Origin of the sequence: Bacteroides sp. M10 (assembly GCF_014334015.1) — a bacterium.
Lineage (GTDB): Bacteria > Bacteroidota > Bacteroidia > Bacteroidales > Bacteroidaceae > Bacteroides > Bacteroides intestinigallinarum.
The window spans coordinates 5,835,255-6,065,940 of the sequence record NZ_CP060488.1; the positions used below are offsets into that span (position 1 = coordinate 5,835,255).

At 41.5% G+C, this 230,686-nt stretch carries 188 protein-coding genes, 2 tRNA genes, 2 pseudogenes and 1 riboswitch (2 of these 193 only partly in view); of the genes and pseudogenes, 66 read left to right on the forward strand and 126 right to left on the reverse strand.

Going from position 1 to position 230,686, the window contains the following annotated elements:
* The 4 genes from H8796_RS21715 to H8796_RS21725 all read right to left on the reverse strand — a co-directional run.
* Positions 1 to 778 carry the 5' end (the start) of a TonB-dependent receptor gene (locus tag H8796_RS21715; RefSeq protein ID WP_117934999.1) on the reverse strand. 1,382 nt of this gene lie to the left of the window's left edge, so 778 of the gene's 2,160 nt are visible here — the first part of the coding sequence; it begins with the start codon at positions 776 to 778; its stop codon lies beyond the left edge, outside the window.
* Positions 779 to 865: 87 nt separating this feature from the next.
* The gene (locus tag H8796_RS25680; RefSeq protein ID WP_004297096.1) at positions 866 to 1,180 is read right to left on the reverse strand and encodes a hypothetical protein; all 315 of its coding nucleotides are present in this window, start codon (positions 1,178 to 1,180) and stop codon (positions 866 to 868) included.
* 146 nt (positions 1,181 to 1,326) lie between these two features.
* Positions 1,327 to 1,947 carry a DNA-binding protein gene (locus H8796_RS21720; RefSeq protein WP_117935001.1) on the reverse strand — a complete coding sequence of 207 codons (621 nt, stop codon included), beginning with the start codon at positions 1,945 to 1,947 and terminating at the stop codon, positions 1,327 to 1,329.
* 271 nt (positions 1,948 to 2,218) lie between these two features.
* On the reverse strand, positions 2,219 to 4,465 hold the full coding sequence (locus H8796_RS21725; RefSeq protein ID WP_117935003.1) for a hypothetical protein: 2,247 nt from the start codon (positions 4,463 to 4,465) through the stop codon (positions 2,219 to 2,221).
* 639 nt (positions 4,466 to 5,104) lie between these two features.
* Between H8796_RS21725 and H8796_RS21730 the strand changes: the two genes are divergently transcribed.
* Positions 5,105 to 5,824, forward strand: coding sequence for a WGR domain-containing protein (locus H8796_RS21730; RefSeq protein WP_117935005.1), 720 nt, complete (start codon positions 5,105 to 5,107; stop codon positions 5,822 to 5,824).
* A gap of 110 nt (positions 5,825 to 5,934) precedes the next feature.
* Here H8796_RS21730 and rsgA read toward each other — a convergent pair whose 3' ends face one another.
* From rsgA to H8796_RS21760, 6 genes are all read right to left on the reverse strand, one after another.
* Complete coding sequence (gene rsgA, locus H8796_RS21735; protein WP_117935007.1) at positions 5,935 to 7,023, reverse strand: ribosome small subunit-dependent GTPase A; 1,089 nt, start codon at positions 7,021 to 7,023, stop codon at positions 5,935 to 5,937.
* Between the two features lie 217 nt (positions 7,024 to 7,240).
* Entirely contained in the window at positions 7,241 to 7,942 is a 702-nt protein-coding gene (locus H8796_RS21740) for an SIMPL domain-containing protein (protein ID WP_117935043.1), read from the reverse strand.
* 74 nt (positions 7,943 to 8,016) lie between these two features.
* On the reverse strand, positions 8,017 to 8,667 hold the full coding sequence (locus H8796_RS21745; protein WP_147340115.1) for a hypothetical protein: 651 nt from the start codon (positions 8,665 to 8,667) through the stop codon (positions 8,017 to 8,019).
* A 681-nt stretch (positions 8,668 to 9,348) separates the two neighbouring features.
* A complete protein-coding gene (locus H8796_RS21750; protein WP_117935015.1) occupies positions 9,349 to 9,957 on the reverse strand; it encodes a DUF1062 domain-containing protein in 609 nt (202 codons plus the stop codon).
* 107 nt (positions 9,958 to 10,064) lie between these two features.
* Positions 10,065 to 10,871, reverse strand: a complete 807-nt coding sequence (locus H8796_RS21755; RefSeq protein ID WP_117935017.1) for an RteC domain-containing protein — start codon at positions 10,869 to 10,871, stop codon at positions 10,065 to 10,067.
* Between the two features lie 57 nt (positions 10,872 to 10,928).
* Entirely contained in the window at positions 10,929 to 12,596 is a 1,668-nt protein-coding gene (locus H8796_RS21760; protein ID WP_117938157.1) for an ISL3 family transposase, read from the reverse strand.
* A gap of 480 nt (positions 12,597 to 13,076) precedes the next feature.
* Between H8796_RS21760 and H8796_RS21765 the strand changes: the two genes are divergently transcribed.
* Positions 13,077 to 13,352: a putative quinol monooxygenase gene (locus H8796_RS21765; RefSeq protein ID WP_117937548.1), complete on the forward strand. Its 276-nt coding sequence runs from the start codon at positions 13,077 to 13,079 to the stop codon at positions 13,350 to 13,352.
* Positions 13,353 to 13,418: 66 nt separating this feature from the next.
* Here H8796_RS21765 and H8796_RS21770 read toward each other — a convergent pair whose 3' ends face one another.
* The 4 genes and pseudogenes from H8796_RS21770 to H8796_RS21785 all read right to left on the reverse strand — a co-directional run bounded on the left by H8796_RS21770 (position 13,419) and on the right by H8796_RS21785 (position 18,680).
* Positions 13,419 to 13,835, reverse strand: coding sequence for a pyridoxamine 5'-phosphate oxidase family protein (locus H8796_RS21770; RefSeq protein ID WP_117937550.1), 417 nt, complete (start codon positions 13,833 to 13,835; stop codon positions 13,419 to 13,421).
* Between the two features lie 80 nt (positions 13,836 to 13,915).
* Positions 13,916 to 14,740: a helix-turn-helix domain-containing protein gene (locus tag H8796_RS21775; protein ID WP_117937552.1), complete on the reverse strand. Its 825-nt coding sequence runs from the start codon at positions 14,738 to 14,740 to the stop codon at positions 13,916 to 13,918.
* 37 nt (positions 14,741 to 14,777) lie between these two features.
* Entirely contained in the window at positions 14,778 to 16,256 is a 1,479-nt protein-coding gene (nrfA, locus tag H8796_RS21780; protein ID WP_117937596.1) for an ammonia-forming cytochrome c nitrite reductase, read from the reverse strand.
* 34 nt (positions 16,257 to 16,290) lie between these two features.
* Positions 16,291 to 18,680 (reverse strand): annotated as a pseudogene (locus H8796_RS21785) (sensor histidine kinase).
* Positions 18,681 to 18,844: 164 nt separating this feature from the next.
* On the opposite strand from H8796_RS21785, the gene H8796_RS21790 reads away from it, so the two are divergent.
* A complete protein-coding gene (locus H8796_RS21790; RefSeq protein ID WP_117937598.1) occupies positions 18,845 to 19,441 on the forward strand; it encodes a 3'-5' exonuclease in 597 nt (198 codons plus the stop codon).
* 74 nt (positions 19,442 to 19,515) lie between these two features.
* On the opposite strand, the gene uxuA is transcribed toward H8796_RS21790, so the two are convergent.
* The 5 genes from uxuA to H8796_RS21815 all read right to left on the reverse strand — a co-directional run bounded on the left by uxuA (position 19,516) and on the right by H8796_RS21815 (position 23,624).
* Positions 19,516 to 20,685 carry a mannonate dehydratase gene (uxuA, locus tag H8796_RS21795; protein ID WP_004304108.1) on the reverse strand — a complete coding sequence of 390 codons (1,170 nt, stop codon included), beginning with the start codon at positions 20,683 to 20,685 and terminating at the stop codon, positions 19,516 to 19,518.
* A 63-nt stretch (positions 20,686 to 20,748) separates the two neighbouring features.
* Positions 20,749 to 21,561 (reverse strand): SDR family oxidoreductase, encoded by an 813-nt coding sequence (locus H8796_RS21800; RefSeq protein ID WP_004304110.1) that lies wholly within the window; start codon positions 21,559 to 21,561, stop codon positions 20,749 to 20,751.
* A gap of 21 nt (positions 21,562 to 21,582) precedes the next feature.
* The gene (locus tag H8796_RS21805) at positions 21,583 to 22,656 is read right to left on the reverse strand and encodes a substrate-binding domain-containing protein (RefSeq protein ID WP_117937554.1); all 1,074 of its coding nucleotides are present in this window, start codon (positions 22,654 to 22,656) and stop codon (positions 21,583 to 21,585) included.
* 390 nt (positions 22,657 to 23,046) lie between these two features.
* Complete coding sequence (locus H8796_RS21810) at positions 23,047 to 23,334, reverse strand: YtxH domain-containing protein (RefSeq protein ID WP_004297124.1); 288 nt, start codon at positions 23,332 to 23,334, stop codon at positions 23,047 to 23,049.
* A gap of 44 nt (positions 23,335 to 23,378) precedes the next feature.
* A complete protein-coding gene (locus tag H8796_RS21815) occupies positions 23,379 to 23,624 on the reverse strand; it encodes a GlsB/YeaQ/YmgE family stress response membrane protein (RefSeq protein ID WP_004304114.1) in 246 nt (81 codons plus the stop codon).
* Between the two features lie 207 nt (positions 23,625 to 23,831).
* Here H8796_RS21815 and H8796_RS21820 point away from each other — a divergent pair, with 207 nt between their 5' ends.
* Positions 23,832 to 25,037, forward strand: coding sequence for an MFS transporter (locus H8796_RS21820; protein ID WP_117937556.1), 1,206 nt, complete (start codon positions 23,832 to 23,834; stop codon positions 25,035 to 25,037).
* Between the two features lie 92 nt (positions 25,038 to 25,129).
* Here the strand turns inward: H8796_RS21820 and H8796_RS21825 are convergent, their stop codons facing one another.
* From H8796_RS21825 to H8796_RS21845, 5 genes are all read right to left on the reverse strand, one after another.
* Positions 25,130 to 25,927, reverse strand: coding sequence for a hypothetical protein (locus H8796_RS21825; protein WP_147340124.1), 798 nt, complete (start codon positions 25,925 to 25,927; stop codon positions 25,130 to 25,132).
* A 105-nt stretch (positions 25,928 to 26,032) separates the two neighbouring features.
* Complete coding sequence (locus tag H8796_RS21830; protein WP_117937560.1) at positions 26,033 to 26,359, reverse strand: type II toxin-antitoxin system RelE/ParE family toxin; 327 nt, start codon at positions 26,357 to 26,359, stop codon at positions 26,033 to 26,035.
* Positions 26,350 to 26,607: a hypothetical protein gene (locus tag H8796_RS21835; RefSeq protein ID WP_122135901.1), complete on the reverse strand. Its 258-nt coding sequence runs from the start codon at positions 26,605 to 26,607 to the stop codon at positions 26,350 to 26,352. Before H8796_RS21835 ends, H8796_RS21830 begins: the two co-directional genes overlap by 10 nt.
* 181 nt (positions 26,608 to 26,788) lie before the next feature.
* Complete coding sequence (locus tag H8796_RS21840) at positions 26,789 to 28,270, reverse strand: RagB/SusD family nutrient uptake outer membrane protein (RefSeq protein ID WP_117937564.1); 1,482 nt, start codon at positions 28,268 to 28,270, stop codon at positions 26,789 to 26,791.
* A 14-nt stretch (positions 28,271 to 28,284) separates the two neighbouring features.
* Positions 28,285 to 31,413, reverse strand: a complete 3,129-nt coding sequence (locus H8796_RS21845) for a TonB-dependent receptor (protein WP_117937566.1) — start codon at positions 31,411 to 31,413, stop codon at positions 28,285 to 28,287.
* A gap of 157 nt (positions 31,414 to 31,570) precedes the next feature.
* Between H8796_RS21845 and H8796_RS21850 the strand changes: the two genes are divergently transcribed.
* From H8796_RS21850 to bioD, 6 genes are all read left to right on the forward strand, one after another.
* Entirely contained in the window at positions 31,571 to 32,680 is a 1,110-nt protein-coding gene (locus tag H8796_RS21850; protein ID WP_117937568.1) for a DUF4421 domain-containing protein, read from the forward strand.
* Between the two features lie 92 nt (positions 32,681 to 32,772).
* Positions 32,773 to 35,187 carry an adenosylmethionine--8-amino-7-oxononanoate transaminase gene (bioA, locus tag H8796_RS21855; RefSeq protein WP_117937570.1) on the forward strand — a complete coding sequence of 805 codons (2,415 nt, stop codon included), beginning with the start codon at positions 32,773 to 32,775 and terminating at the stop codon, positions 35,185 to 35,187.
* A gap of 221 nt (positions 35,188 to 35,408) precedes the next feature.
* On the forward strand, positions 35,409 to 36,563 hold the full coding sequence (locus H8796_RS21860; protein ID WP_117937572.1) for an 8-amino-7-oxononanoate synthase: 1,155 nt from the start codon (positions 35,409 to 35,411) through the stop codon (positions 36,561 to 36,563).
* Positions 36,560 to 37,210 carry a DUF452 family protein gene (locus tag H8796_RS21865; RefSeq protein ID WP_117937574.1) on the forward strand — a complete coding sequence of 217 codons (651 nt, stop codon included), beginning with the start codon at positions 36,560 to 36,562 and terminating at the stop codon, positions 37,208 to 37,210. Before H8796_RS21860 ends, H8796_RS21865 begins: the two co-directional genes overlap by 4 nt.
* A gap of 82 nt (positions 37,211 to 37,292) precedes the next feature.
* Positions 37,293 to 38,135, forward strand: a complete 843-nt coding sequence (gene bioC / locus H8796_RS21870) for a malonyl-ACP O-methyltransferase BioC (protein ID WP_074637668.1) — start codon at positions 37,293 to 37,295, stop codon at positions 38,133 to 38,135.
* Complete coding sequence (gene bioD, locus H8796_RS21875) at positions 38,132 to 38,785, forward strand: dethiobiotin synthase (RefSeq protein WP_074557980.1); 654 nt, start codon at positions 38,132 to 38,134, stop codon at positions 38,783 to 38,785. The genes bioC and bioD overlap by 4 nt, the downstream gene beginning before the upstream one ends.
* Before the next feature lie 108 nt (positions 38,786 to 38,893).
* Here bioD and H8796_RS21880 read toward each other — a convergent pair whose 3' ends face one another.
* The 4 genes from H8796_RS21880 to H8796_RS21895 all read right to left on the reverse strand — a co-directional run bounded on the left by H8796_RS21880 (position 38,894) and on the right by H8796_RS21895 (position 45,006).
* Complete coding sequence (locus tag H8796_RS21880) at positions 38,894 to 41,251, reverse strand: PAS domain-containing protein (protein WP_117937575.1); 2,358 nt, start codon at positions 41,249 to 41,251, stop codon at positions 38,894 to 38,896.
* Between the two features lie 88 nt (positions 41,252 to 41,339).
* Positions 41,340 to 41,864: a biotin/lipoyl-containing protein gene (locus tag H8796_RS21885; RefSeq protein ID WP_004297139.1), complete on the reverse strand. Its 525-nt coding sequence runs from the start codon at positions 41,862 to 41,864 to the stop codon at positions 41,340 to 41,342.
* Between the two features lie 44 nt (positions 41,865 to 41,908).
* Positions 41,909 to 43,420 carry an acetyl-CoA carboxylase biotin carboxylase subunit gene (accC, locus tag H8796_RS21890; protein ID WP_074557985.1) on the reverse strand — a complete coding sequence of 504 codons (1,512 nt, stop codon included), beginning with the start codon at positions 43,418 to 43,420 and terminating at the stop codon, positions 41,909 to 41,911.
* Positions 43,421 to 43,461: 41 nt separating this feature from the next.
* On the reverse strand, positions 43,462 to 45,006 hold the full coding sequence (locus tag H8796_RS21895) for an acyl-CoA carboxylase subunit beta (RefSeq protein WP_117937577.1): 1,545 nt from the start codon (positions 45,004 to 45,006) through the stop codon (positions 43,462 to 43,464).
* A gap of 250 nt (positions 45,007 to 45,256) precedes the next feature.
* On the opposite strand from H8796_RS21895, the gene H8796_RS21900 reads away from it, so the two are divergent.
* From H8796_RS21900 to H8796_RS21910, 3 genes are all read left to right on the forward strand, one after another.
* Positions 45,257 to 45,844, forward strand: coding sequence for a DUF3575 domain-containing protein (locus tag H8796_RS21900; protein ID WP_099147611.1), 588 nt, complete (start codon positions 45,257 to 45,259; stop codon positions 45,842 to 45,844).
* Between the two features lie 24 nt (positions 45,845 to 45,868).
* Entirely contained in the window at positions 45,869 to 47,320 is a 1,452-nt protein-coding gene (locus tag H8796_RS21905; protein ID WP_117937600.1) for a DUF3868 domain-containing protein, read from the forward strand.
* Between the two features lie 92 nt (positions 47,321 to 47,412).
* Positions 47,413 to 48,912, forward strand: coding sequence for an L-lactate permease (locus H8796_RS21910; protein WP_099147612.1), 1,500 nt, complete (start codon positions 47,413 to 47,415; stop codon positions 48,910 to 48,912).
* A gap of 990 nt (positions 48,913 to 49,902) precedes the next feature.
* On the opposite strand, the gene H8796_RS21915 is transcribed toward H8796_RS21910, so the two are convergent.
* Positions 49,903 to 50,127, reverse strand: coding sequence for a hypothetical protein (locus H8796_RS21915; protein ID WP_187344010.1), 225 nt, complete (start codon positions 50,125 to 50,127; stop codon positions 49,903 to 49,905).
* A 36-nt stretch (positions 50,128 to 50,163) separates the two neighbouring features.
* Here H8796_RS21915 and H8796_RS21920 point away from each other — a divergent pair, with 36 nt between their 5' ends.
* Positions 50,164 to 50,646 carry a hypothetical protein gene (locus tag H8796_RS21920; RefSeq protein WP_117937579.1) on the forward strand — a complete coding sequence of 161 codons (483 nt, stop codon included), beginning with the start codon at positions 50,164 to 50,166 and terminating at the stop codon, positions 50,644 to 50,646.
* 132 nt (positions 50,647 to 50,778) lie between these two features.
* On the opposite strand, the gene H8796_RS25525 is transcribed toward H8796_RS21920, so the two are convergent.
* The 4 genes from H8796_RS25525 to H8796_RS21955 form a co-directional block, all read right to left on the reverse strand.
* The gene (locus H8796_RS25525; RefSeq protein ID WP_233530413.1) at positions 50,779 to 52,560 is read right to left on the reverse strand and encodes a WG repeat-containing protein; all 1,782 of its coding nucleotides are present in this window, start codon (positions 52,558 to 52,560) and stop codon (positions 50,779 to 50,781) included.
* Between the two features lie 145 nt (positions 52,561 to 52,705).
* Positions 52,706 to 53,815, reverse strand: coding sequence for an AAA family ATPase (locus H8796_RS21945; protein ID WP_117937581.1), 1,110 nt, complete (start codon positions 53,813 to 53,815; stop codon positions 52,706 to 52,708).
* A 2-nt stretch (positions 53,816 to 53,817) separates the two neighbouring features.
* Entirely contained in the window at positions 53,818 to 54,525 is a 708-nt protein-coding gene (locus tag H8796_RS21950; protein WP_117937583.1) for an RNA ligase family protein, read from the reverse strand.
* Between the two features lie 41 nt (positions 54,526 to 54,566).
* On the reverse strand, positions 54,567 to 55,964 hold the full coding sequence (locus H8796_RS21955) for an RtcB family protein (RefSeq protein WP_117937585.1): 1,398 nt from the start codon (positions 55,962 to 55,964) through the stop codon (positions 54,567 to 54,569).
* 513 nt (positions 55,965 to 56,477) lie between these two features.
* Here H8796_RS21955 and trxA point away from each other — a divergent pair.
* On the forward strand, positions 56,478 to 56,975 hold the full coding sequence (gene trxA, locus H8796_RS21960; protein WP_187343872.1) for a thioredoxin: 498 nt from the start codon (positions 56,478 to 56,480) through the stop codon (positions 56,973 to 56,975).
* Between the two features lie 82 nt (positions 56,976 to 57,057).
* On the opposite strand, the gene H8796_RS21965 is transcribed toward trxA, so the two are convergent.
* The 7 genes from H8796_RS21965 to H8796_RS21995 form a co-directional block, all read right to left on the reverse strand.
* Positions 57,058 to 58,206: a metallophosphoesterase gene (locus H8796_RS21965; protein ID WP_117937587.1), complete on the reverse strand. Its 1,149-nt coding sequence runs from the start codon at positions 58,204 to 58,206 to the stop codon at positions 57,058 to 57,060.
* A 20-nt stretch (positions 58,207 to 58,226) separates the two neighbouring features.
* Complete coding sequence (locus tag H8796_RS21970) at positions 58,227 to 59,393, reverse strand: metallophosphoesterase (RefSeq protein WP_117937589.1); 1,167 nt, start codon at positions 59,391 to 59,393, stop codon at positions 58,227 to 58,229.
* 24 nt (positions 59,394 to 59,417) lie between these two features.
* Positions 59,418 to 60,875: a RagB/SusD family nutrient uptake outer membrane protein gene (locus H8796_RS21975; RefSeq protein ID WP_117937591.1), complete on the reverse strand. Its 1,458-nt coding sequence runs from the start codon at positions 60,873 to 60,875 to the stop codon at positions 59,418 to 59,420.
* A gap of 26 nt (positions 60,876 to 60,901) precedes the next feature.
* Positions 60,902 to 64,279, reverse strand: a complete 3,378-nt coding sequence (locus H8796_RS21980; RefSeq protein ID WP_117937592.1) for a TonB-dependent receptor — start codon at positions 64,277 to 64,279, stop codon at positions 60,902 to 60,904.
* Positions 64,280 to 64,289: 10 nt separating this feature from the next.
* Entirely contained in the window at positions 64,290 to 65,459 is a 1,170-nt protein-coding gene (locus tag H8796_RS21985; RefSeq protein WP_117937594.1) for a FecR family protein, read from the reverse strand.
* A gap of 85 nt (positions 65,460 to 65,544) precedes the next feature.
* On the reverse strand, positions 65,545 to 66,093 hold the full coding sequence (locus H8796_RS21990) for an RNA polymerase sigma-70 factor (RefSeq protein ID WP_004304159.1): 549 nt from the start codon (positions 66,091 to 66,093) through the stop codon (positions 65,545 to 65,547).
* Between the two features lie 64 nt (positions 66,094 to 66,157).
* Entirely contained in the window at positions 66,158 to 66,874 is a 717-nt protein-coding gene (locus tag H8796_RS21995; protein WP_004300562.1) for a LytTR family DNA-binding domain-containing protein, read from the reverse strand.
* A gap of 137 nt (positions 66,875 to 67,011) precedes the next feature.
* Here H8796_RS21995 and H8796_RS22000 point away from each other — a divergent pair, with 137 nt between their 5' ends.
* Positions 67,012 to 68,190 (forward strand): IS4 family transposase, encoded by a 1,179-nt coding sequence (locus H8796_RS22000; protein WP_117938164.1) that lies wholly within the window; start codon positions 67,012 to 67,014, stop codon positions 68,188 to 68,190.
* 13 nt (positions 68,191 to 68,203) lie between these two features.
* On the opposite strand, the gene H8796_RS22005 is transcribed toward H8796_RS22000, so the two are convergent.
* From H8796_RS22005 to H8796_RS22015, 3 genes are all read right to left on the reverse strand, one after another.
* Positions 68,204 to 69,295: a sensor histidine kinase gene (locus H8796_RS22005; RefSeq protein ID WP_117933879.1), complete on the reverse strand. Its 1,092-nt coding sequence runs from the start codon at positions 69,293 to 69,295 to the stop codon at positions 68,204 to 68,206.
* On the reverse strand, positions 69,292 to 70,368 hold the full coding sequence (locus tag H8796_RS22010) for a sensor histidine kinase (protein WP_004300566.1): 1,077 nt from the start codon (positions 70,366 to 70,368) through the stop codon (positions 69,292 to 69,294). Before H8796_RS22010 ends, H8796_RS22005 begins: the two co-directional genes overlap by 4 nt.
* An 81-nt stretch (positions 70,369 to 70,449) precedes the next feature.
* Complete coding sequence (locus tag H8796_RS22015; protein ID WP_117933881.1) at positions 70,450 to 72,927, reverse strand: TonB-dependent receptor; 2,478 nt, start codon at positions 72,925 to 72,927, stop codon at positions 70,450 to 70,452.
* Positions 72,928 to 73,205: 278 nt separating this feature from the next.
* On the opposite strand from H8796_RS22015, the gene H8796_RS22020 reads away from it, so the two are divergent.
* Entirely contained in the window at positions 73,206 to 73,685 is a 480-nt protein-coding gene (locus H8796_RS22020; protein ID WP_117933883.1) for a hypothetical protein, read from the forward strand.
* 136 nt (positions 73,686 to 73,821) lie between these two features.
* On the opposite strand, the gene H8796_RS22025 is transcribed toward H8796_RS22020, so the two are convergent.
* From H8796_RS22025 to H8796_RS22080, 12 genes are all read right to left on the reverse strand, one after another.
* A complete protein-coding gene (locus H8796_RS22025) occupies positions 73,822 to 74,412 on the reverse strand; it encodes a sugar O-acetyltransferase (RefSeq protein ID WP_187343873.1) in 591 nt (196 codons plus the stop codon).
* Positions 74,413 to 74,432: 20 nt separating this feature from the next.
* Complete coding sequence (locus H8796_RS22030) at positions 74,433 to 74,975, reverse strand: hypothetical protein (protein WP_117933887.1); 543 nt, start codon at positions 74,973 to 74,975, stop codon at positions 74,433 to 74,435.
* A gap of 143 nt (positions 74,976 to 75,118) precedes the next feature.
* Positions 75,119 to 76,672: a PKD domain-containing protein gene (locus H8796_RS22035; RefSeq protein WP_233530333.1), complete on the reverse strand. Its 1,554-nt coding sequence runs from the start codon at positions 76,670 to 76,672 to the stop codon at positions 75,119 to 75,121.
* Positions 76,673 to 76,702: 30 nt separating this feature from the next.
* Positions 76,703 to 77,812, reverse strand: a complete 1,110-nt coding sequence (locus H8796_RS22040) for an exo-alpha-sialidase (protein ID WP_117933889.1) — start codon at positions 77,810 to 77,812, stop codon at positions 76,703 to 76,705.
* Between the two features lie 12 nt (positions 77,813 to 77,824).
* The gene (locus H8796_RS22045) at positions 77,825 to 79,264 is read right to left on the reverse strand and encodes a RagB/SusD family nutrient uptake outer membrane protein (RefSeq protein WP_233530332.1); all 1,440 of its coding nucleotides are present in this window, start codon (positions 79,262 to 79,264) and stop codon (positions 77,825 to 77,827) included.
* A 35-nt stretch (positions 79,265 to 79,299) separates the two neighbouring features.
* Positions 79,300 to 82,563 (reverse strand): TonB-dependent receptor, encoded by a 3,264-nt coding sequence (locus H8796_RS22050; RefSeq protein ID WP_117933892.1) that lies wholly within the window; start codon positions 82,561 to 82,563, stop codon positions 79,300 to 79,302.
* A gap of 70 nt (positions 82,564 to 82,633) precedes the next feature.
* On the reverse strand, positions 82,634 to 84,058 hold the full coding sequence (locus H8796_RS22055) for a sialate O-acetylesterase (RefSeq protein WP_117933894.1): 1,425 nt from the start codon (positions 84,056 to 84,058) through the stop codon (positions 82,634 to 82,636).
* Between the two features lie 18 nt (positions 84,059 to 84,076).
* Positions 84,077 to 85,312 carry an MFS transporter gene (locus H8796_RS22060; RefSeq protein WP_117933896.1) on the reverse strand — a complete coding sequence of 412 codons (1,236 nt, stop codon included), beginning with the start codon at positions 85,310 to 85,312 and terminating at the stop codon, positions 84,077 to 84,079.
* A gap of 3 nt (positions 85,313 to 85,315) precedes the next feature.
* The gene (locus H8796_RS22065) at positions 85,316 to 86,959 is read right to left on the reverse strand and encodes a sialidase family protein (protein WP_117933898.1); all 1,644 of its coding nucleotides are present in this window, start codon (positions 86,957 to 86,959) and stop codon (positions 85,316 to 85,318) included.
* 116 nt (positions 86,960 to 87,075) lie between these two features.
* Complete coding sequence (locus tag H8796_RS22070; RefSeq protein WP_004300605.1) at positions 87,076 to 87,987, reverse strand: dihydrodipicolinate synthase family protein; 912 nt, start codon at positions 87,985 to 87,987, stop codon at positions 87,076 to 87,078.
* A gap of 35 nt (positions 87,988 to 88,022) precedes the next feature.
* Positions 88,023 to 89,039 (reverse strand): hypothetical protein, encoded by a 1,017-nt coding sequence (locus H8796_RS22075; RefSeq protein ID WP_117934130.1) that lies wholly within the window; start codon positions 89,037 to 89,039, stop codon positions 88,023 to 88,025.
* Positions 89,040 to 89,086: 47 nt separating this feature from the next.
* Positions 89,087 to 89,839 carry a FadR/GntR family transcriptional regulator gene (locus H8796_RS22080; RefSeq protein WP_004304171.1) on the reverse strand — a complete coding sequence of 251 codons (753 nt, stop codon included), beginning with the start codon at positions 89,837 to 89,839 and terminating at the stop codon, positions 89,087 to 89,089.
* A 296-nt stretch (positions 89,840 to 90,135) separates the two neighbouring features.
* Here H8796_RS22080 and H8796_RS22085 point away from each other — a divergent pair, with 296 nt between their 5' ends.
* Positions 90,136 to 90,699, forward strand: coding sequence for a prolyl-tRNA synthetase associated domain-containing protein (locus tag H8796_RS22085; RefSeq protein WP_117933900.1), 564 nt, complete (start codon positions 90,136 to 90,138; stop codon positions 90,697 to 90,699).
* A 626-nt stretch (positions 90,700 to 91,325) separates the two neighbouring features.
* On the opposite strand, the gene H8796_RS22090 is transcribed toward H8796_RS22085, so the two are convergent.
* The 4 genes from H8796_RS22090 to H8796_RS22105 are packed head-to-tail and all read right to left on the reverse strand — an operon-like array spanning position 91,326 to position 97,027.
* Entirely contained in the window at positions 91,326 to 93,746 is a 2,421-nt protein-coding gene (locus H8796_RS22090; protein ID WP_117933902.1) for an ABC transporter permease, read from the reverse strand.
* Positions 93,743 to 94,459: an ABC transporter ATP-binding protein gene (locus H8796_RS22095; RefSeq protein WP_004304173.1), complete on the reverse strand. Its 717-nt coding sequence runs from the start codon at positions 94,457 to 94,459 to the stop codon at positions 93,743 to 93,745. Before H8796_RS22095 ends, H8796_RS22090 begins: the two co-directional genes overlap by 4 nt.
* Before the next feature lie 12 nt (positions 94,460 to 94,471).
* On the reverse strand, positions 94,472 to 95,719 hold the full coding sequence (locus H8796_RS22100; RefSeq protein WP_117933904.1) for an efflux RND transporter periplasmic adaptor subunit: 1,248 nt from the start codon (positions 95,717 to 95,719) through the stop codon (positions 94,472 to 94,474).
* Between the two features lie 6 nt (positions 95,720 to 95,725).
* Positions 95,726 to 97,027, reverse strand: a complete 1,302-nt coding sequence (locus H8796_RS22105; RefSeq protein ID WP_187343874.1) for a TolC family protein — start codon at positions 97,025 to 97,027, stop codon at positions 95,726 to 95,728.
* 326 nt (positions 97,028 to 97,353) lie between these two features.
* Here H8796_RS22105 and H8796_RS22110 point away from each other — a divergent pair, with 326 nt between their 5' ends.
* The 4 genes from H8796_RS22110 to H8796_RS22125 are packed head-to-tail and all read left to right on the forward strand — an operon-like array spanning position 97,354 to position 102,289.
* Positions 97,354 to 98,718 (forward strand): sigma-54 dependent transcriptional regulator, encoded by a 1,365-nt coding sequence (locus H8796_RS22110; protein WP_117933906.1) that lies wholly within the window; start codon positions 97,354 to 97,356, stop codon positions 98,716 to 98,718.
* Positions 98,719 to 98,723: 5 nt separating this feature from the next.
* On the forward strand, positions 98,724 to 99,977 hold the full coding sequence (locus H8796_RS22115; protein ID WP_117933908.1) for a PAS domain-containing sensor histidine kinase: 1,254 nt from the start codon (positions 98,724 to 98,726) through the stop codon (positions 99,975 to 99,977).
* Between the two features lie 57 nt (positions 99,978 to 100,034).
* Positions 100,035 to 101,060 (forward strand): AI-2E family transporter, encoded by a 1,026-nt coding sequence (locus H8796_RS22120; protein ID WP_117933910.1) that lies wholly within the window; start codon positions 100,035 to 100,037, stop codon positions 101,058 to 101,060.
* Positions 101,061 to 101,116: 56 nt separating this feature from the next.
* Positions 101,117 to 102,289, forward strand: a complete 1,173-nt coding sequence (locus H8796_RS22125; RefSeq protein WP_117933912.1) for a glycosyltransferase — start codon at positions 101,117 to 101,119, stop codon at positions 102,287 to 102,289.
* A 27-nt stretch (positions 102,290 to 102,316) separates the two neighbouring features.
* Here the strand turns inward: H8796_RS22125 and rimI are convergent, their stop codons facing one another.
* From rimI to H8796_RS22145, 4 genes are all read right to left on the reverse strand, one after another.
* Entirely contained in the window at positions 102,317 to 102,769 is a 453-nt protein-coding gene (gene rimI / locus H8796_RS22130; RefSeq protein ID WP_187343875.1) for a ribosomal protein S18-alanine N-acetyltransferase, read from the reverse strand.
* Positions 102,770 to 102,771: 2 nt separating this feature from the next.
* The gene (locus H8796_RS22135) at positions 102,772 to 104,238 is read right to left on the reverse strand and encodes a RimK family protein (protein WP_117933914.1); all 1,467 of its coding nucleotides are present in this window, start codon (positions 104,236 to 104,238) and stop codon (positions 102,772 to 102,774) included.
* A gap of 130 nt (positions 104,239 to 104,368) precedes the next feature.
* Complete coding sequence (locus tag H8796_RS22140) at positions 104,369 to 105,613, reverse strand: ABC transporter permease (protein WP_187343876.1); 1,245 nt, start codon at positions 105,611 to 105,613, stop codon at positions 104,369 to 104,371.
* 40 nt (positions 105,614 to 105,653) lie between these two features.
* Positions 105,654 to 106,853: a pyridoxal phosphate-dependent aminotransferase gene (locus H8796_RS22145; protein WP_004300623.1), complete on the reverse strand. Its 1,200-nt coding sequence runs from the start codon at positions 106,851 to 106,853 to the stop codon at positions 105,654 to 105,656.
* Between the two features lie 180 nt (positions 106,854 to 107,033).
* On the opposite strand from H8796_RS22145, the gene H8796_RS22150 reads away from it, so the two are divergent.
* Together H8796_RS22150 and H8796_RS22155 are read left to right on the forward strand one after the other, a co-directional pair.
* The gene (locus tag H8796_RS22150; protein WP_117933916.1) at positions 107,034 to 108,269 is read left to right on the forward strand and encodes a fucose isomerase; all 1,236 of its coding nucleotides are present in this window, start codon (positions 107,034 to 107,036) and stop codon (positions 108,267 to 108,269) included.
* A gap of 26 nt (positions 108,270 to 108,295) precedes the next feature.
* The gene (locus tag H8796_RS22155) at positions 108,296 to 108,511 is read left to right on the forward strand and encodes a hypothetical protein (protein WP_117934138.1); all 216 of its coding nucleotides are present in this window, start codon (positions 108,296 to 108,298) and stop codon (positions 108,509 to 108,511) included.
* A 106-nt stretch (positions 108,512 to 108,617) separates the two neighbouring features.
* On the opposite strand, the gene H8796_RS22160 is transcribed toward H8796_RS22155, so the two are convergent.
* From H8796_RS22160 to H8796_RS22175, 4 genes are all read right to left on the reverse strand, one after another.
* Entirely contained in the window at positions 108,618 to 109,466 is an 849-nt protein-coding gene (locus H8796_RS22160; protein WP_117933918.1) for a histidinol-phosphatase, read from the reverse strand.
* Positions 109,467 to 109,621: 155 nt separating this feature from the next.
* Complete coding sequence (locus H8796_RS22165; protein ID WP_117933920.1) at positions 109,622 to 111,490, reverse strand: ABC-F family ATP-binding cassette domain-containing protein; 1,869 nt, start codon at positions 111,488 to 111,490, stop codon at positions 109,622 to 109,624.
* Position 111,491: 1 nt separating this feature from the next.
* Positions 111,492 to 112,292 carry a DUF3805 domain-containing protein gene (locus H8796_RS22170; RefSeq protein WP_117933922.1) on the reverse strand — a complete coding sequence of 267 codons (801 nt, stop codon included), beginning with the start codon at positions 112,290 to 112,292 and terminating at the stop codon, positions 111,492 to 111,494.
* 142 nt (positions 112,293 to 112,434) lie between these two features.
* Positions 112,435 to 113,628, reverse strand: coding sequence for a hypothetical protein (locus tag H8796_RS22175; protein ID WP_117933924.1), 1,194 nt, complete (start codon positions 113,626 to 113,628; stop codon positions 112,435 to 112,437).
* A 241-nt stretch (positions 113,629 to 113,869) separates the two neighbouring features.
* Between H8796_RS22175 and H8796_RS22180 the strand changes: the two genes are divergently transcribed.
* The 9 genes from H8796_RS22180 (at position 113,870) to H8796_RS22220 (ending at position 125,655) form a co-directional block, all read left to right on the forward strand.
* Positions 113,870 to 114,559 (forward strand): response regulator transcription factor, encoded by a 690-nt coding sequence (locus H8796_RS22180; protein WP_004300631.1) that lies wholly within the window; start codon positions 113,870 to 113,872, stop codon positions 114,557 to 114,559.
* Positions 114,560 to 114,586: 27 nt separating this feature from the next.
* On the forward strand, positions 114,587 to 116,368 hold the full coding sequence (locus H8796_RS22185; RefSeq protein WP_117933926.1) for a cell wall metabolism sensor histidine kinase WalK: 1,782 nt from the start codon (positions 114,587 to 114,589) through the stop codon (positions 116,366 to 116,368).
* Between the two features lie 156 nt (positions 116,369 to 116,524).
* A complete protein-coding gene (locus H8796_RS22190) occupies positions 116,525 to 117,469 on the forward strand; it encodes a DUF5106 domain-containing protein (protein ID WP_117933928.1) in 945 nt (314 codons plus the stop codon).
* Between the two features lie 663 nt (positions 117,470 to 118,132).
* Positions 118,133 to 118,333, forward strand: a riboswitch (cobalamin riboswitch).
* A 182-nt stretch (positions 118,334 to 118,515) separates the two neighbouring features.
* Entirely contained in the window at positions 118,516 to 120,558 is a 2,043-nt protein-coding gene (locus H8796_RS22195) for a TonB-dependent siderophore receptor (RefSeq protein WP_117933930.1), read from the forward strand.
* 23 nt (positions 120,559 to 120,581) lie between these two features.
* Complete coding sequence (locus tag H8796_RS22200; protein WP_117933932.1) at positions 120,582 to 122,555, forward strand: YncE family protein; 1,974 nt, start codon at positions 120,582 to 120,584, stop codon at positions 122,553 to 122,555.
* Between the two features lie 36 nt (positions 122,556 to 122,591).
* Complete coding sequence (locus tag H8796_RS22205) at positions 122,592 to 123,377, forward strand: DUF4465 domain-containing protein (protein ID WP_004300637.1); 786 nt, start codon at positions 122,592 to 122,594, stop codon at positions 123,375 to 123,377.
* A 288-nt stretch (positions 123,378 to 123,665) separates the two neighbouring features.
* The gene (locus tag H8796_RS22210; RefSeq protein WP_004300638.1) at positions 123,666 to 125,039 is read left to right on the forward strand and encodes a tryptophanase; all 1,374 of its coding nucleotides are present in this window, start codon (positions 123,666 to 123,668) and stop codon (positions 125,037 to 125,039) included.
* Between the two features lie 80 nt (positions 125,040 to 125,119).
* Complete coding sequence (locus H8796_RS22215; protein ID WP_004300639.1) at positions 125,120 to 125,422, forward strand: GNAT family N-acetyltransferase; 303 nt, start codon at positions 125,120 to 125,122, stop codon at positions 125,420 to 125,422.
* 8 nt (positions 125,423 to 125,430) lie between these two features.
* The gene (locus H8796_RS22220; RefSeq protein ID WP_004300640.1) at positions 125,431 to 125,655 is read left to right on the forward strand and encodes a (4Fe-4S)-binding protein; all 225 of its coding nucleotides are present in this window, start codon (positions 125,431 to 125,433) and stop codon (positions 125,653 to 125,655) included.
* A gap of 161 nt (positions 125,656 to 125,816) precedes the next feature.
* Here H8796_RS22220 and H8796_RS22225 read toward each other — a convergent pair whose 3' ends face one another.
* The 4 genes from H8796_RS22225 to mutY form a co-directional block, all read right to left on the reverse strand.
* Positions 125,817 to 126,449, reverse strand: coding sequence for a 4'-phosphopantetheinyl transferase family protein (locus H8796_RS22225; protein ID WP_117933934.1), 633 nt, complete (start codon positions 126,447 to 126,449; stop codon positions 125,817 to 125,819).
* Positions 126,427 to 127,782 carry a gliding motility-associated protein GldE gene (locus tag H8796_RS22230; RefSeq protein WP_117933936.1) on the reverse strand — a complete coding sequence of 452 codons (1,356 nt, stop codon included), beginning with the start codon at positions 127,780 to 127,782 and terminating at the stop codon, positions 126,427 to 126,429. Before H8796_RS22230 ends, H8796_RS22225 begins: the two co-directional genes overlap by 23 nt.
* Before the next feature lie 77 nt (positions 127,783 to 127,859).
* A complete protein-coding gene (locus tag H8796_RS22235) occupies positions 127,860 to 128,339 on the reverse strand; it encodes a single-stranded DNA-binding protein (RefSeq protein WP_117934141.1) in 480 nt (159 codons plus the stop codon).
* 106 nt (positions 128,340 to 128,445) lie between these two features.
* The gene (gene mutY, locus H8796_RS22240; protein WP_117933938.1) at positions 128,446 to 129,480 is read right to left on the reverse strand and encodes an A/G-specific adenine glycosylase; all 1,035 of its coding nucleotides are present in this window, start codon (positions 129,478 to 129,480) and stop codon (positions 128,446 to 128,448) included.
* Between the two features lie 211 nt (positions 129,481 to 129,691).
* Between mutY and H8796_RS22245 the strand changes: the two genes are divergently transcribed.
* The 3 genes from H8796_RS22245 (at position 129,692) to H8796_RS22255 (ending at position 133,752) form a co-directional block, all read left to right on the forward strand.
* Positions 129,692 to 129,967 (forward strand): HU family DNA-binding protein, encoded by a 276-nt coding sequence (locus H8796_RS22245; RefSeq protein WP_004300646.1) that lies wholly within the window; start codon positions 129,692 to 129,694, stop codon positions 129,965 to 129,967.
* 283 nt (positions 129,968 to 130,250) lie between these two features.
* Positions 130,251 to 131,825 carry an Rne/Rng family ribonuclease gene (locus H8796_RS22250; RefSeq protein WP_099147022.1) on the forward strand — a complete coding sequence of 525 codons (1,575 nt, stop codon included), beginning with the start codon at positions 130,251 to 130,253 and terminating at the stop codon, positions 131,823 to 131,825.
* 178 nt (positions 131,826 to 132,003) lie between these two features.
* Positions 132,004 to 133,752, forward strand: coding sequence for an ATP-binding protein (locus H8796_RS22255; RefSeq protein WP_117933939.1), 1,749 nt, complete (start codon positions 132,004 to 132,006; stop codon positions 133,750 to 133,752).
* A gap of 77 nt (positions 133,753 to 133,829) precedes the next feature.
* Here H8796_RS22255 and H8796_RS22260 read toward each other — a convergent pair whose 3' ends face one another.
* The 4 genes from H8796_RS22260 to H8796_RS22275 form a co-directional block, all read right to left on the reverse strand.
* Positions 133,830 to 133,991: a hypothetical protein gene (locus tag H8796_RS22260; protein ID WP_187343877.1), complete on the reverse strand. Its 162-nt coding sequence runs from the start codon at positions 133,989 to 133,991 to the stop codon at positions 133,830 to 133,832.
* Between the two features lie 59 nt (positions 133,992 to 134,050).
* The gene (locus H8796_RS22265) at positions 134,051 to 134,278 is read right to left on the reverse strand and encodes a hypothetical protein (RefSeq protein WP_117933941.1); all 228 of its coding nucleotides are present in this window, start codon (positions 134,276 to 134,278) and stop codon (positions 134,051 to 134,053) included.
* Between the two features lie 496 nt (positions 134,279 to 134,774).
* Entirely contained in the window at positions 134,775 to 137,753 is a 2,979-nt protein-coding gene (locus tag H8796_RS22270) for a hypothetical protein (RefSeq protein WP_117933943.1), read from the reverse strand.
* Positions 137,754 to 138,125: 372 nt separating this feature from the next.
* Positions 138,126 to 139,070: a site-specific integrase gene (locus H8796_RS22275; protein WP_117933945.1), complete on the reverse strand. Its 945-nt coding sequence runs from the start codon at positions 139,068 to 139,070 to the stop codon at positions 138,126 to 138,128.
* 202 nt (positions 139,071 to 139,272) lie between these two features.
* Between H8796_RS22275 and H8796_RS22280 the strand changes: the two genes are divergently transcribed.
* The 6 genes from H8796_RS22280 to H8796_RS22305 all read left to right on the forward strand — a co-directional run bounded on the left by H8796_RS22280 (position 139,273) and on the right by H8796_RS22305 (position 143,589).
* Positions 139,273 to 139,542 (forward strand): DUF4248 domain-containing protein, encoded by a 270-nt coding sequence (locus H8796_RS22280; protein WP_099147019.1) that lies wholly within the window; start codon positions 139,273 to 139,275, stop codon positions 139,540 to 139,542.
* 461 nt (positions 139,543 to 140,003) lie between these two features.
* Complete coding sequence (locus tag H8796_RS22285) at positions 140,004 to 140,627, forward strand: hypothetical protein (protein ID WP_117933947.1); 624 nt, start codon at positions 140,004 to 140,006, stop codon at positions 140,625 to 140,627.
* A gap of 4 nt (positions 140,628 to 140,631) precedes the next feature.
* Complete coding sequence (gene dnaB / locus H8796_RS22290; protein WP_117933949.1) at positions 140,632 to 142,011, forward strand: replicative DNA helicase; 1,380 nt, start codon at positions 140,632 to 140,634, stop codon at positions 142,009 to 142,011.
* 188 nt (positions 142,012 to 142,199) lie between these two features.
* On the forward strand, positions 142,200 to 142,706 hold the full coding sequence (locus tag H8796_RS22295; protein WP_117933951.1) for an HU family DNA-binding protein: 507 nt from the start codon (positions 142,200 to 142,202) through the stop codon (positions 142,704 to 142,706).
* A gap of 121 nt (positions 142,707 to 142,827) precedes the next feature.
* Positions 142,828 to 143,121 carry a hypothetical protein gene (locus tag H8796_RS22300; protein WP_099147015.1) on the forward strand — a complete coding sequence of 98 codons (294 nt, stop codon included), beginning with the start codon at positions 142,828 to 142,830 and terminating at the stop codon, positions 143,119 to 143,121.
* An 18-nt stretch (positions 143,122 to 143,139) separates the two neighbouring features.
* Positions 143,140 to 143,589 (forward strand): N-acetylmuramoyl-L-alanine amidase, encoded by a 450-nt coding sequence (locus tag H8796_RS22305; protein ID WP_117933953.1) that lies wholly within the window; start codon positions 143,140 to 143,142, stop codon positions 143,587 to 143,589.
* Between the two features lie 267 nt (positions 143,590 to 143,856).
* On the opposite strand, the gene H8796_RS22310 is transcribed toward H8796_RS22305, so the two are convergent.
* From H8796_RS22310 to H8796_RS22415, 22 genes are all read right to left on the reverse strand, one after another.
* Positions 143,857 to 146,409: a zinc-dependent metalloprotease gene (locus H8796_RS22310; protein WP_117933955.1), complete on the reverse strand. Its 2,553-nt coding sequence runs from the start codon at positions 146,407 to 146,409 to the stop codon at positions 143,857 to 143,859.
* 77 nt (positions 146,410 to 146,486) lie between these two features.
* On the reverse strand, positions 146,487 to 147,659 hold the full coding sequence (locus tag H8796_RS22315; protein ID WP_117933957.1) for an iron-containing alcohol dehydrogenase: 1,173 nt from the start codon (positions 147,657 to 147,659) through the stop codon (positions 146,487 to 146,489).
* Positions 147,660 to 147,721: 62 nt separating this feature from the next.
* Positions 147,722 to 148,732, reverse strand: coding sequence for a lysylphosphatidylglycerol synthase transmembrane domain-containing protein (locus H8796_RS22320; protein WP_117933959.1), 1,011 nt, complete (start codon positions 148,730 to 148,732; stop codon positions 147,722 to 147,724).
* A gap of 47 nt (positions 148,733 to 148,779) precedes the next feature.
* Entirely contained in the window at positions 148,780 to 149,697 is a 918-nt protein-coding gene (locus tag H8796_RS22325; protein ID WP_117934143.1) for a phosphatase PAP2 family protein, read from the reverse strand.
* Positions 149,698 to 149,749: 52 nt separating this feature from the next.
* Positions 149,750 to 150,400, reverse strand: coding sequence for a CDP-alcohol phosphatidyltransferase family protein (locus tag H8796_RS22330; protein WP_008999920.1), 651 nt, complete (start codon positions 150,398 to 150,400; stop codon positions 149,750 to 149,752).
* Positions 150,401 to 150,486: 86 nt separating this feature from the next.
* Complete coding sequence (locus tag H8796_RS22335) at positions 150,487 to 150,954, reverse strand: GtrA family protein (RefSeq protein ID WP_008999919.1); 468 nt, start codon at positions 150,952 to 150,954, stop codon at positions 150,487 to 150,489.
* 14 nt (positions 150,955 to 150,968) lie between these two features.
* Positions 150,969 to 151,448, reverse strand: coding sequence for a phosphatidylglycerophosphatase A (locus tag H8796_RS22340; RefSeq protein WP_008999918.1), 480 nt, complete (start codon positions 151,446 to 151,448; stop codon positions 150,969 to 150,971).
* A 162-nt stretch (positions 151,449 to 151,610) separates the two neighbouring features.
* The gene (locus tag H8796_RS22345; RefSeq protein WP_008999917.1) at positions 151,611 to 152,900 is read right to left on the reverse strand and encodes an inositol-3-phosphate synthase; all 1,290 of its coding nucleotides are present in this window, start codon (positions 152,898 to 152,900) and stop codon (positions 151,611 to 151,613) included.
* 108 nt (positions 152,901 to 153,008) lie between these two features.
* Positions 153,009 to 155,561, reverse strand: a complete 2,553-nt coding sequence (locus H8796_RS22350) for a DUF5686 and carboxypeptidase-like regulatory domain-containing protein (RefSeq protein ID WP_117933961.1) — start codon at positions 155,559 to 155,561, stop codon at positions 153,009 to 153,011.
* Positions 155,562 to 155,658: 97 nt separating this feature from the next.
* Positions 155,659 to 156,951 carry a PAS domain-containing sensor histidine kinase gene (locus H8796_RS22355; RefSeq protein ID WP_117933962.1) on the reverse strand — a complete coding sequence of 431 codons (1,293 nt, stop codon included), beginning with the start codon at positions 156,949 to 156,951 and terminating at the stop codon, positions 155,659 to 155,661.
* A 26-nt stretch (positions 156,952 to 156,977) separates the two neighbouring features.
* Positions 156,978 to 158,327, reverse strand: a complete 1,350-nt coding sequence (locus H8796_RS22360; protein ID WP_117933964.1) for a sigma-54 dependent transcriptional regulator — start codon at positions 158,325 to 158,327, stop codon at positions 156,978 to 156,980.
* A gap of 93 nt (positions 158,328 to 158,420) precedes the next feature.
* Positions 158,421 to 159,899, reverse strand: a complete 1,479-nt coding sequence (locus tag H8796_RS22365) for a TolC family protein (protein WP_117933966.1) — start codon at positions 159,897 to 159,899, stop codon at positions 158,421 to 158,423.
* Positions 159,900 to 160,028: 129 nt separating this feature from the next.
* Entirely contained in the window at positions 160,029 to 162,638 is a 2,610-nt protein-coding gene (locus H8796_RS22370) for a PAS domain-containing sensor histidine kinase (protein WP_117933968.1), read from the reverse strand.
* An 84-nt stretch (positions 162,639 to 162,722) separates the two neighbouring features.
* Entirely contained in the window at positions 162,723 to 163,976 is a 1,254-nt protein-coding gene (locus tag H8796_RS22375; RefSeq protein WP_117933970.1) for an ABC transporter permease, read from the reverse strand.
* A gap of 34 nt (positions 163,977 to 164,010) precedes the next feature.
* Positions 164,011 to 165,300: an ABC transporter permease gene (locus tag H8796_RS22380; RefSeq protein ID WP_117934145.1), complete on the reverse strand. Its 1,290-nt coding sequence runs from the start codon at positions 165,298 to 165,300 to the stop codon at positions 164,011 to 164,013.
* 31 nt (positions 165,301 to 165,331) lie between these two features.
* Positions 165,332 to 166,600, reverse strand: coding sequence for an ABC transporter permease (locus H8796_RS22385; protein WP_117933972.1), 1,269 nt, complete (start codon positions 166,598 to 166,600; stop codon positions 165,332 to 165,334).
* Position 166,601: 1 nt separating this feature from the next.
* Complete coding sequence (locus H8796_RS22390) at positions 166,602 to 167,879, reverse strand: ABC transporter permease (protein WP_117933974.1); 1,278 nt, start codon at positions 167,877 to 167,879, stop codon at positions 166,602 to 166,604.
* A gap of 56 nt (positions 167,880 to 167,935) precedes the next feature.
* A complete protein-coding gene (locus H8796_RS22395; protein WP_117933976.1) occupies positions 167,936 to 168,562 on the reverse strand; it encodes a GIN domain-containing protein in 627 nt (208 codons plus the stop codon).
* Positions 168,563 to 168,629: 67 nt separating this feature from the next.
* Positions 168,630 to 169,295, reverse strand: a complete 666-nt coding sequence (locus H8796_RS22400) for an ABC transporter ATP-binding protein (RefSeq protein WP_008999908.1) — start codon at positions 169,293 to 169,295, stop codon at positions 168,630 to 168,632.
* A gap of 17 nt (positions 169,296 to 169,312) precedes the next feature.
* Positions 169,313 to 170,560, reverse strand: coding sequence for an efflux RND transporter periplasmic adaptor subunit (locus H8796_RS22405; RefSeq protein ID WP_117933978.1), 1,248 nt, complete (start codon positions 170,558 to 170,560; stop codon positions 169,313 to 169,315).
* Between the two features lie 181 nt (positions 170,561 to 170,741).
* A complete protein-coding gene (locus tag H8796_RS22410) occupies positions 170,742 to 172,118 on the reverse strand; it encodes an NAD(P)/FAD-dependent oxidoreductase (RefSeq protein WP_008999907.1) in 1,377 nt (458 codons plus the stop codon).
* Positions 172,119 to 172,313: 195 nt separating this feature from the next.
* Positions 172,314 to 173,219 carry a glucosaminidase domain-containing protein gene (locus H8796_RS22415; RefSeq protein ID WP_117933980.1) on the reverse strand — a complete coding sequence of 302 codons (906 nt, stop codon included), beginning with the start codon at positions 173,217 to 173,219 and terminating at the stop codon, positions 172,314 to 172,316.
* A gap of 110 nt (positions 173,220 to 173,329) precedes the next feature.
* On the opposite strand from H8796_RS22415, the gene cdd reads away from it, so the two are divergent.
* The 7 genes from cdd to H8796_RS22450 all read left to right on the forward strand — a co-directional run bounded on the left by cdd (position 173,330) and on the right by H8796_RS22450 (position 180,930).
* Positions 173,330 to 173,812: a cytidine deaminase gene (gene cdd, locus H8796_RS22420; protein ID WP_004300713.1), complete on the forward strand. Its 483-nt coding sequence runs from the start codon at positions 173,330 to 173,332 to the stop codon at positions 173,810 to 173,812.
* Positions 173,813 to 173,814: 2 nt separating this feature from the next.
* Positions 173,815 to 174,654 carry an AraC family transcriptional regulator gene (locus H8796_RS22425; protein ID WP_004300715.1) on the forward strand — a complete coding sequence of 280 codons (840 nt, stop codon included), beginning with the start codon at positions 173,815 to 173,817 and terminating at the stop codon, positions 174,652 to 174,654.
* 88 nt (positions 174,655 to 174,742) lie between these two features.
* Positions 174,743 to 175,324: a DUF417 family protein gene (locus H8796_RS22430; RefSeq protein ID WP_117933982.1), complete on the forward strand. Its 582-nt coding sequence runs from the start codon at positions 174,743 to 174,745 to the stop codon at positions 175,322 to 175,324.
* A 100-nt stretch (positions 175,325 to 175,424) separates the two neighbouring features.
* Positions 175,425 to 176,798: an FAD-dependent oxidoreductase gene (locus tag H8796_RS22435; protein ID WP_117933984.1), complete on the forward strand. Its 1,374-nt coding sequence runs from the start codon at positions 175,425 to 175,427 to the stop codon at positions 176,796 to 176,798.
* A gap of 419 nt (positions 176,799 to 177,217) precedes the next feature.
* On the forward strand, positions 177,218 to 178,852 hold the full coding sequence (locus H8796_RS22440) for an ABC-F family ATP-binding cassette domain-containing protein (RefSeq protein WP_117933986.1): 1,635 nt from the start codon (positions 177,218 to 177,220) through the stop codon (positions 178,850 to 178,852).
* Between the two features lie 47 nt (positions 178,853 to 178,899).
* Positions 178,900 to 179,736 (forward strand): NAD(+) diphosphatase, encoded by an 837-nt coding sequence (nudC, locus tag H8796_RS22445; RefSeq protein WP_370449169.1) that lies wholly within the window; start codon positions 178,900 to 178,902, stop codon positions 179,734 to 179,736.
* 18 nt (positions 179,737 to 179,754) lie between these two features.
* Positions 179,755 to 180,930 (forward strand): DUF418 domain-containing protein, encoded by a 1,176-nt coding sequence (locus H8796_RS22450; protein ID WP_117933990.1) that lies wholly within the window; start codon positions 179,755 to 179,757, stop codon positions 180,928 to 180,930.
* Positions 180,931 to 181,290: 360 nt separating this feature from the next.
* Here H8796_RS22450 and H8796_RS22455 read toward each other — a convergent pair whose 3' ends face one another.
* From H8796_RS22455 to H8796_RS22465, 3 genes are all read right to left on the reverse strand, one after another.
* Entirely contained in the window at positions 181,291 to 183,036 is a 1,746-nt protein-coding gene (locus H8796_RS22455; protein ID WP_117933992.1) for a phospho-sugar mutase, read from the reverse strand.
* Between the two features lie 164 nt (positions 183,037 to 183,200).
* Positions 183,201 to 184,838, reverse strand: coding sequence for a C69 family dipeptidase (locus tag H8796_RS22460; protein WP_117934147.1), 1,638 nt, complete (start codon positions 184,836 to 184,838; stop codon positions 183,201 to 183,203).
* Between the two features lie 25 nt (positions 184,839 to 184,863).
* A complete protein-coding gene (locus H8796_RS22465) occupies positions 184,864 to 186,516 on the reverse strand; it encodes a M23 family metallopeptidase (RefSeq protein WP_117934149.1) in 1,653 nt (550 codons plus the stop codon).
* 198 nt (positions 186,517 to 186,714) lie between these two features.
* On the opposite strand from H8796_RS22465, the gene H8796_RS22470 reads away from it, so the two are divergent.
* The 5 genes from H8796_RS22470 (at position 186,715) to ald (ending at position 196,415) form a co-directional block, all read left to right on the forward strand.
* A complete protein-coding gene (locus H8796_RS22470) occupies positions 186,715 to 189,348 on the forward strand; it encodes a zinc-dependent metalloprotease (RefSeq protein ID WP_117933994.1) in 2,634 nt (877 codons plus the stop codon).
* Between the two features lie 32 nt (positions 189,349 to 189,380).
* Positions 189,381 to 192,695 carry a SusC/RagA family TonB-linked outer membrane protein gene (locus H8796_RS22475; RefSeq protein ID WP_117933995.1) on the forward strand — a complete coding sequence of 1,105 codons (3,315 nt, stop codon included), beginning with the start codon at positions 189,381 to 189,383 and terminating at the stop codon, positions 192,693 to 192,695.
* An 18-nt stretch (positions 192,696 to 192,713) separates the two neighbouring features.
* Positions 192,714 to 194,057 carry a RagB/SusD family nutrient uptake outer membrane protein gene (locus H8796_RS22480; protein WP_117933997.1) on the forward strand — a complete coding sequence of 448 codons (1,344 nt, stop codon included), beginning with the start codon at positions 192,714 to 192,716 and terminating at the stop codon, positions 194,055 to 194,057.
* 438 nt (positions 194,058 to 194,495) lie between these two features.
* Positions 194,496 to 195,179: a WG repeat-containing protein gene (locus H8796_RS22485; RefSeq protein ID WP_117933999.1), complete on the forward strand. Its 684-nt coding sequence runs from the start codon at positions 194,496 to 194,498 to the stop codon at positions 195,177 to 195,179.
* 129 nt (positions 195,180 to 195,308) lie between these two features.
* Entirely contained in the window at positions 195,309 to 196,415 is a 1,107-nt protein-coding gene (gene ald / locus H8796_RS22490) for an alanine dehydrogenase (RefSeq protein ID WP_117934001.1), read from the forward strand.
* 149 nt (positions 196,416 to 196,564) lie between these two features.
* Here ald and H8796_RS22495 read toward each other — a convergent pair whose 3' ends face one another.
* From H8796_RS22495 to H8796_RS22525, 7 genes are all read right to left on the reverse strand, one after another.
* Positions 196,565 to 197,503, reverse strand: coding sequence for a nitronate monooxygenase family protein (locus H8796_RS22495; RefSeq protein ID WP_117934003.1), 939 nt, complete (start codon positions 197,501 to 197,503; stop codon positions 196,565 to 196,567).
* Positions 197,504 to 197,672: 169 nt separating this feature from the next.
* Positions 197,673 to 198,398, reverse strand: coding sequence for a DUF4858 domain-containing protein (locus H8796_RS22500; RefSeq protein WP_008774701.1), 726 nt, complete (start codon positions 198,396 to 198,398; stop codon positions 197,673 to 197,675).
* A gap of 177 nt (positions 198,399 to 198,575) precedes the next feature.
* Positions 198,576 to 199,100, reverse strand: coding sequence for a DUF4943 family protein (locus H8796_RS22505; RefSeq protein ID WP_004304253.1), 525 nt, complete (start codon positions 199,098 to 199,100; stop codon positions 198,576 to 198,578).
* An 11-nt stretch (positions 199,101 to 199,111) separates the two neighbouring features.
* Positions 199,112 to 200,161: an outer membrane beta-barrel protein gene (locus H8796_RS22510; protein WP_117934005.1), complete on the reverse strand. Its 1,050-nt coding sequence runs from the start codon at positions 200,159 to 200,161 to the stop codon at positions 199,112 to 199,114.
* Positions 200,145 to 200,696, reverse strand: coding sequence for an RNA polymerase sigma factor (locus H8796_RS22515; protein WP_004300758.1), 552 nt, complete (start codon positions 200,694 to 200,696; stop codon positions 200,145 to 200,147). Before H8796_RS22515 ends, H8796_RS22510 begins: the two co-directional genes overlap by 17 nt.
* Before the next feature lie 219 nt (positions 200,697 to 200,915).
* Positions 200,916 to 201,764 carry a carboxylating nicotinate-nucleotide diphosphorylase gene (nadC, locus tag H8796_RS22520; protein WP_004300759.1) on the reverse strand — a complete coding sequence of 283 codons (849 nt, stop codon included), beginning with the start codon at positions 201,762 to 201,764 and terminating at the stop codon, positions 200,916 to 200,918.
* Positions 201,757 to 202,149: a DUF4783 domain-containing protein gene (locus tag H8796_RS22525; protein ID WP_117934007.1), complete on the reverse strand. Its 393-nt coding sequence runs from the start codon at positions 202,147 to 202,149 to the stop codon at positions 201,757 to 201,759. Before H8796_RS22525 ends, nadC begins: the two co-directional genes overlap by 8 nt.
* Positions 202,150 to 202,276: 127 nt before the next feature.
* Between H8796_RS22525 and rlmH the strand changes: the two genes are divergently transcribed.
* Positions 202,277 to 202,750, forward strand: a complete 474-nt coding sequence (gene rlmH / locus H8796_RS22530) for a 23S rRNA (pseudouridine(1915)-N(3))-methyltransferase RlmH (protein ID WP_074559125.1) — start codon at positions 202,277 to 202,279, stop codon at positions 202,748 to 202,750.
* 18 nt (positions 202,751 to 202,768) lie between these two features.
* On the opposite strand, the gene H8796_RS22535 is transcribed toward rlmH, so the two are convergent.
* The 7 genes from H8796_RS22535 to H8796_RS22565 all read right to left on the reverse strand — a co-directional run bounded on the left by H8796_RS22535 (position 202,769) and on the right by H8796_RS22565 (position 207,704).
* On the reverse strand, positions 202,769 to 203,320 hold the full coding sequence (locus tag H8796_RS22535) for a GNAT family N-acetyltransferase (protein WP_117934009.1): 552 nt from the start codon (positions 203,318 to 203,320) through the stop codon (positions 202,769 to 202,771).
* A 3-nt stretch (positions 203,321 to 203,323) separates the two neighbouring features.
* Positions 203,324 to 203,506, reverse strand: coding sequence for a hypothetical protein (locus H8796_RS22540; protein WP_117934011.1), 183 nt, complete (start codon positions 203,504 to 203,506; stop codon positions 203,324 to 203,326).
* Between the two features lie 413 nt (positions 203,507 to 203,919).
* Positions 203,920 to 204,558, reverse strand: coding sequence for an HD domain-containing protein (locus tag H8796_RS22545; RefSeq protein WP_117934012.1), 639 nt, complete (start codon positions 204,556 to 204,558; stop codon positions 203,920 to 203,922).
* Between the two features lie 37 nt (positions 204,559 to 204,595).
* Positions 204,596 to 205,051 carry a preQ(1) synthase gene (queF, locus tag H8796_RS22550; RefSeq protein ID WP_004304260.1) on the reverse strand — a complete coding sequence of 152 codons (456 nt, stop codon included), beginning with the start codon at positions 205,049 to 205,051 and terminating at the stop codon, positions 204,596 to 204,598.
* Positions 205,052 to 205,609: 558 nt separating this feature from the next.
* Complete coding sequence (gene queC / locus H8796_RS22555) at positions 205,610 to 206,269, reverse strand: 7-cyano-7-deazaguanine synthase QueC (RefSeq protein WP_004300765.1); 660 nt, start codon at positions 206,267 to 206,269, stop codon at positions 205,610 to 205,612.
* 8 nt (positions 206,270 to 206,277) lie between these two features.
* Positions 206,278 to 206,958, reverse strand: coding sequence for a queuosine precursor transporter (locus tag H8796_RS22560; RefSeq protein WP_004304261.1), 681 nt, complete (start codon positions 206,956 to 206,958; stop codon positions 206,278 to 206,280).
* A 239-nt stretch (positions 206,959 to 207,197) separates the two neighbouring features.
* On the reverse strand, positions 207,198 to 207,704 hold the full coding sequence (locus H8796_RS22565; RefSeq protein WP_117934014.1) for an RNA polymerase sigma factor: 507 nt from the start codon (positions 207,702 to 207,704) through the stop codon (positions 207,198 to 207,200).
* Positions 207,705 to 207,867: 163 nt separating this feature from the next.
* Here H8796_RS22565 and H8796_RS22570 point away from each other — a divergent pair, with 163 nt between their 5' ends.
* Positions 207,868 to 209,157, forward strand: a complete 1,290-nt coding sequence (locus H8796_RS22570) for a DcaP family trimeric outer membrane transporter (RefSeq protein WP_115484013.1) — start codon at positions 207,868 to 207,870, stop codon at positions 209,155 to 209,157.
* An 83-nt stretch (positions 209,158 to 209,240) separates the two neighbouring features.
* Here H8796_RS22570 and H8796_RS22575 read toward each other — a convergent pair whose 3' ends face one another.
* Positions 209,241 to 210,686, reverse strand: coding sequence for an OmpP1/FadL family transporter (locus H8796_RS22575; protein WP_117934016.1), 1,446 nt, complete (start codon positions 210,684 to 210,686; stop codon positions 209,241 to 209,243).
* Between the two features lie 208 nt (positions 210,687 to 210,894).
* On the opposite strand from H8796_RS22575, the gene H8796_RS22580 reads away from it, so the two are divergent.
* The 6 genes from H8796_RS22580 (at position 210,895) to H8796_RS22605 (ending at position 215,691) form a co-directional block, all read left to right on the forward strand.
* Positions 210,895 to 211,896: a 2-hydroxyacid dehydrogenase gene (locus tag H8796_RS22580; RefSeq protein ID WP_117934018.1), complete on the forward strand. Its 1,002-nt coding sequence runs from the start codon at positions 210,895 to 210,897 to the stop codon at positions 211,894 to 211,896.
* A 63-nt stretch (positions 211,897 to 211,959) separates the two neighbouring features.
* Positions 211,960 to 212,664 (forward strand): pirin family protein, encoded by a 705-nt coding sequence (locus tag H8796_RS22585; protein ID WP_004300773.1) that lies wholly within the window; start codon positions 211,960 to 211,962, stop codon positions 212,662 to 212,664.
* Between the two features lie 44 nt (positions 212,665 to 212,708).
* On the forward strand, positions 212,709 to 213,356 hold the full coding sequence (gene pdxH / locus H8796_RS22590; protein ID WP_117934020.1) for a pyridoxamine 5'-phosphate oxidase: 648 nt from the start codon (positions 212,709 to 212,711) through the stop codon (positions 213,354 to 213,356).
* Between the two features lie 67 nt (positions 213,357 to 213,423).
* Positions 213,424 to 214,155, forward strand: coding sequence for an MBL fold metallo-hydrolase (locus H8796_RS22595; protein ID WP_117934022.1), 732 nt, complete (start codon positions 213,424 to 213,426; stop codon positions 214,153 to 214,155).
* Between the two features lie 13 nt (positions 214,156 to 214,168).
* Positions 214,169 to 215,299 carry a DUF4468 domain-containing protein gene (locus tag H8796_RS22600; RefSeq protein WP_117934024.1) on the forward strand — a complete coding sequence of 377 codons (1,131 nt, stop codon included), beginning with the start codon at positions 214,169 to 214,171 and terminating at the stop codon, positions 215,297 to 215,299.
* 14 nt (positions 215,300 to 215,313) lie between these two features.
* A complete protein-coding gene (locus H8796_RS22605; protein ID WP_004304308.1) occupies positions 215,314 to 215,691 on the forward strand; it encodes a VOC family protein in 378 nt (125 codons plus the stop codon).
* 66 nt (positions 215,692 to 215,757) lie between these two features.
* On the opposite strand, the gene H8796_RS22610 is transcribed toward H8796_RS22605, so the two are convergent.
* Together H8796_RS22610 and H8796_RS22615 are read right to left on the reverse strand one after the other, a co-directional pair.
* Positions 215,758 to 216,222, reverse strand: coding sequence for a DUF3592 domain-containing protein (locus H8796_RS22610; protein WP_117934026.1), 465 nt, complete (start codon positions 216,220 to 216,222; stop codon positions 215,758 to 215,760).
* A gap of 4 nt (positions 216,223 to 216,226) precedes the next feature.
* Complete coding sequence (locus tag H8796_RS22615) at positions 216,227 to 216,412, reverse strand: hypothetical protein (protein WP_004300779.1); 186 nt, start codon at positions 216,410 to 216,412, stop codon at positions 216,227 to 216,229.
* Positions 216,413 to 216,507: 95 nt separating this feature from the next.
* On the opposite strand from H8796_RS22615, the gene H8796_RS22620 reads away from it, so the two are divergent.
* Positions 216,508 to 217,239 carry a bifunctional 2-polyprenyl-6-hydroxyphenol methylase/3-demethylubiquinol 3-O-methyltransferase UbiG gene (locus tag H8796_RS22620; protein ID WP_117934028.1) on the forward strand — a complete coding sequence of 244 codons (732 nt, stop codon included), beginning with the start codon at positions 216,508 to 216,510 and terminating at the stop codon, positions 217,237 to 217,239.
* 144 nt (positions 217,240 to 217,383) lie between these two features.
* On the opposite strand, the gene H8796_RS22625 is transcribed toward H8796_RS22620, so the two are convergent.
* Complete coding sequence (locus H8796_RS22625; protein WP_004300781.1) at positions 217,384 to 217,986, reverse strand: TlpA disulfide reductase family protein; 603 nt, start codon at positions 217,984 to 217,986, stop codon at positions 217,384 to 217,386.
* Between the two features lie 94 nt (positions 217,987 to 218,080).
* Between H8796_RS22625 and H8796_RS22630 the strand changes: the two genes are divergently transcribed.
* Positions 218,081 to 218,154, forward strand: a tRNA-Thr gene (locus tag H8796_RS22630).
* Positions 218,155 to 218,213: 59 nt separating this feature from the next.
* Here the strand turns inward: H8796_RS22630 and H8796_RS22635 are convergent.
* The 7 genes from H8796_RS22635 to feoB form a co-directional block, all read right to left on the reverse strand.
* Positions 218,214 to 219,092 (reverse strand): DMT family transporter, encoded by an 879-nt coding sequence (locus tag H8796_RS22635; RefSeq protein WP_117934029.1) that lies wholly within the window; start codon positions 219,090 to 219,092, stop codon positions 218,214 to 218,216.
* A 40-nt stretch (positions 219,093 to 219,132) separates the two neighbouring features.
* Entirely contained in the window at positions 219,133 to 221,013 is a 1,881-nt protein-coding gene (locus tag H8796_RS25685; protein ID WP_370449167.1) for a response regulator, read from the reverse strand.
* A gap of 34 nt (positions 221,014 to 221,047) precedes the next feature.
* On the reverse strand, positions 221,048 to 222,157 hold the full coding sequence (locus H8796_RS25690; RefSeq protein WP_370449166.1) for a PAS domain-containing protein: 1,110 nt from the start codon (positions 222,155 to 222,157) through the stop codon (positions 221,048 to 221,050).
* A gap of 200 nt (positions 222,158 to 222,357) precedes the next feature.
* Complete coding sequence (locus H8796_RS22645) at positions 222,358 to 223,071, reverse strand: hypothetical protein (RefSeq protein ID WP_117934031.1); 714 nt, start codon at positions 223,069 to 223,071, stop codon at positions 222,358 to 222,360.
* 220 nt (positions 223,072 to 223,291) lie between these two features.
* A tRNA-Cys gene (locus H8796_RS22650) sits at positions 223,292 to 223,363 on the reverse strand.
* 51 nt (positions 223,364 to 223,414) lie between these two features.
* A complete protein-coding gene (locus H8796_RS22655; protein WP_004300786.1) occupies positions 223,415 to 223,630 on the reverse strand; it encodes a hypothetical protein in 216 nt (71 codons plus the stop codon).
* Positions 223,627 to 226,113, reverse strand: coding sequence for a ferrous iron transport protein B (feoB, locus tag H8796_RS22660; protein ID WP_117934151.1), 2,487 nt, complete (start codon positions 226,111 to 226,113; stop codon positions 223,627 to 223,629). The genes H8796_RS22655 and feoB overlap by 4 nt, the downstream gene beginning before the upstream one ends.
* A gap of 144 nt (positions 226,114 to 226,257) precedes the next feature.
* Here feoB and tilS point away from each other — a divergent pair, with 144 nt between their 5' ends.
* Complete coding sequence (tilS, locus tag H8796_RS22665) at positions 226,258 to 227,538, forward strand: tRNA lysidine(34) synthetase TilS (RefSeq protein ID WP_117934033.1); 1,281 nt, start codon at positions 226,258 to 226,260, stop codon at positions 227,536 to 227,538.
* On the opposite strand, the pseudogene H8796_RS22670 reads toward tilS, so the two are convergent.
* Positions 227,523 to 228,361 (reverse strand): annotated as a pseudogene (locus H8796_RS22670) (4Fe-4S binding protein). The gene tilS and the pseudogene H8796_RS22670 sit on opposite strands and share 16 nt — an antisense overlap.
* Positions 228,362 to 228,598: 237 nt before the next feature.
* On the opposite strand from H8796_RS22670, the gene rho reads away from it, so the two are divergent.
* Positions 228,599 to 230,686: the 5' portion of a transcription termination factor Rho gene (gene rho / locus H8796_RS22675; RefSeq protein ID WP_117934034.1), read on the forward strand. Its footprint extends 246 nt past the window's final position; 2,088 of the gene's 2,334 nt are visible here — the first part of the coding sequence; its start codon is at positions 228,599 to 228,601; the stop codon falls past the right edge of the window.

Here is a 230,686-nt window from a genome sequence, read left to right on the forward strand (position 1 = left end):
TCTTTTGATATACATTACTCACAGCATAATTCGCTTTATAGGCTCTTCGTTGATATTGGGTAAAAAGTCCGATATTGCGTTCAATGCCTGCTGTATTCTTGAGTTTACGCCCATATATGGGAATTCTTTGTGTCAGGTAGACAATAGAATCCGTCGGAATACGATAGTCACCGAAATGTTGTTCCGAATAACGGATATGGGAGTACCAGGCATTCTTCCTGATTCCCAGCATCAGTGATCCTCCAATGGTTCCATTGACTGATTTACCCAGCAGTGTGACATCTCCGAACACACGATTATCAGCAGGAACAGCCGACGGAACAACATCAATCACTCCTCCCATTGCATCACTGCCATAGAGCAGTGAGGAGGGTCCTTTCAATACATTGACTGCTCCGATATTGAAAGCATCCAGTTCTAGTCCGTGATCGGCTCCCCATTGTTGTCCTTCCTGTTTGATTCCGTTTTCCAATACAGCAATCCGGTTGAATCCCATTCCGCGAATCATCGGTTTGGAGAAGCCCGAACCAATATCCATTGCCTGTACTCCGGGAATATTCTCCATCGCCTGCATGAAGTTTCCTGTAAAATGTTTGCGCAAAAAATCCTGATCGGCTACATCAACCGTAAGGGCAGACTTTTTCGCTTGACGTTGCTGGTACGTTTCGGTTACCACAACATCAGGCAAAAGCATGCTCTTGATTGAATCGGATTTCTGTGCATGGACGGATAAGGTTACAAATAGCCCTATTACGCCCGAAATAATTCCGATACGCATCAATTACAATCTTTTATTTAATGTGTAAAATGAATGTGAGGATAGATTGAAAGCCAATCTATCTCCATTGAAAATATGAGTATGTAATCATGCGACCGGAGGCCCGCGTAAATGATGCGAATAAGTCCGTTTGCAAACAACCTTATCCTGGTAAATAATCGGCTCGTAGGGCACGAGCGTCAGTGTGCAATGAAATTCTATCGGTTGAGGTTCAGTAAAGAAAGAAAGGGAGTATTGGCAAATCGCACAATCATCGGATGATTGGTGAGAATGCTTTGCATGGGAACACGACTTTTCATCCTCACTTCCATGATAGTGAAAGGTTTTCACTACAAAGAAGGGAATGAATGTCATGAATAACATCCATGCTATATATACCCTTATATTTTTCTTTTGATACATTCTCCCTCTATTGATTAATAGAATAGCGGGACAAATATAACAGTATGAAAAATAATCAGCAAGTTATGCATCTTAATATGTGTTACCGTGAATGACAAAAAACACAAAGCTGTCAGTAAACAGCACGAGGATTTTTTAGTTGATTATCATTCTTCCTGTTGCCAGACATAAAACACGGTTCTTCCAGCCCCACGTTTACGAAGAATCCCTTTCTCAATGAAAGTATTCAAATCATCTATTGCTTTCAGTCGGGAAAGTCCGGTCAGGCTACTATATTCCAATCGAGTAATACCACCATTTTTCTTTAGAAATTCCTGTAAAAGCTGTTGGCGTTGCTCCATAGAAAATTCCACTTTTTGAGAAGAGTGTTTGGATTTGTCCACACGTTCCAACTCTATCTCACGCTTAATCTTCCTTTTGAACTCTTTGAAAGTACGCAAATGCACGTTATCAAAACAGATTGATTCGGCACGAATCTCCCGTTTAGTCATTACTTTATGTGTACATTTCAAAGAGATGCTGAAATGCCCGAGTTCGCCAAGTTCTACAACATATCCTTCTGATAAAGCTTCGGCAAGTTCATCGATCACAATTCCCACCACTGCATCTATCACATTATAATTAAATGTTTGGGAAGAGTGGGACACACGTTCCAGAAACTCTTTTTTCGAGTAGGTTCCGCTTGGGACAATGCGGGCATGAAGAGGTTGTTGTTCTCCTGTATTCTGAACGTCCGGTGTCTCATATAAATCATACTTTGCACTCATAAGTATCTTCGTTTTATTAGGTTTATGTATTTATACTCCTTTTGACTAACATTTAATCTCTTCAATACGAGGATTTAGTCCTAACTATACATAAAATTAATCGTCTGACTATAGTGTACTTTTCGTCTGACTGTAGTTTAATTTTCGTCTAACTATAGTCAGACGAAAAGTACACTATAGTCAGACGATTAATCTATCGCATACAAAGGTATAACTTTATGCGATGCGACCTTTAAATCTTAGGAGGAAAAAGACAATTCCTCCCAAGAATTTAATCACCCAACAGTAATTTAGTCACAGCGGCAGTATTCAATGCCCATTCACGGGTATATATCTCATCCGCTTCCGGAATATCAACCAACTTCAATCCCTGCGCCTGCGCTTTGACGGCTAACAGTTCACCGACAGTTGTTTTCGCTTCCAGCTTATCCAGATACTTTTCAATGGTCTGTGTATCCAAAGCAAGAATCGTCTGTCCACCAAAAGGAATTTCCAGCCAAACGATTTCCCGTTCTTTCACTTTCAGAACTCCGAAAACAAGTCCTTTCTGCAAACTTTGGGAAATACGTACCTGATGTTGTACGCAAGAAGGATCGTAAGCTACTCCTGTTCTTTCCGATATCTTCATTGGATAGACAGAGTTCATCCAACCTACCACCAGATTAGGAGCGATAGTCCCATTGCTATATGCATTGCAAGTGAAAGCGACATATTCCGCACCTACCCGGTTCAGTTCATTCAAATCCAGCTCGATATATTCGGCAGTACCTTTCTTATCAGGAATACCTCGGATATCCCCGCTATGTTTAGCGCCAATAGCTTGCAAGTTGAAGAAGGAACAAACTTCTGTTGTGGAAGGCAAAGTGATATGACAACTTAAGTCCATGTCAAGATGCTGTGCCGGAAGCCCTTTTCCCCACTGCATAAACAATCGCACTTTATCTCCCTCTACCGAGAAACGCGTTCCCTGCAAAGCACAGGAAGTATCCTGAATTGTTTCGCTACGATCACCGATAGCCAACGGAATATGGAACAACATAGGGTCAATATACATACTTTTGTTTTCACTTTCGACAGCTGCACTGGCGAAACGGGCAGCTACGACTTCCTTACACAAATCCTGTACATCCTTCACCATCGCTTTTAGCTGATCCTCCATATACAGCCCCACCAAATAATGAGGTTCTATCAAAAGAGCATCCCCCCCTAAAGGTTTCACCATTCTCTTACGTCCCGGTTCAAAGTAGCTCTCTGCATACATACCCAAAGTAACGACCAAACGTGCCGGCAACAAATGAACCACTTCTTTAAATGCAGCCAACGTCTCTTCCGCTCCGAACCAAAGCATATTCGCAAATAAAGAACGTGCAAACATACCCGGTCGCTGCTTTAATAAAGCAAATGTCTGTTTCGCATCCGCCTTCAAACGGTTGCGCTCCACTTCTCCCTGCCAAACGGTATATGCCTGGCGGTAGAATATATCCATCAATTCCTTCAAATTTCCGAATTCCGGCTTACGGGCATATTCCGCCAGACGCAACGCACGTATCATACGTACCCACATCTCTCTTTTCGGATGCATGATTTCGCAAACCTTCTCCGGAGCCATTGTCAGGTTGTTCAACCAAAGAGCTACCATTTTACATTCACGACGCGTATATTTCAACTTCAACTCCTCACGCTTCGCTTGAGCTGCCGAACGACTTTTATCCAAAACTCCACATATATGTGTGTTGTTTCTACCTGTTTTACGGATAATAGTCTTAGGCTCTATGATTTGCAGGAATCCGGTTTTCTTATACCACAGATAACGCAATATATCATTCGGAGTAGAGAAATAGATTTGCGCTTCCTGCGCTCTATCCTGTTCCACCAATGTATCTATCACCAACATCAATGTCTCCTTCATTTTGATTCCGACTGCCGGTAACGGAAGTTCGCCAAGCATTATTTTCAAGCTATCCGCTTGTGTGGCATCAAGAGCCGTACGCGATTCAAGCAAATCACAGAAAAAAGCATTCAGCTCCTTGTCCTGCCAAAGTTCCAGCACTTTCAGTTTACTTCCCTGTCCGAAGTATTCCGTAGTAGCCGTTTGGAATGGAGTTCCGCAGAACGGACAACCATTGTACCGCTCCATAGGGAATGTATTATCAGGGATCACGTGTCCGCAAGGTAGTTTAACGCCTTCCTGGCTATTAAACAGGTTAGCAATCCATGTAACCAGATGATCCAAACGCGTTTCTCCGGTAGGTACATCCCACCCTTTCACCAATGGAGCCCAGTTTAGCGTCACGCCCAATGCTTCTTTCATCACCTGAAGAATCATCATCTGTTGAGCCGGATATAACTGATTAACGGCATGCAGCAGTTCTTCGGATAAGCTATATCCTACTTTACGGAGTTGGGCTACCAATGCAATGGTAGTCGAAGTCAACTCTTCCTGCTTTTTCTCTTCTTCTATCAAAGGCAAATAGATTGCATTCTGCCTGATAGACACTTTCAACAAATCTTTATTCATAACTTTGTTTTTTTTAAGTAAGGTAATCGGAAGACTGTGAATCAATGGAGCATTCCTGCGGTTTTGAAGTAAGTCTTCCTTGACCTTAGTTGATAAAAAGAGGTAGAACAGGCCGGATTCGAACCAGCGTTATCCACCGTTAAGAAGTAAGCCCCGGTTGACCTCATTTCAGATAATCCCGAAGCTACTGTCCTACCTCTATATTTATTTTTTGTGGAGCAGGCCGGAGTCGAACCGACGACGGTCACGGGATAGGAGTAAATCTTAATTGACCTTTTTCATCAGGATAATCTCAAGATTAAAGATGATGCTCTACCCACTGAGCTACTGCCCCTTTACGAAACAGGAAAACTGATAATCGTATGAGTCAATATCTTAACAGGATGTATGGAAGTAACCCGTACTTGACCTGTTTTCTTGTTTCTTCGACAAAGATAGATGCAGTGGTGCGCAGCCTTTTTGCGCAGCTAAAACTTTTTTGCTCTTTTGAAGAAAAAACAGTAAAAAATGAATAGTTGAGGGCTATTTTACGAAAATTATAGAAGAAAGACAGAGACACATAGGTGATAACTCAAGCGTTTTCATACTTTTGTGCATAGTAAAGATATGAATATCTCTCCCAACAATAAATACAATATTATGAAAAGAGCATTTATTTATAAAGATGAGAAATCTCACAAATTTTGGTGCATTGATTATAGTGGCTGTGATTTTGCCGTAAATTACGGTAAGTTCGACAGTATCGGCAAATTTGAAATCAAGGAGTTCGATACGGAAGAAGAGTGCCTGAAACAAGCTGAAAAACTGATTCACTCAAAAGAGAAAAAAGGATATGTAGAAGATACCAGTTTCAACTTCATGAACAGGATTTATATTGATTCTGAAGAATATGGCTTGCATCCCAAAACTTCCCATCCCCGATTTACGGAACACTTCACGGAAGAGTTCTATTACGATTGTGCAGACGAAGAAGCACCATTCGGCAGCGATGAAGGAAGTGATACCTTAGATTCTCTTGAAGAATCTATCAGAAAGAATCCCAAGCTCAACTTTTCGGACTATCCTAAGTATTTGATAGAACACGATTGGGGCATGGAATATATGCCTGTCGAAACTCTCGAACCGGAAAAGGTCAAAAAACTGGCTTCGAAAAAGGAAATGGATATGACGCAGAGCGACATGGTGACTTATGCCACCGCTTTTGGGCAAATTAAAATCACAGGAAATCTCTCACCCGATCTGCAGGAACGTGCCATTAATGCCATAAAAAGACTTTCTCTGGTTTGGGAAAACGAACTGACAGAAATCCAAACCAAAATGATTGATGATTTACTTTCATTTACTATGAAAAAAGACTGATTATACGAAACAGACAAGTAGCATGACAAGAATATGTACCCTCTCCTCAAAGGTGATTTCTATTTAAACGATGCAGGTATCTGAAAATACCTGCATCGTTTAAATAGAAATCAGCGATTTGCCTTACGATTCTTTACTTCTTCTACAAGTTTTGTAAAGGACTTCTCCTTTTTACGTTTCTCATGTTCGGAAGCAGAAAAGTGCCACGCTTCCCGGCGAAGTTTCAGATAGCTTGCATAAACTTTATAATCTAACACACCGCTATTGACTGCTTCTAAAACAGCACAACCCGGTTCGTTGATATGCTTGCAATCTTTGAAACGGCACGATTCTGCATAGTCAGAGATTTCAAGTACTTCGGCCAGTGAGTCTGGATTGTCGATAACCAAGCCAAATTCACGCACACCCGGAGTATCAATTAAAACACCCGAACCGTTCATCAATACCATTTCCCGACGGGTCGATGTATGCCGGCCTTTTCCTGTGGACAGGCTTATATCGGAGGTAAGCAACACAGATTTTTCACAGAGTGCATTTACCAGAGAACTTTTCCCGACACCCGAAGAACCGACAAACACAACAGTTTCTCCTTCTGATATGGATTCCCGCAGCCGGAGAATCGTTTGGGGTTGATGAATACTCGTAAAAAATACGGGTATCTGATTGGAGATATGCTTTATTTGTTCTTCAACACTCTGCCTGTCAAAATCTAAATCGGATTTATTAAGTACTAATACAGGCTTGATGTTTTCTTCTAATACCTGAACCATAAAACGTTCTACTCTGCGGACATTGAAATTATCGTCAAGGCTCTGCACAATAAATGCTTTATCGACGTAAGAAGCAATGGCCTGCCTATCGGCAACTGTACCGCTTTTCTTGCGATACAATGTCCGCTCACGAGGTAGCATATCGACAATAATCCCTTTATTCTCATCAAATGGTTGAAAAAGCACCCAATCACCCGTACAGGGTAATTCAGTATCAGATTTCCCATACATCATGTTTCCCGTGAGTTCACACTGAAACAATCCGTTTTCGGAAACGACCTCGTAGCAGGTACGGTGTACTATGGATATACGTCCATGAGGAAGAGTGCTGTAGAGTGATTCTTGTTTTAGTTGGCTTAGTTTATCATTCCAGCCATACCAGTTTAAATTAACGTCGAATTTGTGAATTGTTTGATTTTCGTTATTCATGATCTTAATGTATACAGCGCACACGTCACAAAGCACCACGATGCTTTTAGCACCCTTGTACGCAAGTTAAAAATTGAAATTATAAAGACATAAAGAGTACTCCCGGAAGGAATCATCCGAGAGCAAACGAAAGGACAATCTGTATCAGAAACACAGATTGTTTACTAAACCAAATCCGATTTATTATTTCTTGTCATGCGACAAAGATAGACTATTTTTATTTAATGGCAAAACGAGCCGTCATTTCATACCGTAGCTTGATAACCCGGTACTGCTCGGTAGCTGCCGTACCCATGCTTACATTGCTCTGCGCCTCGAAAGGAAGATAACGGCTTATGTTATTATCGGCAGGTTCGATGATACGAATCACTTCACCCAACTGCTGCCCCATCGCTTCCACCAGATAAGATGCTTTCTCACGGGCAGCCTTCAGTGCTTCAATCTTACCTTGTTTCCGATACATTGGCAAATCCTTATGTTTGAGTTCTCCGATGCGCATGGACTCAATTCCCCACGTATTGACCGAACGAATAATAGAATTAATCTGCTCAAAATCCGTAAGCCGGATATCCAATTGCTTACCTATCAGAAACTCTTTTCCTCTCTGACGCCAATAATCTCCTATTTCCTGTGTGCGGATAGCATCATCCGTTATTCCGATTTTGCGCAAACTTTTACGCAAATCTTTCTCTATCATTGCCAATGGCACTTTCGTCCGGAAATCTTCTTCTCTTTTTGATTTACCGGTGTACTCTTCTTCCCAATACTCCTTAATCTGAACCAGAAAATGAATCTCATCCGGAACGACTTCTATTTCAGAAGAACCGGTCACTTCAACGTATCGTCCATCACTTTCCTGTGCATTCACAACGATACTCCAAGTAAACAAAACAAAAACTAATAAACATACCTTTTTCATATCTTCGATTATTATATTATATCTCGCATTATCCATTAAGACTTATAAAAAGAATCTTATCTAATTGATTACAACTAATCCAATAAATTCCAAATTTCGGCATTTGATTTCTCTGCCAACTTCTTTATATCAACCAAATGCTCTTTAAATTTATTTTCATCTATCGGAAAAATAATAGTTCGAAAAGTTTCACTCCCATTATCACAATCATATCCTATAATTGCTGATAAATCATCATATTCTTCCATACGTTTCACGCTAAGAACAAAATCATACCTCTGCAAACATTCTTCAATAAGTCCGTTGTTCTGATACAGTCCCACTGTAGGAAAACCTAAAATACCACTTTTAATCTCTTTAATAGAATAATGCTCACTTCTACAATATTCCTGGCATGGAATCATAGTAAAACCTATCATAAGCAGTGGCAATGCTGCTAATCCGAAAAAAGTATCCCACAATCTTCCAACAATATAAAAAATAACCATCATTAAAGAACCAAAAACATGTACTCCTAAATACCTTTTCACCCACTTTCGAAAGCGCATTCCCATAGGTAACAAGAAAAATGAAATTATAGCGGACAAATATGTCACCCACACAATTATATAGCCTAAATGCCATCGTAGATGATTATCATAAGGAATAAACAATAGTAGAAAAAAACAAAAGAACATTCCTATCAGATGCATGACAAACAAATATTTTCCCAATTGCATTTTCATATGCTTTCCATGTTTTACAATCATATTGTCTTGAATTACAAAACTATAAAAAAAATTACATATAATATTATTTTTTCTCTTTATTCATTTACTCAAATGATATTTGATTGTAAAATACAAGATATGATATACTATCATAAAGATTTTATTTATATTATTTTCATACTACAAATTAATAATATAACTTTGTATCTGTGACTATAATTAATACATACTATGATAACACATCTAATAAATGTCAGTTTTGGAATATTTGCTTTCTTACCTGAAGGATGGCTGTTCATGATACTCATTATGTTACTTGAATCATTTATTCTATCCAAGTTATTATGTCACAAAAAAATCGATAAGCAAATATACATTTCTATATTTGGAAGCAACATCATCAGTGGTGCAGTAGGAATCATTACTACGCTGGCACTTAACGGTGGATGGATTCTAGTTGTTTGGTTTCCGTGGGTAAGTAGCCATGAAATAAATATTTCCGAACCAGGAAATCTATTGATATTCGTATTATTCTATCTTGTAGCTTTTATTTTAACTCTCATCCTTGAATCATTTACCAATTGGCTATTTCTAAAAAGGAAATATAAAACTAGGCAAATATTAATCAACACATTGATAGCTAATATTATCAGTTATTTAATAGGAACATTCATACTATATTCATATAGTTTCGGCCTACTTCCCTCTTAATGATTCAATCAAATATTTCATACGTATAAAAATTATATCGTCATTCTTCACTTTAGATTTCAGTGATACTTTTTTGGCAGGAATGTGTATTACATCCTGCTCCAATATACGCTTCAAACAAGTACTGGAAAGAGAGAAATATCTTTTCATTAATGATGACAGTTTCAGATTCAAGTCGAAATCACATTTGATTCGGATACTTATTATTTCATCGGTCATATGAATGATACTTTCCGGGGAGATGTTACTTATCACTTCATAGTCAACGCTGTCATAGTCTAATTGAAGATTGTTTTTACTTGCCATTCCGGCAGAGAAAGCATACTGCCAGGCTACATTCCTGTCGTTCATGGAAAAGCTGTGAAACAGTTTCTTATCAATCAGGTCGGGTTTAGTGCGGGATAACAGAGTCATATTACAAGTGTTATCACATTTCACACATCTATAAATGAGCCAGACATCAATGTTTTTCTTTTGTGCATTCATCCTGAACTTATCACTGCAATAAAAGCGGTCACTATCACAGTGGCTGCATTTCTTAATTAACAAGGGGCTATTCTTCACCCTTATCTCCCATGTAAATGTTGTTTCCATAACTATACAAAAGCTATTATTTTTCTTTGTGAATCAATTATTTTCTTCGCAAAGTTGGAGATTAGCTATTTGTATAATTCACAAGATGTCACAAGATGCTATGAAATTTATCCGTCCAGTTCGTCCATCATCTTTAATATTTTATCCTTCAGCTTATCAAGAAATTGTGTCCGGCTCTTCTTCCGGTTTCTGATTTCCAGAAATATACGATAAAAATCTCCTATCTCAATATTGAATAGTACTTCGCAGCAGAAAGCAATATCTTTCAAACTTGTATTTCCATTATTGAAGCATTTACCTGCGTATAAGGCATAGATGAATTCTACTAATCCTACTTTGCTGTCTGTCCACTGCAATAGTCGGCTGTCTATCATGGAAGTGAATTTCAAATGGAGTTCTTCGGATAATCGTTCTATTTCAGCAGACAGATATTCCGCCAAACGATTATTGGCTATGATTTCAGCCACACTAGAATCATGCAAGGTGGTAAAAAAGGAATCTCTATCCAGTAGCCCGCAACGGATGTCCGAAAGAATGTCATAGTTACTTCTGATAAAATACAGCTCGTCAAGTTCTGTCCTGCCCGTATGGTAGTAATCATAGAAGGGGTTATCTAGAAAATATCTTTTCAGATTCTCCTGCTCCGACTTCAGATATTTGTATTGTGAGGACGGAGTTTCGCCGATACGGTTCTTTTCAATCTGATATAAGCGGACATAAAACATCAATAACCCGAAAATTTGCGGTTTCCAGATTTTAAAGAAAAGAATCTCTTCTGCTGAATTTGAGAATTGATATTCGACAACGGCTGACTTCAACAGAATAAGTGAGGTCTGCATAACATCAATAATCTGTTTTATCTTATCAATCAGGGCAATCGGCTGGCGTTCAATCCTTTCAATCTCTTTTTCTATGTTTAGCTTACAATTTCTTACGAAATTGGTTCTTCGTCAAATTTGGTGGTACTTCTTCTATTGTGAATAAATAATCTTCGCTCTCAGTAGTTTAATTCCTGCCCTATTGTACATCTGTCTTTTTACCGCTTTAATTTTATTCACTGTCCCCTCCAGTAATCCGTTACTGAAGGGGATATCAATAGCTGCCTGTACTGCCTCCCAGTCTTTTTCAATACCATATGCAAAGTTCGTTAGTGGCATATTCCGTGTTGCCTTCGCTTTTTCAATCCACTTTCTAATATCCTTATCATAAGTGTTCCCATTAATCATGTCTCTGAAATTTTGACACACGCTTAAGAGTTCTTTTATCTGTGGTGAGGACTTATACAGTTCCGCTAGTTTAGGATTATCCGATTCTCCCTTTAGAATGTATTTGCGTATCTGATTCTGTGAAACTCTCTGTATTTTACTTCCGTTTTCAATGCTCTCATTATGCTCCTTGATTTCCTTCCTCTTTTGTTGATACCTTTTTCGCAAGCTGGATGTTATCCTTCCAATAAGTGCGCCACTGATTTTACTCCCCATTTTTTGCGCCAATATTTTTCGAGTAATACAGCCCGCACTAATGATTGTAGCCAGTTCGGATACATATTTAAGAGCTGTCTTCTGTTGCTCATTCAAGTATGCCCCTATTCTTCTGTTGTGAATGATCTTATAAATGTAGCGACTTTTCTTACCCAAATGTGTGGCTGTCTGCTCAATGGTCATCCCCTGCATTTTTAAGTTCAAGCTTTCCCTGTATATCTTTAATTTTTCTCTGTGTCGGACATCTCCCATGTTAAATATGTCCTGAAGAATTAACGAAGAAGCCGTGTCTCTGTCAGGATATTCGTATTTGAGCTTTTTCTTGGTCTGACGAATCATTTTCTCTATTTCCGGTATCATCGTGTCCGTCATATTCTTGATTAGATGGAACCGGTCGCAGATTTGTGTAACACCAGGGATTATTCTGTTTATAGCTTCTGTGAAACATCTTCCACGGTCTCTCGTTATATATTGTATTTGAGGATTCCGGATGAGCCAGTTATCAAGTGCTTCTCCGTTTCTATCCTCTAACAAAGCAATAGGTATGTGTGTCATCTGGTCTACGACCACACTCATATAATCCTTACCTTTTTTATAGGCAAAATCATCAATACCTACATAAATACTTTTATTATGCATAGGATTATGTTGTCCGCACTGTTGTAGGATGCGTAAGCAGGAAGAACTACTGGCCGTTATATGGAACAGTTGTAAAAGAGAAGAGGCCTTTCGGGAAGTAAGTTCCAAGCTTATCGATCTGATGCGTTCCTCAACAAGATAGCTCCGTCTACCATACCGACGAGCCAGAAAAGACAACGGTTCGCAGAATATTTTTTGTGGACAAGAAACATTATCACAATAATATTTGCCAACCTTTATGACTAACTCCAAAGTATGACCGTAAACTTCAAGATCCTGAATATGACGGGAGTAGTAACTGTGCAATCGGTGACTGAAATGTCCGCAATAAGGACAGGAAGCCCCCTTGCCAGCCGTATGTAGAAAGACCGTCAATGAGCTAACAGCTTCAGAGATACCATCTTGTTGCAGATTATCGTAGCCAAGACTGAATCTGAAATCATGGAATAATCCCCTATTTGTAGGAGTATTTTCTTTTTTTGATGTATATTTGTACGTTGTAGATATGACTTGTTGCATTGTAACTCTTAATGATGTGGTGTCTTTAAAGTTACTAAAAAGCAAACATATCTACAACTTTTAATAGGATTAAGAAAGAAGAAGACCGGTGAAATAAAAAAGAGATTACCACCAAATTTGACGAAGAACCACGAAATTTTCCATTTGTTCTCATATTGCATCAGTTTTGAAAAACGATGCAGTGAATAATAAAAATGATAAAATGAAAAACCTGTTCAAGTATAGAACTACTCAAACGAAAGAAATTAGCCTGTGGTTTATGAGGCTAATATTAAGCTATAACAAATTTAAGAATTGTGCCCAAAATCATTGCTTTTAGAATTCAGATGCAAATATAATTGTTTTTTTAGGATGACATGAAGTTTATATGAATTTTTGAAATAAACTCACCAGAAGTATAGAAAAATAGTATCTTTGCCTCCGACTTTTCACAGATACTGTGAGAAAGTAATTCTTTTAATTATATAAATAAAAAAGACTATGATCAGATTAAATGTTTTTGTTCGTGTAAACGAATCCAACTGTGAAGAAGCGATAAAAGCGGCAAAAGAACTGACTGCCTGTTCTTTAAAAGAAGAAGGATGCATTGCTTATGATACTTTCGAAAGCAGCACGCGTCCTGACGTTTTCATGATTTGCGAAACTTGGCAGAATGCCGAAGTATTGGCAGCACACGAAAAATCTCCTCATTTCGCTCAATATGTAGGTATCATTCAGAAATTGGCTGAAATGAAATTGGAAAAATTTGAATTCTAAATGAATTACGAGGCTGTTCTCGAACAGCCTCGCTAAATCCGCTATTCCTTATCTTTCCGAGTAGAATTAGTCGAGCTTCTTATGGATAAATGTTCCTTCAATCCAATAAGTTGCGTGATTCGATTCAAATTTCAACAAGACATAGCCGGGATCAGTGGGACCACCGGGAAAATGATCGATAAACCAGTCCTGCCAAAGTTCCTGCTTCATCTTTTCGTCAGTTACAACTTCCACTTTCCCCATTAACGCCACGCTGTCTCCTTTATCCTGAAAGCATAATCCTGCTTTCGGATTCGATAAGAAATCAATTGTTTTTAGTGAATCTACTCCGGTAGACATCCAGATCGTGGAAATTCCTTCTGCCAGGATTTTGCTCATCGGCACAGGACGAGGATAACCTTCTTTATTCACAGAAGCAAGGGTAACTACTTCACATCTCTGCAACAATTCTGTTGCTTTCTCTTTCATTGTTTTTGTGGTCATAAGCTGATTGTTTTTTATTAACCTTGCAAAGGTAACGGCATATCCTCCCACTCTATTGTAAAAAAGCGACTTTTACCTATCTATCTTTGTGGTTCGATATAAGTAAGTGTAGTTTCTTCCGGAACGGTAAGGGAAAGAAAAGACGCAGGAGTGTTGCCGGACATTGACTTAATCTCTTTTGAGAAATGCGCTAAATCATAGTATCCTGCATCAACTGCCGTAGTCAACAGATTGGCTGATGTCGTGGTTCTCAACAATTCTACAGCATTCTTAAATTTGACAATACGGCTGTATTCTTTAGGAGTAAATCCGGTATAATGCTTGAACTTTCTCTCAAAATGACGCTGACATAAACAGACGTCATCCATCAAACTGCGAACTGAACGTTTTCCTTCGGAATGATTAATCATGTTCACTGCCATAGCGACGTGAGAATCGGCAGGCTGATAATGGCGCGCCAAATATGCCAGCAAATACTCCTCCACTACCCGTATTCGATCTGCAACATGCTTCTGCTCACCCAATCTTTCAATAAAAGTGTCATCAAAAACAGCCTTCATCTCATTAGTACTGACTCTGCTATTCACAAATTCGTGTAGAGGCAGGTTTGTAAAGCAAGACAGCCCACAAGGTAAAAAACGAACACCAAACATGTGAATCGATTCTGTATAAGTGACGAGTTCCGAATATTTTGTCATAGGTCCTACAAAATAGGAACGATAGGGCTGCATCATCAGACTTCCTTCTTCAACAGCATTAGCCACCTCTCCCAGCGTAAATATAAAATCGGTACAACCATCCGGCAGAATATGGATGCGCATACCATAATCCGGATTGCCCTTAAACTCCCAATAGTTATCAATGTAGGGAACAAGTAAATGAGAAGGCTGATATTCTGTATACATGGATCTATTTTGTACGCAAATATAGCGAAAATAAATTCTAATCAACGATGCGTCCGTTTGCCTTTGCCTTTTGAAGCCATTCAGGGACAATCTCTTCGAGAAATTTATCTTTGCCCGCCTTTTCGGCGGCCATATCCAAACCAATATACTGCTGTGCCTTTTCTTTCGTTGTGATATCCGGAAGCGGAACATCACCTGTATATCCGTGCGATACCAGGATTTTGTTGATAGCCATACGGGCTTGGAATGTTTTGTTTAATCCATGACCTAAAATACGCATTATTTCCTGCGGAGCATGAAAAGAACCACCATGCGATGCCACGCCGAAATCCCATCTCCATTGTGCTTGTCGGATCAACTGCAAGACTTCTTTCATCTCGTTTTCAGTAGCTCCTTTATCCCAGGCAAATTTAGCCTCGATGTGTGCTTTCGCCAAATCTTTTTCTAAAAGGACACGCAATTCATTTGCCTTTCGCTGACGTTCGTATACATTATTACAAAGTGTCTCCTTGTTATCACGATGACAAGTCTGACAAGTACGCTCAGTCACAGCCAACGGATTCTGGATATGGTGATCGCTGTATTTTATTCCTCCTTCATCATTATAAGGCATGTGACAGTCGGCACATGACACACCGCGTTGACCGTGAATACCCATTTGGAAAAGCTCATAATCTGGATGCTGTGCTTTCAATATAGGGGCACGACTCAATTTATGAACATAATCAGTAAATCCGATTTCATCATAGTACTTTTCCAAGTCTTCAACCGTGAAACCTTTATCCCAGGGAAAAGTGGGATATTTTATATCGCCTTTGAAGTAATATTCCGAATGACACTGGGCGCACACCAATGAGCGCATCTCTTGTGGGCTAGCCTGTGTGATGTCTCTGCCCTGACGTTGGAAAGCTTCGACAAGCGACGGGCGACTAATATGCAAATCCATATTCTTAGGTTCATGGCAATCGGCGCACCCGACGGGATTTACAATTTCAGTTCCCCATGTAGCCCACTTATTATTATAAAAGGAATCCACCCCGATAGCTGCTACCATACGGGGAACATCGGGACTTTTACACATCCAGCAACTGGCAGGTTGAGGCCCGTCACCAGCATGCATGGGAGCACCGGTACGAAGTGAATGTCTTAAATCATCCAAAGCATACATATGTCCGCGTGGTGAAGAATAATCTTTAGAAAATGCATACCCAGCCCATAAAATGACCATTTCGGGGCGTTGCGCCAACACATCAATGGATATTCTTCCATTCATATCGCCATGCGAATCGGTCGATGTAGTGTCTCCCCATGTCTTATATTCACGCTGATAATTATCGGAGAACAGAGAACTGCGTGCTTCTATCCCGGTTATCTCTATCTTTTTGCGATAAACTGCATTTACGACTTCCGGTCTGCGTTCCGTCAGGAATGAAATAACGACCCCCAACGCAAAGACAATAGCCATTGCAAAACCAAACAGTAACCATCCCTGCCAAGGTTTCAGTATCTCTTTCATTCCTTCTTTTTTTAGATGCTTTTTGTTTTTTGTATTAAATTGTACTTGCCAAAGATAAGACAACGGAAAAGCAACTGCCTTTTCCCACTTCGGAATCTACTTCTATACGACCCGCCAACCGTTCGATAATCACCTTAGAAATGGAAAGTCCCAAACCACTCCCCTGTTCAAATTCATCCGTCTTATAGAAACGGTCAAAAATCATCATGAGTTCTTTATCGTCAATTCCTTTGCCGGTATCTTTCACGTAGACACAAACTTCCCGGTGTTCCTTGTCTATTTTACCTCCCAAAGTAATTGTTCCTTCTTTGGTAAACTTGTTTGCATTGTTCAGGAAATTGGAGATGACCTGCGTAAAACGCAAACTGTCAATATTGGCCGGTAAGGAAACAGTTTCGTCCAATTCGAGAAGAAAGTTCAATGAGGGTTGAATCAATGTTTGATAGGTCATATAAATCTCCTTCACTATTTTCGTGATGTCGCACTCCTTTATATCAAAGGATAAGTTGCCCGAATCCAAACGGGATATTTCCAACACATCATTCACCAGTTTTAAAAGCAGTTCATTATTGGTATTGATGATTTCGAGCATGGTTGCCTTTTCTTCCGGCTCTATTTCATCAGCTCCTTCGGCTATCAGCAGATTGGTGAAGCCTACAATAGCATTGAGCGGCGTACGAATTTCATGGCTCATGTTATTCAGGAACGATTGTTTCAGTTCGGCTTTTTCCGCTATCTATTTCGCAAGGATCAACTGGTGTTCATGCTCCACCAGTTTCTGAATATTCTGCATGGTACCGGCCAGCATTATCTCTCCCCTGGCATCTTTCAAACTGCTACATCGTAGTTCGTACCATTCATAATCTGCGCCCTCTTTTCCAAAACAGAAACGTATCCGCTGTATTTGCATGCCGGGAGATTGATGCAAGGTTTCGTAGAATGAACTAAGTAACTGTACATCATCAGGATGAGTATATTGTATCATATCCTCTTTGGTGAACCTCCGTTGTTCCAGTCCGACCAACTGTGTATAATTGTCGTCAAACTCCAGAATACTTTCCTGAATATTCCAAAGAGAGATTTTACCTCCATCTACAGAAAGGCTCAATCGCTTGTGAACTTCTTCCAGTATTTGAAGATTCTTACGTTCTATCAACGAACGCCGATGGGTACGTAACAAGCTGATGGTTACGAGGATAAAAGAAATCACAAAGAGTCCGCCCAGTATATAAAGCTCTTTCCGGTAGCGGTCATAAAACGGATAATTGATGATACGGACATCATTCGGAACGTTGCCGATATCACCTGCATATTCTGAAAAATAAATCCAATCCAGTACATATTCTTTTTCCAAATCTCTTATTTTAGGCATTCCTATCTTCTCTTTCTTCAAAAGACGCATAGCAAGATCTGCGGCTGCCTTTGCAGAAATACCTTCTGTTGCCATATAACCACCTACAATCTTGGCGTCTTCGCCAAATCCCTCACGGATACAACTGAAAGAAGGAACATTTAAGGCAGTCACTATCGGAATGGCCATCATATCTAATTTATCCAATAAGAACGCCTGATGACTTTCCTGTTCTCTTTTTGCTTGCTCCAACATAACCAGCAGGGAAGCTCCTCTTATATAGCGAAAAGGACAAAGAGTTATGGTCAAACCACTCTTTTTCACATGATCATTTACCAAGCCGGGCTTCAGATTGAAGTATTCAATCATTTCCGTTAAATGCTTATAATCACACTCCTGTACGAATGCTTTTTGATAGCCCAGCAGTCTTACATCTTTCCTGTCAACTACCTTGGATAGTTTATCAAAAGATTGATGTCCGAGATAAGTAAGGTCTATGTTATAAATGATCTCCATTTTATTATGGGGATACAATGTTTTTATAAAGTCTATGTTATGTTTCAGATCGGGACTGTCACGCAATATATACACTTTCTTCAAATCGTATTCTCCTGCCAGTTCTTCATTAGGAAAACGTACATTACAAGCTACCACGGGAATGGAAGACAATAAACGGTGGCGAGTAGATAGAAAAGAATAGGTTGCCTGGTCACCCATCATCAGAATAAGGTCTGTAGATTTACTTTCAAGCAGTTCGAGATACTTCCGTGCATGTTCTATTTCTTCTTTCTCATTCAGTTTAGAACAATCGAGATAGAATTTATCAAATATGGCTTCTATTCCTTGTTGACGGAATTCTTTAGACAAGAGTTTTTCGAGTTTTGTATTATCGATATCATTTTTAGACATGGAATAAATAAGGGAAATGCGTTTGGGTGTCAGCTTGTTAGTGACAAGCCAATGTTTGTAATTTAGTCCACCTATAAAAACAAACAGGAAGAGAATGAATATTAAAACGTATTTAGACTTAAAGTATGTTTTGTCCATGCTTTTTGTTTATGTGCAGCAAAAATAGTGTAAAATCTTTAAAAGAAGAAGATTTTATTGAAAATGTTTCTCTCAAAGACCGTTTAAACTCATTTTTTTATAAAAAGTCTCTATTTGCCAATCCTGTTACTATATTTTCTCCAACCTCATTTTTTATGTTATATTTGTATCCGAAAAAACAATGGAAGCGATGAAAAACTTTGCAGCTATCGACTTTGAAACAGCCAACGGCAAACGTACCAGCGTATGCAGTGTTGGCGTCGTCATCGTAAGAGACGGTAAGATTGTGAATAAGATCTACCGTCTGATTCGCCCTGCTCCTAATTATTATACGCAATGGACAACAGCTATTCACGGATTGACTTATGACGATACGATAGAAGCAGAGGATTTCCCCGATGTATGGGCTGAAATAAAACCGTTAATAGACGGATTGCCGCTTGTTGCTCACAACAGTCCTTTTGATGAAGGGTGTCTCCGGGCGGTTCACGAATTATATGAAATGACTTATCCTGATTATAAATTTTATTGTACTTGCCGTACTTCGAGGAAAGTCTTTGGAAAAGATTTACCCAATCATCAGTTACATACGGTAGCAGAACGATGCGGATATCATTTAGAGAATCATCACCACGCATTGGCAGATGCCGAAGCTTGCGCACAAATAGCTTTGCTTATCATTCCCGAACCGAAAAAAGCAAGAAAAGCAAAGAAAGCCGATAAAGATACGCATGTTGGAGATTTATTCGCTTCACTTATTCCTCAACCGGTGAAAAAAAACAAATAAAAAACACTACAACTATTATTTCAATCAATAATAGCCGTAGTGTTTGATAATAAAGTGCTAACTATGTACTTCGATTAGAGAATAGATTTTGCAATACCCATTTCCAAGCCGCGAAGTTCTGCCAATCCGCGAAGACGGCCCAGGCAAGAATATCCCGGATTCGTTTTCTTTTTCAAGTCATCAATCATTTGATGTCCGTGGTCGGGACGCATAGCGATAGAGCATTTACGACGCTGTTGTAGAAGAATAAGGCTCTTCATTACGTTGTACATGTCTACATTTCCTTCCAAGTGATTAGCTTCGTAGAAGTTTCCTTCCTCGTCACGTTGTGTACTGCGCAAGTGTACGAAGTTCACACGGTCGCCAAAACGTTCCATCATACCTGCAAGATCATTGTCGGCACGCACACCGAAAGAGCCTGTACACAAGCAGAGGCCATTAGATTCGTTAGGTACGGCTTCAATCAATTTCTTGAAATCCTCTTCCGTACTCAAAATACGAGGCAAACCTAAGATGGTATAAGGAGGATCATCCGGATGAATCACCAGTTTCACTCCTACTTCATCGGCAACAGGAGCAATTTCTTTTAAGAAAAAAATCAGGTTGGAACGAAGTTTCTCTGCATCAATATCGTCATAACGATCTAATGCTTGCTGAAATTGTTCTACCGTGAAACTTTCTTCCGAACCCGGAAGTCCGGCAATCATATTACGAACCAACAATTTCTTGTCGTCTTCGCTCATCTGTTCAAAACGAGCTTTCGCTTTAGCTATTTCTTCCGGAGTATAGTCTTTTTCAGCATTCGGACGTTTCAAGATGAAAAGATCGAAAGCTACAAAAGCTGCTTTTTCAAAGCGGAGTGCTTTAGAGCCGTCCGGCATTGTATAGGCAAGATCTGTGCGGGTCCAGTCCAATACAGGCATGAAGTTATAAGTAACTACCATCACGCCACACTTCGCCAGATTACGGATACTTTCCTTATAGTTTTCGATGTATTTCATAAAGTCGCCCGTCTGTGTTTTGATATGCTCGTGTACAGGTACACTTTCTACCACAGACCATGTCAGACCCACTTCTTCAATCATTTGCTTACGCTTCATGATCTCTTCTACTGTCCACACTTCACCATTTGGAATGTGATGAAGAGCATTTACTATACCAGTAGCGCCTGCCTGCTTAATATCCCACAAGCTAACCGGGTCATTAGGACCATACCAGCGCCAAGTTTGTTCACATAAATACATATTATTCTTTCCTGATTACAAGTTACTAATTATGATTAAAAACAGAATGATATCATCCCAATATTAGATAGAGAATGCATCAAATCCACCGTCGATAACAGCTACTGTACCTGTTACGAAGTTAGAAGCATCGCTAATCAAATAATGGATTGTTCCATAAAGGTCTTCCGGTTCACCGAAACGGTTGAATGGAGTATGAGCGAGAATGGTCTTTGAACGGTCAGTCAGAGAACCATCCGGATTAGTCAATAATGCACGATTCTGATCGGTCAGGAAGAATCCCGGAGCGATGGCATTTACACGCAGACCGTTACCGAATTTCAAAGCCAGTTCGCCAGCCATATATTTAGTAAAGTTGGCAATAGCTGCTTTTGCCGCACCATAACCTACCACACGGGTCAATGGACGAAGAGCCGATTCAGAGCAGAAGTTTACAATAGAACCTTTCTTCTGTTCTACCATAATTTCAGCAAATACCATTGTAGGCAATACTGTACCGAAAAGGTTTAGATCCACCACTTTCTTGAATGCATCAATCTGCAAATCGAAGAAAGTCTTATCCGGAGCGATAGTTGCACCTGCCATGTTACCTCCGGCAGCGTTCAACAATACATCAATACGGCCATAAGCCTTCATGATTTCTACCTTGTTACCTTCCAGCACTTCCTTATCCATTACATCCGTGTAAAGGAACATAGCTTCATTTCCTTCGGCTTTGATACTGTCTACCAATGCTTTTCCTGCTTCTTCACTTCTGTCGAGCACAACTACTTTTGCACCTTCCTTTGCGAGATACGCAGCAATACCTTTACCTAAAATACCAGCTCCACCGGTGATAACAACTACTTTGCCTTTTACGTTAAATAATTCATTCATGGTTCTTACAAATTTATATGTTTATAATTTATTGTTCAGATAATATTTCAGATTCTCTTTGAGAAGAATATCGATAGGCATCAAATTAACCTTTTCACTGCTCTGTTTGAACAACAGATGATTACACAATGATTTAATACCATCATATCCCTGACGCTCCGGACGCTGCGCAATCAATGCGGTTATGACACCTTCGGAAAGCAACTGTGTATTTCTCCCGATAAGGTCATAACCAACCAGTTTAACAGACTGCATTCCTCTCGCTTTCAGGTAATTCCCTAAAATATAACAAGTTGAATTGAAGATAACAGCCCCATTTATATTTGGATTAGCTTCAAATATTTCATCCAGTTTTATGAAGTTATACACTGAATCATTTATTTTCAGCTCCACTTCATGCAGATTTCCATTGAATCCTGTTTGCGTGAGATAATGGCAGAAACCTTCCCGCCTGTTCTTTCCCTGATTAGAGTCATTCTTCCCACTATGAATAATTCGCGCCATCAATATATCGGAAGACGAAGAAAGCCGGTCCATCAACAATCTGGCAGCAATCACTCCGGCATCATAAGACTCCGTTCCGAAATAAGCCAGTTGATGTTGCCCTCCAATGTTGGAGTCAACATACACATAAGGTATTTCATTCCTGTCAAGTTCCTGCGAAAGCCGGATAACAGAATCCGTAAACAAAGTCGCAATCAATACACCATCTACTTTCTCATTCAGCAGATTACGGATGATATCATCAAAAGTCTTGTTATTATATTGATCGAAAAAGAGTTTGGTAATGGTGATGTTATACGATTCCATTTCCGACGCTGCTTTATCTATGCCTTCCGAAATAGCTTCCCAATACTCTCCCTGAACAAAAGAAGGAGTAATCGCAAGAAGATGATATTGCTTTTTGGAAGCCGCCAATGAACGTGCCATCAGATTGGGCTGGTAATGTACCATCTCCAGAATCGCCTGTACCTTTTTCCTGTTTTCTTCAGATACCCTGCCACGATTATGGATTACACGATCTACCGTGCCAACAGAGACACCTGCCATCTTGGCAATGTCTACAATCCGAATATTTGAAAACTCTTTATCCATCTATTGATAAGTATCTTGTTTTTCATCGGCAAAAGTAAAATGAATTATTGAATTAAGCAATAGTGTGTGCGCACACACATAATACATAATAAAGAATATGCTGCTAATAATCAATAAGTTAACTACAACAGCGAGGAAGTATACATGTTGTTAAACATAAGAAAAAGTAAAGATAGTATAGATAAAAAAGCACTTATCAGATGAGAAACCAGAGGAAAAGTAGCTTTTAATTCTTGAAGGAAGTGAAAATAATGGAGAAGATACACCAATATGTGTTCGTGCACACATCATTCAGATAGTGACTGATAAGGCTAGAAATAAAAGATTAAACGTATATAAAATAAAACAGGTAACCGATTCTATTTAAATCGATTACCCGTTTTGGAGTTCTTATTTCCCCCACTTATCTTTTGCTTTTCCAGCCACTTTATCGGCTTCATCTGCTACTTTATCAGCAATTTCCGCACCGGCTTCTACTGCTTTAAGTCCAAGATCCACTGCTTTTCTTTCAGCATGAGCAGCAGCTATTTCAGCATCACGACCTATGCGATGGATAGCATTATAAATTTCACTTTCTAATTGTTTTGCTTTTGCTGTACGTGAAAGACGATAAGCTACTGCGCCAAGGATTGACCCAATTCCGAGTCCAATCCAGAAATTTCCATGTCTACATTCCATAATCAAGTTCTGTTTTTAGGATTAAAAATAAATTATATAAATATCTATTTAGATTTCGAGAATAAAGAAGCAATCCATAATACAAGGATAGCTCCTACGGTGGAAGTTATCAAACTTCCGATCAGTCCTGAAGCTGCCAGTCCGAAAAGGGCAAACACCCAACCGCCCAGTACACCTCCAAGAATACCAAGTAATAAATTTATAACAAGACCAAAACCTCCGCCGCGCATTATTTTACCTGCGAGGAATCCAGCCACAATACCAATAATGATATACCATATAAAGCCCATATAATCCTCCTTTTTTATTTAACAACAGTAGGTATGAAGAATAGTTCAGTCACTCAAAACTGAATTAACGACAATTTACAATCCTTAGTCTTAGAGCTTTATTCCTATCATATTGAATTAATCACAGCAAATATATATTGAGAAACGGGAAGTTTCCGTACCTTTGCAGCCGATTTTTCAGGAACACTTCAATAGTAAATAGGTATTATGGTACAGAATCAGGAACAACCCGTAGGAAAAATTACATTTTCCATTTTGATTGCATTGAGTCTTTCGCATTGCCTCAACGATCTTTTACAGTCGGTGCTATCAGCATCTTATCCTTTATTTAAAGATGATTTAGGACTTAGTTTCGCGCAAATCGGACTTATCACACTAGTTTATCAACTTTCCGCTTCAGTTTTTCAACCGATTACCGGAATTTTCTTTGATAAGCATCCCGTCGCATGGTCATTGCCTATCGGAATGAGCTTTACACTGATTGGTTTGATAAACTTAGCATTCTCTGATAATCTATACTGGATATTAGCCTCCGTATTCTTAATCGGAATTGGCTCTTCCGTACTGCATCCGGAAGCCTCCCGTATCACGTTCCTTGCCTCCGGCGGAAAACGTGGACTGGCACAATCACTCTTTCAGGTAGGTGGTAACTTCGGAGGTTCATTAGGCCCTTTGCTGGTTGCTCTGTTGGTGGCTCCTTATGGCAGGCAACATCTCATCGTATTTGCATTTGTGGCTTTAGCTGCTATCGGAGTGATGTACCCAATTTGCAAATGGTATAAATCATATCTAAACCGGATGAAAGCACAGACTGTCAGTGTCAGAAAACCTGTTCATCTTCCTTTGCCTATGGATAAGACAGCCCTTTCAATCGCGATATTGCTGATTCTGATTTTCTCCAAATATATTTATATGGCAAGTCTCACCAGCTATTATACTTTCTACCTGATTCATAAATTCAATGTAAGTGTACAAGATTCGCAGCTATATTTATTTATCTTCCTGGTAGCTACTGCTATCGGAACATTAATTGGCGGACCTGTCGGTGACCGTATCGGTCGGAAGTATGTAATTTGGGCTTCTATTTTAGGAGCTGCCCCATTTAGCTTACTAATGCCACATGCCAATCTGCTGTGGACTATTATCCTTAGCTTCTGTGTGGGATTAATGCTTTCTTCCGCTTTTCCTGCCATATTGCTTTATGCACAGGAGTTGCTTCCTACCAAACTTGGATTGATATCCGGTTTGTTCTTTGGATTTGCTTTCGGAGTGGCCGGTGTAGCATCTGCCGTACTTGGCAATTTAGCGGATAAAACGAGCATTGAATATGTATATAACATCTGTGCTTATATGCCACTACTGGGATTAGTCACGTTCTTCTTGCCTAATTTAAAGAAGAAAAAGATTGGATAGAAATCTATATAAATAAAATCGCCCTGCTATAATGATTATAGTGGGGCGATTTATATTGTTTATAATCTGAACTCGTCTTCACATTTTTAGCTTCAATATCTACTTGATTGCCCTTCATAGATACGTTTCACAGAAGTGACATTGGGATATGTTTTATTATATATTTTCGTTACATCTTCTACTAACCAACAATACAGTGGGCCAAGAGCGCGAGTAGCATCATCTTCTGATGGAGTTTTTTCCGGAGAGGTGAAATAAAGCACATGGTCCATATCATTATAATTCACATAAATAAAAGAAGTAAATGTCTTTTCATCCGTTTGCCTTATCTCTCTGGTAAAAGAAGCAGTAATAACGTTAGATATATCATCCTTTGAAGGAATTACAGTAAGCGTACCACTATCTTTTGTATCATAAATAAATTTAATTCCGCCAGTTACATGCATATCCGAGCTTGCAATAACTTGATTTTCTAAATCTACTTTCTCATCACCCTCAAGTCCTTCGACTTTTACACTTACTTTCTTTGTAGTAAACGATTTCGTACCTTTGATTATCTTTATATCAATTTTAGCAGTCAGTCCATTCGCATCTTTCACTACAAGAAATGTTGTTCCCAATTGAACGGGAGCTATCATCACATAACCATATTCTTCCTGAATCTTAGCTTTTGCTATCTCTTCATCACCAGTTTCTACAGTATAAGGAGCTACCCCACCTGTCATTCCTACAGCAGCACCATCAGTTATCTCCATTACTATATCACTAATAGGTTGATCTGGGAAATAAATATCATCTATTTCATAAAGAAAGAAACGTTCATCATCGTTATCACAGGATACTAATCCTAAGCCAATGAACAACAATAAAAATAAAAGTCTAGTTTTCATACTTTAATTTGTTAATTTGTGAGTGTGAGTAATAATTATCCTACAAAAATACTAATATTCACCATACGGTATTCCAATAAGTCACTATATTATTTATTCTAATTATTAACGAAGTCTTCCTTTAGCCTCATGTTCTAAAGTTTTGGGATTACGACGAGTGTCCCAAAGGGCGATAATAAAAACACGATCATTCATAACTGCATACACAAGTTTGCATAGTCTATCAACAGGAATAGAGTGTAATTCCATCTCTTCAAAATCCTCCAGCAAAGGCTCTACTTTTCCAAGAAATGGAAACTCACATAAATTCCGAGTAACATGTACAACTTGTTGTCTGAAAAGGCGAGCCTCTTTCATCGAAAACTGGGTTTCAATATAACAAAGGATGACCTCTAAGTCATCCAATGCCTCGTAATCCCATACTATTTCCATCGTTCCGTACGCTTCAACATCTCATCCTGCGAAGCATATTCTCCTTGTTTATAGCGTACTAAAGCACTTTCTGCACGTTTCTTTATACATTCTATTTCATCTTTGCAGGGAGATTCCGCTTCCTGCTCTTTACGCGCAACACGCGATTTGCGACGCAAAGCTTTTAAGGCTTTTAAAGCTTCAGCCGTCAGATCATCATCAGCAATAATAGCAGCCACCTCTTTAAGAAGTGAAGCCCTAAGTTCCATTGTAGACATATTAATTATCTCCTTTCTTTATAATACAAAGTTACAATAAAACAGTTACATAACCTACGAAACTCTATTCTATTAACATACTTAACAGAAGAAAGAAAACGACCGGTATGCATCGTCACGACGTATACCGGTCTACAAGTTAAGGTCAAAGTCAAAAAATTAAGAGAGCTATTTATATGTTAGGGTTAGCGTTTATTTCTTTCTGGGGAATAGCATACAAATAATAGGTGCTATTTACTGTAAACGGTTTACCGTTCGGGAAGTTAAGGAACCAATGTCCCAGAGGATTTCGTTTTTCAAAGCTACCACCCTCCTGCCAACAATCGACTTCTGTCTTCTGCATTTCATCAGATAAAGCAGTACGTACTACGGAACCCTGTGTACGAAGTACATCTGTAATACCGAATCCCTCTCCCCAAAGTTCGCGGCGACGTTCCATCAGAATCTCATTAAGAACATCTTCCTGCGATTTCCCTGTCACGTCATAATCTCCCACTCCACGGGCATTGCGCAACGTATTCAATGGAATGACAGCCTGATTCAAAGCTACTCCATCACGAACTTTCGCCTCCGCTTCTATCAAATACATTTCAGAAGCACGCATCAAGACCAGATCAGCTGTATCATCTGCACGCATGTGGAATTTCTTATATCCCAGATACCCTTCACGCATCCACTGAAACAAAGGCAGACGAATGTCACCCTCAATAAAGGTATCTTTTAGATGAGGATCGGCCATAAAGCTACTATAAGCTCCGACGTATGTTGCATCCAGATAATAGAAGTTGTAGCTGGCATCCGATTGAGAAGGTATTTGAGGAAATCCCCATATCCATTCTTTATTGGAAATATTATTGAAGCCTTCGTATTCGGCTGTAGTTGTCATCAACGCATATCCTGTACGTGCGGCTTCAGCTGCTTTCGCTGCTTCTTCCCACTGCCCTGTCAACAGATAAGCACGAGCCAAGAGGCCATCCACCACGGCAACATTCGGTTTGAATTTCTGGTTATCACCACTCCTGACATAGTTCTTCAAATAATCCTGTGCCAGGTTTAGATCATCAAAAATACGCTGATAAACCTGTGCCACCGTTGATTTTCCTTTCGGAACTGTCGAACTATTACTCGGTTCGGTATATATAGGAACACATGGAGCATCTTTATCTTTCAGATAAGTGAATTGATAATGCTGCACCAAGTGTAAATAACAGAAAGCACGCAACGCCAATGCCTGTCCCTGCGCCTGCCGGAGCTCCTCCGAATCTCCCTGAATGGAAATGGCAGTATTACAGTTATCAATCGTTTTATATATCAGATACCAAGCAAATTCTGTTCTATTGTTTGAAGGTAACGCTATATCGTTAAACTGATACGAAGAGTTGAAACCGTATTTCGGACGGGAAACAACATCACTTGCCATCATGTCATCCAGACACTGAAGCGCCCGATAACCGATATTGGCATAAGTACTTGAATAATCAAACAGATTATACCAGGCACCATTCACAAGTGCCGCTGCATTTTCGGGCACAGGTACTTTTTCTGAACTTACCGCATCCGTTGGGTCCGTATCCAAAAAACTGCTGCTACAACTCGTTGCCAGGAAAAGTCCGGCAACTGCGGCAAGAATAGATTTAATTTTTATTTTTCTCATAATTTAGTCTGAATTTAGAAAGAAACGTTGATACCTCCGGAGATCGTTCGCATAGCCGGATAACGATAATAAGTGATACCGGTAATTCCCTGTTCAGGGTCTAGTCCCTGATTCCGGTGAATGGTAAACAGATTATCTCCTTGTACATATACCTGCACACTGCTCAATGATAACTTACTAATCCATTGTTTGGGTAAGTTATAGGAAAGAGTCAGGTTTTTCAATCGCATATACGAATTATTCTGCAAGAAACGGGTAGAAGCCGAGTTCCAGTTATTAGTGGTAGTACTCAAAGCGGGAACATCTGTATTACGATTGTCGGGAGTCCATCTTTTTAGAATCTCCGTCGACCAGTCGCGTCCTTCCAGACTTCCATTATGCAGAATCATTGTAATATCACGATTGTAGATATATCCACCTATACTATAAGCAAAGATGGCAGAAAGATCAAATCCTTTCCAGGAAAGAGAGGTATTGAATCCACCATACACTTTCGGGAGAGAAGATTTATTGACGTAATAATAGTCGGCCGAACCGTAATCGTTTGTTGTGACACGTTTTCCGGTCGGATTGTGATTTTCATCTTCTTCATCCATATACCACAACGGGTCTCCGTTTTCCGGATCTACTCCCGCCCACTCTATCATATAGAAATCATAAACAGAACGGCCTACCTGCAACTTGTTCACACCACTTTGCGGCATATCTTTCAAAGGAAGATCCGTCACCTTATTCTTATAATGTGTCAGATTCATACCCAGTTTCCATACCCAACCATTCTGATTGATAATTGTTCCGTTCAACACCATTTCTATACCTGTATTCTTCAAGGCTCCTACATTCTCGTCAATAGAACCATATCCCAGAGAAGGAGCTATCGGACGTGAGTAAAGCAAATCTTTCGAACGACGTGTAAAGAAATCAAACGAACCGGAAAAACGGTTGTTGAACAGGGAGAAGTCGATACCCACGTTAAAGTTGAGGTTCGTTTCCCATTTCAGGTTCGGGGTCGCCATACGGTCGGACACTAACGCATTTTCTCCCAGATTGGAAACAATGGTATAAAGCCCTTTACTCGCATAATACGTACCCAAGTTATCGTTTCCCTGTGCACCATAGCTCATTTTCAGAGTTAGGGCAGACAACCAGTCGGAAGTGCTTGCCATAAACTCTTCCCGGTCGATACGCCAGGAAGTACCCAGCGACCAGAAATTTCCCCAACGGGTTTCGGGCGCAAAGCGTGAAGAACCGTCGCGACGATAAGATGCCGAGAAGAAATATTTATTTTGATAATCATATAACGCTTGAGTCAGATAACCCACCAATGCATAGTCAATACGATATCCCGAACCTCCGGTCAGCTGTGAGCCGACTACCAATTCCGGCATATCAGGCTGCGCCATTTTGGAACGTGATGCTGTCAGTTCATCGTAACGGTAAGAATAGGCTTCCACACCGGCAAGGACATTAAAATGATGTTCACCGATTGTCTTGTCATACGTAGCAATATTGTTCCACGTCCAGGAGAAAGTGCGGGTATTCATCCGGCTGACGCCGCCTCCGTTCTCTTTAGCCGGACCTAACTTCGGATTCGTATAATCCAATGTATTATAATTAATCAAGTCAAAGTTGAAACTTGTCTTGAATTTCAGTCCTTCAATAATCGTAGCTTCCAGAAAAGTACGACCGGAGACTTCATCTTTCATTCGTTCCGATTTATCCAAAGGCAAAGTAGCCGGAAGGTTCCAGTTTGCCATCGAACCGGAAGGACGATAGGAACCAAAGTCATAAATACGATCTCCACTCTCATCCAATTTGTAGCTACCATCCGTATTCATTTCATAAATAGGATAAAATCCCGGCATGGTACGTCCTGCGGTAATCACATTACTGGTTTTGGAATCGGAAGAAACCGGATAATTCTGCATGGAATGTGCGAAACTCAAGTTGACGCCTCCCTTCAACCAGGAAGTCATCTCGCTGGTGATATTGGAACGAAGATTGAAACGCTGGTAACCGGATTCGAGTGCAATACCTTTATCATTCAGGTATCCGGCAGAAAAGAAATACTGATTCGCTTTTCCACCTCCGGAAACACTTAGATTTAACTCTGTGCGAAGTGCCTGTTGCTCCATGGCGTCACTCCAGTCAGAATTCCATAACGGACGGGCACCTGCCACCAGCTTTCCATCTGTACCGACCGGTTGCGCATATTGAGGACCATAGGGGTTCGGGCCACCTCCCATTAATTTCGTTACCAAGTCTTTGGATGCTTGCGTCGCGGCAGTTGCCGGAGTATAATCCGCACTCTTGGCATACTGATTGCGAAGTGCTTCCCAATATAATTCGAAGTATTGGTCGGTACTGACACGATCATAATCGCGTACGGCACGGTTGGAACCTCCTAACGAAGCTTTCACCTTTACTGTTGCTTTGGTATTCTGGTCTCCCTGCTTGGTCGTGATAATAATCACACCGTTTGCACCACGGGAACCATACAAAGCAGCAGAGGCCGCATCTTTCAATACTGTCATCGAAGATATGTCATCCGGATTGATAGAGTTCACACTACCATCGAACGGGACACCGTCCACTACATAAAGCGGAGCGCTGGAAGCGTTGATAGACCCGATACCACGAATACGGATTTCTGCATCCGTACCCGGCTGGCCGCTTGCCGCACTCGCCTGTACTCCGGATACCGTACCCTCCAATACACGTGATATGCTGGAAGTCTGTAACTTTTCAATCTCACCTGCTTTCATCGTCGAAGCTGCTCCGGTAAAACTATACTTTTTAGCGGTAGCATAAGCTACCACCATTACTTCTTCCAGTTCCTTACTTTCCGATTCCAACGTGACGTTAATCACACTCCGGTTATTCACCGGTTGTTCCACCGTTCTCATTCCTACAAAACGGAACACTAAAGTGCCGGTCGCAGGAATCTCAATCGAATACTTTCCATCAATATCGGTAATGGTGCCGGAAGATGCTCCTTTCAATTGTACGGAGACACCAGGCAAAGGTTCTCCTTCAGAAGTCACTGTGCCTGTCACGCGTTTCTCCTGCTGTGCTTCCGCATATACTATATTTCCTGCAAAAAGCAGAAGAGACACGACTAATAAACGTAAATAGATTCTCATAATTTTGTGGCTTAAGATTTATTTGCTTGTTGTAACTAACAGTATATTGAACTTTTTTGTTTAGGAAACGAAACATTTTTTAGAAGATTGCTAGTATAAATCAACGAAAGGTAGTACATTCGTGAAACAAAAAATATCTATACCAACAAAGAACCACATGGGGAAACGGGTTATTCTATATCTTTTTCTGTTATTTTCACTGTCCTTACAGGCACAGACTGAAGAGAAAGTCTCTTTAGGCAACGATAGTACAGAAGTAGATTCCACAGCAACCGCCAAGCCAAGTGCTTTTAAAAGAGCGATCAAGAAGTTTATGAACTTCAGTGATTTTGATACGCTCTATATCAGTCCCAACCGTTATAACTATGCGCTGATGGTTACTCATTTCAGCAACTTTGAGTATTATTCTATCACCAGTGAATTGCCGCAGCCACAGAAACTTAGTTTTTCTCCCAACCCGCACAACAAGATAGGATTGTATTTCGGCTGGCGATGGATTTTCCTGGGATGGTCTGTAGATGTAAACGATATTTTCAAAAAAGGCAACCGAAAGAACAGAGGAACAGAATTCGATCTTAGCCTATACAGTTCCAAACTGGGGGTGGATATCTTCTATCGCCGCACCGGTAATGATTACAAAATACATAAAATCAGAGGATTTTCAGACGATATTCCCTCCAACTATTCCGAAGATTTCAGCGGAATAAAGGTAGATATCAAAGGACTGAATCTATATTATATCTTCAATAACCGTAAATTCTCTTACCCTGCCGCATTTAGTCAGTCCACCAATCAACGACGCAATGCAGGTACATTTATTGCAGGTTTTTCCATTTCAAAGCATCATCTCGACTTCGACTATACAGCACTTCCGGGATTTATCCAGGAGGCGATGAATCCTGCCATGAAAGTCAAGAATATTAAATACACCAATGCCAACATCAGTTTCGGCTACGCCTACAACTGGGTCTTTGCCCGCAACTGTCTGGCATGCCTGTCTCTCACCCCTGCCATTGCCTACAAAGCTTCCGATGTGGACGCAGAAACGAATGAAGCAAAAGCATGGTACGGCAAATTCAATCTGGATTTTCTGGTTCGGGCAGGGATTGTCTACAACACTGGCAAGTATTACGTAGGTACTTCTTTTGTTGGAAAAAACTACAATTATCATCGCAACAATTTCTCTGTCGACAATGGATTCGGTACTCTCCAAATATATGCTGGATTCAACTTCAACACCCGCAAAGAATACAGGAAAAAGAAATAATTCCACAGAAACTAGAAATCATCAACTTGCTTGCTTATCCAAAGAATCTTTGTACATTTGCCACGTTCTAACGAGCAAAAGTAAAAAAATCAATGAAGCAACAACGCCACATACAGACCACACGCACTCTTCTTTCCCGCTTTCGCTACTGGGGAAGAAAGAACTATGCTGCCTTTGCAAGTATGGGACGCGAATTCCAAATCGGTCATCTGCATACCAATGTAGTGGACGTTGCTCTTCGTAAGCAGAATGCTGCACAAACTATCCCTTATCATACATTTATGACACTTCAGGAAATCAAAGACCAAGTGTTGGCGGGTATCGACATATCACCCGACCAAGCTGCTTGGCTAGCCAACATGGCTGACAGCGAGGCGCTTTATGCCGCCGCGCATGAGATTACCGTCGCGCGTGCTTCGCACGAGTTCGACATGTGTTCCATCATCAACGCCAAGTCCGGCCGATGTCCGGAAAACTGCAAATGGTGTGCACAATCCTCCCACTACCAGACTAAAGCCGAGATTTACGATCTCCTTCCCGCTGAAGAATGTCTTCGACAGGCCCAATACAATGAAGCCCAGGACGTCAACCGATTCTCCCTCGTTACCAGCGGACGAAAACCATCTCCCAAACAGATTACTCAACTTTGCGATACAGTCCACTATATGCGTCGACATTCGTCGATTCAACTTTGTGCTTCTCTGGGACTGCTCAATGAAGAAGAATTGCGTTCCCTGCATGAAGCAGGAATCACCCGTTATCACTGTAATCTGGAAACTGCCCCGTCCTATTTTTCCAAACTCTGCTCTACGCATACGCAAGAACAGAAAGTGGCTACTCTCGATGCAGCCCGTCGTGTAGGCATGGATATCTGTTGCGGAGGTATCATCGGCATGGGAGAAACGATGGAACAACGGATTGAATTTGCTTTCACCTTGGCAGAACTGAATGTTCAATCCATACCTATCAACCTGCTTAGTCCGATTCCGGGAACTCCACTGGAAAACGAGCAGCCTCTAAGCGAAGAAGAAATACTTAAAACCATCGCACTCTTTCGTTTTATCAATCCGACCGCTTTTCTGCGTTTTGCCGGAGGACGTTCACAACTTTCTTCCGAAGCGATGCACAAGGCATTATATATCGGAATTAATTCGGCTATCGTAGGCGACCTATTGACAACACTCGGCTCCAAAGTATCGGAAGACAAAAAGATGATTCAGGAAGAAGGCTATCATTTCGCCGATTCCCAATTTGATCGCGAGCACATCTGGCATCCGTACACTTCGACTACCGATCCGCTTCCTGTATATAAAGTGAAACGGGCAGACGGCGCTACCATTACCCTCGAAGACGGACAAACGCTCATTGACGGAATGTCTTCCTGGTGGTGTGCAGTGCATGGATATAATCATCCGGTATTGAATCAGGCGGCAAAAGAACAATTAGATAAAATGTCTCATGTCATGTTCGGGGGACTGACGCATGATCCGGCCATAGAATTGGGGAAATTGTTATTGCCTTTGGTTCCTTCCTCCATGCAGAAAATATTCTATGCAGATTCCGGTTCGGTAGCCGTAGAAGTGGCACTGAAAATGGCTGTACAATATTGGTATGCAGCAGGAAAACCGGAAAAGAACAATTTCGTGACTATCCGTTCCGGCTATCACGGTGATACGTGGAATGCCATGTCTGTATGTGATCCGGTGACGGGTATGCACAGTCTTTTCGGTTCGGCATTGCCTGTACGTTATTTTGTCCCGTCCCCCACTTCCCGGTTCGACGGAGAATGGAATCCGGAAGATATACTACCTTTACAAGAGAGGATTGAAAAACATTCAAAAGAGTTGGCGGCGCTTATCCTGGAACCGGTGGTACAGGGAGCAGGCGGAATGTGGTTTTATCATCCGCAGTACCTGCGTGAAGCCGAAAAGCTTTGCCGGAAGCACGATGTTCTTCTTATCTTCGACGAAATAGCAACAGGATTCGGACGTACCGGCAAACTTTTTGCGTGGGAACACGCCGGAGTAGAACCGGATATAATGTGCATCGGCAAAGCACTGACCGGAGGATATATGACACTTTCTGCTGTATTGACCAGTAACCGGATAGCAGATACCATCTCCAACCATACACCGGGAGCTTTTATGCACGGACCTACATTTATGGGGAATCCACTTGCGTGTGCAGTGGCCTGCGCTTCCGTCCGCCTATTACTCGAATCCGGTTGGCAAGAGAATGTAAAACGAATCGAAACTCAACTGAAAGAAGAACTGGCACCTGCACGGGAATTTCCGGAAGTGGCTGATGTACGAATACTCGGAGCTATCGGAGTCATTGAAATGAAGCGTCCGGTAAATATGGCCTATATGCAACGACGATTTGTGGAAGAAAGAATCTGGGTACGTCCCTTTGGAAAACTGGTATATCTGATGCCGCCTTTCATCATCACTTCGGAACAATTAAGCAAGCTGACTTCCGGGTTACTTAAAGTTATTCAAAAAAGATGACAGACAAGAAGGGTATTACCGGATTTTCACCCAAGAATCTGTTCCTCGGTGAGCAAAAGGGTGTTCCTCGGTGAGGAACGGGCCTTTCCTCACCGAGGAAGGATACCTTGGTCGGTGAGAAACTTTCGGAATAGTTCTTCTGATGATAAACATCTTATAAACAACTGATTACGTTTTCAATCATTCATATATCAAATACTGATTACTTAAAATAATAATTCATGACATTAGAGTATATAAACCAGGAACTCCAGACCTTGAAAGAGAGAAAGAATTACCGTTCTCTCCCACCGCTAATCCACGAGGGCCGAGATGTTCTGCTGAACGGACAACGAATGTTGAACCTATCTTCTAATGATTATCTCGGACTGGCCAATGACATCTCATTGAGGGAGGAATTCTTAAAGACACTCACTCCCGAAACATTCCTGCCTACCTCCTCTTCTTCCCGGTTATTGACCGGTAATTTTAGTGACTATCAGAAGCTGGAACAACAGCTAGCCACCATGTTCGGAACGGAAAGTGCACTCATATTCAATAGTGGTTATCACGCCAATACAGGAATACTTCCTGCCATTTGCAATACTCATACACTGATTCTTGCTGACAAGCTGGTACATGCAAGCCTGATAGACGGAATTAAATTATCATCAGCTAAATGTATCCGGTATCGTCACAATGATATTTCCCAGTTGCAACGACTGATTGCTGAAAATCATAACGCTTATGAGCAGCTTATTATTGTTACCGAAAGTATCTTCAGCATGGATGGCGATGAAGCTGATCTTCCCGCTCTCATTCAACTCAAAAAGAGTTATTCCCATGTTCTTCTTTATGTAGATGAGGCTCATGCTTTTGGTGTACGGGGAGAAAAGGGATTAGGATGTGCTGAAGAACAGGACTGTATCAATGATATAGACTTTCTGGTAGGAACATTTGGAAAAGCCATTGCTTCGGCAGGAGCTTATATCGTCTGCCGACAACTCATTCGGGAATATCTTATCAATAAAATGCGTACGTTTATATTCACCACTGCCCTTCCTCCTATCAATATTCAGTGGACTTCATGGGTGTTAGAACACCTTTCAGCTTTACAACATAAGAGAACTCACCTGCTACAAATCAGTGAAAAGCTAAAGGTAGCCCTTACAGACAAAGGATATAATTGCCCATCGGTGAGCCATATTGTACCTATGATTATAGGAGCCAGTGAAGATACCATATTAAAAGCAGAAGAACTCCAACGCAAAGGATTCTATGCGTTGCCCGTCCGTCCGCCTACCGTACCCGACGGAACTTCACGCATCCGTTTCTCACTGACAGCGGACATCACAGAACATGAAATTGACCAACTCATCAAACTGATAAACGAATGAAGCAGCATTTTATCATAAAGAATAATCAGAAGCATCTATTGCTTTTCTTCGCCGGTTGGGGAATGGACGAAACTCCTTTCCTGACCATTCATCCTGCTAATAAGGACTGGATGATTTGCTATGACTACCGTTCATTAACATTTGATGCCAGTTTATTGGAAACCTATTCCCAGATTACACTCATCGCCTGGTCGATGGGAGTTTGGGCAGCTTCTCAACTCATAAGGCAGTATCCACATCTGCCTGTTTCCCAAAGTATCGCCATCAACGGTACCCTCTATCCCATACACGAAACCAAAGGTATTGCTCCCTCTATTTTCGATGGTACATTCCAAGGATTGAACGAACAAACCTTGCAGAAATTTCAAAGAAGAATGTGTGGTTCAATAGCTGACTATAAAGCTTTTCAAACCGTATCCCCCCAACGTCCGGTTGAAGAACTTAAAGAAGAACTTGCCGCCATACAACAACAATATTTATCATTGCCTCCCTCTGATTTTAAATGGCAAAAAGCTATCATAGGAAAAGGCGACCGCATTTTCCTCCCGGATAACCAATATTTGGCATGGGAAAACCAAGTGGACTCTCTTGAACAAGTGGAAGCGGCACATTACCAACAGGAGCTTTTTAATACAATACTCATGTAGCCGGATACTGATGCATCCATCATTTTAGAATAAAGTAATTATCATACCATCAGTATATCAGCATATTAAATAAAGATTGATTATGAATAAACGACTAATCGCAGAACGTTTTTCAAAAGCTATCACTACCTATCCAAAGGAAGCAAACGTGCAACGGCAAATAGCAGATAAAATGATTCGTCTGCTTGCGAAACATATATCTTCTCCCTGCTCGAAAGTGATTGAATTTGGCTGCGGAACCGGTATTTACTCCCGTATGCTGCTCCAAACCCTCCGCCCGGAAGAGTTATTACTCAATGACCTTTGCCCCGATATGAAATATTGCTGCGAAGACTTATTAGAGAAGAAGCAAGTTTCTTTTCTTCCGGGAGATGCCGAGACAGTCTCTTTCCCCACCGAAAGCACACTGATTACTTCCTGCTCCGCCCTGCAATGGTTCGAGTCACCGGAAAACTTCTTCGAAAGGTGTAATACTCTGCTCGATAATCAGGGTTATTTCGCTTTTAGCACTTTTGGAAAAGAAAACATGAAAGAAATACGCGAACTTACCGGCAACGGACTTCCTTATCGTTCACGGGAAGAGCTTGAAGTAGCTTTGTCACCCCATTTTGACATATTATATTCAGAAGAAGAGCTTATCCCGCTTTCGTTCGAAGACCCGATAAAAGTACTATATCACTTGAAGCAAACCGGAGTCAATGGTTTATCAACGCAATCCTCTCCTGCCGGGAAACAAGAGAACGATTTGTGTTCATCAGACGACAATTCAAAAAATAATTCTAAGAACAATCTTCCCCAACAGCAGTGGACTCGTCGTGACTTGCAACTCTTCTGTGAACGTTACACGCAGGAATTTACTCAGGGCACTTCTGTGTCCTTAACATATCACCCTATTTATATCATCGCAAAAAAGAAAAAAGTATGAAACAGAATGTATATTTCGTAAGCGGCATCGATACGGATGCCGGAAAGAGCTATGCCACCGGCTTTCTAGCTCGTGAATGGAACAAGAACGGGCATCGTACCATCACCCAGAAATTTATTCAAACGGGAAATGTAGGTCATTCCGAAGATATTGACCTACACCGGCAAATCATGGGAATCCCTTTCACCAAAGAAGACCAAGAGGGACTAACCATGCCGGAGATTTTCCCTTATCCCGCCTCTCCGCATCTTGCTTCCCAGCTGGATAACCGTCCCATCGACTTTAATAAAATAAAACGTGCAACCGAAGAATTGAGTGAACGGTATGACTCTGTTTTACTCGAAGGAGCAGGCGGCCTTATGGTTCCTCTGACTACCGAACTCTTGACCATTGACTACATTGCTCAAGAGAAATATCCACTTATCTTTGTTACTTCGGGCAAACTGGGGAGCATCAACCATACCCTGCTTAGTCTCGAAGCAATACAAAAACGCGGCATTATACTAGATACCGTATTATATAATTTATACCCTACCGTAGAAGACAAAACGATTCAGAATGATACAATGGAATTTATCCGGACCTGGCTGAAAAAGTATTTTCCGGAAACGAAGTTTATACTGGTTCCGGAAATAAAAAAGAATCTATAGAAAAGCAATCACCGACTACTTTCACTCGACAACAATCGTACTCTTTTGTGGATTATGGCTATCATAAGTAACTTTCACCGGATACATATAGCCATAATCCTTTATTTTTTAAACAGTAGTCGAATATTTATCCAAAGCCTTTCTCAATGATCTTTCCGAAATTGGTTTAGTCACATAATCGTTACACCCCATCTCTAAGGCCTGTTCCTTATCAGTCCCGAAAGCATAAGCGGTCAAGGCGATGATAGGAATCTCTTTAGAATAAGAGCGGATAATGTGGGTTGCTTCCAGTCCATCCATACGCGGCATTTTTACATCCATCAGGATTAAATCCGGTTGGTACTGCTTATACATTTCGATAGCTTCCACTCCGTCTTTAGCCCAAAGCAATGTATATTCCCTGCCAATCAGATTCTTCAGCAAGATGAAATTGCTCTCTACATCTTCTGCTACCAGAATCTTCTTAATCTGTTGTACACGATTGACAGTATTTCCTTTAGATTCCACCTTTGTCTCTTTGAAGAATTTACCGAGTTCTCCGGTTTCTTCATAAGGAATTGTGAAGTAGAAGGTAGAGCCTTTACCCAGTTCGGAAGTCACCCCGATTTCTCCACCGATCTTTTCGATAATCATTTGACAGATAGAGAGCCCTAATCCTGTCCCTTGCGCAAAAGAGTTCAGTTTGACAAAACGTTCGAAGATACGATCCACCTTTTCCGGTTCTATTCCTATTCCTGTATCTTTCACATACACACGAATAGCTTTATCCATCCGTTCAAAGCCAAATCGAATTTCCCCCTCATAGGTAAACTTACTCGCATTAGTCAGGAAATTCGTTATCACCTGCATGATGCGGTTCTGATCTCCCTCAATGAGCAAATCCTCCTCTTCATTGTCCAAAACAAGAGTTACCCCTTCTTTCACACGTTCTTTATGAACAGCATAAATTGTCCGGCAAACCTCTCCCAGATTCATTGGACGTTTGATATATTCAAGTGTTCCAGCCTCTATCTTCGATAAATCCAGAATATCATTAATCAATTGCAACAAGATATCCGAATTCTGATTGATAATACCCGAATAGAGCTTTTTCTCTTCAGCAGTTTCGGCAGAAGGCAATAATTGGGAGAATCCTACAATAGCATTCAACGGAGTCCGGATCTCATGGCTCATGTTAGCAAGAAAAGCACTTTTCAATCTATCGGATTGCTCCGCTTTAATTCTTGCCTTGATTAGTTCCTGCTCAATATTCTGAAGATTAGTAATATCCCATGAAATGCCAATCAGCAAAGGTTTACGTCCCTCCATCGGTACGAGTGCTTTCAAAGTCTGCACGATACGCGCTTCTCCATTAGCGGACAGATAAGTTTCCTGCATATCAATACGCTTATGAGTCTGGAGTAATTCCAAATCATCCTTACGGAATTTCTCCGCGTCTCCGTGCACCGGAAATATCTCATAATCCGTATGCCCGATAGCTTTAGATGCCGGAATACCCGAATGATCGGCAAATGCCTTATTCCAATATAAATATCTAAGATCATCTTCCGGATCTTTCACAAACAAATAGACCGGAATATTATTTAAAATGCCATCTAATAACAGATTCAGTTCACGGAGTTCATCGCGTTTCTTGATAACATCGGTAATGTCCTGCGTAAAGAACCAGGTGAGTTCCTGATTATTTTCACGAATCAGGAAAGTAGATACCTGATGTACTCTCTCCTTCGTATGCCCGTAAGGTATATAAGCCGCCCGATAAGCCAGACTTCCTTCATGATCGCGTATCACCTGGAGCTTTTGTTCCCATGCCTCCTTGTCGGTCATAGAGACACGCAAATCATATATTTTTTGTGTACCCAACTCCTGCGTTACACCGTATTCTTCTATAAATTGCTTATTTGCATAAACCAGCGTTCCATCTTCTGCCACAGCAAGAATACTGTCACTCACCTTATCGAGCACACTTTTAAAAACTTCCAATTGTCTTTGGGTAGCCACTTGTTCCGTTATATCACGGCACATAATCAGCACGTATTCCTCATCCAGCGGAAAAATACGGTTCTCGTAATAATGGCGTTCACCATTAAAATCCAGTTCGTGATGCGCAGTTGAAACAGTTCCGGTGGTAATAGCATGACGCATATTGGAGTGAATATTCTGATACGCTTCCGGTGGAACCATATCCTGCATGTGCATCCCTCTAAAATCCTTGTTTGATATTCCTACATGGTTGGTTTCTTCATTGGAAACAACTTCAATGCCGACCTCACTCTGATTGAAGACAGTCAGCATATCGGGAAGAGAGTCTAGTATTCTAACAGCATATTTCTCTTTAAAACTGACAGGACGATCGCTATGCTTCTCATCCCTAAGAACAGAAAGTTCTTTTCTAAGCTGCTCGTTTTCTTTTTTAAGTGCTTCTAACTGTTCTAGTAATGCTTCTTTGCTTTGTTCGATGCTCATGATGTAACGGGGTAAATACGTACTTATCTGCCAAAAGTAAATATTTTTTTGAATAAAAGCATGTATTTACCCCGTTTTTTTCAAAGAATTACTCAATTACCATAATCCTGTCGTTCAATCCCACCTTCATGCCATCTTCCACGAATACTTCTTTCACAACTCCATCCGTCACCGAACGTATCTCATTCTCCATTTTCATCGCCACCAATACACAAAGCGGATCACCCCGCTTCACGAGATCTCCCTTCTTTACATACGTCTTCAGGATAACTCCCGGCATCGGTGCCTGTACCACCTGACGCCCTACGGATTCAGCAGCAGTGCGGGCATTATGTATCTTCTCCATTTCTCCCTGCAATTCAATCTGATAAAGCTCCCCTTTATTCATAATCGTATATGAATTATTGGAAGAAGGAGAAATCTGCACTCCATGCGAGTGATGATCGATGATGATCGAATGGATAGAGTCGCCACCCATGTTATAATCGACCTCATATATCTTACCATTGACTGCAATCTTCTTGATTGGTCCGTCCTCCAGAATCTCCACCTTATATTCACTGTCCGGCATATCCTGGAGCTTGGCATAATATGTAGCTAATGTTGTACCCATAACCAATTCCGTTATTTTTTAATTTTTAATTCTCAATTTTCAATTTAATAATTATTAGCAGTCATCTGCAATTTACCGTAATACTTCCAGAGCGATTCGCCTACTACCGGAAGCGTAGTGGCACGGGAAGCCGCTTCTTTCTCCCTCTCGTAGTGTCTCACTGCGGCAGCAATGACAGCCACTGTCGGATCGGTATTCTGACGACGTTTCAGGTCTTCCTTATCAAAACGCGTATCGATAAATGTCGTATCGTATTCACCTTTCAGGAAAGCCGCATTCTTCAATACACGTTGATGGAAAGGAATCGTCGTTTTGATTCCCAGAATCTTATACTCGCGCAGAGCACGTGCCATATTAGAAATGGCCGAAGCACGGGTACGTCCCCAACAACAAAGCTTTGCAATCATCGGGTCATAATGCAAAGAGACTTCAAATCCCGCATAAGCGGCACTGTCAAGACGCAGGTTACGTCCCTCGGGAGCTTCACGAACAGTAATCACACCGGGAGAAGGCATGAAGTTATTCTCCGGATCTTCGGCGTAAATACGACATTCGATCGCTGCTCCGCTAAACTCAATATCATCCTGTTTATAAGGCAACGGATTTCCGGCAGCAACAGTTATCATATCCCGTACCAGATCAACGCCTGTGCATTCCTCCGTCACAGGATGCTCCACCTGCAAACGGGTATTCATCTCAAGAAAGTAGAAATTCTGGTCTTTATCCATCATAAACTCCAATGTCCCGGCACTGTAATAACCTATTTTCTTACAGGCTTCCACAGCTACCTTCAACATCTTCTTTCTCGTCTCCTCTTTCACAAAAGGAGAAGGACTTTCTTCTATCACCTTTTGGTTACGACGCTGAATGGAACATTCACGTTCATACAGATGAACGACATTCCCATACTTGTCTCCCATGATCTGAACTTCGATATGATGCGGATTCTCAATATATTTTTCAATATAAACCGCATCATTGCCAAAGGACGTCCCTGCTTCAGATTGCGACAAACGGAGAGCTGTTTCCACCTCTTCTTCCGTACGTACCAGACGCATACCTTTTCCTCCACCTCCCGCAAGTGCTTTCAGCATAATGGGATAGCCAACTTCATTAGCGACCTTCTTCACTTCATCAATGCCCTGTACGGGTGTTTCGGTTCCGGGCACAATGGGTAATCCTGCTTCCCGCATAATCTTACGGGCCTCCGTCTTGATTCCCATTTTGGAAATAATATCCGCACTAGGTCCGATAAAAATCACTCCTTCTTCTTCGCAACGGCGGGCAAAATCCGCATTCTCCGACAGGAAACCATATCCCGGATGAATAGCGGCTCCGGTCTTTTTGGCAATGGACAATATCAATTCCGGCTTCAGGTAAGAGGTATCTTCCGGCGAATTGGAAATGCAATAGGCTTCTTCCGCATAACGAACGTGCAAAGCCCCGCGATCTACATGGGTATAAACAGCCACTGTCGAGATATTCATCACCCGACAAGTCCGGAAGATGCGCATCGCTATCTCACCCCGATTGGCTACTAATATTTTCTTTATCATAATCTTTGATTCTTTTTAATAAACACTCACCTATCATCTACCTAAAGCGGAATATTCGAATGTTTCCTGGGAGAATTCGATTGCCGTTTGTTGGCAAGCATCTCGAAACTTCGAATCAACCGCAAACGGGTTACCGCCGGATCGATCACTTCATCCACATATCCCAGTTCCGCCGCCCGGTAAGGATTGGCAAACTTTCCGCGATAATCATCCTGAAGTTCTTTCCGTTTCTCTTCGGGTTTCTCGGCTTTATCTATTTCCTTACGGAAAAGGATATTAACAGCTCCATCCGGTCCCATCACCGCGATTTCAGCAGTAGGGAAAGCAAGATTTACATCTCCACGGATATGCTTGGAACTCATCACATCGTAAGCACCACCGTATGCTTTGCGGGTGATAACCGTCACTTTCGGCACCGTAGCCTCGCAATAAGCATAAAGTAGCTTTGCCCCGTTACGGATAATTCCACCATATTCCTGGTCGACTCCCGGAAGGAATCCCGGCACATCTACCAGTGTCAGTAAAGGAATATTAAAAGCATCACAGAAGCGGACAAAACGGGCGGCTTTGATAGACGCATTGATATCCAGTGTGCCAGCAAGCACCAATGGCTGATTAGCCACCACTCCCACTGTTTTTCCATTCAGGCGGATATATCCCGTCACAATATTCGCAGCATATTCTGCCTGAAGCTCGAAGAAACTATTATCATCAGCCACCGCTTCTATCATCTCTTTTATATTATACGGCTGATTTGGATTGGACGGAATCAAATCTGCCAGTTCCGGAGTCAGGCGAGTCGGCGAATCGCTGGTCGCTACAAACGGAGGCTCTTCCATATTATTCCCCGGCAGATAGGAGATCAATTCACGAATATAATTGATGCACTCAATATCGTTCTCCGCAGAAAGATGGGCTACACCGGACTTTGTCATGTGCACGCCTACTCCACCGAGTTCTTCTTTTGTCACTTCTTCCTGTGTCACGCTTCTCACCACATCCGGTCCTGTAATAAACATATAGCCGGAGTTTTTCACCATCAGAATAAAATCGGTCAATGCAGGAGAATAAACGGCACCACCGGCACAAGGTCCCATGATCGCGCTAATCTGTGGAATCACTCCGGATGCCATAGAATTGCGCAGGAATATCTCGGCATATCCGGCCAAAGAACGTACTCCTTCCTGAATTCGTGCGCCTCCCGAGTCATTCAATCCGATGATAGGCGCTCCCATCTGCATAGCCATGTCCATCACCTTGCAAATCTTCTTTGCATGCGTTTCCGAAAGAGCTCCTCCAAACACGGTGAAATCCTGTGCGAATACATAAACCAGGCGCTTGCCAATCATACCATATCCCGTCACAACGCCGTCTCCGGCAAATTTCTGCTTTTCCATACCGAAATCGGTACACCGATGAGTTACCAACTTATCCAGTTCGATAAACGAACCTTTCTCCAATAATAAATCGATGCGTTCACGGGCGGTCAGCTTGCCCACAGAATGTTGTTTTTCAATGCGAGCGTCTCCGCCGCCTTTTTCTGCTTTCCTGTTCAGTTCTTCCAGGTTGCTAATAAGCTCTTTCATAGGCTGTAATTATTAAAGTTGTATGTGTGTGTAAAAATAAACAGTAATAAATGAAATCATTGTCATATTGATTACACAAAGGTACTTTTATATAATGAACGCATCATGCGTGGAAATTGTTAGCATTTATGCCTTAAAACATCTTTATCCATTTATTTAGGAAGCTTTTTTTTTGCAGGTTGCGACAACAAACTTCCATGCTTTTCTGTTTATCGCTTATCATTTTTAATAAAACCTATACCCTAACAAAATGAGAACAATTAAAATCTTATTAGCAGCCGGTTTCCTGCTCGTGTTCGGTACAAGTATTCATGCACAGGTACAACGGAATGAAACCTATCTACCCAAATTTGCCATCAAGACCAATGCTCTCTATTGGGCCACTTCTACGCCCAACTTAGGAATCGAAGTGGGACTGGCAAAGAAACTGACTCTCGACATATCCGGTAACTACAATCCGTGGAAGTTTGGTGACGACCGTCAAATCAAACATTGGCTCGTTCAGCCGGAATTACGCTATTGGCTCTGCGAACGTTTCAACGGAAGTTTCTTCGGTTTACACGGACATTACGGAGAAATGAATGTCAGCAATCTGAATATATTCGGAATGGGACATGACCGTTACGACGGCAATCTGTACGGAGCCGGTATTTCCTACGGATACCAATGGATCATAAGCAAACGATGGAGTATGGAAGCTACCATCGGAGTGGGATACGCCCGTCTGGAATATGATAAGTATGCCCGTGGTGACGGAGGTGAAAAGCTGGGACATAACACCCGTAATTATTTCGGCCCGACCAAAGTCGGTCTTAGCTTCATTTATGTCATCAAATAATCGAAATTTCTAAAACTTACAATGATGAAAAGAAAACTTATTTATCTATTTATAGCTCTTGCAGCCACTATCCTGCCGGCTCATGCACAAAAATTCCTGAACGATGCGCTCACTCTCTCGAACGTATCTTTATGGCAACAAGGTAACTCTCTTTATGTCGGCATGACTTTCGACATGAAGAATCTGACAATAGGTTCCGCCCGAAGTTTAAGCCTTATTCCCCTGCTAACGGACGGACAGCATAATGCACCCTTGCAAGAAATCATCGTCAATGGTAAAAGACGCGAAAAAGCATATATCCGCGGTCTGGCAATCACTAAGCAAGAACCTACCGCCATTATCGTTCCGTATAATAAAAGGGAAACTTTTAATTATACGCAGGTGATTCCTTACAAACCCTGGATGGCTAATGCCAGTTTGCAACTTGTAGAGAATCTATGCGGATGCGGCAATTATCAGGAAATGAATGCACAGGAACTGATTACCAATGATGTATCTACTGAAGCCAAACGTTTAAGTGCCATGTCTCCTATCATTGCCTATATTCAGCCAACCGTAGAAGTGGTCAAAAACCGTAGCGAACAATATGAAGCTCATCTGGATTTTCCGGTCAACAAATCGGTGATCCTTACCGACTTCATGAACAATCATGCTGAATTGGTGAATATCCATGCCATGTTTGACAAAATACAGAATGACCGGAACCTGACTGTGAAAGGTATCAGTATCGAAGGTTTCGCCTCGCCGGAAGGACCTCTTGCCTTCAATGAACAGCTTTCCAAAAAACGTGCGGAAGCTTTGAAGGATTATCTGGTTAAGAACGAAAAAGTGTCTTCCAAACTATATAAAGTGACTTTCGGCGGAGAAAACTGGGATGGATTGGTAAAAGCACTCCAATCTTCTTCGATGAAGGAGAAGGAAACATTCCTGAACATCATCAAAAATACAACTGACGATGCCAAACGTAAACAGGAAATCATGCGTGTAGGCGGCGGAGCTCCTTACCGTAGTATGCTGAAAGAGATTTATCCGGGATTGCGTAAAGTGAACTGCAAGATTGACTATACCGTTGTCAATTTCGATGTTGAACAAGGCCGTATCATTATCCGGGAAAATCCGAAATATCTTAGTCTGAACGAAATGTATCAGGTGGCCAACAGTTATCCGAAAGGCAGCAAGGATTTTGTTAATGTATTTGATATTGCTGTACGCATGTATCCTACTGACGCCGTAGCTAACCTGAACGCAGGAGCCGTCGCATTATCACAAAAGGATTTGAATGCAGCAGTGAAGTTTATGGAGAAAGCCGATCACAATACCGCCGAATTCATAAACAATACCGGAGTCTACAATTTCCTTAACGGAGACATTAACCGTGCCATGGCCACATTCGAGCAAGCAGCAAAGCTAGGTAACGAAGCTGCCCTTGCCAACTTAAAACAATTACAACAAATTTTAAGTGTGAAGATGAAATAAACAGAAAAATCTATTTATTCAACCGACCAAAGTGGGGCATTCGTTTGTTATATCAATAATAAACGACGTTCCACTTTTTAAATCTGATAATTATGACCTTGATCCTTGCTGTTATTCCGGTGTTACTGTTGATTATACTGATGGCATTTTTTAAAATGTCAGGTGATAAAAGTAGTATCATTTCTCTGATTGTGACGATGCTGATTGCTCTTTTCGGCTTCGCTTTCTCGGTAGACAATCTGTTTTACTCCTTTTTATATGGAGCATTAAAAGCTGTCTCTCCTATCTTAATCATTATTTTGATGGCTATTTTCAGTTATAATGTATTGCTGAAAACTGAAAAGATGGAGATTATTAAACAGCAATTCGCTTCTATTTCTACCGATAAAAGTATTCAGGTGTTATTACTGACTTGGGGATTCGGAGGTCTATTGGAAGCTATGGCCGGCTTCGGAACAGCAGTAGCTATTCCGGCGGCAATTCTTATCAGTCTGGGATTCAAGCCTATCTTTTCGGCAACGGTGAGTCTGATTGCCAATAGTGTAGCTACTGCTTTCGGAGCAATCGGAACTCCGGTATTAGTATTGGCCAAAGAAACGAATTTGGATGTATTACATCTTAGTACGAATGTCGTATTGCAATTATCCGTTTTAATGTTCCTGATTCCGCTGGTTCTACTTTTCCTTACTGACTCCAAACTTAAATCGCTCCCGAAAAATATATTCCTGGCTTTATTGGTAGGCGGAGTCTCTTTAGCCAGTCAATATGTGGCAGCAAAATATATGGGTGCTGAATCTCCGGCCATAATCGGCAGTATTCTTTCTATTATCGTAATCGTTGTTTATGGAAAACTTACTGCATCCAAAGAAGAGAAAGCACGAAAAAGTCATCTGAAAACGAAAGATATATTAAATGCATGGAGCATTTATTTACTGATTCTGTTTCTGATTATCCTGACCAGTCCGCTCTTTCCGGGATTGCGTCATACTTTAGAGAACAATTGGATTACGAGAATCAGTCTGCCTATCAATGCGTCCACCGTCAATTATACTATTTCCTGGCTGACTCACGCCGGAGTATTGCTTTTCATCGGTACTTTTATCGGTGGATTGATTCAGGGGGCTAAAGTAAAAGATCTGTTCATCGTTCTTTGGAATACCGTGAAGCAGTTGAAGAAAACATTCATTACGGTTATCTGCCTCGTGGGGTTATCTACTATTATGGATAGTTCCGGAATGATCGCTGTGATTGCCACAGCACTGGCTACGGCTACCGGAAGTTTGTATCCGTTATTTGCTCCGGTTATCGGTTGTCTGGGAACATTTATCACCGGAAGCGATACATCTTCCAACATCCTTTTCGGAAAGTTGCAAGCAAGTGTGGCAGGACAGATTCATGTTAGTCCGGATTGGCTGTCTGCGGCAAATACAGTAGGTGCCACAGGTGGTAAGATTATCTCCCCGCAAAGTATTGCTATTGCTACTTCTGCCGGAAACCAACAGGGAAAAGAAGGTGAAATACTGAAAGCGGCTATTCCGTATGCATTAGTATATGTAGCGATTACCGGAATTATTGTTTATATTTTCAGTTAATTCCCCCAAAATAGAAGAAGATAATAGTACCGTTAACAAAGTGCGATAATGCTTGACAATATTTCCGCTTAGCCATTAGATGGCAAAGCATTCAGCTCATTTTCGTACTGATTTGAACACCAATAAAAACTATAACTCTCTGCCACATTTTTGTCATTTATTCAAGTATTATACGGGGGAAAACAAAAATGTGGCAGTGCTTATAATCAATGACTTGGTTCTAAAAAAGCGTAGAAATAAGAGAAGTTTACAGAAAACGTATATAGAGTTTCTGCTTTTTGGAGAAGATAAAATGCACTTTCTTTTTAATCATTTGAATTTTAGTGTATTGGATGTATCGTTTTATTCTTTTCATCACACTTCGGCCTCAACGCATCTATTTCTTTGTTGTCGGTAAAGATATCTTTTAGATAATCACTGTTTGCTTGCAGTTGAGTAATTTACCGAATGGACAAGTGCTACGTAGCTGTTACACAAGTGCAGATGAGTAGTTACTCAAGTGCAACAGATTAACTTATGCGGATGAATTAGCTAAAAGATAAGGAGAAATTAGTAATAGATGCAATAGAACTTATTATATCTTCTGCATAATATAACTAAAACATCTAGTCGTTCATGATAAGTTGTAAAGGTGGAAAAGTATTAATACTCTATCGCTAGGATATTAATACATGAATTGTCGGGTATATATACCCAACACAATGGACATATATATCCAACACGCTGCGCATATATCCCCTATATATTGGATATATATATCCAATAATCTATATGAAAGCCCCTACATGATGAAAGAGGTGAAGGATGCTCTCTTCTATATTTCATGCTTTGTATCACTGTAGGCCATTGATTCATAGCTATTCAGCTAAAGGTGAAACCTATGAACCTTCTAAATGCTTCTTAATAGTTATATATTCGTTTTCAGAAGTTTAGTGTTGAGTTTATTGCTATAAGTTCTAAATTATACAGATTTTCTTTCTTCTTTTTGATTTATATTCTATCTTTGCAATGCTCTTTATCAAAATCCACAGCAGGGGAACCTGCTGTATCAATGTGGCAGGCTTTTTTATGCTTGTCCCATTCTTCTATATGGCGGTTTCGTACCCCCATGTAGGATGTTAATGCACCTACTGCCTGTTGTGGATGGTGAAGAGCAATGGGACAGGCGGAACCGCTTCTTTTATTTCCTTGAACTACCTTTCTGTTGCGCCCCATTGAACTTAATTTATTCACCATTTAATTAAAATTCTTATGGAAAAGGTTTTAAACAATCAGCAAGTTCGCCCGGGGAGCGCGACACAATTCATGCATGCTATTTTCTCATCAGACGATGAAATGTTGACTTTTTATCTCACGCTCAATCGTTTTATAAATCCAAGTAGTTATCTGGTGGAACGCTCGGATGGAAGACGCCTAGAAGATCTGGCTAACGTACTTCGTAATAATATGGCAGCTTTCGAGGCTGTCCACAATTATAAGAATATTAGTGTGAAAGATGTAGTCAGGGGATTTGGCATGCACATGATGAATACGCAAGTATCCAATGCCAAGCGTCTGCAAAGTGCAGATATAGTGGGTTCCTTCATAGATTGTATTGTGAATACTACGAAAAACACCTGGCAGTTTAAGCAGATGTACTTGGTTAACTATATACATCTTGAGAATGTAAAATATTTGCAGAAACGACTTAATACAGAATCTGATGAAGAAAATAGCAGTAAAGCACTGATATAAACCGATTCTTCTTGGTAGAAAATGTACCAAAAGTTCCTGAAATAAGCAATCACCTTTACTACAGCATTAGCGTAGTGAGGGTGATTTCAACTTATTCTCTCTCACATCTTTCCTTGAAACTATTAAATATAACTACAAATAATTCTTAAATATCTTATCTATTATACTTTTCTGAAGCATCACTTCCATAGTATGTGTTTCTCTATCATATTTATAATATTTCTTATCTTTACGCACATAAATATATCTAACATACTCATAACCTGTAGCACACCATTCCTCAATATCAAATCTGATATCATTATATTCGAAAGGAAGCACTAATCTATTATTTATATCAACAGCTCCATATTTACTATCCTTAGTTACTATTACAACATCTTTAGTTACATAATCCAAACTATCATATTCTGTAGGAAGTAATACTTTACCAGTATAATCAATAACTCCCACTTTTTTATCTTTCACAACATAATGCGCAGAAGGCCCATATTCCCACCATGAAGAAATCGAATCATACTCGCAAGGAATTATCTGCTCACCATCTTTCATCACCACTCCCACCTTATCCTGCATCTTCACTACAAAGCTTTTCCGGCCAATGACAGGATGTATCCTTTCATATTTATCAGGAAGTAAAACATTACCTTTCGCATCCATTATATAGGCCTTGGTGTCACCTGTCAATATATATAAATCATCGAATTGACAATAATAAATATCGTCATTTACAAAGTCAACAACAATTTCATTCTGCCAGTTTATCAATCCATAAGACAAGCCATGAGCAGCAATCAGAAATGGGTCTAATGGTTTGATTTCCGAATATTCAAAAGGAATCACTATATTTAATTGGCCGTCCATACAGCCATATTCATTTTCCAGATTTTGAGCTATATAGACATTTTGAAACGTTCCGTCTTCCAATACTCTTCGATTTGATTCATAAAACGTCAAAAAGCAAGGTTCTGTTTTCTCTTTTGTCTTTGCAGACATAACAGCAATATGACCTTTTTTCTTTAAACTAAAAAGTTCATAATCACTTCCGTAATCAGAAACATAGTCTATTTTATCATACTCCAAAGGAAGTATGAAATGTCCCAAACTATCAATTATTCCCCACTTTCCCTGCTTTTCTACAATTCCCATTTGATATTCCTTAAAAGGAAGAGCTGAATCAAATGTACCCAAAGGAACCACTTCCTGTAATTTTTCATTCAGATATGCAAATTTCCCATCTTTCACAACCAATCCTAAGCCATTAAAACAAACCAAGTCATCACCCTTGGAAGCCATAATAACTTTATCATAACAAAAATTCGTCCTTTGTTTACCTGATTTATCATAAAAAGCCCATTTATCATTCTTGTTGACAAGTACCCAGTTATCATTCCAATTTTTAATCTCTGAATAATTTGGTGAAATCAGCCATTCATTCTTTGCATTGAGACAACCATATTTTCCTTGATATTTTACACATGCCATTCCCTTTCTAAAGTAGTGAGCATCATCATAAATAAAAGGAATGACAGTTGTACCTTCCTTGTCAATATATCCATATTTACCGTCTTTAGCTGCACAAGCTAAGCCATTTTTCGCAAATCCGCCTAATTTATCATAAATAAAAGGGATGGCTATTTCACCATTCATATTAAAACATCCTTTTTTACGATTCGGTTTTTCAGCCAAGACCAAATTCAAGTCACTATCGCCTGAAATTTCCAGTAATTTTCCAAAGCCAAAAATAGTATCTCCTTGATTATTCAGCCAAGTATAACCACGTTCACCACACAAAATAACTCCCCATTCTCCTTCCTGAATATATATGATATCGTTCTCTTCTTGTGCATATCCTATAGAAGATACTAATAAAGAGAATAAAAGTAAAATATAAGTTTTAACTATATGTTTCATGATATCAGAATTACAACCATCATATTATTCTCAAATATAATGGATTTAATTCTGATACACAATAATTCTTCTAGCAAATAATAATTCTATTTCTCATCATCAAATGAGTGGCTCTAGAATCACCTTTATCAACTTTTCATGTTACTTATACCACATGATATACGACTTCATGCGCTTCCGCCAGTTGAGGAACCTCCAGTTTATCTAACATTTTATCTAAAACAGATTCAGGAAGTGCATATTCCCTGCTTTTATTTTGTTGACGCCAAATGTGGTATGGTTGTTCCAGATAGACTATCTTTACTTTTGCACCATAATCAACAAACAAATCAATCAATTGAGTACGCATCTGACGAGTTATGTTAGTAGCATTCCAAACAAAGTCCTGACCTTTGCGGAGATACGTTCTAGCTTCCTCTTTCGCTGTTTGCACTACCCCTCCATTCGCAGACTTATCCGTAGGACTCAATTTGTGTTTTCGACGAATGACGTCCAAACTCACCACCGGAACATCTATGCCAGCAGATTGAATATAATAATCCTTCCCCATTCCCGGAAGTCCTGACAACATCGTCACTTCACATTTGAACTGTTCGTGAGGGACATAATCGATATAACTGTCTTCAGTATGGAAGTAATGAAAACGTGCATAATCAGTGGCAAATTCTCTTGGTTTCTTCCAACAATCCTGTTCACGGCAGAAAATCTCAAACAGTTCCAGTGCTTCCAGCAGTTCATTCTTATCTTCACAAATGCGTCCTCTGATATCAGCATCGGCCAACATCTTTAGCAATGAAGTATCTACCCGTAAAGAAGCTTCACAGAGTTTCTTCACAGAGTCAGGCTTCTCCATCAGCCAAACAGGTAATCCATGGTACCGGACTAAAGATGCAATCTGTTCCCGGATATGGAATGGAGCAGGACAATCCCGGTATAAAATAGTGCGGACAGTGTACTCTCCTTTTCTGGCATGTCTTTTAGCAGATACCCGCCCCTCTCCTTCATCCACGGAAGTTGAACGTTTTTCAACATCATGCAACAAGGCAGATGTCCAAATAAGTTCTTTCTCCAAAGTAGAAAGAGAATGATAAGCGGAAGACTGCTGCAATGCCTCCAACACCATACGGGTATGTTCGGCTACACTGCCCTCGGCATGATAACGAATATCCTGCTGAACTGTATTCATTTCGCGCACCCACTCGAACTGTTGTTCGAGTGAGCACCACGCTTTATCTTCTATCAATTTCCAATTCATCTTTATTCCTCCTTTTCATTATTAAATTCCCAAACAAGCGGGGCACGCTTCCAGTTACGTGTCCAATGCTCGTCTGTTTTAACATGTCCTTTCCGCACATACTTAAATACATTATGTGCAAATTCGCTTACCGGATATTCTCCGACATTGCGGCTGACTACTCCCTCACGGGTACAAACCTCTTTCGTCCACGGATCACAAGAGCCGAAGATAGCCGGTTCTTGTGACATACGGATGATTTCCTGTTTTAATAGTTCCGGTGTCAAACCGGAAACAGGCTCTATCTTCAACTCCGGAACAGTAGGAAAGTCGAATAAAGCTGCATAAAACTTTACTTCTTCCCACGACAACCACTGATCCATACAGCGGACTGCAAAAACATAAAAATGCGTTTCTAATCGCTGATATTCTATGGAATGTACGGCATATAGATTCTCTCCAAAGATTTCTATATCACCCAAATCATTCTTTATCAATTCCCAACGTTCACGCAGTTGCCTCGTCCAAGGTGAAGTAGTAGGAGCAGCATGCGAACGGGCAAAAACACCCCACTGACTTAAACAATTATTCTCTCCATCCAGCTTCTCGGTATGCACCAATGTCCGAATCCGTTGGATGTCCTCCCAATACGTATGGTTAATCCGGTCGTCACTAGTCGTTCCGGGAGAGAACGGATAGTGATAAGTGCGACCATATTTCTCTGATATCATTTTCTTCTTTTTTCAATTAAATACTAATTTCTTTCATCGCATCACTCCTTATTCATTCGAACGATGCGAGGCATAAATTTACCCTGCACTTCCACCAGCGTTTCCTGTGTATACATCACTCTGTCAATATCCTTATATGCCAGTGGCATTTCTTCCACGCTCCCACCAATCAAAGTCACTCCCGCCTGCGACAGTAGTTTCTTCAAAGCCGATTGCGTAAAACTATCTTTTGCCTTCTGGCGGGACATCGCCCTGCCGGCTCCATGAGAAGCCGAATTTAAAGCAGCTTCCATCCCTTTACCACAAACCAGATAACCTGCAGTAGCCATGCTACCGGGAATTAATCCCGCTTGTCCTTTCTGTGCCGGAGTAGCCCCTTTGCGATGCACGATTGCCATACGCCCCGGTGCTATTTCCTCTCTCCAAGCGAAGTTATGATGGTTGTTGACATTAGCGAGCGGCTTCAACCCTAATGCTCTCGCCAAATTCAAATGAATCCGCTCATGACAGGCACGGGCATAATCGCCTGCCAGATTCATACTCATCCAATACTCCTGCCCCGCTTCAGTGTTTAAATCCAGCCAGGCAAAATGCTGTGCTTCACAGGGAAGCCTGCACACTTCACGTGCCAACAGGCTGTAATGTTTGGCAATGGCAGCTCCCAATCCTCGTGAACCGGAATGCGACAACAATGCCAGATAATTTCCTTCCGGAAGATTCAACACGTTATTTTCTTGCAGAGCGATCTCGCCGAACTCCACAAAATGGTTGCCACCACCGGAACTCCCCAGTTGACGTACTGCCTTTCCATGCAAATCTCTCAACAAAGGCGTCAAACGGAATTCTTCCCTATCCAACACCTCATGTTCCTGCTCAAAACCCAATCCTCCATCCATACCGAAATGGGTGAAATCTTTCAAGGCTTCTTTCATCTGATAGGTATATCGTTTCAGGAAGTCGGCGCTGGCATCAAATACCGTCAGGCTCATCCGACAACCGATATCAACGCCTACGGCATACGGAATCACGACATTATCCGTAGCAAGCACTCCACCGATAGGTAACCCGTATCCGGCATGAGAGTCAGGCATCAGTGCTCCGGCCACCGTTACAGGTAAGCGCATAGCCAGGTTCATCTGTTGTTTGGCAAGCGTTTCGATAAATTTACCTCCATAGGTTTTATACATCAACGGCTCATCCAATAAATCATAAGCTATAAACTCTTTCGCTATGATAGTAGGCGAAAGGCGTTCGGCCAGCTTATTCCAAATTTCATTATTTTTGTAAGATTCGGGATGCTCGAGTATATCGCTCAATGTCATTTCAATCTGTTCTTTAGTGTTGTATTTGCAATGTTTGCTCACAATGTCCACTACCAGACTACGGGCAACATTATCCCGGTATCCCAGTTTGCTTAAATCTTTTAATCGTATTCCCATACTCTTTTTTCGTTCGCATACAGCATTCCCTGTCGGCCTCACCGGCAGACAACAATGCAATACACGTGATACCAATGCTTTGGATATGGATATGAAATACCCCACCACCGCATTGAAGTGATTAATTTAAAATATAAATAGTGATTGCAGGACTAATCAACCATTGCCGCTTGTTAGTAGAATTGCGGTCAATATAAGAACCATAGGTTCAATGTAAAAACAATAAGTTGCAAAGCCTCATCCTCCCGGCGAGACAACTTAGTCCTAATTTGAAAATATTATAACTCCAACATAATTAATACCCTTTCCATCTGTTTTAAAGGGTGAATACTCATTTTATCGCAGCAAAAGTAGTGCTTATTTTTATTTCCTCCAAAGAATAATAGACAAATTTTAGCGTTCAGTAACTATCCGAGGGAAGTTTTGCCAAGAGTTTCTGTCAAATTGCTATTTTTTACTTCCTTTATATCCCCTATCTTTGCAATAGATAAAAACAAAAAGAAAGAATAGTATATGAAACTAATGAAAGGTTTATTGAGTGCTTTTGCCGTTGTATTGGCAACCACAGCTTGTGCAGGCAACAGCGGAGAAAATAAAAAGAGTAATGAATCAACAAAGGAGGACAATAAAATGGAAGTAGTAGCATTAAATAAAGTAGATTTTTTAAAGAAAGTATATAATTATGAAGCCAATCCGAACGATTGGAAATTTGAGGGCAGCCGTCCTGCTATCGTAGATTTCTATGCTACCTGGTGCGGTCCATGTAAAGTGATGCACCCCATTCTGGAAGAACTTAGCAAAGAATATAGCGGTAAAGTAGATATCTACCAGATTGATGTGGACAAAGAACAAGATCTGGCAGCGGCATTCGGTATCCGCAGCATCCCTACCCTATTGATGATTCCGATGAAAGAGGAACCTAGAATCATGCAAGGAGCTATGCCCAAAGACCAGCTTAAAAAAGCAATTGATGAATTTCTTCTGAAACAAAATAACGAAGTAAAGCAATAGACTTCGACTTTTTTCTCGTCATGGTGACTGCCCCCTATTCGTCTTTTGAAGATGAATAGGGGGCTAGTTCTAATTAAACTCATTATAGTTTTCTCTGAACACCGTCGTCACCAACGACGTAATAAACTCCATTGTCTATCAATACAGCCCGTCCACGCTTTTTCTTCCGATTCTCCTTATTGTCAACATTGACAGCGATGACTTTACCATTATAAAAGGTTGAAATATCCTTGAAGATAGTGTGCCCCACAAGGATATGTTTTACCATATAACGATCCAACATCATTTGTAAAGAGTCCTGTACCAACGGTTTATACTTGGGATCTTCTCTCACCAGGCCGCGATACCAGATCGGACCGTCATTGCCATACAGAAAATCAGTCAATGGAGAAAGTGCCTTACGCTCTTTTTTGCTCATGAAAAGTGCCCGGCTCATTTCCTCGTTCACAGTGGGGATATTCAAGTCCTTATCATAGAATAATTTTCCTAATCCGGCATGTACATATAAATCGGTTCCAATAATTTGCATTGTATTACGTGTTGCAAGCCAACGCCCCAATTCGGTATTTGTACCGAATAATGAAGGATATTCCACTCCCAGTTTTTCTGCCAGCAATTTATATTTATCTTTTGTATAGCGAAGATCGTTAGACAACACCAAAGCCTCATGGTTTCCCAAAAGGAAAGAGACATGGCCTCCCGCTTTAGCCGCTTCATCTTCTAATTTATAGAACAGCCAAAAGATCTGCAGTACATCCTTGCCACGGTCGAAAATATCTCCGATAATCACCAAATGATTGCTACCGAAATTCCATTGGTATTTATCATTAATTACTCCGTTTCCTTGCAACAGACTAATCACGCAATCCAGCCGCCCATGAGGATCGGACATCACAAAAACTTTTTCCGGACGGGTATATTGCCACTCCGGTCTTTTCAATGGATGGAGTTTTACATCAAATGGATACCGTCCCTCATGATCCGTCACACGGAAACTGAAATCTTTAGGTAATGTCGCATAAGTCTTGTCTGTAATCCGTCCTTTCTTATTGACATTAATAACCCGTGTACTACCGTCTGCCTGATAGAGTATATAGGGTCCGTCACCAGACAATTTCTCTTTTTTCTCTTTCTTCTTATCTCCTGAATGATAAGTTCCGGCCTGAATGCCGGAACTTATTAAAACGAGAACAAGAGTAGAAAGAAATAATCTCAAAAAACGAGTGCTCATATTCTTTTCTTTCTTGAAGTTTATTTTTTAATCGTTACTAGTTCTCCTTCGTCATTGATGGCTTTAATATCATCTCCTTCAATAACCACGGCACGAGTCTCTTTTTCAAAAGCCTTGGGATGATTAACACAAATATCATATACCTTTTTATTATAGGTATACTTCACACGACTATTTTCCGTATGGCCGATAATAATACGTTTGACATCATATTTAGCCAGAAGTTTATCTACATCCGCTTCCTTTATCGGACTGTACTCACTGCCAGTCTTAACCATTCCACGATACCACAACGGACCGTTATAACTATCACTATAAAGGAAATCGGCAATCTCCGGATATTGTTTTTTCCGTTCCTCTTTTGAAAGGTAAATGCTCTTGCTCACCAGTTCATTGATTTCGGGAATCGTCTCTTCGCGTTCCATAAACGCCTTACTCAATCCTGCATGAACATAAAGGTTTTCACCTACAATCTGAATGGTGTTTTTAGAACGCAGCCAGTTACCCATCACATTCGTCAGTCCCCACATTTTTCCATAGGTCATGTTCATCGCTCTTTGCGAAAGAGTGTTGTACTTGGCATACGTATATTTCAGATTATCACGCATTATCATTTCTTCGTGATCCCCCAAGATAGTTGTCACTCTGCCACCAACAGCTTTCGCCTCAAATTCCAATTTGTATATGAGCCATAAAATAGGAAGTACGTCTGCTCCACGATCGAAAATATCACCATCAATCACCAAATGGTTACTGCCATATATCCATTCATATTTATCATTAATCACTTCCCCTGTTTTCAGAATAGCGGCAAACAAGTCGAAACGCCCGTGAAGGTCGGATACGGCAAATGTTTTAGCATACTCGGTACGGTCTTCCCATGCCGGACGTTCGAAATTCTCAATCTTATTAATGGGTACCTGAAAAAGGAGTTGATTATCATCCGAATACACATCCAGTTTCAATCCGGCCGGTAATCCGGATTCTTCACGAATGTTCAATGCATTATCTTTAGTCACTTCCAGGATTTTAAGTTTACCGTTTTCATAGAAAAGGTAAGGGCCATCATTACGGAAATGAGTGATTTCAGCTATATCCGGTCCCACGGGAGTCAGATCTTCCCCGCACGAATAAAAGGCCGTGATGAACAAACCCAAAAGGAAATAGATGCTATATATCTTTTTCATAATTTCTATACGTTAATGCGTTAATTAATGCAATTCATATTCCGGATTCTGAACCATATTCTCATTGTACTCCATTTCGTGGTTAGGAACAGGAAGAACGATTTTATAATAACTCCAATCAAACTCTACTGCTTCATTGGGAACTTCGCTCAAATAATCTTCACGTATCACTTTCTTGTTATTTCTAAGTAAATCAAAGAAACGTTGTCCCTCTCCCCAGAATTCAATGCGACGCTGTTCAAGCACCAGATCCAGATTTATATCTTCATCTGCCACAGCATCCAGATCCTTACCCGTACGTGCATAAATAGGTTTCAGATACTTGCGCGTATTAGGTATATCATTCCTCTTAATCGCAGCTTCAGCCGCATTCAGATAGAGTTCCGACAGACGGAAAACCGGAATATTGGCATCTTCATACGATTTAGAACCTTGTGCCGGATATTTCAAGCAATAAGGTTTACTACTACTCTCCGTAGACACCATCTTACTACGAACATCATCGGAATTGTCTTTCATGTAGTCTTTCCAATACTTTTCGGTGGCTATCAGATTATACTTGGTGCTAAGATAACCGATGGATGATTTTCCCGGACTATCAGTTGTCAGATTCACAATTTCGAACAACAGTTCACTATTGAACGGAGTAGCCCATATCTTGGCATATTCATCATTGGTCCACAACTTATAGCCTTGTTTTTCTGCACCTTTAATAGCTTCGGCAGCCACATCGTATGCCTCTTTGTCATTCCCCATATAGAGGTAAACCCGGCTTAATAATGTCATTGCCGCCCATTTATTGATTTTACCCTCTTTCTTTACCGAACGAAGCAGCTTCACCGCATCTGTCAGGTCGTCTGTGATGGCCTTATAACATTGGGCAGTCGTATTGCGGGAAGGTTTGATATTCTTATCTTCTACCACTTTATCAATGATGGGCACAGCCAATGATGCCCCGTTATCTTTTAGATAAGGATACCCGTAAATACGTGTCATATCGAACAGCAACAAGGCACGTATTGCCAAAGCCTCTCCTTTCAAGTCATTATAATACTCCTGCTCTGTCAGCTTCTCCAGTTTCGGAGTTGTAATTTCCCGATCGGGAACAAGCTTTATCTTTTCAATATCCCTGAATAAAATGTTCAGGTTCTTACCAATACCGTAGTACATTCCCCAGAAGCCACTAGGTCCATTCGTCTTATTATACTTGAATGTATAGAAACTGACATTGGTGCTGGAAGACTTATAAGATTTCATGTCATCTCCCCTCAAATCACCATAACAGAACATATCTGCTCCATAATAACTGGATGACTGCATACTGCTGTATGCACCGTTCAGCACAAATTCAAAATCTCTTAATTCGGTCAATGAACCATCGGTTTCTATAGCTGTGGAAGATTGCAAATCCAACCAGTCATTTCCGCAACTACTCAATAAGGTTGCAAAGACACCTAAAGCTATATATTTTATCTTTTTCATACTTATTCATTTATAGATTAATGCACTTAGAATTTCACTTCCAAACCGAATGTATAAGTTCTCATCGGAGGAGTATCCCAACTAGGTGATGAACCCGATTCGGGGTCAATATAATCGTATGCCGCCCAAGTTAACAGGTTATTGCCCGATGCATACAGGCGTATATTGTCTATACCCACTTTTCGGGTCCATGTCTTCGGCAGTGTAAAACCGAAAGTCAGATTCTTCAGACGAACATAATCTCCACTGTATAAACGACGTGTGGTAGCATAATCGGTCATGGAAATTGATCTACCGACTACAAAACGTTCGATACTCGTTTCATCCCCCTCCTTCTGCCAGCGTTTCCGGTAATAAATAGGAATATTCAGTGTTCCGTCGCCACCATGTTCCAGTTTGCTTGCCGAACCATCATAGTTCCATGCTCCAAAAGAGAAATTCACGTTAAAATTCAGATCAAACCACTTATAGGAGATGCTGTTACCGAGTCCACCGGTGATAGTAGGATCGGCACATTGCAGTATCACTTTTTCCGCACTACGCGGATCTTTAGTAGTTTCTTTGTTCAGATTTCCATTTTCATCTGTCGTATTCTTATAGAACATCGGCTCACCGTCTGCCGGGTCGATGCCTGCAAATTCAATCATATAATAGGTAGAATAGGGCAAACCTACCTTATGAATAGATGTTCCGCTGGTTACTTGTTTCAAATCTCCGTCCAACTTCAGGATTTTATTGGAATTATGTCCCAGATTCAAACTTGTGCTCCAACGAAAATCTTTTGTCTCGATATTAGTTGAACGAATTTCCAATTCATATCCCTTGTTTTGTAATTTACCAATGTTGGCAAGATAACTTGAGAAACCTGTTGCAAGAGATAATGGCCGGCTGTAAAGCAGATTTTTCGTTGTACGGACATAATATTCAAATGTAACATTCAGTCTGTTGTCGAAGAATCCCAGGTCGATACCGGAGTTGAAGTTGTAGTTGGTTTCCCAAGTCAGTTCCTTGTTTTCCAGTTGCGACTGCGTGATACCCGGATTATCGTTATAATTACTGGTCAGACTGCTCAATCCCATATATCCATAATAAGAAGACGGCAGAGTGCCGTTCACACCATAAGAAACTCTAAGTTTCAGGTCGCTTAACCAGTTCTGAAGAGGTTTCATAAAACTCTCGCTACTCACTCTCCATGCACCGGACAACGACCAGAAATTTCCCCAACGATTCTCTCTCGCCAATCGCGAACTTCCGTCTGTTCTCCAACTCGCTCCCAGATAGTATTTGTTGTCATAATCATAGTTGGCACGCGTAATATAAGAAACAATACGCGTCGTACTGTTAGAACCTCCCATACTCTGATACACTACACCATTGTTGACTTCCGGTTTATCCCAGCGTGCAAAATTAGAGATAGTAGTTCCCAATCCATCCGACTCCTTACTGTTGATTTCATAACCAACCAAAAGGTCCAGATTGTGTTTTTTCTTGATCTTTGTCTGATAAGTCAGAATATTAGACCATGTCATATTGGTAATATCATTATAATCTTTGCTGAAACGTCCGTTATCATCGTCACCGTCACTGGTACGCGGGTCTTTCCATGCACGAGACTTGTTCATCACAAAATCATAGCTGAATGTAGACGCAAACTTGATTCCTTTCCAAATGTCGAATGATGCATATACGGTATTGAAAGAACGAGTCGCATATTCTCTCTTAAAATTATAAGAATTTGATAACATCGGGTTACGGTCATCCAATTTGATTAATGCACGGTTCCAGGTGCCGTCTTCATTCCATATAGGGTCAGACGGTGTGGCTCCATTACGCGTACCGTAAATTGGAGAAGTATACGATGTACCCTCCGAATAAGTATCCTGATTCACTTTGGAGAACTGTATCTTTGCACCGATATTCATCCATTTAGCCATCTGATAGTCTACATTCAAACGTGCAGAAATACGTTCCAGACCGGAGTTTATCGTAACACCATCCTGCTTCATATAGCCGATAGATGTATAGTATTTAATCTTTTCCTGTCCGCCGGAAGCCGAAAACTCGTAATTTTGGTGACTACCGTTACGGAACAGATAATCATCCCAATTCACAAAACCACACCAAGGGATCGGTGCATACTGGTCAATATTTGAATCGGCATAAGCCCATGCTTCATTCTCGGTCATCCCCTGATGAAGTCCTACCTCATCATCGGTCTTACCGCTATAAGTTAAAGCATAATTCCGAAGCCCCTCGTGGATCAGGTTACGACGTTCCTGTCCGCCCATCAATTCGCGGAAAGGCATGGCAAAATTAGAGAATCCCCAATCCGATTTCAATTTAAAGACCGGTTTACCTGCTTTTCCTTGTTTCGTGGTAATAATGACAACGCCATTCGCTGCACGTGAACCATAAAGTGAAGCAGCAGCGGCATCCTTGATAACAGTGATGCTTTCAATATCCGATGTATTCAAAGTAGACATTACATCCAAACCAGAATCACTACCGGATGCACCAATATTACCCGACAATACGGGAACACCATCCACTACATACAGCGGAGAATTGGAGGCATTGAACGAACCCATACCACGGATACGGATGGACGTTGACGAACCCGGTATACCCGAACCGGTATTTACACTGACACCGGGAGCCGCCCCCTCCAACATCTGTTGGAAAGATACATTAGGCACATCTTTCACAGCATCTGTCTTTACGATACTGGCAGAACCTGCATAAGCCGATTTCTTGAAAGTACCATATCCCGTTACAATCACTTCGTCCAACAGGTTATTATCCACTTTCAGGATTATGCTCATCGGCTTGCCGGGAGTTGCAACGACTTCCTGTGACGTATAACCGATATAAGAAACCATCAGAGTCACTTTCTTGTCTGTAACTTCCAGATGGAAATTACCATCCATATCAGTCATCATACCGTTAGTTGTACCTTTCACAATGACATTAGCTCCGATTATCGGCTCTCCACTATCTTCAATTACTTTCCCTGTAATCGTATATTTCTCACGTGCAACAGTTTCCGTCCTAACGGGTTCAGCCTTACGGATGGCAATTACTCCATCATGAACCGTATAAGTCAGTCCGCTATTTCGCAGGCATTTGTTTAGCACTTCAGAAATCAGTTCATTCTTCACATCCAGATTTTCCACTCTGACTTTCTTCGCATCATTTGTGCTGTAGATAAAGGTAAAGTCCGTTTGTTTCTGAATTTCCCAAAGAACTTCATTCAGTGTTACATTTCTGAATTTGGCTGTAACCGTGGTCTGTGCGAATACAGATGCGCGCATCAGCCCTGAAGTCGTAATACAGAGAAAAAGGAACATCATACAAAGACGTTTTCCATATTTCCCAAATCTGGCAACATTACGTAGTTTTTCCATAAAACAGGGATTAATGATTAGTGAATATTTTGATAGTTTTTCCTTCTACTGTGACAGTTACTCTACCCGTTTGCTCCAACAATTTCACCAATGGGGTAATCTCATTATAGCGGTTAACATAGCAGCCGAAACGTAACTCTTTTGTCGCTTCATTCTCATAGACTACATCCATATCATACCATCTGGCAAGAGTTTTCATGATGTCGTCCAATCGCTGATCTTTAAAATTGATCTTTCCATGTATCCATGAGGTATAAAATGCAGTATCTACATTGCGTACATTGATCTGGTTGCTGCCCGGAGTAATACAAGCCTGTTCCGATGGTTTCAGAATCCGGTTACTTCCATTTTCAGTCTGTACTTTTACCGAACCGCTGACAAGTGTAGTTTGATATTCTTCGTTTGCGTAAGCTGATATATTAAAAGTAGTTCCTAATACTTCTATTTTCATCCCTTTGGTTTGTACAATAAAAGGCTGTCCGGTTTTGCTTACTTCGAAATAGGCCTCTCCCTCCAATTCTACCAAACGGCAATCCTGTGCAAACTGAACAGGGAAGCGGATGGAACTCATAGAATTCAACTGTACCTTGCTTCCATCGCTCAACATCAGCTGATATTCACCACCACGAGGAACGTTTACCTTATTATATGCAAGTTTTTCGGATGTCCGGGCGGGAGCCTGCTGATAATTCAATGCGGTAGAATCCACCTGAATGACTGTACCATCTTTTTCTTTCAATTCCACGCCGGAAGTGGACTTCAAATCAATTGCTTCTCCATTATCCAAAATAAGAACAGCTTTCTTACCACCCGGAACAATTTGTTCCGCTACTTGAGATAACGGCTGGGGTTCATTACCGCTCTTATATATTGCCACAGTAGCAATAGCCACCGGAAAAATGAAAATAGCAGCATATTTACATATATTCAGTATCCGATGTCTGAACCGATGGCGTTGGATTTTTCTTTGTACCCCCTCCCATCCATCCTCTGCATGGAAAGTTTGCCGCTTCTGCATATTCTGCTTTATGTTCTCTTCCTTGCAGATTTCCTGAAAAAGGCGTTCGTTTTCGGGCGATTCATCTCTCCACCGGGTCAGTTCCGCCTGTTCTTCTTCCCCGATTTCATCAGATAAGTATCTGGCAATGAGTCTTGCAATATAGAAATGTTGGTTTATCATAATTCACATGTTTTAATCGTTGTTTATACTAAAACAGGTGAATTGAAAATCAGGGTGTATTAAAAATGATTTTTTTTAAAAGAAACTATAAAAAGTAAAAAACCAGGTAGTAATAGTCTTTCAAATATACGCGTAATTTACGGTAGGCAATCTTTTTCTGGGAGTGTACCGTTTCGCCGGAAATATTCAGTGTTTCAGCAATTTCCGGATTGCTTTTTCCCTCAAGTGCCAGTTGCATAATGCTTTTCATCTGCGGCGGTAGTTTTTCAATGGCATCCACTAATATCCGGTAACTTTCTTCTGCTATGACCTTGTCTTGGAAAAAAGAGTCTTTACTCATTTCCTGAACTTTCTGTGCATACTCGTTCATGACCTTGGTATGTTCCAGTTCATTTAAAGATTTATTGCGTACCGACGTATAGAGGAATGATTTAATCTGATGCACATACATGAAATCATCGCGCAACTGCCACAACTTCACAAAACACTCCTGAACAATATCAGCCGCTAATGCATCATTTTCGACATACTGATTAGCAAACATACATAGAGATATGTAATATTTGTCGAATATAGAACGAAACTGAGTCTCATCAGTTAACTTAATACTAATATAGTCTGTTGTGCCAATCACGTATTCTTTATTTTGGTTACAAATATACCATTTGAAAATTATGTAACCAAACAAAAATGAAAAATCACAATCTTTGTTTCATTACAAAACCCTCAAAGAAGTCGTCCCGGTAACTATTACCGATAGCAATTTCATACGATTTTATAAATATATCATTATTGTCAAATGACTCGATGTGATCGGTATTAACAATATAGGATTTATTCACCCGCAAAAAAATAGATTTTGGTAATAAATCGAATATGGCTTTCAGGCTCATGCGAGTAATGATACGCTGGTCGTTCAGTTGAAGAATGACGTAATCTTTCAATCCCTCAATAAAGAGAATATCGGAGAAATTCACCTTGAAATACCGGCGCTCTGCCTTTACGAAGAAATATTCAGCGGCAACAATCGTTTCAATAGCTTCTTTCTCTTCTTTCAATAATAGAGAATGATAGGATAACGCTTTATCCACCGCCTTTTGAAAACGTTCCGCTTCGACGGGCTTAATCAAATAGTCGATTGCATCTACTTCATAGCTATCCAGCGCATATTCTGTATAGGCTGTGGTGAAAATAACCAGTGTTTTTTTGGAAATCGTACGGGCAAACTCTATTCCTGTAATCCCAGGCATCTGAATATCCAGAAAAACCAGATCGACTCCCTGCTGCTCCATAAAGTCGGAAGCAGTTGCAGCACTATTAAAGCTGCCTATCAACTGGAGATTATCGGATTCTTCTATCAATAACTTCATGGCCTCACGTGCCAAGGGTTCATCATCTACAATGATACAATTCATAATGTTATACTAGTAGTGGTGCGATAAAAATCTCACCATCGTTATTAAAATATTAATATTTAATCAAATACAAGCGTTCATTGATTTTTTGATTTGAAAATGATTTATTAGTCTTGTTGTTCCAAGTCATCAAGATTATGAATCAGGGTAAATATGTGTTCTCCCAAATTATCGAGTTTATACCGCGCTACCAATTCGATAAACTTGTGCGCCAATATAAAGGAGACTGGCACGTCAAGAGTCTCAACAGTTACAATCACCTACTTTATCTGCTTTTCGGGCAGTTGACAGGCTGTGACTCCCTTCGAGACATCTGCTTATGCCTGGAAGTCCACTCCAAGATACTTTATCATCTCGGTTTTCGTAAGACAGTAAACCACACATCGTTGTCGCGAGCTAACGAGAAGCGGGATTATCGTATATTTGAAGGTCTTGGCATCTGCCTCATGGAAATAGTAAGACCCATGTACTCAAAGATGAAGCTATCCGAAATAACCATAGACAATGTAATCTATGCATTAGACTCCACGACTATATCCACCAGCATAAAACTTGCCGCTTGGGCTTTAGGCAAATACAGCAAAGGGGCTGTCAAGATGCACACACTGCTTGATTTGCGGGGTAGCATCCCTACCAATATCCATATAACCGATGGCAAATGGCATGACAGTAACGAACTGGATGTACTCATTCCTGAACCGTATGCTTTTTATGTCATGGACAAGGCTTATGTTGATTTTGAGGCGCTCTTCAGGTTTCATCAAGCTCAATCGTTCTGGGTTTCTCGCCCCAAGGAGAACATGAAGTTCAAGACTATTGAGCAGATGGAAACCCCGGATGCAGAGTCAGGCATCATCGAAGATGCACGTATCAGAGTGACTGGTTATAAATCGAGTAAACTATATCCTGAGGATATGAGGTTCGTTCGTGTTTATGACCCTGTCAATGACACCATTGTAGATTTTATATCCAATAACTTTGAAGTCAGCGCATTGGAGATAACAAACATTTACCGCCATAGATGGGATATTGAAGTATTCTTCAAATGGATTAAGCAGAACATTGTCGTCAAGACTCTTTGGGGGTATTCCGAAAATGCTGTCAAAGTCCATCTTTGGGTTGCCATCATATCCTATCTGATTGTTGCACGAATCAAGACTGAGTATAACAGTCCTTATTCTATCACAGAAGTGGCGACCCTCATACGAATATCTGCTTTGGAGAAAACAGAGTTATGCACTCTGGTAGTCAAACAAGACGTATCAATCATTTCAAACCAAAATGTCAAAGAACTCTCCTTATTTGAGGATATTTAAAACCCGTGCGATTTTATCGCACCAGTAGTAATGTTATACTTAAAATTACAGAATAGAGATTTTCATCTTCTTTTTGTTCCAACTTATAATGTTCAGGATACAGTAATCCTAATCTACGCTGAATATTGGCAAGTCCGATTCCACCGACTTTACCCTGCTGGACTGCAACAGACGGTTTAGAATTCTCACACCGGAATTCCAGCCGGTGAGCCTCCACCTTAAAAAAGACATGGACATACGAAGAATGCTCACTATCAAAACTATGTTTCACCGCATTTTCCACAAAAGGAATGAATAATAAAGGCTGAATCCAAATGGAATCCACTTCTCCCTCCTGCCTCAACGTAAACTGGAAATTGTCACGGCGTATCTTTTCCAAATTCAGGTAGTCATTCAGGAAACGGATATCCGAAGCCAACGAAACTCTTTCACGCGAACTGTCATTAATCTGATACCGTAGCAAATCTTCCAGTTTGAAAAGTACTTTGGAAGCTTCTTCCGGATTTCTCTTTATCAGGACATTGGCATTATTCAGCATATTGAAAAGGAAATGCGGGTTAATCTGATTCTTCAGAAATGTCAGTTCGGATTGTAAAGTAGTGGACTCGAGTTCGTCAATACGTAGGTTGTAACGCAACCAATGGGTAAACAGTGATATGGCTGCCGAACCTGCGGTAACAAAACCGATGGTCAGTATCCCCGAAAAAGTATTAATGAAAGTAGCGAATCTGCCAGGATCTTTTCCGGGCAGAATTACTTCAAAGAGTAATCCCTGGGTGATTGAAAGGAAGACGATGACTACCAAATTCGTCAGGACAGCCGCCAGGACATAATGACCTAAGCGGTTCTTCAACAGAAAACAGGGTACTAATATATACAGGTTCATATAGATTACTGTATTAATGGAAACAAAATATGCCAGGAATCCACCAAAACGCCGCCAAAAAGAAACTGACTGCAAAGGTTCGTACCAAAAGACATTAATAGTCATCAAAAGAACTATTATTTGCAGTAACAGATGTCTGCATGTCCGGTAATGAGGACTTAACAAGAAAGCTGTAACACTTTTATCTTCCATTCTTCTATGTTCTGTATTCAGGTTCATACTTCACCTCCTTTCAATTCCAACCAGATGCTTTCTGTCGTCAGGAATAGTCTGTAACGATTGCCATATAATAAGTTCAGTCTTTGGCGGATTCTTTCAAGTCCTTTATCTTCCAAAAGATTCACTTGTAGGCAAAGACAGGTGAATATAATTGTGTTCTCTTCTACTTTCAAATGGATTTTGAGAGAAACAGGAATTGATGTTCGCTGTTCGTTGATTGATTTTACAATATATTGCACAAATGGAATGAAAAGCAAGGGTGGAACCAGTGTTCTATTTACTTCTCCATCCGCAAGCAGTTCATAATTGAATTGTGCCTGGGAATTCTGTTCCAAGGTCAGGTAATTATTCAGGAAATTAATTTCACTACTAAGCAATACCTTTGTTCTGCTGCAATCATATAGTTGATAACGAAGTAGTTGACTTAATTTCATCAGCATCTTCGAGGCTTTTTCCGGTTCGCTCAATGTCAGTTCCCCCGAATGATGTAATGTTTTGAAAAGAAGTTCGGGGCTGACTTGTTCTTTTAGCTGTTCCACTTCCGAAAGTACGTGAACCTTTTCCATTTGTGAGACACGTTGATGGTCTATCATCCATTCTTTCAGGAGAACAGTCATTGTTCCTCCTATCATGCAGAGTGTGGACAACATGAAAGAAGATATATAATCCATCACTATAGGTATGGAAAAATAAGAGGCACGTTCGTAAAATTCCGGCCAGCAGGAATAAGATACATATTCCGTTGCCATTTGTATTGCCAGGGCAAGCATCATTGCTACCGAAAGTAAGGATATGTAGCTTAGATAGCGTCTTTTCAGCAAAAACTTTGGAAAGAGCCAGAAAAGATTCAGATAAATAACTCCTATATAAGTCAGTAGATATAAGAAAGTGAATGTATAAATCCATCCTCCCAATATATCCCGGTAATCGAGGAATATAATAAAAACCTGATTGAATGATATGGTAGCCAACACCATAATGAGCACCAGATAACGCGCCCATCGAAGTTCCGGGCTAACGAGAAATCGATATAATAAAGTAGATTTATTGTCTGTTGTTATTGTTTCAGCCATCGTGTATTTAATCAGGGAAGATGTTTTATCTCCGGGGACGAAGATAAAACATTTTTCCGGTTGGACTTCTATATCGGTTATCTAAAATTCAAGTTTATAACTCACATTTGTCAATGTTGTAGAACCGTCGCTAACATCAATTTTTCCAGTTTTCACATTATATTCATGTCCATAGTGTTCCTTCGCACCGGTAAAGTTAAGTCCTTTCACTGCAAACTCATGAGAGACTTTCTTCTTGTTGATGCGGTAACTCACGGTATAGTTGCCGATAAGCATGGGAGAATATTGTTTAGAAAATGCTTTCGTTTCGTCATATTGCACCTCTTTATCAGGATGATTCATCGTTGCTTCCCTGTCAATCGGAGAATACCGATCACCTCCTTGTAAGGTCAATTTCAGATTGATGCTAAGAATATTCTGTCTATTACGTCCCAGCATCCATTCCTTTCCAATCAGTCCGTTGATGACATAATTCCGATTAAACTTCGTATTGTACCACACACCGTCTCCGCCCCGATAGCGGGAATCGAAAAGAGAACCGGAAATCATGTAATAGAGTCCTTTTTCCAGGAAACGTTCTAAAGTGATATCAATACCTATGTTGCGTCCTCTTCCTTTATTAACCAATGCGTCTTCCACATAGAAATCAGAGCGGTTGAGTACGGAATAAGAGCTGTCAGCCATCACAGGCACATCATGGAGAAATTGGATATAAGGTTCTATTTTCAGATTCATGCGATCGGATATTTTGTATCCAAAAGACAACATGACGTGCTGCGCTTTGGTGAAATCGAGTTCCTTGTTGACGGATTTGTCTCCTGTACTTTTCGTTTTTACAAAATAGACGTCCATTTTCTCCATACGGCTGTACATACCATAAGCCAGTGCGAAAGTTGCTTTCGGAGTAGCTTGCCATTTCAAACCAATACGGGGTTCAACAGACCACTTATTATTCAGGGTCAGAAATTGCCCGTAAATACCGGCATTGAGCGTCCAACGTTCCGTCAATCCTACAGAAGAACTATTGTAGGCAGATATCAGACTCGTATTGCCTTTTCCTTGAGATACGGTTTCCAGTGATTCGGCTTCATAAGGAGCAATGGCAAGGTTCATTTGATAGAACATGGCATTATACGTAAATCCTGTCTTATTAGTAAAACGGTTACTGAATTTACGGTTGAAAGTTGAAGTCAGTATCAAGTTGGTATGTTTCGAGTTAAGATCCATATAGGGAGTAGATTCCAGAGAGTGGTTAAACATGGTTGCTCCTCCGTCCAGTTGCGAATAAGTACCGGCAATAGTGGTTTTCAATGATGCGTCATTGTTGAAGAAATAACGGTGGCTGATACCTCCGGCAGCCATATACTGTTTGTCTTTTGATTCGCTACGGTCGCTCATATATTCCCATTTATCCGTATTCTTTTCAAAATCACTGCCGAATTTATCAATCAGACTGGTTCCCCAGACAGAGAATGTTCCTGCTTTCTGTGTCGGGAAATTCAGTTTGAAGTTCAAGTCCTGATAGTCCATCTTTCCGCCCTCCAAGTTCAGAAGTCCCGTTGTGGAATACCGGTAATTGAAAATATAGGATGCTTTGTGCTTCTTGCTTAACGGTCCTTCGGAAGCTACATCAATTCCCATGATGCCCACTTGAAGCGTATTCTCATTCTTCTGGTTATTTCCATTGCGCAATTTCATATCAAACACACCGGATACCGCATTTCCATATTCTGCCGGAAAAGCTCCGGTAAAGAAATCGGAATTACCCAATACCTGCGAACTAAGAGATGAAAGTATTCCTCCACCCAATGTGGCAATATCCGCAAAGTGATTCGGGTTGGGAATTTCAACGTCTTCCAATCGCCACTGCAACAGATGGGGAGCATTGCCATGAATGGATATCCCATTAGAAGATACACTGGGGGCCACTCCGGCAAAGGAGGATACCAAACGGGCAGGGTCGTCAAAACCTCCGGCGTAGCGGCTCGCTTCTTCCACACTTAACATACGGGCCCCGGTAGTAGCCATCTTATTCATCGCCTCCTCTTTATTGGTTCTGGCACGAATCACTACTTCATTGAGTTCGTTTACACTTTCTTTCAAAGGAATTTCCAGATAAACCTCCTTGGCGGAAGTTACCAGTATCTCTCTGAAAATACCCGGCTCATATCCCATAAAGGTTGCCTCTACCGTATGCCGTCCAACAGGAACCTGTGGTATGCTGAAACGACCGAGACTGTCTGTTATCGTACCTGCTCCCTCTTTTTCGGATAATCTCACCGTTGCATACGGTATCGGGTGTTTTGAATCCCCGTCAATAACCATTCCCCGGATTGTCTGTACCGGCCGTCCTTTTCTCTGCGGTGTCTGACTAAACGCCACTGCGGATACCAACAAAGCAACCAACAAAAGTATCCACCCGCCATAACGATGTATTTTCCGGGTTAACTCTTCACTAAGAACTCTTTCAAAGGTTTTGAGTACTGCGCTGCATTCATCTGCGGAGATACCTGACTGAATAGATATTTTTTCTAATAATCTAGTTTTATTCATCTTCATGATTTTATTCTGTTTTTATTTCGTCACGAAGATAGAGTATAGAAGATTGCCGATTTTTGAAATGAGACGAATGCATCCCGTTTGTAGACAAAACGCAAAATTGGTAAGACGAAAAAATCATTCAATCCATGAAATCTTACCAGAAACAGAGCCTTTAAAAAAATAAAACTTCATATATTCTGTTTTTAGAAAAAAATTTCTACATTTGCCAAATCAATATACAGCAAAACAACAATAGTGGCTTTATAGCGACACAATCAATTTAATATTTATAAAGTATGAAAAAGTTTTTATTTGTTTTGGTGGCCTTTATCACCATTTTTATGACTAGTGCTGAAGCACGCCGTATAAGAATCAACGTTCCAGCTAACATTCCTAAAGTCGCTACTTTGCCGGACAGTTCCTATTACAAAACAGATGACGGTTCACATTTGGATCTGGGTTATATTGAGAAAGATGGTAGCCGTGTATTAGTGCTGTTTTCAGAATCCAAACCTGACACCTATTATGATATTCCCGACGATTTTATAGAAGCTCTTCAGAAAGACCTCAATGTAGAGGATCTTACCAGTCTCATTCCAGAGCCATCTTTCTGGGATAAATGGGGAGGCAGTATTCTAATCTATGGCTTCGGTGCATTGATCGTTATCGGTATAATAAGTTATCTGAAAGATTTTATCTTTGGTATCCTCGGACTAGGCAAAAAGAAAAAAGAGGAAGAGAACGAAGAAGATAATGATTCGAAAGCTAACAGCTAACGGTTCATCCTAAGATTAAGTCGGGCAACTCCTATTCTGGTTAGTTGCCTTACCTATATAAGAAAAGTCACATCACTTTCAGAACGGTTTATGTCCTCTAAAAGTGATGTGACTTTTCTTAATAGCACACGCCAACCTACCCTAAAAAGTCGGTCTTATCTTTATCCGTGATCTCCCGAATTACTTTACATGGAACTCCTGCAGCGATCACATTTTCCGGCACATCCTTAGTCACTACACTTCCTGCTCCGATTACCGAATTTCTTCCAATGGTAACACCACCCATAATATGGACGCCTGCACCAATCCAGACATTATCCTCAATCACAATCGGACGTGCATAGCAACCTCCCATAACGCGTTCCCGAGCATCAAGTGCATGATTTGCAGTGTACAGTCCGACACGTGGTCCCAACAAGACATTATCCCCTATTGTAACAAGATTCCCATCCAACATGATGCAATCAAAATTAGCAAAGAAGTTGTTTCCTATAGTGATATTAAATCCAAACTCACACCGGAAATTGGGTTCGAAGTGAACATTCTCCCCAATGCCTTTCAACAATTTGCGTAGTAATGCTTCACGAACCTCTTTGGGTTTTCCATAAGTAGAGTTATAATCATTAGTCAGAAAAACGACTTGTTCTCTTCTCTGAACCAGTTCTGCAGACAAATCATTATAAATAGTCCCCGACAACATTCTTTCATACAATTCTCTATTTTCCATATCTATATCATAATGATTGATTAAAGTCCTTTTGTAATCACTGGTAATCCGAAAAAGCCTTTTTGTAAAGTTAGTATCTTCGGTGCACCTGCCTTGGCCTTATTATAAGTGGAAAGTGACACATGCAATTCTTCCACAGCTCCATTCTCAAAAGCTACCTGCAAATAGTATTCCTTACGTATGCCATCCGAAACATAACGATGCCTGCCTACTCTACGGGTCTTCTTGTGTGTTTCTACATATTTTTTCTGTACCATCACTGTTTCTTCGTGTGTGGAAGCAAGATCGGCAAACCAATAATTACCGCCAAGAAACAATACATAACTGATGGCACCGATGCAAGCCAGATGACACAAACAATTAATTACTTTACCATCCATAGTTGTCAGCCATATCCATTTCTTATAGAATGGGATAGTAGCAAGAGCCACCAAAAGCGCCATTCCAACAGGTATCCACCATGATGCTAATGTATCTTCGTAAATAACATAACCTAAGCCCAATGAAATAATAAAGATAAAAAGCATCAAAATACGAAGAGTCTTAATAAACAAAGGCTTCATAGTAGTATCATTGTATTATGTATCATTTTCATTGTCTCTTTTTAGAGTGAACAAAGGTAACTAAATTATAAATAAAAGCGCTATACATTCAAGATATGATTATCCTAAATATATAGCGCCCTAAATTAGATATATAATACTATCTATTTCATACTTTCATAAAGTGTTTTCGCTTCTTCAGCTGTAAATGCACGGTGATAAATTAAATAATCATCGATATAACCCTCCATGAAATTCTCATAAGATCGTGCACCCTCTGCTCCACGATACATCGCACCAATAAAATAAGGTTTCCGGTCGATCGGTTTCAATCCCTTATTCAATGCTTCCGCTTCTTTTACTCCATCAATATACAAATAGGTACTTCCGTTCGTATGTACACATACATAATGATGCCATTCCCCATCCGTCATAGACTTCGTTTTATAATCAGTCCAGTTTCCTGACAGTCCCGTGTATTCAATGACATATCTTATATATGGACTGGACTTTTGGAATCTGAACCAAGTTTGTTTATTCATTCCGTCTGCACTTGCATTAGGTCCGGCACCATGCTGGAACACTCCCAGATTGGTAGCAGTCTTATTTGAAGTTTTCACCCAGAAGGATGTAGTTACAGGAGTTGCCTGGAAATCCAAAGCATCATTATCAGGTAACGAAAGGAAAGCATAATTCTGATTATCCTTACTTACAAACTGGGCACAAGTAAATCCTTCTTTACGGGCAGGAGCATTAAAGTTAACATCCATATTATCTCCCAATTTAAGAATTTCCGGATGAATGGCATTCGGTCCCATATCTTTACTGTCACCATCGAATGGATAGAAAAGAACAAGATCCTTACCAGGAAGCACAGTGACATATCCTTCTTGTTCAGCAGTAGAAGTATTCATTTCGTTAGATGCCACCAAAGTCACTTTATATCTACCGGCAGTCGAATAAGTTACAACAGGGTTCTGCTGGTCTGAAACAGACGGTTCGCCCCCTTCAAATGTCCAGTTCCAATGAGTAGGACGTCCTAAACTGGCATCCTTAAATGATATTGTTCCTCCTTCTATAATCATACGCCGATCTGCCGCTATATCTGCGGCTACTGAATTTTTATCAATAATATTCAGGTATTTCTCTTTTGTAACAGTAGCTGATGTCTTAGGATTTGTCACAGTTAATTTCACTGTGTAAACTCCCGGTTCAAATATGAGACTTGGATTCTGCAGATCAGAAGTAACCGTTATCCCACCCACAGAAGTAAACTCCCATGCCCAAGTCGATGGAAATCCAACAGACAAATCCGTAAAGTTTATAGTTTCATCGCTTAGAGCTTGAGTTTTATCCGCTTTAAAAGCAGCTGTTATTTCATCCGGATATACGACAGTGACGTATTTCAACATTTCAGTCTCTGCATTTTCCGTTCCTCTGCCCACTCTCAATTTCACAGTATAAGTTCCCGGATAATTATAAACGATTTCCGGGCTAAACAGATTAGACACACTAGGTTCTCCCCCTTCAAAACTCCAGTCCCATCGTACTGGCTCTCCGGTAGACTTATCCATAAAACAAATTTTCTCTCCGGCAGAAATCGTTTGTTTATCAGAGACAAAATCAGCGTTCAACAATACTTGCTCTTCATCTTTACAGGAATAAAAAACTCCCAGACATACGAACAAGAAATATATTATCTTTTTTATGTTCTTCATATCATTACATTTTTATAATTCCACGTATGGTTATTGTAATTGCGATAACTCAACATTTTGAAAAGCAATGCCACCAATATTCTTGAATCCGTATTCATACAGTACTCCAATCATACCATCCGGATAACGGGCTATATCCGAATATCCGCCATAGTCACTACCAGTATAGGAATATTGTTTTTTCCAGGTTACTCCATCGTCTTCACTCATTTTCAATGTGTTGTTATTACGATTGGTCTGACTATCAGGATTGGAGAATAAAAGAATGCCTTTGCCATCCTCTCCCAAACCATAAAAGAGGATAGAGCCCTGACATATCGGTTCTTTCAATGTAGTGTATTTACACGGACTCCATGTCAGTCCACCATCCGCACTGGTAGAAACCACCCTGTATTTTTCCGTATCAGACTGTTTACGCATATTCAACATCAAATCACCATTGCTCAATTCGGTCACAGTACTCTCATTGGTATAATCCATATCCATAATACCACCCAAATGCCAGGTTTCTCCCCTATCATCCGAATATATCACATGGGAACGTCCTGCACCGGAAGTCGTGGTGTTATGATTACATGATACCACAATTCTTCCTTTATGCGGCTCAAACTGTTTTACAATTCCATGACAAGGTCCTGTTGCATACCATCTATATTTATCTGGAGTTACCGAAGCTGTTATATCCTTTTCTTTCGCCCATGTCAACCCTTCATCATCCGAGTAAGTCATGAAAATAGAGTTGGTCCCCGTTGCCCCCGGGTTCCAGCAAGATAGCAAGATAACACGATTGATATCCGCTAAATAAACAGGCACCTGATTACGACAACGATTTTCAGCATCATCCTTAACAGTTATCAGCGGCCCCCAAGTCTTTCCTTTATCAGTGGAGCGTTTCAGAACGATATCAATATCCCCTTCATCTTCAGGTCCATTGCGGCGTCCCTCTGCAAAAGCCAATATTGTACCGCTATTTGTTATAACCATTGTCGGTATTCTGAAATAAGCATACCCTTCCTTATTTATAGAGTAAGGTTTGCTCGTAGGAACCGGTAAAGAAGATATGCTCGGCTCCACATCATTGCATGCTGTCGCTATAAACAACAGGCACATCCATGCTAATATTAAGTTTAAATTCTTCATTGTTTTTAATTTTTAATAACCATCAGTTTGTTCCAGATTAGGATTCAAATCAATCATCTTCCTTAAAATCGGAAAATACAACGGAGTAGATTTACCAACCAGATTAGGGATGTAATCATAAATATCAATCGTACCCGCATAATGCGCACGCATTAAGTCCGGCCAACGCTTCAACTCGAAACACAATTCCCTGCCTCGTTCATCCAATATTTCTTTTTGTACCACTTTCTGATCCGAACTTGCGACATAAGCGCCGATATCGGCACGATTACGAGTAGAAAACATCGCATCAATAGCTTTGGATACATTATCACCACCCAAATAACACAATAATTCCGCTTTTAGCAATTTGACTTCACCCAAACGATAAACTACAATATCATTATCATAATAACGGTCGTCAGTATAAGCTGTTCCCCGGAATTTATTCTGCGAAGTAAAGACTACCGTTCCTTTCGAATTTATAGCATTAATATATGCTGATGAAGCCCGGTTATCCTTGTCGCTGAAAAGTGAAATCAAACGGGGAGACGGAGCGTATACATGACGTGCGATTGTTGAATTGGTATACGGAATATCCTCTTTGTTTACAATATCATTAGTCAACAGTCCGGCAGCGGCTGACATAGATAATGTAGACATATACATATTGTTGTATTCATCCTTCTTCAGATAAATGGAGAAAATGATTTCACTGTTTTTCTTATTTGCCACATCAAATATATCCGCATATTTATCCATCATACTCACTCCGCATTTTTCGACTTCTTCCAACGCTGAAATTGCATCTGTCAAATCATTCTTGTCATTGCTCCTCTGAACTGTATATTTCCATGCCAACGCTTCCGCTTTCAGACATAATGTAGCAGGTTTGGAAAGTCTGTTCTTATCCAGGATATGTGCTTCCGGATATAGGTCAATAGCGGTCTGGATATCCGACAAAATCTGTTTCATTACTTCAGAAGCCGGACTACGCATCGGACGTGATTCCTTATCATAGGATTCCGTAGGATTCAACACAATAGGCACGTCTCCCCACATCTGTGTTAAAGTCAGATAAGCTTTTGCTCTGAACGTATATGCCTGCGCCAAAATCCTTTTCTTTTCATTTTCCAGCGTAAACTCAATTCCCGGAGCATATTTAATAATCATATTACAATGGTGGATATTCTCATAGAAAGTACGCCAATCCAACCCATATTCTTCATTCAACTCGTGTTGATGTGAACGCGAAACACCTCCAATTACTCCTGATACCATAGCATCTCCACGGTCCTCACCATATAACGTAGTACTGGTCATACCTCTGTAATCCGAATAAAGACCGTTCAAATAGCCTTTTACATCTGATTCTGATTTCCAATAATTCGCCATAGTTATTTCAGAGATAGGATCTATATCCAAAATAGATTCACAACTACCTAAAGTACAGGCAGCTAGTATACTAAACATTATTAATTTAGTTCTCATCATCGTTTACTTTAATGTTACATTGTAAATTTTACAGAGAATATAAACTGACGTGGACGGGAATATTTACCGGCGTCAGCACCAATTACTTCAGGAGTAAGTCCATCATAAGCTGTCCAATATCCTAAATTATAGACAGCAGCGGTCAAATCCAGTGTTTCAATTTTAGTAGCCCGCAACCATTTGGCACGTAACGGGTAGGATAGAGAGACTTCACGGAATGCCAGATAATCCCCTTTCTTTATATATAAAGTATTGGCACTACCACCACTAAAGCCAATTGTAGAACTACTTGGGCGACCATGATTACGTTTCCCATTGTCCCAGTCGGACTCTACATCATAGCGGGGAATAGAAGCTATATCACCCGGTTTATGCCACATTTTACTACTGGCAACATCATGAATCGTTGCGAAGTTATTTCGAGAATTCGCATTTGCCTGCGCCCTAAAGTGATTATCAATCACATTACCTAATGAAAAGTCTGTTGCAATCCTCAGAGTGAAGTTCTTATAGGTAAAAGTGTTATTAAAAGAACCCATCTTATCCGGATGAATATAACCTACAAATACCATATCTTTAGAATTTATGATACCGTTTCCATCCACATCACGCCAAATTGCATCACCGGCACATTTTCCTTTGCCCAACCAACCGGAAGATACTCCTTCATCATATGGAGCATTAGCAGCGTCCTCATCTGTTGAATAAACTCCATCCAACTGATAAGCAAAGCGAGCACCAAAACGCTCTCCTTCTGCAAATCCGCCCACTTCAACATATTTTCCCAACTTAGGATCGAAAATGATTCCTCCACCAGTCCGATTCTTATCTGCACCATTATTAGGCAACTTTCCTATGGTTGTTCTCCAAATGGAGAAATTTGCATCTATATTCCAACGGAAATCACGTGTCTGCATGGGAATCGCATTGACAGCAATTTCTATACCTTTCGTATTCAAAGAACCAAAATTGGATTTAATTGATGCAAACCCAGTTTCCGACCATAGGTTTTCATTCAATAAACGGTTCGTAGTCTTTTTATAATACGCATCGAAAGATAAATTGATACGATTATTTAAAAATCCAGCTTCAAATCCCAAGTCGGTTGAAGTCGTCTCTTCCCATAGCAAATTACGATTCATCAACACAGTATTCAAGATACCTGCTTCACCCGCATAGTTTTTACCGGCTTCATAAGAACCTTCCGTATTTTCCAATGCAAGATTATCATATCCTGTTTTCCCCCAGCTAGCTCTAAGCTTTAAGTTGCTGACCACCTTTGATAAAGGTTCAAAGAAGGCCTCACGATGCATATTCCATCCGGCAGACACACCTGGAAAAGTTGCAAACTTATGATTGGCTGCAAAGTGGGAAGAGCCATCATAACGGATACTTGCGGAAAACAGATACTTCATGTCATAATTATAATTGACACGTCCGAAATAGCTATTCATCTTTTTCTCTTCAAAAGTAGAGGTTGTCTTGGCCGATTCTGCAGCAATACCATTCAATGTTTCAATATAATCAGATGTTCCACCATAACCGGAACCGCTGAAACGATACCAATTGTCATAAATGTAGTTACCACCAACCATCAAGTCCAGGTTATGTTTATCTTTTAGTGTCTTTGTGTAGTTTAAAATAAGGTCATACTGATAATGCAAATCCATATTATGTGCTTCCGACACCGGTCTGTTTTTCACAACTTCATTATATCGTTCAAAATTATGGTCTTTACCTTCGTTGTTAGTATATGAGAACATCGGTTTGAGATGTAACCCCGGAATGATCTCCCAATCTAATTCTGCAGAAAGATTGATACGGCTCACTCTGTTTTCTTTTTCCTGATAATAAACTTCATGAAGTCTGGTACGGAATGAACTCGTCAATTCTCCCGGAGCCGGTGTCCCGTCTTCATAATACTGACGTACTGTAGGCGGCATCTTGGCAGCACGTGACATTACGTTATTCTCATTGATGCCTGCTGTCGTTCGCATGGAGTAATTCACCATCCCCCTTACCGTCAGATTCTTACGAATCTTGTATGAAGCATTTGTCAAAAAACTCCAACGATTATAATTAGAACCTACAACAATACCGTCCTGTGTAAGATAACCAAGACTCATATAATAAGTGGCTTTCTCATTTCCGCCACTGAAGTTTATATTAAAATCATGATTAACAGGAGTCTGGAATAGATTATCTTGAAAATCTGTTTCTTTAAATATCAACATCTTACCGGGATTGGCAGGATCCTCCATCATCTCCCATCCTTGGTTAGATAACAGATCTTCTACATACCCCTGACCATAATTGGTTATATAGTCATCCAGAAAAGCTGTTGTATTCAAAGCATTCCGTTTATTTGCAGTACTCATCGCAAAAGTACCTAACAAATATTTATCAGGATCGGTTGCATGTAGCGCAGCAGTACGAGTTGCGGTCAAATATTCGCGGGCACCCGACAAAGGCATTCTTTTCGGTTGATGATCTACAGACAAACCATAACTAAAAGAGATACTCCCTTTGCCTGCTTTACCTTGCTTAGTCGTAATCATAACAATACCACGAGAAGCCTTTGAACCGTAAATTGCCGTTGAAGCAGCATCTTTCAGCACCTGTATCGTTTCTATATCCGCATAGTTAATATCCTTCATAGTACGAATCACCCCGTCAATAATTACCATAGGAGAATCACTTTCTGGTGCAGTAGTTGTTCCACCACGCACTATAATTTGAGGATCAGCCCCCGGTTGACCGGAGCTTACGCGAATTTCCATTCCCGGCACTTTCCCCTGCAACATGGACATTGGATTTCCCGCTGGCGAAATAGCCATATCTTTAGAGTCCACCTTGGTGATCGCACTCGTCAATGCTGCCTTAGACTGCTTACCATATCCGATAACAACAACATCTGATAAAGCAACTGAACTGCTCCTCATCGTTACCAGAATACTATTCCTCCCCTTTACGGGTATTTCCTGTTTTTCCATACCTACAAATGAGAATACTAAAACACCATCTGCAGGAGCACTAATGGAATATTTTCCATCCAAATCAGTCACTGTCCCTTGTTGAGAACCTTTCACCAGAACCGAAACCCCTATTAACGGTTCTTGTGTATCGTCCAAAACAACTCCGTTGACAGTTATCTTCTTTTGATCTATGCCCAAAGCTTCAAATGAAGCCGAAAAAGCGGGCATGCAAAAAGTGAAGATAACTAATAAGATACCCGACATGCGGAATAGCTTACTTTTTAATAAAAATGCATTTAACATAAATTGTAGATTACAAGTTAATAACTCAAATTTCAGGTTTTTCTATTTTCTCGTTTCATATATCATAATATTATTTTGCTACAAAAGGAGAAGCCGGCAAGCCGAAGTTTGAAAATAGATTCAGCGGCTGATAATTTCTGAATCCATATTTAACCTCTACCGGTTCGGGAACTTGTTCGCTGGTTAGTATTACCTTTGTCTTATTATCAAAAAGAGTAGCTTTTGCTGGATAATAAACCCCATCCTTTCCGGCAATCTCAAATCCGGTAATCTCTTGATCATAAGATGTCATTCCCATTTCTACATAATCGAACTCCACAATCAACTTTTCTTTATCAATTGTAAAAGACTTGTAGATAGGACCACTATAAGGTGTTCCGTTACGTTGATAAGTCTTGGCTAATGCCCACAAAGCGAGTCTCTTTCCTACATTCTCTTTATCGGAAGGGTGCACACATGTACGGTTTCCGATATCGGATGTAACGACCATACCAGCATTGGGAATTTCTTTCAGACATTCCAGCTGCACTTGCCGAATCTCGGCCGCCTCAGTATTATCCGCATTTTTTCGTCCATAATCATAAGGAGCAATTTGCACATAATAAAAGGGAAACTCTCCTTGCTTCCATTCCTTTCGCCAAGACTCTACCATTGCCGGAAACAGCCGTTTATACACTTTCGGATTATTTAAATTACTTTCTCCCTGGTACCAAATTACTCCTTTAATCGTGAACTGTGTAATCGGATGAATCATCGCATTGTATAGCAATGTAGGCTCATCTTTTGGTCGGGCTATGTCTTTAGGATCTTTAGTCAGTGCCGATAAAGATATTTCCGGAAATTTTTCCATATATACCTCCTTGTTTATCCACGATTCTATTTTGGAACCACCCCAACTGGAGCAAATGACACCTACCGGAACTTTTAAGACTTTGCGCAGATAGTTTGCAAAGAAATAAGCAGTTGCACTGAAATCCGCCACATTGGCGGGGCTGGACTCCATCCAGGGAGTTGAAATACAATCATCCAACAATGTCTGGCTGCTATTTATTTTGAGTGTAACCATGCGAATGTCGTCAGATGGCAAGGATGTTGCAATCGCGTCACATGATCCTTTTACAGGTTGTCCTCTAAATCCTTTTACAGGCATCTCCATATTTGACTGCCCCGAACATAACCATACTTCGCCTATCAAAATATTTGTAAGAATTACAAGCTCACCATCGGATATAGTGATCGTAAAAGGACCACCGGCCGAAGGAGTCTGCACCTGTATTTTCCATGCCCCATCCAAAGCAGAAGTGGTTGTATAGGCTTTATTATCCCAGGATGTTCTAACGATAACTTTCTGCGAACGGGCAGACCAGCCCCATAGATTGGCTTTAGTGTTCTGTTGCAACACCATATCATTTCCAATAATTGCCGGCAACCTTACCTTTGCCTTCAAAGGTAGGATACAAAGTATACCAACAAATATGAATAGTATCTTTTTCATTATTTCTAGTCTTAAATGTTAATCTTTCATATCAATAGTCTTAGGTCGTAGACATGTGACCAAGATGACTAACATAATCAATACGAATATAGCCAGGAATGCAAAGTCTCGTCCCAAATGTCCGGCATCTGTAGACTCACCCAATATGCTGGTTATCGCTGCTCCCGCAAACACTCCACACATATTCATTATACCATAAGCAGTTGCCCTATAGCGGGCAGATACGAACTGACAAAGAATCGGCATATTATTAGCATCAAACATTCCGAATCCTACTCCGAACAATATCGTTCCCATCACTAATGCAAAAATAGAGTGCCCGAATCCTATAAACAATAAGGAAGGTATGATAAAGCCTAATCCCAATGCTCCTGTATAGACTCTTCCACGTACATTTTTAAGTACCCACCTGTCTGATATATATCCTCCGATTAATACTCCAAACAACGAAGACAAAGCGATGGAAATAGTAGACATAGGTCCTGCCACAGAAATATCAATAGACAGACTTTCGGAAAAGAGAGTCGGTAACCAATTTTTTGCAGCCCATCCCGGAGTGCCCGGCACACAGAAATAAAATAAGATGATCCAGAAAAAAACATTGGAGAATAGCATTCCCAAACTCTTCAGAACCGGTATTTTTTTTATTTTTACCTGTATCTCCGAAACGGTACCCCGTTCTTTATCGCGTAAGAAAAAAGCCAGAATAATGCCATATCCTATACCTATAATACCAAACCAATGGAATGTACTATGCCATGAATACATTGCAGCAAATGTTGCCCCAAACCCTCCTATCGCTTGCCCGACATAGAGTCCTGTCATATGTATCCCTACAGCTAATGATCGTGTTTTATCCTGATGGAAGTCAGCAATTAGAGACAGGGCAGCCGGTAGATATAATGCTTCACTTACTCCCATAATTCCACGAAGCCAATAAAGCTGGTCAAAAGTAGTGGCATATCCCATCAGATAAGTAACCCCTGACCACACACATAAGCTACCAACAATCAACCACTTGCGACTCATACGGTCACCTATAATTCCCGAAATAGGGCTCATCAGTCCGTATATCCACAAAAAAACTGCCATCAATCTACCAAAATTTGCAGCCGACTCCAATTCACGAACATCCGCCATCATAGGAATACGCATGGTAGAAAGCATTTGTCTATCCATATAGTTGAGTAAAGCAACTCCCCATAGTAATCCGACTACCACCCAAGGATATATATTTGAAGTTTTACTATTCATGGCTTACCTGTTTAGAATTTCAGTCAGATCAAATTTAATAAAGGCCATATTCGCCTGGCTACTTTCATATAATATCCCTATTGAACCTTCATCTATGGATGTAATACTAGAATAACCGGCACTGCGATATTGATCAAACAAAATCCAATATTTTTCAGGCCACGTCATTCCATCGTCAAAACTAATCTTGAGGGTCAATTTATCCCGTGTTTTATAGTCACTGGGATTTGCAAATAAAAGTATACTTCTTTTTTCTCCATTCACTGTATAATCATGTCGATGCAAACTCGCCATACACGTTGGTTCCACCAATGCTTTTCGTGAAGTAGGGTGTTCTGTCCACGTCTTTCCCAAGTCTGTTGTCGTACAGATTCTCCGGCCATTTACTTCTTTGTTTCCCCGGTTTCTATTATCACGCATATTCAACATGACAGCACCATCACTTAATTGTGCAGCATTACATTCCGTTACATTTGAATAAGCCGGGTTACTGGTTGTCCATGTCTTTCCGTGATCCTTACTATATGTGATATTAGAGAATGCAGTCCCTTTTTCATCCCGTCCCTGAGTAGGAAAAACTAAAGTCCCATCGGCCAATGTAATCCCATGTCCGGGAGCAGGAGCGAATAACCACCACTCAGGACGTTTTGTTTTCCCCGTTATATTATCTGGAAAACTCCAAGTCAGACCATCATCCGTGCTTTTTGTTATTAAGAATTGACAGGTTTCTTTTAAACCGACTCCCGGTTGCGAACCTTTTTTATGCCATTGATGTATCCAGTAAGTACTATTTTCATTTAAACCCTCTATCCACTTACCATTATCATCTAATGCCCCGTGCATCCACAATCCAGCTACATAAATATCATTTGTATTCCGATCCACAAGAATACAAGCGTCACTCACTCCATTAAACTTTTGTGGTAAACCACCCCACTCTCCCATATCCAATACCGTTTGAATAGGTTGCCATGTCAATCCTTTATCAAAACTTCTATGTAGGGCGATGTCCATATTTCCCTGTAAGTCACGGGTTGAATCATAACGAGCATCGAATATAGCCAATAAAGTTCCGTTATTACTAGTAGTCAATCCTGGAATACGTGAAGAAATAATGCCATCCTGTCCTTTTTGTCTCAATGCCACCCCTACCCGCAGAGGTATGACATCTTTATTCGAAACTTTCAGCTCACCACGGCTAGTTTGTATCCGACTACAATTCACACTAACACGATGATTTAGCGCGACTGTATCTCTCAATGTCACCGCTATCCAAAAAGACAAAGAATCCTGTTCTACCTGAATTTTATCTGTAAAAGAGATTTTCCGTGCAGCAGGCAGTGGTTTGCATATCAACCGTGACTCATCGATCAATCCATTTTTATGAACTCCATATATTGCGACAGAAACAATGTCAGCCAAATCTGTACTTCCTTGTAAATCGACATCTATCTGACGAATTGTGTATGAGTGGTTACCTGTTTGAATGACCGTTGCCTTAATAGTCGGATTTATCTGTTTCTTAACTAAAACAGGAATAACAGGTCTCTCCAGTACCCATTTTATGTCTTTACCTAAAGATGTGACTGGTGACACCAATAACAAAATCATCGAAAATATGATAAATATTTTCTTACTTACTTTCATAGTATCTTTATTTTAGGTAATTTTGAACGCATTTAACTAGATTGGAGGGGATAGACAGAAAGTAAAGTAGCTTACCCCAGCAATACACTTTTACTGTCATCTCCTCTTTATTATCTTCAGAATTCAAAGAATTTTATAGCGTCTAAATCACCTCTTAGTTTTTCATATTCATCAACAGAAAAAGGTTTTATCGGCAACCGGCAAGAACCGCAATCAATACCTATCAGCTTCATAATCGCTTTGCCACCGCGTACTCCGCCACCATATTTAATAATAACCTCCACGGTACGTATGGATTTTATCTGATTGTGGCGAGCCGTTTCCAAATCATTCATTTTCATTGAATCAAAAATAGCCTGATATACATTAGGAATATAATTATACGTACTCCCAACTCCTGCTACAGCTCCCATAGCCAAGCCAGAAATAAGAATTTCATCATAACCATGCAATACTTCAAACCGATGTTGCTCCAACTCTATGCAAACTCCCATCTCCATCAGGTTATTATGAGTAAACTTAGTACCCACCAGATTAGGTATTTTCTTTTTCCCTTCCACCAAAAACTTATCCACCGGCAAATTAACCCCTGTAATCGATGGCATATTATAATAATAGAAAGGTAAGCCAGCAGCAGAGTGGCAAATAGGTGCAAAAAAATCAACTAATTCATCTACTGTTCCCGGTTTAAAAAAAGAGGGAGCAATTGAAGCAATAGCATCGGCCCCTACTTGTGCAGCATGACGTGCCAGTTCCATTGCACTTCGTTGACAGTTTGAGCCTACATGAGCTATGACTTTGAATCGCTTACGGGCAGAAACGAGCCATTTTTCAAGAATTAATTTACGCTCATCGATCGTCAATGAAGAAAATTCACCGGTTGTGCCGCACACAAATACCCCTTTGATAGGAGTCGATGCTATCCAATCAGCATATTTATCAATAACAGATAAATTTACGTCCCCATTCTCATCCAATGGGGTGAAAGTGGCCGCAACCATACCTTCCAGTTTTTCATAATTGTTCATAGTGCATTTAATTAGATTGTTATTTTACTTTATTTTCAGAAAGTTCCTTTCAAAATTAAGGGAGTTCGTATACCAGGTTGTATTTCACCGCTTACCACGTAAACGTCATTCCCCATATAAACCGCATTTGTCGTAACAGGAATAGGATAAGGGCAGTCTAAAGAATCCACCAAAGAATTTGTCTCTGTACTGATGACTCGTAGCTTACGGCTAAATCCCGGATGCTCGGGAGATGTAGGTAGTATTTCTTCAACTCCTCCCAGTAGTATTATCTTGTCTTTTTTATATGGAATAGCAGTCCCCGCCATTACAGGAAAATTACCAGCTATTTTGCCCCATTTCCTGCCACCTGGTTCATATACGTACCCCTCCGTATATTCTACCATCACTTCATTCGGAGCATAACTCCTTCCACTAAAAAGATAAAATCGTCCTCCCTGAACCACACTTACCGCATAGGCGAGCGATGGTCCCTCCCAACCGGGCATCTTCTGCCATCCTTTTTCTTTATGCAATAAATCAAGCATATAAAAATGATTGGTCGACTGTTCATTTGTCATAGTCTCCTGCCCCCCAGCAATATAAATACAGTTATCCCCAATAGCCCCCGTTGCATTTGCCAACGGAACCGGCAAAGCCGGATAACTAACAGAATCTACTACAAATGAAACGCCCTCTTTTTTTATGAGAAAAACTTTATCGCTGCATTGCATACGATCGCATCCTCCAATACATAATAACCCTTCCGGCAAGCATATCGAAACTCCATAAGCTAATGGGCTGTTAAGGAAATCATCATAAACAGTCCACTTCTCCGTGTGCAGATCATAACTATATAAAGTAGACCACCAAGTTTTAACTCCTCCCTCCCAAGGATATTTATCAGGAAAGTTGGCTCCTCCCAGCACTAGTAATTTATCCTCTACTATTCCTGAATATGCACCAGCCAATCCAACGTTTTTCAACATACCGGTACATCCCGGAAGTAACAATGAGTTTTCCCATTGCATTACTATCTTATTTTCTCCTTTTCTCGAACAAGCCGTATTCATACATGATAAAATTAAAGATAAATATAAAATAAAAAAATACTGTTTTCTCATATACTATCTATCCTTTCTTCTTCGTTTTTCTCTGCCATCAATTCCAAACTCCGGTTCACTTTAAAAATCTTATAAACCTCAAAATGTCTTTCAATGGCATCACGATAGCCTTTCTCGTCTCCTTTTCTTATAAAATCCAATAAATCAGCATGAGTAGCTATTCTGCCGCTTTTACTCATCTCTATATTTATAGGTTTTAAGTAGTCTTTGAACTTTTCTTTCACATAGACAAGTATAGGATGAATGATTTCCTGAAATTCAGATATTATTTTATTTCCCGTAATTTTGTATAGTTTTGTATGAAAAGCCGATTCGCTGATTAACGCATACTCGTTATTCTCGAAAACAATTCCCATTTTCACAATCTCGCTCAATTCCTCAATATCTTTAGGAGTTATCTTACGGAAAATATCACTTGATATTCCTATTTCAAGTGCGATTCTGAAATCCAATAAATCCAAAATTGTTTCTTCACTCAAAACACGAGGATCTATCACTCTTTTCATTCCACCTAAAATGGAAGGTTCAGTCAAAACCATTCCCTTACGAGGGCGCGCATGAATCAGTCCCATCATTTTCAAACGACTCAAAGCTTCTCTGACAACACTTCTTGCAACTCCTAATTCTGCGGCCAGATTATTCTCATTGGGAATAGAATCTCCACATCTCAAATCATTCTTTTTAAAGTAGGTAAGTAAGCTGTCTTCTACCTGATCGATCAATGTTGTTTGATTAATTTCTATCTTCATATTATTAGATTTTATCATTTGTAGCATTTGTCTGACAAATAATACAAATGCAATATTAAAAGATTTTTTTTAGAATGCAAGGGCATTATAATAAGAAAATGCACATTTATGTTGAGAAACATACTTTTAGTACATATTGAGCTCTCATTTAGAACAATAGCAAGAGCAGAGATACTCATTTTAAACATAGTAGCGATATCTACTTATTATAGTGAAGGTATAAATTCATAAGATAGGATACCCCCAAAAATAAGCAATTAAAGATACAGACAAAATCACATATAAAAATCTAGGTTATGTCTATTGTATCTTTTATCTTTGCAACAATCAAAAAAAGCGATTATATGAGTCCTGATTCAGAATATACAGAAACACATGAGAATAAAATCTATGCCACTCTTGACAAACTGGGAATAGCGTATCAAAGTCTACACCACCCAGCCATAATGACTATGGAGGAAGGAGCAGAAATAGCCCAAAAGCTAGGTTGTACTTCATGCAAGAGTCTGTTTCTGACTAATAAACAGCAAGAATACTTCATGCTCTTATTGCCCGCAAATAAAAAATTGAAAACAAAAGAACTTGCCGGGCAGATAGGTAGTTCCCATCTCTCTTTTGCTTCCGAAAAGGCAATGGAAAATCTCTTGTGTACTTTTCCGGGGGCTGTCAGTATTCTAGGTCTTATCTACGATAAAGAGAACAAAGTACAGCTCCTGATTGATAAAGAAATTCTTGAATCAACATATATAGGATGTCATCCATGCGTAAACACATGCAGTCTAAAAATCAAATTGGAGGACATTCTTAAAATACTATTGCCCGAAATCAGTCATCAGAATTTTAATATTGTGGAGTTATAATCCGAAATTACAAAGTCGTACATTCTGCAAAAAAAACGAACATTTAAGCTAGTTTCACGACTTAATTAAAGTACATGTCTTGTTCCTCGGTGAGAAACACATCGTTGCACACCGAGAAACGGGTCGTTCCTTTTAAAGGAACGGGGCTTTGGTTTTAAACCAAAAAATAAACCATATAATCAACTAAATATCAGCGTATTACCAGATTGCTATTCCAACTAATGAGCATATTAGAATTTTATTGACAACTCACGATAGGATGGGAATGATAGAATAACAGAAAGGATAGAAAAATTCATTTTAAACATGGTGACGGTATCCACTTATGATAGTGACGGTATATTCGTGGGATAGGGTAACCATCCCGACCGGATAGTGACGCTATGTTTTTGCTGGGAAAAGAGCATAAAAAAAGGCTATCTATCCCAGACAGCCAATCTTTTGTTAACCTTAAATCTAATACTATGAAAAACACATTGCAAAGATACGGATTTTCTGCATATCTCCAAATTTTCAGGCTCAAGTAGCGTATCTTATAACATGGTTTAATAGAAGTAACAGTTTCGTTAACATTTAACATAAATCCATCGGATATTAACGAATATCCGATGGAGTAGATTCAGAGATTACTCATATCGCAATGAACGAGCAGGTTTGCTCATTATTATTTTCATTGTTTGGAAAGCCACTGTCACAAATGAGATAAACAGCATCAGCAATACAGGTACTATAAAGAACCACGCTTTGAGATCGGTACGGAAAGCATAATGCCTTAACCAGGCATTCATACTAAACCAAGCTACCGGAAGAGCTATAACAACCGCAATCAGAATCAACTGGAAAAATCCTTTAACCAACTGATAGAAAAGATTCCAGCGGGAAGCTCCCAACACTTTACGTATTCCCATCTCTTTGGTGCGGGTGGAACAGGAAAACATGACTAATACCCAAAGTCCGAGACAGGAAATAAAGATTGCCAATCCGGTGAACGAACCGATCATCGCTCCGAAAACCTCGTCTTGCCGATATTGGTGGTCGAAGAACTGATCGAGAAAGAAATAATCAAAGCTGGAATCCGCGAAATACTGATTCCAGATCTCTTGCACTTGAGATACCAGTTCACGGGGATTTCCGGAAGCCATCACAACAGAGATATAACGTTGGGGCAACCAATCAATTTTATCTTTATGAATCAGCATGATAGGTGTATAGTTCTTACTCAACGCCTGCTGATGATAATCTTTCACCACTCCGATAATCTGCATTGGCGCATCGGTACATTCTACTGTTACCAACTCGCCTATCGCCTCATCATTGGAGGCAAATCCCAGATTACGTACAGCCGTTTCATTAATCACCAGTTTATCGACATCATCACCATATTCTTCGGAGAAACTTCTTCCGGCTACTATCTGCAAACCGTATGCATCTGCATAATCAGGATCACAAGCCAGCATTTCATAAAGACGGTTCTGCTTCAAAGCGTCATTGGTGCGACGATTGGAAAGGAATGTGGCCACTTCTTCTCCTGGTACGGCACCGGAGAAAGTAACCCGATGGACCAGAGGAAGACGCGCGATTGCTTTTTTCATTGCTTCCAACTTGATATTCTGCCCCTCTGTATGTCCCGGAAACTTAACCACTAATGTCTGGTTGGTTTTCACTCCCAAAGATTGATTACGCATAAAATTCAGCTGTGCAAAAACAATCAATGTAACACAAAGTAAAATCATGGAAGCTGTATACTGGACAACCACCAGTACCTGACGGGTTCGGTCGCCTGACTTGCTATGCAAAAACTTCCCTTTCAACAAGGTTATAGGTTTGCGATTCAATAAAGCCAATGCCGGATAATACCCGGAAATAAATATTCCGGCTATGAAAACGAGAACCAGCAAAATCCACCAGTAATCCATGAACCAGACAGAAAACGTAACTGTACGTCCTACCAATTGGTTGAAATGTGGAAGAACCAGTTCTATTAATCCCACAGCTAATATGAAAGCTATCAGATTCATAACCAAGGCCTCAAACAGGAATTGATAAATCAACTGTTGGCGGAAAGCTCCCACTACCCTGCGCACTCCCACTTCTTTAGCACGCTCCATCGAACGTGCTACGGTCAGATTGATATAGTTAATCCAGGCAATAGCCAGAATAGCGACAGCCGCAAAAATCAGGGCGATCATAGCAGAACGATTTCCTTTGGTTTCCGTCTCATAGCCTATCTGTGGGGTGAGATGTATATCTGCCAAGGGAATTAAAGACACGCCCCACGTCTTATTTTTCAGTGCTTCTTCTGTCTTGTATTTCTCCGCCATCACAGGAAATTCTTTTTCTATCTCCGCTTTTCTTTCCGGTGAGTCGAGCAAAACATACATATAGGCTTCATGCTTATACCAGTATTCCTGCATATATTGAGGCAGAGAGGCATAGGAAATCAGAAAATTATAATGAATGTGTGAGTTGGAGGGCATTTCTTTCATGACTCCGGTCACTTCGCACGATACTTTATCATACGTTCCGGTAAAGATCAGAATTTTGCCGATAGGGTCTTCATCTTTGAAATACTTACGGGCAATACGTTCGGTGATTACCACTTGCCGGGGCATGGAGAGACAAGTCTTTTTATCCCCTTTCAGAAGTTCGAAATCAAAAAGACGGAAGAAGCCCGGATCGGCATAGGCTATCTGATTCTCCCGTAATGTCAGTTCGCCATATTTCACAATCTGCTCCGGTTGGAGATGGGTAGCGATACGGGTATAATCTTCGATTCCGGCAAGATTCTCTTTCATGGCCGAGGCATATCCGAAAGAGCTGGTCGCCCAGTAATCGGTCAGGACTTCCCCTTCATGAAAAGTGCTTTGCACCCGATAGATATGGGCATATTTCGTGTGCATTTTATCAAAGCTGAACTCAAAAGTGACATAGGTTAGCATCAGTAATGCCGATGCCATTCCGATTGCCAATCCAAAGATATTGATGAAACTGAACTTCTTCCGCTTCATCAGATTCCGATAGGCACTATTCCAGTAATTCCCTATCATACGGTTTCGTTTTTAGATGACGTTTTCTTTTCCAGCGGACGGTTTATGTTTTCGGCTACAATCTGTCCGTCCAATAGTTGGATGACCCGGTGTGCATATTTCGCATCCCGCTGTGAGTGGGTGACGATAATGATTGTGGTTCCCTGACGGTTGAGTTCGCTCAACAGTTCCATCACTTCGATGCCATTCACCGAATCCAGATTTCCGGTAGGTTCGTCGGCCAGCAGTAGTTTACATTCAGTCACTACGGCACGGGCAATGGCTACACGCTGTTGCTGTCCGCCGGATAACTGCTGGGGATAATGATTCGCACGATGTAACAGGTTGACTTTCTCGAGCACTTTGTTGACTCGTTCTTTCCGTTGGAGAGTCTTCATACCAAGATAGACAAGTGGCAGTTCCACATTCTCATACACGGTCAGTTCGTCAATCAGGTTGAAACTCTGAAAGATAAAGCCCAGATTGCCTTTCCGCAAAGCAGTCAACTGGTTTTCAGTCATTTTATCGACTTGCTTCCCCTCAAAAAAGTAAGAACCGGAAGTCGGAGAATCCAATGTACCGAGAATATTCAGCAAGGTGGATTTGCCGCATCCTGACGGTCCCATTATCGCTACAAATTCTCCTTGTTCCACCTGTAAGGTGACATCATTCAATGCTTTTGTCTGCACCTCTTCTGTGGTGAAAAGCATAGATAGTTTTTCTGTTTTAATCATAATAATTATTCATTATTTTAGTATTAGTTTCTCATTGTCTCCAAATAATTCATAGCCGGATATGATTACTTTCTCACCCGGAGACAAACCGTCTGTCACCTCGTAATACTGTGGATTCTGCCGTCCTATCTTCACAGGGCGCCGCGTGGCAAATGTACCACTTTCATCGACAACGTACATCCATCGGCCCCCGGTAATTTGAAAGAATCCGCCACGGGGAACCAGAATAGCTTGTGCCGGATCACCCAATTGCAGGTTTATGTGATAAGTCTGTCCGGCACGGATATTCTCCGGTCGTTCGGATATAAAATTGAGGTCTGTACGAAACTGACCGTCTTTCACTTCAGGATAGGGTTTAGTCACTTCCAGTTTATAGGTTCCTCCGTCACGGGTAAAGTCGGCAGGAAGTCCGGGAAGTACCCGTTCTACGTAGTGCTCGTCTATCTGTGCCTGTACTTTAAGGTCGGAAGTGATGATTTGCCCGATATGTTCACCGGCAGAAATAGATTGCCCGATTTGCGCATTCAGGTTTCCTACCTGTCCGTCAATCGGAGCTTTCACTTTCAGGTTTTCCAAGCGCTCACGAACCAATGCCAAGCTCCGTTTCATATTACGTATATTCTCGTCAAGACTGCCTATCTGACTTTCCCGAAAAATATGATCCTGACGGATACGTTCGTCAATAACAGCCAGTTGCTCTTTGGCTGCTATATATTCTTCCTCTGCCTGGCGATAGTCTTCACGTGCTATCAGTTGTTCGTTTACCAAACGTTTATACTGCTCATAACGGCGTTGCTTCCCGATAAGCTCTTTATTCAGGCCGATACGTTCTTGTTTCAGTTGCAACCGTTCCTGCTCCATACTAATCCGGGTATTACGCAACTCGTTTTCCTGATAAGCAAGATCGGCTTCACTCTGCATGATACCGATATTGAGCAATGGGTTGCTAAGACGCAGAATCACATCACCGGCCTTTACCATAGCTCCCTCTTCTTTCAGGCGCTCTTCCACACGACCGCCCTCGATGGCATCCATATAGATAATCCGGCTAGGCATGACCTGACCAATCACACGGATATAATCACTGAACTCGGCCTGCTTGACAGTAGCAATTGTCAGCCGGTCTTTCTCCACTGCCATAGAAGAGGCTATATCTCTGAAAATAAAATAGGCAATCACAGCAAGTCCGAGCATTACCCCACCGACCCAATAAAGACGTTTGCGATTGATGCCGGGTTTTCGTTCAATAGGTGTATCCATAATGGTTTATAAAAAAGTTCCTTGTCGATAATATTTTTCTAGTTTCATCATCATTTCTATTTGTAAGCGTACACGAACCAATTCTGCTTTGGCAGCAATAAACCGGTTACGGGCTTCCATCAGTTGAAAGACGGAAATCAATCCCTCTTCCCATTTCCGTTCGGATTCTTTCAGTACCAGTGTTTCAGCGTCAAGTTGTGATAATGCCTGCTGATGTTCACTATATCCGGTGTGAAGAGAAAGGAGTGTTTGCTCAATATCCGTATATAATTGTTGTTTTTCAAGTTCTTCTTCGTTTTTGAGCCGATACATATTCAATTTCAGCTTGCGCTGATTGGTCAGACGTTGCAAACCGCTTAGCAGGGGAAAGGAGATGCCAACACCCACATATTTTCCTATATTATCACGCAATTGCCTGGCCGAGAAAGCTGTATTATAATAATTGGAACCGACGGTGAAACGAGCAAAGACAGAGGGTGAGAAAGCTCCTCCCGCTATCGCATACTCTTTATGAGCTGCTTTTTGTTTCAAATCAATCATACGCATGGAGGGCAATATTTCCATAGATTGTGCGTATAGAGTTTCCACAGTCGAAACAGAATATGGTGGTAATTGGGATGCTGTAATCGTATCCAGAATAGCGAGTGTGTCGCCCGGCTGGATATTCATTAATTGTTTCAGATGCAATAAAGCGATCCGACTACTATTTCCGCGCGACTGATAACGATAAATATCTCCCTCCCGGCGCGCTTTCACCTCCTGCAAATCGGAGGCTGATTTCAATCCCAGTTCCACGAAGACCTCTGTCTGTTTCAAATACCTTTCGCTCAACCGGCTTTGTTCCAAAGCAAGATCGAGCAATTTTCTCTCCAGAATCAGTTTGTAATAAGCATCCGTCACCTGATAGGCCAGTTCATTCTGTTTCTCTTTCAGTTCCCATTCACTACGTTCTTTATTCATTTTCCGGAAACGCACCTGATTGATACGCGAAAAGCCTTCAAATAAGGAAAGTGTCATATCGAGTCCCACCGTTCCCTCTTCAAAAGATTCACTGGTATACCCATTAGTGTCAGGATCCAGCGAACGTCCGAATCGTTTGCCTGTTTCCGCATTAACCACTATGTGCGGCAGGAAAGCACCGACAGAAGCTATATAATCTGCTTTCGCTTCCTTTATGCCGATAACTCCGTTACGTACAGCCGGATTCTGTTTATAAGCCAAACGAATGCAATCGTCCAGACTCATAGCGGATTGGGCTAGCAGGAAAACCGGCACTGAAAGCAATAGTAGTAAAAGAAATCTTTTCATCCTTTATAATATATGATTGTGTGATAGCAGGATGATAAAAGCAAATGCAATGCCACTAATCATAAATAATTGATTATAAAACAAATAGAAATTACATAATTCTTCCACCGTCCAAAAATTAAACGCCCTAACGTCCAATAATTGGACATTACCGACGGAATCCCCCTATTTTACCCCGTTCTAACTCGTTCTGACTCATTCCAGCATAAACTTTGTATGAAAACGTCTAATTATTGGACACTCCCTTGCAAAGAAAATCAAAAACAGATACCTTTACCCGGAAACTTAAAAGGAACATTCAACGGACAGAGCCCCCAATCTTGCGTATGGAAACAGGAACGATTTTAATAGTAGACGACAATAAGAGTGTATTAGCCTCACTGGAGTTATTACTCGAGAATGTGTTCAGCACAGTCCGCACAGCTGCCAATCCTAATCAAATCACGACCATCTTATCTACCACTCCGATTGATATTGTAATTCTGGATATGAACTTTTCAGCAGGAATCAACAATGGTAACGAGGGACTGTACTGGCTGAAACATATCCATGAAATCCGCCCTTCACTGCCTGTTATCATGCTAACCGCCTACGGTGATGTAGAATTAGCCGTTAAAGCACTGAAGAATGGTGCAACAGATTTTCTACTAAAACCATGGGATAACCACATACTGATACAGAAAATAAAGGAAGCCTATCAAAACAATCGTCCAACCCATCATAAAAACTCTCCCAAATCAACCCAGAAAGCATCCGGTGATGAAAATCTGAATAAGTCGGAAATGTTGATCGGTCATTCACCTGCAATGCTACAGCTAATTAAGGTAGTTACTAAAGTCGCCAAAACCGATGCCAATATCCTGATAACCGGAGAAAACGGAACAGGAAAAGAGATGTTAGCCAGGGAAATACATCGCTTATCTTCCCGGAATGCCCGTCAGTTACTTAGTGTCGATATGGGGGCTATCAGCGAATCGCTCTTTGAGAGTGAACTCTTCGGACACGAACGTGGAGCGTTTACCGATGCTTACGAAAGCCGTCCGGGTAAATTCGAAGCCGCCAATGGTGGTTCGCTTTTTATGGATGAAATCGGAAATCTCCCTCTTGCATTGCAGGCCAAACTACTGACTGTACTACAAAATCGAAATATCACCCGAATCGGAAGCAACAAAGTGATTCCCGTTGATATCCGACTCATCTCCGCCACCAACAAAGACATACCGGAGATGATTAAAGAAGGTTTGTTCCGCGAAGACTTGTTCTATCGCATCAATACCATCCATCTGGAAATTCCCCCTTTGAGAGAACGGGGAGATGATCTATTATTATTCATCGATGCTTTTCTTCATCGTTTCGCTTCCAAATATCAACGACCGGAAATACGAATGCATGAGCAAACGATTGAAAAGCTACGCTCCTATCATTGGCCGGGCAATATCCGGGAACTGCAACACACCATCGAAAAGGCGGTTATTTTATGCGAAAGCAACGTGATACGTCCTAAAGATATTCTGGTGAAACAGACTTGGAAACCACAGACAGTCCAAGCGGTGCCCAATCTGGAAGAAGTGGAACGGCAAGCCATCGAGACAGCCATCCTGCAAAACAATGGAAACCTGACTGCTGCGGCCGAACAACTTGGTATCAGCCGACAGACGCTCTACAATAAACTGAAACGATTCAAGCCCTAAGCCGTATGCTATTCAGCCGACATATATATTGGACCATATTAGGACATATCCTATTTATTCTTGCTACTTCAGGAACAGGTCTATGGCTCATTATCTCCCAACAAGGAGTGGTAATAGGGATATTACTGGTTATCTGCTCCTTGTTTCAGATTGGAAGATTAGTGAATAAGCTAAACTCTTTCAATCAAAAATTACGCCTTTTCTTCGATGCGATAGAAGACAAAGACAATATGCTCTATTTCCCCGAAAACAATGTCAGCCGGGAACAGGAAATGCTGAATCGTTCACTCAACCGTATCAATGCCCTGCTCATCCGAACTCAAGCTGAATATTCAAAGCAGGAACATTTCTACCGTTCGCTATTGGAAGAAGTCCCTAGCGGTGTGTTGGCATGGGATTCTTCCGGAAAAATAATGATGGCCAACAGTGCCGCACTGACTTTATTGGGATGCCAGCAACTAGCCCAATACGACCAACTGAAACCTATCCTGCAGGAAAAAGAGAAGAAAGAACGACTTAGCCTGTCTCAAAACCAGATGAAATTACAGAACGAAACTATTACCATCTTATCTATCAAAGATATCAGTAATGAACTGAATGATAAAGAGAGTGAATCATGGAACAAGTTAAGCCACGTGCTTACCCACGAAATCATGAACACCATTGCTCCCATCATCTCCCTGTCGCAAACATTATCCGCATATCCGGACAACAGCGAAAAAACACTTCGCGGACTTCATATCATCCAGGCACAAAGTGAACGCCTGCTGGAATTTACCGAATCTTTCCGTCGTCTCTCCTATCTGCCCCAACCGGAAAGGAAACGGTTTTCACTAACAGCCCTCCTGCAAAATCTGCAAGAACTCCTGTCTACCGATTTTCAGGAAAATCAGATTCATTTCACACTTACTTGTCAGCCGGAATTCATCGACATGGATGGAGACGAGAACCAGCTATCCCAAGTCCTGCTCAATCTCCTTAGAAACTCCATGCAGGCGTTAGACGGAAGAACGGACGGAGCAATCGAAATTTATGCATATCGGGACGAGCATATATCTATCGACATCACAGACAATGGTCCCGGTATCCCCGATGAACTGCAAGAAAAAGTATTCATTCCGTTCTTCACCACCAAATCCGAAGGAACCGGTATCGGGTTAAGTCTCTGCCGACAAATCATCCGTAACCACAACGGTCATTTGTCTATTTTGGAAAGCCGTCCCGGTAAAACAATTTTTCATATCGACATTTCACTGTAAAACAAACCTTTCACGGCCTTCGAGTGTTTATTATCATATAAACGAATTTTACACGATATGAGCACCAAAGAACAATACTGGAAATATTCCCTCATTATCATCATCCTGTTTATGGGAGTCATCATCTTTCGCCAAATCACTCCTTTTCTGGGGGGATTGCTGGGAGCACTCACCATCTACATTCTTGTACGCGGACAGATGAATCATCTGGTAGAAAAACGAAAGCTGAAACGAAGCATCAGCGCACTGTTGATTACCGCAGAAACGATTTTCGTCTTTCTTATCCCTTTGGGATTGACTGTCTGGATGGTGGCAAACAAGTTACAGGATATCAATCTGGATCCACAGACCTATATTGCACCTATTCAACAGGTAGCAGAATTCATCAAAGAGAAAACAGGATACGATGTATTGGGAAAAGATACGCTGTCATTCATCATGTCCATACTTCCCCGTATCGGACAAATTATAATGGAAAGCATCAGCAGCCTTGCCATCAACCTGTTCGTCATGATCTTTGTGCTTTACTTCATGCTGATTGGAGGAAAAAAGATGGAAGCTTATGTCAATGACATTCTGCCATTTAATGAAACCAATACGCAGGAAGTCATTCACGAAATCAATATGATTGTCCGTTCCAATGCTATCGGCATTCCCTTACTGGCTATCATCCAGGGAGGCGTGGCTATGATAGGCTATCTGCTTTTCGGAGCACCCAACATACTGATGCTGGGATTCCTGACCTGCTTTGCAACCATCATTCCGATGGTAGGTACGGCATTGGTATGGTTTCCTGTAGCCGCTTATCTTGCCATCAGCGGAGACTGGTTCAACGCCATCGGGCTTTTTGGCTATGGAGCTATCGTCGTATCGCAATCGGACAACCTTATCCGGTTCATCCTCCAAAAGAAGATGGCGGATACACATCCGCTTATCACTATTTTCGGAGTAGTCATCGGCCTGCCGATATTCGGGTTTATGGGAGTCATCTTCGGTCCGTTGCTGCTTTCATTATTCTTTCTTTTTGTGGATATGTTCAAGAAAGAATATCTCGACTTGCGAAATAACCTCCCATCGAGATGACGGAACTACCGAAAAATTGTGTACTTTTGCGGCTGTAAAAACGACACTAAAATTTGATGGAAACATTTACATTCAATACTGTCGAACTGATTCTTTTATCGGCGGCAGGTATTCTTTTTATCATTCAGCTCATTTATTATTTCGGCCTGTACAATCGAATACATGTCCACAATAAGGCTGTAGGCAAAGAAGAGGCGCATTTCACACGAGAACTGCCTCCACTTTCCGTGATTCTCTGCGCACGCAATGAGGCTGAAAATCTTCGTAAAATTCTACCTGCCATTTTGGAACAGGACTATCCACAATTTGAAGTGATTGTCATCAATGATGCTTCCACAGATGATACCGAGGATATATTGGGAGTGATGGAAGAAAAATATCCTCATCTTTACCATAGTTTTACGCCCGAAAGTGCACGCTATATCAGTCATAAGAAACTGGCTCTGACGTTAGGCATCAAAGCCAGCAAACATGACTGGCTGGTATTTACGGAAACAAACTGTATGCCCGCCAGCAACCAATGGCTAAAACTGATGGCACGTAATTTCACACCGCAGACTCAAATTGTGTTAGGATATAGCGGATACGACCGCACAAAGGGATGGTTGCACAAACGTACTGCATTCGATACTTTGTTCCAGTCTTTGCGCTATCTGGGATTCGCTTTAGCCGGAAAACCTTATATTGGTATCGGACGCAACCTGGCTTACCGGAAAGAACTATTCTTTCAACAGAAAGGTTTCTCCAAATACCTGAATCTGCAACGTGGAGAAGATGATTTATTCATTAATGAGCTAGCTACCTCCTCCAACACCCGTGTTGAAACAGACTTCAACGCTACCACACGAATACAGCCCGTATATCGCTACAAAGATTGGAAAGAAGAAAAGGTTAGTTATATGGCTACTGCCAGATTCTACCATGGAATACAGCGTTACCTACTGGGATTTGAGACATTTTCCCGTTTGTTATTCTATGCTGCCTGTATAGCAGGTATCGTATTCGGAATTCTTAATTTCCACTGGCTGGTAGCAGGCATCGCATTCCTGATCTGGTTACTGCGCTTTACAGTACAAGCTGTCGTTATCAACCGCACGGCCAAAGAAATGGGTGGAGGACGGAAATATTATTTCTCGTTACCTGTTTTCGACCTTATCCAACCTATACAGTCATTGAAGTTCAAACTCTGCCGTTTCTTCCGGGGAAAAGGAGATTTCATGAGAAGATAAACCGGATTTCGTGAAAAGGCAGACTTATTATTGAATCAATCGCTGCATATAAATAGCATCCGAACCATCGTGATAATAGCATGGCTTTATTCCAGCAGGAATAAAGCCATTTTTCATATATAGTCCGATAGCCGAAGTATTGGTCACTTTCACTTCAAGCGTAATCTTTGTAGCCTTACATTCGCCGGCCGTCAGAATCGTCTGATCCATCAATATCTGCCCCAGTCCTCTTCCTCTATAATCCGGATGAACAGCTATCGAATAGATTCTTAAATAGCGAGTTCCCCCATGAAATAACAGGGAGACATAAGCAATCACCCTATCCTCCTCCATCATCACATAGAAAGTTCCTTTCGAACGACTTATCAGATAGGCAAACTGCTCCTTTGAGAAACTGTCTTCCTGGAAACACTCCCACTCTATTTCCAAAATAGCGGGAATGTCTGCCTGCTGTGCTTTACGGACGACTATCGGCTCCATAATCAATAATGTTTCGTTTCTAACACTTGTTCAAAGTGATTCAACAAACGGTAATACATTTCATCACCGATAATGGCATCTTCCAGTCCATGATCGATGCTCGGATTATCATTGATTTCAATTACATAAGCCTTATCATCCACCATTTTCAGATCGACTCCATACAACCCTTTTCCTATCAGATTGGCAGCCTTAACAGCTGTATCCAATACCACACGAGGCACCTGATAAATAGGAATCGTATCTACCAATCCACAACGGCTTCTGCCCGAATCATAGTGACAGTAAATCTGCCAGTGTCCTTTTGCCATATAATATTTGCAGGCATAGAGCGGTACACCGTTCAATAGACCGACACGCCAGTCAAATTCCGTTGGAGTAAATGCCTGTGCCAGCAAGATTGCCGATTTTTCAAACAGTATCTTCAGACTGGCTTGCAGTTCTTCTTCGTTCGACACCTTTTTCATACCAATGGAATAAGAGCCATCCGGTATTTTCAGGATAAAAGGAGCACCTACCTGTTCGCTTATCTGTTCGAACGAATGATGGTTGGATTGAAAAATCAATGTAGACTTGGGAGCAGGTATCTTTTCCTTCTCAAAAAGTTCCTTCAGATACACTTTGTTCGTACACCGGATGATAGACAGCGGATCGTCAATGACAGCCATTCCGTTTTGTGCAGCCAACTGTGACAAATGGAATGTATAATGATTGAGCGACGTTGTAGTACGAATAAACAAGGCATCAAATTCGAGCAAACGGATAGCGTCATCTTCGGTAATCATCTCCACATGGATATTCATTTTCTTAGCCACCTCCGTCAATTTGTGCAAAGCGCCTTTATTGCTGGGAGGAAATTTCTCCTGTGGATCGACCAATACAGCGAGACTGTAACGGGAAGCCTTTGCCGACTTCGGTGCACGCCATATTTTCTTGTTAAAGTTATCCAGCGTATTAGCAAAGAAATCCTGCTCTGCATCATTGAGCTGATTCAGGGGAAGAAAATGAATGCCCTCGATCTGATTTCTGGGATGAGTATTTAAAGCCACTCTTAACAATGGACAAGGGTAATTCTCGAAAATAAAACGCGCAATCCGTTCCAGACCTTTTTCCCGGCATTTGCCAAAGTAGATATTCAGGTACCAGATATCATCCTTGATGTCATTCTTCTGTATCCATTGATAGCAAAGGGCTTGCAGACTACGATCCATCCGCACCCCCGTTCCAGCCTCCATTTTGTTGATGATATCAACATCCGGAATGACTTTCTGTCCTCTCGTTTGGGCTAGCAGTGAACAGTAATACCCTTCAGAGTTATAGCTGTAATCATTGCTAAGATTAATAACTAACTTCCGGTCTTTTTCCACCGGCTTGTTTTTCAGATAGTCGGAAACAGTCAGGACACTACTTGTCTCATAATACGGTTTCCAGTCATCCAGATTATCCAACAGAATTAACACATTATTCATAATGGTTAAAAATTAAACCTACAAGAGGATATTAAGTAAATTGGGCGCAAATATAGACATATTATTCACTCCACATCACGCAATGGACCAAATTATTTTTGCAGTAAAAATCAGATAGGAAAAAAGAGGATTATTCGTATCTCATGGAGTTTGCCGGATTGATCTTAGTGATAAGAAATGAAGGACCAATCAGCATCAATACAGATGCAAACAAAGTGCCGAGATTAATCAAAACGAAAAGTAATACATGAAAGGAAACCGGAACAGTATCCACATAGTAAGTCTCCGGATCAAGTTTAAAAAGTCCGAACTGTGACTGAAGAATACAGAAAGTCAGACCAATGGCATTTCCCCAAAGCATTCCTTTACCAATCAAAAAGACTGCAAACCAAAGAAAGGTTCTACGAATCGTGAAATTGTTGGCTCCCAATGCTTTTAGAATACCAATCATATTGGTACGTTCGATAATGATTATCAATAGACCGGAAATCATAGTAAAACCGGCCACCCCTATCATCAGAAACAGGATGACCCATACATTCAAATCCAACAAGTCGAGCCAAGCGAAGATCTGCGGATTCAACTGTTCGATATTACGCACATAATACACACCGCCCAGTTTATCCATCTGGTTGTCTATATCGGTTGCGATTTCATACGTTATGTCCTCCAGTTTATCATAATCTTTCACCTGTAACTCTACACCGGTCACCTGTTCCGGTTGCCAGCCGTTCAATCGATTCACCAGATTAAGATCCGTCAATAAAAAGAGATTGTCGTATTCGGAAAAGTTCGTTTGATAAATTCCGGCAATTGTCAGACGTCGTGCACGGATATCGTCCTGTATATAATAGGTGTATATCTTATCTCCCAGTTTCAACTTCATCTTAGTGGCCAATGCCTTGGAAATAAGCACCTGATTGGAAGAAACAGAATCACTGAAAACAGGTATCTCACCTTCCACCAAATATTCCTTTATAAAATGAGGATCAAATTCCGGACCTACGCCTTTTAATACCATTCCCTGAAAAGCATCCTCCGTCTTAATCATTCCCGGTTTGGTAGAAAAACGCTGTACATGGCTTATCTCCGGATAATCAGCAAGAGCAGTCATCATACTGTCTCCTACCACAATCGGATGAGTTTCGTAAGAACTGACCGCATCCAGATTGGTAATCTGGATATGCGATCCGAACCCTATAACTTTATTTCTCACTTCACTTTTGAACCCGATGACTACCGCCACCGCAATAATCATTACAGCCAAACCAATAGCAATACCCGCCATGGCAATGAGGACCGCAGGACGTGATACCTGCTTTCCGCCATCGCTTTCACGATAGATACGCCGGGCTATGAAAAGTGATAAAGACAATTTGTATAAATACTTAATACCTGATACTTAATACTTGAATTTATTCCGTTCTTCCCGGATACACTTCCAAAGCCTTCTGCAAGACAAAAAGAGCACGGGTTAAATCTTCTTTTTTCAATACGTAAGCAATACGAACCTCATTGATTCCAGATCCCGGAGTGGTATAGAAACCGGAAGCCGGAGCCATGAATACAGTCTGACCTTCATACTCAAAATCAGAAAGACACCATGCGCAGAACTTATCGGAGTCATCTACCGGAAGTTTAGCCACTGTATAGAAAGCTCCCATCGGAATGGGCGAATAAACGCCGGGAATACGGTTCAAACCGTCAATCAAACATTTACGACGTTCTACATACTCATCATACGTTTCGCGTGAATATTCTTCCGGAGCATCCAAAGAAGCCTCTGCAGCAATCTGGCCAATCAACGGAGGACTCAAACGAGCCTGACAGAACTTCATGACAGCATCGCGTATCTCCTTGTTTTTGGTAATCAACGCACCAATGCGGATACCACATTCCGAATATCGTTTTGATACCGAATCAATCAGTACCACATTATTTTCAATACCTTCCAGATGGCAGGCAGAAATATAAGGAGAACCGGTATATATAAACTCACGATATACTTCATCAGAGAAAAGGAATAAATCGTACTTCTTTACCAAGTCACGAATCTGATTCATTTCACGACGTGTATATAAATAACCGGTAGGATTGTTTGGGTTACAAATAAGAATCGCTTTCGTACGCTCATTAATCAGTTCTTCAAACTTCTCTACTTTCGGAAGGGAAAAGCCTTCTTCAATGGTCGTAGCAATAGTGCGAATCTTTGCTCCGGCAGAAATTGCAAATGCCATATAGTTAGCGTATGCAGGTTCCGGAACGATAATTTCATCTCCCGGGTTCAGGCAGGAAAGGAAGGAGAAAAGTACGGCTTCCGAACCTCCCGATGTAATGATTATATCGTCTGCTGTAAGATTAATATTAAATTTGGCATAATATCCCACTAATTTCTCGCGATAGCTACGATAACCGGCACTGGGGCTATATTCCAGCACTTTACGATCAATATTGCGTATCGCGTCAATCGCGGCCTGAGGAGTGGGCAGATCAGGCTGTCCGATGTTCAGGTGAAACACATGGACTCCGCGTTGCTTGGCAGCGTCTGCCAAAGGAGCCAGTTTTCTGATAGGAGATGCAGGCATCTCGTTTCCGCGAATGGATATGGTTGGCATAATTTTAACTACAAATTACTAATTACTATTTACTTTTTCTACTTGGAGCTGCAAATGTACGCAATAATTTGAATACAGAGACATAAAAACTTTAAAAACCTTAGCAAGGTTAAAATCGCTATGGTAAATTGAAAAGAAAGCTATACATTTGTCATACGGAAAACTTAAAACAATATCATAATGACCATACACCTTATCTCATTCGCTTCAATACTTCACAAACAAGTTTCGCTACGTAGCTCGCACGAAGCTATTTTGAGTGAAATTGAAAAATATTATACTGTAAAGTTCGTCGACTATCAAGATATGGACAAACTGAAAAGTGACGATTTCAAGATTATCTTCGTCGCTACCGGTGGGGTGGAAAGACTGGTCATACAGCACTTTGAAAATCTTCCCCGCCCTGCCATTTTACTGGCCGACGGTATGCAGAATTCTCTTGCTGCCGCACTGGAAATTTCCACCTGGTTACGGGGACGCGGAATGAAAAGTGAAATTCTGCACGGTGAATTACCAGCTATCATCTTACGTATCCATACACTTTATAATAATTTCCGTGCACAACGCTCCTTGTTCGGCAAACGTATCGGAGTTATCGGGACTCCTTCTTCCTGGTTAGTTGCCAGCAACGTGGACTACTTGTTGGCAAAACGTCGTTGGGGAATTGAATATGTAGATATTCCATTAGAACGAATTTATGAACAATTTAAACAAATCACGGATGACCAAGTCGGAGCATCATGCGCGGCTGTAGCATCGCAAGCTCTTGCCTGCCGCGAAGGCACTCCCGAAGATTTAATCAAAGCGATGCGATTATATCGGGCAATAAAAAAGGTCTGTCAGGAAGAAAATCTGGAAGCACTGACATTAAGCTGTTTTAAACTGATTGAACAAATCGACACTACCGGATGCGTGGCATTATCTTTATTGAATGATGACGGGATAATAGCAGGTTGTGAAGGAGACCTTCAATCTGTATTTACACTATTAGCAGTTAAAGCACTTACGGGTAAAGACGGATTTATGGCAAACCCGTCTATGATTAATTCCCGTACGAATGAGCTGATATTGGCACATTGCACCGTAGGTCTCAAACAAACGGAGAGATATATTATCCGTAATCATTTTGAAACAGAAAAAGGAATTGCCATACAAGGCTTACTTCCGACAGGGGATGTAACGATTATAAAATGTGGCGGTGAATGTCTGGATGAATATTACTTGTCTACAGGAACATTGACTGAAAACACCAATTATATTAATATGTGCCGTACACAAGTACGCATCCGCATGAATACTCCGGCCGAATACTTCTTAAAAAATCCACTGGGAAATCATCATATTATGCTTCATGGTAACTATGAAGATACGTTAAACGAGTTTTTCCAGGCAAATGCTTGCAAGAGGACGGAATAAAGGCATCTATAAAAAAAGAAAGATTTATGATAGGAGAAATTTCATGTGCTATAAATAGAGTTGAAGAGCAAATAGAGCAGCTCTTTGACGAAAAAGAGGAGTTTATCATGGCCAATGAAGATGTGCTACCTAGAACTATGTATCTGAAGAAATTGGCTGAAATTGATTCACGAATAGACGAGCTAAAAAAGACATTGATTTCGTTGAATGAAGAGAAACAAGAGATCCTGGATATGGAATAACTTATCCTACATTCCTACGAACTTTCACCCTAACTTCACTATGAACCGACATTCATAATGAACATTATCGCTTTGTTTTGATTATTTGTACCACTTCAATATTGCCTCATTCCTTTTCTCCTATGGGAATATCTTCCCATTTCCCCCCATGCCATTCTACCACCGAAGTAAAACCTGCTTTCTTCAAAGCGGCTAATCCTTCGAAGCGAGCATTGTTTATTCTTTCAGGGTAGTGCGCATCACTATTCACCTGTACCCGAATACCCAATTCTTTCAGGAAAGGGAAATAACGTTCATTCGGATAGAATGTACCCAGCTCATGATAAGACTTGGTATTGATTTCCACCATATAACCACGTGCGGCAATCACCGCGAAGTAATCGCGGACCAACGTGTCATACCATGCTTCATCAAGCAAACCCGGACGATAACAGGAAGCGTTATAATGCATCTTGTCAGCATGACCGACAATATCAAATCCTCCCAGCTCTACCATACGGAGCAGATTCTTATAATACAGGTGGACAACAGAATCCAAGTCACCATCGAAGTGCCTGTCTACCAATTGACGGAAAAGATCTGCCGGGGTATCAATATCTACGATTTTCCCTTCCGGAGAATACAGCATATGCACAGAACCTATCCGGTAGTCAAGTGGTAGTTTTTGAAAACAAGGCAAAGAGGGATTGCTTTCTTCATTCAAGTAGTCAATTTCGAGACCGATGGCAAGCTCTATCTTACCTGCATATTTCTTTTTCAGACGAGAGAATTCGGAAAGGTAATCTTCCATTCTATCCCACTCCATCGTCCATGCAGTAGAAAACGGTAGTGGAGCATGAGAAGAAATGCCATAGGAAGTAAACCCTTCGCTAATAGCAAAACGAACAAAATCGTCCATATTGGCTCGTCCGTCGCAATACAGGCAGTGGCTATGATAATTGGTTAGGTTTGTCATACTAGGTTATATTGTCTGGGGGTATATTATCATTATTTGGTTATCCGGGAATATAATAAACTATACTTGTGCCATCGAAGTGGCACAACTGTGCCAGCGTGTTGGCACTGCTATGCCAAAGAGGTGGCACAAAGGTGCCAATATAGTGGCACGAATCAGCCTTCTATTTCGCTAAGTTCCAACCAACGCATTGTCTTTTCGTCAATCATATCATTGACTTCGGGCAAACGTTTTGACTTTTCAGTCAGTTCATCAACGGAAAGTGTGCCGCTACAAAGAAGTTCCTCTATTTGTGTTTTTTCAGCTTCCAGTTCGGCGATTTCTTTTTCCAGTTGCTCGAATTCACGCTTTTCTTTAAAGCTCATCTTACGCTTGTCGTTCAGACGGACACGGGCGGTCTTTTCTTCCTGCGGCTTCTCTGCTTCTTTCTCTTTTTGTTCCTTTGCTTCTTTCCAGTCACGATAATCACTATAATTTCCGGGGAAGTCGCGAATATCTCCCTGTCCGTTGAATACCATCAGGTGATCTACTACTTTATCCATAAAGTAACGGTCATGGGAAACGACAATCACACAGCCTTTGAAGTTCTGGAGATATTCTTCGAGTACATTCAGCGTGATAATATCGAGGTCATTGGTCGGTTCGTCCAATACCAGGAAGTTAGGATTACGCATCAGGATGGTACAAAGGTAAAGACGGCGACGCTCTCCCCCACTCAATTTATAGACATAGCTATGCTGGGTTTCAGGAGTAAACAGGAAATGCTGCAGAAATTGAGAAGCGGTCAGTTTCTTTCCATTACCCAGTTCGATGACTTCGGCAATATCCTGTATCACATCAATCACTTTCATCTGTTCGTCAAACTGAAGTCCGTCCTGCGAATAATAACCGAAACGAACTGTTTCGCCAATATCCACTGTTCCACTATCAGGTTTGACTTGTCCCATCAATATCTTGATAAAAGTAGATTTTCCGGTTCCGTTATTTCCTACAATTCCCATCTTCTCATAACGAGAGAAGATATAAGAGAAATCATCCAGAATCTTCAGATCTCCGTAACTCTTGAAAAGATGGTCGGCTTCGAATATCTTACTTCCGATATACGAGGCTTTCACTTCCAGCTTTACATTATCGTTGTTGAAACGTTGCTTGGCTACCTTTTCCAGTTCGTAGAAAGCATCCTCCCGGTAACGTGCCTTATGTCCGCGTGCCTGCGGCATCCGGCGCATCCAATCAAGTTCCGTACGATAGAGATTATTGGCACGTTCTATTTCTACGCTCTTAGATTCGATACGCTCCTGGCGTTTTTCGAGGTAATAGCTGTAGTTACCTTTATATTGGTAGATTTGTTGATTGTCTATTTCGATAATCTCGGAACAAACACGGTCAAGGAAGTAACGGTCGTGAGTCACCATCAGCAAGCTAAGGTTGGTACGACGCAAGTAATCTTCCAACCATTCGGTCATATCCAAGTCCAGGTGGTTGGTCGGCTCATCAAGGATTAACAGATCCGGTTCGGTAATCAAAGCGTTTGCCAAAGCAACACGCTTCAACTGTCCGCCGGACAGTTGCTTCACTTTCTGATCGAAGTTACGGATTTTGAGTTGTGAAAGGATTTGCTTGGCTTTCTGTTCATATTCCCAAGCTTTCTCCTGATCCATACGTGCCAAGAGGTTTTCCAATCCCGGATGACCTTCGGTTTCCATGCAGCGTTCGTACTCCTTTATCAATTCCACCGTGCTGTTACCATGATGGAAACAGGCTTCGAGCACTGTCAGTTCTTCGGGATATTGCGGATCCTGTTCCAGGTAATCCACTCGAAGATCACGACGAAAAACAATATTACCGCTATCATAGCCTTCCTTTCCGGCAATGATATTTAGTAAGGTAGTCTTTCCACTACCGTTCTTTGCTATTAATCCTACACGCTGACCTTCGGCAATGCCCAAAGATACATTTTCAAAAAGAACCAAGTCACCGAAAGACTTGGTCAGGTTATCTATCTGTAAATAAGGTACTGCCATTTTAATCCAAACACTTCTTATATTCTTCTATCACATTGCAGGGCTCTCCCGCCTTTACTTTACTCCAAACGAGCTTCATTGGGTCGATGGTGCGATCTTTATATTGGAGAACAGGAGTTTCCCGGTTACCGTCAATCAACGTTTTCCATTCCATGCCATCCACTTCATTTGCCAGAATTGCACAAACAGTGATACCAATGGCCAACCATTCCTCTTTCTTTTTCGAACCAATCTTACCGCTGTCAATCACTTGCTGAAGTTTCTCCAAGTCCTCTTCTATTCCTTGAAAATCCTTTTTCAGTTCCTGCTTCACGGTCGATACCACCCATTCATATCCCTCATTAATCAAATAAATTTCAGAAAGACGTACAGGAATCAATTCAGCAGGGTACTTCTGCGCTTCTTTACGTACCTCCAAAGTAGCGATTACATCTTCCGCCTCCTTCACAACTCCACCTTTAGGCACGGTGAAAGAACATTCAAAAGCAATATCGTCAACGCCTGTAATCCACAAATGGGAAGTATAATAAGTTCCCTCCTCCTGAAACATTTCTTTGCTATACGCACATTCCCACGTTCCGACTTTCACCAACGAAGCCGAATCGTTCTCTTTCAGTTCCTGCCGGATGGCATCTTTGCCATAACCGGCTTTTCCTTTAAATGCGGATATACGAAAATTCCCCGTCCATACATCGGGATTATAGAAAAGAAAAGAGCCTTCGCCATCTTCAAACTCATTCCAGTCTGATGGATAGTTCATAGAAAACCATGCTCCGGGAGAGATAAATTTCTTGCCTTGCATCCTTTTACTTTAAAATGATTACTTGGCAAAAGTACAAATTAAATACGAATTTCAGGCACGGATTACACGGATTTCACGGTTTTTCAGAAAGATAATTACATAAAGCAACAGCGTAATCCGTGTAATCCGTGCCTACAAAACATCATTTCCCTATTGGCTGTATTTTCCTCCGCACATCTTTAGAAATTTCCAGAAACATATAATTCAATTTCCCGGAATGAATACCTTCTTCGTTCTCCTTATACTTCTTATTAGCATATTGCTTCGATTTCTCGAAAGTCAATAGCGACATTTCATTCTGCGACTTACCTACCATTGTGGAGTCCAGTTGTTCATCCGGAAAAAAGTCATCCAGATCGACATCACCAATCATTGTTGTTTCCAGGAAGTTCTTATCAGTATGCGAATTATCGGTATAGTACCCCACAAACATGTGTCCCGGCGTACGTACCAGAATAGGATCGATATTTATAGCCCGAAGCAGTGATGCAAACAGTACGCTACCGTCCACACAATTAATCTGCGAAGATTCCAGTGCATCATCAAACGTACGAACCCGTTGCGAGAAAACAACATTGCTCGAAAGGCTGGTGTTGGAAACAGAACTGTAACGGAATTTGCGTTTCTGCAATATATTCCAAAGAGCATACACCTGCTTGTCCACCGCCCCTTTAGCCTTACTCTGATAACCAAGGAAGCGATTAACAATACGAGTATTCAATGCTTCGCGAAGCAACTGGTCAATCATCGGATTCTCTTCATTGACATAGGCAGCAAAGAAAATACTTGTATCATGGAATTTGGTTCCATTCGATACATACCCCAACAGACATTCATTGATACTGCGCACAGAGAATGTACGCACCCGTTGCCCCAGATCCTTTCCATTCATCTCGACAGTAATAGCCACACTTACCGGTTCTGCCTGCACCTCATTTTTCAGAGCTTCATAGTTCCAGATGATATCAGGATAAATCGTATATTCCGTTCGAGGCTTGTTTAGTACAAATTCCGACACCGAACGGGAGAAAAAAGGCGTTTCAGCCACTTCAATCCGTACCCGACTATAAGCTGTCTTCGACTTCACCCGAATAGCAATACACGATTTCGGATTCCCTAAATAATTAGAATCCGACGGAACAATCACCTGCGCATCAGTAGTGGCAACAGACAAAATCGCTGAAGGAAATATATTCCCGCCCAGATCATCCACAATCTCAAAACCGGAATTGAATGAAGTATATTTAAACACAGACATACCGCCAAGGAGAATTAACAGTACCGCAACAGATCCTATTATTTCCTTCCGATGCCGTTTTAAGTCAATTTTTATCATTATTTGTAGTTTCTATAATCAAACGTTTCTATTGTATCTCGCTAACAAAGATAACAAATAGTGGGCGGTTTTTCCTCTTACAATCAACAAAAACTTCCATATTCCGCATCAATTCTCGGAATTCCCGGAATGTAACACGATTGTAACGTCTGTTTCATCTACCCGTAACAAAGTCTCCTCATCTTTGCAAAGGATAAAATAAAAACGTAACTTTGTCATATCACATTAATACATATATCTTATGAACGATTACCGTATTCTAGTTGTCGACGATGAAGAAGACCTCTGTGAGATTCTGAAATTCAATCTTGAAAACGAAGGTTATGAAGTGGATACTGCAAACTCTGCTGAAGAAGCAATGAAGATGGACATCAGCAGCTATCACTTGATTCTCCTCGATGTGATGATGGGAGAAATCTCCGGATTCAAAATGGCGAACATCCTGAAAAAAGACAAGAAAACAGCGAAAGTGCCTATTATCTTTATCACAGCAAAAGATACCGAAAACGATACTGTGACCGGATTCAACCTGGGAGCAGACGATTATATTTCAAAACCTTTCTCGCTGCGTGAAGTCATCGCCCGTGTGAAGGCCGTATTAAGACGCACAGTAACAACGGAAACGGAAAGAGTGCCCGAACGTCTCACTTATCAGTCGCTCGTTATTGACATCACAAAGAAAAAAGTAAGTATCGACGATGAAGAAGTACCATTAACCAAAAAAGAATTTGAGATCTTGCTTCTGCTGGTACAGAATAAGGGACGTGTATTTTCCCGTGAAGACATCCTGGCCCGGATCTGGAGTGACGAAGTGTACGTGCTCGACCGTACCATCGACGTAAACATCACCCGTCTGCGTAAAAAGATTGGGGTATACGGCAAATGCATTGTCACCCGTCTCGGATATGGATACTGTTTTGAAGCTGAATAAATAATTATGCCGAATTAAATAGTTATTATGAACCTGCCTGTAACTCAAAAGCATTTTTTCTCTTTTAGCCGAAAGCTTTTCCTCTCGGTTATTTCACTATTCCTGGTATTTGCCATTTGTTTTATTGCGTACCAGTATCAACGTGAACGGGAATATAAAATAGAACTGCTAAACACCAAACTACAAGATTACAACAGCAGGCTCTACGAACAACTTGAAGAGCAACCTCTTGACAGTGAGATCATCAACGGCTATATCAACAACCATATCCTGGAAGACTTGCGTGTAACCCTTATTGATGCTCAAGGAAATGTTGTTTACGACAGCTATCCAAGTCATAATAACCAGATGGAGAACCACCTGAACCGTCCGGAAGTACAGAAAGCCATAAAGCATGGCAACGGATATGATGTACGCCGTACTTCAGAGACAACCGGAGTTCCCTATTTCTATTCGGCCACTCATTATAAAGATTATATTGTCCGTTCGGCTTTACCTTACAATGTCAGCCTCATCAACAACCTGCAAGCAGACCCGCACTATTTATGGTTTACCGTAATCGTGACCTTATTATTAATGATTATCTTCTACAAATTCACCAACAAACTGGGGACTTCCATCAGCCAGCTCCGTGAATTTGCGATGCGCGCCGACCGGAACGAGCCTATCGAAATGGCTATGCAATCCGCCTTCCCGCACAACGAACTGGGAGAAATATCACAGCACATCATTCAAATCTACAAACGACTGCACGAAACCAAAGAAGCTCTCTACATTGAGCGTGAAAAGCTAATTACCCACCTTCAAATCTCACACGAAGGACTAGGTATATTTACTAAAGACAAAAAAGAGATTCTTGTCAACAATCTTTTCACCCAATACAGCAACCTGATTTCAGACTCCAACCTGGAAACAACAGAAGAAGTCTTTGCCATCAGCGAACTGCAAGAGATTATTCATTTTATCAATAAGAACCAGCAAGAACGTTCGAGAGGAAAAGGTGAAAAACGAATGTCTGTCACCATCAATAAGAATGGACGGACATTTATCGTAGAATGTATCATCTTCCAGGATGCCAGCTTCGAGATTTCCATCAACGACGTTACCCAAGAAGAAGAGCAAGTAAGACTTAAACGCCAACTGACCCAGAATATCGCCCATGAGTTGAAAACTCCCGTCAGCAGTATCCAAGGGTATTTGGAAACCATTGTCAGCAATGAAAATATTCCACGCGAGAAGATCAATGTATTCCTCGAACGTTGTTATGCACAAAGTAACCGTTTAAGTCGGCTATTACGCGACATCTCCGTACTCACCCGCATGGATGAAGCCGCCAGCATGATCGACATGGAACGGGTAGACATCAGTGTGTTGGTAGGTAACATCATCAACGAAGTATCGTTGGAGCTTGACGAAAAGCATATTACAGTCGTCAACTCCTTAAAGAAGAGTATACAAATCAAAGGAAATTACTCACTACTTTATTCCATCTTCCGTAATCTAATGGATAATGCCATCGCATACGCCGGAAGTAATATCCAGATCAATATCAACTGTTTCCGTGAAGATGAGAATTTCTACTATTTCAGCTTTGCCGACACAGGTATTGGAGTATCTCCCGAACATCTGAATCGTCTCTTCGAACGTTTCTACCGGGTAGACAAAGGTCGTTCACGGAAAGTAGGTGGAACAGGACTGGGATTAGCTATTGTGAAGAACGCCGTCATCATCCATGGTGGTAACATCTCCGCCAAGAACAATCAGGGAGGCGGACTGGAATTTGTATTTACATTGGCAAAGGAGAAGTAAAATCAGGAGTTATCCTGCAAAACTTGTCTAATCAAAAAACGAACAGAAAAGAACGCAGCAAAATAAAAGGAAGAAAAATTCTTTGAATAAAGTAGAAAGGGCATTATCTTTGCCACCAATGTAATCTACATAAGTTCAATGTAATAATTGTTAGTTATGAAAACAAACATCTATATTCTTCCAGCTATATGCATCCTTTGCCTTTGTGCCTGCAAAAGCGGCAACGCTTCCAGTCTGAACAAAAATGATGTAATACAAGACACCATTAAAACCTTTACATTGCCTGCCATCCCCCCAATGATGACAGCCCCTGAACAACGGGCAGATTTTCTGGTGAAACATTATTGGGATAACGTCAACTTCGCCGACACCAATTACATCCACCACCCCGAAGTGACCGAACAAGCTTGGGCGGATTATTGTGACATACTGAATCACGTTCCGTTGGAAACTGCACAAGAAGCCATGCGGAAAACAATCGAACAAACGAATGTAGACAAAAAAGTATTTACCTACATCACCGACCTGGCGGATAAATACTTATACGACCCCAACTCCCCCATGCGTAACGAAGAATTCTATATTCCCGTATTAGACGCCATGTTAGCTTCTCCCTTGTTAGAGGAAATAGAAAAAGTACGTCCTAAAGCCCGCCGGGAATTAGCACAGAAAAACCGTATCGGAACCAAAGCCCTGAACTTCAGCTACACATTAGCTTCCGGCGCACAAGGCTCCCTCTATCAACAGCAAGCCGACTATATCCTCCTATTCATCAACAACCCCGGTTGTCATGCCTGCACAGAAACGATAGACGCCCTGAAAAACGCACCTATCATCAACCGACTTTTGGGACAAAAGAAACTAACAGTCCTCTCCATCTACCCTGACGAAGAATTGGACGAATGGAGAAAACACCTGAATGAATTCCCCAAAGAATGGATCAACGGATACGACAAGAAATTTGCCATCAAAGAACAACAACTATATGATTTGAAGGCTATTCCTACCCTCTACCTTTTAAACAAGGAAAAAACCGTGCTTCTAAAAGACGCCACCGCACAAGCTATCGAAGAACACCTAACTAATATTGAATTAAAGTAAAAACGGTGCAGAAATGAACTAATTTATTTCTCACTGATTGTAGCTATTCCCTTTATGTGCTATAATTATTCCGGAGTTATACTAAATATAATCACTCTGGATACATATATTTATTCGTCGGACTATAGTCCGACGTAAAGTTGACTATAGTCTTTCTTTCGAAGCACTATAGTCCAACGAAAGGTAGACTATAGTTCGACGAATTAATATATGCATATAGAGATATTATTTTCTACAGAATTGGAATGTAAATTTAGTACTTGAATTCCTTGTCTAAAACATTTGATTCATATCGGTGCAGTAAGGAACAAAATAGGTGGATACCGCTGCATCCACCTATAAAAAACTACCAATTATGTTTCAATAAATCTGTTTCATACGTCCAACGTTGGACATAGACAAGGATACTTTTTAAAAGCTAATCTTATGTCAAAGGCGGGCAACTCAATACCCGTCTCTAAAATCCGCTAATTTGGTAAATTTTGTAATAAGTGGCAGTCTCATTTACAAAAATACAAAAAATATCGAAGAAAACAAGTAAGAAGCAACAAATAATCGGTCCTTGCACGGCTCCTCCAATCTCGTTCTTTTTGGTTCTCTTTCTTTCGTATCAAGACGAAAGAAAAAGAACATCCCCCAACTTGGAAAAAACAAATAAACTCCCTATCTTTGTCGCGCATTGGTTTGCGACTCCCATGCGGGGGAAGCAATTAAAAGGGAATCAGGTGTAAATCCTGAACAGTCCCGCTGCTGTAAGTTCCATGCATGTTACAAGCAATTCACTCATTGCCACTGGAGACTAATCTGGGAAGGCGTTTGTAACAGGAATAAGTCAGAAGACCTACCATGCAATTATGTTTCACTGCTTTCGAGGAAAAAGCGTTGAGTCTAATGAACCGGACAAGTCGTCTATCATTTCATTCATCACTCTAATTCAGAGAAAGTGTGTTAAAACGAATAAACTCTGCCAAGTTTATTTATGCGTGTCCGGTCGAAGGGATTTCGCCCGGACACTTTTAAATAGCAACAGACAGAAAAAGAACTAAATGAAAGAGAGAACATTTAAGAAAATGATCTTTGCAGTATTCTGCTGCCAATTCTTATCCATACCACTTTTTGCACAACAGCAAAAGGTAGATACGACACATACATATTCTATTCCTGAAGTAACTGTATCAGATATCTATCAGACCCGCGAAGTACGTTCAACCGCTCCCCTGCAAGTATTCTCCAAAGACGCTCTGAAAAACCTGCACGCCCTGCAAGTATCCGACGCAGTGAAACACTTTGCCGGAGTGACCGTAAAAGACTACGGAGGCATTGGCGGACTAAAAACTGTATCCATACGAAGCCTGGGAGCACAACATACCGCTGTTGGCTATGACGGAATAGCCCTAACCGATTGCCAAACGGGACAAATCGACATCGGGCGTTTCTCACTCGATAACGTAGACAGACTTTCTCTAAACAACGGACAAAGCGATAACATCTTCCAACCTGCCCGCTTCTTTGCGTCAGCAGGCATCTTGAATATCCAGACACTTACCCCACAGTTCACAAAAGACAAAAAGACCAACATAGCAGGAGCTTTCAAAACAGGTTCCTGGGGATTAGTCAATCCCTCCCTCCTGCTGGAACAACAATTCAATAAAACATGGAGCATGTCAGTCAATGGCGAATGGATGTCTTCTGACGGACATTATCCATATACACTGCGCTATGGAAGTGCAGAAGGAGATCTGTCCTCACGTGAGAAACGGAAGAATACAGACGTACAGACATTCCGTGCTGAAGCCGGACTTTACGGTAACTTCTCCGATAAAGAACAATGGCGGTTGAAAGCCTATTACTTCCAGTCCTCCCGGGGACTACCCAAAGCTACTACTTTCTACAACGACCATTCTACCCAACACCTGTGGGATAAAAACACTTTCATACAAAGTCAATACAAGAAAGAATTCAGCCAACAATGGGTATTCCAAACCTCTGCCAAGTGGAATTGGAGCTATCAACGTTACCTGGACCCCGACACAAAGAACTCATTAAAGAAAACAGAAAACAGCTACTACCAGCAAGAATATTACCTTTCCGCTTCTGTACTATACAGACTGTTGAGCAACCTCTCATTCTCTCTTTCCACAGACGGAAGTATCAATACCATGAATGCCGATCTAAACAACTTTGTACATCCCACGCGCTATTCATGGCTAACAGCATTCGCCGGCAAATACGTGAATGACTGGTTAACAATCTCCGCATCCGCATTGGCAACTGTTATCAATGAAGATGTAAAGAAAGGCGGCAGCGCCGGCAATCACCGTAAACTAACCCCTTATGTAAGTGCCGCATTCAAACCTTTTCATAATGAAGAATTCCGTGTACGCTTCTTCTATAAAGACATTTTCCGCCTGGCAAGTTTCAACGACTTATATTACGAAGAAGTAGGAAACACACAACTAAAGCCGGAAAAAGCCAAACAATACAATATCGGACTGACATACAGCAAGAATGTATGCCCGTTCCTACCCTATTTGTCAGCAACCGTCGACGCTTATTATAATAAGGTAACAGATAAAATCATCGCTTACCCTACCAAGAACCTTGCAGTATGGAGCATGAAAAACCTGGGACAGGTTGACATCAAAGGCATTGATGTTACAGGAAGCCTCTCCCTCCAACCTTGGGAAAAAATCCGCATCAACCTCTCGGGTAACTATACATACCAACGAGCATTAGACGTTACCCCACCCGATCCAAACACGTATGAATCAACATACAAACACCAGATAGCCTACACTCCCCGCGTCTCCGCTTCGGGGCAGGCAGGTATCGAAACACCATGGATCAACCTGTCTTACTCATTCCTATTTTCAGGAAAGCGCTACGCGTTGGGACAAAACATTGCCGAAAACAGATTAGATAGTTATAGCGACCACAGTATTTCTGCAAGCCGTGATTTCCTGATAAGAAAAGTCACCACCTCTTTCAGCTTGGAAGTACTGAACCTGATGGACAAGAATTACGAGATTGTGAAATACTTCCCAATGCCCGGACGATCTGTAAGAGCAACAATAAAAATAAGATATTAAATATTATAAAATAAGATATTGACGTGAAAAGGAAATTAATATATATATTCTGGTGCTGGCTGTCATCGATCTTGTTATTCATGGCATGTGATGACATGGAAGACAAACCTTTCACATCAGGCATTATGGGTGATCCGACAGAAACGGGTACCGCTGAATTATATGTATTATGTGAAGGGCTGTTCAATCAGAATAACAGCTCATTGGCACGTTTCTCTTTCGGTAATCAACAAATGGGTCGTGATTACTTCAAAGCAGTCAACCACCGGGGATTAGGAGATACAGCCAACGATATGGCTATTTACGGAAGCAAGGTATATGTCGTAGTCAACATCTCCAGTACAGTAGAAGTGATAGATTTTCGTACAGGAACCTCATTGAAACAAATTCAGATGCAGGCAGAAAATGGGAGTTCCCGCCAACCACGCTATATCGCTTTTCATAAAGAAAAAGCATACGTATGTTGCTATGACGGAACTGTTGCGCGTATAGACACAACTTCCCTCTTCATAGATGCCATCACATCAGTGGGACGTAACCCTGACGGCATTTGTATACAAAACGAAAAGCTATATATTTCCAATTCCGGCGGATTGGATTATTCATCAGGACTGGGTGTAGATAATACAGTATCCGTTGTCGATATTGCCACATTCAAAGAGAGTAGCAAAATTACAGTAGGTCCGAATCCCGGTAAAATAATAGCAGGTCCGGATGAAACCGTTTATGTAGCCACCCGTGGCGAAGATATAGAAGCCGGAGATTATAATTTCGTCAAGATAGACTGCCGGACAAACAAAGTCACTCAATCTAACGAGAAAGTGCAAAACTTCGCCATCGACGGAGATATAGCCTATCTATACAATTATAACTATACCACACAGACTTCTTCTATCAAGATGTTCAATCTGAAAACAGAAGAAACAATCCGTGAGAATTTCATAACCGATGGAACTGTGATAAAGACACCTTACGGTATCAATATCAACCCTTACAGCAACAATGTATATATCACCGAAGCACGCGATTACACCACTTACGGCGACTTACTTTGTTTCAACCAACAAGGACAACTCATGTTCCGCCTGAACAACATCGGACTTAACCCGAATACCATCGCATTCAGTGACAAAGCCTCACAAAGCAATATTGACGATAATGACGATGACACGGAAAACCCTCTAGCTTTCGCCAATAAAGTATGGGAATACCGTCCTGCCCCCGGACAATTTATCAATACTACCACATCAGCATATAAGGATGGATTTACCTACGATGAAATATTAGAAGAAGCAACTCGCAGAATCCAGCAAAAGTCGCTTATTACATTAGGAGGATTCGGTGGCTACATTATTTTAGGATTTCCACAACCTATTCCGAATGTTACGGGAGAATATGACTTCAAGGTAAGAGGCAATGCTTATTACAATCTCAAAACCGGAACAGGAGAACTGGGAGGAAGTGCCGAACCGGGAATTGTATTCGTATCCAAAGATGTAAACGGTAATGGAAAACCTGATGACGAATGGTATGAACTGAAAGGCAGCGAATACGGGAAAGATACAGAAACCCGAGGATATGAAATAACTTATTACCGCCCGAACCCAGCCAACCAAAATGTTTTCTGGAAGGACAATAAAGAAAACGAAGGATATATTCTCCGCAACAGTTACCATAATCAGGAATCCTATTATCCACTTTGGGTAGAAGATGATGAAATCACATTCCAGGGAACACGCCTAAAAGATAATGCTGTCTTGGAAAATGGATTATGGGTAGGATATTGTTATCCATGGGGATATGCAGACAACCATCCCAACACCAAGGAAGGCAGTAATTTCAAGATAGATTGGGCTGTGGACAGTAACGGCACACCAGCCGACTTGGATCAAATAGATTTCGTTAAGATTATGACTGCAGTTAACCAAGACGCAGGACAAATGGGTGAAATATCAACCGAAGTCACAACCGTTGAAAACTTACATTTCAAAAAATAATCAACAATTTATTAATAACTAAAATTAGAAAAGAACATGAAAAAATTATCCTTATTATTACTATTATCAGTATTTATATTTTGTGGCTGTAGCGATGATGACGATACAAAAACATACATACTTAGCTTGCCTAATTACGAAACTCATACACTCGACATGGGCGATCAAGAAAATCCGGATGATTCATGGTCAGTAAGTAGTGAGTGGGGAACAACTAACTATAAATACAATCTGTTAACTGACGCAAGTGGAATCTTTGAATTTGACTGTGTATCTTCAACATACGGTTTCTATTCAGATAGCTTTGCATTTACGAATTGTACAGTAGAAGATTGTCCAGACTTCGCAAGCTATGATTATCGCGCTATCACCAAAAAAGGGGTAATCAATAATACATACGTTATCGTTGGAGCTGCCGGATATAAAATCGGAAAGAATTCTGATAAAGAAGCCGCAATACGATTCAGAGATCACGACAACCCTAATGAACTGGAAGACTATAGAGTAAAAGGACTATATGTAACAAACAGTGTCTATGCTTATAGCAGTATGAAAGAAGGAACTGGATATTATGGTGAAGAAGAAATATTCGGAAGCAACGACTCATTCAAACTTACTATCTACAATTATGATAAAACAATGCACGTAGATTGTTATTTGGCAGAAGGAACCAATCTCCTCGATCAATGGAAATGGGTAGATCTAACTTCATTGGGAGAAACGAAAGGACTAAAATTCTCATTAACATCTACCAAAAAGAATGAATACGGTCCATTGACACCGACCTACTTCTGTCTTGACGGTATCACTATCGAAGACTAAATAACCACTGCTCGATTGACCTCAACCTATTATATATTTATTTTTAATCAGCCTATTGATTACCAATAATCAAACTTATAATCATACTCAATCGAATGCATAATTTTAAAGAGCCGGATATCCTTTTAAGGGATCCGGCTCTCTTTATATCTTCTTACCACAAATTGATATATCACTAGCCTACGGAGAAATAATTCCATCAGCCACAACTTACAAAAAGTCATCATATATTTGTTAATCACGCATATTTTAGCTACATTCGTCGATCTAAACTATAAATCTACAACAATGGAATTACCTTTTGCTGAATCATGGAAAATCAAGATGGTAGAACCCATCCGGAAAAGCACACGTGAAGAGCGCGAGCAATGGATTAAAGAAGCACATTATAATGTCTTTCAACTCAAATCAGAACAAGTTTATATAGATCTCATCACCGACTCCGGCACCGGAGCGATGAGCGACCGCCAATGGGCGGGAATGATGCTAGGTGATGAAAGCTATGCCGGAGCAACCTCATTCTTCAAATTGAAAGAGATGATTACGAAACTAACAGGATTTGAATACATCATACCAACCCATCAGGGACGTGCCGCTGAAAATGTTCTTTTCTCTTATTTGGTACATGAAGGAGACATTGTGCCCGGCAACTCACATTTTGACACCACCAAAGGGCACATCGAGGGACGTCATGCCATCGCATTAGACTGCACCATCGATGCAGCCAAACAAACCCAACTAGAAATACCGTTTAAAGGAAATGTAGACCCTGATAAATTACAGAAAGCCCTCACAGAATACGCTGAACGGATTCCTTTTATCATCGTCACCATCACCAACAATACAGCCGGAGGACAACCCGTCTCCATGCAAAACCTGTACGAAGTACGTGCCATCGCCGACAAATATGGCAAACCCGTACTTTTCGACTCTGCACGTTTTGCCGAGAATGCCTACTTCATCAAAATGCGCGAAGAAGGTTACCGAGACAAAACTATCAAAGAAATCACACGGGAAATGTTCTCTCTTGCCGATGGCATGACAATGAGCGCCAAGAAAGACGGAATCGTCAATATGGGCGGATTTATTGCCACGCGGCGTGCAGACTGGTATGAAGGTGCAAAAGGCTTCTGTGTACAATACGAAGGCTATCTTACCTACGGAGGCATGAATGGACGGGATATGAATGCCCTCGCCATCGGACTGGACGAAAACACCGAATTCGACAACCTCGAAACACGTATCAAACAAGTGGAATACCTGGCAAAGAAACTGGATGAATACGGAATCCCTTACCAACGCCCAGCCGGAGGACACGCCATCTTCATTGATGCGCCTAAAGTGCTGACACATGTTCCTCAAGAAGAATTCCCGGCGCAGACGCTAACCGTAGAGCTCTACCTGGAAGCCGGTATCCGTGGATGCGAAATCGGTTATATCCTCGCCGACCGTGATCCGGTGACCCATGAAAATCGCTTTAACGGCCTTGACCTACTTCGCCTCGCAATCCCCCGCAGAGTATATACCGACAATCACATGAATGTAATAGCTGCCGCCCTCAAAAATGTATATGAACGCAGAGAAAGCATCACTCATGGAGTACGTATCGCCTGGGAAGCTCCCTTAATGAGACACTTCACAGTTCAATTGGAAAGATTATAAACTTGGAGAATATTTGTTCGCGTAAAACAAAAGTGTTCCCCAAGTGTTTATATTATAATCGAACTTAATACGTAAAAATTATGGCAGAAGATTATAAATTAATAGACAACGAAGAAAAACATCGGTATGAGTTTCAGATCGATGGCAAAATAGCTGAAATAGACTATATCAAATCAAACAATGGAGAAATATACCTTGTACATACCGAAGTACCCGCTTCATTAGGCGGCAAGGGAGTAGGCTCACAACTTGCAGAAAAAGCATTGGCAGACATCGAGCGACAAGGTCTACGCCTGGTACCGCTTTGCCCGTTTGTAGCCGGATATATTCACAAACATCCGGAATGGAAACGAATTGTAATGCGTGGTATTCATATTAAATAAATACATATATGGGAAAAAAAATTGAATATACCAATGGTGAACTGACCATTGTATGGCAGCCTGAATTATGTCAGCATGCCGGAATATGTGTAAAGATGCTACCCAATGTTTATCATCCCAAAGAAAGACCCTGGGTACAAATCGAAAATGCGACAACAGAAGAATTAATTGCACAAATCGGCAAATGTCCGTCAGGAGCATTGAGCTATCGACTTAATAAAAAAGAGAAATAACCCAATAATGAAAGACTTCGCCTAAAAGGCTTTGAATTCATAAAAATGAGATTGCTTCAAAATAAAAAAATGAGGCAGTCTCATTTTTCATTTTAGAAAGACACTACATTCGGACCATGATAACACACCGAGAACAGAGCTTCACATACTTCTTCGTCCGTTCAATTCAATGTCCACGTCAATACAAAGTCCGGACAAATACGATAACCGACAGAATAAAGTTCTTGCTGCTCCGTAGCCAACTCCTGAACCTGAAACGTCCCCTCCCCTTGAGGAATAAAATGCGTCAGCCGGAGTTTACGAAGATCCGCATCCGCATTTTCCATCCGCTTGAAAACAGCTTCCTTTGCCGACCAATACAATAGCAGCCCCCAGGTTATATCCCCCTGATAAGATTCTACTTGCTCGTCAGGACGGACATAGCGGTCGGATACCTTGTGAACCCGTTGGGCATATTGCTCAATGTCAATGCCTACCGGAACCGAAGAAGCAAGCATCACTGCCACATAACCTTTCGTATGAGAAATACTGATAAAAGAAGAATGATCTGTGAGATAAGGTTTCCCCTCGGGAGAATAACCGATTTCCTTATCTTCCTGCAACATGGAATACAACAGAACACGAACCGACAACCATTCCATCTTACGACGTTCGGAGACAAAACGATTCAATTCCTGCTCACAGAAAGCTCTTCGCGCACCGGGCAAAAGAAGCAATAAAGCATCCAAAGACTCTTCCATCTTCCAGACAGCCCACTGTATACCATTCGTCTTATACTGTAGAAACAACGCCATCTTCCATTTCCTTCGGCAGAATTGTAAACTTAACTTTCAATATACGGCGACTATCCATCTCGAGCACTTCAAACTCATAATTATGATACGTCACTTTCTCATGCAGCGCCGGGAATTCACCTTTAATTTCGAGCAACATACCTGCCAATGTATCTGCATCTCCCACCACCTTTTCAAATTCGTCTTCGTCTACTTTTGCAATCTTATAGAAATCCGTCAATTGCGTTTTCGCTTCAAATATCCAGGTATGGTCATTCAAGACAACGTATGTACGCTCTTCATCATCGTATTCGTCGTGAATCTCACCTACAATCTCTTCGATAATATCCTCCATCGTTACCAGTCCGGAAGTTCCTCCAAACTCATCCACAACAATAGCAATATGAATCTTATTCGCTTGGAAGTCACGCAGCAAATCATCAATCATCTTCGTCTCCGGCACAAAATAAGCCGGACGAATCAATGACTGCCAACGGAAATTATCCCCCTTATTGACATGAGGCAGAAGGTCTTTAATATACAGCACCCCTTTGATATTGTCCCGTGAACCGGAATAGATAGGAATACGTGAATAAGCATTTTCAATGATACATTGCATCACCTCCTTGAAAGACGTACGAATATCCAAATCGACCATATCCAGGCGTGATGTCATCACCTCCTTCACGGTTTCCCCACCGAAACGGATAATTCCCTCCAGAATATTATTCTCTTCAGAAAGCTCCGCTTTATCCGTCAGTTCCAACGCGTGCGACAGTTCATCCACAGAAATATTGTGACTCTTCTTCACAAAATGCTTATTCAGAAAAGTTGTCGAACGCACAAGCACAGTAGCTATCGGACGGAATACCTTTTCCAAAAAGTAAATTCCCGGTGCCGAAAAACGGCAAAAGGCCAATGTTTTCTGTGCCGAATAGATCTTAGGCATAATTTCACCGAACAACAACAGGAGGAAAGTCAGGATGACGGTCAGTATCAGGAACTCTGCCAACGGAGAATGGAAAACAAACACATTCATAAAGAAGAAATTGCAGAGCATGATAATGGTCACATTCACAAAATTGTTCGTAATCAATATCGTTGCCAAGAGGCGTTCTGAATCACCCAACAGGGCACTTATTTTTTCATCGGAAGGATGATTATGTTCATCAATATCATTCCGGTCTGAAGGAGTAAGTGAGAAAAAAGCTATTTCGGAAGCCGAAGCAAAACCGGAAGCAAGCAGGAGCACACCTGCCAGCGCTATGGCAATAATAGCAGAGATAGAAGGAGTGTTTACGGTAATACCGTTGAAAATGTCAGCCAATTGGCTTAAATAACCATCTGAGTCCAAAGAGTTTATATTTTAGTTAAACAAAAGATAATGTGCCAATGAGTTAGAAAAAATCGATTGGCACACTATCACATTATTTAGAACGGCAAATCATCTGCCGGATTATCTTGTACAGGTTGCGCCTGCGACTGCTGCGTTTGTTGCGGCTGGCCGGCAACCGGTTGTTGCTGCTGTCCCATAGCAGGCTGTCCGGAAGCAGAAGCTCCCGCACCCGGGTTGGCTCCTTTCGGAGACAACATTTCCATATTATCCACATAAATTTCGGTGATATAGCGCATAGCACCCGACTGGTCGCTGTAAGAACGCGTTCTTATCTTCCCTTCCAGATACAGTTTGTCACCTTTGTGCACATATTTATCTACAATCTCCGCCAAACGGTTAGATGCAACGATATTATGCCACTCTGTTCTTTCGGGAATCTGGGTTCCATTAGCCAACGTATATCCACGATCCGTCGTAGCCAATGGGAAAGTTGCCACTGCCGAACCTGTATCGAAGTATTTCACCCGAGGATCTTGTCCTACATTTCCTATCAATATCACTCTATTTACTGACATATCTGTATCAAGTTTATGATTCTTAAAATTAAATCTGCTGCCAAAATTAAACAGAATAACAATAGGATGCAAGAATTTTAAGTATTAAAGTTTTAAGTATTAGGTATTAGGTATTAATTAAGTTTTGCACCAGCTTTGAAATAGCGTACTGCTCCAGTTCCTCCACTTTTATTTTCCGGAAGTTACCGAAAGAAGTCAAATTTTCAGATAATGTTACTTCATACAGATTAGCATAAATCACCCGGTGAGACAACACATGCTTCACTTCCCTGCAAACAGAACGCACCACCGGCACTTCCCCCGATGCAAAGAATGCACGGAATTCCGGCAAAGCGAGAAACTCTTCCTCCGAAAGAGCCGTCGGAGTCTCTATCAATGGCAATTCGAACAGATTCTTCCAAATATCATTTCCTGTTCGTTTATTTATAAAGGTATACGCGCCCGCACGTACATAAATATAATTGAAGTAACGATTGGTAGTCTTTGTTTTATGCTGTTTCACCGGAAGCTTTGTCACTAACCCCTTCGAAAGTGCCGAGCAACCGCCTGCCAACGGACAGAACAAACAGTTGGGCGACTGCGGAGTACACTGAATCGCTCCGAAATCCATTATCCCCTGATTGTAAACAGCCGGATGCTTCTTATCCAACATCTCATCTGCCAATGCTGCAAAGAGTTTTTTTCCTTCTGTCGAATCAATCGGAGTATCTATACCGAAATAACGTGAAAGCACCCGATACACATTGCCATCCACCACCGCATAAGGCATACCGTAAGCAAACGAACAGATAGCTGCCGCCGTGTACTCTCCCACTCCTTTCAGAGCCAGCACTTCCGGATATGTTTTCGGGAAAACACCATTCATGCTTTTGGCGGCAGCATGAAGATTGCGAGCACGCGAATAATACCCCAACCCCTGCCAATACTTCATCACCTCGTCCTCATCCGCAGCGGCCAAAGTCTGTACATCGGGAAAACGCTTGATAAAACGAAGAAAATAATCATACCCTTGCGCCACCCGCGTCTGTTGAAGAATAATCTCCGAAATCCAGATCAAATACGGATCGGCAGACTCCCTCCAAGGCAATTCACGTTTATTCTCTTCATACCACTCTACAATCGTTTTCGTAAACTCGTTCATATCCTCGTTCCTAATGTATTATCTAACATTTATCTTGTATATCCTACCCAAAAGGCACACAAAAGTAACTCTTTTAGCCCTAAGAAAACCCTATGCCACTATTTTTTTAGAAAAATGTGCAGAATATATTTTTTTAGGAGCTTAAAAAGCTATATATTTGCAGTCCAAAAAATTAGCAATAACATAGTAATAATATTTTTTTTAAGGAAAAATGACTAAAGCAGATATTGTAAACGAGATTACAAAGAAAACTGGGATTGACAAGCAGACAGTTCTTACAACAGTTGAGGCATTTATGGATGCAGTAAAGGATTCACTGTCTAACGATGAGAACGTATACCTGCGTGGGTTTGGTAGTTTCGTAGTAAAGAAAAGAGCACAGAAAACTGCTCGTAACATTTCTAAAAACACTACGATTATTATTCCGGAACACAACATTCCGGCTTTCAAACCGGCTAAGACATTTACAATTTCAGTAAAGAAATAATAAACAAGAGTATTAACCCATAAAATGTGAAGCTATGCCAAGCGGAAAAAAGAAAAAAAGACATAAAATGTCTACGCACAAGCGTAAAAAAAGACTAAGAAAGAACAGACATAAAAGCAAAAAATAATTTTTAAGTCTGGATCACACAGAAATAAAGAACAAACTTGCGAAGCCAATGTCTTTCAAGTTTGTTCTTTGTTTAAGTAGCTAACCCAAAATGAACAATTTGTCAAAAAAGTTGTTCATATAAATGAGATTCAATCAATAATAAGGAAACAAAACAGTGACAAGTGAACTAGTAGTTGACGTACAGCCCAAAGAGGTCTCCATCGCCCTTCTCGAAGATAAGAGTCTGGTGGAACTTCAAAGCGAAGGAAGAAATATTTCTTTCTCTGTGGGCAATATGTATTTGGGACGTATCAAGAAATTGATGCCCGGACTAAATGCATGCTTTGTAGACGTCGGTTACGAGAAAGACGCTTTCCTTCATTATTTAGACTTGGGTCCTCAATTTAACTCACTCGAAAAGTTTGTAAAGCAAACTTTAAGCGACAAAAAGAAGCTGACCTCCATCAGCAAAGCAACCCTGCTTCCCGACCTTGACAAGGATGGAACTGTATCCAACACCCTCAAAGTAGGACAAGAAGTAGTGGTGCAAATCGTTAAGGAACCGATCTCCACTAAGGGACCGCGACTGACGTCCGAAATTTCGTTTGCCGGACGCTATCTCGTACTGATCCCTTTCAATGATAAGGTTTCTGTTTCACAAAAAATTAAATCGAGCGAAGAGCGCGCCCGCCTTAAACAACTGCTGATGAGCATCAAGCCTAAAAACTTTGGTGTCATTGTCCGCACGGTAGCCGAAGGCAAACGCGTAGCCGAACTCGACGGAGAGCTTAAAGTTTTGGTTAAGCATTGGGAAGATGCGATGGTAAAAGTACAAAAAGCCACCAAGTACCCGACGTTGATTTATGAAGAAACCAGCCGCGCCGTAGGTTTGTTGCGCGACCTCTTCAACCCATCATTTGAGAATATTCACGTCAACGACGAGGCTGTGTACAATGAAATTAGGGATTACGTATCACTGATTGCGCCCGACCGGGCTAATATCGTGAAACTGTACAAAGGCCAACTTCCCATTTACGACAATTTCGGTATCACCAAGCAGATTAAATCATCGTTTGGTAAAACAGTCTCTTACAAGAGTGGTGCCTATCTGATTATTGAGCACACTGAGGCGCTTCACGTAGTAGACGTGAACAGCGGTAATCGCACCAAGAATGCCAACGGGCAGGAAGGTAATGCACTCGAAGTAAATCTGGGAGCCGCCGACGAGCTGGCCCGCCAACTGCGATTAAGAGACATGGGTGGTATCATTGTCGTCGACTTCATCGATATGAATGAAGCCGAAAACCGTCAAAAGCTTTATGAACGAATGTGTGCCAATATGCAGAAAGACAGGGCACGGCATAATATTCTGCCGCTTAGCAAATTTGGGCTAATGCAGATTACACGCCAACGTGTGCGTCCGGCAATGGACGTCAACACGACCGAAATCTGTCCTACTTGCTTCGGCAAAGGCACCATCAAATCGTCCATTCTCTTTACGGACACTTTGGAGAGTAAAATTGATTACCTGGTCAATAAACTGAAGGTTAAGAAATTCTCGTTACACGTCCATCCGTATGTTGCCGCCTACATCAATCAGGGACTCGTTTCCCTGAAACGGAAGTGGCAAATGAAATATGGATTCGGTATTAAGATTATTCCAAGTCAGAAACTCGCATTCCTGCAATATGTGTTCTACGATACACATGGAGAGGAAATCGATATGAAGGAAGAAATCGAAATCAAATAGACAGAAAAGGCGGCTCGTTAGGTACGGGTCGCCTTTTTGTTTATTCTATTTTTCTTCAACTATCCATTTTTCAAGATTACGGGTTTCCACACTGAAATTGATTCCTATTTTAAAAAGCTTCCGTCCATCCATCAAGATTCATTTTTTATTGTTACTTTTGTGAGAAAATGAAAGAATTATGAATCAACCAGTAAAGCGCAAACGTATTCCTTATGGAATGATGAACTTTATCGATGTTCGCGAAGACGACTGTTACTACGTGGACAAGACACATTATATCCCGCTCATAGAGAACGCGAACAAGTATTTCTTTTACATTCGTCCGCGCAGATTCGGGAAGAGTTTAACAATTTCCATGCTCCGACATTATTATAATATACTCGAAGCGGATAAGTTCGAGAAATGGTATGGTGACCTATATATAGGAAAACATCCCACTCCCGAACGCAATTCATATCTCATCATTTACCTCAACTTTGCCGTAGTTAATGCGGAACTGAAAAGTTACCGTGAATCATTAGACGCGCATTGCAACACTGAATTCAACTTCTTCTGCGATGTCTATGCCCAATATCTTCCCGAAGGGATAAAAGAAGAGATGAATAAGAAAAAGGGAGCCGTAGAACAACTGGACTATTTGTATAAAGAATGCGTCAAGACCAATCAACAGATTTATCTGTTCATTGATGAATATGATCATTTCACAAACAAAATCTTATCCGAACCTTCCTGTCTGGAAGATTATAAGAGCGAAACGCACGGAACCGGTTATTTACGCAGTTTCTTCGATACAGTAAAGGCTGGTACAGACTCTACGATCAAACGTTGTTTCGTGACAGGTGTCAGTCCCGTCACAATGGACGATCTGACTAGCGGATTCAATATCGGCACCAACTATTCACTTTCCCCGGAATTTAATGAAATGACCGGATTCAACGAAGAAGAAGTGCGCGCAATGCTGGATTATTACGCCACTACCTGCGAGTTCCATCACTCTACCGACGAGTTGATAGAGGCAATGAAGCCTTGGTATGACAACTACTGTTTTGCAGAACAAAGTTATGGCAGTACTACAATGTACAATTCCAATATGGCACTCTACTTTGTGGATAATTACATCCGTAATGGAGGATATATGCCACGTAATATGGTAGAAGAAAACATTCGCGTAGATTATAACAAGCTACGAATGCTCATCCGCAAGGACAAAGAATTTGCTCATGACGCCTCGACTATTCAGACATTGATACAACAGGGCTACATCACCGGTGAACTGAAAACAGGCTTTCCAGCCGAAACAATCGCAGAACCGGATAACTTCATCAGCCTATTATTCTATTTCGGAATGTTGACTATCAGCGGAACTAAACGTGGTAAGACATTATTGACTATCCCCAATCAAGTGGTACGTGAACAATTGTACAGCTACTTGCTAGATACGTACAATGAAGCGAACCTCCGTTTTGATAATTGGGAAAAAGGAGAACTTGCATCGGCTATGGCCTATGATGGAGACTGGAAAGCCTACTTTGACTATATCGCCGAATGTCTGCACCGCTACTCTTCCCAACGCGACAAGCAAAAGGGTGAAGCATACGTACATGGATTTACACTGGCTATGACCGCACAAAACCGTTTCTATCGTCCTATTTCCGAGCAGGAAAATCAGGAAGGATATGCCGATATCTTCATGTTTCCTTTATTGGATATTTACAAAGATATGCTTCATTCATACATTATAGAGCTGAAATATGCCAAAGGAAAGGATAGCAATGAAAAAGTAGAGCAACTCCGCCAGGAAGCCATCGCACAAGCCAACCGCTATGCCACCAGCGAAACGGTGCAAAAAGCAATCGGAACAACGACGTTACACAAAATTGTTGTTGTCTATCAAGGCATGAAAATGGCGGTGTGTGAAGAAGTTTAAAGTTTGCACATATTCAAATACACTATACAGAAAAGGCGGTTCGTTAGGTACGGGTCGCCTTTTTGTTTGATTGTTGTCTATTCTTCTTTCAAATCATAATACAACAAACGAGTATGTTTATCATCATCATTTGGAAGCAGTAGACTAAAATTATTTTTCTCATAAAACGGAGCCTCATGCAAAATAAAATCGTTCAAGTCGGCATCACCGCAATTGAACGATTCTTCTATTTTTTTCACCTTCTTCCATCCGACTAATACGGAATTTAGAAAAGTCTATTTGTACACCCATTATCCAATTATTTAAAATTAGTTGCCGCTTTCATAACGAGCTCATAATTTTTGCGTCTACGTTCCCGCTCCTCTTTCGACACTTTACGTGGACTTTTCATCTTTTCTTCAAACCGACGAGCATCCTCTCCAAACAATATTGAGGTTTCTCTTATTGGTCTTGCCATCTTATTCCCTCCTTTCATTAATTGTAGATACAAAGGTAACACAATTTCTCCTCTATAGCAAATCATCATACATTTTCTTCTTCAGGAAGGATATACCGATATTTTCATGGTGGTATGTGAGAAAGTAAAATAACAAGAATGGATATTAGGGAATTATCGTGCGATAATCTACAACTAAGATTTCTTCTTAAAGATTAAAAAGCCCGGACTTTCGCAAGCCCGGGCTTTCTGTATTCTCTCAAAGCATCTCCTTAATCTATAGGTAAATGGGGTACTAGTATTAAAAAATTTAGCGTACTAGCATAATATAGGGAGATACATTCAGAGTAAAAATAAAAGGGATGCCTGTGGGAAATTAGGGAGGCATCCCTTTCTAAAAGAAGTACAGAAAGGGGAGGCTGACTTTCACAAGCTAATACCTTCCATCTGTTACTTCTTGACGTATTCTTCACCAGCGTGGTGAAGAAGGGTTTATCTATCACCAGAGATTAATATCTCCCGTTCCTTTTATTAGAAGAACCTATAAGTTACGGGAGATATTGTTATCTGATTAATTAGCAGGTTATTATTGTTTGTCTACCCAAGTCGAAACAGTGACTGTTATCGACTTAGCCTGACCAACCATGCTACCCCAAGGAGAGGTAGGAGTAGCTGTCACAACAACTTCCATCGTACTCTTGATCGTACTTGTTTCAGCTATTGATTTTATCAATTTAAGTTTATTGTCAGAAATAGTAGGCACTTCAAAAGAGGATGCATCTTTTCCTGAAAGAGAATACACGATAGAGAAATTATAGATATCCATAGCGTTATTGCTGCCATAGGTATCATTATCAGCTGTAGGCCATACGTTTTTCTTATCTCCATCTTTCCAAACAAATGCAGTTGTCAAATCAAGACCAGCTTTTCTTGCAGTCGCATCTTTCACGTCATACTCAAATTTGGTATTTTTTGCATCTTTATAGCCGAATGTTCCGTTCAACTCATTAGCAGGAATTACAACTGAAATAGTTATGGCGAATATTTTCTCTTTATCACATTTTCCCTCCAGTGTGACTTTGATTGGTTTGCCATCGTAATCATTAGACACTGTAACAGTACCGTCTTTAGCAACTTCTACACCTTTACGTTCTTCCGGAGCAGCATCTTTTTGAACATCATCAGCAAGAGCAAACTCCATTGTACCACCGACAGTCGTAACCAAATTTTCATATACTTTATCGTAGTTTGTGTAAAGTTCTTTCAAGCTTCTGGAGGCTGTTACCGCATTTACCTTACCATTAACATCTTTACCTAAATTAATAAGTAATGTTCCGTCTGTATAAGTATTAGCTACCAATTTAAATGCTTTATTTTCTGCATCAGGAAGAGTTACGGTTACGCCCTTCACTGTTACATCTACTGTATAATCACCATTAGTAATCTTCGTAGTAATATCAGTAGCCTCACAAGTTGTTTTTTCAGGAACGGTCAAGGCAAGTTCACCGCTATTAGAACCCAACTTAATTGTCTGGTCTTGTGCAACAGCATCAAAGGTACAAGAACTGAAATCACCCGCTACATCTATATTTAATGCTTTCTTTATTGCAGCTATAACCTTATCTACACCGTCGGCACCAATAGTAGTAATATTATATGACTTTTCTATAGCATTCCACAAAATAGACTCTGTCGATTTAAGTGTAATAACTTGTGCTTCTCCTTCGCTGACGATTTTAACTTCCGTATATTCTTTAGCCGTATATTCTTTTGTCACAGGTGTTTTACCTCCGGCTGTTGCAGGATCCGTCACTGTTACGGTAGATTTCACAGTAGCTTTGCTTCCCGCATCTCCTTTAGCTGTCAGAACACCAGTTGCTTCTTTTAATTCAAAGGATTTTTCAGCCGTAGCCTTATCTGTAAATGCAAATGCCACCTTGAAATATTTATCCGAGATGCCTAGTTCAGCCAAAGTCTTTGTGGAAGAAGTACCGCTAACCTTTCCACTACCATCTATTGATGTATTCACAGTTAACTCGTAATCAGAAACCTTTGTATCTCCATCGTTTTCCATATAGTTAATAGTAGCACCTTTCTTCACTGTTGCTACTGCACCATTTGCAGATGCCCATTCTACCTTGCTGATATACAAATCACTCTTCACAGCAGCAAAATAGTTTGAAGAAACATCATTCAACGTTTTCTTATCTGTAGCAACCTTGTCTTTTACAGTCAGAGCTACAGCATAACTATGACTTACTGCGCTGGCATCCAACGTCACTTCAATCAAGTTAGATTCTCCTTCTACAGTTTTGATTCCTTTTATCTTGAACGGATCGTTTAAAGCACGTGTTTTCACTTTCTGGCAATCTACGGCAATATCATATTTTGCGTTCTCCTTGCCGAAGTTAGCAGCCAAATCAGCTACCACAGCAGAAGGTGATACACGGAATTTCACTGTTACTTCGTCCACATTGACTACAGGTTTCCAATCTTCTTTCTTATCACCAAACTGCATATAGTAAGTATTAAACAACACCTGTCCGTCTGCATATTCCGGTACATATACAATGCTCTGAATCATGCCTTTGATAGCGTCAATTTCTGCCTGCAGTTTTTCTTCCAGACTTTTTATAATACCGGCTTTTTGTTCAGATTCTGTTCTGATAATATCTTTAACAGCCGAATCAAAGGTAACACCCTTACCCGAAGGCAATTGCAGTGCAGCCAGTTGTTGCTTCGTATCATCAATCTGTTTGATGACAGCTGCATAATCGGCATAGGTAGAGCCATCTCCTACAGCGTTGTCAATAGCTGTCAACAACAGATTCAGTTTATCCATTTGAGCTTTATACTCTTCAGTGAACAGCGTTTCATTTACTTTCTTTACAAAAGCAGCAAGATCCGCATTTTCCTGAAAGTTTTCAGAAAGATACTCATTGACGTCTTTAAGCACTGTGCCGACAGCCGTTTTCACTGCATTATCCACATAAACAGCAATGCTACCCTCTTTGTCGATAGCATTCAAAATCTCCTGATTCAGATAAGCATCAAAACCGGTATTTTTATAACCACTAATATCCTTATTATTCTGATAAGCAGCTTCGGCATCGATCAAAGTCTGCAAAGTAGATTTAGCAGTTTCGAGGTCGGTGATCTTTTTCTTCAGTCCGTTGATGTAATCATCACCTCCTAAAGCCTTTTTCAAAGCGGTCAAATCATTTTGAGCTATAGCCAGTTTACCAGCCAAATCTTTTGCATTCTCACCTACTGCTGTTTTCAGAGCTTCCTGCAAATCAGCAATCTGCTGTGTCAACGAAGTTTCAGACGAAGGATCATTCACTAGTTTTTCCAGTTTAGCCAATTGATCTTTCAATTCCTTGCTCGCCTTATCAACAGCTGCATTCATGTCTTCCGTGCTTACAGGACTAGCAGATGTGATCTTATCAACCTGCTCCTGCAAGCCTTTAATGTCATCATCATAATCCTTACAGCTCGTTACTGCTGTACTGACTGTAAGCGTCAATGCCCCAAAAAGCATTACCCTAACAAATTTTTTCTTCATAACTACTTAAAAATTACATTAATAATATATTATTAAACACTAAGTTTCAATAATAGCCGCCCGTTACTTCGTAGGTAACGGATAAACCTTTGTACCTGCTCTTTTGGAGTAGTCAATACTGAAAAATAAGACGATAAGCAATGAAACATTTTTACCCCTGCTTCTGAAAGGCAGTAGAGGGAGGGAAATCTTTTGCAAAATTTAGAAGTTAACAAAGTCCTAATACAAAGAATCCGTGTGTTTTATTTGTTTAATTCCTCTTTTGAGTAGTTTATTAGAAAAAATGTATGATTTCGTTTGGTTGTTTTAAGAAATATGCTCATATTTGCACCGATATTTCAACCCGTTACCTACGAAGTAACAGAATAAGAATCAAGCACTTGCGCCCATCACCGAGCGTTTTACAAAGTCGAGCACTTGTTTATTTGCTTCATCAATTTTCTTACTCCGGAAAGGCTTCAAATAAGTTTCCGTTACAGTGATAGACGAATGTCCCATTGCTTCGGAAATAATGCCCGGATGAATTTCGCAATAATACGCAGTGGTCGCCCAAGTATGACGTGCGGTATATGAGCTCAACCGGTCTTTGAGTCCCAGCAGCTTTCCCACCAGTTCCAACTGATAGTTAAAATTGCGCAGAGCCAGTTGATATTCCTTATACGCCATTGGCGAACCTTCGTCACTGTGAAGAATCGGGAATAAATAGGGCGACTGCTCCTCGCGATTCATATACTTCCGTAAAAGAAACATCGCTTCCGACGTCAACGTCACAGACAATGGACGCCCCGTTTTACGACGACGATAACTAATCACATTCCCTCGGAGATCACTCTTGCGCAGATAAGCCAAATCGACAAAAGGCAGCCCCCGGAGCAGGAACATAAGAATGAACAACTCCTGCGCACTCCTCATGGCAGGAGTAACCGCATCCGACTGCAACAGACGGGCAAATACTTTCTTCATATCCTCCGCATCCAATGCCCGACGACGGTCCGCCCGCGTACCTGTATATACGGAGCGAAACAAATGCGGTACATAAGGCGCTTTCCGAAGATCAACAGCACGATTGTAAACCGCACGCAACGTGCGAAGATACGTAGACACCGTGTTCCAGCTACACCCACGAGCACGAAGGCTACCCTCAAAATGCTTCAACCACTCCGGAGTTATTTCCCGGAACGACAAACAACCGGAACCCTGAAAAGTAAGAATCGCATTCAAACTACTTCTATATACATGAGCAGTCCCTAAATTCCCACTCTGCTGCAAATCAACAGCCACTTGCTTCATAAACGAAGTAAAACTTTCCTTTTTCATTAAAAAATAATTTAATAATTAATATTTACTACTCCCACAATTTACTTTAGTAAAATAAGAAAATACATATACAAAAATTTACACACATAAAAATATAAAATTAAAAACTGAAATATTCACATTATCTATCAAATTTATTTTCATACATTTGCGCAGTTTTTTAAACAAATAACTATTTTAATTACTAAAAAACAACAAAGTTATGAACAACAATGAACCAGCTGTCGAACACTACAGCATCAATGGATTCAAGTATTTCTCCGAGTTGGCAAAAGAATATTTTCCAGATCTGGCAAACGCCTCTTCCGCCAGCAAAAAAATGCGCAAACGCATCAAAGCAGACAAGACGTTGAACGAACAACTGGCTGCCGCGTATTACACCTGCCAAACAATCGACATCAGTCCCGAAATGCAACTAATCCTTTACCGTCATTGGGGACCTCCCCACATCGACTTGCCGACAAACGTTTAATTACGTTGTAGAAAACGAAAACATCGACAAGGAATAAAAGGAAAATCGAACTATATATTTTTAAATATATCATTTATCTTTTTATTGTTTATTATGTATTCCACTTTGCGTTCACCACTTTTTTCGGAAAAGAAGATAACTATCATTTATACAGCTATTTACAGAAAGAAAAAAGCGTTCCACAAAGCGTTCGGCAAAATGACCGTTTTTTTCATTCCAAACAGAGCCTCCGAATCCCCCTAACGAAGGCTCTGTCTATCTCCGGCAGAAGCTCTATCAAACACAAACAGAGCATCCGTTTCATCTCCCAATCGCTTCTTCGCCCCATGACAGAAAACAAAAATACAACAACTTATGTACCACAACTATTCTTCTTCGTCCACACCCGTCCACAAACAGACATCCCCCTTGCAAACCGCACGGAAACAGCGTACTTTTACAGAAAATTTAAATAACACCCAATGAAAAAAATCAATTTCCAAACCATGCTGAAACAAGGTTTTCTCATTATCCCTAAAGCCTTAGTACAGCAGCAGATAGAAGACCTGCACATGCAAGAAGGAGAACTAGAAGCACTCCTGAAAATCCTGATGAAAGTCAACTATTCGGATACACTCTATAACGACCGACAGAACAAAGACTGCCTGTGCAAAAGAGGCGAAAGCCTGTTTAGTTATCGCGACTGGAGCCACATCTTCCACTGGTCTGTCGGAAAAGCCTTCCGGTTCATACACGAGCTTACCACGCTGGGAATTATAGAAATCATCCCCCACCCCAACAATTCCTCCCTGCATATCCGTGTCACCGAATACGACAAGTGGGTGGGAGTTCCCGACAGCGACAAGCAGAAAAAGAAAACCGTCAACGAACAGTTCCACCTGTTCTGGAATGAATTCCACAGCATTACACAGCTTCCCAAAGAGAATATCGCCAAAGCACAACGCGAATGGAAAAAGTTGAGCGACAAGGAACAACAACTCGCCATCGACAGGATAGAGGAATATTATTTCCACCAAACGAACATCAATTTCCTTCTCCATGCCGCCAGCTATTTATCCAACAAAGCTTTTCTTAACGAATACTGATCCTATGAATACCGAAAACAGAGTTTCACCACAGGCTCCCGAAATAGAAGAAGCCATCATCGGTGCCTGCCTGATAGAGCAGGGAGCCATACCACTGGTAGCCGACAAGCTACGTCCCGAAATGTTCTATGTCCTGCGCCATCAGGTTATCTATGCCGCCATACTGGCCATGTACCACGCAGGAATGAAGATAGACATCCTCACCGTAAAAGAAGAGCTTTCCCACCGTGGAAAGCTCGAAGAGGCGGGCGGACCGTTCGGCATCACCCAATTGAGCAGCAAGGTGGCAACCTCCGCCCATCTTGAATATCATGCGCAGATCGTACACGAGAAATACCTGCGACGCGAAATGATTCTGGGGTTCAACAAACTCCTCGCTTGTTCGCTAGACGAAACGATGGATATCGACGACTCACTGGTAGACGCACATAACCTGCTCGACCGTCTGGAAGGCGAATTCGGCCATAACAACCACATGCGCGACATGGATGAACTAATGACCGCCACCATGGTAGAAGCCGAAGGACGTATCGCCAACAACAAAAACGGAGTGACCGGCCTCCCTACCGGACTGGCGGATCTGGACCGCATGACGTCCGGACTACAGAAAGGCGAGTTGGTGGTGGTCGCCGCCCGTCCCGGCGTAGGAAAAACGGCATTCGCACTACACATGGCACGAAGCGCAGCAATGGCAGGGTATGCCGTAGCTGTCTACAGCCTCGAGATGCAAGGGGAACGACTAGCAGACCGATGGCTGACAGCGGTCAGCGAAATCAGTGCCCGCCATTGGCGATCGGGAACCGTCAGCCAACAGGAACTCGTAGAGGCACGCACGACAGCCGCTGACCTCAAACGCCTGCCGATACACGTAGACGACAGCACATCGGTCAACATGGAACATATACGTTCCAGCGCACGACTGCTGCAAAGCCAACATGCGTGCGATGCTATTATTATCGACTACCTGCAACTCTGCGACATGACGACCGGTCAAAACAACCGCAACCGCGAACAGGAAGTGGCACAAGCCACCCGCAAGGCAAAATTGCTAGCCAAAGAACTGAATGTACCGGTCGTACTGCTTAGCCAGCTAAACCGCGAATCGGAAAACCGCCCTGCCGGCCGTCCCGAACTGGCCCATCTCCGCGAGAGCGGAGCCATTGAACAGGATGCAGACGTCGTCATGCTGCTCTACCGTCCCGCCCTTGCAAGGGTGACGACCGACCGGGAAAGTGGTTATCCCACCGAAGGCCTGGGAGTAGTCATCATAGCCAAGCAACGCAACGGAGAGACAGGAAACGTCTATTTCAGGCATAATCCGGAAATGACCAAGATCACCGAATATGTCCCTCCGTTAGAGTATATGCTGAAACATGCCAAATAAGAAACAGTTACACCAATAATATACAATTTTATATTACAATATATAGCATAAATCATTTTCTCATTTTATTTCATTATACATACAAAATATATAGCAAAACACTTGACTTTCCCTCTCATATTTCGTATATTTGTAATGTCGTAAGGACAGAGAAAATTTTATTACTTAAACCTTAACTTTTTAATTGTATGAATGTATTAGTGGAGCGCTATCAGCGCAGAAAGTATGTGAATCAACCGGATTCACAGATGTTGTATTATGTACGCCAGAAATCGGGCACAGTAAGAGTGATGGACATCAACAAGCTGGCGGATGCCATCGAAGCGAACTCCTCGCTCACTGCAGGAGACGTGAAGCATGCCATTGAGGCTTTTGTCGAGCAGTTGCGCCTATCGCTTACCCAGGGCGACAAGGTGAAGATTGATGGATTGGGTACGTTCCATATCACATTGAGCAGCGAAGGAGCAGAAAAGGAGAAAGATTGCACGGTGCGCAGCATCCGCAAAGTAAATGTCCGTTTCGTGGCGGACAAGGCGCTTCAATTGGTCAACACGAGCCATGCCACTACCCGAGGCGAGAATAATGTCGATTTCATCCTGACAGCAAAGGGCGACGGAGAAAGCACCGACGACGGAAAAGACGGCGGAAGCGGTGATGGCGGCGGAAGCGGAGAAGCTCCGGATCCGGCAGCCTAATCTTTAAAAACAGTGCCGCATGGATATTACGGAATGATTTCTACAGTTACTCTCCATGCGGTTTCTATTTCCTTCTACATTTATTTTTTAATTCTCAATTCTCAATTTTCAATTTATTAAAATGCTTGATAAAATCATAGAGATCATTATGACAATCCTGCCCTTTCTGGGCAGTAACCGCAAAAAGCGCAAAGTAATGGCGCAAGAAGTAAAAGAGTTCAGCGAACTGGTGAAAGACCAATATACTTTTCTGATGCAGCAGTTGGAAAAAGTGTTGAAGGATTATTTCGACCTTAGCTCGAAAGTGAAAGAGATGCATACGGAGATATTCTCATTAAGAGGTCAGCTGGCGCAGGCTGCCACCTTGCAATGCATCCATAAAGAGTGCTCGCAACGTAGTGTGGCGGAAGCCTGACAATGAACGGTCTTATCCATGAGAACTATCAATCTAATAGTAATCCATTGCTCCGCCACGCGCGAGGACAAGAGTTTTACGGAATTTGATTTGGACGTCTGCCACCGCAGGCGTGGATTCAACGGGACGGGGTATCATTTTTATATCCGCAAGAACGGTGATATAAAGTCTACCCGTCCGATAGAAAAGGTCGGTGCGCATTGTCGCGATTTCAACAAGGAAAGTATAGGTATTTGCTACGAAGGAGGACTTGACTGCATGGGACAACCGAAAGACACACGCACCTGTTGGCAAAAACACTCTCTGCGCGTATTGATTCTCGCTTTATTGAAAGAGTATCCCGATTGCCGGATATGTGGACACCGGGATCTTAGCCCCGACCTGAACGGAAATGGCGAGATTGAACCGGAAGAATGGATCAAAGCCTGTCCTTGCTTTAATGCTGAAAAGGATTGGGATAAAGTCTAAAAAAGATTAGCTTTATTATAATTTAGGCACGGATAACACGGATTTCACGGTTGCTTTGTGTAAGCATAGCACTAACCGTGTAATCTGTGTAATCCGTGCCTAATCTTTATTTAATCTTTAACTTATGATTTTGCAAGACTACTCGTTATCAAAGGTCGTTTCAAACCGACGCAATATGTTATCTAATTTTCTAACGAGGTAAAAGGGAAGATTAATCAATTTTACATCAATCGCACACCGTAAATCGTCTAATCGTAAACCCAATGATTATTTAACCTCGAATGCAGCGTCAATCAATGCTTTCAAGTTCAGATAATGACTTTTGTATATTCCGCTGGAAGCATTTGCAGCATTGGTCAATTCCCTTCTAAGATCGGTCAGCTGTCCGCGTGCAATGGCAGGTGCTTCGGAGGGAGAATCAGACATATAGGCAAAGAGAATGGAATTTGTTCCAGAGTTTTTGGGTTTATCGAGCATCACAACCAATGCATTGACATAAGTTTTTTGCAAACCACGTTGAGCAAGATCGGGTCTCTTACCTCCCCTAAGGTCACTCCAGATACTTTTCTTCAAGTCGAGAAACATATCATTGGCAGTATAGGCCTTATTTCCATTCATCAACTCATTAGCAGTCATCTTGTCGAGCGTACGGCTACTAACCAGCTGTTTCAGAATGTTACTTTGTATACGGAAAATCTGATTAAAAGTGTTGATCTTAGTTTTTTCTGTCAGCTTGTTATCCATCAACCAGGCAGGTGTAGTGAACAATTCCTTGTTCAGAAATGCCATCGCTTTCTTCTGGATATCTTTCGGTACGTACTTTATCGCTTTCACATCAGTCTGTTCCACCGAAATGGGAGTGCTATAGATACCGCCAACATTGGTCGCCACATGCCCCATGTACAAATAGAACTGCCCTACGACGTTACTATACAAAGCACTTGCTTTTTCATACCCCTCATTCGGTTCATATGTCCAGTTCATGATTTCGGGCATCACACGTTTCAGGTTCTTGATACCATACGTACTTGCCAGCATCGCATCATCGCCCAAGTCTTCATTCTGGTTACGGGGATCGTCTCTATCGCTTTCTGTGCCAAATGTATAGCGTTTATCCTCTTTCAGTTTTTTGATAATCCATTTATTCATGTGTGGAATTTCTGCCTCTGCCGTTTCAAATTCGGGCAACCAGCGGTATCCCCATTCAATGGCCCATTTATCATACATGCCGATACGAGGGAAGATGCCGGTACGCGAAATGCTATCTTCCGGTTGGGCCACGTAGTTAAAGCGTGCATAGTCCATGATAGATGGAGTATGTCCGTTGGCTTCCACCCAAGCTTTGTCTCTCAATTTTTCTACGGGAACGGTAGCGGAAGAACCGAAGTTGTGACGCAATCCTAGCGTGTGCCCCACTTCATGCGAAGACACAAAACGAATCAATTCACCCATCAGCTCATCGTCAAACTGTGGTTTGCGGGCTCCCGGGTCAATAGCACCAGCCTGCACGATGTACCAGTTGTAGAGCAGACTCATTACATTGTGATACCAATTGATATGTGTTTCAAGAATCTCACCGCTACGAGGGTCGTGCACATGAGGTCCGCTTGCGTTCGGGATATCCGATGGTTTGTATACGATGGCTGAATGGCGCGCGTCTTCCAGACTCCAGGTAGGATCGTCTGTCGGAGCTTCTTTACCGATAATAGCATTTTTGAATCCGGCTTTTTCGAAAGCTGCCTGCCAGTCGTTGACTCCTTGAATGAGGTAAGGAACCCACTTTTTAGGAGTGGCCGGATCGATATAAATCACGATCGGATTCTTCGGTTCCACTAATTCTCCACGCAGGTATTTCTCCTTGTCTTCGTCTTTCGGTTCAAGACGCCAACGGGTGATGTTGGCTTTGTATTTCACACCATGGGGATTTTCGTCGAAGTCTTTATAGCCGACAGCGAAATAACCTACTCTACTATCAAACAATCTTGGCTTCATGGGCTCTTTAGGCAACAATAACAGTGAACTGTTCAGTTCGTAAGTCATCGGGCCGGTAGAACTATAATAAGCAGCCATCATTTTCTCAATAGCGCTTCCCATAGGTGATTTCCGCTGGAAAGTACGCACGGTGCGAACTTCGATATTTTGCGGGAAAGCTTTCAAAGTATCGATATAGCTGGCTTCGGCTATCATTGAAGTGGCTCCGATATTATCTTTCATCTTACTGGAGAATGAGAACATTTCATTATCCTTACGGATAAAGTCGGTCATTTCGATAACATAGTTCTTTGTTCCGTTTTCCCTACGGATGGTTTTCAACGGGAAAGTAGCCACAATAGGCTGCACGTTAGAATTCAGCACTGCCTGATAGAGACCAAGCGTATCTGCCGAATGTTCCAGGTAGGAGATCTGACGCACAAACAACTTATTATCGGGTCCAATTTCAAAGCGGATGACCTCATCACTGATATGGTCACCCGGATAGCCAGCTTTACGTTTCTGTTTGTCCACCGGTGCTTTTACGATTCTGTTGACTATCAGGATATCACGCCCTAACAAAGAATCGGCTATCTCGAAATAGTATTTTCCCTCTACATTGTGCACCTTGAAGAAACCGTTCATCGTCTTGGCTTTACCGGTGATAACCTTGCCATAGGGTTGCAGAGGATCTTTTTTTGCTTTTGCTATAGAGTCGGCTTTCGCTTTATCCACAGCTTCTGTCGTGCCTTTCTTTTTCTTCTTCTTTTTAAAAAGATCTGTCGACTGTGCTCCGGCAGTTGGAATCAATACTACCAGGAGCAACAAAAGTGTAGTTAGTTTTCTCATGCGATGTCTTTTAAGATATTAGTTGAAATGCAAAGTTAACAATTCGCATGAGCTAACCAAATGATACCATGCTATTTTTATAAAGCCAGATGATAAATTTCTTTACTATCTTTCTTTGTCAGCTTGACATAGTTACCTACCAATTCGCCTTTATTCCGGTGCAGACTGTCTACAAGGCGGTCGATGTCGGGATTCTCAATGCCAAGTTCTTTGAAGGTCACAGGCAGGCCGATGGAAGTAAAGAAGGATTTCAGGCGGGAGATTCCTTCAAGAGCTACCGCCTTTTTATCGGCTGATTCTGCCACTCCCCACACTCGGATGGCGTATTGGGCTATCTTATCCACATTGTGTTCTGTCATCCATGTCATCCAGGCAGGAAAAATCACAGAGAGCCCGGCGCCATGAGTCACGTTATAGATGGCACTGATTTCATGTTCGAGGAAGTGGGAAGCCCAGTCCTCTTCACAACCTACACCACAGGTTCCGTTGTGGGCAATGGTTCCGCTCCACATCAGATTGGCACGGGCTCCGTAGTTTTCAGGTTCTTTCATGACGGTGGTTGCTTCTTTAATGATGGCAAGCAATGTGCCTTCGCACAGGCGGTCGCCTATCTCTACGTCTTTCGTGTTGGTGAAATAGCGTTCCATAATGTGTGCCATCATATCGGCAATGCCGCAAGCGGTTTGGAAAGGAGGAAGCGTGTAGGTCAGTTCGGGATTCATTACGGCAAAAACAGGACGCAGTACACCGGGAGCACGGAGACTTAATTTCTGTAAGCCATCGACTTTCGTGATGACGGTATTGCCGGAACCTTCGCTTCCGGCAGCAGGGATTGTCAGCACAACGGCTACTTTCAATGCTTTCGTCACAATGGCTTTTCCGATGTAGAAATCCCAGAAATCTCCGTTGTAAGGAACTCCGGCTGCAATGGCTTTCGCCGTATCAATCACGGAGCCGCCACCAACAGCGAGCATCATGTCTACGTTTTCTTTCCGGCAGAGGTCGATTCCTTCATATACTTTCGTGTCTATCGGGTTAGGCTGTACACCACCCAGCATACAATAAGGAATACCTGCTTCCTGCAATGAGTTCTCAACACGAGCCAATAATCCGCTGCGTATCACAGAACCACCACCATAGACAATCATTACTTTGCGTGCGCCGTATTTCTGCACTAATGCTCCGGTCTGCGCTTCCGTGTCCCTACCGAATACAAATTCGGTAGGGCTGTAAAAGATAAAATTATTCATTGTCGCTTTCTTTATAGGTCTTTTTATATAGATCCTTTTATAAGTCAGACAAAGTTATAAATTTAAGCAGAATATTTTTCTTTTGATTGTTTAAAGTTTCCTACTTTCATCAGTGCAAGTCCGATAACAATCCAGACCATTTCACGCACCCGGGTAATCAAAGCGGCATAGACACCGTAGGCTCCGGAAAGGGAAAGTCCACCTACGGCAAGAGCAAAGCCGCCTTCACGACCTCCCAGTTGCATGGGCAGGAAAAACAGCAGGTTGGCAAGAAGAGAAGAGAAAGCTGCAATCAGGCAGCAGTCGGCAAAGCTGACGTTAGTAGTCAGCACATTCAGTATCAGCCAGATTTCAAGACAGCTGACTACGCGGGCGGTATATTCCAGGAAGAGGGCGCTATAAAATGTTTGTTTCTTTTGCTGATGGAGAAGTGCGATTTGTTTGTCTATATTCTCCAGTTTCTCTTTATGTGCACTTGCAAAATGAAGTACTTTCTTTTTCAGGAAAGGAATATGACTACCCATGCGGACAAAAGCTACTGCCATCCCATGCCGGTAGCCTTTGATGAAAAGGATAACGATCAGTAGACAAAAGACGGTTATAGCTCCCAGGATTATTCCCATCGCCCACCCTACCGGGTACAGGCAGACATAAAGCAATACTGAACTCAACCAAAAGCAAAAGTGGGAAAAGATATGCATCATCACGTAAAGAATCACGGAAGAGGTGGCACGTTCGATTCCTATATAGGGTTTCAGTTCCATGATGCGGTATGGCTCACCACCCATCAGTCCGACGGGAGTCACGTAATTGAGTGCAAATCCAGTCACGGTGAATTTGTAGAGCCGGGCAAATGAAAAGCCGGTTTTTCCGCTGCTACGGATTATTATATACCACGAGACTGTATTAATCAGGTAGACGAACAGCCACAGCAACAAGACCAAAGGTAAATATATCCCTGCACGTTTCAGATTCATCCAAAGCTCCTGATAATCCATATCGAAAGTGAATATCATAATCAGGACGGCGATGATACCAAAGGCGAGGAATATATTACGATATTTGTTCTTCACAGTTTCTTGTATGACTTAGTACGATTTATTCCAGCACGGGGATAGATCTACTTTATATATGCATAATATCTTTCGAAGAATCTTTTGAATGCCGGGATTTTCATCAATACATATTCGAATACCAGCCAGCCGATCAATGCGCAAGAGATACCGAGTAATACATCAATGATATAATGATGGCATGAATAAATGGCTGTTCCCCAAATACCTACCATAATAATAGAGAAAAGGGTAATCACATACCATCTGCATTTACCAATAATGGCGTACACTAATGCAACTACCATATAGGCTGCGTGCAGTGAAGGTACTGCCGCAAAGACGTTTGCATTGCGTCCATAGATCGAATCGAAGATGGTCACTCCGAAGAAAGCATCAAAGCGTCCCAATCCTGCTACATTGCCGGGTGTGTTCAGTATCGGTTCGAAACCGTAGTTGATAGCATACCAGGGTGGAGCTGCCGGATGGATATAATAACCGGCAAAGCCGATCAGGTTGACGAATAAAAATACCAGTGCAAAGCGAAGGTAGGTTTTTCTTTCCTTCTTGAAATACAGGCAAAGCCCGAACAGGATAGGAACAGGAACCCAGCAAAGGTAGAAGATTCCGGCAAAGACGTCTGCTATCGGCCAGTTGTGTGCAGCGAAGTATTCGCAAGGGGTAACCAGAAGGCCATTATCCATCACTCCGAAGAGGGACTTTTCGAGATTATACAGTCCGGCCACGTCAATCGGGTTCACTTCGTAGTTGGGGCAAATACGCATCCAGTCATACGAGATTCCAAAAATGGCGAAAGGCAACAGAGCTACTGCTAACTTACGAGTAGGCAGTCCGGCAAAAAATAAAACTAAATAGAGTGCCGCCATTAACAGGTGCTCGGAACGAAGCCCGATGAAGATACCTGTCAGCAAAAGGAAAAGAGCCATAATGACTGTCACAGTCAGGGCTTCTCTCTTCGACGGCATTTGAATATTCTTTATCATATTAGTTGATAGGTGATAGTTGATAAATGATAGATTATTCTTTCATCGCTTTGTAGCAATGTCTCACACGTGCAAAAGCCGTGATATTGGCAAACACTGCAACAAAGGCAAGAGGAACAATCATAATCAGAATCGGTTCGAAAGCGGTGATATCTTTGAAAACGCCACAGAATAAAGCTCCGAGACTGGTCAGCACTACGCGCTCCGGACGTTGCATGAATCCCACTTTACATTCGATTCCCAGTCCTTCGGCACGGGCACGCACGTAGCTTACCATCAGTGAGCCTATTAGTGCTATGAAGGCAATAAGTGCATAAAAGAAATAGTCTTTCATTGACAAATAGTAACAGATACCGAAGAAGGTCATCAATTCACTGTAACGGTCGAGTACTGAATCGTAAAGCGCACCGAACTTGGAACTCATGTTACCCAGGCGAGCTACACGTCCGTCCATCATATCAAACAATCCGGCAAACAAAATCACACCGCCTGCCCAGCCGATAATGGCCAGATCGTTTTGACCGCCATAAATGCCGGCATATACAAACATTCCTGCCGCTACTACATTCAGGATAAATCCGGTAGTGGTGATAAAGTTAGGAGTGATCCCTATTTTAATCATTCCGCGTATCAGGGGATTGATAATCTTATAAATCAACTGTTGTAAATAATCTCTGTAATTCATCTGTTTAAATCTGTTTATAGCTATTTTTATCTAAATCTTCTGTTTTCTCAATCAGTTCTTTCAATCGATTTTTTCAATCTGTTTTTTCAGTTTCTTTTTCCGAATAAACTTCTTATATCTATATTCCGGTAAACAAAGACACGCTGCATATTATAGTTCCAAAACAATGCCACGATGATTGCTACTACCACTTTAGGAATAATGAAGAAATCTCCGAAATACAGGCTAAGCGTATCACGTACCCAGGGAATCTTTGCTAATGATTCTGTCAGTGCATACGTGCCCCACGTGTTTAGCCAAACGCTACAAATCCATACAAGGATAAACTTTGCAGCGACATTCGTTTTCTTTCCTTTCGATTTAAAGGTCCATTTATAGTTGATAACACAATTGACGATTCCTCCATAGATAGCCCCCGCCAGGGTGGCATATACATAGTAGACTTCAAATAGCCTGACCAGAAGAATCGTAACGAGAAAGTCTGCAATAGTTGCCATTTGAGCAGAAAGCTGCGCCCTCAAGAACATGAAGATGCCACCTTTCTGGGAAATCATCCGTGCAACTCTTTTCAGCCAATCACCCATCTTGCTCCCACTAACAAAATAAAACTATACACTCCCGCCAAAACGTCGTCCATCATCACACCTACTCCACCTTTCAGGCTTTCCATACGGCGTATGCCCAACGGCTTGGCTATATCAAAGATACGGAACAGGGCAAAAGCCGCAATCACGTACCAGAACCAACGATCGTCATTGGGAACAGCCAATAACGGTATCCATACTCCTACCATCTCGTCCACTACCACACGCGAAGGATCTTCTCCCCAATAAGTTTCCAGCTTATTGGCAGCCCAAATGCCGGCGAATGTAAATACAATCACCAAAGCGGCGGTCAGCCATAATACAACAGGGAAAGGAAGGAGGAAATAAAATGCAATCCAAATGATAGAAGCCAGTAACGCCCCAGCCGTGCCGGGAGCAAAAGGAGAAAAACCGGAGCCAAAGCCCGTGCCTATAAAAACAGGTAGAAAGGGAGGACGCTTCATTTATTACTAATTACTAATTACAAACTACGAGTCGGTTATGCCATGAGTTCCCGAATGTGACCGGGAATTTGTACAATAAAAAAGTAAAAGTTGAGGTTGAGCATCCACCAGTCTTTATAGGATGGTAAATCTCAATCTCAACTTATTATTTGGGGTTACTGATTAAGCTAAGTAATCAGGTTCTTTTTCACCAATCATGTTACGCAATGTCTGTTTTACCATTCTCCATTGTGTAAACAAGTCGTGTTCGGGCTGATGTTCGAAATCGTGCATCGGGCTCTTGCAGAAGAATGACAACCAAGTCTGGATGCCGCACATGCCTGCACGCATAGCCAAGTCACTGAACAGCACAAGGTCAAGAGCGATAGGAGCTGCAAGGATAGAGTCGCGGCAAAGGAAGTTCACCTTGATTTCCATCGGGTAGCCCATCCATCCGAAGATGTCGATGTTGTCCCATGCTTCTTTGTTGTCTTTGCGAGGAGGATAGTAGTTGATACGTACTTTATGATAAACGTCTCCGTAGAGATCCGGATATTTTTCGGGTTCGAAGATAGTATCGATTACAGACAACTTGCTGACTTCTTTTGTCTTGAAGTTATCCGGATCATCGAGTACTTCACCGTCACGGTTACCGAGGATATTGGTAGAGAACCAACCGTTCACACCCAGCATACGGGTCTTGAACATCGGAGCCAATACGGTTTTCATCAGTGTCTGACCACTCTTGAAGTCTTTACCAGAGATAGGTACATTCTTTTGTTTAGAGAATTCCCACATAGCAGGAGTATCTACACACAAGTTAGGAGCACCCATTACGAACGGAGCGTCTTCTGCAATCGCAGCATACGCATAACACATACTCGGAGAAATCACTTCAGTGTTGTTTTCCTTCATTGCTTTCTCTAAAGCAGCGAGTGACATGTGTTCGTCAGACAACGGAATGTAAATTTCAGTACTTGCAGCCCAGAGTACAACTACACGTTCGCAGTTGTTAGCAGCTTTGAAGTCGCGGATATCCTGGCGAAGTTGTTCTACCATTTCCCAACGGGTAGCGGCCTTCTTAATGTGCGTACCATTCAGACGTTTTGCCCAGTTGTGATCGAAAGCAGCCGGCATCGGTTTGATAGCTTCCAATTCTTCTTTCACTCCGTTGAGGTCTTTTTCTTTCAAAACCTCGGCGTACATAGCAGCTTCGTATGCGTTGTCCGGGAAAATATCCCATCCTCCGAAAACAATGTCTTCCAAATTCGTCAAAGGCACAACGTCCTTGATGAGTTTTTCTTCGTTGTTCTCCATGCGCATTGTGGCTAACTGGGTAATAGATCCTATCGGTTTTGCCAGTCCCTTGCGAGAGGCTAGTGTACCTACAATCATCGTGGTAGCTACCGCACCACCCACTCCAACTACCAGTACGCCAAGACGCCCGGTAGCGGGTTTAATTTCTTGTTTCATTTCTATTCTATTAAAATTAAACTAAAATTGATGCAAAAATAAGATTAATTAATTACTAATACGGTCTTTATTTGTCATATAAACATTGCAATTAGCAGGATTTAACTTTTAAAAGGTCATGTGGAGACTTATTCTCAAGCCTGATTTGTCAATCCCGGGAGAATCACGATAAGTGAGCCTCCAGACATAGTCTAAACGTAACACCTTGAAAATGTTTTCGATACCGACACCCGCCTCCACGTAAGGTGTTTTTCCCATTGTTTGCGTGTTTTCTATCGGAAAAGCGAACAAACCGTCACTCAAAGCAGGGTTGTTTTTGTCGCTCAAATGTCCATATAGCCCCCGACAGGAAACTATTTCCCTCCATTTGAGTTTTTTCAACAACGGAACGCGGTTGAACAGCCATCCGTTGAGGAAATACGTAACATCCCACGAGAAATATTCATCGTTCATGAACTCCATCGCATTCATCAACGAGTAGGATTCGGGTTGGATGGTATAAGAAAGGTTGGCATTAGGCATGATTAGCAACGGAAAAGGAACTTTGTCCCACACTTTTCCGGCTTTTAGAATAATATCCGTATAGCCGAATGCGGAAAACCAGAAGCGTTTCTGGATACCGGCCTCGGTATGATTGTAGGTGTAATCGCTACCCAACACGCCTTTTCCAGCAAGGGTATGAGACAGGGTAAACACCGGTGCATCCAATGACACAGGGAAACGGTTCCATTGGGTCTGGAAGAATTTCTCGTTCGGAGCATAACGCAGTTTTAACTCTGCCGCACTAATAGAGAAATCTTTGACCGGAGTGTACGCATCTCCTTCCTTTTTTAAGAAAGGGATCAGGTAGGAGGACTCATCTTTTCGTGTACGTGCCGTTAACTGGAAAGAAAAGCCGGAGTAGAACTCATTGGTATAGGTCATCTCCGCTTGCCGGAAATAGCCGATACGGTCGTCTTTCTCACGTTTCAAGGCTAGGAACACGTTGTCTTTGCTTGTGTACAGGTAGTTTTGCCCGTACTGGTTCACATCTGATTCGTAACGCAATTTCAGAGAATGGATGGGAAATTCATTGGCGTATTCTTTTTTCTTCTTGAACGAATATTCCAGTTCCGCCAATCCTTTCACTCTTTCATCTTTAAAACCGTAAGCCACATATCCTTTGCCAAACAGGTGCGGATTGAGCCAGGCGGTTGTCATACCTCCGGCACGGATGCGGGGACCTTCCAATGTATTGCCGCTGATGGTTGCATTCATCGGGCCGATATAGAAAAGGGGGGCTTCTTTGGAGGTAGGGATATATCCCGTGAAGAGAATGGAAAGTACTTTTTCCGTCCAGTAATATACCGGATAGCTGCGTAATTGCGTCATCAGGCGGTCTACCGAGTTCTCCTGTTGGGAGATGGCGGCTTGCGGACGGTTCTCCGCCCAGAATGTTTCGGGGCGAGACAGGGCTTCGGTTTCTTCGATGATGCGTTCGGGTTTAGTGAAAGCCTTGTCGGCTTCAGCAGTCGGGGTAAAGGTATAGTTGCTGTAATCTGCCACACGACGGGCAAAAATACCGTCCTGCCCTTCGGTCAGTTTAAACTCAACAGTGATGCTTTCATGGTCGAGCAAGCGTGTACCATCTTCGGCACGCTTGAATTCCTGCTCAAGCAACATATAATCCACAAAGTTCAGGTTTATCTTTTTGGGGAAGTTGAATACGGCACGTTTGACAAAATAAGTAGAGTCGAGCACCACATACAGATGTCCGTTGAAACCGAAAGACTCGGAATTGAATGGTGTAAAAGCAAGGTCTACACAAGGTTCTCCGGCAATCTGCAAGGTATCCATCAGGTAATATTTATAGAAGCCTGTGCCGATACGGGACAATGGACTGACAAATTTATTCGTGAACAGGGAGATATTATTTTCGTAGATATCCACGTCTTTAAAGACTTCATTGATGGCAGCCTGCATTCCTTGTTTGGAGAGAAATTCATCGACACCGGCCTGTTTACGCCCTTTCACCCATTGTTTCTCGGAACGGGGAGATTTCCGGTAATAGTCTGTGGCAAGCAGTTCGCGGGCTGATACTGTCAGAATCGGTTTACCGGTGACGGCAGAAGTGTCTACGTATTCGGTAAGGAAATCAAATTTGCGATATAGCCATTTCTTCTGTTTCTCTTCATCGAAATTGTTCAATGCGAAAGTGGTCTTTTCATAACGTTCGCGTTGCCAGAAGTCTTTTTCGTAGGGGGAATGGTTGTCACGGCTTTCAATCATGCGGCGCACAAATTCTACGGCCGGATTATCTTTCTTCCGGTAGTGCTCGCGTTTGGGTTTTACCACTACTTCGCCGAGGGCATATTCGGTAGGCGAAAGCGCTACTTTATACGATGCGTTACGGGCAGGACGGATGGAACGGATATAGTCATTATAACCGATTACAGAGATGACAAGCACTGCTTCGGAACGGTTGGTTTTGAAGTAGAAACGTCCGTCGCTTCCGGTAGTAGTTCCTTCTGTCGTGTCTTTTAAGCGTACAGATGCATAAGGCAAAGGCTCTTTGGTCAGAGAATCAGTCACCACCCCTTGTACCACATACTGCGCACTTAGCGGAATACTGATAGCCAATAAAAGAAAGAGCGTCAATGTGCCTTTTTTCATTAATCTCATACCTTAAATCCTATTGAATTGAGCGGGGCAAAGGTATGAGTGATTTTAAGACAAAAAAAGGTCTATTTGATGGAAGAAATGTTCTTATTTGACACAATTAGGGGAAAATAATGCGGAATCGGGTCAGGCCGTCGGCATAGGTTCGCAAAGAGAATGTGCATCCATGGCGCATCAGGACTTCACGAATAAAGATAAGTCCGATTCCCTGGCCGTTCGGTTTGGTGGAGAAGAAAGGGCTGAACAGTTTAGCTTCTGTTTCCTTGCTGATTCCCTGGCCGTTATCTATCACTTCAACAGTGGCGGGAGAGATAGTACGGACTATTATTTCTCCATCGGCTTCAATGCTCTCCGCTGCATTTTTGATAATGTTTACGAGTACTTGTTCAAACAGAGCAGCATCCAGCATAACGTCTTTCAGACTTTCATCTATTTCCATGCGAAGGGCGATATGACGGTCATTACACATTCCTTCCATAAAGCGTTTGCAGGTGAAAACCAAATCATTTAGATTGACAGAAGAAAGTGTCGGTTCGGGGATTTTCACAACGTCGGCAAAACGGGTGATGAAACGACTCATCGAGAAACAACGGTCGGTACACACACGCATTACATCGCAAATGTCATCCATTCCTTCTTCGCTGGAAAGGGCTTGTTCTACCGTATCCAGTGTAGAAGTGATGCCGGCAGTCGTATTGTTCACTTCATGAGCAATCATGCGGATTACTTTCTCATAGGCTTTCTTTTCCGCTTTCATCACTTCGTCGGTAAGGGTTTCCACCAAATAGAAAGGGTGCTGGAATCCACGATCGATGAAAGAAGAATGAGTGCACCGGTAGATATTCGAGTCATTCAGACGGACGGTAACCGTCTCTCCTTTCGGAAGACTGGACAGTTCCACCGCCAACGGAGAATCAATCTCTTTCATCTTCTTGCCTTGTACATCTTCCAGACGAACGCCCAGCATCTTCAAAGCCATCGGGTTCAGTTCCGCAAGGTCTTCATCAAGGGAGGTGATGATAACTCCCATTGGAGAAGCCTTAATCAGCAGATCAAGAAAGTTATTCTGCTCACGCAAGCGAAGACGTTCATTCTTGAGCTGTTCCATCATGCGGTTGAAGATATTCACCACACGATCGGCTTCATATTGTCCTACAGGACTAAGACGGCTACTGAAATCCTGCTCACGCAGCAGTTCCATACCGCTTCCGATAGTATTCAACGGTTTCACTATCTTACGATAGAAGAATGTCAGATAAAGCAGGATAAAAAGCACCAGCCCCTCTCCTATGTAGAAAAAGAGCGCGTTCATCTGACTGGAGAGATAGAGCAATATACTACCCAATGCCAGCAACAGAATGACAAGTATGTAAAAAAGTCCTTTTATACGCACGTTTATCTGTAATTAACGGTTTGTTTTTATACTGTAATATTATATTTTTCGAGGCGTCGGTAAAGGGCGGCACGACTGATGCCTAATGCCGTAGCTACCTGGCTAAGGTTTCCTTTGCAGCGTTCCAAAGCCTGAAGAATGGTCTGACGTTCTATTTCGTCTAAAGTCATACCTGCGAGTGCTGCACCTTCGGCTACTCTTGCATCATCGTGGCGGATGTACTGGGCGTCAAAATCAGAAGCATCGAGAAGCGGTTTACCACTTACCAAAATGGTGCGTTCCACCAGATTCTTCAATTCACGGATATTCCCCGGATAAGGTAAACGGCTCAAGAATTGCAGGGCATCGGCAGCAAACTCCGTACGGGGCAATCCATTGGTTACAGCCTGGCGGTCGGCAAAATGACGTGCCAGCAAAGGAATATCTTCACGACGTTCGCGCAAAGCCGGCAGTTTCACCGTTATCAGATTGATACGATAGAACAGGTCTTCACGGAAAGTACGTTCGCCCACCATCTTACGCAAATCGGCATTGGTGGCTGATACCACCCGGATATCTGTCTTGCGGGGACGGCTGTCACCGAGCACTTCAAATGTTTGATCCTGCAATACGCGTAATAACTTCACCTGACACGAAGGATCGAGATCACCGATCTCATCCAGAAAAATCGTTCCTTTGTTTGCCATCTCGAAACGTCCGATACGATCTGCGGAAGCATCGGTAAAAGCTCCTTTCTTATGCCCGAACATTTCACTTTCAAACAAGCTTTGGGAAATCCCTCCGAGGTTCACTTTCACAAAAGGATATTTGGCACGCTGACTGTTGATATGAATGGCTTCGGCTATCAGCTCCTTACCTGTTCCGCTTTCTCCTGTTATCAGTACGGAAGCATTGGTCTTTGCTATGCGGGCAATCGTGTTCAACACATCCATCAATCCCTGGCTACGCCCGATAATGTGGCTGCGGTCGAAAGACTCGCTCTGTTCCTGGGTTGTCTCCTGTGAGGTGCCGGAAAGTTCGAGTGCTGTTTCGATGCGTTGCAACAAGGCGGCATTATTCCATGGCTTCGTAATGAAGTCAAAGGCTCCTGCCTGCATTCCTTGCACGGCTAGTTGGATACTTCCCCAAGCGGTCATTAAGATCACCGGCACTTCGGGACGGAATATTTTTACTTGTTTAAGCAGAGTTAAACCTTCCTCACCCATTGTGGAAAGAGTGAAGTTCATATCCATCAAAATCAAATCCGGTGCTACGGAACGTACCACTTCCATTGCTTCCCGCGGACCGGGAACGGTCTGTGCTTCGTAGCCTGCTCGCTTCAACATGAAGCTAAGCGAAGAACGCACTGCGCTGTCGTCGTCAATTATCAGAATCATAGTTTATGTTTCTTTTTAATCAAAGGTATTGTTTTACTGCTATGACTGTACAAAGCTACAAAAAAATAGCAACCGACATCACTCTTCTCTTTTTTATTGCCGGATAATTTCATCAAAATCAGCTTCAAGTTCGGAGTTTGAACGAAAATCCCATAGCGTCAGACTGCGAATCTGATAATAGTAATACCAATAATAATAGAGTTCAGAAATATGTTTCTGTCTTGCCTCATCTTTAGAGTTCTGCGCATCATTCAGATCTAAGGTATTAATTTTGCCTATCAGGAAAGTTTCAATACTGGTCTTATAACGCTGCTGTGCAATTGCATCGGCTTCCTTCGCTATGTCCAACTGCTGCGCCTGATTATTGAAATGCTCCACCAACAAAAAGATATCCTGGTTGAAGTTGATCTGTTCCTGGCGGATCTTTGAAAGCACCACATCCCGGTTGCTCTTGGCTACCCGGACTTTTCCACGACGTTTTCCCCAATCGAGAATCGGAATCTTAACACCTACCTGAACAATCTGATTATCCTGCAAGTTACGGTAAACGGCAGGGAAGTTCCGGTTCTCGCCAGTATATCCGACGCTTGCAAACAAATCGACGCTACGCAGATTTCCGCGGGCGGTGGCTACTTCATAATCAGCTTCCAACTGGCGACGACGGATATTCTGTGCAAACGAGTTACGTTCCAATGCCTTATTTAAAACCAGATTGTACTCCATCTTCGGACGATCCACCGCTTCGGGGAGAACAGGGCTTAAGATTTCATCCTCTCCCACTCCTAGAAAAGCACGAAGCTGGAACATCTTGGCATTGAGATCACTCTCCGCCTCCGTCAACGCAGCTTTCGCATTCAAGGCGGAAAGTTTGAGCTGTAAGAGTTCATTCTCGGAAATCTGTCCCATTTTACGTTTGGCAAGAGCCACTTCATAAAGGTGATCGGCATTTGTCAGGTTCTGCTTGGCTGTGCCGAGATTTTCTCTTGCCAGCAAGAGATTGAAGTAGTAAGTGATAGCACGCATTGTCACTTCTTCGGTAGCGGTGATAAAAGCAGCTTTTGCTTCGGCATAACGCACCGGTTCGATGCGCCTGTTCCATTTTATATTATTCACTCCAAAGATGGGTTGTGTGAGTTGCAAGGTAACGGGGACGGACATAAAGTGACGATCACCTCCGGCTCCCAATTGTTTGATATAGTCGAGAGAAGAGGTCAACGAAAGTTTACCACCGGTGAGCCAGATATTCTGATCGATGGAAAGATCGCCGGTCAGTCCTAAGGTGTTGTTACGAACGAAGCCGTAAGAGCCGTCCGAATTTTGATAAGAACTATATGATTTATTATAATTGGGCAGAGTTCCGGTCAGGTTGACTTCCGGCAACAGGTCGGCACGAAAAGTGCGATATTCCCAATAGGCCGTTTTCAACTCGTTTAAAGCAACGGCAGCATCCACAGATTGAGCACGTGCCATCGCAATGGCTTCATTCAAGGTTATCTCCCTTTCTTTCTGTGCCGACAATGCCAATGGCAGACAAACGGCAGCAAGAACAAACAATATACTTTTCTTTTTCATTATGCACAGTATTTTCCTTCAACAAAGGATCAAACGATGTGCCAAAAAAGTAATGTTTTTATTTTCAACAGATTACAGAATAAGAAAAGTGTTCATTTTCGGACACTATGCCCAGAAATGAACGTTCGATTATTCGCAGTAGTTAGGAAGGCGCACAGTGAACCGGGTGCCTTTACCTACTTCAGAAGTGACGGAGATAACGCCATTCAGCCGTTCGATAATGGTTTGGCAAATACTTAATCCCAAACCTGCTCCTTGTGTGAAGTTATCGACTTTATAGAATCGTTCGAATATATGACGGATACCTTCTTCCGAAATACCTACTCCGGTATCCTCTACAAAGATACGAGTGTATCCGGGATCTTCATCGTCTTCATAGCCGAAAGTAATGAAACCGCTACTCGTAAATTTGGCAGCGTTATTAATCAGATTATTCACCACTTGCTGCAAACGAACGTTGTCCGTTGTCAGGTATTTTTTATCGCTTTCGGGCATACGTAACACCAGTTCTACTCCCGGAGGCATATTCAGTCGTTGAGAATCGTGGACGGTCTTTAACAACAAAGACAGGTTATGTTCTGCAAACATAAATTCCATCGTTCCCGATTCGATACGTGACAAATCAAGAATATCATTAATCAAAGCCAACAACAGGCCGCAATTCTTATTAATCGTTCCAATAAACTGGGCGATTTCTTCTCCCGTAAAGCCGCTCGTATCGCTTAACAAATCGGAGAAACCTACGATGGCATTCAACGGAGTCCGGATCTCATGACTCATGTTTGCAAGGAAGGCCGATTTCAGTTTGTCAGCCTGGAGAGCTTTATCACGTGCCTCCCGCATTTCTTGCTCGGCAGTCTTATATCGCTGGATACTCTGACAAACGCCTAATATACCGTACAATGAGTCTTGTGTCAACCCAGTGATTACAGAAGAACGGTATTCCCACCATTCATACTCTCCGTTAGCATTCCGCTGACGGAAGTTCAGACGGGTATTGATATCTTCTCCCGTCAATGTTCTATCAAACAACAGCCTTATTTCTTTCAAATCTTCAGGATGGATAGTACGATCCATTTCATCACGGGAAATCGTAGTAACCGATTCATCATAGCCAAAACGTGTCAGGAAACCTTGCGGGAAAATGAAACAGTTGTTTTCCATATCAAACTGCCACGGATAGATAGAGCTTTCGTCTACTGCCATATCAAAGAAACGCTTCTGCATTTCTTCATCCGAAATATTCCGTGCGGAAAGTGCCATACCGGTAATCATATCCTTTGAATGGATAGGAACTATTTCTCCCGACACCGGGAAGTATTTATCACTATGCACTTCTTTCATGAAAGCTCCTTGGGGTATCTTCACACTTTCTCCTTTAGAAGCTACCTGCTTCAGCATGGAATGAAGAATATCCTGACCGTTATAATATATCTTGAAGATGCTACCTGCCATCATTCCTTCATAAAAACGACCACCCGACTCATACGGCAAATGCAGCATCTGCAATAAGGAGCGGTTTGTGAAATGAATGTGCAAATCGGTATCATACGTTATCACACCATCACGGATGGAATGAAATACATTATCAAACTCATTACGCTGTTCCACAAGTTTGTTCTGCACGAGCAGACGGGTCTGTGCCTGAATCCGCCGTTTGGATTCACGTCGGTTGGCACGCATCAACCACACGATAGCAGCTATCAGCAACGCCAGGATAGACGGATAGAGCAGCATAAAAAGGTATTTATATTTCTCCCAATACGGTTCGTTTACGATGGTTCCGCTAGAAGATACTTTATCAGGGTCAATATGAAAATAATCCAACTGTTTATAGTCATAGATGAATCCCTGCGTGATTTCTGTCACTCCTATCTCTTGAGGGGACGTACCTTTTAATACTAAAGCAGCTCTTTGAGCCGCCGATAACGCTGAAGCATAACTGTCTGAATCGTATGCGCAGAATACGCCATTGGTGAGCCCCACATTCTGACTCGAAAATACGGGAGCTTTTGAGTTTTTGCCAACGAATGAAAGGAAAGGCGACCATTTAGGAGCCACTACCAGACGTTCGTAGCTGTTACGAGGGTAACAAATAGCGGAAATGATGTGACTCGTTGTATGATTTTGGGTATTATAGACTTTCATCCTATAATCCGGATTGTCTTTTTGAAAGATTTTCCACTCTTCTTCAAAGTCTTCAAGACCTTTGTTACTCAAAAAGCTGTTATCTATCACACAGACCACTTCTTTCCGCCGGGGAAATATCTTTTGCGCCTGGCGCAATATGACATCGAAATCCGGATTGGCAGTGAACCCGCAAACATTGGGATGAGTAGCAATCAACTTCGTATCGGGATACTTAATGCCGAAAAACACGACCGGTATCTGCAAGGGCAACGAATCTCCACAGGCAAAAAGAGTATAGAAAGCTTCATCACTCGCGGTTATAATCAAATCAGTCTGCCTGTCACGGGCACGTTGACAAAAACGGCGCATAATTACTTTCTCGGAGTTGAATGCCCAAAAATCGGCATCAAGATACTCCGTTGTTATATTCACCTTCAGACCACTTTCTTTAAATCCTTTGGCTAACCCCTGGTTAAGGTCGCTATGCCAAGGAGTTTGTGAGGTGTATGACTGTATAAACAGGATATTGTATGTACGTTCCGCTGCTGCCGCCTGAATAAGAACAGCAAAAAACAGAACGATAAACAAACAATAGTAGCGTCGATTCATATAATTAAAGCCTGCGGTGTTTTCAATATTATGCCGACAAAGATACGTTAATTATATTGAAAACAAACAGATAGCCCAAGTTTTTTATTCTTCGCGCAACGCCTCGGCAGGGTGTATGCGAATTGCCTGACGAGCAGGGAACCAAATGCCTATGAGAATCATTAAAGTCATCAAGAAATAGGTAATGGCAAATGTGATAAGAAAACGTACCACTCCCCATTCCAAATACCCTTCCGTCAAATCCAGGTAGCCGATATTATAGCATAGCACAGCAGCAGGCAAAGCGGCCAACGTCAACAGTAATAATCCTTCTTTATTCAGCCGTTGCCAAAGCTGCATCCGGCTGGACCCAACTGCTATACGAAGCGCTGATTCAGCACGACGGTGCTGTGTACGGAACCAGAATGTACCAACAATACCCAACAGGATATTGAGCAGTAAGAATCCCATCATCCAGAAACGTACCTGTACCTGATTGTAACTCCCTTGCTGGAAATCATTGCGTATATCTTCGTAATCATGCACTTTCAGAATGAATAGATTACCGACACTCAACTGACTGGCGGATAATTTCATCAAACGTTCCGGAAAGTCTGTGGAAGTTCCCGGTTTCACCCGCAAACAAACTTCCACATTGGAAGGATAAAACTCATCATCAAGTTCGGCCATTTCTTTTTCTGTAATGGCAACAGCTACATACCGGTCGCTATAATTAGCCCAGAAATCATTGTAACGCACTTTTGCCGATACACCTCCTATCTTGTACACTTCTGTAGAATCATCCACACTTACCAGATTCTTACCCAGTAGTGTACGGTCTCCTTTATAATCAGGCCGCCAGAAGTTTTCACCCACTACGACATTACCATTCTTCAAAGCCTGTACCAATGGTTCATATCCACGTCCATCGGCACTCTGATAACGGAATACCTGAAAGAAGTCAGGAGTCATCGCACGGTTCAGCGGATTACTAACCAGTGTGTCAAGGCGCACCATCATGCCGGAATTACTACCAATATAGGGACGTGCATTATTGGATATGGAAACAGCTTCCACCTCCGGCAACCGACGGAGACGATTGGCTAATTCGGTGATATCCTGTCCCAGCGTGGTATTCTTTTGTTCTTTCGAAAGATACGAATCGCTCTTGTTGTTTTTCAGACTAAGTTCCAGATAGTAAGTATCAGTTATATCAAATCCTACCGGTTCGTAATATGTACGAGCCGTCACATACGTCCAGTCGACCACATACCACAGGACCACAAAAACAATTAATAGCTCCGACCATAACCATCCGTTTGACCGGCGTTCATTCCATATTTGTTTTAATAGTTGCATTTTCTTCAGAATTAATAAGTTGAATGTGATTGGATTATCTTTCGTTTATGGCATCCACAATATTGGTGCGGGTTACTTTCCATGCCGGAATAGCCGCACTTAGCAGATTGAGCAGGAAGCAGGCAAGGAATGCCAACAGGAAGACGACAGGATCGAATAATAAGTCGATACACATAGTCTGCAAATCTTCCACGCCATTGGATACGAAATCTACAGAGAACAGCATTCCTCCCAAAAGGAAAGCGGCAACATAACTTAATACCAGTCCGAGAATACCTCCGAAGAGAGAATAAAGCATATTTTCGGAAAGCACTTGCATCATGAGTTCCCGTCTGGGTGCGCCAAAGGCTTTTCGCACGCCTATTTCAGAGATACGCTTACGCATACGTGACAAGGTTAACCCGGACAAATTGACGGCAGGGACAAGTAATAAAACAAGCAGCGTCAAGATATATTGCCGGACGGCTTCTTTCACAGCTGGAGGATTATTGGCGGAATAACGTTGTGCAGCTACAAAATAGGTGTCGGGTTGTCCACGATAAAGCAGGTCAAAGTTGGGATGCCCGGCCATGAAAATGGCTCTTAGTCGATCTGCCTCCTGGTGAATCGCCGGAAAATCTTCTTTTGATTTAGCCAGAATATAGACAGCAGTCATTCCCATGATATTTTCATCCCCCCAAGTGCTTGTGAAAGCATTTGTCGAACTTAAAGGAATCCAAACCTGTGCATAAGCATAATTTGCTAATTTGGACACCGGGTGCACTACTCCACAAATAACATAAGCTGAATGATTCAGAAGAAAAGTTTTCCCAACCACTTCTGATGTGCCGAACAAACGGCGTGCCATGTCTTCGGAGATGACGGCTTTTGCCGCACCCGCATCAAAATCGGCATTATCATACGGTTTACCGGATATAAAATCAAACTCGAACACTTTCCAGAAAGCATCGTCTGTTTGCAACACACTACAACTTTCCATTTCACCAGCCGGTTTGGCTGCCAGCATTGTTTCCCGGAAAGAACTGGTGATAGAAACAACTTCAGGGGTTGTCATTTCTTTAAAACAGGCTTTCGCTGTATTGTATCCGATAGGGCCGTTACTCTGCCAGTTCACATTGGCTTTGTTCTGAAGTCCGGCATACCGGAAAATGAGCATCCGGTCACGATGGGTCTCCGGTGCAAAAGGAGCGATTGTTGCACGTAAAGTGATGACAATTACCATAATCATAGCAATAGCCAAAGCTGTACCTATAATGGAAATAGAAGAAAGCAGTTTATTTTCCCTCAACAGATGGAATGCTTGTTTAAAGTAGAGTTTTATCATTATCATTTCAGTATAAAGTTCAGTATATTTCTTACTCATCTCTTAGTGCTTCGGCCGGTTGCACTTTCATTGATTGCAGAGCCGGATACAACACGCCAAGAATAATCATTATCGCCATCAAGAGATATGTCAGTAAAATGGCTATCAGGAAACGGGGTACTGTAAATGCCATTTGTGATATATCCACCAGTTCAGTATATCCAATATTGAATGCAATCAATACGGCAGGAAGAGCTGACATGCTTAACAGTAACAAACCTTCCGTAATCAAACGATAGAATATGTTTTTCCGGTTAGCTCCCATCGCCATGCGTAAAGCGACTTCTCCCCGGCGTTGCTGGGTACGGAACCAGAAAGTGCCGATCACTCCCAGAAAGATATTCAACAACAGGAAAAAGAGAATACAGAACTGGGTACGCAATTCATTATCATTGTCTATCTCACTGGCTGTCCGGACTTTGCTTAATGGAGTGACATCAAGTATATAAATATTCCCTACCTGATAGATACGGTCGGCATCATTCATAAGACGTTCCACAAAGCCATCGTCTACACCTTCGCGAACACGCAGGCTTAATTCGAGATAGGCTACGTTTTCGACTGTTTCCATTTGTTCGTCAGAAAGGTAAGTGCCGATATAGGTTCCGGTAAAAGGTTTTCCGGCAATGTTATAATGATCGTAGCGAACGGGCTCCGTTAAAGCTGCAATACGAAGGTTGGTATCACTCATGCGAACTTCTTTACCCAAAAGGTCTTTTCCGTGGAAAGTGGCATCCGGATAATAGTCTGCAACATCGACAGGAACGATTATTGTATTTTTCTCCAGAGCTTTCACCAGACTTTCATGACCGGAACCATCGATATTCCGGAAACGAAACACCTTATAATATTCAGGAGTGGTCCAACGATCCATCGTACTTATCCAAACCGTGTCGTTATCCGGGAAACGGAAACTCGTTGCACTGCATCCATCATTATATGGAATACTGTTTTGAGAGATACAAACAGATTCAACTTCCGGATGACGGGACAAACGTCCAGCTATTTCCCTAAAAGCAGTCATATCATCTTTAACAGTCAGATCCGAATTGAAATCGGTAGACTTATCGGTAAGACGGTTCATACGTAATACATACGTATTTTCTATATTAAAGCCCATTGGCTGATAATAGATATGCAAAGTGACATAAACCAAATCAACGATATACCACAATACGACAAACACCAACAATAGCTCAATCCATAGAAAAGCATTGCTCCGGCGCTCATTATATATTTGTTTCAATAACTGTTTCATCATTTTATCTTTGGTTTATTGCATCTACAATGTTCATTCTCGATACTCTCCAAGCCGGAATTCCGGCACTTAATAGATTTAATAACAGGCAGAAACAGAATGCAACGAGGAACGTCAACGGACTGAACAACATATCAGTAGAAAGAGAAGTTTCCCCGGCAAGACCTGCATTCTCACTGTTACCAAAAAGGAATGAGTTTAACAGGAAAGTAGCTGAATAGCTCAATATCAGTCCCAATACTCCCGCAAGCAGTGTCAATATCAGATTCTCCCAGAATACCTGTCGCAACAATTCGTTGGCAGTAGCACCGAATGCTTTCCGGACACCGATTTCCGTCATACGCTTCCGCATGCGGGATAAAGTCATACTACTTAGGTTGATAGCTGGAACCAAGAGGAGAATCACAATGATAAGAATGAATCGCCTGACAATGTGTTTCATATCCAAGTCTGTCCCCCAATGGCGGTAAAGGTAGGCAAATTGAGTATCCGGCTGACCACGATAAATCAATTCCATATCCTTCAGCTTACTATTGTAGACCTGACGATATTTTTCGACTTCAGCACGAATAGCCGGAAAATCGTCAGACGAACGTGCAAGGATGACCGCCCGCATAGGCCCCATCAGATTTTCTCTCCACGAGAAAGAAGCCAAATCTGTCGATGTATAGGGAATCCAGACCTGTGCATAAGAAGCTGTCGCCAACTTTGATACGTCTTTCACTACTCCTGTAATGGTATAATCCGCTTTATTTAATTGGATGGTACGCCCTACCACGTCAGTTGTACCGAACAGGCGGCGTGCCACACTGGCAGAAACCACTGCCTTGGACAGCCCACTCTCAAAATCGGCTTTCGTATATGGTTTGCCACACAAGAATTCAAAGCAAAAGACTTGCCAGAACGCTTCATCCGTTTCCATTTCATCTACACTCATCCTGCCCCCTCCGGGAAGAGAAGCACGCATCTTATTATTAACGGAAGTAATGGTAACCGCTTCAGGTATTGTCAACGTCTTAAAGCATTCACGGGCAGTCGTGACGGACATCTGGCTGCTGGCAGCATTATTGTGTTGCTCTTTATGCCGGGACGTCATTGCCTTGACATACAATGATCGTGAACGGTTAACTTCCGGCACGCAGTCTTTTATCCGTATCTGCAATGTCAGCACGATCACCATTATCATGCAAATAGCCAAAGCTGTACCTACCATACAGACAATACTAATAAGCCGGTTCTCCTTCAACTGGTAAAGAGCTTGCTTTATGTATTGCTTCCACATCTTCTTATTCTTTTTTTGATTTGATTCTACAGGAGTTCACAGAAGAATGTTCTACATTAGAAATTCCAACCTTTCTTTGTTACGTCTTTACACTTCAGGTTTTTGGAGTTGATTTTACCAACGCCATCCCGCTTAAAGAAAGCTGCATCCGCTTTACCGGATACAGTGATATTTCCTACTCCATCCACTTTAGCTTTGATAGTGCTGCAATCAACATTCAACTTCATATTGCCTACTCCGTCAACATCTAGTTTCAATTCATCGCAATATAAACTTTTCACGTTGCAGTTGCCTACTCCATCAAGTTCGAAAGCTATATTTTTAAGTTTTAGTTCTTCTTTTGCATCGAAGTTTCCTACTCCGTCTATTTTCACTTTACTCAAATCAGGAGCAGTGATATAGAAAGTCAGATTCTTGACATTCTTGGCATTTTTATCTTTATAAGAGATAACCAGAGTTTCATTTTTCACTGTCACCCTTGTTTTCTCTACAAATTCAGAAGGACCTTCCAGACGGCAGGAGCATCCTGCCGATTGAGTAAATATAATATTCCCGACAGATTGCAGGTTTATGGCAGAAAACTCGTCCACATTATAATCTTTACTCACATTTTGTGCCGATAGCGAACAGAAAGCAACACTTAACAGGACAGCTATCGCAACGATAAAAATATTCTTTGTCATGGTGATTTTTAATTTAGAGATACATTAATCAATTTTTCCATTTAGTTCTAATCGTAAGAGGCCGCTTCTATTGTACCTGGCGTCCATCGAAGAAACGAATAGTGCGCGAAGTCTGCTTCGCCTGTTCTTCATTATGAGTAACCATCACGATAGTACGTCCGTCTTCCTTATTCAACCGATGAAGCAGTTCCATTACTTCAGCTCCCATCTTTGAATCCAGGTTACCGGTCGGCTCATCGGCAAGAATTATTTCGGGATTACCGATAATGGCACGGGCGATAGCTACACGCTGGCACTGACCACCGGAAAGTTGTGTAGGAAAATGATTCATGCGATGACTTAACCCTACTTTCTCCAATACTTCTTGTGCCAACCGTTTTCGTTCACTGCCAGCCATGCGTCGATAAAGCAAGGGGAGCTCTACATTATCCATCACATTCAACGAATTAATCAAATGAAAAGACTGAAATACAAAACCGAGCGTTTTATTACGAAAAACCGCCAGTTCCTTGTCTTTCATTCCTTCGGTACGTATTCCGTTGATTTCCACCATTCCCATTGTAGGTGCATCAAGCAATCCCATTATGTTCAGCAGGGTGGATTTTCCGCATCCGGAAGGTCCCATTATACTTAGAAATTCTCCACGTTCTACCGTAAGATTCACATTCTCCAATGCTACCGTCTCAATCTCGTCCGTACGATAAATCTTAGAAAGAGAGTTCAATGTTATCATAACTTCTAGTATTTAGTTTATTTAATTTTCAACTTATTCTTGTTCTTATAAGCACTCATATCGCTTACCACTACCTTATCACCCGGTTGTAATCCACTCAACACTTCTACATATTCAAAATTAGAATCGCCCAACTGTATTTTACGTTTCACCAGTTCGTCATCAGAGTTGCAGACAAAAAGTTCATATTCACCGCGTCCCACATAGAAAGAGCCATTGGCTACGCGCATCACATCTTCCTTCACAGCATTCATCACATAAACATCCGTCTTTAGTCCGGAACGCAAGCGGTGGTGATTATCTTCTTTCAACTGAACTGTAAATGATATCACACCATTCTTGGATAGCGGTGTAACGCTACTAACTGTTCCTTCCAGTTTGTCGCTTCCTATCTTAACGATTGCTTTTCCTCCGGCTGCCACACGGTCGCCGTACGTATCTGCAATCTCGCCTTCCACCTTAAAATGGCTTAAATCAGAAATGATAGCTACCTGTCCGCCTTCGGAAATTTGTGCACCGATCTGATTATTAATATAGGTAAGAATAGCTTTACGCGGAGAACGGATTTGCGCATCCTCCAACGTACGTTTCTTTTCGGAAAGGCTCTTGCGGAAGATATTAAAATCAAGCTCCTGAACTTTCAGTTCGGCAGCAGCTACTTCCTTCTCATTTTTATATTGTTGCTGAAGTTGTTCGTACTCTAATTGAGCCACATTATAGCTCAATTCAGCCTGGCGTACCTTATCCGTTGTTCCTGCACCGAGACTGTCCAAATAGTGTTCATTTCTCAACTCCACTTTCATACGACTCAATTTCATTGCCGAAACTTTAATCTGCATTGCCATATCGGAAAGTTTCGTCTGATTATTGACGCGAAGCTGATCGAGCTTATACTGGCGCATTTGTTCCTCGTCCAGCAACTTCTTATATTCAATTTCCGTACTCTGAAGGTCCAGTTTCAGAATCGGAGTACCTACGTCTACGCTATCTCCCCCTTTTTTATAGACTTCAATAATACGACTGTTGATCGGAGAATTGATAATTTCTTCAAAGGCAGGGACCACCTTACCGGAAGCACTGACACTTACCTCAATCACTCCTTTATCGACTGTGGAAAAGACAAGATCCTTTGCCTCCACTCCTGCCCTTAACACAGATATAAGTACACCGATGGCAATCATACTTGCCACTCCAATGGATGAATAACGAATTATCTTCTTATTACGTTCTTTTTGACGTACCTCTTTAGGAATTTCTCTGTCCATATCCGCTCATTTACTATTTTATGATGTATCAATTCGGTACTTCATATACCAAATCTGTGCCAAAACCGTAAATGGCTGATAAATAGAAGATAACAAAAAACAAAGGGTGTCCGATATCGGACACCCTGTACGAATTTACCGTTCAGAATAGAATCTATCATCCTGCCAGCAGGAAACCTGTCTATTTGGATGATGACGTAGTAGAGGGGTTCTTTTCCTCTTGTATCAGTTCTTTCCCCCAATGGGTAGTCTCCTCCACCTTTTCACGATCACGAATCTCTTTTGCTTTACGGGCATAGACAATCATACGCATAGACTGATCGTAAGTGAAATAATTCCATACCCAATTCAAGAGTACAATGACCTTATTACGCACCCCAAGAATAGAGCGCAGATGAACAACCAGCCACATCACCCAGGCAAACCATCCCTGCATTTTTACTTTACTAAACTCTGCCACGGCACGATTACGACCTACAGTCGCCATCGAACCCAGATTACGGTAATGGAAAGGTTTCATCTCCCGTCCTTTCTCCATACGTATCAGATTCTTTGCCAGCAATTCTCCTTGCTGGATAGCCACTTGTGCCAATTGAGGATGTCCGTTCGGGTAATCTTCATCAGCAACCTGAATACATTGGTCACCAATAGCAAACACATTACTCATTCCCTCTACACGATTGAACGAATCGACCTTAATACGTCCACCACGTCCTATCAACGAAGGATCCATGTTGCCGATAGTCACTCCGGTAACACCGCTCACCCAAATAAAAGTACGCGTAGCAATCTCCGTACCATCTTCAAGTACCACTTTATGGTCACGATAATCCACAACACGTTTATTCAACAGGATATTTACCCCCATTTCACGGAGAAACTGTTCAGCATGAGCGGAAGAATCTTCCGACATTCCGGCAAGCAATCGCGGCCCGGCCTCAATCAGATATATATGCATCAAGCTACTCGGCATATCAGGATAATCTTTTGGCAGGACAAATTTCTTCATTTCGGAAAGTATTCCGGCTACCTCTATTCCGGTTGCTCCACCTCCTACAATGACGATATTCATCAACTCTTGTTGTTCCTGTTTGGTTGAGCAAGTTAAGGCACGTTCCAGATTGGCAAGAAGAGCATTTCTCAATCCCATTGCTTCCGAAACATTTTTCATCGGCATGGCTTCTTCTTCAATATGTTTATTACCGAAAAAGTTGGTTGTAGTTCCTGCGGCCAACACCAGATAATCATATTCTGCTTTTCCGATGGAAGTCTGTATCATATTCTTTTCCGGGAAAATGGCACGTACTTCCGCCATACGGAAATAGAAATCTTTCCGGCGCTGGAATATTTTACGAAAAGGGAAAGAGATGGAAGTCGGTTCCATACCGGCCGAAGCCACCTGATAAATCAAAGGGGGAAACTGATGATAGTTGTTTTTATCTATCAATACGACTTGAAAGCCTGACTTTTTCAGCTTGTTAGCCAATTTTAAGCCACCGAAACCACCGCCTACTATAACGACACGTTTCTTATTACTTTTTGCAATGTTAAGACTCATATTATAATCATGTTTTATCAAGATAATAACACATAAATGAGTCATTAAGTTTTCGAAATTCGAAACTTTTATGAAGAAAGAAGCCGGATCTGTTCATCGGCGGCGAGACACCCATTCCCCGGTGCCGAAGCATGTCCTCTCCGGTGCCGGAGAGGCTATTCATCGGTGCCAAACAAAAGAACGCTCTACGAGCCTCTACCGCAGGCGCAATCTATCTCCGATTTCAGGGACATATTCGCCATCTTTACGATTCATCTTATACAGATTCTTGAGGCGAATACCATATTTTTGAGAAATACCATGCATGGAATCTCCATCTTTTACAATATATACGGTATAAGGTTTGGAAGCCTTTTTCTTCTTGCTCTTCAGGTAGATAATATCTCCCTCTACTAACGTATAATCACGCTGCAAGTCGTTGTATTTCACAAGTTTCTTCCAACTAATATCAAATTCGTTACCTAAGTCTTTAAAAGTATCACCGTTGCGGGCTATAACATAGGCTATATCATTAGCAATATATACCTGATGCGGACTCATCAACCAAGGATTTTTTTTCAGTTTCCGTTCCGAGTATACACCTTTACGGTCATATTTATACAGATCATAATCTTCGATAATCGTAATCAGACGATTAGCATAGGATGGATCGGTGGCGTATCCAGCTTTTTTCAGTCCGCGGGCCCATCCTTTATAGTCGGTGATATCCAGTTTGAAAAGAAAGGCATAACGGGCACCTCTTCTAAGGAAGTCAGAATGATCTTCGTAAGAATCACGAGGATGGCTATAGGCACGGAAACATTCATTGCGTGCATCATCATCGTGACGAACGGTACGCCCCCGCCAACTACTTCCACACTTAATACCAAAATGATTATTGCTCTTTCGTGCCAACTGACTGTATCCGGCACCACTTTCCAGCAATCCTTGCGCCAGTGTGATACTGGCCGGAATTTTATGAAGTTTCATCTGTTCAACAGCCAAATCACTATACTTATTTATATATTCGATGTAACGGGCATTCCGTTTCTGTGCCTGCACTCCTACGGCAAAGAAGAAAACAACGGTTAAAAATATAAGTCTATACAGTTTATTCTCCATTTTAGTTCAGATGTGGATTAGATGGCACAAAAATCCGAAAAATAATTGGGATTATCAATCTCTTTCCTAACTTTGTAACATTAATTGTAGAAACCAATACCCTAACGTATATGAGAGACCTCACAATTACCGCTATTATTAAAGTATATCAATATGATGAGTTGAATGAGGCCGATCGGGCACTTATGCAGACTGCCATGGAGGCAACAGCTCGTAGTTATTCTCCGTATTCCCATTTCTCCGTAGGTGCCGCTGCGCTATTGGGCAACGGAACTGTTGTGACAGGAACCAATCAGGAGAATGCCGCCTACCCGTCGGGACTTTGTGCGGAACGCACTACCTTATTCTATGCCAATTCTCAATATCCCGACCAGCCGGTTGTCACTCTTGCCATTGCGGCACGAACGGAAAAAGATTTCATCGACCAACCGATTCCTCCCTGCGGCGCTTGCCGGCAAGTGATTCTGGAAACGGAAAAGCGTTACAAACAACCCATCCGTATCCTATTATATGGCAAAGAATGTATTTACGAAGTAAAAAGTATAGGCGACCTACTGCCGCTATCATTTGACGCATCAGCAATGGAGGACTAACTATGTTACAACAATATCACACGAAACTAAAAGGAACACTCGCACTTACAGACTCTTATCTGACAGAAAAAGCACTGCAAAAAGAAAAGGGGCTTTATAAATTTATATGGGTACGCAGCGGAAGTATCACAGTAGAAATCGACCATCAGGAAATGATGCTTACCAAGGATGAAGTGATTTCACTCACTCATCTGCAACACCTCGAATTTAAATCGATTGACGGTGAATACCTGACTTTGCTGTTCAACAGTAACTTCTATTGCATTTATGGCAATGACCATGAAGTGTCGTGCAGCGGCTTCCTGTTCAACGGTTCTTCTCACCTGATCCGTTTTACCCTGAATGAAAAAGAACGAAAAGAGCTCGACACCATTACCGAAGCACTGGAAAACGAGTTTACAGTTTCCGACAGCCTGCAGGAGGAAATGCTACGCATCCTGCTGAAACGCTTCATCATTCAATGTACCCGTATTGCACGTCATCGCATGAATATCACCCGCGAAAAAGAATCCGGTTTCGAGATTGTCCGCCAATACTACAACTTGGTTGACGAGCATTATCGGACGAAAAAGCAGGTACAGGACTATGCCGATATGCTACACAAATCTCCCAAGACACTATCGAACATCTTTTCAACCTGCAAACTGCCTTCGCCACTCCGGGTAATCCACGAACGGGTGGAAGCGGAAGCCAAACGCCTTTTGCTTTACAGCAACAAAAGTGCTAAAGAGATTGCCGATATTCTTGGATTTGAAGACCAGGCTTCTTTCAGCCGTTTCTTCAAAAATATGACCGGACAGAGCGCCGTACAATTCAGAAATACACAGGAAGGGAAAAATTGATAAGGCATACGGAAGTATTGCTATTTGGGGAGTATGGGGAATGAACGACCTTTGCAACGTTAGATAAACCCATTAAAACCCCAACAAAATGAAAGAGAAATTTATCGCTTTACTGACCTTCACTTCAAGTCTGAAAAGTTTCGGTATTCAATTTATCCGTGTAGCCATTCTGGTAGTATTTGTATGGATAGGCGGATTGAAGTATTTCCATTATGAAGCCGACGGGATTGTTCCGTTTGTAGCCAACAGTCCTTTCATGAGCTTCTTCTACGCTAAAGATGCGCCCGAATACAAAGAACACAAAAATGCGGAGGGTGCTTTCGTCCCGGAAAATCGAGCATGGCACGAAGCAAACCGTACTTATACTTTCTCCTACGGACTGGGAGCTCTTATTATGAGCATCGGCATACTGGTATTTCTAGGCATCTTTTTCCCGAAAGTAGGATTGGCAGGTGACGCCCTTGCCATTATCATGACGCTCGGAACACTTTCTTTTCTCGTCACTACCCCGGAAGTCTGGATTCCCGACCTGGGAAGCGGAGAGTTCGGCTTCCCGTTACTATCCGGTGCAGGGCGATTGGTGATTAAAGATATTGTGATCTTAGCCAGTGCCGTAGTGTTACTATCCGACTCGTCACAACGAGTACTCAAAACACTTAAAAAAGACTAATCCTCCCCTTGCAGAAAGTCCTGACTTCTTGAGATTGCGGAACAAATCGTATTTTCAGACTGTTATATAGTCTCATACGAATCGTTAATAAAAAGAAGTTATGAAACAATATGATGCAATAATAATAGGATTCGGCAAGGCAGGAAAGACCCTGGCTGCCGAACTTTCCAACCGCGGATGGCAAGTTGCCATCGTGGAACGTTCCAACATGATGTATGGAGGAACCTGCCCTAACGTAGCCTGTATTCCAACCAAAACGCTGGTGCATGAAGCAGAGGTTTCCGCCTTGCTTTACCATGACGATTTTCCCAAACAGGCGAATATGTACAAACAATCCATCAGTCGAAAGAACCGTCTCACCTCTTTTCTTAGAAATGATAATTACGAAAGACTAAACAAACGTCCTAATGTGACTATTTACACTGGGACGGGGTCTTTTGTATCTTCCAATACGATAAAAGTTGCGCTTCCGGAAGGGGACATCGAGCTGCAAGGTAAAGAGATATTTATCAATACAGGCTCTACTCCTATCATTCCGGCAATAGACGGCATTCAGCAAAGCCAGCATGTATATACCAGTAGTACGCTTCTGGATTTAAACGTCCTTCCCCGTCACTTGATTATTGTAGGCGGAGGATATATAGGACTGGAATTTGCTTCTATGTATGCCGGATTTGGCAGTAAAGTGACGATACTAGAAGGAGGAAATAAATTTATGCCTCGTGAAGATCGGGATATTGCAAACAGCGTCAAAGAAGTAATGGATAAGAAAGGTATTGAAATCCATTTGAACGCGCGTGCACAGTCTATCCATGACACCAATGATGGAGTGACGCTGACTTACTCGGACGTATCAGACGGCACTCCTTATTATGTGGATGGAGATGCCATTCTCATCGCAACGGGACGTAAACCGATGATTGAGGGATTAAACCTGTCAGCAGCAGGCGTAGGAGTCGATGCGCACGGAGCTATCATAGTAAACGATCAGTTACGTACCACTGTTCCCCATGTATGGGCAATGGGAGATGTAAAAGGCGGAGCACAATTCACCTATCTCTCTCTGGATGATTTCCGGATTATCCGCGATCAGCTCTTCGGTGACAAGAAACGTGATATCGGAGACCGTGATCCTGTTCAATATGCAGTGTTTATTGATCCGCCATTGGCGCATATCGGAATCAGTGAAGAAGAAGCTCTGAAAAGGGGATATTCATTTAAGGTTTCCCGGTTGCCGGCATCTTCCGTTGTCCGTGCCCGTACATTGCGACAGACCGATGGTATGCTAAAAGCCATCATCAATAATCATAACGGGAAGATTATGGGCTGTACACTATTTTGTGCCGATGCTTCAGAAATCATCAATATCGTAGCTATGGCTATGAAAACGGGGCAACCGTCTACATTCTTACGCGATTTTATCTTCACGCATCCCAGCATGAGCGAGGGATTAAATCAATTATTTGACATATAAGATAAATAGGCGATTTGCTTGCAAAAAATAGAAAAAACAAGGTACTTCGTATCATGATTAGTTGAATACATAACACAGCCTCTAAATAGGGTAAACAGAGGCTGTATTTGGAGTAATCAGAGGCTCTGAATGAGATAAACAGAGCCTCTAAATAAATGAATCTTATTCTTTTTCCATCTTAACAGAGTGAAATCTAACAGAAAGTGTTATCTTTGCAACCAAGTTAAACTATATACCTACCGCAATGAGAATTAGTAAGTAAGACAACACTTCTAAGTAAACATCACTTTTCTTATATGCTTTTTCTATTTTGTTAAGCATCACGAAATCCGTGTTGTTTAGCCAGTATTGTGTTTGTCGTTCCCCTATCCTGTGATTTTCCTTCACTCTATTTTCAACCTCAAACCCAATAGATCATCATGTCTATAAGTATTCAACAAATCAGCTATATCCATCCGGATAAAGAAGTATTATTCAGTGATCTCAATTTCGCCATCAGTAAGGGGCAGAAACTGGGATTAGTCGGTAACAATGGTTGCGGTAAATCTACTTTGCTGCAAATTATTGCCGGGCAACTTTCACCCTCTTCCGGTGTCATTGTCCGTCCGGACGACCTATATTATATCCCGCAACATTTCGGGCAATATGATTCATTGACTATCGCTCAAGCACTCCGGATAGAACGTAAGCAACAAGCCCTACATGCTATCCTGTCAGGAGATGCCTCAAACGAAAATTTCGTCGTCCTGGATGATGACTGGAATATTGAAGAACGTTCCATTGCTGCTCTCGATTTATGGGGGTTAGGACAGTTTACTCTATCCTACCCAATGAATTTGCTTAGTGGCGGTGAAAAGACCCGTGTATTTCTGGCAGGGATGAACATCCATCACCCATCTGTCGTACTTATGGATGAACCGACCAATCATCTTGATTCTTCCGGCAGGCAACGTTTATACGACTGGGTAGAGAAATGTCGCTCCACGCTGTTAGTGGTGAGTCATGACCGCACTCTGCTTAATCTTCTCCCTGAAATATGCGAACTGGAAAAGCATCAAATCAATTATTATGGTGGAAATTATGAATTCTACAAAGAACAAAAAACACTGATGCAGGAAGCATTGCAGCAACGTATCGAAGAAAAAGAGAAAGCACTGCGCATTGCCCGCAAAGTGGCACGCGAAACGGTCGAACGCAGGGACAAACAAAATGTGCGTGGAGAAAAGAATAATATTAAAAAGGGAGTTCCACGCATTGTGCTCAACGCGCTTCAAGGAAAATCGGAAAAGAGTACCAGTAAACTTAACAGCACCCATCAGGAGAAAGCAGAGAAGTTAACAGGCGAACGTAACCAACTTCGAAGTTCGCTCTCCCCGACCGCTACACTAAAAACTGATTTTAATAGTTCCTCGCTCCACACCGGAAAGATATTGGTGACAGCAAAAGAGATTAACTTCGGTTATCATCCCAATTCAGACAGTAATGATATTCAGGATAATAACGACTTCAAACAGCAACTTTGGCAAACACCCATCAGCTTCCAACTAAAGAGTGGGGACCGCCTCCGTATAGAAGGGGCCAACGGCAGTGGGAAAACAACTCTTTTGAAGCTAATCACCGGACAGCTTCAGCCACAAGAAGGAAACCTGACACGAATGGAATTCACCTATGTCTATCTGAATCAGGAATATTCTATCATCGACGACCGGAATAGTATCCTGGAACAGGCTTACGCTTTCAATAACCGGAACCTGCCGGAGCATGAAATAAAGATTATTCTAAACCGTTATTTATTCCCCGCTTCCGAATGGGACAAATCCTGCCGGAAACTTAGCGGTGGCGAGAAAATGCGCCTTGCTTTCTGCTGCCTGATGATTAACAATAATACTCCCGATATGTTTATTCTGGATGAACCGACCAACAATCTGGATATACAGAGCATTGAAATCATCACTGCTACCATCAAGAACTATACGGGTACTGTAATTGCAATCTCACACGACGATTATTTTATTCAGGAAATCGGTATCGAGCAACGTATTTTATTAAGCTAGCCTATTGATATTTTATCCGGTAAGTCTAAATATCAACCTAGTTTTTTATAACTTCGCAGCGCGAAGAAAATAATTGGAATAAAATGGATCAGACAACACAATCATGGTGGTTTATCTTTTATAAAGATCAACTGCTTCTTGAGAAAAAAGGGGATGGTAAGTATGCCGTCCCATGTGGAGAAAGTTCTCCTATCATTATTAAAGAAAAAACAACAGTACACAATATCACAACACTGGAAGGGAGAAACTGCAAAGCTTTCTCCCTCTCCTCTCCCTTTGAAGAATCGGAGCAATGGGCAATGATAGGACTTCGTGCCTCTTATGATTATCTTCCTTTATCTCATTATCAGACTGCAGGAAAAGCGCATGAGATTCTGCATTGGGATAGAAACAGCCGCTTCTGTTCCGCCTGTGGCACGCCGATGGAACAGAAAGAGTCTATCATGAAACGTTGTCCGAAATGTGGTCGGGAGGTATATCCTTCCATATCCACAGCGATTCTTGTATTAGTGAGAAAAAAAGATTCACTGCTCTTAGTGCATGCCCGCAATTTCAAAGGAACATTCAACAGCCTCGTTGCCGGGTTCCTGGAAACCGGAGAAACATTAGAAGAATGTGTAGCACGTGAAGTGAAAGAAGAAACCGGACTGGACGTAAAGAATATCACTTATTTTGGTAACCAGCCCTGGCCTTATCCCAGCGGTCTGATGGTCGGCTTTATAGCAGATTATGCCGGAGGAGAAATCACACTCCAAGATGAGGAGTTGAGTTCGGGAGACTTTTACACAAGGGATCATTTGCCCGAACTTCCCAGGAAACTTAGTCTTGCACGAAAGATGATCGATTGGTGGATTGAGCATCCAAATGAACATGTAGCAAACTAATAATCATAAATCGACCCCATGGAATTATCAACAAAAACACCCCGAATTGAAGTAGTAGATGCTCTTAGAGGATTTGCTGTAATGGCGATCTTCTTAGTACATAACCTGGAACATTTCATTTTCCCTGTTTATCCGGAAAGCTCTCCCGAATGGCTCACCATTTTGGATGCGGGAGTATTGAATGCAACCTTCTCGCTGCTTGCCGGAAAATCTTATGCCATATTCGCTCTGCTTTTTGGATTCACTTTCTTTATCCAGTCGCACAACCAGCAATTAAAAGGAAAAGATTTCGGTTACCGTTTTTTATGGAGAATGGTATTACTTGCAGGATTTGCCACTCTTAATGCCGCTTTCTTTCCCGCAGGAGATGTCCTGTTGCTGTTCGTTGTAGTCAGTCTCGTACTGTTTATCGTACGTAAGTGGAGTGACAAAGCGATTCTAATCACCGCCATCTTGTTTTCACTGCAACCGATTGAATGGTTTCATTATATAATGAGCCTTTTCAATCCTGCCTATACCCTACCCGATTTGAATGTTGGAGCCATGTATGCTGAAGTAGCGGAATACACCAAAGCCGGAAACTTTTGGGATTTTCTGATAGGTAATATTACTTTAGGACAGAAAGCAAGCCTGTTTTGGGCTATCGGTGCCGGACGTTTCTTGCAGACTGCCGGACTTTTCCTGTTTGGCTTATATATCGGACGCAAAGAATTGTTCGTAACTACCGAATCTCATTTGAAGTTCTGGATGAAAGCACTTATTATTGCAGCTATCAGTTTCGCGCCACTGTATTCTCTGAAAGAACAGATCATGCAAAGTGACAGCAGTCTGATTCAGCAAACAGTAGGTACTGCTTTTGATATGTGGCAGAAGTTTGCATTCACGATTGTACTTGTTTCTTCTTTCATGTTGCTTTATCAGAAAGATAAATTCAAGAAAGCCGTATCCAACCTACGATTCTACGGAAAAATGAGTTTGACCAACTATATTTCCCAATCTATTTTAGGAGCTATTATCTATTTTCCATTCGGGCTTTATCTTGCTCCTTACTGTGGATATACTCTTAGCTTGATTATAGGTATCGTTCTTTTCCTGTTACAGGTTAAGTTCTGCAAATGGTGGCTATCTAACCATAAACAAGGACCATTGGAGACAATATGGCATAAATGGACTTGGATCGGAACCAAGAAATGACAGGAAGAAAAGCAGGCTACGAAATATGCACAACTACAAACGAACAACTTACGAATATGAAACTGAACGTATCACTCTAAAGCATCAACAACACATGTGTATATCCGCAGCCTGCCTGTTGAAATTGAGATGATGCCAATACAACAAGATTCTCGCAAGAAGGATTTGCAAGTGGACTTAAAGAATGCAAAGGAAATGAAAGAACTGTACCAAGTGAGGAAAAATACCCGAAAATAGGCAGAATCAGGGCCATGTACAGAGAAAAAAGAAGCGCCTCCACAATCTTCAAAAGATTATAGAGGCGCTATTTTATTATTTATCTTTTTATGATCTATATCTGAAATTTCAGAAGAGACAAAATCAGATACCCAATGATTTTTTCACTGCTTCAATCTTTTCCATGGCGGCAGATTCGGCAGAAGCATAACAGTTGCGGCATCCCATTTCACCCTGAACTTCCATATAGAACTTAATCTTCGGTTCTGTACCTGAAGGACGAACAGAAACTTTGCTACCGTCTTCTGTGAAATATTGAAGAACGTTAGATGGTTCCGGCATATCAATTACAGTTACGTTACCTTTATCGTCTGTCTGTTTCAGAGTCTTATAATCTTTGCTCAAGATCACTTTTGAGCCACCCAATTCTTTCGGAGGATTAGCGCGGAAGTTTTCCATCATCGCTTTGATTTCTTCAGCACCGCTCTTACCCGGTTTCACTACGTTTACAGTAAACTCTTTAGAGAATCCATATTCTACGTAGATATCGAGCAACAACTGATACAAAGATTTGCCATTATCTTTTGCCCATGCAGCAACTTCAGCAATCAGACAGCAAGCAGATACAGCATCTTTATCACGAACAAAATCTTCAGCAAGGAATCCGTAGCTTTCTTCACCACCACCGATATATTTCTTTTTACCTTCACGCAGACGGATTTCACGGGCAATCCACTTAAATCCGGTATAGCAGTCAAGCATTTCGATGTTATTCTTATCAGCGATTTTCTTGATAAGTTCGGTAGTAACGATTGTCTTTACACAGAACTCATTACCTTTAATCTTACCCAGTTGTTTGTATTGAGTCAGAATATAATAAAGGTACATCATACAAGTCTGGTTACCGTTAATCAGTACCCATTCGCCCTTGTCATCCTTACAAGCGATACCCACACGGTCAGCATCCGGATCGGAAGCCATTACGAGGTCAGCATCAATTTCTTTGGCAAGGTTTACAGCCATAGAAAGAGCTTCTGCATTTTCAGGATTCGGAGATACAACAGTCGGGAAGTTACCGTCCTTAACCATTTGTTCGGGAACAGTGAATACGTTTTCGAATCCCCACATCTTCAATGCACGCGGAATCAACATCATACCTGTACCGTGAATCGGAGTATAGACAATCTTCATATCTTTGTGACGGGCAATAGCTGCCGGATCAATAGAAACGGTTTTCACCATGTCCAGATAAATCTTATCAATGTCTTCACCGATAATCTGAATCAAATCAGGATTTCCCTGGAATTTAATGTCAGCAGCAGAGGCAATGGCATTCACTTCATCAATGATACCCTTATCATGCGGAGCCAACACTTGTGCACCATCATCCCAATATGCCTTGTAACCGTTGTATTCTTTCGGATTGTGAGAAGCAGTCAGAATGATACCGCTCTGGCAACCGAGGTGACGGATAGCAAAAGACATTTCCGGAGTCGGACGCATATCGTCAAACAGATACACTTTAATGCCATTGGCAGAGAAAATATTAGCAGAAGTCTCTGCAAACAAACGGCTGTTGTTACGGCAGTCGTGACCTACTACTACAGAAATCTGCGGCAGATCTTTGAAGTTCTTCTTCAGATAATTGGAAAGTCCTTGAGTAGCAGCACCTACCGTATAGATATTCATACGATTACTACCTACTCCCATGATACCACGCAGACCACCAGTACCAAATTCAAGGTCTTTGTAGAAAGCTTCAATAAGTTCGGTTTTATCATCGTTTTCCAACATGCGTTTCACTTCAGCCTGGGTTTCAGCATCATAAGCCGGGGTTAGCCATTTTTCGGCTTTTTCAGTGACCTGTTTAATAAGTTCCTGATTTTCCATTTCGATTGTTATTTATTGGTTAATGAATTATTTATTATCAATTTCTTGAGCACACAAATGTAAAATAATAAGTTTATAAATCCTAGTTATTCAATTGAAAATTGAGAATTGAAAATCAAAAAATGATTGATTACTGTTATTTCTCAATTTTCAATTCTCAATTCTTATTTTACCAAATATCTATCACCGGTCTGTTTGACATATTCTTGCAAGAATTCTTTCGGATATCCGGGACGGATCACACCGGCTGGTTGTCCGATAGAATTACGCTCAAACTTACCATCTTTAACACGCTTCACTACTCCATCATTATACTTCACAATCAAGAATGTACCTAATTGTTTCCAAGTATCGAAAGTGCTCTGTGCAGTCATATTTGTATAATTTGTCAGAAAATCAACTGCTGCGTTCTTATCTTTAGCCAACAGTTTGGCAGCCATCTCTTCAATGCCTTCCTGTGCATTGTTGAAAGTCGTCTCCATTTCTTTCTGCGCTTCCCGTACATCACCGATCATCAAATCATAACGCGGATAGACCATATTAGATACCCAGTTGAAAATCCAGAAAGCTGAATTCCAGGAGAATGTTATATAATCGGCTCCATCTACACGGGTATAGCATACCGGAACTTTCGTTGCGCAGCAATAGACCGGAGTAAATACCGTCATGTTGGCATCATCCACACCAAACCAAAGTACACCACCTATCGGGTCCGGCTTATGAGCACGCATCTGTGCAACAAATACAAATCCGCTTTGTTGAGTGGAAATGGGACGTTCGTTGAAATATTCCTTGTCGTCTACCTTGAAGTTCAGAGGAGAAAGGCGATATGGCGTCTTATAAGGACCTGCTCCGAAATCATTGGAAATATCAAGAGGCGTACCTTCATAGTGGTCGCGCATCATATCTTTCACATCCTGTACAGACAGTTTATGTTTCGGTTTCACAAAAAGAGGCATCGGAGTATCGGTCTTTCCCTCAATATAAGGAAGATAATCTTTTCCATGATCCGTGAACTTATTAAAATAGCTCCACACACGTGCCTCACAGAAACGGCGGGCACCAAAATCAAGAGGTGCATAGGCCAGCGAAAAGCTAAAATCTTTGTTTACCCCATTAAAATATCCCTTCTCGCGGGCAAAAGAAACGACATCCGGAGAGTACATACAGTTCTCCTTGTCATTCATATCAAACTGGTGGATACGTGACTGATTGGCATGAGCCGAGATACAATCATCGGGTACACGTACAGCTACCCAAACAGCTCCACGAATTCCGGGACCTTTACCAATCATTTCCATGATCCATATTTCGTTCGGATCGGCAATAGTAAAAGACTCTCCTTCGCTATAATAACCGTATTGCTGCACTAAATCGGTCATGATTTTAATTGCTTCACGGGCAGTGCGCGAACGTTGCAAACCAATATAAATCAGACTTCCGTAATCAATAATCCCTGTAGAATCCGCCAGTTCCGGACGTCCGCCGAAAGTAGTCTCACCAATCGTAACCTGATATTCATTCATATTACCGACTACATTGTAAGTCTGACGTGCCTGCTCTATTTCTCCCAGATACTTGCCGGTATCCCATTCATACACTTTCAACATCGTTCCCTTCGGGTAGGTAGCAGCCGGATAATGATAAAGTTCTCCGAACAGGCCATACGAGTCGGCAGAATAGGAAACGATTGTCGAACCATCGGCAGACGCATTCTTTCCGACAATCAGGTTAGTGCAGGCGAAAGTGTTCGCCACAGCCGCCATAAATACGGCAGCACAAAGAATAATTCTTCTTTTCATAAATATATGATTCACTTTTAATAATTTACCAAACAAAACTTTCACGAGCCACCGTTTCATTTCCACATCCATCGGTCACTGTGAACTCGACAGTATGCTTTCCGCCCTTCTTCACGTGTTTCGGATCAAGTACGCATTCCCAGTACGATTTCACAATATTAGGGCGTCCGAAAAGTGCATACTTACCATCAATCGTTCCACGATAGGAAGCAATTCCCGCCCCCTGATCTTTCAACCGATAGACAATCTTTCCGTTTCTTCCCCACTGGTTCTTATTGACAGGAATAATCTCCGGCGGAATGGTGTCGATAGCAACAGTATAAGTTCCCAGCTCCCTGATAGCCGCCTTCATGTATCCGTCTTCATATTTTCCGCCTATGCTGTATTTTCCTCCCTTCGGAGTGATACGGGCTACATAATATTTGGTCGTATCGGCAACCGGCTTTCTACGCAACCCGATACAAAGTTCACAAGCTGCATGCAATGGAACCGTCTTATCATTCAGTTGATAAGTAAAAGCAACGGCACCACTATCCGCCTTCATCTGATAATTGAGGGGGACATCGTCATACAACATTCCTTTCGGAATAACCAGGCTCAATCCCGGTTCTTGCAAATAATTAGTCTTATTCCAGGTGAAATAATATTTCTCCCGATGATTCAATGGTTCAACCGGCTGCTTCCGGCCCCGTACGGTAAAACGATAGTTGGAAGTGTTTCCGAAAGCATCTTTCAATGTATATAAGAACTGATAATCCCGTTCCTCGTCAATCGTCACCAGACCACGATTATCATTCGACGCTTTCAGCAGACGCAACGTATTCCCCGGATCAATAAAAGATTTCATATATTGTCCATACGTCCAAGAGTTAATCATCCGGTTTTCTTCCTGCGAGAAACGATCTACGGTGCTGCGAAATATTTCATTCCCATCTACCGTGAGCACCACAGAATAGACTCCGTAATGGTTACTTACGCCATCCATGTAATCGTATGCCTTGATGCCCAGTCCTATCACTCCCCATGCTTCCACAGGACGTTCGCTATTGGGAAGAATCGTTTTATTCTCCTGCTTTCCATCCACCACTCCTTTGCCCGGTTGCGGAAAAAATAGGATGCCGTCAGCTTTCGGAGCACGCGTATCTTTTATTTTCGACTGGAAAAAAGGCATAGGGTCAATATAATCTCCCGATTCCGTTTCAAACACATCCAGATGAAGATGTGGGCCGAACGAATATCCGGTATTGCCGCTCCATGCAATCTGCTGACCTCCTTTTACCGGATATTCTCCCGGTTCGGGAACAATCTCCACTTCCCAGTTCTCTTCTTCATATTGAAGTTTCTCCACCCTTTCGGCAATGGGAGAAACAAAACCGCTCAAGTGACGGTTGATAGTTGAATAACCATTATGGTAGCAGACATCAAGTACATATCCCGATCCATTCGTGACACGAATACGTGAAATATAGCCATCAGCAAGAGCACGGACGGGTTTACCGATCACTCCGCCTGTTTTAAAATCCAGCCCGCCATGGAAGTGATTGGAGCGGATTTCGCCAAAGTTTCCACTCAATGTAAGAGGAAAGTCAAAAGGAGGCACAAAGGTAGCTTGCTTTTTCTCTTGTCCATACCCTCCGATGCAGCAAGCCAGCATCAAAGCTGTGATATATCGTCTCATCATTCCATTCACTTTTTTACTCCCGCAAATGTACACTATTCCCACTAAACTATGAAATATCCGGGAAGAATGATGAACTTTGATTCTAGTTAATATTTCTTTTTAATGTTATATTCATTGCAAATCAGTAGTCATTATGTTATTAATATTAGTACTTTTGTAGCCGTTTTTTAATTATAATTAAAAGTTAGTGACTCAATGAGAATGTATGTAAAAGTAATGGCAGCGGTCATTGCATGTATATTGCTGAGTGGAGAAGCGCTCTCGGCATTTGCAACTACCCCCGCTACAGAAAATCTGAGTTGGTTTAAAAAGAAAAAGAAGAAACCAGAAGAGAAAGAAGAGAAGAGTAAAAGCGACTACGAAAAATTAGTGGAAGACAGTAAAACAACGAAAGGAATGTTTGCTGTACACCAAAAGAAGAATGACTATTATTTTGAAATTCCGACCTCACTTTTGGGACGTGATTTATTAGTTGTCAACAAACTGCAGCGAGTTCCTGCCGAACTTAATGATGCAGGTGTAAACCGTGGAGTAAACTACGAGAATCAGATGGTTTGCATGGAATGGGATAAAGCTACGGGCAAACTAATGCTACGACAACAACGCCCATTACCTCTGGCCCCCCAAACGGATGCTATCTTCCGTTCGGTAAAGGATAATTTTATCTCTCCGTTGATTGCCGCATTCAAAATCGAAGCGATTAACGCAGATTCTACTGCATTAGTAATCAAGGTGAATGATATTTATGACGGTACTGAAACCAGTATTAATAATGTATTTACTAATATCAATCTGGGTACTTCGGCTATCAAGAACTTATCACGTATTTTATCCATCAAATCCTTTTCAAACAATGTCGTGGCAACTTCCGAGTTGACCACCAGAGTTACAGAAGGAACTACCACTGTTTATGTGACGGTGGAAGTTAGTTCTTCTATTCTCTTGTTGCCCGAAAAACCGATGATGGGACGATTCGACAATCAGAAAGTCGGTTATTTCACTAATCCGTTATTGAGTTTTAGTGATGCACAACAGGGTACGGATAAAACACAGTATATCACTCGCTGGCGTATGGAGCCCAAACCGGAAGACCGGGAGGCTTATCTGAAAGGTCAGCTTGTGGAACCTGCCAAGCCAATCGTATTCTACATTGATAATTCAACACCTTACCAATGGCGTACGTACATTAAAAAAGGTATCGAGGACTGGCAGATTGCTTTCGAAAAAGCTGGTTTCAAGAACGCGATTATCGCCAAGGAAATCACAGACAGTATGCATGTAGACATGGACGATGTCAATTACTCGGTACTGACTTACGCTGCTTCAGAAAAGAAAAATGCAATGGGACCTTCCCTGTTAGATCCACGTTCCGGAGAAATTCTGGAAGCTGATATTATGTGGTGGCACAATGTGCTTTCTATGGTACGCGAATGGATCACTGTGCAAACTGGAACTGTGTGTCCGGAAGCACGCAATGTGCAATTACCCGATGCTTTAATGGGAGATGCCATCCGGTTCGTTGCTTGCCATGAGGTAGGCCACTCATTGGGACTCCGTCACAATATGATGGGATCATGGGCTTTCCCGACGGATTCATTACGTTCCGAAGCATTCACTTCCAGAATGAATTCTACCGCTTCATCTATCATGGATTATGCACGATTCAATTATATTGCACAGCCTGGAGATGGCGTAAAAGTTCTTTCTCCGCACATCGGTCCTTATGATATGTTTGCTATCGAATATGGCTATCGTTGGTACGGAAAGAATACTCCGGAAGAAGAAAAAGATATTTTATTCGATTTCTTGAGTAAGCATACCGATCGTCTTTATAAGTATAGTGAAGCGCAGGACGTACGTGACGCGGTAGATCCACGCGCACAGAACGAAGATCTGGGTGATGATCCGGTTCGTTCTTCTTTATATGGTATCGAAAACCTGAAACGTATCGTTCCACAAATTCTTCAATGGACTACTACCGGAGAAAAGGGACAAACTTACGAAGAAGCGTCGCGTCTCTACTACGCAGTTATCAACCAGTGGAACAACTACTTATATCATGTACTTGCCAACATCGGTGGTATCTATATTGAAAATACAATTGTAGGAGACGGTGTCAAGACTTATACATTCGTTGAGAAAGAGAAACAAGAAGCTTCATTAAAATTCTTGATGGATGAAGTATTGACATATCCTAAATGGCTGTTTGACACGGAAGTAGGACAATATACCTATCTGCTCCGCAACACTCCAATCGGAAAACAGGAGAATGCTCCTACGCAAATTTTAAAGAACGCCCAAGCCTATATCCTTTGGGATTTACTAGGCAACACTCGTTTGATGCGTATGATAGAGAATGAATCTGTCAACGGAAAGAAAGCCTTTACAGTAGTGGAGCTTATGGACGGACTTCATAAAAACATTTTCGGTATTACCGAACGTGGTGGCATCCCCAATGTTATGGAACGTTCTTTGCAGAAAAACTTCCTCGATGCATTACTTACAGCAGCCGCAGAACCCGAAGCTGTAAAAATCAACAAGAAGATTGCAAACGAGCATTTTCTGCTTGACCATGCTACTCCTTTCTGTAGTTGTTATGCAGCTGAACAACGGGCACTTCGCCAGGAAGACCGAATGGGTGCTCCACGTGTGCTCAACTTCTACGGCAGTCAGCTCAACCGTATTTCTGATGCTATCTCGGTGAAACGTGGAGAGCTATTACGTATCAAGAAATTGTTGCAGAACCGCCTCGGCACTTCTGATACTGCTGCACGCTATCATTATGAAGACATGATTCTACGTATCAATACAGCTTTGGGAATCAAATAAAACAAAATCAATCACTTTAACAATCTATATTGATGAGAAAAAAATACTTATACGTTCTTATATGTTTTCTTGTTAGCACGCTGGCTACAGCCAACGCTGCAAATCGCACAATCACCGGAGTCGTTATATCCGGTGAAGACAATGAACCTCTAATCGGTGCTTCTGTATATGTTAATGCAGACGATTTGAAAAAAGCTGGAGTATCACAGACTTCTCTAGGTACTATCACTGATATGGATGGCAAATTCTCCATTTCCATTCCGGAAAAGGTGACCAGACTACATTGTAGTTATATAGGTTTTGAAGAACAAAATATCGTGTTGCAAGCTGGAAAAGATACTTATCGTATTGTCCTTCAAGCTTCATCACACACATTAGGAGACGTAGTAGTAACTGGTTATCAAGAACTGGAACGTCGTAAACTGACTGCTGCTATTGCTAAAGTAGACGTTACAGACGGAATGGTAGGCGCAGCAAAAAGTATCGACCAAGCATTAGCCGGACAAATCGCCGGTGTGGCTGTAACGACAACTTCCGGTGCACCAGGAGCTCCTGCACGTATTCGTATCCGTGGTACAGCTTCTTTGAATGGAACACAAGACCCGCTATGGGTATTGGATGGAATACCTTTGGAAGGGACTGATATTCCTGATCTGGGTGACGAAGCCAATAACATTGTTGACATCAAGCAATCATCTATTGCCGGTATAAGCCCAAACGATATTGAAAGTATCACGATTCTAAAAGACGCTGCCGCTACTGCCATATATGGTGCACGTGCAGCAAACGGAGTCATCGTAGTAACTACTAAACGGGGAAGAACAGGAAAACCTGTCATCAATTTCAACACACGATTAACTTACACTCCCAATCTGGATACTTCACGATTAAACCTACTCAACTCACAGGAAAAAGTAAATCTTGAATTAGAGTTAATGAAAGAACCTGGCGATGCATTATTCGGTATCCCTGCTTTCTATCAAAAAGGAGGCGTAGCGTCTATCCTAAAACAATACGATTTACTAGACACTTATCAGGAAAAAGGTTGGGATGGTTTGACCATTGAAGCTCAGAATGCTATTAACAGATTGAAAACGATCAACACTGATTGGAATGATATTTTATTTAGAGATGCCTTCACCCAAGAATACAATTTCAGCATTTCGGGAGGAGGTGAAAAAGTAACATACTATAACTCACTTGGCTATTCAAAAGAAGATGGTAACGTGCCCGGTGTAAGCATGAGCCGTTTTAACCTGACAAGTAAAACATCATATCAAGCAAACCGTATGTTAAAACTTGGTATTTCACTTTTTGCCAACCGACGGAAGAACAGCAATTTCGTAACTGACAAAAAAGGTTACGCTAACCCTATTTACTACGCACGTACAGCCAACCCATACATGGAACCATACGATGCAGAAGGAAACTACACATACGACTATGATATATCAACCAGTAACACACCTAACCTTAAACAAGGATTCAATATCTTTGAGGAACGTAACAATACAAATAAAGAAACGCTGACAACAGCAATCAATGCTATTTTTAACGCTGATTTACGCTTTAATGACCACTGGAAACTGACGTCTCAAGTAGGCTTGCAATGGGAACAAGCAGATCAGGAACAATACATTGGCGACCAAACGTTCTCTATGCGTTACTTACGAGATATCACAGATACTGGAAATATTCTCCCGGAAGGAGGCATACATAAAATAAACAACTCTACAACTTCACAAATCACCTGGAAAGTTCAAGGAGAATGGAATCAATCTTTTGGGGAAATTCATGAAGTACAAGTGATGGCTGGTTCAGAAATACGTAAGAACTGGTATGAATCACTAGCCTCTAATGCATACGGATACGACCCCAAAACGCTTACAACAAAGCCTATCTATTTCAGAAATGATGAAGATGTAAAAAACTTCCCATTACATTCAGAAAGTTACATTGAAAATGCTTTCGCTTCATTTTATGCCAACGGCTCTTATACCCTTATGAATCGCTATACGCTAGGAGCAAGCATTCGTATGGACGGCTCAGATCTTTTTGGCGTAGATAAGAAATATCGTTTTTTGCCTATTTACTCCGTCAGCGGATTGTGGCGCCTCTCCAATGAACCTTTCTTGAAGTCCGCCACAAAAGGTTGGATGGATAATCTGGCTTTACGATTATCCTATGGCTTGCAAGGTAACATTGATAAGAACACCTCTCCATTCCTCGTTGGTGACTACAAAAACATAGAAGTACTGCCTGGCAATTCAGAAAGCAATATTATCATTTCCAGTGCTCCTAATGACAAGTTACGGTGGGAAAAAACAGCTTCATACAATATCGGCATCGATTTTTCTATATTTAAATCTGCCATCAACCTTAGTGTGGACTACTATTACCGAAAAGGAACAGATCTTATCGGCATTAAAAACTTGCCTCTAGAAAATGGATTCAGTAGCATGACTATTAACTGGGCAAGTATGGAAAACAAAGGATTGGAAGTAAACCTGCAAACACGCAATATTACTACCCAAAATTTTTCTTGGTACACTACATTCAACTTTGCCTATAACTATAATAAAGTATTGAAAGACCGAACAGCTTCAACAAGCAAAACACCTGGACTTGAAGGAAATCCGGTGGGTTCTATCTTTGCCATCAGAAGTGATGTGGATCCCGAAACTGGACGTATACGTATCTATCCGAAAGGAAGTGACAAAGCTGTTACTGTTGAAGAACTCTTTGATATGTATGACGATACCGGATATGGTTTCTATTCTTACAATACAGATCCCGAGTTCGCCAGAGATCTATATGAATATGCCGGTACGAGCGATGCTCCTTTTACTGGAGGTTTTATCAATACCTTAACCTACCGCAACTGGGAGTTAAACCTCAACTTTGCTTATAACTTGGGAGCCCATATCCGTACTAATCCGTCATACGACATTGTAGACTTCGATCCGGGACATAATACAAACCGTGATATCCTTAACCGATGGACCGAAAATAATCATAACGGAAAGCTTCCAGCCCTTCTCAACCGAAATAATTATCCCGCAGACTATTATCTTTTCGGAAATGAAGTTGCGCTTTACAAAAATCTCGATTTGTGGGTGAAACGACTTAGCTATGTGCGGCTCCAAAACCTACGTCTGGCATACACAGTGCCACAGGAATGGTTACGCAAATTTAGCATTAACGGAGCGACTGTTGCAGTAGAGGGACGTAACTTATTTGTATTCGGCTCCAGCTACAAAAACTACATGGATCCGGAATCAATGGGAAATCTCTATTCCACACCAGTAGCCAAATCAATAACATTCAACCTCAGTCTTAACTTTTAAATTAGAAGAATAGCGAATATGAACAAGATTAAATATATATATATTGTTTTCATGCTCACAGGAGGGCTACTAATGACCTCATGCAGCAATTTTCTAGATATACAACCTACAGGAAAGGTGATTCCCAATACTCTGGAAGAATACAGAGCTCTTATAACTACCGCTTATGCCCAAACATCAGCAGACGGAAGTCTTTGTGATATGCGCACAGGAGATATTACCATCAGAAATGATAATCAGGATCAGAGTGACTATGGCGATATTGAAAAGTGGGTTGCTGACAATCCCTCCAGTGTCGAATTTGCCTGGAGCGCTTATTACGAAAATATTTATTATGCTAATGCTATAATAGATAAGAAAGATGAAATCAGTGAAGGCAGTCAGGAAGATATCAACCAACTAGTAGGAGAAGCTTATTTTATGAGAGGCTATATGCACTTCATCCTAGTTAATCTTTATGGACAGCCGTATACTAAAAATGGAGCCCTAGATACGAAGGCTATACCATTAAAACTGACACTTGATTTGGAAGAGCTCCCAACACGCAATACAGTAGGGGAAATCTACACGTCTATCCTTTCAGACATTGAAAATGCGCGTAAACTCATGAACCAAAAGGAATGGGAAACTGGCTATAATTACCGTTTCACAACTATTGCAGTAGATGCATTCGAATCACGCACACGTCTCTATATGGGTGAATGGCAGGCAGCATATGATAACGCAGAACGTGTATTAGCACAACAATCAACATTAGAAGACTATAATACCCCAGACTTCCTTCTCCCCAATCAATACAAGTCTGTAGAATCCATTAACGCCTACGAAAATGCATACATTACAACTAGATTGAGAGCATCTTTAGCTACACCAGCATTTGTACAGATGTTCACTCCAAATGATGATCTCCGTCCAGCCCACTATTTTGCTACCGCAAACAGTGACGGAAATTACCCCATTACAAAAACCAATGGAACCAGTGAATACAAATGCAGTTTCCGTACTAGTGAACTCTACCTGAATGCAGCTGAGGCTGCTGCCCATCTAAACAAATTACCTGAAGCGCGTAGCCGCTTATTACAACTAATGGAAAAGAGATATACCCCAGCAGGATATATACAGAAAAAAGACCAAATAGATAATATGAGTCAAAACGATTTAATCACTGAAATCTTAAATGAACGTGCTCGCGAACTAGCATTTGAAGGTCATCGCTGGTTCGACTTACGTCGCACTACCCGACCAAGAATCGAAAAAGTATTGAACAGTGGACAAACTATCGTTTTAGAGCAAGATGATGCTCGCTACACATTACGCATTCCATTAAGCGCTACTAATGCCAATCCCAATTTAATGAAGTAAATTCTTAAAAATATTCAAGTCTTACACAAAATAATATCAAACTCCTTTTGCAAATGAGAATGCAAAAGGAGTTTTTTATTTCAAAATATCTCATTTACCATCTCCACATCCTCCTCTTACAGATATTGACCATCGCAAAATCTTTATCCCTCAAAATATTGTTCTTTAACAAGAAATCCGTATCTTTGTAGCGACTTATTACGATTAATAACGTAGAAGCGTTTAGAATATTATCCCTATTCAGAATCTGGTAAATTCATCAACAGTGGGGTAATGACAACTAAGCGTTCACGTCTTTGTTATATGCAAGGGCGTGGACTCTGTTGTTCATTCACTGTTGGGCTTACCAGAGCCTTGAATAGAATGAACTAACGACGTCCACGCTTCTCTTGTATATATATGGTATCCGGACGCTTACCGCACAAACAATCAAGAAAAATGAGCAACACTATTACAAAGTTCTTTGCTTCTTTTTTAGCTTATGGGGTAGCTAATAAGAAAAAGCGCTTTTCGGCAATTGGCCGTTTCTCTGAAGGATTGGCTCCGGTTAAAGGAAAAATCCAATGGGGATACATCAATAAAGGATATGACGTTGTCATCCCTCTAATGTATGAACGGGCTTTCTCTTTTAAAGAAGGATTAGGAATGGTAATACTCAATTCCCAATACGGATTCATCGACCATACCGGACAGGTACAGATTCCGTTTAAGTACGCAGCCGCTCACTCGTTTGAGCAAGAATGCGCACGTGTATGCCACGATGGATTATGGGGACTGATTGACAGACAAGGAAACTACATTCTTCCACCGACTTACAGTCAAATAGAACAATTCGCGGAAGGATTAGCTCTCGTCTCGCTACACAACAAGATAGGATTCATTAACAAGAAAGGAGAAGTTGTCATTCCCCTGGAATATGATAATGGATGCTCTTTCTCTGAAGGATTGGCTGCTGTCTGTATTGAAAGTCAGTCGTCCAAGTGGGGGTATATAAACAAAGACAACCAAGAAGTACTTCCTTTTAAGTACGATATTGCAGAACCCTTTTATAACAACATAGCTCGAGTGGGTCTCTATGGAAAAAGCATGAAAATCAACAAGCAGGGCAGTGAATGTCTATAAAACAACCACTCTACGCATTTATTCATCTCAACACGCGAGGCATTCTGTTCTAAAACATCCCCTTACGAATAACAACGTAAGGGGATTTTTTGTACATTCGAACATGTTAAATCTTTAATACGTAACATTATGATTATCGGAGTACCAAAGGAAATCAAAAACAATGAGAACCGTGTAGGCATGACACCTTCAGGAGTGGCCGAAGTGGTAAAACAAGGGCATCGGGTATTTATCCAACATACAGCGGGAATAAATAGCGGTTTTCCGGATGAAGCATATCAAGCTGTCGGCGCACATATCCTGCCAACAATAGAAGACATTTACGCCACTGCCGAGATGATTGTAAAGGTGAAAGAACCGATAGTCACCGAATATAACTTAATCAGAAAAGGACAGTTACTATTCACTTATTTCCATTTTGCTTCCGACCGGGAGTTAACCCTCGCCATGCTCTCCAACAAATCAATATGCCTGGCTTATGAAACTGTAGAAGAAGCAGACCACTCATTACCTTTATTAATTCCTATGAGTGAAGTTGCCGGACGTATGTCTATCCAGCAAGGCGCCCGTTTTCTGGAAAAACCGCAAGGCGGAAAAGGTATCCTTTTGGGAGGTGTACCAGGTGTTAAACCAGCTAAAGTATTAATTTTAGGAGGTGGAGTTGTAGGTAGCAATGCCGCACAAATGGCTGCTGGAATGGGGGCAGATGTCACTATTACAGATATAAATCTGGCACGTCTGCGCTATTTGAGCGAGACACTGCCGAAGAATGTAAAGACATTGTACGCATCCGAACTAAGAATCAGGAAAGAATTGCCGGATGTTGATTTAGTTGTCGGCTCTGTACTGATTCCCGGTGATAAAGCACCACATTTGATTACCAAAGAGATGCTTTCAATGATGCAGCCCGGCACAGTATTAGTAGATGTAGCAATCGATCAGGGAGGATGCTTCGAGACCTCTCACCCGACCACTCACAGTGCACCGACCTATATTGTAGATGGAATCGTGCATTATGCAGTAGCTAATATTCCGGGAGCTGTACCTTACACTTCCACCCTTGCACTGACCAATGCTACCCTCCCCTATGTGATCGCTTTAGCAAATAAGGGATGGAAAAAAGCCTGCAAAGAGAATCCAGCATTAGCACTCGGATTAAATATCGTAGAAGGAAAAGTCGTTTATAAGGCCGTAGCCGATGTATTTGGTTTAAAGTACGATCCTATCAGCCTATAACTATGCATTTTCACCATACAGTAACACAAAGTCTTACAGAGTTTTTTCTTTTTCAAAATAAGACCATCTCAATGTCTTACGCCATCGATTGATGACCTTTTAAAAAAAATTCTACAAGACTTTGTATTACTCTGTGGTGAGCTATATCTTTAAAATAAACAATCTTTCTTTGCCGCCCGTTGATAAGCCGCTACCAATTCGTCCATTACTTCTGCCACAGACTGCCGACGGGATATGATTGCCGAAACTTGTCCGATCTCCAATTCCCCTTCTTCCAGATCACCTTCGAAGATTCCTTTTTTAGCACGCCCCCGTCCTAATAAAGTTCTCAATTCTTCTGCACTAGCACCACTATCTTCAGCCTTCTCCACTGCTTCGCGGAAAGCATTCTTTACCAAACGCGTCGGAGCCAGCTTTTTTAACAACAACTTAGTATCCCCTTCACCGAGACTCAAGCAATAATCTTTAAATACCGGACTCGCTGAACTCTCTTCAGTAAGAGCAAAACGGGTTCCTATCTGTACACCTTCGGCTCCCAACACCATAGCAGCCAGTATTCCTTCTCCTGTGCCAACACCTCCTGCGGCTATCAAAGGTAATGTTGTAGCCTCACGTACAGCGGGAATCAAACAGAAAGTCGTTGTTTCTTCACGTCCATTATGCCCTCCGGCTTCGAACCCTTCTGCCACTACCGCATCTACTCCAGCCTCCTCACATTTTACAGCAAAACGGGAAGAAGAAACAACATGAACAACCGTTATTCCACGCTCTTTCAACCACCCAGTCCACGTTTTCGGATTTCCGGCAGAGGTAAAAACAATCTTCACTCCCTCTTCCACCACAATATTCATAATCTCTTCTATCTGGGGATACATCAAAGGAATGTTTACACCAAAAGGCAGTTTCGTGGCCGCATTACATTTACGGATATGCTCGCGTAAAGTCTCCGGATGCATAGAACCGGCACCGATCAATCCCAGTCCACCGGCATTGCTCACAGCAGAAGCAAGACGCCAACCGCTGCACCACACCATACCACCTTGAATAATAGGATACTGAATACCCAGAAGAGAAGTAATTCTATTCATAACCAATAATTTATCTATGTGTTAATATACTAAGATACCAATAATAGCGACAGAGCTATATAACAATGCGCCAACATAACAACACACAAATATACTAATTATTCAATTACAAACATTCTCTAGTCAGTACATTAGCGCATTGCTACATCAACACATCATTATAACGCCTTCAACGGGCAATCTGTTCGATTGGTTTATTTATCAACACAGTGGTAGAGTCTCCATAAGTTCTCAACACTTCCAATGTGCGGGCACGGTTGTCCCGTCCCGTCTTATTCCAGAAATCTTTTGTAAAGACAGCCATCAGGTCAAGTCCGCCGATAGTTCCACCATTGATATACACTCCACTCCCACCAAACAAGGGAATAGGTGCATCCATCACTACTGTGTTCACCATCATTCCGTTAGCACGTTCACCCAACTGACGGAAACGCACCCCACTCGCCTGTATCTCATCCAACGACTTACGCATTCCCTTTGCCATCGGATTGCGTGCCCAGTTTGAATAAGATCTTTGATGGCGTATCTCGTAGAAAGGATCACCCCGCCAGGTATTTTTATCGATCTTTATCTTCTTCTGATAGATGGGATCCCAGTTATAGCGGGTATTCGCTTTATATGGCATCAAAGTCAACATCACTTTCGGTTTAGGCAACGCTTCAGGAAGCGATTCGTCAGGCATCATCCAGCTTTTCTCCTCCGACATCCGGGGAGTACCCACTGCGCTTCCGAAATCAATCGACTTCACAGCATCCATATTTAAATGCAACTCCTGGTCACTCTCCAGCAATTTCTTCAAATGCAAAGAATCTTGCGCCGTCCATACTTGCGAATATGCAAATACAGCGGTCAGGCACAGTGCCATCGTTGTTATAAACCGTTTTAATCCATCCATCCTTTTTACTCTTTCATTACCTATATTTCGGAGCACTTCATATACATTTGCACATATAAGAGGCTATCTTTTGAGCGTAACAATCCCCCTGTCAGCAGCAAAAGACTACTGATACAAACAAATGTTCCCACATGAATGTTTCCTATTTTTTACTTTCCGAAGGCTCCTCCCCCTTTATTACCACCAACGATAACCCGATCCACAAAGCGGCTCATCGTAACACGGATCAATTGTCCATCTCGTTTTCGGATATTGGCGTTCTTCCCACCAACTACGATAACAAGCGGCTGCATCGAGTACTTCCTCATCGGTCAGGAAATAGATTGCTTCATAATTTTCAGCATTCGCCAATACCATTTTGCAACCTAATGACGGAGGTGTGCCCTGACGGATAGATTCAATCACCCAAAGCATACACTCACCCAACCGAATCTTACCGTTGTTCATATTATAAACCGACGGAAAAGAAGGGATAATAGTCAGATCTTCTGCATATTTTAAAAGTTCGGGGATATCCTCTTCCGTGAAATGAGGAACCTCCACCACCCCTTTTTCATTCTTCATCTTGTACGTACCCGACTTCAATTGCTTCACAAAAAGAGCAACATCCGGATTGTTATAATCCATTTCTTCGCTGGTGCATCCTGTAAAGGATACGATCAGGCAAACAGCCATCCACAGCATTAGTAGTGTTTTTTTCATTTTCATAAGGATTAATACGTCATGCGAAGTCCGCAAAGTAAATTAAAATTAGTCGGCCGTTTCGTTCGTACCGTAGCTAATTTCGAATCTGTCTTGAAATGATGCGAAACTCCGGGTTCGGCAAAAACAGCAAGTCGGTCATTAATCTTATAGTTGATTCCAATACCGGCAGTCACTGCCAGCTGGATAGGTTCTTCTTTAAAACTGTTGTCCGGTGCACCGGCTATACATTTATCGGCTATTCCTCCCACAGTAGCGTAAAGGTCGATTTTCTTCGTATCTACCAACGTCACGTTCACTTTAACGGGGATTCCCAAATAATGCAAGTGTTGCCCTGCAGAACGGAGGTTCGAATAGAGCAGTCCGGTTTCTATGCCGAGAAAATCGTTCAACTTACGTTCTACCGTCACCCCTGCGGAAACCGGCATTTTATAAGTACCGTTATCTGCCGGAAGTGCTGTACCCACTTGAACTTTCATCGCCCAACGATGCTTTTTCACTGCTTTGGGTTGAGACATATTGACATTCGATTGTTCTTCCGGAGCAACAGATGATTCTGTATGACCGTTTGTTGCCTGCCAATAACCATTATGCCCCTGATTGCCATATAGGTTGCCATTTCCTGTAGAAGTAGTGGAAGAAAAAGAAAACGACATGGAGAAAGTGATAGAAAGAGAATCTTCTTCCTCTGTATATTGCGACAGCATACCGTAAGATTTCGGAGCCGGTTTCGGCAACACCGGTTCTACCGGCAACGGCAACTGATTGACGCGTATTCCATCTCCATCCATCTGTCCCCCATTCGTCACGGCTATCTTTGTAAATGCTTCTTCCATTTCTTCCTTTGGAGAGAAATACAAGAAAGTAGCCGACGAGGCTGCCAAAACGAGCAATACAGATGCCGCAGCCGCCACACGGAAGAGCAGAATCCGACGACGATGCTGGCAAGCCACAGGAATTTCCTGCGAGAGCTCTTCCCAAAAGCCATCCCGTACACTCATCCCGGCATCAGCGAGACGCGTGCGAAACAGATCGGTTATTTCATCATTTTCTTTCTTCATGATTCCTATACTCTTTAATTCTTTTTGCTAACAAATATTTGGCCCGGTGCAACTGCGAAGTAGATGAATGCTCTTTAATATGAAGCATCTTGGCTATCTCCTTGTGCGATTTCTCTTCAAACACATAAAGGTTGAAAACGGTTCGGCAACCATCCGGCAATTCGGCAATAAACGCCATCAACTGCTCTTCGGAGATTCCAGCCCCTCCTCCCGAATCCGATATATCCGGTATATCGGGAAGCTGCTCTTCATGCACTACCAACTGGCTGACTCGTTTCTCCCGTCGCAGGAAATCGAGTGATTGAGTAACCATCACCCGGGTAATCCATGTACAAAGTGAAGACTCACCCCGGAACGAAAAGTTGGTAAAAATCTTGATGAAACCGTCATGCAGTACATCGTGCGCCGCATCCATATCGCCCGTATAGCGGAAACATACCGCCAGCATCTGCTTGGAATAGAGAGTGTAAAGTTCCTTTCGGGCTGAATCCTTTCCTGCCCGACAGCCCTTTATCAGTTCTATCTCGTTTTCCAAAGTCAATTACTTTTTTTAAAATCGAACGTATGTCTGCGTCGTTTACTCATTAGACGCAAGAGTTTGAGGAATGCTGCAAGGAATATTGCTAAAAGAAGTTAAAGGATACGATTCACCACAGAGGACACAGAGTACACAGAAGAACAATGATAGGAAATTATTCCTACAAAATAAATGTAAATCCTCTGTGTACTCTGTGTCCTCTGTGGTGAAAAAAAATCAGCACGCTTTGAAACTCATGTCCAGTCCTTTCACTGAATGAGTCAAAGCTCCTACAGAGATGAAGTCTACGCCACATTCGGCATACTCACGGAGAGTATCAAAGGTGATACCACCCGAAGATTCGGTTTCGTATTTGCCTGCTACCATCTCTACTGCTTTCTTTGTCATTTCGGGAGTGAAGTTATCAAACATGATGCGGTCTACTCCGCCGAGATCAAGAACTTGCTGCAGTTCGTCGAAGCTGCGGACTTCTATTTCTATTTTCAGGTCTTTGCCTTTTTCCTTGCAATATTCTTTGGCACGGGTGATGGCTTTGTCGATACCTCCGGCAAAGTCCACATGATTGTCTTTCAGAAGAATCATGTCGAACAAACCAATACGATGGTTTACTCCGCCACCGATTTTCACTGCCATTTTTTCGAGGATACGCATACCGGGAGTTGTTTTGCGGGTATCAAGCACACGGGTATTTGTTCCTTCCAATACCTTTGCATATTTACGGGTCATTGTTGCAATGCCGCTCATACGCTGCATCACGTTCAACATCAGGCGTTCGGTTTGAAGTAAAGATTGCACTTTTCCTTCCACTACCATTGCTACATCACCCGGCTTCACTTCTGTTCCGTCATTGATAAACACTTCCACTTTCATGGTAGGATCAAAACGGTTGAAGATTTCTTTAGCCACTTCGATACCAGCCAACACACCGGCTTCTTTGATAAGCAATTTTGATTTTCCCATTGCCGTAGCGGGAATACATGAAAGGGTGGTATGATCGCCATCACCTATATCTTCTGCAAAAGCAAGATCGATCAACTTGTCGATCAGTTCTTTTTCCTTATTCATTGATTTTGTCAATTCTTATTTGATGTATTAAACATTGATTCTGCACTTTTTTCAGGAAGCAGTTCACACGAAAGTTCCCATTAGTAGTAGCCAACGTACCGATAACGAAACTCGATTCATCTCGTTTTCCCTGATGGTTCACGTTAAATCCGCTGACTTTATTCTCCGTAAAGAATTCCTGCATCATAGCTGTTGCTTTCTGCTTGTCAACGCTTGTCGAGCGACCTTGGAGCACCAAGTTTACCTTGTCCCCCATATACTTACTTAGCTCTTGCGAGCTTCCTCTTTTAAATGCCGTTATCACTCCTGCCGGTATCTCTTGTGCCATCAGCAACGAGAGAGAAAGAAGCAAAGTGGCCATTCCTACGAGCACTCGTTTTTTCATAAATACAAGCTTTTAAGTTGTAGTTTAAAGGCTTAAACTTTCAACTAATGATAGGCAAAGGTAAGCATTAATTGCAGAATAACATAAAAAATGCCTATTTTTGTGCAATAATCAGAATTGTAGACGTATGAAAACAACCCTGCTCGTCGTAGGACGAACCGTAGAACAACACTATATAACTGCCATCAATGACTATATCCAGCGCACCAAACGCTATATCACTTTTGATATGGAAGTGATTCCCGAACTGAAAAACACCAAGAGTCTTTCAATGGAAGTGCAGAAAGAAAAAGAAGGAGAACTAATACTGAAAGCTCTTCAACCGGGTGACGTGGTGGTATTGCTTGATGAGCACGGAAAAGAAATGCGTTCTCTGGAGTTTGCCGAATATATGAAGCGAAAAATGAACACGGTCAACAAACGACTGGTATTCATTATCGGAGGGCCTTATGGCTTTTCTGAAAAAGTTTATCAAGTGGCACACGAAAAGATTTCAATGTCCAAGATGACTTTCTCACATCAGATGATCCGGCTGATATTCGTTGAGCAGATTTATCGGGCGATGACTATATTGAATGGAGGGCCGTATCATCATGAATAAATAAACTTTTAATAATAGCTACAAAATATCTTTATAATCAAAGAGGTCAAAATAGTATAAACGGGTATGCTCATCGTCATCATTGGGCAGTAATGGGAGAAAACTATTTCTTTCATAAAAAGGTATTGCCTTTATATAAGCATCAACTGTTACAAAACGACATCCAGTTTTATTATTTTGAAGAAAATACGCTTTTATAAAATCCATTAATACAGTTCCGATACCTGTTCCAGCATAGTTTTCATCCACAGCAAAACGACACACCTTTACCGCAGGATAACTTTTCAATCGTTTTTCATTAACAAAACGATGTTTCCTGAATTTATTAAAATCTGTTTTACTTTCAAAATCCCCTAAAGATACACGATCATTAGCCAAACTAAAGTAAGCAACAACTTTATCACTAATCTTCGCAATATAACTAACGGCCAATAATGTATTATAATACAAAGGAGCTTCATTCAAAATAAAATCGTTCAAGTCGGTGTCACCGCAATTGAACGATTCTATGTTATCTCCTTCTTCCAACCGACGTATTGTCAACTGGGAGAAATCTATTATTTTATTCATCTATTACTTAAAATTAGAAGCAGCCTTTAATACTAACTCATAATTTTTTCTCACCCGTTCAAGTTCTTCCTTAGAAACTTTACGAGGATTTTTTATTCTTTCCTCAAAACGACGTGCATCTTCACCTAGCAATATAGGTGTTTCACGAATAGGTCTTGCCATTTTTAAATCTCCTTTCTTTTGCAAAGATACTACTTTTCAATCATATTAGCACCACAAATTATTTGGTAAATCTAAAATAAAAGAGTTCCTTTGTAGAAATAGAAAATAAAATTTCCACAAAACAATGTCATCAAAAGAATGCATATGCAAAATGTCCTCCTATTTATTTTGGGACACAGACATAAACAACGTTGATATGGACATGCATCCATCCTATATCATCCAGCGTGTGATGGAATATGGACAACTAGAAGATTGGCATTTGATACGTTCTTATTATGGTTTAGATAAAATTGTATCAGTATGCCAATCTTTACGTTCATTAGACCCCAGAGCTTTAGCATACATGCTGCTGTATTTCAAATACCTCAAAAGAAGAATATCGCTGTTATCATGAAAGCTTACGAAATCCCACTCTTTGGAATACTGAATAAATATCATAAACTATTCTTTTCTTCCACAAATAATTTATTAAAGACCTGTTGAAGTTCATCCTTATTAGTTATCAGCTTTCGAAGTTCTGCCAACCGTCCGGCATTATCCGATTGGGGTATCCACAATTTCAGATACCCTCCTTCTGCATATTTTTCAGTTAGATGTTTCCGAAAACGGGCATATTGCTCTTCTTTATCCATCTCCGGATAATGAGACAGCCCATATTGTACGGTACGACGCAAAGTAACTTCGGGATCAATAATTCGGTCAGCCTCGGCAACAATCATTCCATAGATCGTTCTGGGAGCCTGTTTATTAGAAGCCCGATGATCTTCTATCGCCTCTTTCATCTGCAACAGCTGTTCATCCGTAAACCAACGCCGCAAAGTTTCGTCGGCTAGCAACACTTTGCCGGAGGTTATATGATGAAATTCACGTCCTTCGTATAAGCCCAGGTCATGATAAGCAGCGATGACATAAACCATCGAATAATCGACTTCATAATGCGTCGCTAATTTCAGACTTTCCTCAATAACCTTTTCTACATGGTCAATTTGATGCGCTTTATCAAAGTTAGCGTATTGAGGGATAATACTTTGCCGAACATAGTTTTGCAATTCAGCAGGCACATGATGAGTCATATTCGATCTTTTTAACTAGTGAATTCTTTTATTTATATTATTCCCGATTCATCAAACGATGTTCCGCCATCTGTTCGAACTTTGTTCCCGGACGACCGTAATTGGCATACGGATAAATGGAAATACCACCACGAGGAGTAAATATTCCCGTTACTTCTATGTATTTGGGATTCATCAATCGGATAAGATCTTTCATTATGATATTCACACAATCTTCATGAAAGGCTCCATGACTGCGGAAACTAAAAAGATAGAGTTTCAAACTCTTGCTTTCCACCATTTTTATATCAGGAATGTAGCTGATACGTATTTCGGCAAAGTCCGGCTGTCCGGTAATAGGGCACAGACTTGTGAACTCCGGGCAGTTGAAACGTACCCAGTAATCATTTTCAGGATGCTTATTGTCAAAGGCTTCCAGTACTTCAGGAGCATAATCTTGCTTATACTCGGTTTTTCTTCCTAACAAGGAAAGTTGGTCTTTTAATTCAGTCATTGCACTCGTTAACTACAACCTCTACCCTAAACAAAAAAATGCATTTCCTCTTTCACCTATCACCGTCCAGTCTCAAACGCTTTATTCATCGATGTTTCAGTGGTGAAGGATTCATTTTACAACCTATCACCGCATCTATCACCTATCACCATCAACTCTTAGCCCACGTTTGCTTTCTCCTCATCTTACTTGTTACGGTGCGTTTCATTGCCTGAAACAATGTGTTTCCCACCTTGAAACAAAGTGTTTCACTACTTGGAACTAATAGTTTCAAGCCTTAGAAACTTTAGTTTCCTACTGGTGAAACTTTAGTTTCTCACTGATGAAACAACAGTTTCAAGCTGTTGAAACTAATCTAAGCCTATACGTTCCAGATAGAAGCTGCTATCATTTATTAAATTAGAACGTACCGGTGACAATAGATGTGACAACAAAATATCAGATTTAGCTGCTGTCACCACTTGCTGTCACAAACCAGATATCTTATAATCAAATATTTATCTACAACAATGTGACAGATGACAACAAAAAATACATTTTAATCTCTATGTAAAGATATTATTGATTCTTACTTTTTAAATACTTCTCCAGTCCCTCCCGACGTAACGTACAAGCCGGACAGTGTCCACAACCATCCCCCTGAACACCATTATAGCAAGTCAGAGTCTCGGTACGAATCAGCTCCAGCACTCCCAGTTCGTCGGCCAATGCCCATGTTTCTGCCTTATCAATCCACATCAAAGGGGTATGAATCACAAATTGTTCATCCATAGCCAGATTGAGAGTTACATTAAGAGACTTGATAAAGGCATCACGGCAATCGGGATAACCGCTGAAATCTGTTTGGGAAACTCCTGTTACCAAATGATTAATACCACGTTCACGGGCATATACTGCCGCAATACTTAGAAAAAACAGATTACGTCCCGGAACAAAGGTATTGGGAACGCTATCTGCTGGTTTTTCCTGATCCATCACCATCGTAGTATCGGTCAATGAATTATGACCTAACTGTCCGATAAAGGAAACATCCATCACATCAAATTCCACTTCTGCTTTCCGGGCTATCTCCCGTGCAAGCTCCACCTCTTTCTGATGCTTCTGACCATACAGGAAACTCAAGGCATATACTTTCTTAAAGTTGCGTTTTGCCCAAAACAAACAAGTAGTAGAGTCCTGTCCACCACTAAACACAACCAATGCTGCTTCTCTATTCATATTCTATCTTAAATATCTTTGACTTTCAATACATTATAGGAGATATCGGTATCATACACATCGCTACCGTCTATCTTCTTAATGGCTTTCACTACACGAATTGTCACCGGAAGGATAATAACTTCATACATGGATTTCAGCACAATCTGAATTCCCATCATGATAAGCAGTTCTTTCCAGGCAATAACTCCACCAAAAGCTACCGGGAAGAAAATCAATGAATCGGCAGTCTCACCTACAACAGTCGACCAGATGGCACGGGCCGAAAAGTTACGCCCCTGACTGGCTACTTTCATCTTACTCATCACATACGCATTGAGAAATGAACCTACCAGAAAAGCCATCAGACTGGCAGCCACAATACGGGGAGCCATACCGAACACAAAATTGAAATGTTCCTCGCCCTCCCAGAAAGGAGCAGCCGGAATGGCAACAGCTATCAACCCAAGAGCAACCACGAAGAAATTCATCGCAAAACCACTCCAAATGATGAGCCGCGCTTTCTTGAATCCCCAAACTTCGGCGATACAATCATTAATAATATAAGAAATAGGAAAAACCAATAATCCGGCTGTCACGGTCAGACTACCTACCTGGATTACTTTTGTTTCAAGAAGATTGGCTGCAATGAGACAGACATTAAACAGAATGCCCAGCAGCATAAAGGGTACAGATACTTTTTCTTTCATAATTCCTGTTTTTTACGTGGTGTTCTAGAATACACGACCGCTATTCACGGCATCATACATTTTTTATTCTTTCGGGGTGCAAAGGTAAAAAATAAAACTGGAATTATCACATTCATCTTACCAGAATCTGCCTTCCCGAAAATTGAAGAAAAAAATAAGCCTCCCCGTCAGTCGTCGTATTCTGACAGGAAGGCTCATCACTTTGACCTTAAAACACATCACTCAATCAGGCATCTGCATCAGGAGGAGAAATCTTTCAATTCCTCTTTCAACCGCTTACGGATGAAAAACAAACGGCTCTTTACCGTTCCCATCGGCAATCCTAATTTTTCGGCAATTTCTCTATACTTAAATCCGGCAACAAACATCTGGAAGGGAACTTTCATTTCTTCCGGTATGGAATGTATCACCCGGTACAGCTGTTTCATATCATAGGTAAATTCAAATCTGTCGGCATCTTCATCCTCGATCAAATGTTGTTGATTGATAGAATAACTGTCATCAATCAGATTCATTTCACGAACTGTACGGCGGTAGTTATTGACGAAAATGTTACGCATAAGCGTATACATCCATCCTTTCAGATTCTTGGTATACGTGAATTTTTCACGATTATCCAGTGCTTGCAACAGACAATCCTGTACCAAATCATTTGCAGACTCACGATCTGCTGTCAATTTATATGCGAAACGATGCAAATCCTGTTCCATCGCTAATATTCCTTGGGTAAAATCTACTTTTTCCATCGTCGTATTTCTTTTATCTAATTAGTACGTTACAAAGATCCGTTCTTTTAGAATCATTATAAATAGCAATTCTTCCGATTAGTTTGGCAATTTTTCCTTTGCCCCTCTCAACCATTTCTTTTTTTAGTTGTTCATTGGGCATTCACCTAAAACTTAACTGATAATGAAAACAAGCTTTAAAATGGTAGCTATGCTACTGGGGATAGGAATTTTCCCCCTCTGTGCCTATGCACAACAGAAGGTAGTCATCGAAGATGAAGAACCGAATTCTATCATGTTTGTTTCGAAGAACAAAGCAGGAGATGAAATCATCCGAATCATGAACGACCGTTCGCAGATGCGTTTCCATGACCCGAATGCTCCCCGTTTCCTGCTCACCGACCAGAAAGGGAAATTTGCCCTGGGTATCGGAGGATATGTTCGTGCAACAGCAGAGTATGACTTTAACGGTATCGTAAATGATGTCGATTTCTATCCGGCATTGATTCCACAACGAGGAAGCGGCAATTTTGCCAAGAATCAATTCCAGATGGATATCACCACTTCTACCCTATTCCTCAAACTGGTAGGACGCACAAAACATCTGGGAGACTTCGTTGTCTACACAGCCGGAAACTTCCGGGGTGACGGAAAAACTTTTGAATTGCAGAATGCTTATGCGCAATTCCTCGGTTTCACGATCGGATACAGCTACGGTTCGTTCATGGATCTCTCCGCACTGCCTCCCACCATTGACTTTGCAGGTCCTAACGGATCAGCCTTTTACCGCACTACGCAATTGAGCTATATGTGCGATAAGTTGAAAAACTGGAAATTCGGTGTTTCGATGGAAATGCCTTCAGTAGACGGTACAACCAACAATGACTTGTCTATCAACACCCAACGAATGCCGGACTTTGCCACTTCCGTACAGTATAACTGGAATAGTAGCAGTCACGTTAAATTAGGTGCTATTGTCCGTAGTATGACTTACTCAAGTAACGTTCATGAGAAAGCCTATTCCGCCACCGGATTCGGTCTGCAAGCATCTACAACCTTCAATATTACGAAGAAATTACAGGCATTCGGACAGTTTAATTATGGAAAAGGTATCGGATCTTACCTGAACGATTTAAGTAATCTGAACGTAGATATCGTTCCCGATCCTGATAATGAGGGAAAAATGCAGGTTCTCCCAATGTTGGGATGGTATGCAGGGTTGCAATACAACCTTTGTCCGAGCATCTTTATATCCGGTACATATAGTTTATCCAGACTTTATTCTGAAAACGGATATCCAAGTGAAAATCCGGAATCCTATCGCAAAGGACAGTATTTAGTGGCTAATGCTTTCTGGAATGTAAGCAGTAACCTGCAAGTGGGCGTAGAATATTTAAGAGGATGGCGTACTGATTTCAGTTCTTCAACCCGCCACGCCAACCGGTTGAATATGCTGGTACAATATTCTTTCTAAACTAACATAGAACAGTAAAACAAAAAAGCCGTCTCAACATCATGTTCGAGACGGCTTTTCTATACATATAAAGGATTAGAAATTTAGAACTTATAGTTCACGCTCACGCCAAATACTTTATTGGTACGGCTATAAACGTCTTTATCTACTAATGATGCCATCGATTCAGGCAAACCACCACGTCGTGGATTTTCTTTGGTATAATCACTGTATGTAGTCCAAAAATAAGCAACATCAAGGCTCAATGCCTGCGTGAAATTAATACGGCCTCCGAAACCAACTGAATAAGAATCACAAGAAAAACTTGTATCTGATTGGAAAGCATCGCTCAATCCGTAGTCTGTTTTCTGATAACCTCCACTGACTGTGAACAGTTTATTGATATCCCATTCAACACCCGCCAAGTACTCGTGTGTACCATGTTTCAGTGTTTTCTGCTTACCATCCGCCATACCGGCATTCTTATCATCAAAAAAGTGATATTCTACCGAAGCTCTCAATGATGGCAAAAATTCATAACTTGCTGCTACAGAAAGCATAGAAGGAAGGTCACTCGGCGTGTTCACACCATTCGCATAAGGTGCCATAAAATCCGCAGCTGCATCCGGAAACTCACGTGTATGCGTATCATTTTCAATATTCATATTAGCCTTAAATTCGTACTTCGCTGCCAAATTCAACTTTCCGAATTTAGCATCTACACCGATAATAGGTGTCAATCCCCAACCTGTCTGGTCACAATCAAGCTCAATCTTTGTATCATCCAGTTTTTGAAGCAAAGGACCCGATTGCGCCTGCGCTGCCAGAGTTGCTTGTTCTAAACTCATATCAGGATTAGCAGCCATGATTTGTTGTACTATGGCAGCACCCAACTGTTGAGCCACACCCTCTTTCAGACTAATATTCAAATGCCCCTTATATCCACCAGTAAAATAATTCATACGTGCACCAGCAAAAACAGAGAAGTGTTCATTAATCTTATAACTTGCTCCTAACTGAAAACCATAGATGTACTGACGACCTTCCATAGCCGAATTAATATTGTACATATTAGGTTTCAACATTCCTCCACTCGCAGAATTTGCCAAACTAATAGCAGCGGCATCAAACATAGGCAAGCCTGTGTTGAAAGAAGCTTTTCCACCGCCACCCACAATGGCAAAGCTACCGGAAAACGCCCAATCACCTTTTTTATATACAGCATGTATGGAAGGAATAACGGGAGCAGAAGCCGTCCCTTCATAATTACGCACAGTAGTCTGTCCGTCCATAGTCCATAAAGGACTTGTTGCAGCAATATCACGGGTCTGATATGCACTTTGAATAGTAAGTGCTACTTGAAGACCATCTTTGGGAAGAAATGCCAGTCCGGCAGGATTACTATAAACTCCATCAACATCGATGGAAGCGCCGCGGGCTATCATGCGTAAGAAAGCAGCATTCTGATTCGTATTGGTTAGATAATCTCCGGCAAAAGTTGGAATTGAAACGATCAACATTGCAAGACCAATCAACGAAATTTTTCTCATCTAAATCTTTTTTAAAATTATTTCGGCGCAAAGATATAATAATATTGCACAGGGAGCACACATTTGTGCATTTATTTTCATTTATCCGCCATTTTAATTGAAAAATCAAACTGTTTCTAATGAAACAATCTGTTTTTCGAATGATGGATTGATTAAACAAATTCACCTGCTCCAACGTTTAATATTATATAATTCATAGAATAATATTATGGCCTATACAATTGCATTTTTCGGCACAAAGCCTTATGATGAGTCCTCTTTCAATGACAAAAACAAAGAGTTCGGGTTTGAGATACGCTACTACAAAGGGCATCTGAATAAGAACAACGTACTACTGACACAAGGAGTGGATGCTGTCTGTATCTTTGTGAACGACGTTGCCGACGCAGAAGTAATCCGTGTGATGGCAGCCAACGGAGTAAAACTATTGGCACTACGCTGTGCCGGATTTAATAATGTAGATTTAGATGCTGCCGCCGCTGCCGGAATTACCGTAGTACGGGTTCCTGCCTACTCTCCTTATGCCGTTGCAGAGTACACCGTAGCTCTTATGCTATCGCTAAACCGAAAAATTCCCCGTGCTTCCTGGCGTACCAAAGATGGTAATTTCTCCCTGCACGGTCTGATGGGATTCGATATGCACGGAAAAACTGCAGGAATCATCGGCACAGGCAAAATCGCGAAAATACTGATTCACATCTTAAAAGGCTTTGAGATGAACATATTGGCTTACGACCTCTATCCGGATCACAACTTCGCCCGTGAAGAACAAATAGTTTACACTTCATTGGACGAACTATATCACAATTCGGATATCATCTCTTTGCATTGCCCGCTCACCGAAGCGACCAAATACCTGATTAATGACTACTCTATCAGCAAAATGAAAGACGGAGTAATGATTATCAATACCGGCCGTGGACAGCTGATTCATACCAACGCACTGATCGAAGGATTGAAGAACAAAAAAATAGGTTCTGCAGGACTGGATGTATATGAGGAAGAAAGTGAATACTTCTACGAAGATCAATCCGACCGTATTATCGACGATGATGTACTCGCCCGCTTACTTTCATTCAACAATGTGATCGTCACTTCTCATCAAGCTTTTTTCACACACGAAGCGATGGAGAATATTGCTGCGACCACCCTGCAAAACATAAAAGATTTTATCAATCATAAGCCTTTGCTAAATGAAGTGAAGAAATAAAACTTTTAAGCTCCTTTCTTTGTTTACAAAACATATAAACAAATAAGAGAAAGGACAGATTTTATGAAAAAAGTAATACATAAAGCAGATACAAGAGGACATTCCCAGTATGATTGGTTGGATAGTTACCATACTTTTAGTTTTGACGAATACTTCGACTCCAATCGTATCAACTTCGGTGCCCTTCGCGTATTGAATGATGACAAAGTTGCACCCGGAGAAGGTTTTCAGACTCACCCGCATAAGAATATGGAAATCATCTCCATCCCTCTGAAAGGACATCTGCAACATGGAGACAGCAAGAAGAACAGCCGCATCATTACTGTTGGAGAAATTCAGACAATGAGTGCCGGAACGGGAATCTTCCACAGTGAAGTGAATGCAAGCCCTGTAGAACCGGTAGAATTCCTGCAAATCTGGATTATGCCGAGAGAACGGAACACCCGTCCCGTTTATCAGGATTTCAGTATCACAGAGTTGGAACGTCCGAATGAACTGGCAGTCATCGTATCTCCCGACGGCAGTACACCTGCCTCCCTTTTGCAAGACACCTGGTTCTCAATCGGTAAAGTAGAAGCCGGAAAGAAACTGGGTTATCACATGCATCAAAGTCATGCAGGCGTCTATATTTTCCTCATTGAAGGAGAAATTGTAGTAGACGGCGAAGTGTTGAAACGCCGCGATGGTATGGGTGTTTACGATACCAACAGTTTCGAACTGGAGACATTGAAAGATTCACATATTCTATTAATAGAAGTACCTATGTGATTCCATCATTAGAAATTAAGAACTAAAAACTGCCAGATAATCTTATGGCGAAATTAAACATAGCAGATATCCGACAGGAATATACGAAAGGCGGGTTGCGGGAAAATGAACTTCCCGGCGACCCGCTTTCGCTTTTCAGTCGTTGGCTACAAGAAGCAATTGACGCAGAGGTGGATGAACCAACTGCTGTCATTGTAGGAACTGTATCCCCTGAAGGAAGACCGTCCACGCGTACCGTATTATTAAAAGGGCTCCATGATGGAAAATTTGTCTTCTATACCAATTATGAAAGCCGTAAAGGCAGGCAATTGGCACAAAATCCGTATATCTCCCTCTCTTTTGTGTGGCACGCACTCGAAAGACAAATACATATAGAGGGAATAGCGACGAAAGTTCCTCCGGAAGAATCGGATGAATATTTCCGGAAACGTCCTTATAAAAGTCGGGTCGGTGCACGAATTTCTCCTCAAAGTCAACCTATAACAAGCCGAATGCAATTAATACGGTCTTTTGTCAGGGAGGCAGCCCGGTGGATCGGAAAAGAAGTGGAGAGGCCCGATAATTGGGGCGGATATGCCGTTACCCCTACAAGGATTGAATTCTGGCAAGGACGCCCCAACCGTCTGCACGACCGTTTTCTATATACCCTGCAACCGGACGGGGAATGGAAAATCAGTCGTCTTGCTCCTTGATTTCGTCGATTTTTCTTGGCAACTCCAACTAGAATACGTAATATTGCAACTATAAAATAGTCAGCTTATGACACTGGATTATATTTATCACAGCGGTTTCGCCATCGAAATGGAAGGTGTAACCGTTATCATCGATTACTACAAAGATTCTTCCGAAACGGAACATAACCGGGGAATCGTACATGATTATCTCCTGCAAAGGCCGGGTAAACTATACGTATTGGCCACCCATTTCCATCCCGACCACTTTAACCGTGAGATATTGACCTGGAAAGAACAACGCCCTGACATTCAATATATTTTCTCCAAAGATATCTTGAAGTCCCACCGTGCCAAAGTCGAAGATGCTTTCTATATTAAAAAAGGAGAAACATACGAAGACGAGACAATTCGTATCAATGCTTTCGGCTCAACGGATGTCGGCAGTTCGTTCCTGCTTCACCTGCAAGATTGGAGTATCTTCCATGCCGGTGACTTGAACAACTGGCATTGGAGTGAGGAATCTACTGAAGAAGAGATCCGAAAAGCCAATGGTGATTTCCTTGCAGAAGTTAAATATTTAAAAGAAAAAGCGCCAAACATCGATTTAGTACTATTCCCGGTGGATCGGAGAATGGGAAAAGATTACATGAAAGGGGCAAAACAGTTCATCGAACAAATAAAAACTACTATATTTGTGCCCATGCACTTCAGTGAAGATTATGAGGGGGGAAATGCGCTTCGTAGTTTTGCTGAAAATGCCGGATGCCGTTTTATCAGCATCACCCATCGGGGCGAAAGTTTTGAGATTACCAAATAAACACATGATAATTATGAATAAATTTACGATTCTGTTTCTTACCCTGTTCCTTGCATTGCCGATGGCAATGAAGGCAGATTCTGCAAAAGAGAAGAAAGATGACACCAGGTACCTTGTAGGAGCTGTTCCTGAAGTAGATGGTAAAGTAGTATTTTCCAAAGAGTTCCAGATTCCCGGAATGAGTCAGGCACAAATCTACGACACAATGACAAAGTGGATGGACGAACGTCTGAAAGAAAATAAAAATATTGATAGCCGCATTGTTTTCTCTGACGAAGCAAAGGGGACAATTGCCGGTGTTGGAGAAGAATGGATTGTTTTCAGTTCAAGCGCCCTCTCATTAGACCGTACACTGGTCAACTACCAGATTACCGTTACCTGTAAACCCGGCAACTGTCTGGTAGAGCTTGAGAAAATCCGTTTCACTTATCGCGAAACAGAGAAATACAAAGCGGAAGAATGGATTACTGATAAATATGCGCTCAATAAAACAAAGACCAAATTAGTGCGCGGCCTGGCTAAATGGCGTAGAAAAACTGTGGACTTCGCAGATGATATGTTTATGGATGTAGCAGTAGCTTTCGGAGCACCTGATACTCGTCCGAAGACAGAGAAAAAGAAGAAAGAAGAAGAGCAACAAAAACCATCTGTTGTGGCTGCTGCCGGTCCGATCGTTATCGGTCAGGGAGGTAAAGTTACCACTACCGAATCTGCCCAAACCACCATTCCTGCGGCTACTTTGACTCCTGCCACTCCGGCTACCAAAGTTGCATCCGACGCATCCGGTTATACAAAAATTGATTTGAAACAAATTCCGGGCGAAGTATATGCCTTAATGGGAAGTGGTAAATTAGTAATCAGTATTGGAAAAGATGAGTTCAACATGACCAATATGACTGCAAATGCAGGTGGTGCATTGGGGTATCAATCAGGAAAAGCTGTTGCATATTGCACACTTTCACCCGACCAACCTTATGATGCTATAGAAAAGGCAGACAGCTATACACTGAAATTGTATGCCCCGAACCAAACAACTCCTTCAGCTGTTATCGAATGTAAGAAAATGCCTTCACAGACAACTCCGCAAGCCGGACAACCCCGTACCTATGTTGGAGAAATTGTGAAACTCTTAATGAAAAAATAAGGAAAATTGCAACAATGGAAATAAAAAGTAAATTTGACCATTTTAATATCAACGTTACAAACTTGGAGCGGAGTATCGCTTTTTATGAGAAAGCACTCGGCTTAAAAGAACATCATCGGAAAGAAGCATCCGACGGTTCATTCACACTGGTTTACCTGACAGATAATGAAACGGGATTCCTATTGGAATTGACATGGCTCAAAGATCATACTGCTCCATACGAACTGGGGGAAAACGAAAGTCACCTCTGTTTTCGTGTAGCCGGTGATTACGATGCAATCAGGGCCTATCACAAAGAAATGAATTGTGTATGTTTTGAGAATACTGCCATGGGGCTTTATTTTATTAACGACCCGGATGATTACTGGATTGAAATACTTCCACAGAAGTGATTTTATATAAAAAGGTGGGGCAGGATAATTATCCTGCCCCACCTTTTTATATATAGAACGCTGTTTCTAAAAAACAAAGGATAGCCCTAAAATTGCCGACATTATAAAAAAACTACCAAGAACAAAATGGCTAATAAACAGCCTCATTATTTGCATGCTTGGCAACACAAACATATCATCTTTCTTATTTTTATCATACAATATGACAACCTTATCACCTACATGATACTGTTTTGGATAAAGATAAACATGACTTTCCCCTTCACTCTTTGGAGCAGAAGGAAGAAATTGGCAACATACCTCTTTTTCTCCCTCCAATTTATATTTTATTTTTGGTATACATACATCAGTAATATTCACACCATCAGACTTTAGTATCTCTATATCCACTACCTTCCCATATGTTTTCTTGCTATACGCTTTTATTATCTTGCAATGAATTATCCACAAGATTCCCATTTGCAGAACAAGAAAAGCACCTCGCAATAGAAGTATAACAGCGACTATACAAACTATTATATTTATAAACATATTTTTATTTTTTATGTCGACTAGCTCTTTTCTTCCGGATATCTGCTTTCATCTTCGCTGCACCCGAACCATGCTGACCACGAATATACGTCGCTTTTTTCGCTTTCGTTTTCACCTTTTCCTCTTCTTTGGGCTTATCTTTCTTACCTTTAAAAACGATGCCACCCATGATTGCTTCTTCTATACTCATATAATCATTTATTAGTATTCAATATTTCCGATGGCAAAGATAACCCTTTTCTGCGGATTTATTTATCTTTGCAAAGTTAACAATCGTAACCACCAATGGCAACAACAATTCTTTCTGCAGAAAAGGACCCGATGGGAGCCGCTATTTCTGACTATTTCAACCATCACAGAGCTGATCGTTTGCGGGTATTTTCTTCTCAATTCGAAGAAGATGAAATTCCCGTCAAAGAACTGTTTCGTAATATACAGTCTATGCCTATACTAGAGCGTACCGCCCTGCAAATGGCTACCGGACGGATTTTGGATGTAGGTGCCGGAAGTGGTTGCCATGCGCTGGCACTTCAGGAAATGGGAAAAAACGTATGCGCCATTGACATTTCTCCCTTATCTGTCGAAGTAATGAAACAACGCGGAGTGAACGATCCCCGCCTCATCAACCTTTTTGATGAAACATTTTCCGAAACATTCGATACGATCCTAATGCTCATGAATGGTTCCGGAATTATCGGACGGCTGAATAATATGCCCGTTTTTTTCCAACGGATGAAACGTATTCTCCGCCCTGGTGGATGCATACTTATGGATTCCAGTGATTTGCGTTATCTTTTTGAAGAGGAAGACGGTAGCATAGTCATCGACCTTGCCGGAGATTATTACGGAGAGATTGACTTCCAAATGCAGTATAAAGATGTAGAAGGAGACACATTCGACTGGTTATATGTAGATTTCCAGACTCTTAGCTTATATGCTTCCGAATGTGGTTTTAAGGCAGAATTGATAAAAGAAGGAAAGCATTACGATTATCTGGTCAAACTTAGCATTGCTTGAAAATACATCATCATATAGTGACGGTATGCACTCCGGATAGCGTCACTATATAACCAAAATAGTAACGCCATCACATCAGGATAGCGTTACTATTTTTATATACTCATACCTGTTCCGTTAGAAACATCTGATGAGGGTTTTCTTTTATTTTAGCATTTCATTAATTGCCTGCACAAGAGAAGCAAACTCTTCCTCATTATATAAACGAGTCAGCTTTACAATTTTCCCTTCCTTATCAATCAACACGTTTCTCGTTATTCCGGATTCACGTAATGCATATTTCGCAAAAATATCAGCTCCCGGATCCAGTCCTAACGGATAAGTGACTCCGGTAGATTTAGCAAAAGCCAGTACTTTGTCAAGCGGTTCGTCACGGTCAATACCAATCAGAGCAAAGTCTGCATTATTTTTATGCTTCAACCAAATATCCTTCTCGATAAACGGCATTTCTTTACGGCAAACTCCACACCAGCTTGCAGTGAACTGCAACATGACAACTTTACCACGAAGGGAAGATAAACTCACTTGTTTCCCATCTGTCAAGGTAATTGTGAAATCCGGAGCCATCTCTCCTACCCGGACAATATATCCTGTACTATCTGCCTGAACAGATTTTGCATCCGCAGTTACTTCTACACTATCTGTTGCAACTTCAACATTCGCCGTTCCTTTCTTCTGTCCGGAACAAGCCCATATACCTATGGCTAAAAGCGCCACACTACATACATTCATAATTTTCATTTTCATCTAATCATTGGTAACTTTGCAAATATAAAAAAAGTATGTGATGTATTTGCATTTTTAAAAGAAATTCATACCTTTGCACCCGCAAAAGAAAAACGCCTCTTTAGCTCAGTTGGCCAGAGCACGTGATTTGTAATCTCGGGGTCGTTGGTTCGAATCCGACAAGAGGCTCTCCAGAATAAATGCTGTTTATCACATCAGATAAGCAGCATTTTTTATTAATATCTTCTTTAAGATTTTTGCTTACAAAATACTACCATACCCACAGCCAACAAAATTAAAAGAACTCCAATAGCACTATTCAGGGTAAACAGTTCTTTAAAAACAAAGACACCGATCACAACGGCTGTCAGTGGTTCCATCGCACCTAAAATAGAAGTCAGTGTAGGTCCCGCATACTTAATTGCCCGTACCAAAGTTATATTGGAAATAGCCGTAGCCGGCAATGCAAGTCCTAAAATAATCAGCCATATATAACCGTCTGTCACCAGATGAAGCCCGGAAGTTGCCATAGCTCCTATCAGATAGAGAACAGCTCCCATCCCCATAACATAACACGTCAGTACAGTGGAATTGATTTGAGCGGCTCGTGTTGTTCGAACCCCAATGATGTATCCTCCGTAAGAAAAGACAGAAATGCAAGCCGCCACCAATCCTACTATTGTATGACCACTTTTCGCCTCCAACTCTCCCGATGACAGTAAAGCCGCACCAAACAAAGACATTAAAACAGCAAGCATCACCAAAAGAGATTTCTTTTCGTGAAAGAAAAACATCATTGCCAATGATACGGCCAACGGATACATAAAATGAATAGTCGATGCTACGCCCGTGGCTATATTCTGATAAGCAATGAGCAAACTGAATGAGGTGGTTGCCCGCAACAAACTTAATAAGAAAACGACTAACAAATCTTTCTTTGCCAGCCGGAAATTACATCCCGAACACCATCCAAACAGTGTCAATACAATAGCCGCCACTCCCCAACGATAAGAAAGTACCTCGAAAGCCGAAAAACCGGCTAACAACAGAGTTATAGAAAAAAACGGAGCCAGCCCAAAAGTGGAGGAGGATACCGCCGCATAAAGTATACCTTTAATACGATTCATCGATATATTCAACTAATTCCAGATATTCACAATGCAAAGATTATAAATATTTCTTTAATGCCACCATTAATTTCATTTTTTCAATCGGCTTAACCAGATATTCATTACAGCCAGCCTTTATTGCAGCAATCCGGTCAGAATCGAAAGCATGGGCGGTAAGTGCGACGATAGGCAAGCTAGCATTAAACTTACGTATTTCAGCTGTAGCCTTCAAACCATCCAGTACTGGCATTTTCATATCCATCAACAACAAATCGACATGTTGGCTACGCGCTATTTCCACTGCCTTTTGCCCATTCTCTGCATGCAGTAAATCATAATGATCCTTTAGGATAGTAGACACCAGCTGATAATTACTTTGTATATCTTCAGCTATGAGAATTGTTTTCCGACCGGCACTCTTCTCCATCACTTCGTCATTCGCACCAAACTCTTCTCCGGAGATATTCTCTTCTTTCTTCTCTTCTACCATAGAAAGTGTATCGACTTCACAAGGTAAAAATGCCCAAAACAGCGATCCTTCATTGTGTACCGATTCAAAGCCGACTTTACCTCCCATAGCTTCTGCAATTGCCTTGCAAATGGAAAGTCCAAGTCCGGTACCTTGGGCAAACTCATCAAGTTTCTCAAAACGCTGGAATACTTTTCCTTTTTTATCATCAGCTATACCAATGCCGGTATCTTTCACATAAAAATAGACGCCTCCATCCTTACATGCATATCCCATTTTAATAGAACCTTTTGAAGTATATTTGATAGCATTAGTGACATAATTCGTTATAATTTGTGTCACGCGATTACGGTCCAGAGTTACCCGGCAACAGTGATAAGGATTGATTTCAGTTAACACGATATCCGGATTCTTCAGGCGCTGCTTCATGGAAGTAAACATGTTTTCAAAATGTTCGGATAAGTCGAACGGTTCGTATTTCAGTTCTACCGAACCGGCTTCCAGCTTGGATAAATCAAGTATATCATTTATCAGTTTTAGCAATAACTCATTATTACTATTAATAATCTGGATATAGTCCGCCTTTTCTTCTTCTCCGGCATAAGCCATCAACTCCGAAAAACCTACAATAGCATTCAAGGGAGTACGGATTTCATGACTCATATTCGCCAAGAACGCAGATTTCAATTTATCAGACTGCTCTGCCTGATGTTTGGCTTCCTGCAATTCCTTAATCATTTTTTCACGCTCCGTTACATCATCCACGCGAATTACAACACCATCCACAAATCCATCTTCAAGAACTACGGGAGTGGCAAACACTTCAACGGTATGTGCACTGTCCAACGAAAACTTCATCTGTTCCGTCTGTAATGAAACAAAAGCACGTTGCATCACACAATTTTCACAGGGAGAAGTACGATTATATGTACTTTTATAGCAAAGTTTACCTTTTTTGTAGGCTTCAAAAGAAAGACTTTTTGAACATAACGAAATATTTTCCCATTGAACCATATATTCCTTCGTGATGTAGGCCAACCCTGAATTCGTATTGTTAAGAACCAGTTCATTCTGTCGTACCAAAGCGTCCTGTATTTCTTTATTCTTTAGTAAGGTCAATTCAGTCTGCTTATAGGAATCGATATTTTGCGTCATACCGAACAGATACTTATAAGGAGCATCGTTCAAAGTTGTGGTTTCAACAAGGCCACGCGTTTCCCACCATTGATACACGCCATCTCCTTTAAAGTCAATGCGATATTCCACATCCCATACACCGCTTCCTAGTTCTACCGCCTTTTGCAAAGTTTCAGCAAACTTTTGTCGGTCATCAGGATGTACGAGAGTCAGATATTTCTCGACCGAATTAATTTCTGATGCCTTTTTCCCATTTTTATCAAAACCTTCACCGAAACTCACCCTGTTCTTAGCCGGCTCGAAAAACCAGGTGAAGGCATTCATCGCTTCCATAGTGACAGTTAACAGCTGTGCACGACGCTTCAGTTCATTTTGTAAAACTCTGATCCCAGCGGGTATTTAACAGAAAGCGCTTGCCATCATCTTCAATTATACTTTTGCGAACAATAGTATCATAGCTGCGTCCATCCTTCAGTATAATACGTTCCATGCCGAAATAAGGGTTCCCAGTATTGTATACCTCTAAATCTGTCTTCTGAATACGCTCTACTTCTTCTTCACTCAGCACATCATAAGTAGTTTTATCTTCGCTGGTACCAAACACGAGCTTACTCTCTTCATTGCAAAAAACATAGCGGAAATCATTCTCTACATCTTTGATATGAACAGATAACGGAAGATTATTTAATATATTATAGAAGAACTGCTGCTTTTTCTGCACCTCCGTATTATTCTTTCGGGTACCAACATATTTCAATACCTTCTTATTAGAATCAAATTCATAAGGAGCACCGCTTATCGTACAAAATTGCCAGGTTGAGCTATCCGGCAACATAACCCTGCTATCAAAAGAAAAAGAAAAGTCTTCCCCATTGCTCATTCTTTCCATTACTTCAGTAACCTGACTACGGTCATCCGGATGCAAAGTCTCCAGATATAGTGCCATACTAACTGGCTTAGACTGATCGTATCCATTCAGCGGTTCATTATCACTATAAAATAATTTGGCCACTGCATCAAATTCCCAAAACATGATGTTGGCTGCCTTCATAGCAAGCTCCGTTTTCCGGCGACTTTGACGGAGTACCTCTTCACTTTTCACCGTTTCTGTAATATCTTCAAAGATAAAAATGTAATTAACAAACTTGCCATCATTATCATAAAGAGGATTACCATTACATTTCAAATAGCAGGTCCGAGTACGCGTAGAGAAAAAGCGTTTATCGGTTCTCTGTTTATCGAAATCATACAAAAAACTCATCTGTACCGGAACACAACGACGAACTGCTTCCTTCACCACGTCAGGAACCACAGAATTTTCATTTATGTTGAGTTTATTACCAAGAAGCGTTTGCGAGTCAGCGCCAAAAATTCGGCAGAAGCTTTCATTGCATCTTACCAGAGTGCCATCGGCTGTGAAGAAACCTATTCCAACAGGAAGTGAATTAAATACAGTTAGTAATTGTTTGTGTTCCATTTCTTTATCCTTGAATAACTTAGAAATAAATATTTTATCTCCGCACTATGCAAATATATACACTTTTACGATTATAATATGATTTTATAGCGAAAATATTATTGCCAGGTTATAACATACAATAAGGGGCTATCCACGATATTGTGAATAACCCCTATCTCAAATGACATCCCGTATATTATCATTTTAAAAAGTACATTTTAATACTCCTCAATGACTGTATTTCCAAAAATATCCTTTTTAATAATTTTCCCATGACCGTTACCATATTCAATTATTTCGTTTCCAAAAATATCTTTTTTAATGGTTGTTCTATTCCCCTTATCATCCTCGATAATAGTATTCCCAAAGATATCTTTTGTAATCGTCTTTCTATTCCCTTTGTCATCGCGAATAATAGTATTTCCCAGAATATCTTTCTCTATAGTTTTTCTATTACCCTTATCGTCCCGGATAATGGTATTTCCTAGAATATCTTCTTCAATAGTCTTTCTATTGCCTTTATCATCACGAATAATGGTATTTCCTAGAATATCCTTTTCAATAGTCGTTCTATTACCTTTATCATCACGAACAATGAAATTTCCTAAAATATCCTTTTCAATAGTCGTTCTATTGCCTCTATCATCACGGATAATGATGTTCCCCAAAATATCCTTTTCAATAGTCTTTCTATTGCCTTTATCATCACGAATGATGATATTCCCTAAGATATCCTTTTCAATAGTCTTTCTATTACCATTATCATCACGAATAATGATATTACCTAAAATATCCTTTTCAACAGTCTCTCTCCCTTGGTCAACTCCCGAATACTCATAATTATCTTCAACAAGATTTGCACCATAGCCCTTTATTATATAAGGAGCCAAAATAAACTGGGCAACAAACAGGATAAATAAAATCTTTTTCATGGCGTTTTTCTTTTGGTTTAGAACAAAAGTAACGCAGGAAAATCAGAATAAATAAGTGAATTCCATAATTGTCAGTAGGGAAAAACCTAAAATAAAAAGGATTAGCGCATGCAGTAACGGTATATCCATAATATACTACCTAATTGGTCCCCAGAATGGTCCCCCAAAAAAGAAATTCCTTGAAAGTACTTGACTTTCAAGGAATTCAAAGTGTTACTTGAGGTTCCTGGCGGATTCGAACCGCCGTACACGGTTTTGCAGACCGCTGACTAAGCCACTCATCCAAGGAACCATTATTTCTCGTTTGCGGTTGCAAAGGTAGTACAAATTTTGAAACTACCAACTATCCGCAGCAATTTTTCTTTGTACTTTTTTTCTTTACATCACACTCTCCGCGTTTCTTGTCCATCATATCCTTTAGTTCACAGCCACTTACACAGCTGTCACAAGGATTCTGATTTTCTCGCGTACGACGAAAAAAACGAAATATTCCATATATGACGCGGGCAATGCAGAGTACAACCAGTACTCCGACTACCCAATCTTGCCAATTATTCATACAAACAATCCTCCAATCTGATAAACAGCAAATGATACAAGCCAAGCCAATCCCGTTGTGTAACAAGCAGCAAAAAGCGCCCATTTCCAACTACCCGATTCCTGTTTTATAGCCGCTATCGCCGCAATACACGGGAAGTAAATCAATACAAACAACATATAACAGAAAGCAACCAATGGAGTAATCGGAATTCGTTCTGCCAAACTTACTGAATCAGCATCCGGATCATCTGCATATAAGACACCTAATGTACTTACTACCAATTCTTTCGCTCCCACACCGGAAAGCAAGCCAATACCTAGTTTCCAATCAAATCCCAGTGGTTTTATAACTGGCTCTATACCACGTCCCAACTGGCCGATATAGGAATTTTCCTGCTGCTCGGCAACTGTTTCATAAGCATCATGATTCGGATAATACCCCAAGAACCAGATTATAATAGAAGCAATCATAATAATTCCTCCCATCTTTTTCAAATACTGCGCTCCCTTTTCCCATGTGTGACGGAAGATCGATTTTGCTGTCGGCATCCGGTAAGGTGGAAGTTCCATCACAAATGGAGTATCATCACCCTTCACCAGAAACTTGCTAAACAAGCGAGCCATTACCACAGCCAGTACAATACCAATCACATAAATACTTAACAACACCAGACTTGCATTATCCGGGAAGAAAGCACCCACCAACAATAAATAAATTGGCAGACGCGCACTGCAAGACATCAAAGGATTTACCAACATTGTAATAAGACGGCTCTTCCGGTTCTCAATAGTACGGGAAGCTATAATAGCAGGTACATTGCATCCAAATCCCATAATCAAAGGAATGAATGATTTTCCGTGCAATCCCATTTTATGCATGATTTTATCCATGATAAAAGCCGCACGAGCCATATAACCCGAATCTTCCATAAGAGAAATGCAGAAATACAAAATCAAGATATTCGGCAAAAAGACAATAACCGCTCCTACCCCACCAATAATTCCATCAATCAGCAAATCTTTAAATGGACCTTCCGTCATATTATTGCGCAACAAGTCACCAATCTGCTCAACAAGCCATTCAATCCCCATCATCGGATATTCTCCAATGACAAACGTACCTTCAAACATCAGATACATAAAAAGGAAGAAAATAGGAAATCCCCAGACACGGTGAGTTACGATCGAATCCAGCACTTTTGTTGTCTGCGCCTGCTCCAAGTGATTATCTGTAAATGTCTCTTTCAGTGCACCACTGATAAATCCATATTTAGCATCCGTAATAGCCGATTCACAATCCTCATTCATTGTATCCTGAACACGCTTCGACATCTTGTCACGGACATGGAATATCTCATCCGCATTTGGCAATGTGCGCACAATGCGCTCAATGTCAGGATCATTCTCCAACAATTTAATGGAGAGGAAACGGGTAGAATATTTATGACGGATAAATTCGTTTTTGGACACTTCACTTTTTACAGCTTCAATCGCTTTTTCGATATCAGGACCATGATTGATATGAATATGCCGGAAGACACGCCCCGTCTTTTTATGTTCACGTACATAATCTTCCAAATGCTCTTCCTCGTGGTTCTTACGATCTTCCAGAGAATCATGCCATTCGGTCAAATCCTTAAGAACTTCCGGATTCATATTTCCCTGTTTATCGAAGAAGTCTACTCCTTCATACAGATTGATAACAACATGAAACAAGGTATCCAATCCACGATTTTTCTTACTGACAGTAGGCAACATCGGCACCCCGAACAACTTACTCAACAGATGATAATCCAATGTATTTCCACTGGCTTCCAACTCATCATAAATATTCAGAGCTACCACCATGCGGACATTCATATCTATCAATTGAGTAGTCAGATATAAGTTTCGCTCCAGATTAGAGGAATCGACTACATTAATAATCACGTCCGGAGTTTCATCGATAATATGACGACGCACATAGATTTCTTCCGGCGTATAAGCAGACAAAGAATAAGTTCCCGGCAAATCGACAATACGGAAATGATAGCCTTCGAAATCAAAATAACCTTCTTTGGCATCCACGGTTACGCCGCTGTAGTTTCCAACATGCTCATGAGCACCGGATGCAAGATTAAATAAAGAAGTCTTGCCACTGTTCGGGTTTCCGACCAAAGCAACATTGATAGTACGGCGTTTACCTAACGCCAACCGTTTCATATCTTCTTCTTTTACTGAAAGGTCTTCAGGCAATCCTTCATGATAAACGGTCTTCTCGGCCAGTTTCTTTGCTTCCTCTTCGCTGATAACTTCGATCATTTCAGCTTCCTGACGACGAAGAGAAATTTCATAACCTAAAACTTTATATTTTATGGGATCTTTTAGCGGAGCATTCAACAGCACTTCAACCGTTTTACCTTTAATGAAGCCCATCTCCACAATACGTTTACGAAAACCACCGTGCCCCAATACCTTTACAATAACACCTTTTTCTCCTGTTTTTAATTCGGACAAACGCATAACTCTCAAAATTTTTGGCAAAGATAATTCATAACTTCGGAGCATGCAAATTATTTAGAATGTTTTTAAATAGCAGCTTTTTCATCCTCTAAAAGATTCAGAAAAAATAAAAAAACTTATTGATAAACTCGTATCTTTGCAGGTATGATACAACAACGCGTTACAAAATATATAGAAAAGGAACATTTATTCTCACCAGATGATAAAATCCTGGTCGCATTGAGTGGTGGTGCCGACTCGGTGGCATTACTATATATTCTGCATACAGCAGGCTATCATTGCGAAGCCGCACATTGTAATTTCCACCTGCGAGGCAAAGAGTCAGACCGGGACGAGTTATTTGTCCGCCAACTTTGCGAAAGAATGGAAATCCATTTACATACCATTGATTTCAACACGACCCAATATGCAACGGAAAAACATATTTCGATTGAAATGGCCGCACGGGAACTCCGCTACCAATGGTTCGAGAAAATTAGAAAAGAATGTCAGGCAGATGTTGTCGCTGTGGCCCATCACCAGGATGATAGCATAGAAACTATACTACTTAACCTGATTCGGGGAACAGGAATTACCGGTCTATTAGGAATCCGCCCCCGTAATGGAACCATCGTACGCCCTCTGCTTTGTATCAACCGCGAAGAAATAATTCGTTACCTGCAAAACATCGGACAAGATTATGTGACAGACAGCACCAATCTGGAAGACGAATATACCCGTAATAAAATCCGTCTTAATCTCCTTCCTCTCATGCAGGAAATTAATCCGTCAGTCAAAAACACTCTGATAGATACGAGTAATTACCTGAATGATGTAGCCACTATATATAATAAATGTATAGAGGAAACTAAAAAGAAAGTCATTACGGCAGAAGGTATCCGAATCAGTGATTTAGTAAAGGAACCGGCACCCGAAGCCATCTTATTCGAAGTCCTGCATCCTCTAGGATTCAATTCCGCACAAATCAAAGATATCGCCCATTCGCTTCATAGCCAACCGGGCAAGCAATTCTGTAGCAAAGAATGGAGAGTGATAAAAGACAGAGAATTCCTATTAATAGAAACAGTTGAATCTGAAAATGAGACTCTTCCTCCTTTTCAAATTATCAAAGAAGAAAGAGAATACACCCCGGATTTTCTCATTCCACGTGAAAAGGAAATTGCCTGTTTTGATGCCGACAAACTGAATGGAGAAATTCATTACCGGAAATGGCAGCCGGGAGACACTTTTATTCCTTTTGGAATGAAAGGAAAGAAAAAAATAAGCGATTATCTGACCGACCGCAAATTTTCTATCAGCCAAAAAGAACGCCAATGGGTACTCTGCTGTGGAGAACACATCGCATGGCTGATAGGCGAACGAACAGACAATCGCTTTCGTATTGATGAAACGACTAAGCGCGTCGTGATTTACAAAATAGTCTGAGGCAACTTCCGTTTCTTGAAGCAATCTGATAACAAAGCTGCAAAAGGAGTATCATACACCCTTGCTTTCCTAACGCAAGCTTTTACACAAGCGCAACATTTGATACATTTAGCCTCATCCGTATGTAGCTCGTCCCCTTTCGTTATAGCCCCTGCCGGACAACGGACCACACATAACCCGCAATGGGTACACAAATCCTCATCTTCCACCCAAGGAACGCGGGGAAGCGGTGTACCACTTTTACGTAACTTGATGACTTTCCTCAAAAAACGAAACAAAGGAAAGAATGGTTGACTCGGACGTTTGATAGCACGTACATCCACCGGATAAAGGGTATCCATACTATCAGCTGTCTGTATTTTTTCCATGATTTTCTTCCCAAACTCCGCAGCAAAGGCTAAATCCGATTCATCAGGACGTCCCACTGCAATCGGGTATTTGTCGGTACTATATGAATGTTCTCCAATAAAAGTTGCCCCGGCAATTACTTTAAATCCGTGAGGAATAGCAAAAGCATCCAGTTCCATTAAAGCTTTTTCATAAGCGCGATTTCCGTAAACCACTACCAAAACGGTAGGAGTACCCACTCCACGGATATACTGCAAACGTTCCATTGCCAAAGGAGCGACATGTCCTCCATACACAGGCACTACAATAATAGCCAAAGAAGATGTAGGAATCACTATTTCATCCGCAATCTGCTGCGTTACATTAATAGGAAAAATATTTTTTATGCCCGTCCCGTGAACAATCGCCTCCGCAACTTGTTTAGATGTGTGTGTGTAGGCGAAAAATAAATTAAATGAGCTTCATTTACTGTCATACTATTTTCTTTTATGTAGCAAAGATACACTTTTACGTGGAAAAAAATGTTTGATTGTTCATGAAACCAAAAAAAATTATTATCTTTGCCCCGTTGAAACATTCTACGATTCAACATATACATCCCTAATTCAGAATAAAAAAACAAAACGTATGCTCGCATATCTGTAGCCATGAGCTGTAGTAATGCTGTCCATAATTCAGCAAAAAAAGAAATATTAATAACTTACCATACTATATGTATAACATTATCCAATTAAACGACAAAAATCTGTCGGAACTTCAAGTTATTGCCAAAGAGTTAGGCATAAAAAAAGCAGACTCATACAAAAAAGAAGACCTTGTTTATAAAATACTCGATGAACAGGCCATTGTAGGAGCTACAAAGAAAGTTGCCGCAGATAAGCTAAAAGAAGAACGCAAAAATGAAGAACAAAAGAAAAAGCGTTCACGGGTAGCTCCTACCAAAAAAGAAGACAAAGTGGTTTCCGCAACAAAGAGTGGAGAGGCTAACAAAACAAAAGAGGCCGCTCCTGTAAAAGCTGCACCACAGCCTTCCAAGAAAGAAGAAAGTACAAACAAAGAAAAAGAAACTGTTGTTGTAGAAGCTAAAGCAGAAAATACTGCTACTCCCAAGCGTAAAGTAGGCCGTCCTCGTAAGAGCTCTGACGCAGAAGAGAAAAAAGAAGTAGAAAATGCAAAACCGGCAGCACCCAAAGTAGTGGAACCTAAACCTGTTGTTGCAGAGAAAGCTACTGGTACTACGGAAAAGCCAGCTCCGGTACAACAGCAAACAGCTGAGAAGAAAGCAAAAAACAAACCAGCTGCAGAAGCAAATAAGCCTGTTGCAGAAACAAATAAACCGGCTACTGAACCTAACAAACCTGTTGTAGAGAAAAAGGTAATAGATAAACCACAAAAGAAAGCTGCACCCGTTATCGACGAGGAAAGCAATATCTTATCCAGCGTTGACGACGATGATTTTATTCCAATCGAAGATCTGCCTTCTGAAAAAATAGAGCTTCCTACCGAATTATTCGGAAAATTCGAAGCTACTAAAACAGAATCAGCACAGACAGCACCGGAACAACCATCTCATCCTCAACAGCAACAACAATCTCAACAGCAGCAGTCCCAGCAGCAACGTCCGCGTATTGTTCGCTCACGCGACAATAACAACGGCAACAATAATGCTAACAACAATGGCAATAACGGCAATAACGCCAATAATAACAATAGCAACAATAATAATTTCCAGCGTAACAACAATAACCAGAATCAGGTTCAGAACCCAAATCAAAATCAAAATCAGAACCCGAATCAGAACCAGAACCAAAACCAACAACGCTTACCGATGCCACGTGCCGCTCAGCAGAACAATGCGGGTGAAAACCTTCCGGTACAACAACAGCAGGAACGCAAGGTTATTGAGCGCGAAAAGCCTTATGAATTCGACGATATTCTCAACGGAGTAGGTGTTTTGGAAATTATGCAGGACGGATACGGATTCCTCCGTTCTTCCGACTATAACTACCTCTCTTCTCCGGACGATATTTATGTATCACAGTCTCAAATCAAACTATTTGGTCTGAAAACCGGTGATGTAGTAGAAGGAGTTATCCGTCCACCCAAAGAAGGAGAAAAATATTTCCCATTGGTAAAGGTTTCGAAGATCAACGGACGTGACGCAGCTTTCGTTCGCGACCGTGTTCCTTTCGAACATCTGACACCTCTCTTCCCGGATGAAAAGTTCAAACTTTGCAAAGGCGGTTATTCAGACTCTATGTCTGCCCGTGTCGTCGATCTTTTCGCTCCTATCGGTAAAGGCCAGCGTGCATTGATCGTTGCCCAGCCAAAGACAGGTAAGACCATCTTAATGAAAGATATCGCCAACGCTATCGCAGCCAACCACCCGGAAGTTTACATGATTATGTTGCTGATTGACGAACGCCCGGAAGAAGTAACAGACATGGCACGCAGCGTTAATGCAGAAGTAATCGCTTCTACTTTCGACGAACCGGCAGAACGCCACGTAAAAATTGCAGGTATCGTATTGGAAAAGGCAAAACGTCTGGTAGAATGTGGTCACGACGTAGTTATCTTCCTTGATTCTATCACTCGTCTGGCTCGTGCATACAATACAGTATCTCCTGCATCCGGTAAAGTTCTTTCCGGTGGTGTGGATGCAAATGCACTTCATAAACCTAAACGCTTCTTCGGTGCTGCCCGTAATATTGAAAACGGTGGTTCACTGACCATTATTGCTACCGCATTGATCGATACCGGTTCTAAAATGGACGAAGTTATCTTCGAAGAATTCAAGGGT

Bases quoted from the DNA above. Each gene is read 5' to 3' on its own strand.
- H8796_RS25680 (WP_004297096.1), bottom strand. From the start codon at position 1,180: ATGTATCAAAAGAAAAATATAAGGGTATATATAGCATGGATGTTATTC.
- H8796_RS21720 (WP_117935001.1), bottom strand. From the start codon at position 1,947: ATGAGTGCAAAGTATGATTTATATGAGACACCGGACGTTCAGAATACA.
- H8796_RS21725 (WP_117935003.1), bottom strand. From the start codon at position 4,465: ATGAATAAAGATTTGTTGAAAGTGTCTATCAGGCAGAATGCAATCTAT.
- H8796_RS21730 (WP_117935005.1), top strand. From the start codon at position 5,105: ATGAAAAGAGCATTTATTTATAAAGATGAGAAATCTCACAAATTTTGG.
- rsgA (WP_117935007.1), bottom strand. From the start codon at position 7,023: ATGAATAACGAAAATCAAACAATTCACAAATTCGACGTTAATTTAAAC.
- H8796_RS21740 (WP_117935043.1), bottom strand. From the start codon at position 7,942: ATGAAAAAGGTATGTTTATTAGTTTTTGTTTTGTTTACTTGGAGTATC.
- H8796_RS21745 (WP_147340115.1), bottom strand. From the start codon at position 8,667: ATGAAAATGCAATTGGGAAAATATTTGTTTGTCATGCATCTGATAGGA.
- H8796_RS21750 (WP_117935015.1), bottom strand. From the start codon at position 9,957: ATGGAAACAACATTTACATGGGAGATAAGGGTGAAGAATAGCCCCTTG.
- H8796_RS21760 (WP_117938157.1), bottom strand. From the start codon at position 12,596: ATGCAACAAGTCATATCTACAACGTACAAATATACATCAAAAAAAGAA.
- H8796_RS21765 (WP_117937548.1), top strand. From the start codon at position 13,077: ATGATCAGATTAAATGTTTTTGTTCGTGTAAACGAATCCAACTGTGAA.
- H8796_RS21770 (WP_117937550.1), bottom strand. From the start codon at position 13,835: ATGACCACAAAAACAATGAAAGAGAAAGCAACAGAATTGTTGCAGAGA.
- H8796_RS21775 (WP_117937552.1), bottom strand. From the start codon at position 14,740: ATGTATACAGAATATCAGCCTTCTCATTTACTTGTTCCCTACATTGAT.
- nrfA (WP_117937596.1), bottom strand. From the start codon at position 16,256: ATGAAAGAGATACTGAAACCTTGGCAGGGATGGTTACTGTTTGGTTTT.
- H8796_RS21790 (WP_117937598.1), top strand. From the start codon at position 18,845: ATGAAAAACTTTGCAGCTATCGACTTTGAAACAGCCAACGGCAAACGT.
- uxuA (WP_004304108.1), bottom strand. From the start codon at position 20,685: ATGTATTTATGTGAACAAACTTGGCGCTGGTATGGTCCTAATGACCCG.
- H8796_RS21800 (WP_004304110.1), bottom strand. From the start codon at position 21,561: ATGAATGAATTATTTAACGTAAAAGGCAAAGTAGTTGTTATCACCGGT.
- H8796_RS21805 (WP_117937554.1), bottom strand. From the start codon at position 22,656: ATGGATAAAGAGTTTTCAAATATTCGGATTGTAGACATTGCCAAGATG.
- H8796_RS21810 (WP_004297124.1), bottom strand. From the start codon at position 23,334: ATGGAATGTAGACATGGAAATTTCTGGATTGGACTCGGAATTGGGTCA.
- H8796_RS21815 (WP_004304114.1), bottom strand. From the start codon at position 23,624: ATGGGCTTTATATGGTATATCATTATTGGTATTGTGGCTGGATTCCTC.
- H8796_RS21820 (WP_117937556.1), top strand. From the start codon at position 23,832: ATGGTACAGAATCAGGAACAACCCGTAGGAAAAATTACATTTTCCATT.
- H8796_RS21825 (WP_147340124.1), bottom strand. From the start codon at position 25,927: ATGAAAACTAGACTTTTATTTTTATTGTTGTTCATTGGCTTAGGATTA.
- H8796_RS21830 (WP_117937560.1), bottom strand. From the start codon at position 26,359: ATGGAAATAGTATGGGATTACGAGGCATTGGATGACTTAGAGGTCATC.
- H8796_RS21835 (WP_122135901.1), bottom strand. From the start codon at position 26,607: ATGGAACTTAGGGCTTCACTTCTTAAAGAGGTGGCTGCTATTATTGCT.
- H8796_RS21840 (WP_117937564.1), bottom strand. From the start codon at position 28,270: ATGAGAAAAATAAAAATTAAATCTATTCTTGCCGCAGTTGCCGGACTT.
- H8796_RS21845 (WP_117937566.1), bottom strand. From the start codon at position 31,413: ATGAGAATCTATTTACGTTTATTAGTCGTGTCTCTTCTGCTTTTTGCA.
- H8796_RS21850 (WP_117937568.1), top strand. From the start codon at position 31,571: ATGGGGAAACGGGTTATTCTATATCTTTTTCTGTTATTTTCACTGTCC.
- bioA (WP_117937570.1), top strand. From the start codon at position 32,773: ATGAAGCAACAACGCCACATACAGACCACACGCACTCTTCTTTCCCGC.
- H8796_RS21860 (WP_117937572.1), top strand. From the start codon at position 35,409: ATGACATTAGAGTATATAAACCAGGAACTCCAGACCTTGAAAGAGAGA.
- H8796_RS21865 (WP_117937574.1), top strand. From the start codon at position 36,560: ATGAAGCAGCATTTTATCATAAAGAATAATCAGAAGCATCTATTGCTT.
- bioC (WP_074637668.1), top strand. From the start codon at position 37,293: ATGAATAAACGACTAATCGCAGAACGTTTTTCAAAAGCTATCACTACC.
- bioD (WP_074557980.1), top strand. From the start codon at position 38,132: ATGAAACAGAATGTATATTTCGTAAGCGGCATCGATACGGATGCCGGA.
- H8796_RS21880 (WP_117937575.1), bottom strand. From the start codon at position 41,251: ATGAGCATCGAACAAAGCAAAGAAGCATTACTAGAACAGTTAGAAGCA.
- H8796_RS21885 (WP_004297139.1), bottom strand. From the start codon at position 41,864: ATGGGTACAACATTAGCTACATATTATGCCAAGCTCCAGGATATGCCG.
- accC (WP_074557985.1), bottom strand. From the start codon at position 43,420: ATGATAAAGAAAATATTAGTAGCCAATCGGGGTGAGATAGCGATGCGC.
- H8796_RS21895 (WP_117937577.1), bottom strand. From the start codon at position 45,006: ATGAAAGAGCTTATTAGCAACCTGGAAGAACTGAACAGGAAAGCAGAA.
- H8796_RS21900 (WP_099147611.1), top strand. From the start codon at position 45,257: ATGAGAACAATTAAAATCTTATTAGCAGCCGGTTTCCTGCTCGTGTTC.
- H8796_RS21905 (WP_117937600.1), top strand. From the start codon at position 45,869: ATGAAAAGAAAACTTATTTATCTATTTATAGCTCTTGCAGCCACTATC.
- H8796_RS21910 (WP_099147612.1), top strand. From the start codon at position 47,413: ATGACCTTGATCCTTGCTGTTATTCCGGTGTTACTGTTGATTATACTG.
- H8796_RS21915 (WP_187344010.1), bottom strand. From the start codon at position 50,127: ATGGGGCGCAACAGAAAGGTAGTTCAAGGAAATAAAAGAAGCGGTTCC.
- H8796_RS21920 (WP_117937579.1), top strand. From the start codon at position 50,164: ATGGAAAAGGTTTTAAACAATCAGCAAGTTCGCCCGGGGAGCGCGACA.
- H8796_RS25525 (WP_233530413.1), bottom strand. From the start codon at position 52,560: ATGAAACATATAGTTAAAACTTATATTTTACTTTTATTCTCTTTATTA.
- H8796_RS21945 (WP_117937581.1), bottom strand. From the start codon at position 53,815: ATGAATTGGAAATTGATAGAAGATAAAGCGTGGTGCTCACTCGAACAA.
- H8796_RS21950 (WP_117937583.1), bottom strand. From the start codon at position 54,525: ATGATATCAGAGAAATATGGTCGCACTTATCACTATCCGTTCTCTCCC.
- H8796_RS21955 (WP_117937585.1), bottom strand. From the start codon at position 55,964: ATGGGAATACGATTAAAAGATTTAAGCAAACTGGGATACCGGGATAAT.
- trxA (WP_187343872.1), top strand. From the start codon at position 56,478: ATGAAACTAATGAAAGGTTTATTGAGTGCTTTTGCCGTTGTATTGGCA.
- H8796_RS21965 (WP_117937587.1), bottom strand. From the start codon at position 58,206: ATGAGCACTCGTTTTTTGAGATTATTTCTTTCTACTCTTGTTCTCGTT.
- H8796_RS21970 (WP_117937589.1), bottom strand. From the start codon at position 59,393: ATGAAAAAGATATATAGCATCTATTTCCTTTTGGGTTTGTTCATCACG.
- H8796_RS21975 (WP_117937591.1), bottom strand. From the start codon at position 60,875: ATGAAAAAGATAAAATATATAGCTTTAGGTGTCTTTGCAACCTTATTG.
- H8796_RS21980 (WP_117937592.1), bottom strand. From the start codon at position 64,279: ATGGAAAAACTACGTAATGTTGCCAGATTTGGGAAATATGGAAAACGT.
- H8796_RS21985 (WP_117937594.1), bottom strand. From the start codon at position 65,459: ATGATAAACCAACATTTCTATATTGCAAGACTCATTGCCAGATACTTA.
- H8796_RS21995 (WP_004300562.1), bottom strand. From the start codon at position 66,874: ATGAATTGTATCATTGTAGATGATGAACCCTTGGCACGTGAGGCCATG.
- H8796_RS22000 (WP_117938164.1), top strand. From the start codon at position 67,012: ATGAATCAGGGTAAATATGTGTTCTCCCAAATTATCGAGTTTATACCG.
- H8796_RS22005 (WP_117933879.1), bottom strand. From the start codon at position 69,295: ATGAACCTGAATACAGAACATAGAAGAATGGAAGATAAAAGTGTTACA.
- H8796_RS22010 (WP_004300566.1), bottom strand. From the start codon at position 70,368: ATGGCTGAAACAATAACAACAGACAATAAATCTACTTTATTATATCGA.
- H8796_RS22015 (WP_117933881.1), bottom strand. From the start codon at position 72,927: ATGAAGATGAATAAAACTAGATTATTAGAAAAAATATCTATTCAGTCA.
- H8796_RS22020 (WP_117933883.1), top strand. From the start codon at position 73,206: ATGAAAAAGTTTTTATTTGTTTTGGTGGCCTTTATCACCATTTTTATG.
- H8796_RS22025 (WP_187343873.1), bottom strand. From the start codon at position 74,412: ATGGAAAATAGAGAATTGTATGAAAGAATGTTGTCGGGGACTATTTAT.
- H8796_RS22030 (WP_117933887.1), bottom strand. From the start codon at position 74,975: ATGAAGCCTTTGTTTATTAAGACTCTTCGTATTTTGATGCTTTTTATC.
- H8796_RS22035 (WP_233530333.1), bottom strand. From the start codon at position 76,672: ATGAAGAACATAAAAAAGATAATATATTTCTTGTTCGTATGTCTGGGA.
- H8796_RS22040 (WP_117933889.1), bottom strand. From the start codon at position 77,812: ATGAAGAATTTAAACTTAATATTAGCATGGATGTGCCTGTTGTTTATA.
- H8796_RS22045 (WP_233530332.1), bottom strand. From the start codon at position 79,264: ATGTTTAGTATACTAGCTGCCTGTACTTTAGGTAGTTGTGAATCTATT.
- H8796_RS22050 (WP_117933892.1), bottom strand. From the start codon at position 82,563: ATGTTAAATGCATTTTTATTAAAAAGTAAGCTATTCCGCATGTCGGGT.
- H8796_RS22055 (WP_117933894.1), bottom strand. From the start codon at position 84,058: ATGAAAAAGATACTATTCATATTTGTTGGTATACTTTGTATCCTACCT.
- H8796_RS22060 (WP_117933896.1), bottom strand. From the start codon at position 85,312: ATGAATAGTAAAACTTCAAATATATATCCTTGGGTGGTAGTCGGATTA.
- H8796_RS22065 (WP_117933898.1), bottom strand. From the start codon at position 86,959: ATGAAAGTAAGTAAGAAAATATTTATCATATTTTCGATGATTTTGTTA.
- H8796_RS22070 (WP_004300605.1), bottom strand. From the start codon at position 87,987: ATGAACAATTATGAAAAACTGGAAGGTATGGTTGCGGCCACTTTCACC.
- H8796_RS22075 (WP_117934130.1), bottom strand. From the start codon at position 89,039: ATGAATACGGCTTGTTCGAGAAAAGGAGAAAATAAGATAGTAATGCAA.
- H8796_RS22080 (WP_004304171.1), bottom strand. From the start codon at position 89,839: ATGAAGATAGAAATTAATCAAACAACATTGATCGATCAGGTAGAAGAC.
- H8796_RS22085 (WP_117933900.1), top strand. From the start codon at position 90,136: ATGTCTATTGTATCTTTTATCTTTGCAACAATCAAAAAAAGCGATTAT.
- H8796_RS22090 (WP_117933902.1), bottom strand. From the start codon at position 93,746: ATGATAGGGAATTACTGGAATAGTGCCTATCGGAATCTGATGAAGCGG.
- H8796_RS22095 (WP_004304173.1), bottom strand. From the start codon at position 94,459: ATGATTAAAACAGAAAAACTATCTATGCTTTTCACCACAGAAGAGGTG.
- H8796_RS22100 (WP_117933904.1), bottom strand. From the start codon at position 95,719: ATGGATACACCTATTGAACGAAAACCCGGCATCAATCGCAAACGTCTT.
- H8796_RS22105 (WP_187343874.1), bottom strand. From the start codon at position 97,027: ATGAAAAGATTTCTTTTACTACTATTGCTTTCAGTGCCGGTTTTCCTG.
- H8796_RS22110 (WP_117933906.1), top strand. From the start codon at position 97,354: ATGGAAACAGGAACGATTTTAATAGTAGACGACAATAAGAGTGTATTA.
- H8796_RS22115 (WP_117933908.1), top strand. From the start codon at position 98,724: ATGCTATTCAGCCGACATATATATTGGACCATATTAGGACATATCCTA.
- H8796_RS22120 (WP_117933910.1), top strand. From the start codon at position 100,035: ATGAGCACCAAAGAACAATACTGGAAATATTCCCTCATTATCATCATC.
- H8796_RS22125 (WP_117933912.1), top strand. From the start codon at position 101,117: ATGGAAACATTTACATTCAATACTGTCGAACTGATTCTTTTATCGGCG.
- rimI (WP_187343875.1), bottom strand. From the start codon at position 102,769: ATGGAGCCGATAGTCGTCCGTAAAGCACAGCAGGCAGACATTCCCGCT.
- H8796_RS22135 (WP_117933914.1), bottom strand. From the start codon at position 104,238: ATGAATAATGTGTTAATTCTGTTGGATAATCTGGATGACTGGAAACCG.
- H8796_RS22145 (WP_004300623.1), bottom strand. From the start codon at position 106,853: ATGCCAACCATATCCATTCGCGGAAACGAGATGCCTGCATCTCCTATC.
- H8796_RS22150 (WP_117933916.1), top strand. From the start codon at position 107,034: ATGACCATACACCTTATCTCATTCGCTTCAATACTTCACAAACAAGTT.
- H8796_RS22155 (WP_117934138.1), top strand. From the start codon at position 108,296: ATGATAGGAGAAATTTCATGTGCTATAAATAGAGTTGAAGAGCAAATA.
- H8796_RS22160 (WP_117933918.1), bottom strand. From the start codon at position 109,466: ATGACAAACCTAACCAATTATCATAGCCACTGCCTGTATTGCGACGGA.
- H8796_RS22165 (WP_117933920.1), bottom strand. From the start codon at position 111,490: ATGGCAGTACCTTATTTACAGATAGATAACCTGACCAAGTCTTTCGGT.
- H8796_RS22170 (WP_117933922.1), bottom strand. From the start codon at position 112,292: ATGCAAGGCAAGAAATTTATCTCTCCCGGAGCATGGTTTTCTATGAAC.
- H8796_RS22175 (WP_117933924.1), bottom strand. From the start codon at position 113,628: ATGATAAAAATTGACTTAAAACGGCATCGGAAGGAAATAATAGGATCT.
- H8796_RS22180 (WP_004300631.1), top strand. From the start codon at position 113,870: ATGAACGATTACCGTATTCTAGTTGTCGACGATGAAGAAGACCTCTGT.
- H8796_RS22185 (WP_117933926.1), top strand. From the start codon at position 114,587: ATGAACCTGCCTGTAACTCAAAAGCATTTTTTCTCTTTTAGCCGAAAG.
- H8796_RS22190 (WP_117933928.1), top strand. From the start codon at position 116,525: ATGAAAACAAACATCTATATTCTTCCAGCTATATGCATCCTTTGCCTT.
- H8796_RS22195 (WP_117933930.1), top strand. From the start codon at position 118,516: ATGAAAGAGAGAACATTTAAGAAAATGATCTTTGCAGTATTCTGCTGC.
- H8796_RS22205 (WP_004300637.1), top strand. From the start codon at position 122,592: ATGAAAAAATTATCCTTATTATTACTATTATCAGTATTTATATTTTGT.
- H8796_RS22210 (WP_004300638.1), top strand. From the start codon at position 123,666: ATGGAATTACCTTTTGCTGAATCATGGAAAATCAAGATGGTAGAACCC.
- H8796_RS22215 (WP_004300639.1), top strand. From the start codon at position 125,120: ATGGCAGAAGATTATAAATTAATAGACAACGAAGAAAAACATCGGTAT.
- H8796_RS22220 (WP_004300640.1), top strand. From the start codon at position 125,431: ATGGGAAAAAAAATTGAATATACCAATGGTGAACTGACCATTGTATGG.
- H8796_RS22225 (WP_117933934.1), bottom strand. From the start codon at position 126,449: ATGGCGTTGTTTCTACAGTATAAGACGAATGGTATACAGTGGGCTGTC.
- H8796_RS22235 (WP_117934141.1), bottom strand. From the start codon at position 128,339: ATGTCAGTAAATAGAGTGATATTGATAGGAAATGTAGGACAAGATCCT.
- mutY (WP_117933938.1), bottom strand. From the start codon at position 129,480: ATGAACGAGTTTACGAAAACGATTGTAGAGTGGTATGAAGAGAATAAA.
- H8796_RS22245 (WP_004300646.1), top strand. From the start codon at position 129,692: ATGACTAAAGCAGATATTGTAAACGAGATTACAAAGAAAACTGGGATT.
- H8796_RS22255 (WP_117933939.1), top strand. From the start codon at position 132,004: ATGAATCAACCAGTAAAGCGCAAACGTATTCCTTATGGAATGATGAAC.
- H8796_RS22265 (WP_117933941.1), bottom strand. From the start codon at position 134,278: ATGATGATTTGCTATAGAGGAGAAATTGTGTTACCTTTGTATCTACAA.
- H8796_RS22270 (WP_117933943.1), bottom strand. From the start codon at position 137,753: ATGAAGAAAAAATTTGTTAGGGTAATGCTTTTTGGGGCATTGACGCTT.
- H8796_RS22275 (WP_117933945.1), bottom strand. From the start codon at position 139,070: ATGAAAAAGGAAAGTTTTACTTCGTTTATGAAGCAAGTGGCTGTTGAT.
- H8796_RS22280 (WP_099147019.1), top strand. From the start codon at position 139,273: ATGAACAACAATGAACCAGCTGTCGAACACTACAGCATCAATGGATTC.
- H8796_RS22285 (WP_117933947.1), top strand. From the start codon at position 140,004: ATGAAAAAAATCAATTTCCAAACCATGCTGAAACAAGGTTTTCTCATT.
- dnaB (WP_117933949.1), top strand. From the start codon at position 140,632: ATGAATACCGAAAACAGAGTTTCACCACAGGCTCCCGAAATAGAAGAA.
- H8796_RS22295 (WP_117933951.1), top strand. From the start codon at position 142,200: ATGAATGTATTAGTGGAGCGCTATCAGCGCAGAAAGTATGTGAATCAA.
- H8796_RS22300 (WP_099147015.1), top strand. From the start codon at position 142,828: ATGCTTGATAAAATCATAGAGATCATTATGACAATCCTGCCCTTTCTG.
- H8796_RS22305 (WP_117933953.1), top strand. From the start codon at position 143,140: ATGAGAACTATCAATCTAATAGTAATCCATTGCTCCGCCACGCGCGAG.
- H8796_RS22310 (WP_117933955.1), bottom strand. From the start codon at position 146,409: ATGAGAAAACTAACTACACTTTTGTTGCTCCTGGTAGTATTGATTCCA.
- H8796_RS22315 (WP_117933957.1), bottom strand. From the start codon at position 147,659: ATGAATAATTTTATCTTTTACAGCCCTACCGAATTTGTATTCGGTAGG.
- H8796_RS22325 (WP_117934143.1), bottom strand. From the start codon at position 149,697: ATGCCGTCGAAGAGAGAAGCCCTGACTGTGACAGTCATTATGGCTCTT.
- H8796_RS22330 (WP_008999920.1), bottom strand. From the start codon at position 150,400: ATGAATTACAGAGATTATTTACAACAGTTGATTTATAAGATTATCAAT.
- H8796_RS22335 (WP_008999919.1), bottom strand. From the start codon at position 150,954: ATGATTTCCCAGAAAGGTGGCATCTTCATGTTCTTGAGGGCGCAGCTT.
- H8796_RS22340 (WP_008999918.1), bottom strand. From the start codon at position 151,448: ATGAAGCGTCCTCCCTTTCTACCTGTTTTTATAGGCACGGGCTTTGGC.
- H8796_RS22345 (WP_008999917.1), bottom strand. From the start codon at position 152,900: ATGAAACAAGAAATTAAACCCGCTACCGGGCGTCTTGGCGTACTGGTA.
- H8796_RS22350 (WP_117933961.1), bottom strand. From the start codon at position 155,561: ATGAGATTAATGAAAAAAGGCACATTGACGCTCTTTCTTTTATTGGCT.
- H8796_RS22360 (WP_117933964.1), bottom strand. From the start codon at position 158,327: ATGATTCTGATAATTGACGACGACAGCGCAGTGCGTTCTTCGCTTAGC.
- H8796_RS22365 (WP_117933966.1), bottom strand. From the start codon at position 159,899: ATGAAAAAGAAAAGTATATTGTTTGTTCTTGCTGCCGTTTGTCTGCCA.
- H8796_RS22370 (WP_117933968.1), bottom strand. From the start codon at position 162,638: ATGAATCGACGCTACTATTGTTTGTTTATCGTTCTGTTTTTTGCTGTT.
- H8796_RS22375 (WP_117933970.1), bottom strand. From the start codon at position 163,976: ATGCAACTATTAAAACAAATATGGAATGAACGCCGGTCAAACGGATGG.
- H8796_RS22380 (WP_117934145.1), bottom strand. From the start codon at position 165,300: ATGATAAAACTCTACTTTAAACAAGCATTCCATCTGTTGAGGGAAAAT.
- H8796_RS22385 (WP_117933972.1), bottom strand. From the start codon at position 166,600: ATGATGAAACAGTTATTGAAACAAATATATAATGAGCGCCGGAGCAAT.
- H8796_RS22390 (WP_117933974.1), bottom strand. From the start codon at position 167,879: ATGTGGAAGCAATACATAAAGCAAGCTCTTTACCAGTTGAAGGAGAAC.
- H8796_RS22395 (WP_117933976.1), bottom strand. From the start codon at position 168,562: ATGACAAAGAATATTTTTATCGTTGCGATAGCTGTCCTGTTAAGTGTT.
- H8796_RS22400 (WP_008999908.1), bottom strand. From the start codon at position 169,295: ATGATAACATTGAACTCTCTTTCTAAGATTTATCGTACGGACGAGATT.
- H8796_RS22405 (WP_117933978.1), bottom strand. From the start codon at position 170,560: ATGGACAGAGAAATTCCTAAAGAGGTACGTCAAAAAGAACGTAATAAG.
- H8796_RS22410 (WP_008999907.1), bottom strand. From the start codon at position 172,118: ATGAGTCTTAACATTGCAAAAAGTAATAAGAAACGTGTCGTTATAGTA.
- H8796_RS22415 (WP_117933980.1), bottom strand. From the start codon at position 173,219: ATGGAGAATAAACTGTATAGACTTATATTTTTAACCGTTGTTTTCTTC.
- cdd (WP_004300713.1), top strand. From the start codon at position 173,330: ATGAGAGACCTCACAATTACCGCTATTATTAAAGTATATCAATATGAT.
- H8796_RS22425 (WP_004300715.1), top strand. From the start codon at position 173,815: ATGTTACAACAATATCACACGAAACTAAAAGGAACACTCGCACTTACA.
- H8796_RS22430 (WP_117933982.1), top strand. From the start codon at position 174,743: ATGAAAGAGAAATTTATCGCTTTACTGACCTTCACTTCAAGTCTGAAA.
- H8796_RS22435 (WP_117933984.1), top strand. From the start codon at position 175,425: ATGAAACAATATGATGCAATAATAATAGGATTCGGCAAGGCAGGAAAG.
- H8796_RS22440 (WP_117933986.1), top strand. From the start codon at position 177,218: ATGTCTATAAGTATTCAACAAATCAGCTATATCCATCCGGATAAAGAA.
- H8796_RS22450 (WP_117933990.1), top strand. From the start codon at position 179,755: ATGGAATTATCAACAAAAACACCCCGAATTGAAGTAGTAGATGCTCTT.
- H8796_RS22455 (WP_117933992.1), bottom strand. From the start codon at position 183,036: ATGGAAAATCAGGAACTTATTAAACAGGTCACTGAAAAAGCCGAAAAA.
- H8796_RS22460 (WP_117934147.1), bottom strand. From the start codon at position 184,838: ATGAAAAGAAGAATTATTCTTTGTGCTGCCGTATTTATGGCGGCTGTG.
- H8796_RS22465 (WP_117934149.1), bottom strand. From the start codon at position 186,516: ATGAGACGATATATCACAGCTTTGATGCTGGCTTGCTGCATCGGAGGG.
- H8796_RS22470 (WP_117933994.1), top strand. From the start codon at position 186,715: ATGAGAATGTATGTAAAAGTAATGGCAGCGGTCATTGCATGTATATTG.
- H8796_RS22475 (WP_117933995.1), top strand. From the start codon at position 189,381: ATGAGAAAAAAATACTTATACGTTCTTATATGTTTTCTTGTTAGCACG.
- H8796_RS22480 (WP_117933997.1), top strand. From the start codon at position 192,714: ATGAACAAGATTAAATATATATATATTGTTTTCATGCTCACAGGAGGG.
- H8796_RS22485 (WP_117933999.1), top strand. From the start codon at position 194,496: ATGAGCAACACTATTACAAAGTTCTTTGCTTCTTTTTTAGCTTATGGG.
- ald (WP_117934001.1), top strand. From the start codon at position 195,309: ATGATTATCGGAGTACCAAAGGAAATCAAAAACAATGAGAACCGTGTA.
- H8796_RS22495 (WP_117934003.1), bottom strand. From the start codon at position 197,503: ATGAATAGAATTACTTCTCTTCTGGGTATTCAGTATCCTATTATTCAA.
- H8796_RS22500 (WP_008774701.1), bottom strand. From the start codon at position 198,398: ATGGATGGATTAAAACGGTTTATAACAACGATGGCACTGTGCCTGACC.
- H8796_RS22505 (WP_004304253.1), bottom strand. From the start codon at position 199,100: ATGAAAAAAACACTACTAATGCTGTGGATGGCTGTTTGCCTGATCGTA.
- H8796_RS22510 (WP_117934005.1), bottom strand. From the start codon at position 200,161: ATGAAGAAAGAAAATGATGAAATAACCGATCTGTTTCGCACGCGTCTC.
- nadC (WP_004300759.1), bottom strand. From the start codon at position 201,764: ATGAATAAGGAAAAAGAACTGATCGACAAGTTGATCGATCTTGCTTTT.
- H8796_RS22525 (WP_117934007.1), bottom strand. From the start codon at position 202,149: ATGAAAAAACGAGTGCTCGTAGGAATGGCCACTTTGCTTCTTTCTCTC.
- rlmH (WP_074559125.1), top strand. From the start codon at position 202,277: ATGAAAACAACCCTGCTCGTCGTAGGACGAACCGTAGAACAACACTAT.
- H8796_RS22535 (WP_117934009.1), bottom strand. From the start codon at position 203,320: ATGAATAAAATAATAGATTTCTCCCAGTTGACAATACGTCGGTTGGAA.
- H8796_RS22545 (WP_117934012.1), bottom strand. From the start codon at position 204,558: ATGACTCATCATGTGCCTGCTGAATTGCAAAACTATGTTCGGCAAAGT.
- queF (WP_004304260.1), bottom strand. From the start codon at position 205,051: ATGACTGAATTAAAAGACCAACTTTCCTTGTTAGGAAGAAAAACCGAG.
- queC (WP_004300765.1), bottom strand. From the start codon at position 206,269: ATGAATAGAGAAGCAGCATTGGTTGTGTTTAGTGGTGGACAGGACTCT.
- H8796_RS22560 (WP_004304261.1), bottom strand. From the start codon at position 206,958: ATGAAAGAAAAAGTATCTGTACCCTTTATGCTGCTGGGCATTCTGTTT.
- H8796_RS22565 (WP_117934014.1), bottom strand. From the start codon at position 207,704: ATGGAAAAAGTAGATTTTACCCAAGGAATATTAGCGATGGAACAGGAT.
- H8796_RS22570 (WP_115484013.1), top strand. From the start codon at position 207,868: ATGAAAACAAGCTTTAAAATGGTAGCTATGCTACTGGGGATAGGAATT.
- H8796_RS22575 (WP_117934016.1), bottom strand. From the start codon at position 210,686: ATGAGAAAAATTTCGTTGATTGGTCTTGCAATGTTGATCGTTTCAATT.
- H8796_RS22580 (WP_117934018.1), top strand. From the start codon at position 210,895: ATGGCCTATACAATTGCATTTTTCGGCACAAAGCCTTATGATGAGTCC.
- H8796_RS22585 (WP_004300773.1), top strand. From the start codon at position 211,960: ATGAAAAAAGTAATACATAAAGCAGATACAAGAGGACATTCCCAGTAT.
- pdxH (WP_117934020.1), top strand. From the start codon at position 212,709: ATGGCGAAATTAAACATAGCAGATATCCGACAGGAATATACGAAAGGC.
- H8796_RS22595 (WP_117934022.1), top strand. From the start codon at position 213,424: ATGACACTGGATTATATTTATCACAGCGGTTTCGCCATCGAAATGGAA.
- H8796_RS22600 (WP_117934024.1), top strand. From the start codon at position 214,169: ATGAATAAATTTACGATTCTGTTTCTTACCCTGTTCCTTGCATTGCCG.
- H8796_RS22605 (WP_004304308.1), top strand. From the start codon at position 215,314: ATGGAAATAAAAAGTAAATTTGACCATTTTAATATCAACGTTACAAAC.
- H8796_RS22610 (WP_117934026.1), bottom strand. From the start codon at position 216,222: ATGTTTATAAATATAATAGTTTGTATAGTCGCTGTTATACTTCTATTG.
- H8796_RS22615 (WP_004300779.1), bottom strand. From the start codon at position 216,412: ATGAGTATAGAAGAAGCAATCATGGGTGGCATCGTTTTTAAAGGTAAG.
- H8796_RS22620 (WP_117934028.1), top strand. From the start codon at position 216,508: ATGGCAACAACAATTCTTTCTGCAGAAAAGGACCCGATGGGAGCCGCT.
- H8796_RS22625 (WP_004300781.1), bottom strand. From the start codon at position 217,986: ATGAAAATGAAAATTATGAATGTATGTAGTGTGGCGCTTTTAGCCATA.
- H8796_RS22635 (WP_117934029.1), bottom strand. From the start codon at position 219,092: ATGAATCGTATTAAAGGTATACTTTATGCGGCGGTATCCTCCTCCACT.
- H8796_RS25685 (WP_370449167.1), bottom strand. From the start codon at position 221,013: ATGGAAGCGATGAATGCCTTCACCTGGTTTTTCGAGCCGGCTAAGAAC.
- H8796_RS25690 (WP_370449166.1), bottom strand. From the start codon at position 222,157: ATGGAACACAAACAATTACTAACTGTATTTAATTCACTTCCTGTTGGA.
- H8796_RS22645 (WP_117934031.1), bottom strand. From the start codon at position 223,071: ATGAAAAAGATTTTATTTATCCTGTTTGTTGCCCAGTTTATTTTGGCT.
- H8796_RS22655 (WP_004300786.1), bottom strand. From the start codon at position 223,630: ATGAATAATTGGCAAGATTGGGTAGTCGGAGTACTGGTTGTACTCTGC.
- feoB (WP_117934151.1), bottom strand. From the start codon at position 226,113: ATGCGTTTGTCCGAATTAAAAACAGGAGAAAAAGGTGTTATTGTAAAG.
- tilS (WP_117934033.1), top strand. From the start codon at position 226,258: ATGATACAACAACGCGTTACAAAATATATAGAAAAGGAACATTTATTC.